We start from the raw sequence: 214,100 nt of genomic DNA on the forward strand, positions 1-214,100 counted from the left end.
TGGGTGGGTGTCGGCAGCCGTCGAGGCGGGGGAGCGCGTGACGTGGGGGCGGCTGCTGTGCGGGTTTGGCGATGTGATGGCCGGCGCGCGTGCGCGGACATTCAGCATGGTCTGGGTGGCGCGGAATGCGGCGGTGCCGCTGCTGCCGATACTGACGGGGACGTCGATTGGCGTGGCCTGGCAGGCGCATCTGGGCGGGTTTTTCGCCGGGATCTTGCTAGTGGGGGTGTTTGAGCGGAAGGGGCGGTAGGGGCCGGGGCATCCGACCTAGTAAACCTTGGCCGGATCGAATAGTCGCGGCAGGCCGGTGTCCTTGAGCGCGGCGGTTTCGCCTGTCACCTCCACCTGGCGGTAGAAGCAGGATTTCCGGCCGGTGTGGCAGGCGGCGCCGCGGCCGGTTTGTTCGACGGTCAGGACCAGGGCGTCCTGGTCGCAATCGGTGCGCAGGGAGACCAGTTTCTGCAATTCGCCGGAGGTTTCGCCCTTTTTCCAGATCCTGTTGCGAGAGCGGGACCAGTAATGGGCGATGCCGGTCTCCAGCGTCAGGGACAGGGCCTCGGCGTTCATATGGGCGAGCATCAGCACGTCCTTGCTCGAGGCTTCGATGGTGACGACGGTGACCAGGCCCGCAGCGTCGAAGCGCGGGGCGAAGGTGGTGCCTTCTTCCAGTTGCTCGTGGGAGAGGGCGGCGGGATCGGCGAAGGTGATGCTCATGGAGCGGTAAATATACCGCCCCATGGGGTTTTGCCAGCATCAGTCCTTGAGAGCGAACCAGATTTCGATACTGCCGCGGCCGGCAATGGGATCGAATTGGGGGCCGTAATATTCAAAGAAGCTGAAGGGGGCGTCGCTGAGGTCGCGATTGGAGCCTGCCAGCCATTCGGAGGCCGCGCCAATGGTCGAGCGGATGGTGGTGACGTCGCCGTCATGGGTGAAGCGGGCCCAGGTGAGGGCGGGAATGGTGATCTGCTTGAGCTCGGGCTGCACGTCGCTGCCTTCACGGACTTCGACGGCGACCAGATATTCGAAATCGTCGCAGCTTTCGGCCATTTCCCCGATGACGCCATAGGCCACGCCGGGAATGGAGCCCTCGATATTGCCTATATAGGGGTAGAATTGCTGCCATTGGGCGGGAATGCCGGCGGCCTTGTTCATGCCGTGGCGTTGGCCCAGGCCCGCCAGATGCATGCGCGGACGGGATTCGATGCGCGGTTCGGCGACAGTGACGTCTGCGGTGGTGTTCATGCGGTGAGGCTCCACGAGTTGGATGCTGTCCAAACAGCGCCGGCGGCGAAGCTCTTCGGGCGTGATGCCGAACAGATCGCGGAAGGCGCGGGTGAATGCCTCATGCGAGCCATAGCCAGCGTCGAGCGCGACCGAGAGGATATCGGGAGCGCCATCAGCCAGATCTTTTGCCGCTTCAGTGAGCCGCCGAGCCCGAAGATAGGCCGAGACCGAATAGCCGGTGACGAGCGGAAAGGCGCGCGACAGATAGGACTTCGACTTGCCGGTGACCTCGACGATATCGTCGAGCGTCAGCGGCTCGCGGAAGCGGCTTTCGATGACCCAGAGCATTTTGGCGACGGCAGACATTGGCGTACTCGCATTAAGGCCCGATCTGTATGACACGGGCCGCGCAGGCGCATTTGATCGCGCATGCACTGCGGGAGATTAGCCGAATGGTATTGTGGGGGCGAGGATGTGGTGCTGGCCGAGAGGGGCTAGGACTAATCGACATTCAGCCAAAATAGCAGTCCAGCGGCGCTTCACCTCTCCCTTTGGGGGAGAGGTCGGCCCGTTTGGGCCGGGTGAGGGGGCCTTTCTTCGTATAGCATCAAGAAAAAGGCCCCTCACCCCACCCTCTCCCCCAAAGGGAGAGGGGGCGATAGCCCCCAATGCCCCAGCAAAACCCCACCGGGCGTGAACGTCGATTCAGCCTAGCGCTTGCTGACCATGGCGAAGAAGCGGTCTTGTTCGACGCGGTCTTCGGCGAAAACGCCGGTGAAGCGGTGGGTGACCGTGGAGACGCCATGGGCGTGGATGCCGCGCATGGACATGCACATATGTTCGGCTTCGAGCATGACGGCGGCGCCGCGGGGGCCCAGGTTTTCGTTCAGCGCGTCGATGATCTGTGCGGTGAGGTTTTCCTGGGTTTGCAGGCGCCGGGCGAAGACGTCGACGAGGCGGGCGAGCTTGGAAAGGCCCACGACGCCATCGTGCGGCAGGTAGGCGATGTGGGCCTTGCCGACGAAGGGCACCATGTGGTGTTCGCAATGGGAGCTGAAGGGAATGTCGCGGACCAGCACGATATCGTCATAGCCGCCGACTTCCTTGAAGGTGCGGTCGAGGACGGATTTGGGGTCCTGGTCATAGCCTGCATAAAGCTCGCCATAGGCTTTAGCGACGCGACGGGGGGTGTCGAGCAGGCCTTCGCGCGTTGGATCATCACCGGCCCATGCGATCAGCGTGCGAACGGCGGCTTCGGCTTCTTCCCGCGTGGGGCGAACCGGGGCGCTTGCCATTTTGGGCAAGGGAAAGGGCGGTCTGACGCGAGCGTCCATCTGGTCGGCTCCTTGTGGCACCGCGTTGAAAGGCTGCAATAGCAACTTTGGACCAGTGGGACGTGAGCGATGTCCTGACAGCCCGGGTGCGAGCACCTATATAGGAGGCTGGACACAGGCCGACAAGAAACAGAATTGTTCGTTTCATGGAACTCAGCGATCTCTATTCCGATAAAATCCTCGATCTTGCAGGAAATGCCCGCCAGCCGCCGCGGCTGGCTGCGCCGGATGCCAGCGCGCGCAAAACCAGCCGGGTTTGCGGCTCGACCATCGAGGTTGACCTGGTGGTGGCGGACGGGGTGATCGTTGACTACGGGCACGAGATTTCGGCCTGTGCGCTGGGGCAGACTTCGGCCGCCGTGGTGGCGCGCGAGATTGTCGGCACGCCGGTGGATGAGTTCCGTGCAGTGCGGGCGCAGATGCATGCCATGCTCAAGGCGGGTGGTGAACCGCCGGCGGGGAAGTGGAGCGATCTGAAATATCTGGAGCCGGTACGGGACTATACGGCGCGGCATATGTCGACGCTGCTGGTGTTCGATGCGGTGGAGGCGGCGCTGGAAAAGATCGAGCCGGCTGAATCGGTTACGGCCGGATTTTGATGGATCGAGTCATTTCTGGATTCTGGCGCGTGGTGGATTTGCCGTTCAAGATTGCGGCGGTGTTCTTGATCACGGTTTATCGGTACACGCTGTCGGTCTTTGTGGGGCGGACGTGCCGACATTTGCCGACCTGCTCGGAATATACGCGGGACGCGATCTGGCGGTTTGGTTTTTGGCCCGGGGGCTGGATGGGGCTGGCGCGGTTTGTGCGGTGCCGGCCGGGCGGGACGCATGGCTATGATCCGCTGCCTGAGGCGGTGCCGACGGGCGCGCGGTGGTATCGGCCGTGGGGGTATGGGCGGTGGAAGTAGGGCGCTCGCCCTCGTGGTTCGACAGGCTCACCATGAGGTCTACTGTGGTGATCTACATTCCCTCGTCATTGCCCGGCTTGTCCGGGCAATCCATCGTCGGCTTGGTGTGGAGGAGAGGTGGACCACCCGGACGAGCCTGGTGGTGACGACGGAGGGGAGAGCGCTGGGCAGGGGATAGCTCGGTAAACGGAGGTTCCCGCTTTCGCGGGAATGACGCTGTGGAGAAGGTGCCATCGAGTTTTTGAGGCGTCCTGCTGGAAAAGCACTGAATACGTGCTAGACAGGCCGCCTTGTTTGCAAAACGCAGACATGATCCCAATTTCTGGAGACCTAAAATGACGATCAAGGTGACGTTCCCCGACGGTGCAGCTCGCGACTATGCGCGTGGCACCACCGGGACCACCGTGGTCGAGGGTATCTCCAAGAGCCTGGCCAAGAAGACGGTGGCCATGCGCTGGAACGGCGTGCTCAGCGATCTCAGCGATCCGCTGGAGGAAGACGGCCGCATTGAATTTGTCACGCGCGACAGCGGGTCCAAGGATGTGCTGGAGCTGATCCGGCACGACACGGCGCACGTTCTGGCGGAAGCCGTGCAGGAGCTGTGGCCAGACACGCAAGTGACGATCGGCCCGGTGATCGAGAACGGCTTTTATTACGACTTCAAGCGTGAGACGCCGTTTTCGGAAGAGGATTTCCCAGCCATCGAAAAGAAGATGGCCGAAATCATCGACCGGGGTGCGGCCTTCACCAAGGAAATCTGGACGCGTGACCAGGCCAAGGCCTTTTTCAATGCACGGGGCGAGGCCTTCAAGGTCGAGCTGGTCGATGCCATTCCGGCTGACCAGTCGCTCAAGATGTATAAGCAGGGCCAGTGGATCGATCTGTGCCGGGGGCCGCATATGCGCTCGGTCAAGGATATCGGCAATGCGTTCAAGCTGACCAAGGTGGCCGGCGCCTATTGGCGTGGCGACAGCAATAACCCGGTGTTGAGCCGCATTTACGGCACGGCCTTTGCGACCAGGGAAGAGCTGGACGCGTATCTCCACATGGTGGAAGAGGCGGAAAAGCGCGATCACCGCAAGATCGGGCAGGAGATGGACCTGTACCACTTCCAGCCCGAGGCGCAGGGCAGCGTATTCTGGCATCCCAAGGGCTATGTGCTGTTCAACCAGATGGAGGCCTATATCCGCCGGCGGCTTAACTCGTCGGGCTATGTCGAGGTGAAGACGCCGCAGCTGATGAGCTCCAAATTCTGGGAGGCCTCGGGGCATTGGGGCAAGTATCGCGAGAATATGTTCGTGGTGCCTGACGAAGTGCCGGGGACGGAAGAGGAAGGGCCGGTTCTGTCAGGCAAAGGCGACCTGATGGCGCTCAAGCCGATGAATTGCCCGGCCCATATCCAGATCTTCAACCAGGGCATCAAGAGCTACCGCGATCTGCCGTTGCGGATGGCGGAATTTGGCTGCTGCCACCGCAATGAGGCCCATGGTGCGCTGCACGGCCTGATGCGTGTGCGGCAGATGACGCAGGACGACGCGCATATTTTCTGCCGCGAAGACCAGATCCAGGCCGAGACCGAGCATTTCGTGCATCTGCTCTATTCGGTTTACGAGCATATGGGCTTTGCCGATGTGGTCATCAAACTGGCGACGCGGCCGGACAAGTTCGGCGGCACGATCGAGCGCTGGGATGCGGCCGAGAAGGCGCTGGGCGATGCCCTGCGCGCGACCGGCTATGATTTCGAGATCGCGGAAGGCGAGGGGGCGTTTTATGCACCCAAGCTCGAATTCCACCTCAAGGACGCTATCGGGCGCTCCTGGCAGGTGGGGACGCTGCAGCTGGACTATGTGCTGCCCGAGCGGCTGGACGCGACCTATGTCGCCGAAGACGGCTCGCGCCAGTATGCGGTGATGCTGCACCGGGCGATCCTTGGATCGCTGGAGCGGTTTATCGGCATGATGATCGAGAACTATGCCGGGCGCATGCCGATGTGGCTGGCGCCGACCCAGGTTGTGGTGGCGACCATTGTGTCGGAGGCAGATGGCTATGCCGAAAAGCTGGTGCGCCAGCTCAAGGAGGCCGGTATCCGGGCCGAGATCGACACGCGCAACGAGAAGATCAACTACAAGGTGCGCGAGCACTCGGTGGGCAAGGTGCCGCTGATGTTCGTGGTGGGCAAGCGCGAGGCCGAAGAGGGGACCGTGTCGGTTCGCCGGCTCGGGACCGAGGGGCAGAAGGTCATTCCGTTCATGGATGCCCTGGTGGCCCTGATGGCCGAAGCCACCGCGCCCGACCTCAAGGCGAAGGCAGCTGCCTGATGCCGCAGAGGCCGTCTAATCGGGAGATCAAGGCGCTCACTCATTTGGGTGAAGACAATGCACTTGGACCCGGCGACTTTAAAGATATCGGCGAGAAGGTTTTCGCCGGTATGCTCAAGAAGGGCTGGGTCGTGCCGGCGGAAGGGTTGCCCGGGAAATACCGGGCGACCATCAAGGGGCTGACCATCCACGAGGGTGAGATCATCTTTGCGGGGCGGCTGCGCAAATAAGTATACCGAAGGTCCTCGCGAAAGCGGGGACCTTTGTTTGTAGATGTGCAAAAGATAAACAGAGGTTCCCGCTTTCGCGGGAATGACACCGTGGTGGATGTGGGCGTTCGCAGCAGGACGCTCTTGCGGTAGAGTTGAGACAATGCCTGATCCCATCGTCATCACCCGCACTGTGAGCATCGATCCCTCGGAAATCGAGGAGAGTTTCGTGCGCTCGGCGGGGCCGGGCGGGCAGAATGTCAACAAGGTGTCGAGCGCGGTGCAGCTGCGGTTCAACCTTATGGCGTCGCCCAATATTCCCGAGGCGATGAAGCGGCGGGTGGCTGTGCTGGCGGGCAAGAGGCTGACCAAGGATGGCGTTATATTCATTCCCGCCAATGCGTATCGCGACCAGCCGATGAACCGCGCGGATGCGCAGCGGCGGCTGGTGGAATTGCTGGCTTCAGGCGCCTATGCGCCCAAGGCGCGGGTGGCGACGCGGCCGACGCTGGCATCCAAACAGAGGCGGCTGGAGGGCAAGGCCATCCGCTCGAGTACCAAATCCCTCAGAAACAGAAGGCCGGATCTCGATGGAGCCTAAGCGTATCTTCGTAACGGGAACGGCAGGGTTTATCGGGTTTCACCTGGCGCAGCGATTGCTGGGCGATGGGCATGTTGTCACCGGCTATGATGGGGTGACCAGCTATTACGATGTGCGCCTCAAGCGGGCGCGGCTGGCGCTATTGGCGGAGCAGCCCAATTTCACCTTTGTCGAAGCCATGCTGGAGGATGGCGAGCGGCTGAAGCGGGCGCTCAAAGAGAGCGAGGCGCAACTGGTGTTTCACCTCGCGGGGCAGGCGGGGGTGCGCTACAGCATCGATCATCCGCTGAGCTATGTGCAATCCAATCTCGTCGGAACGGGCAATCTGCTGGAGGCGGCGCGAGAGACACCGCCCGAGCATCTGATCTTTGCCTCAACCAGCTCGGTCTATGGGGGCAATACCAAGATGCCCTTTGCCGAAACCGATCGGGCCGATAGCCCGGTGTCGCTCTATGCCGCGACCAAGAAATCGGGCGAGGCCATGGTGCATTCCTATTCCCATCTATGGGGGATCGCGGCGACCAGCGTGCGGTTTTTTACCGTCTATGGGCCGTGGGGGCGGCCGGACATGGCGCTGTTCAAATTCGTTTCGGCGATGCAGCAGGACAAGGCCATCGACATTTATGGCGAAGGCAAGATGCGGCGCGATTTCACCTATGTCGATGATCTGGTCGACGCGCTGGTGCGGCTGGCGGGTACGCCCCCGGTCAAGGGCAAGCCGGTGAAGGGTGACAGTCTTTCGGCGGTGGCGCCTTACCGGGTGGTCAATGTGGCCGGGGGCAAGCCGAGCGAGTTGATGGCGTTTGTCGCGGCGGTGGAGGACGCGATGGGGCGCAAGGCCAGGCACAATATGCTGCCGATGCAGCAGGGCGACGTGGTGGCGACGCAGTCGGATACCGCGCTATTGCATGAACTGATCGGCACGCTGCCGGAGACACCAATCGAAGTGGGCGTGGCGCGGTTTGTCGAGTGGTACCGGCATTATTACGGCGTGAATTGAGTAGCACATTGACTATTTCCAGCCTGAAATTTGGGACGAGCGGGTTGCGCGGTCTGGCTGTGGAGCTGGAGGGGCAGGCGGCGCGGCGGTATGTGGCAGCGTTTTTGCGGCATGCAGGGGCCCTAGGCCTGCTGGGTGGCGGCAAGGTGTTTATCGGGCGGGATTTCCGGCCCTCGAGCCCGGCCATTGCCCGGGATTGCGCGGCGGCGATCGGGTTGTTCGGGCTTGAGGCGGTCGATTGCGGTACGGTGCCGACGCCAGCGCTGGCGCTGCATGCAATGGCGGCAGGATGCTGCGCCATCATGATCACCGGCAGCCATATTCCGGCGGATCGGAACGGGCTGAAATTCTATGTGCCGGGCGGAGAAATCAGCAAGGCGGATGAGGCGGGGATTCTCGCGGCGCTGCGGGATGAGGCTGTGCCGGATGGCGCGGCGGCGATGAGCGATGAATTTGCTCTCGTCGTGGAGCGCTATGTCGCGCGCTATGCCGGCCTGTTGCCGGAAGGGGCGCTGAGGGGGCTACGGGTTGGGGTGTTTGAGCATTCCAGTGTGGCGCGGGATGTGCTGGGGCGGGTGATGCGGCAGGCGGGCGCCGAGGTGGTGAGCCTGGGGCGTACCGATGGTTTCGTGGCGGTGGATACCGAGGCGTTTGGTGATGCGGTGTTTGGCCCGCTCAAGGGGTGGATTGAGAGCGAGAATCTCGATGCCATCGTGTCCTCGGACGGGGATGGGGACCGGCCGCTGCTGATGGACCGCAGGGGCGCATTTGTGCGCGGCGACGTGCTGGGGCTGCTGGCGGCAAAAGTGCTGGGCGCGCGAACGGTGGTGACGCCGGTGACGTCCAATTCGGCGCTGGAGCGGACGGGGTTTTTCGAGACGGTGCTGCGGACCAGGGTGGGGTCGCCCTATGTGATCGAGGCGATGGAAACGGCGGCCGGCGGCGTGGTTGGCTTTGAGGCCAATGGCGGCACGTTTGTGGGCAATGGCATTGTGGTGGATGGGCGCGCGCTGGAGCCGCTGCCGACGCGGGATGCGGTGCTGCCGCTGCTCTGCGCGCTGGGTCTGGCGGCGCGGCGGGGTGTTGGGCTGGATGCAATCGTGGCGGAGCTGCCGCTGCAATATGCGCTGGCAGACCGGCTGCAGGATGTTCCGGCGGAAAAGAGCGGGGCGTTCTTGCGGCGATTGGGGGAGGATCGCGCTTTTGCCGAGGCGTTTTTTGCGCCGCATGGGATTGCGAGCCTGTCGACAATCGATGGGCTGCAGTTCCGCACCCTGTCGGGCGATATGGTGCATTTCCGGGCGTCAGGGAATGCGCCGGAGCTGCGGTGTTATGTGGAGGGCAGCACGCCGGAGGTGGCGCGGGGGCTGTTGGATTGGGGGATGCGAGCGGTGGCGGAGCAGGTGCGGTAGGGGTGTCCGCGATGCTGCATACATCCGGCGTGGGGGACGGCCTTCAGCATGGATTCCGGCCTGCGCCGGAATGACATCGTGGTTGTGGGGAGACGGTGCCCCCGTCAGCATCAGACGCCTGCCTCGGGCTTGACCCGGGGATCGTTCGTGGTGCGTGCCGTGTGTTGAGCGGCCCTCGGGTCGAGCCCGAGGGATGCGGTGGATTTGGGTGGATGTGCGATTTTAACACCTTCGCTCCACTCGCTCGACCTCGTGGTTCAACAGGCTCACCATGAGGTCTTCTGGGACGTCCGAAATGTAAAGGGCCACCTATTGGGTGGCCCTTTGTTATTACTTCGCGACGGCTTCGATGTTGACCTTGCCGATAAGGGAGGCGGGGTCGCTTTCGGCGGCCATGAAGTCGAACAGGCCCAGGCCCGGGTCGGCCTTGGCGGTCATGTCGATAGTAAGCTGCTTGGCGTTGCCGCTGACGAAGCTGTTGATGGCCGCGCCCACTTTCTGGGCTTCGGCGGCGCCGGCGAGAAAGCCGATGACGGTGCCTTCGGCAAGGCCGGCAAAGATCGGGCGCATGGCGGCGGGGTCGGTGCCTTGTTCGGCAGCGACGGTGGCCAGGATAAGGTCGGAGAGGCCGGCATCGGTCACGTCGGCGCGCAGATGGTTGATGGCAAGGTCCATGGCCGCCATCATGGCGGCGTTTTCGTCGAGGCCGAACAGGGCCTCGGTGGCGTTGGTCAGGGTGCCGGTGAGCAGGACCGTGGCCAGATCGGCGCCGGTGAACGAAACCTCGTCAATGTCGATCGTGTTTTCGGCCTCATTCCAGGAGGCATCGACGGTGAAGCCGGCATCGATACTGGTGAGGCCCAGCTCTGCCAATTGACGGATCTGCTCATCATCGCTGTCCGCGGGCAGATCGACGACGATATTGCTCGCTGAGGTCAGCAAATCGGTGGGGATGCCATTGCGATAGACGCCCAGCGTCAGATCGAAGGCCCCGATGCTGGCGGCAATGCGGCCATCGGCATTTTCGGGATCGGGTACGTCCACATCGACAGCGGTGAAGGAGAAGCCGGCGAAGGCGGGGATCAGGGAGCGGGCATTGGCTTCGAGCCAGGCCTGGTCGATGGTTTCGGGGGCCGCCTGCACCACGGCGATGGGGCCGCTGAGATCGCTTTCCTTGATTGCGATCGTGCCCACGCCGACCTTGCCGTCGCCCTCGACGGTGATGTCCAGCCCGGTCAGGGTGATGGCGGGATAGATGCCGGGACGCATGCCGGCCATAGTCATGCCGTCGAGCGAGAAGTTTATGGAGCGATCCTGCTCATCGATGCCGCTACACTCGAATCCGGCAAATTCGGTGGGAGAGGATTCAAAGGCGGTGAACACATCGGCATAAAGATGCATGAGCTTGCCGATGGTCTCGGGCGAGGGTGTTTCGTCCTCATCTTCCATGGCTTCACTGAGGGCAATGAAATCGGCGAAGCTGTAGTTCAACGGGCGTGCCTTGAACTCGGCCGCGGTCATGGCGCCGAAAGTGCAGGACATGTCGGACGCCGCGACAGTGCCGCCCTCGAATTTGAGATCGGTATAGATGGTTTCGAGCTCGGTCTGCCCGGCGGCGTCGACCAGGCCATACATGCCCAGGACGCCCGAAATGTTGAAATTGCTGGCGGAGAAGGGCCCCATATCGGCCGAACCCTTGTCGCCGCTGTCAAAACCGGACCCGGCCAGCTTGACCGAACCGGCGACGCCATCGACGACGTCGCTCAGCACCAGATCGGTGAAGGTGACGACGGCGTCATTGGTTTCTTCGCCAATGGTGGTGGTGACGTTGACCAGGATTTCGGGAATGGTGATGCTGGTGGCACTCAGGCCCGCCAATTCCCCGGCGTGTTCGGTGACATTGCCGCTGAAGATGTCGCGCAGAATGGCTTCATCGAGATTGGAATCGACGGCGTCCACAATGGGGATTTCCACGGTGAATTCGGTGACGGGCGCGGGAGCCGGGGCTGGCGTCTTGACCTTCTGCGCCAAGGCAGTGCCGGCGGGCAGAGCCACGCTCAGCAGGCAGGCGGCGGCCACAGCGCCGAGGCGCTGCCGGGATGTCGGGCTTATCATCATCAATCTTCTCGCGGTTCGTTTGGCGCGCAATCTGCGGCATTGAGCCGATTGCTTCAATAGCCAAAGGAGAGGCGAATTGTCCGTTTTGGGCGGCCAGGCGTCACGACGGCGACACATTCCGGAGGCCCGGGCGGCCTCACCGAGCGCGGCAGATCGCGCCCGGACGAGATTGGAGCGGGATCAGGACCCGGTGCCGCGCAGGAATTCGCGGTGCATGGTGATCAGGATGATGCGCAAATCCAGCAACAGCGAGAAATTCTGGATATAGGCGACATCGTGATCGATCCGGCCGATGGCTTGCTCGCTTTGCGAGGTGGGGCCGCGATAGCCATTGGCCTGCGCCCAGCCGGTGAGACCCGGACGCATATGGCGGCGATAGCTGTAATAGGGCACCAGATGCTCATAGGGCAGGCCAGCGGCCAATTGCCCTTCGACATGAGGACGCGGCCCTACCAGCGACATGTCGCCCCAGAGCACGTTGAGCAATTGGGGAAGCTCGTCAATACTGGTGCGGCGCAGGAACCGGCCGAGCGGCATGACGCGCTCATCCTCGGCCACGGTCTGGTCCACCCCGTCGGTATTGCAGCGCTCCATATACATGGAGCGGAACTTGAGAATCGTGAACGTGCGGCCACCCAGCCCCACGCGTGGCTGGCGGAACAATGCCGGCCCCGGATCGGACAGGCGGATCGCCAGCGTCACCATCAGCAGCAGGGGCAGGAGGAAGGCGAGGGCCAGCAGGGACACGGCAACGTCGAACGCCCGCTTGAGCGTCAGTTCAAACTGACGGCGAGACGTCATCGTCAGATCAGCCGGATACTTGCCCGTCCAGAACGAGGGCAGGCCATTGGCAGACCGCTCGCTCAGGCGCAGGGGAATCTGAGGATAGGGAAGTGCAGGCACGTTATTATTATTTGCAGATGCGGAGTAGTCTTGCAGCAGATGCGGATTGCTACTGTCGAACGACATAGTCTTCACCCTCACGAACCCGCCATGCGCCCGCCGCTGCGGTGGCATTAATAGTCTGTTAATGATCGCATGAGGCTTGAAAGCTGGCAATAGGGGGAGTGCAATGTGAACACTTCGTCATGCCGTTGATGTACTTACGAAAATTTCCTGAACACGCGCAATTGTGTTGCATGAAATCAACATTGTTTGCTGCAATATTTGTCCTTCTGGTCCATTTTTTCTATTTCAGGATCGTAACTAGAGAGAATTTGCTTCTGCATGATTCTGTATTGTGGGTTAACTTCAGTTATGCATTCATCATAAATAAAACTAGGCTTCTTTGCTCATTGGGCGGGTATTTGCTGTGTTTCGTATTTTTGGTCGAGGCTGGATGCTCTTGATCTTGTTGATCCCTGAGTATCGACCGGCTCAGTTTCCGCATCATAGATGAGCTATGCCGAGAAATTTCGCCGGGGCGTCGCATGGTCGACACTGGGGAGTGCCGGCAATAATCTGATCAGCTTCCTGGTTTTTGCCCTGGTGGTTCGGGTCGTCGAACCACGGGTGATCGGCGTGATGGCCGTGGCGCTGATCTTTGTCGATATGGGCAAGATCTTCGTTCACGCGGGAGTTCCCGACCTCATTGTGCGGCAAAAGGTGTGGGACGATGGCTTCGCCATGATGTGCTTCTGGCTGAACCTTGCCGCTGCGGCAGGCTCGGCGCTGCTGGTTGTCGGCATTATCGGGCCGCTGGTCGACGTCTACTTCGCCCAGGGCACCAATGTGGTACTCGCCGTGCTCTCGTCCTGCTTCATCATCGACAGTGTTCGCGTGGTGCCGGAAGCCAGGTTGCGGCGCGATCTGGACTATAAGACCCTGGCCCGCCGCGGCGTGGGTGCCAATGTCCTGTCCGGCATATTGGGCGTGACCATGGCGCTAGCGGGCTGGGGCATCTGGGCGCTGGTTGCCCAGCGGATCTGCAGCTCGTTGCTGACGACGGTCTTTACCCTGGTGGCGGCGCGATGGGTGCCCACCAGCTGGGGCAGCGTGAAGGGATTGTGGGGCGTGATCGGCCATTCGTTTGGGCTGGTCGGCGCGGCGCTGCTGAGACTGCTGTCGGAGCGATTGCCCGACCTCATGCTGGGCCTGGCGCTGGGGCCGGTGCCCGTTGCGGTGTTCCGGGTCGGCTCGCGCGGTTTTGATGCGCTGGTGCAATTGACCATCTACCCGGTGCGATCGACCTCGCTATCGGCCTATGCCCAACGCGCCCATGCCGGGCGGCTTGGGGAGAGCGTGATCACCTCGCTGGCTGTCGTATCCATGCTGACATTTCCGCTGTTTTTTGGCGCGGCCAGCGTGGCGCGACCATTCGTGGTGCTGATCTTTGGCGAGCAATGGCGCAGTTCGGCGGTGATCATGCAGGTCTTGTGCATGGCGAGCCCGCCCTTGCTGCTGGGGGCGATGCTGCAATCGGCGCTGTCGGCCAACCATGACACCAAGCTGATCTTCGGCCTCAACGCGGCGGCGGCGGCCACGACCTTTGTGACATTGCTGGTGAGCGTGCCGCTGTTCGGGTTGGTGGGGGCGACCGTTGCGCTGGCCATTCGCAGCTATTTGGGCATGATCTTCAATATCGCGGTGACCAGCCCGGTGATCGGCATGCGGCCCTGGCCGGTGATCGTCGTGCTGCTGCCGGCACTGGCGGGGAGTGCGGTCATGCTGACTTCGGTGCTGGCGCTCGATCGCTATGCGCTGTCCGGATATCCCGAGATCATCGCGCTGGGTATTTCGGTGGCGTTTGGCGCGGTGCTTTATCTATTGATCATGACAGTAATATTCAGGGAACATACCATGCAATATATGGGGGATTGGCTTGGGAGGTTGCCAAAACTCCCAAAATCAACTTTCACGCGGCTTGTTAATCGTTAAATATGCAATTGATCTTCTAGAAATTACTGTTGTTTTTGTATTGCAATAGCGAGCCGATGCGCTAATTTCTCCTCAAGGGTAAATAGTCCGCAAAGTAGAGTGCACTGCGTTTGGCGAGCCGATGTCTTCGGCGCGGCTGGTTCTGTGCGTTCGCCAATGGGCTGAAAACAAGAACGAAGATTGCGTTGTAAGCGGGTGGGGGCATGAAAGTAGCAGTTCTTGCGGGTGGCTTCGGGACGCGTCTCAGCGAGGAAACCGCCATCCGGCCCAAGCCCATGGTCGATGTGGGCGGCTATCCGATCCTCTGGCACATCATGAAGATCTATGCCCATCACGGGCTGACCGACTTTGTCATCCTGGGGGGATACAAGGTCGAGGTGATCCGCGATTACTTTCTTAATTATCGCGCCAAGCTGACCGATTTTACGGTTTCGCTGCGCAGCGGCGACGTCAAATGGCTGGGCAGGCCGGTCGAAGACTGGACGATCACCGTGCTCGATACCGGCGATGATGCGATGACCGGCGGCCGCTTGCTGGCAGCGCGGGAGTATTTGTCCGATGGCACGTTCTGCCTGACCTATGGCGATGGCGTGAGCGATGTCGATATTCCGGCAGTGATCGCGCAGCATAAACGGCAAAACATGCTCTGTACGCTGAGCGCTGTCACCCAACCGGGGCGCTATGGCGCTCTGCGCCTGCAGGCGGATGGCCTGGTGGAGGGGTTCCGCGAGAAGGGCGACCATGATGGTGGCCTGATCAATGGCGGGTTCTTCGTTTGCGAGCCGGGCGTATTCGACCTGATCGACGGCCCCAAAACGATATGGGAAGCTGAGCCAATGAAGCGGATGATCGACCTGAAAAAGCTCGGTAGCTATCATCACCAAGGCTATTGGCAATCGATGGATTCCCTGCGCGACCGCAAGGTGCTGGAAGATGCCTGGGCGACCGGCAAGGCGCCGTGGAAGGTTTGGGCCGACTGACTTGGGTGAGAGCGGTCTGCAAATGGCGGTCTTCTGCGCTTCCGGTGCTCACGTACTAAAGTACGCTCCGCTCCGGTTCTCAAAAACCACCATTTTCGACTCGCCCTGACCCAAGTCGCTGCGGAACCTAGGGAAGAAGTTGCATGCTTATTGTCGATACAGCGCTGGCCAAGCGGGAGGCCGAGGGACGGCCGATCAAGGTTGGGCTGGTCGGAGCCGGCTTTCAGGGCGCGGGCATTGCGCTGCAGATATTGACGGCGACCAAGGGCATGGTGCTGTGCGCGATTGCCAATCGGCGGATCGAGCCTGCGATTGCCGCCTTTGGGCAGGCAGGGGTTACGCCAAAGGTGGCGCATAGCCCGGCCGAGTTGAACGCTGCGATTACCAGCGGCGTGCCGGTGGTGACCGAGGATGCGGTGGCGCTGGCCGAAGCGGATGGGCTCGATGCCATAATCGAGGTGACCGGCTCTATCGAATATGCGGCGCAGGTGGTGCTGGCGGCGATCGAGAGCGGCAAGCACGCAATCCAGATGAATGCCGAACTGGATGGGACAGTCGGTCCGATCCTCAAGCGGCGGGCTGACGCCAAGGGGGTGGTCTACAGTTTTTCGGATGGCGACCAGCCGGGTGTGCAGATGAACCTGATCCGGTTTGTCGCGGGGCTCGGGGTAAAGCCGGTTTTGGCCGGCAATATCAAGGGATTGCACGATCCCTATCGCAACCCGACGACGCAGAAGGCCTTTGCGGAGAAGTGGGGGCAGAAGCCAGCCATGGTGGCCTCGTTTGCCGATGGCACCAAGATTTCGTTCGAGCAAGCCATTGTTGCCAATGGGACGGGCATGAAGGTGGCACGGCGCGGCATGCTGGGACCGGATTTTTCGGGTGGCGATCCGACAGCGCCGCTCAAGCCGCTGGAAGAAACCGTTGCCGCTTTCAACGCGCATATCGACCCGGCGGGGCCGGGGCTGGTGGACTATGTCGTTGGCGCGCGGCCGGGGCCGGGCGTGTTCGTGCTCGGGGCTATCGAGAACGAGCGGCAGAAGCATTTTCTCAATCTCTACAAGCTCGGCACGGGGCCGTATTACTGCTTCTATACGCCCTATCATCTCTGCCATTTCGAGGTGCCGACCTCGGTGGCGCGGGCTGTGCTATTCAACGATCCGGTGCTGACGCCGGCTGGTGGGCCGAGCGTTGGGGTGATCGCGGTGGCCAAGAAGGACCTGGTGCCAGGCGAGGTCATCGCGGATTTCGGCGGCTATGAAGTCTATGGCGTGGCGGAGAATATCGAGCCGATCCGGGCCGAAAAGCTGCTGCCGATCGGGCTGGCGCTGGGCTGCTCGATTGCCCGGCCGGTGGCCAAGGATACGCCGCTGACCTGGGATGATGTGGTGTTTCCGCAGGGGCGTTTGGTGGACCGGCTTTATGCGGAACAGGAACAAGTCTTCGCGGCATAACTGGAACGACGACAATGATCTTTCACGAGACGAGCCTGGTCGATGCCAAGTTGATTGAATTGCAAATGCGCGGGGATAGCCGCGGCTTCTTCGCGCGGACCATGTGCAAGGACGAGTTCAAGGGCCAGGGCATGGACCTTGATTACGTGCAGCAGAACATGTCGGTTTCCGCTCATAAGGGAACACTACGCGGCATGCATTATCAGCTGGCGCCCAATGCCGAGGCCAAGCTGATCCGCTGCGTGCGCGGGGCGATCGTCGATATCATCGTCGATTTGCGGACCGGCTCGGCCAGTTTTCTCAAGCATGAAGCGTTTGAGTTGAACGAGGACAATAGACACGAACTCTATGTGCCGCGTGGCTTTGCGCATGGCTTTCAGACGCTGACGGATAACGTGGAGGTTACCTATCTGGTGTCGGGCTATTACACACCCGCGGCCGAACGGGGGCTGCGGTACGATGATCCCAAGCTGGGGATTTCCTGGCCACTGGCGGTGACCACGCTTTCCGACAAGGATGCTGCCTGGCCGCTGATCGACGATCCGAACAGTATCGAGATCTGAACCATGCAGGCCGTCGGCGCCATCGTTGTCGGGGCAGGAGTGGTGGGGCTGGCCGTGGCCCGGGCGCTGGCCATTGCCGGGCTTGAGACGGTGATTGTGGAGGGAGAAAGCCATTTCGGCACCTGGACCAGCGCGCGTAATAGCGAGGTCATCCATGCCGGCATCTATTATCCCAAGGGCTCGCTCAAGGCGTCGCTCTGTGTCGAGGGACGGCACGAGCTTTATGCCTATTGCCGGGCGCGGGGCGTGCCGCATCGCCAATGCGGCAAGCTGATTTTTGCGCATACGGCCAATGAGACGGGCGAGCTGGACAAGATCGCGCGCAGCGCTGTCGATGCTGGGGTGGACGATCTGGTGCGGCTGAGCGGCGCCGAGGTTTCTACTATGGAGCCGGCGCTGAATAGCTATGAGGCGCTGCTGTCACCCTCGACCGGGATCGTGGATTCACACGCCTTCATGCAGTCGCTGCTGGCGGATGCCGAGGCGCATGGGGCCATTTACGCGGCAGATAGCGCGGTGACGCGGATTTCCCGGCAAAAGGAAGGCTGGGCCATCCATGTCGGCGGGGATGACGAGCCGGTGGTGGTGGCGCCGTTCCTGGTCAATTCGGCGGGGCTGACGGCGCATGCTGTGGCCGGAATGGTCGAGGGGCTGGACGCGGCATTTATTCCGCCGCTGCATTATGCGCGGGGCGTTTATTTCAGCTATTCGGGCGCCAGCCCGTTTTCGCGGCTGATCTATCCGGTACCGGAGCCGGGCGGGCTGGGCACGCATCTGACGCTCGATCTGGCCGGGCAGATCCGCTTCGGGCCCGATGTCGAGTGGATTTCGGCCATCGACTACAAGGTCGATCCGAACCGGCACGGCAAATTTTATGCGGCGGCGCGGCGCATCTGGCCGGAGATCGATCCAGAGCGGTTGCGGCCGGGCTTTGCCGGGATCAGGCCGAAACTATCGGGACCGGGCGAACCGGCGGCGGACTTCGTCATTTCGGGCGAGAGCGAACATGGCCTCAGCGGACTGATCAATCTCTTCGGCATCGAGTCACCGGGGCTGACCTCGGCGCTGGCGATCGCGCGGGTGGTGCGCGAAATGTTGCTGAGCGATGCGCGTGTTGCAGCCTGAAGCGAGAATAAATCTTCTGCGCTGTGCATAGGCGCGGTAGAACAGAAATAGCGGCGCCAAGACCAGAACCTGAACGGTGAGAAGACGATGAAGATCTTGATTGTCGGCAATATGGGTTATATCGGTCCGGTCGTCGCCCGGACGCTGCGCGCGAAATATCCAGACTATATTATTGACGGGTTCGACAATGCTTATTTCGCCCATAGCCTGACCTCGCGATCCGGGCTGCCAGAGCGGCATCTGGACAGCCAGTATTTCGGCGATGTGCGGGCCATGCGTCCTGAACAGCTGGAGGGCTATGATGCCGTGGTGGAACTGGCGGCGGTGTCCAATGATCCGATGGGGGACCGCTATGCGGCGGTGACTGCCGAGATCAACCAGGGGGCGACGACGGCGGTGGCCGGGATGGCTGATAGGGCGGGGGTGAGGAACTTCGTTTTTGCCTCGAGCTGCAGTGTCTATGGCGTTGCCGAGGGTGGGCCGCGCAAGGAGACCGATGCGCTCAATCCGGTGACAGCCTATGCCAAATCCAAGATCGGGACCGAGGAAGCGTTGAGCGCGCTCGATACGGATATGGTTGTCACCAGCCTGCGATTTTCGACGGCTTGCGGCATGTCGGAGCGGCTGCGGCTAGATCTGGTGCTGAACGATTTTGTTGCCTGTGCGCTGAGCCAGGGTAAGATCACGGTGCTGAGCGACGGCACGCCGTGGCGGCCGCTGATCGATGTGCAGGACATGGCGCGGGCCATGGATTGGGCGATCCATCGCAGCGCCGGCAATGGCGGGCGATACCTGGTGTGCAATACCGGCTCGAATGACCGCAATTATCAGGTGCGGGACCTGGCCAATGCGGTGGCCAAGGCCGTGCCGGGAACCGAGGTCAGCATCAATACCGACGCGCCGGCGGATAGCCGCTCGTATCAGGTCAATTTCGACAAATTTGCCGGGCTGGCGCCCGATCATCAGCCGCAGGTGACGCTGAGCCAATCGATCGAGCAATTGGTGAGCGGGTTGCGCGGGCTGGATTTTACCGATGCCGATTTCCGCAATTCGCAGTTGATCCGGCTCAAGGTGCTGGAACGGCATATTGCCAATAAGCAACTGACCGACGGACTGCGGTGGATCAGCTAGCGGCCGAGCCCGGCTTTGCGGCCGCGCAGGCCAGTGCGGCCCAGAAATTTGGTCCAGGCCGCCGGTGGGTGCAGCTTGGCCAGTTGGGGGAAAATTTCCGAGGCGCCGGACAGAGCTGCCACAGTTGAGCGGCGGAAGATCACGCCCATCATGAAGGCGTAGACGACAATGCCGGCAGCGACGAGTAGCGGGATCTGCACCAGAATGTGCTGGTTATGCAGCACCGTCGCCAGGGCCAGCAGGGCCCCAAGCATGACCCAGCTCGAGACTAGGGATGGCAGGGCGGCGCGAAGCGCCTGCGGGGGAGTAACGCCGATGCTCTTGGCCGCCAATATGGTGCTGAACACGATGCCCAGATAGGTGCGGGCTGCGAGTGCGGCCGCCGACCAGACCAGGCCAAAGAAGGGAACGCTCACCAGCAGGACGAGCAGGGTCGAACCTGCGGAAACGGCAAAGAGGAAAAATATCAGCTTGGTGTTGTGGGCGGCAGAAAGGGCGGCGTGCAGCAATGCGGAGGCCATGGCGGCAGGGGCAGCCGCGCAGAGAATGGCCATGACCACGGCGGATTCATCCCAGTTGGGGCCAAAGATCAGGGCGACGAATTGCCCCGACAATGCTGCCGCGCCCAGAAAAAGCGGGAAGATGAGGACGCTCAGCGCGCGAAGCGTACTCAGATAGGCCCGGCCCAGGGTTCCCTCGTGTTCCTTTCGCGCGAAGCTGCTCAGGGACACAGAGCCGACCGGGTGGACGGCCAACTGGAACAGCGCCTCGAACCCCCTGGCGCCGACGCGATACATCGCCACCGAGACGGGCCCCAGGAAAAGTCCGAGCATCAGATCGGGCAGGCGCGCGGTCAGCAGCCTCAGCAATGCTGCGCCGGCAAGCCCAAAGCCGTGGGCGGCGGCAGCCCCGGCGCCTTCGAAGGACACTTTCAGCCTCGGGAACCATCCGGCGGCGGCCAGGGTGAACAGCGTGGTCAGCAATGAACTGGAAACGCGTTGCGCCACCAGCGCCCAAATTCCCCAGCCGGTAAGGGCCATGCCGATACCCAGAACGCCCGACAGAACATTGGCGATGAGGCCGCGCCGCGCCAGGGCGCGGAAGTTGAACTCCCGGCGCAAGCGGGATTCCGGGACGACCCGGGCAGCGTCGATGAGGAAACAGCTCGCAAGGACCGCCAGGATCGGTGTCGTCCCGGCCGCGAAATTGGCGTCGGCGAGAGGCCCGACGATGAACACGACGACCAGGGCGGATAGCGCGCCGACGAGCATATTCAGCCAGAAGCACATATTGGCATAGTCGTCGCTCCACTCCTTCTGGCGCACGATCAGATCGGGTACGCCGGCGGAGACGAAGATCTTGCCCATGTCGACGAAAACCACGGCAAAGGCCAGCACGCCGATTGCCGTGGGATCCACCAAGCGCACGATCACGGCGAAGACGGCAAATCCGACCAGATTGTTGGCGGCATTGCCCAGCATGGACCAGGCGACGCTGGTCACGAAACGGCGGTGCGAAGTCATGCGGTCTCGATCATCGTAGGATCCACTGTTCTAGTCCGTATTGGCCAGCCCATTTTTCGAGACCATGGTTGCGGCCCGGGGCTCGCCAGCACTTCGGATTTCGGGCGCATCACGGTTTGAGCCGTTGAGTAGCCGCGATGAGAGGGAGGGCGAGATATAGGCCAGGTTGGAGGTCAGGAAATCTGAGAATTTTTCTTCCACCGGTTGGAACACGAGTCCCTGAAAGAGGCCGGTGGCGACGATCTTTGCCTGGCGCCAATGCCCCTGCAGGGCCAGGCGCAGCGCGCGGCCAATGGTGCCCGCCAGCAGGCGGTAGAAGAAGGATTTCGAGAGGTGAAGGCGCGTGGAATAGACGGTGTTGCGAACCAGATATTGATGCCAGCGCAACCGGCGTTCGTCGTTTTCCGTGGTGATATCGAGCTGTCCCGCCTGCGCGCGGACATGGGTGACCTTGCTGGCGCCTGACATCAATCCCGGCTGTTTTTTGGTGATGCGCAGGGTGAACTCGCTGTCCTCGCCCCAGATGAACATGGAGGCCAGCGGGTAGCCATGGGCGGCAAATGTGGGGGCAGGGATCAGGATCGACACGAAGGTCGAACGGGTTACCGGAGCAAGGCCATAGGCCAGATAGGCCGGCCAGGTTTGATAATGCAGGCTGTTACGCCGGCGATCGATATCGGGGACGTTGGTCAATTCGCCAGCAGGCTCGTAGGCGGTGGAGATCACGAAGGGCGGGTATTTGCCATCGGCCTCGACAATGTTCAGGCCGGCCTGGAGATGCTCGAGCGCATCCGGCTGGGCGATGACATCGTCGTCCATCACCCAGATGCGATCCGCTCCCGCGGCAATCGCCATTTGCATTGAGAGATTGAATCCGCCCGCCGCGCCAACATTCCGCTGCGCCTGAATAATCTCAACCGCGGGGAACTCTGCCTGCAGCATTTCGGCAGTGCCGTCATTGCTGGCATTGTCAAAAACAATAATGCCATCGCAGGCTTGGGTCTGGCCCGTGATGGCCGAAAGGCATTGGCGCAGCAGCGATTGCCGATTGTAGGTCAAAACAACAGCATATACGCCGCCCATGCCAACCCCACCTCACGAGGTTGGGGGCGGCAGGTCGCTGCGGCCCTTGTAGATTTCGAGGGCGTAGAGCGTGCCAATTCCAGTAGCGTCTCCGTTAGCGCGACCTGAGACCCGCAAGGGGACAGGGCTGGCGTGAAGCGCCTCTACCGGCTCCGATGAGCGGCCAGCCAGCACGCCATCAATGATCAGCTCGATATGGCCATCGTCTGCCTTGCTGGCGATCACATCATAGATGCGCTCGTAGGCGAGTTGCGCTCCCCTAATAAAATTGCCGTCGCGAGCGCGGCCATCCGTAGACCAGGCAAAGTTGAGTCTTTTTTCGCGATCCACACGGAACACGAATGCGCGCTTGTTGGATGAAAGCTGCCAATTGCTCATGATGTCGATTTCGTCGGCCTGGTTGCTGGCATCGAGACTGAACCGAAGGTGGATGACGAAGGAGCCATCAAGGTGGAAATTGGCGGAACTGGGAATTTCCACATAGACGTCGTTGCCGGAAAACCTCAGGCCGCCGTCGCGAAAACTGGCTTTTCCGCTCAGCACGGGCTGGTTCAACCCCACGGCATCGGTAACGGCATTCGCCGTTGCCGCGGGGGCAAAAGCCAGCGCCAGCACGGCTCCGGCACCCAGTGGATTTTCCCTGACCTGGACCGCTAGCTCTTTCTCAAGCGCAACGCCGCGGCTGTCGCGCGCCTGTAGCAGGACCAGCCCGCCCGTGCTGCCATCCGGTACGTCCAGGGTGAGGGTCGCGCCATCGAGGTCGAGCCCGAGATCCCCTTCCTGTTCGGCAAGCCGCCAGGACACATCGCCGTCGGCCTTGAGGGGGATTGTCAGGTGCGCTCCCGCAATCGCGATGATCGGGCTTTCCGTCAGCACCAGATCCGCACCATTGCCGGCCGCCGAGCCGACGAGAATTTTGGAGCTGTCGGCACTGGCCGAGAACAGTTTCATCGACCTTGGCAGGCGGGAGGTGTCAGTATCGACCAGATGGACGGCGACATTGCCGCCTTCGGCATAGATGGCGACATCGGCGCTGCCACCTGACAGCACGCCATTGCGCCAGACCACGCTGGCGGCGCTGCGATTGTCGCCTTCGGCGCCGCTCAGCCACATGTGGTGGGACGAGCCAACGCCGCCGCGATCGCGGGGGGCGATGCTGGAGCAGCCCTGCAGTTCGATGGGATTGCGGCCGCTGCCGCCCCAGATACGGAAATTGCGCTTGTTGTCCTGCGAGACGCAATTGACGAGGCGCGTGCCTTCGGACTTGAGATCGTAACCGCCATCGGAATTGCCGTGGGAGCGATGGTTCTGGATGAGGATGTTGGAATTGCCGCGCTCGCTGGCAACGCCATCGCCGTTCCAGTATTTGTCCTCGTCGCTGCGCTGGTCGAGGCAATTGGCGGTGAAGCCGCCGATGATGCGCAAGCCATTGGCACTATCGTGGCACTCGATGCCGACGGCGAAATTATCGCCATATTGCTGGCCGCTATCGAGTTCGCAGTTTTCGATAGACCAGTTCGAGCAGCGGCCGTGGAAGCGGATGGCCTTTTTGGAGAAGCCGCGACCGCTGAAATTGCGGATCGTGACATTGCTGATTGCCGAGCCGTCATCGGTGTAGATGCCGTCACGGATATTGGTGAAGGCGACATTCTCGATGACGATATTGCGGGCACGACGGCCGCTCATGTCCAGCACGCATCCGACATTGCGGATGTCGAGATTGGCCAGGCGCAGGTTGGAGCCGTTCTGTCCGAGGGTGAACAGGGTATTGCCGCCAAATTGGGCGGCATTGACCTTGCCCGAGGTCCAGGCGCGGCGCGTACCGACGATGCGGGCGGTGCGCGGCCCGAGATTTCTGCTGGAGCCGAAGATCGTGATCTCGGCGCCATTGGCACCGGAGATCTCGATGGGTTCGGCGACTTCATATTGCCCTTCGGCGAGCAAGGCGATGAGGCCACCAGGGCCGACCATCTTGATGAGCTGGGGCAGGGCGGTGATGCTTGCCGCATCCTCCCACGAGGTGCCGTCGCCTTCTCCGCCCGGGGCGACGTAGGCGACATTGCTGGCTGCGAGTGCATGGCCGCCGGCGTGACTGGCGAGAATGCCAGTGGCGGCAGCAAGAAAATGCCGGCGCGTCAGGTTCATTGGGATTGCTCCGGATATGTGGTCCTAGCCGCGCCGGCCAGTTTCACTGCAAGACAATGTAGGCGCTGCCCGCGCTCATGCCGTTGCCGGGCCGGGGGCGATTGTTCTTGACGTCCTCGCGATTGAAGCTGGCGGCGCTCCCGCCTCGGATGACGATGCCCTGAATGGCGCGGCAGGTGAGGGCGGCTTGCGCCTCGCCGGCCTCGGTTTCGTCCGCTCGGGGGCAAATCACCCTGACCGTGCAATTGCCGCGCTGCGCCATAAGGCCAGCAGCGGCGAACTGCTTGGCGACGCTGGGCAGGAACTCGGTACTGCCCAGAGTGATGCTGCTGAAGGCATAGGTGCCGGGATTGGCGCAGGCCGAGGCCTGGGCCATGACAGCGGGAGCGGTAAAGAGGCCGAGGCCAAAGGCGACAGCGGCGGCATAGAGCGGCGAAATGCGTGTCATTGTTCGAAATCCTTCTGGTTGCAGGCAAGCACTGGCATGGGACGGAGACCGCCCCGACATCAGGTCGCGGGTTGCAGGACGTAATTACCCAGGGTCAGCAACGCGCCGCGCGTCAGGGGGCCGGGGGCACAGGCACGTTCGGCACTCAGCGCGGAACAGACGGCGTTGAATGCCCGGATCGTGGTGGCATCGAGCGTGCCGGAGAGTGGGCCGCTATATTGGCCGCGGCTCGAAAGGCCCTTTTGCAGGACATAGACATAGGCCCGCGCATTCTTGCGGCGCAGGATATCGAGCACCTGGATGGCGCTGGCTTTGGACAGGGTGGAAATCTGCTCGCCGACACTGGCGAGGGTGTCGGCATCCTCGCTTCTGAGGGCTTCGAGATGGATGCGCTCAACAGTGGTGGCCTCGGGGCCGATGCTGGCGGCGACCGAATTGAGGAAATCGCTGGCAGCGGCAGGGTCGGGCGGCAGCAGCAGGCCGTAACCATCGCGGTAAAGGCCGATGAGGAAGCGGGCGGAGTCGATATCGCCGGCCTTGGCGGCATTGTTGAGCATGCTGATGACGCCGCCTACACCTTGAGCGGGAAAGGCGCCATCGAGCTGCAGACGCGCCAATGTGGCGGCGGCGCCGGGCACGCCGCCGTCCATTGCCCCGGTCAGCAACAGCCGCGCATCCTCGCGATGGGTGCGGGCCAGCGGGCCGGTGGCGATGGCAGCGGCGATGTCGAGCGCCGCGCCGGTATTGCCGACGGCCAGTGCCAGATCGAGATAGGTTTTGACCTCGCCATAATTGGCAGGGAAGGGCTCGTTGCTGGCGTAAAGTACAGCCAGGTCCTTGGCTGCCTGACCATCGCCCAGGCGCGCCGCATCTTCGAGCAAGGCAATGGCGCGTCGTGGGTCGGTAGTGCCGAATTGTCCGGTGAGGAAAGCCCGGCCCAAAGCGCGCTTGGCTGAGGTATTTCCCAGTTCGGCGGCCTGGGTATAGAGGTCGATGGCCTGGCCGATATCGACAGGCGTGCCGGGCAGGCCATTGATGTAAAGCTCGGCGAGCCGGATCATGCCGGTGGTGTTGCCCAAGGCCTCGGCGCTTTTGAAATATTCGATCGCGCGGGCGCCGTCGGTGGCGACGAACTCTCCCCGCGCGAAGATATCGCCCAGGGCTATATAGGAATTGGTGTCGCCTTTTTTGGCCAGGTCAGTCAGCATGGTGATGGCCAGGGGAACGCTTTGCGTCACGGCCTCGCCGCGCAGATGCATGTCCGCAATGCGGCGGCCGGCACCGAGATCGCCCTGCCTGGCGGCGTGTTGAAAGAACTCCATGGCGACGTCGGGATTGGGCTGCAGATTGGCCGCGCCGCCGCGCAGCACGTCGCCCAGGGCGACGATTGAATTATTGCTATTGGAGACGAGGCCAACGCCGAAATAATGCAGGGCCTTATTGGTATCGATGGGCACGCCCTTGCCGTAAAGATAGACATTGGCCAGTGCGTTAGCCGCTTCAATGCTGCCTTCGTCGGCAGCGGCGGTCAGCAGTTCGAGGCCGCGCTTGCGGCCTTCGGCGGTGAAGTCGCTGTCGAAATAAAGTGTACCCAGGGCAACTGCCGCCTGGAGCGAGCCGTCCTCGAAGGCGGCCTCAAGATAGCCTTTGGCGCGGACCAGGTCGGGGGCAGCGCCAAAGCCGCCGCGACGATAGACATCGCCGAGCAGCAGGTTTGCCTCGACGGCGCCGAGCTCGGCGGCCTTTTCGGCCAGGGGAATTCCGGTGACCTGGATGGCAGGATCGGTAGAGGCAAAGGCCACCCGCGCCAGCGCCATGCTGGCCATGGCCCCGGAGTCCCCAGCGCTGGTCTCAAGATCCTGCACGGCCGATTGCAGCAAGGCATCGAAGGAGGTCACCGCCGGAATTTCGGGCGCGGCCTGCGGAGCTGCCTCCTGCGCGACGCTCCATTGTGTGCCAACGGACATGCAAAGCGCTGTAACGAAAGCGATTTTTGCTGCAGAACTCATGCAAGTATTCCTATTTCAGAGGCATAAATCTACGCAACTTTAACGCTGTTTGTTTCTTGAGGATTTATGTAGACGATTGATTAGTCAACACACAAGTTGGTTTCGATAATGAAATTGTCTTTTGATCATCTACACCAGAATTGTCACATTAGTTTCTGCGTCTGTTTTGTATGTTGAGCAAATTCAGATGAGAATTTAACCGTTTAATTCTGGAATTTGGATGCTGGATTTTTCCGCCGGGCAGCCATCCCGATTTCGTCAATGCTCTGCCGGTGGAGCAGGGGCTGCTGGGCGGGATGTCCTGACCGCGTATTGCCGCGCCGGCGCTTCCTCTGGCGAGGATTTCAAGCAATACTGGGCTCAGTTCAGTTACGCGTGGGGCAGGTGGTGACTACTTTTTCGGTTGTCGTGCCGCTTTACAATAAAGGTCCGCATATCGAGCGTGCGCTATCTTCCGCATTGAGGCAGAGTCTTGCGCCATTGGAGATCATCGTGGTCGATGATGGCTCGAGCGATGGTGGCTACGAATGGGTCAAGGCACAGTCCAACACCTTGATCCGGCATGAGCAGCGTGGGGCGCCCGGTCCGGGCGGCTATGCCGCGCGCAATCGGGCCATTGAGATGGCGCGTGGCGAATGGATTGCGTTTCTTGACGCGGATGACGAGTGGCGCGCCGATCACCTGGCGTCGCTGGCTACGGCATTGGGGACGACGACAGAACCGGGCCGGGTGGTGACGCTATTTTCCGGCTATGAAGACATCTATCCGGGCGACCGGCACGAGACTGATCCCTTTACCCGCCATTTTGCGGGTCGTGCGGTGGAGATGGATTTTGGCACGCTGCTGCAACATTGGGTGAGGTTGAACGCGTCCCCGATATGGACCTCGGCCACGGCTTGCCGGCGGACAGCGTTGCTGGAGGCCGGGTTGTTTCCTGAAGGACGCTGCCGGCGCGGGGGGGACAAGGACACCTGGCTGCGCGTCGCCCATCTGGGGCATGCCGTCTATACGGGCACCGTTACGGCCAATTACTATCGCGATGCGGTCAACATGACGACCAAGAAGGGCTATGCCAATACAGTGCCCTGCATCGTGCACAGTGTGGACCAGATCATGGCCGGCGAACCGCCGGAGGTTGCTGGATTGCTGCGGCAATTGAAGAACCGGGAAATTTTCAACTACGCGATGGTCAGCGCCAGAACCGAGGGGCTAAAGCCCCATAGCTGGGCGGATTTCGACGCGGATAGCGATCCGCTGCGGTTCTTCATGTTGCGGGCCTTGTCCAATCCGGTTGGCTCGGCGGTGGCGCGTGGGGTGCACAAGTCGCGGGCGTTGCTGCGCGGACGTTAGGATGGGCGTCCCTAACGCACCGGCGTGCGTTTGCGCGTATTGGTGGGCGCAGCGGGCCCCGGACCGCCGCCCAAATCACGGGGGCGGCGCAGCGAGCGGGCGCGGGCGAGGCGGGTGGGCTGCAGATTGTTGCGCGGCATGATGTGCTTGGATTTCACGCGCTCGGCCAGATAGTAATAAAGCGTGTAGCCGCAGATGACGGCGTAGAATAGCACACCTTCGATAGAGAAGGTCGGCATGGTGCCCAGACACAGCACACCGTAGCAAAGATGTGCGCCCACCAGGTGCCAGCGCTTGTCCGAACGGGCGGCAAGGGCCAGCCACAGGAAATGGCCCAGCATGTAGAGGTAAAGCGCGGTGCCGACGAAACCGATCTCGTAAATGTACGAGATATAGACGTTGTGGGCATAGAGCGAGAAAACCCGTTGCCAGGAATCCGGGCCGAAGCCGATGATCAGATGGGACACGTCCGAGCGCAGCGTGGTGTAGATATAGTCGCTCCAGATCAGGATGCGGCCTGACAGGAGGCCGCGGTCCTCGACGCCAAACTCCGAAGGGGGTTTGATGAGGCCGCCGCCGGAGGTGAGCAAAGTGCCCAGATCGGCCATGCGCTGGGACAGCAGAACGGCCATCAGCGCGCCGAAGATGACCGCAAGCATGAAGGCGCCGGCCCGCACGTAATTGGCGAGACCGGCCCGGGCGGTATTGGCGCTGCCAAAGATGACGTGCATGAGCAGGATCGGGGCTGCCGCAATCACCGAAGTGCGGTAGTTGGCAAAGAACAGTGCGGTGAAGATGAGTGCCATATAGACGGTGCGCCGCTTCCAGGTGAGTCCGCCCGACAGGGCGATGACGACAAGGGCAGTCAGCAGCATGATGGAGAACACGCCCTCATGGACGTAACCGCCCATGTAGCTGATCGAGCCGTCACTTTCGGAGGCCTTGCCCAGGCGGAACACGATCGACATCAACTGGTAGCAGAGGGGAACGACGAAGGCGGCCAGCATGAGGCGGCTGACGCTGCCGTCATTGGGTTCTGCATCGATGGCGGTGGCGACCAGGATCATCAGGCCCAGGAACAGGAATTGCCGGATCAGTGCGTTGATGGTGCCGGCGAATTCCATGTTCAGCAGGCCACTGACCAGCAGGGCGGCGACCATCCCATAGACCGGCAGGACCGCGCGATAGCGGATGAGGTCGTGGCGGGAATAATACAGGCAGACTGCCGTGATGCCCAGGGTGATGAAGGAGTTCAGGCTCTGTCCGGCAAAGAGCGAGCGGGTCGAATAGTCGTGGTAGAAGGTCACCAGATAGCGGGCCGAAAGCACCATGAACAGCAGCCCGGCGGGGCCGCGCAGGCGTGGCAGCAAGGCCCAGACCAGGACCAGCCAGATGCCCGTTCCTGCCAGCAGGAGGGATAGGGGCAGCCCGGGGGAGTCATCAGACATGGCTTTCCCCCTTCGCTCGCGCGCTAGGCCTGGACGTAATAGCTGCCGAAGCGCCGGCGGGTTTCCGCCTGGGATTGGGGTTCGGCATTGAGCAGGGCGACGACTTCGGCATTGTCCTGCTTGGCTTCCACCAATTCGCGCAGCGTGGCGCGCACCTCCTTCTGGGAGGTGATGCCGAAGCGCACGACGTTGACGATGACGTCGACATGCTGGGCCAGGTAGAGCGCATCCACCAGCGCGCCAACCGGGGGGGTATCGACGATGACGACGTCGAACAGGCGAGAGGCAGAGTTGAGCAGCTTGGCGAAACGTTCGCCGGACACTACCTGGCCGGCCGCCGCGCCGCGGATATTGCTGCCGATGATGAATTTGGCCTTGCTCAACCCATCGGTGAGCATGAGCGGGGCGATGTCGTCTCCCGGGGTGCCGGCTGACGCGAGATAATCAGCGAGCGCGTCGGAGGGTTCAAGGCCAAGCTCCTTGTGTACGGCGGGCCGGCGCAGGTCGGCATCGATCAGGATCGTCGATTGACCCGAAATGGCATAGGAGCGCGCCAGTGATACGGCCGCCGTCGTCTTGCCTTCGCCCGCATTGGCGGAGGTGACCATGATGATCGACGCGGCATCGGACAGATCATCACCGCGTACGCGGCGCAGCGCCTGATCGGTGCTGATCATGAGGCGGCGCACCGCTTCGGCGAAGCGGGAATAGGGCTGGGCCGCTATCAGCTCGGTCAGGCTCTTGACCGGTTTTCCGTCCTGGCTCCGGCCAAGGCGTTTTTGATTGGGCAGGCTGGTGACCAGGGTGGGGCCGACAATACCCTCAAGCTGATCGGTGCTGACGATGCCGCCAATGAATTGCTCCCGCAGGAAAGCGGCCGCGAGGCCCAGCATCAGGCCGAGAATGCCGGCAACCATGGCGAGGAAGCGCGTATTGGGAAAGGCAGCGCCGGATGGGGGAGTCGCTTCGGAAACGATGCGGCTATCGGCCAGCTGAAGATAGGCCTGTGCCTCGATATCACGCAGACGTACAAGCATCTGCTGATATTGGGTGCGGGCAATTTCAGCGTTTTGCTGCAACTCATACATGGTCGCCAGGACTTCGGGCGGCAGGTTGCTGGTGAGGATATTGGAGCGAAGCTGCAATTGCAGGTCGGTTTCGACCGCCCGGTTGGCAGCGATTTCCTGGCGTAGCTGTTCAAGCTGGGCGTTGGCCTGGGTGCGGAAATTGTCCAGCACGCCAACCAATTCGACGCGCAGGGCATCGGCCTGTTCCGAGCCGTCGACGACGCCAGCCAATTCCTCCTGGATTTGCCGCTCGCGTTGCTGCAGATCGCGCAATGTCTGGGTGTTGAGCGTATCAGCAACCTGGGCCCAATTGCTCTGGGACAGGCCAGTTTCGGCCAGCGCCAGGGTGGTGGACGCAGCCTCGCGATCGCTGACGATCTTTTCCAGCTCGATGCGCATCTGGTCGATATCGGTGCGTCCGGATTGTTCGGCGATGGTGCGGGCGCTGGAAATGATGAAATCATTGAACGACCGTTCGGCGGCAACCAGGCCCGTCCGCGTTTCGGTAACGCGCTGCTCCATGACGTTGCGACCCGACAGTACGCCGTTAATCTTGGACTGCAGCTGGGACTGGATATACTTCTCCGCCATCATATTGGCGATATTGGCCGCTTTGGCCGGGGCATTGGCGTAGGCGGAGATAGTAATCAGATAAGTCGTCCCCTGGCGCTCAACAGTGATGGCGTCCTGCAATTTGCCGATAGCGACCTGGCGCAACTCCTCCGCTGTGTATGTCTCGGGCGGAGCAATACGCAGCAGGGTGGCAACACGCTCGCGAAGACCAGGCTGTGGCTGGAATGATGGATCGTCCGTCAACCGAAGCGCATCAAGGACCAGTTCCACGGTTTTTTCGGATTTGGCAATGGAGACCTCGCTCTCAACCCGCGCATTGTCGGAGGCCGAACTCGAGCTGGAATTGGTCGGATTCAGCAGGTTTTTCTCGCTTGGGTCGACAAGAACCAATGTGGTGGCGCGGTACATCGGCGTGAGCGAGATGATCAGGAGCGCTGAGACTCCCAGTACCAGTATCAGGATTGCAAGGATTAGACCCAATTGCCGCCGAATGGTGCCCAATATATTGCGAAGGCCGAATTCTTGCTCGTGCATGTACCACCGGAAATATTCAATGTACTGAACGCGTTAAAGAACCATGCAACTTGTAAAACAGAGCATGGATAATTCACTATACACTTGTAGAAAGACAATTGGCTATGTCGGATTTTCCGCTTTTGGATAGTATCCAAATTGCCGACAAATCGACGGACTGGGAAGCAAGAGTCGTAGATTCTTCGTCAACTGGATTTTGCTTCACCTGCAATTTCCCCTATGTAGTCATTTGAAGTACTTAAGTAAAATTATTCAGTCCACTAGATAGAGTGTTGAGTCTTGTGGAGTCGTTCGATTTTCATCAATTGTTTCTTTAAAGTTCTTGTTTGTTCCCTGCAGTTTTTGTGCGGTCGCGTTCGATGCATAATTTGGAAATATAGTGAATCTTATTAAGGTCATGGTTTGTTCCGTATTTGTTCGGAATGGCCTCAGGTATTGGTGGACCTTGGCAAGCATTGGGCGCTCGCCGCTGCCAGAATGGCCACCAGCCAGAAAGCCACGGCTTGAATCTCCATGCTGAAATCGACCAAAGCATGCGTTGCTATGGCGACAAGGCAGCCAAGGCCACTCGCTGCGGGCAGCCAGAGGCGCCGGTTGCGGCGAAAGGCGGCAAAAAGTTTCCATCCGATGACCGCCAGAAGCAGCGGGATGAGGCTTCCGGCAATCACACCCAATTCGGACCATAGTGTCAGATAAGAATTGTGTGCCTTGTCCCAGAGCCGGTCGGTTCCTACGGGCGGCGCGTGAACCGTGGGGAATACGATTTCAAAGCTGCCGCCGCCGAAGCCGGTCCAGGGGCGCTGGGCGATCAGCTCCAGCACCTGGTGATAGAGCGCGGCGCGGATGGACCAGGACTCCTCCACATCCAGCATCCGGTTCAGCAATTGCTCGCCATAGAGCCAGCCGATGGCGAAGCAGCTCGCCAGGACCACGCCGGCCGCGGCGAAGAATGTGCGTTTGCGCCGGGAGGTGGCGAGCAGGGCGACAAAGATGGTGGTGAGTGTGCCCAGGGCCGCCGCCAGCGCGCCCATGCGGGATTGGCTGGCGACCAGCGCCGCCATGACGATCATCATGGCCGATCCGGCAAGCGCCAGGCGCAGCCAATAATAATCGTAGCGGTAATCCTCGTCGCGCCTTTCCATCAGGGGCCGGATCAGCAGGGCGGCGCCCAGGCAACAATTGAGCGCCATGAAGGTAGCGAAGGAGTTTCTATTGACGAAAGTGCCCGTGGCTGAGCCCAGATAGGCCCATTTCTCGTAGCCGAGCAGTGTGTCGCCCATGCGCAGCATGATGAGGGCGCCGGCGGCATGCAGTGTGCCGATGGTCAGCATGGCAGTGAGGAAGAGGTTGAACCGTTCGCGGTTTCTCGTCGCCTGGAGCACGAGGAAGAACAGCATGCCATAGGTCAGCAGCCGCAGCAGCATCCATAGCGTGGCGCCCGGTGCCATCGAGATGGGGTCGAGCCCGGGTACCGGAAAGCGGATGAGCTGCGCGATGAGATAGAGGGCGAGCAGCATGTAAAGGACGGGAAGGGGGGCAAGTTGACCCAGACTGACGCGAGGGGCGGTGCCCCGCTGACCCAGCCAGCCGAAATATGCGGCGCCCGTCGCACCGACCAGAACGGTATTCATGGCCCAGAATATTGCGCGGTTGCTGCCCATGGGGACGGGTGCCCAGGCGAGAAAGAGCAGCAAGCCCCAGCACAGTACATAACCGGACAGCGAGCCGCGTTGTGCGGGGCGATCCTGCTCGTCGGCGTTGTCGTCGAACCAGATATCAGCGGCCATTGCTACGCGACCGCTGCACGGCCAGCCGTGCCGTGATGTTCTGGAAACGGGTCCGGTCATCGACCGGAAGGCTGGGCAGCACCCCATCGATGCGCGCCCGCAGGTTGGCCAGGGCATGATAGCGCGGCGCCAGGAATTGCCGGCCGCTATCCACCAGCAGGAGCAAAAGCAGATCGCGGTCATTGCTTGGCAGGAGATCGGGATCGAGCCGGTCAAGGTTGGATTGGGCCAGATCGATGCGGCGTTCGGCCAGCCATTGCTCGTTGCGCCCGGTATTGTAGGCTTGGCGCAGGCGCCAGTTCATGCCGGGCCAATCCTGCATGGCGGCGGCGGCAAGCGCGCCCGTGTGCCAGGCTGCCGAGAATGTGGGCGCTGAATTGGTAATCCGATCAGCGCCATCGCGGCATCTCTGCGCGGTCTGCTGCCGTGCCTGCGTGGGCTGCGCCCGGCCGGAGAGCGAGGTGAGGGCGACCTGGCAATTGAATAGATAACCCAGCTGCGACTGAATGGAGGGTGCTGGGCGGATGGTGTCGGCTTGCAGGGCAGCGATAATGGTGCGTTCGCCCCAACCGTCGGCGAAGAACGGGGGCGCTTCCTGGGTGACGCCCCAGAACCCGACGATGGTCAAGACGACGCCGACCGCTGCTAATGTCCAGGGATTGGTGGCGGTATGCTGATCCAGATGTCGAGCGGGCATGGCCGGACTCCCAATCCTTACTCACCGTGCCGCCGCCGGCAAATCTTATCAATTTATTAATTGGTTGATGGCGAGAGTTATTCGTAATTTTTCTCGAGTCAATACAAATGCGGCACGTAGAACTTCTAAGGAATAGTACATTCCAGATATGTATTGCGACGTTTGTTCTTGCTTTTTCTTCTCCGGCGCAGGCGGCGGGAGTGCGGCCACCACTGGGGCTGCAGTTGTTTTGCCTGCAACATAGTGCACAATGCCAGGCAAATGGGCAGAGTACGGTGGCTGCCTCGCAGGGGCTGGTCCAACTGGTGCAGACTGTCAACCGGCGGGTAAACGGGGCCATCGCGCCGCGTTCGGACGGCAGCCTCGATCGCTGGAGTGCTACGGGCCGATCTGGCGATTGCGAGGACTATGTACTGGCCAAGCGGGCTGCTCTTATCGCGCAAGGCGTGCCGAGCGGGGCGCTGCGCATTGGCTATACCAGGACCCGGCAAGGGGAAGGGCATGTGGTGCTGATCGTGCAGACCGGCGCGGGCGAATATGTGCTGGATAATCTCAGTACCAATGTAAAACTGCTGGCGGATACCGGTTATCGCATCGAAAGCAGCTCGCGCGGTGGACTTCTTGACTGGTGGGAATTCGACTAGATTCAGCGAAATAATGCTTGCTTCTGGCGTTTTAACACTGCAGTCGATGAATTCGTAATACTTAACAAAGTATTATTTGTTTGACTAACTAGAGGAGTAGGAATTTAATATTCTTGCGGCTAGTAGTAGGACAAATGCGATGAGAGTATTGGCGTTGGCTGCAGGCGTCGCGCTGTTGAGCGCGAGCGGAATGCAGGGGAGTATAGCGCAACAATTTTCCACCCAGGACGCGGTCGTCAGCATCTGCAGGGATGTGGTGCGCATAGAGCGGGACGAGCAAATCAGCCGCAACGGCGCTTGCATTGCCGCAACGGCGCAGTATCTGTCGGTCTTGCAGCGTGCTCCGGGTATCGACTTTGACCAATCGGTTGCTGATCTGGTCGTCGATTTGACCAATCTGCTGTTCACCCCTTTCTGCAGGGTCGAGAGCGAAGTGGCAGTGGCTATCCGCTTGGCCGGCCAAGCAGCGCGTACCGATGCACAGCAGGCACAGATTCAGTTGATCTATCAGACCGTCAATGCGTGTGACTTCGTGGTTACGGCGGCGATTGTCACGCCCAATAATGACAGCCTCTTCTCCGGAGGAGATTCGAACGGTCCGCGGGCCAGCGAGAACTGAGGGTGGCCGGCGCCCGCTACTTCAGCAGTGAGGGGCGGGACGACGCCTTCAGCGCGGTGCGGATTTCGGTCATGGAGCTCTGGCGACGTGCCTTGGCAATATTGGCGGCGCGCTCGAAATTGTAGACGCCCTTGTATGATCCGAAGGATTTGTACTGGGGGATGTTGGTGTAATGACCACCCACCAGCCGCTCGAGAAACTCACCCGCCAGTTCGCTGCACAACAAATCGTTCTCGTAATCGGGCGAGCGCAGCAGGCTGCGCTCCCATTCCTGCATCTCATCGATAGTGCGGCCGAGCTGGGTGGCGATCTCGTGTTGGGCGGCAAAGCGTCGATAGCCCTGGCCCATCAATAGTCTGACCTGCCGGACTGCTTCAAGGCGCCAGCCGACCGCGTTGCGATGGACGGGATGTGCCGAACGCGGCTGGTCAGACAGAAAATCGTGCGGTGAGTGCTGGTTTTCCCCGCGTCGCGTTATTGGCTTCGCCAACATGTGCCTCCGGATGAACTGGATTTATTGATCATCTTCATCATCATAGATTTCAAATAACCAGTTTGTCCATTTGTTCGTTGGGCATTATTGTATTTTGAATATTGCAGTACAAATTCCAGCCTAGAATCCAGCATTGATGGTTTTGGCGGTAGATATACAATTTACGACGGTCTGGTATGCCATTTGGTTTGCTAGTTATTGTCTGTATTTGAATTGCCATCTGAGGTTGACTTGAGTATTGATTTGAAGTTCGGCCTGCGTTGCGGCGCCAGCAGGCCGAGTTCGAGGCTCTTACACTGCTTGATTGAGGGAGAGGGTAATGGCGCCTTTTTTGACCCCACATCGGTGGGTGCAGGCGCGGCATGGTGGGGACGCCACGCAGCGCGGCGCGGCGGTGGGAAGCGGGAAGCGTTTTGAGCTGGGTGCGGTGGATGTGATGTTCATCGGGCTTCGTTCGGTCAATGGCGCGCAAGGGGGGGTCGAGCGGCATGTGGGCGCGCTCGTAGAGGAATTTGAAGCGCTGGGGCTGCGCACCTGCACGGTCGTGCGGCATCGCTATGCGCCTGAGGGCTCGGTCCAGCTCGGCAGGAACAGTTTCACCCGGGCCCTATGGGCGCCGCGGAATGTGTCGCTGGAAGCGCCGGCCCATAGCGTGCTGGCGACATTGTGGGCGGGGTTGGTGCGCCCCAAAGTGCTGCATGTGCATGCCATCGGCCCGAGCATCGTGGTGCCGCTGGCCCGGGCAATGGGCCTGCGGGTGGTCTGCACGCATCACGGCAGCGACTATGACCGAGAAAAATGGGGCGGCATGGCCAAGGCGGTACTCCGGTTTGGCGAGTGGTGCCAGGGACATATGGCGAATGGCCGCATCTGCGTGTCTCGTGGACTGGCGCAGTCGCTGAGCGACCGGTTTGGCCGCCATTTCAGCTACATACCCAACGCCGTCAACCTGCCGCAAGCGACGCGCAGCCGGGAGACGCTGGACAAGTTCGGGCTGAAAGCGGGCGGGTATATCGTCCATGTGGGGCGGCTGGTGCCGGAAAAGCGGCAGGATGATCTGATCCGCGCTTTTGCCCGGCTGCAACGGCCCGACCTGAAGCTGGTGCTGGTGGGCGGCGTGGATCATGCCAGTGCCTATTCCAAAGAACTCGCGGCACTGGCCGCCGCGACGCCGGGTGTCATTATGACCGGTTTTCAGAAGGGCGAGGCGCTGGTGCAATTGTTGGGAAATGCGGCCGTGTTCGCGCTCCCATCCAGCCACGAGGGCATGCCGATCGCCGCGCTCGAGGCCATGAGCCTGGGCCGTCCGGTGGTGCTCAGCGATATCGCCGCCAATATGGACCTTGGTCTTCCCGCGGTCTGCTATCACATGGTGGGGTCGGTGGAGGACCTTGCGGACAAGATTGCCCGGTCGCTAGACCGCTACGGCCACCAGGAGGTTCCGGCGCATGACTGGTCCGAAGTCATGTCGAGCTATAGCTGGCCGATAGTGGCGCAACAGACGCTGGACGTTTACTGCGATGCAGCGCCGGCGTTGCAGGCAAGAATGGCCGCCCTCAGCCCCTGATCGCCTGCCAATATTGCTTGATAGTAGCATCGAGCGCGTAGCGGCGGGCGCCTTCCAGCGCGAGGGCGCGACGGTCTCGTTGCTGGCCGGGTTGCAGGGCGAGCCCCATCGCCTCGGCCAGGCTTGCCGCATCATTGGTCGGAACCAGCAGGCCATATTTGCACTCGGTGGCGGCCTCGACCGGGAAATAGGGGCGGTCGTCCAGGATTTCCGAGGGGCCGGAATGGCAATTGGTGGAGATGACCGGCGTGCCCAGGCACATGGCCTCGACCAATCCATTGGGAAACCCCTCGCCATTTGAAGGCAGCACGTAGCAATCGGCTGATTTGATGATGCTGAACGGGTTTTCGCGGAAGCCGGCAAAGACCACCTGCTCGGCCAGGCCAAGTTCGCCTGCTTGTTTCTGCAGGTCCGCAAGCAGGGGGCCTTCTCCCATGATGAGTAGCGTGCCTTTGGCGCCAAACAGCCCGAAGGCCTCGATCAGCATGGCGAAATTCTTGTTGGGCACGAGGCGCCCCATGCCGACGATCAGCGGCCTGGCATAGGGCAGATCGGCCGGGATATCGCCGCTCCTGCGGATCATTTCACCGTCGATCGGGTTTGGAATAGCCGAAATATTGGCTGTGGGAACGGCGTAATTCTCCGAAAGGTCCTTGGCGATGCCGGAGGACACCGCGATCACCCGATTGGCGTGGCGATAGCCGATATAGGTCAGGAAGCGGGCCATATAGCCGGCCGCATTGTGCGGGTGGTGGCTGGTGGTATTGACCCGTTCGCTGATGACGCAGCGGATGCCCTTGAGACGGCAAATCAGGATGGACAGCAGATTGGAGCGAGTGAGGAAGCTCACGCAGATGTCCGGGGCCAGTTCATGGATCTTGCGCCAGAGCGGCACCAATCCGCCGACCAGCGAGCCCCTGGTATCGAGCTGGTGGACGATGATGGAGGGGGGCACCGGATAGGCGGCGGGCTCCACATCAAGCAGGATCAGATGCAACTCGGCGCCATCGGCTTCTGCGGCCGAATTGCCGAGCAGGCGCGTCATGATGCGCTCCGCTCCGCCACCGGTCAGCGAGTTGATGACAAAGACGACCTTCTTCATCGCGCTCTCAAACAATAATACGTCATGCGTCCGGTGGTCTTTTATGGACTGAAATATGAACGGCGCGGCAGTCGGCGTTTACAACGCCTATGTTGGTGTTTCTGTTGCTGAAAATAGTATTGCACTATCTCTGCATGGTAAATAGCCGTCAAAAAAGTGTATTACTGGCCTTTTTGTGGTCACTAATGGACATTTTTGTAATCTCAGCTTGCTGAGAAAGAGAGTGGTCCGATGCATGACCTAGATGTGCATACTGAGGGTCTGGTCCGGAGCGCGCGAAGAATACCGCGACACAAAGCTGAGACGCGAAGAGGCGTGAAACCCTATAGCCGCCGCGGCCTTATGATCCTTGCCCTGGCGCTGGCGGCGTGGGGCGTGGTCTTGGCGTTCTACTACATCATTGGGCTGTATTTGTAGTTTTTATATGCTCTGTCACAGTTGTTAGCATTGGAACTTGGCGCAACCGTCTCGATCTTAAGTATTGCAAAAAAGTTCACTATACAGCTGGGGGTTTTGGGCTAATGTCAACTTCGTCTGGCGGCGAGGCATAACAGTTCGCGGCGAAGGAGATTGAACCATGCGGGTAACAATGATCGGGTCCGGCTATGTGGGCCTCGTCAGCGGGGCTTGTTTTGCGGATTTCGGACATGACGTGGTCTGCGTCGATCTCAACACAGCCAAGATTGCGGCGCTGCAGCGCGGCGAAATCCCGATTTTCGAACCTGGCCTTGATGCGCTCGTCGCCAATAATGCGAGCGCTGGAAGACTCAAGTTCACCAGTGACTTGCCCTCGGCGGTGGCCCAGGCGGATATCGTCTTTGTCGCGGTGGGCACGCCCTCACGACGCGGCGATGGCCACGCCGACCTGAGCTATGTTTATGCTGCGGCGCGGGAAATCGCGCAGGCGGTGCGGGGCTTTACCGTTGTGGTCACCAAATCCACAGTGCCCGTGGGTACGGGCGACGAGGTGGAGCGCATCATCCGCGAGATCAATCCGGATGCCGATGTCGTGGTGGTTTCCAATCCCGAATTCCTGCGGGAAGGCGCGGCGATCGAGGATTTCAAGCGTCCCGACCGCATTGTGGTGGGGCTGGAGGATGAGCGCGCCCGGCCGGTGATGGAGGAGGTCTATCGGCCGCTCTATCTCAATCAGGGGCCGCTGATTTTTACCGGCCGCCGCACGGCCGAGCTGACCAAATATGCCGGCAACGCGTTCCTCGCCATGAAGATCACCTTTATCAACGAGATCGCCGATCTGTGCGAGCAGACTGGCGCCAATGTTCAGGATGTGGCCCGGGGGATCGGCGCGGATAACCGCATCGGCAGCAAGTTTCTCCATCCCGGACCGGGTTATGGCGGCTCGTGCTTCCCCAAGGATACGCTGGCGCTGGCCAAGACTGGGCAGGATTACGGCACGCCATTGCGGCTCGTCGAAACCACAATCGCCATCAATGACCAGCGCAAGCGGGCCATGGGGCGCAAGGTGGTTGCAGCCCTGCAAGGCAAGGCCCGCGGTAAGACGGTGGGTGTATTGGGGCTGACCTTCAAGCCCAATACCGATGATATGCGCGATGCGCCCTCCATTGCCGTCATCCAGACGCTGGTGGATGCGGGCGCCCGCGTGCGCGCCTATGATCCCCAAGGCATGGAAGCGGCAAAAGCGGTGCTCGAGAATGTCGAATATTGCGAGGATGCCTATGACGCGGCCAAGGGCGCGGATTGCCTTGTGCTGGTGACCGAGTGGAACGCGTTCCGCTCGCTCGATCTGGCCCGGATCAAGGATTTGATGATCAGCCCCGTTCTGGTCGACTTGCGCAATGTCTATCGGCCGGGCGAAGTCGAGGCGGCTGGATTTACCTATTCTAGCGTCGGCCGACCCAATGACGGCGAAACTATCGAAGCCATTTCCAGCGCTGCTGAGTAACTGGTGTGACCGACAGGGATGGGCGGCGTGCCGTCACATCTGGTCGGCCATCCGATACGCCAGGCAGAGCAGGGTCAGCATTGGATTGGCGCTGCCGGAACTGGGGAAGACCGATGGTGACAGGATCCGGACATTGGGAAAGGCGTGGCAGAGCAATTGCTCGTTGACGACGCTGTCGCCACGGCTCGAGCCCATGCGCGTGCTGCCCGAAGGATGGAAGACGTCGTGGAAATCGCTTTCCCGCAGGGGCGCATCAGGGGGCACGGACCACTCGATCTGGCATGCGCTCTGTAGATCATGGCCCTCCCACATCCGCCGGTAGATGGCGAGTGCCTGATCGGCGGTCCTGACGTCGCTGTCGAGAATCCGCCAATCGAGCTTGACCCGTGGAACACCGAAGGGGTCGGTGCTTTCGGAGAGGCCGATCCGGCTGGTGGCGGCCGGGAGTTGTTCTGTGCGGATTTCGGCGTGAATCTCCACAGAAGGTGGCAAGAGCCAATCGAAATGGGCGAGACGCCAGGCGGCAGCATGAGCGAGCTTGCGGCCGGAGGCCAGGGTGGCGCCGAGACTGGCATCGGACTTGTTGAGCCGGCGGCGCAGGTGGTCGCGCACCACGTTGACGTCCTCGTCCTTCATATCGAGACGCAGGCAGAGATAGGCCGAGCCGATGCCGCCGGTCCGCTGGGCGGCCGGCAGGAGCTCGAAATGGGTGGCATGACGTTGCCCGCCGGTGCGCGCATGACCGATCAGATAGGCAATCATATTGGGGGTGAAGCGAAAGACCCTGCCGACATTGACCGCCAGGTGATCGACGAAATGTTCGCCGACCGGTCCGGTGGACCTGGCATCGGCATTCGCCCTGCGGGCGAGCAGCAGCAATAGCCTTGTGCTTTCCAGCGTGCCCGCGGCAAAGACGCACTGATCGGCCTCGATGGAGACGCTGCGGCCATGAAAGCCGGTAGCGCGGATCAGGGCTATGCGATTGCCCTCGGGCGTCAGGTCAAAATCCACTGCCGTTGCATTGGAGAGCACGGTGATATTGTGGTTGCGGGCAATTTCGGGAGCCAGTTGCAGATAGACATTGCGGTTGCGGAACGGAACGATCTTGGGCAGCCGGCATTCGACCCCATCGATCCGCCCGATGGAGACCAGACTTTCGGGACGGCCCTGGGGCAATTGTGCAAAATCGCGATCCGGCATGTCGAAGAGGATTTCGACATCGCGGGTGTAGCGATAGATGTCGTCATAGGCGATCGGCCAGGCTGGAACGCCGACATAGTCGCGCGTTGTGAGATCATGCCGCGTCAAGGCAATGAGCCGGCCACCCCATAGATCGGAGGTGCCGCCCAGGCCGCGATGGCGCCCCTTCAGGGCCCCGTCATAGCCGGCGGCTGGGGCTTCAATGGAATTAAGGGCCGCCGCCTGCGTGGTTGGAGCGGCGTGGCCACTTTCAAGAACGACGACCCGTTTGCCGCGCTGAGCCAGCCTCGTGGCTGCGGCTATGCCCGCCGGACCAGCACCGATGACGCAGACGTCCCATCGTGAGCCAAAGTCCGCAGGGTTTGCTGTACTAAGATCGACATGCGGCACACTTTCGCTCCAAATGCGGCAATGATGTCAATTCTGTCTTGAGGAAGGTGGAAGATGTATTTCCTTTGAAAGCTATTACTTCCTTGTAACGCTTATTGATGATGGCACTTCATTTATAGTTTTGCCACGAAGAATTTCGATCTTGCCGCCCTTTGCGGCAAGATTTTTCGTAGCCTGAAGTACTGTCTCAATATTGCAAGTAAATGGCGATGCCGACATACGGCCGGAGGCTGCCGAATAGTCTGATCAGAACGCCGTCGTCAGCACTTCGATGTCCTGCGGCGGGCCGGGCTTGACCTCGAACTCGCGGTTGAACACCTGGTCGCCCTGCTTGGCGAGCACCAGATAGGTGCCTTCGGCGAGTACGGTGGTGGGGAAGGCACCCAGCTCGGTGAAGATGGTGGCGCCGTCGCTGGTCTTGATGGTCCAGTCGACATCGGCGATGGCCTCACCGCCCGCTTCGGAAACCAGCTTGAACGAGACCTGGCTTGCCAGATGATAGAGCGTGGCGTCGGTCAATTGGCCGGGCTCGACCTGCAGGTCGGCGCGCACCACGGCATTGATGGCGCCGAAATGGGACACCACGTGGTAGGTGCCCGAATTGATGGTGACGATCTCGTTGGGCTGCACACCCTGGGCGACCGGGGTACGGGTGGCTTCATCGCCCGAGGTGAAGATTTCAAAGCTCAGCAGATTGGGCGGGATGGGGATGTCGCCCGTGACCGCTGCATTGAGGCGCAGGGCGCCGGCTTCCAGGATATAGGTCTTCTGGTTCTCGCCGGGGGTGACGGTGAGCGTATCGCTGATCTGGGCGCGGCCATAGGCGATGTGTACCAGATATTCGCCGGGGGGCAGGGAGAACGTGGCGGTGCCGTCTTCGGATTTGGCAGCCATGGCGATTTCGCCATTGGCGGTGGGCGCGGCGTCGAAGATGCGCCAGACCAGCCCGTCGGTGATGGGGGCGCTATCGGGCGTGATGAGGGCCGTGAGCGTCACCGGCTGAGGTGTGGAGGTAATGGCAGTGATGGCTTCGGTGGCCGGATTGTCGGGTGAGATTTCCGGCGAGGCAATGACCGGCCGACCATCGCGATCGGGTCGTGGGCGCGGCATGGGCGGCATTTCGGCGGCGTCTTGGGCGAATGCTGGCGTGGTGGCCAGCGGCAGCATCGGCTGCACCAACGCGAAGACACCCAGCAGGATCGCCATCAATGGCCCAAAACGCATATCGAATACCCCGGCCTCGTCGCCCAAGCGGCGGTCAGCAAGCTGCGTACCATAATGCGCTGCCACCGACTCGCAATCGGGCCGTGATAGGCAGCGATTGGGGAGAAGCTGTGTCACAGCCCGCCGCAATTGGGAACCGGCGAGGCTCTGCGCCAAGCGATTTTATGTGAATGGGCTGGCCGCGGGGAGCTACGACTTGTATTGCTCCGGCACTACCGGGAGATCATCATGCCTGCCAATGCCGCCCTCGTTGACTACCTGCTGACACGCCGTTCGGTCGGTCCGGCCTTTCTGGTCGAGCCGGGTCCGAATGCGGAGGAGCTCAAGACGCTGCTGACCATCGGGACGCGGGTGCCGGACCATGGCAAGCTGGCGCCGTGGCGGCTGGTGCTGTTCGTTGGAGACGAGCGGCGGCGGGCAGGGGCCGTGCTGGCTGATATCGCCAAGACCAAGAATTCAGGCGTTACCGAAGCGGAACTGGATGTCGAGCGACAGCGCTTTCTGCCGGCACCGCTGACCATTGGGGTGATTTCGACGGCGGCCGAGCATCCCAAGATTCCCGAATTCGAGCAGCTGATCTCGGCGGGTAACGTGGCGTTCAATCTGGTGCATGCAGCCAATGCGCTGGGTTATGCAGCGCAATGGGTGACCCGCTGGTATGCCTATGACGCCGAGGCGGCGGGGGCGCTCGGGGCCAAGCCGGGCGAGCGGTTTGCGGGGTTTGTGCATGTTGGGACGCCCACGACCAGGATCGAAGATCGCCCGCGCCCGGCGCTTGACGATGTCGTGACGTACTGGTCCGGGCAATAGTGGTTAACGCCACATTAACCCGGATTAGCGCTTTCTAAACACGAGCGATTCCCAGGGTGAGTTTTGGATGGGCGTGCAACCCATTTCAGTGCCGCAAAGCCTGGCCTATGTCCTGACCGCAGCGGGTGACAGGAATGGGGTGGATTTTGATTATCTGCTGCAAACCGCGATGCGCGAGAGCAGCCTCAATCCGCAGGCCAAGGCACAGACGTCGTCGGCCGTCGGGCTGTTCCAGTTTCTTGAATCGACCTGGCTGCAAGTGCTCAAGCAAGAGGGGCCGCGGCTGGGCTATGGCCAATATGCCGATGCCATCGAGGTGACGGGGAGCGGCGACTATGCCGTGCGTGACCCCGCGCAGAAGGCCGATATCCTCAAACTGCGCGAGGACCCGCAAATGGCGGCGGACCTGGCGGCGGCGTTCACCAAGAGCAATGGTGATTATCTGAGCGCGCGGTTCGGGCGGATGCCGAGCGCGGGCGAGCTTTATATTGCCCATTTCCTGGGGGCGCAGGGGGCCGAGCGCATGTTTACGGCCGGGCTGCAGGACCCCGACCAGATTGCGGCGCAGCTATTTCCCAAGCAGGCGGCGGCAAACAAGGCGATCTTTTACAGCGATGGGCGGGCGCGGACGATCCGCGAGGTCTATCAATCGCTGGTGGCCAAGCATGACGGCAGCCAACCGGCGGCGACATTTACGGCGCAGCAGATGAGCGGGGCGAAGCCGGACGTGCCGGTTATTGCCTCACGGTTCTCGCCGGAGAACATGTCGTTTACCGGGCTATTCCGCACCGAGGCCGAGGGGGCGGCGAAGTCGCCGCTGAATTTGCCGGAGGAAGGGGCCGCGTTCTTCACGCAGCTTTATGCGCGGTAGGCAGGCTGGCCTGGCGACTCCGCCGCCACGAATCAGCGGCATATAATAGCGGAACAGGCCCCTGGTTGGCGCATTTAGAATTTGTCAGTCATTGGGGGTCAGAGTGATTGAACTGCAATCCGGTTGGGATGAATCTGCTGTAGCTGAGCGATTCTAAAACAATTCGGACGCTAGCGAACCGATGGATTGAAAGATGGCCAGATCGACTACTCGGGGGGAAGTCGAAACGGGGCGCGGAGTACCACGAGGCTGGATGATCACAGGGATGGCAATTGCCGCCTGGTTGTTTGTTGTAGCTGCAGGATATGCCGCGAAGAGCCTGTTCGACCTGGCCTCCAGCATTCTCTGACTACCGGATGTGTTCCTGGGTGTTTTGAAAGCACCTGCCGCGTTATGGTGAACCGTTCCTTAAAACTTGCCGCTTAGTCTTGTCCCGAGTTGCTTGGGGTGTGGCATGGTTGAGTATAACGAGTTCCTCTGGCTGGCGCAGTCGCCCGATAGCGAAGAGCGCGGGCAGGCGGCCTATATGGCGGCGAGCGGCTATCTCAATCACCACGGCCCCGCCGATGAACATGCCGCGCTTTATGCAGTGCTGTTCCGATTTCTCGAAGATCCGTCCGTCAAGGTGCGCGCTGCGCTGGCCTATGGCCTGCTGCATTCGGCCGAGGCGCCGCGCCCGATCATCATGGCGCTGTTGCAGGATAGCGGGGTGATCGTCCGGGCTGTGCTGCAATATTCGCCAGTGCTGATCGATGCGGACATGATGCCGGTAGTGCGGCAGGGCGAGCCGGACCTGCTGATCGCCATCAGCCAGCGGCAAAAGCTCAGCGTGCGGCTGGTCGATGCGTTGATTGCTCGCGAGCATCGGCAGCTGACGCTCAAATTGCTGGCGCGGACCGATATCTCGGTTGGCTCGGCGTGCCTTGACCGGCTGGTGGCCGACCATGGTGCAGATGCGCAGATGCGCGGCGCCTTGCTGCGTCGGCGGGACCTGCCGGCAGGTGCGCGGCTGTTGCTGGTGCAGCAGGCGATGGAGGCCATGCGTGGCGCCCGGATCATCAAGGGTGCGGTGGCGCCGGAACGGCTCAACCGGCTGCTGCGCGATAGCGTGGACACGGCGATTTCGGCGATTGGCGAGCGCGAGGCTATCAATCCCGGTACGGGTTACGCGGCCGAGTTGATTGCCAGCGACAGGCTCAATATGCGCGTGCTGCTGCATGCCATGGTCACGGGCCATGTGATGTTCTTTGCCAATTGCGTGGCCGAGCTCAGCCAATCGCCGCGCGATAAGGTGTTCACTGTGCTCGAAGCCGGAAGCCGGGTGGCGATCAATGCGCTGCTGGTGCGCTGCGGCATGGGGCCGGCGATGCGGGATCTGGTGATAAGGCTGATCGGGCACGCCCGGGCGACCGATCTGGCCGACGACGCGGCGGCTCGGCATCTGGTGGTTTCGGCGCTGACCGAGGGGCTGATCGCCGAATATGACGGGGTCATTCCCGAGGAGCTGGAGGAGGCGTTTGCCTATCTCAGCGAGCAGAATGTAGCGCTGGCCCGCAAGGCGGCGGAGGGCGTGATGTACGCCTTTGCAGAGGACGCGGGCGAGCGGCGCATGGCGGCGCTGGACTGGGATGAGCAGGTGGCCTTGCCTGCTGCCTAGTGGGCAGCGCCTCGCGCTATCGCCTCCACTGTGGCGGTGGGGAGTTAGGGAGCGGCTGATGGCCTGTTCCCCTCATCCGCCCCTTCGGGCACCTTTTCCCACGAGGGGAGAAGGGGGCCGGTGGATGAGGATAGAGCTTGGGTGCCACGACTTCGTCCTTCGACAAGCTCAGGATGAGGTCTACTGCTAAGCCCTCAATACCGGAACTGTTCGCTCAGCACACGTTCTTCAAGGCTGGTGCCTGGGTCGAACAGCAGCGTGACGCCGCTGTCGCGGTCCTCGCGGATAGTGACTTCGAGGACGTTCTGGAATTCCACGTTGTCGGCGACGGCGCTGACCGGCCGCTTGGCGGCTTCGCGGGTGATGAATTTGACTTCGGCCCGATTGCCCAGAATGGCGCCGCGCCAGCGGCGGGGACGGAAGGGGGAGATCGGGGTCAGCGCCAGCAAGGGGGAATCGATGGGCAGGATCGGGCCGTGGGCAGACAGGTTATAGGCGGTAGAGCCGGCCGGGGTGGAGAGCAGCACGCCATCGCAGATCAATTCGTCGAGGCGGGTTTCACCATCGACCACGATCTGGATTTTGGCGGCCTGATAGGTGGAGCGGAACAGCGACACTTCGTTGAGCGCCAGCGCCATTTGGGTAACGCCCGATGTGCTCAGCACCGTCATCGAAAGCGGGTAGATGCGGGTCGCTTGCGCCACCGACAGGCGTTCGGCCAGCGAGTCTTCGGAAAAGACATTCATCAGAAAGCCGACCGAGCCGAAATTCATGCCATAGACGGGCACGTTGCGGCCCATGGCCTGGTGTAGGGTCTGCAGCATCAGGCCATCGCCGCCCAAGGCTACAATGACACTGGCTTCCTCGAACGGGGTATCGCCATAGCGCCCGCGCAGGCGGGCAGCAGCCTGGTCGGCTTCGGCAGTGCCGTTGGTCACAAAGCCAACCCGATCTGTCTGGACGCTCAATTCATATTCTCCGGCAGGGCAGTTGGCACGTTCGGGCCGTAGCATAGAAGCCAAAACGGTGCCAGACGCAACGCCGATAGTGCCCTACTCGGCCGGGCCGTGTGCGGTGGCCGTGAGCAGGTGCGGGACCTCGCCGGGGACCAGGCGGATGGCGGTTAGCCTGCCGGTAGCGTAGGCACCCGTATCGATGCAGATACGGCCGGGCGATATGTAGGGCTCGGCGGCGGGCGTGTGTCCATGCACCACCAGCAGGTGTTCTGGCCATGGGGCCGTGCTGGCGGGCTCGTAGCGCATCCATTGCAGGATATCGTCGCTTTGCTGGTCCAGCGGTACATCCGGCTTCATGCCGGCGTGTACCAGCACGACGCCGGGCAGGCTAAGTGCGACAGGCAGGCTTTCCAGGAATTCCAGGTGGCCGAAGGGAATGTGACTGCGCAGTCGGCCTAGCCGCGCCTGCACACTGGCCGTGGCAAAGCCGGCCATGGGTACGCCATAGGATTGCAGGGTTTCGGCCGCGCCCAGCTTGAGCCATTGCGCACCAGCCACCGGGTTGCGGCAATAGGCGAGCATGAGCTCCTCGTGATTGCCGGCAAGACAGATGCGGCGCGTGCCCGCAGGCGGCGGCGAGAGCAAATGGTCGATAACGCCGGCCGAATTGGCGCCGCGATCGACATAATCGCCCAGATAAACCAGCCAGATTTCGCCGGTGACGCCGGCAGCGTCCTCCAGGATCATCTGTTCGATGCGTTGCAATTCAGGCAGGCAGCCATGGATATCGCCAATGGCATAGACCGCGCTGGGCCATTGCTGCGCGACCAGGCGCTCACGCCCTTGCGGCGCCGGATCGGGCTGGCGCTGCGGCAGCAGGCGCCGTATCAGCGAAAGCATGCTTGCCTGCGGCATTGGCTATACACTCCGGCATGGCGCTAGACCTTGACTGCCGTGGAACAAGGATTCAAGCCTCAAACCAAGGTGTGATTAATGGCGGCAGATCAGACCGCCAGGCGGTAGGAATTGGCGGCGCGGCCTGCATTGTCAAACCGGCCAGTGTCGGTGACCTGGCGTGGGCTCGGCCTCTCGGTGGGCGCCAGCGATCGCCGAATGCGTTGGGCCGCGGCCGCTATGCGGGCCAGGCGCAGTGCCGACCGGCAATGCAAGGCCGCGACTGCGGCAAAGGCCGCGGCGGCGATCCATGCCGGCCAAAACTGCACGCTCGCGGCGATGGCCACAAAGACCAGAGCGGCGACCGCGAATGCCAGGAGCCAGATGATCTTGCGATTGCGGGCGGAATACCAGATGGCCGGATCGGAAAAGCGCCAGCCGACGCCATGGATGTCGGCGGCCAACAGGGCGCCACGCCCCATTGCGTCATAGAAATAGAAGGTGCCGGAGCGATCGGTGGCAACAAATTCGGCCAGCGCTGGTTCGGCTGCGACGCCCCGGAAGCCGTCGCCATCGGTGAAGCCGATTTCGGTGAAAACCTGATAGGGCTGCCGTTCAGCGCTAGACTGGGCAGCTTCGATCGTCCCATGCTTGATCGTGAAATTCAAGCCTGCATCAAACGCTGGCACCATCGCAATTCCACCGTGACAAGAGCCAGATTGGACGCGCCAGAAATATCTGACGGCGGGCGTCTGACAGCTTCGTAGAGATTGTTGCGACATTATCCAAACGAGGGCTCGGCACAAGCGCAGCAAGGGGGCGGGGATGGGATGTCCAACGGATTTTTGCGAGCAGGCACGCGTGAAATACGTAGGTCTCAGCCGAGTAATAAGTAGTGCTGCGGTGGAAACAGTTGCGGGATATCGTTGTGGAATGGGGAAAGAGGCGGGCAGCACCCGTTGCGGCGGAAGAATGCTGCCCATCGACGTCCGTCGATGTCGATAACTAGTATCGAGCCCAACAAATACAATACAGTAAGAGGGGCAATTCGGCTATATGACGTTAGGTCAATTTATCTGAGTTGCCGGAATATCTAAGATGCGCGGATTTTGTAGTGACAATATTATGATCTAGAATATCCTGTATTATTGCTGCTGATTTCGCATGAATACAGTATTACTATTTGAGCTGGGGCCATGTGGACATTTCAGCGCGATGGGCCACGAAAAAGACCAATCCGCTGAATAAGGAACGGCTTGCTGCGCGGTGTTGCTTGGTCTCCGGCGGGCATCGCGGCGTCCAGAGACTGCAGAAGGAGGATCGCGATTGGCCAGTGGCTATGCGTGGACCGACGATGAAGATCATGTCGCGGCGGATGCCGTGACCGTCAGCATCGGTTCCGATACGCGGATACTCAAGATTGCCGGGCTGGAATTCGGCACGGCCAGCGCCTGGGTCTATTGGCCCGGAACAATGCATCACGGCGAACATATAGAGCCTCGGGCAGAGGGGCCGTTCGACGATGTCGGCGTTGCGCTCGACTATGCGGCGCAGATGTCGGCGCTTTATGGCTTCAACCGTGTTGTCGTTGCCCTGCAAGATGAGGCACTGTGGCGGGACAGCTGGGGCGAATTGGGATCGCGTCTGGACATTCACTAGGGGCTCTCAGCTTGCTCCGCAGCGGTCGCGAAATTGACCTGGGCCAGCAGGCCGCGATGGTTGGAGCCGAAATTGGACGGCATGGCCCCGATTTCGTCGATGCGTAGCGCGCCGCGCGTAAACATATTGTCGATCGGCACACCGAACTCGGCTAGGCGAACCGGCCAGGTCGAGGGATAGCGCGGCGGCGGAACCAGGTCATTGCGGTTGACGAACCGCAACACGCTGCTTGACCAGGCGGCGCTGTTGAAATCACCCGATACCAGCACAGGCCCCTCGATCTGCTGCAGCAGACGGGTGATTTGCCAAAGCTCATCGATGGACATGCCGTCGAAATAGGGCTTGGACAGATGCAGCGCCACAATGGTCACCAGGCGGCCATCAATAATGGTGCGGGCCGATATCAGCCGCTCGCGCTTCATCTCGCCGAGCAGATGCATCTGTGCATTGACCAGCGGGGTGCGGGAGAACAGCGAGAGATCACAGGTCAGGCTGTTTTCACAGCCGATATGATAGGGGAAAGTGCCCGCCAGACGATCAAGGTTCCGCTCGATGCCCGGGGTTTCCAGGATCACGGCGATGTCGGGCGCAAGCTCGATCATATAGTCGGTGATGTCCTGGCCGCGATCGGAGGTTGCCAGTACATTGAAGCTCATGACGGTGAAGCCATCGGTGTCCGCGACATCCGTAAGAAGCGAGCGCGGCGCCTGCTGCCGGTGGATGAGATAGGCGCCCTGGCCGATGCTGGCAAGGATCAGCGCGAGTATCAGCACGCCGCGCCAGCGGGCGCCCAGCATGAACAGCGCGATCGGCAAGGCCAAGCACGCCGCCGCCCAATGAAAGCGCAGCGATTGCAGTACATCCGGATTGAACACCGGCAGGTCAAAACTCGCCGCCGCAAGGCCAAACATGGCCAGAATGGCCAATATGGTGACGGAGCCGCGAAGCTCAGGTTTCATAATGACCGCTCGGAATTGGTGTGGATGTTCTCCTTGCCAATAGCGGTACTTTGCCTGTGCCGGTCAATACATTTGCGTTGATCAGTTGGATGGTCGAGGGGGCAGCGCTTATCCGCCGCAGACACGCTGCCCCTCTCCACCACTCACCCCGCCTAGGCCGGATGAGGAGCCGGATCGCTTGCCTATCGAGAATGCTATTATTGTCTTAAAGTCTAGTGTTCAAATGCGGCAATAGAACGGCGAATTAAACTGCAATGAATGACGCGTAATATTTCTTCTCATTGGAAAGAAATATTTATGGCGTCATGACATTTCCGTTGTATTGCGATTTGTATTTCTTTGTCAGATTTTATATTTCGATTTTGTTTCGGTAGTTCTTCAGGGGGGGCTATTCTGGCGCCGGCTCGCTAAGCCTTCGGCGTCCAGCCCGTATGGATCAAGCTGCCTATAATGGGAAAATGGTGCCGGCAGCAGGGTTCGAACCCGCGACCCCCTGATTACAAATCAGGTGCTCTACCAACTGAGCTATACCGGCGCGCGATGCCATCTAGCATCGAAGGGGCTCGTGGGCAACGGGGGGGGTGATAGGAAGTGCGGCGTGGTGTTCGTGCCAGCCCCCGGTTCAGATACAAAAATGGGCTGTTATAGGTATGTTCGCGTAAGGCATTACCGGCAGGCTTAACGTAAATAAGCTGTTGAAATTCCTGTTTCTTCGTTTCGGACCTAAGAATGCAGGCCAGTTCAATTCTGGGTAGTCCGATGTTGAAGCGTTTTGTTGGGCCTGGACGACCAATCTCTCGATTCAGTGTGCGGTCATGAGACGGCGGGTTTTGCAGCCTGTCGCGTTTCGGCCGGTGCGGCGCGGGCCACCAGCGCTGCCGGTACGAATCTATCCGCGGTTTGAATCGGTGGAGATCGGCGGGCTGCCGGTGGCGCGGCTCGATCGCCAGCAAACAGCCCGGTTGCTGATCGATCTGGCGGTGAAATATCGCCGCCGCGACCGGCCCTGGATTGCCACCAGCATCAACGGCCAGGTGTTGTCGGAAGCGGCACGCCAGCCCGCTTTGCGCGAGGCGGTGTGCTTTGCCGATGTGATCAGTTGTGACGGCCAGCCCTTGGTCATGGCCAGCCGGCGGGTGACCGGCTTTGCGCTGCCGGAGCGGGTGGCGACCACGGATCTGTTTCATGACGTGGTGGCTGTGGCCCGGGAGCGTGTGGTCAGCATGTATTTCCTGGGTGGCACCGAGGGGGAGAATGCGCGGGCGGTGGCCGCTGTGCGCGACAGTTATCCGCATTTGCGCATTGTGGGGCAGGGGCATGGCTATCACACCCATCGCCAGTGGATCGGCGTGGTGCGGGATATCGACCGGCTCGGGCCCGATATTGTCTGGCTGGGATTGGGCGTGCCGCGCGAGCAGGAATTTTACATGCGGTTTGCCCATGCCATGCCCAATGTCGGGCTGATCAAGACCAGTGGCGGGCTGTTCAACTTCCTTTCGGCATCGGCGGCGCGGGCGCCGCAATGGATGCAGGACAACGGCCTGGAATGGGCTTACCGCATGGGTCGCGAGCCGCGGCGCCTGCTGTTCCGCTATCTCACCACCAGCCCGCATGCGGCCATGCTGATGCTGACGCGCCAGAAATGGGGCAAGGGCATTGCCGAACTGGGCGAGCGCATCGATCGCTGGTGACCGGTGCTGAACTATTTTTCTGCGTTTTCCTGTCGCGGCGCACATTCAAACGCCATCTGATCGCGCCTCGGCTTTTCTATAACGCGTCTTGTTCCCGAGGGAGATGAATGTGCCCCAAGCCCTTGCGCAGCAAGGGTTTCCGCCATTTTCTGGCTTGATGCCGTCGCATTCCGGGCCTAACCAATCAGCCTGAGCGAGTGCCGTGTTGAGCGGCTATGGAGCATAGCTGCTGTGACCAGCAATCGACTGACGCATCTGCAGACCCTGGAAGCCGAGAGTATCGAAATCCTGCGCGAAGTCGCGGCCAGTTTCGAGCGTCCGGTGATGATGTATTCCATCGGCAAGGATTCCAGCGTCCTGCTGCATCTGGCGCGCAAGGCGTTCTATCCGTCCAAGATTCCGTTCCCGCTGCTGCATGTCGATACGACATGGAAGTTCCGCGAGATGATCGCATTCCGCGACAAGATGGCGGAGGATTATGGATTCGATCTCATCACCCATACCAATGCCGATGGCGTGCGCGACAATATCAACCCGTTCGATCACGGCTCTTCGCGCTACACCGACATCATGAAAACTGCCGCCTTGCGGCAGGCGCTCAATGCCGGCCAGTATGACGCGGCCATTGGCGGCGCAAGGCGTGACGAGGAAAAATCCCGCGCCAAGGAGCGTGTGTTCTCCCACCGCAATGCCGGCCATGCCTGGGACCCCAAGAACCAGCGGCCCGAGCTGTGGCGCGTGTTCAATACCCGCCTCAATCCGGGTGAGAGCATGCGCGTGTTCCCGCTGTCGAACTGGACCGAGCTCGACATCTGGACCTATATTTACGCGGAAAATATTCCAATCGTTCCACTCTATTTCGCGCGCGAACGGCCGGTGGTGGAGCGTTTCGGCACACTGCTGATGGTCGATGATGACCGCATGCCGCTGGGCAAGAATGAAGTGCCGCGGCACGAGTTGGTGCGGTTCCGCACGCTGGGTTGCTATCCGCTGACCGGGGCGATGCGTTCGGCGGCATCGAACCTGCCCGAGATCATCATGGAAATGCAGGCGAGCCGCACCTCCGAGCGCGAGGGACGGCTGATCGACAGCGACCAGGTCGGCTCGATGGAAAAGAAGAAGCAGGAAGGCTATTTCTGACAATGACCCTGCCAATGGCCACGCCTGACACCGATATCGACCTCTGGCTCGATCAACAGACTGACAAATCCCTGCTGCGCTTTCTCACCTGCGGCAGCGTGGACGATGGCAAATCGACGCTGATCGGGCGGCTGCTCTATGACAGCCAGCTGATCCTTGATGACCAGCTCGCCAGCCTCAAGAAGGAAAGCCGCAACCGCACCACGGGAGACGAGGGGATCGATTTCTCGCTGCTGGTCGACGGCCTATCCGCCGAGCGGGAGCAGGGCATTACCATCGACGTGGCGTACCGGTTCTTCTCCACCGACAAGCGCAAATTTATCGTCGCCGACACGCCCGGCCACGAGCAATATACCCGCAACATGGCGACTGGCGCCTCCAATGCCGATCTGGCGCTGCTACTGATCGACGCGCGCAAAGGCGTGCTGACGCAGAGCCGGCGACATAGCTTTATCCTGTCGCTGATCGGGGTGAAGCATGTGGTGCTGGTGGTCAACAAGATCGACTTGGTCGACTACAGCCAGGACGTGTTCGATAGAATCGTCGCCGAATATCGTACCTTTGCCGAGCCGTTGGGCTTCAAGACTTTGGCTGCCGTGCCGGTTTCGGCGCTGCGTGGCGACAATATTCTGGGCCAGAGCGCCAATACGCCGTGGTATCGCGGGCCGGGCCTCGTGCCCTATCTCGAAGGCATTGAAGTTGCCGATGACCGGGCCAGCCAGAAATTCCGTTTCCCGGTGCAATGGGTGAACCGGCCGAACCTCGATTTCCGCGGCTTTTCCGGCACGGTGGCGGCAGGCGTGGTCAAGGTGGGCGATGAAGTGCTAGTGGCTGCCTCGCGCAAGCCGGCTGTCATCAAGGCCATTGTGACTATGGATGGCGAGTTCGAGCAGGCCGTAGCAGGGCAGGCGGTGACGCTGGTGCTCGACCGCGAGGTGGATGTGTCGCGCGGCGATGTGCTCACCCATGCCGGCGAGACGCCGGAATTCTCCAATCAGTTCCAAGCCCGTGTGGTGTGGATGAATGAGGAGCCTGCCTATCCGGGACGCTCCTATCTGCTCAAGATCGGCTCGCAGATCGTTCCTGCGACGATCACTGATCTCAAGTTTCGCACCAATGTGAATACGCTGGAGCATACGGCGGCGACCAAGCTGGACCTTAACGAGGTGGCGACAGTCACTATCGCCACCGACCGGCCGATTGCCTTTGACCCCTATGCGGCCAATGCAGTTACCGGCGGCTTCATTCTGGTCGACCGGATTTCCAATGCCACGCTGGGTGCTGGAACCGTGGAATTCGGCCTGCGCCGGGCGCAGAACCTGACCTATCAATCCTTCGACGTGAACCGGGACGTTCGCGCCAATATGAAGGGCCAGCGGCCCCAGATCGTCTGGTTTACAGGGCTGTCGGGCTCGGGCAAATCGTCGGTCGCCAATCTGCTGGAAAAGCGGCTCACGGCCGAGGGCAAGCACGCCTATATTCTTGATGGCGACAATATTCGCCACGGACTCAACAAGGATCTGGGCTTTACTGAAGCAGCGCGGGTGGAGAATATCCGCCGCGTGGCTGAGGTTGCCAGGCTAATGGCGGATGCCGGGCTGATCGTGCTGGTTTCGTTCATCTCGCCGTTCGAAAAGGAGCGGCGGCTGGCGCGTGAAATCGCCGGCGATATCACCTTCACCGAGGTCTATGTGGATACGCCTATCGAGGTGTGTGAAGCGCGCGATCCCAAGGGCCTCTACAAACGTGCCCGCGCTGGCGAGATCAAGAATTTCACCGGCATCGACTCCCCGTTTGAGGCACCGACCAATCCGGAACTGGTGCTGCGCGGCGCCGAGCATGAGCCGCTTGATCTGGCGGATCAGCTGCATGGGTTGCTGAGGTTTTAGGGTGAATTGGGCAATGGGAAGGTGCCATACGCCTTCCCATTGCCCTCAATACTCCACCCCCACAGCGTCATTCCCGCGAAATAGAACGGTGACGTGGCCCCTGGCGCACGTCGCCAGCCAGCTTGCTTCCCCCAACCAACTCGTTAGACTCACCCCAATAGGGGGAGCGAATATTGGCGAAACGCAGGGCAAGGCGCGCATCCAGTAGCAAGGCACATGCTCTGGCCTTGTGGATCGCATCGCGCCACCTGCCGCGGCATGGCACTTTCTTTATCGCCTTGGTGGTCGGGGCCATGGTGCTGCTGCTCAGCCTCTGGCTGGTCCCGGCCTTTGCGGTGGTTTTCGGTGCCATCGCCATGTTCGTGACTTACCTGGCGCTGGTTGCGCTGATGCTGCCTCTATTGAGCTCGGATTTCCTGCGCTCGCGCGCCGATGAGGCCGATACGCCCACCGGGCTGATCTTTGCCGTTGTCGTCGGGGTGGTTGCGGTATGCAGCGCTACACTGTTCATGGCGCTGAACGGTAGCGAGGGGCCGCGGGTCGTAGAGGTCAGCCTGAGCATTGTCTCGGTGCTGTTGAGCTGGTTCGTCGTCCACACCATGGCGTCGCTGCACTATGCCTATGAATTCTACGAGCGCACGGTCGAGGGTGATGGGAACAGCGTGGTCGGAGGCCTGGATTTTCCCGAGGGCGACGGGCCGGATGGGTTGGCTTTCCTCTATTTCGGCTATGTGATCGGCACGGCCTTCGCGGTGTCCGATATCCGCGTCACCTCAGCCAATATGCGCAGAATCGTGCTGGTGCATTCGGTGTTCTCGTATTTCTTCAATACGCTGATCGTGGCGGCGACGGTCAATGTGGCGGTGGCTGTCGGGGCAGGGTGAGGCCTTGGGCAGTTGCTGCCTCGGCCTGCTTTGTGCAACACCTGCGCCAAAGACAATGCCCCAAGGGAGAATCTGCCATGAAGACCCGCGCTGCCGTCGCGTTCCAAGCTGGAAAGCCGCTCGAAATCGTCGAAGTGGATCTCGATGGCCCCAAGGCGGGCGAGGTGCTGATCGAAATCAAGGCGACCGGTATTTGTCATACCGATGATTTCACGCTCTCCGGCGCGGACCCAGAGGGCCTGTTTCCCGCCATTCTGGGCCATGAAGGCGCGGGCGTCGTGGTCGATGTGGGCCCTGGCGTTACGAGCCTGAAAAAGGGTGACCACGTTATCCCGCTCTATACGCCCGAATGCCGCGAATGCTATTCCTGCCGCTCGGGCAAGACCAATCTGTGCACCGCCATCCGCGCCACGCAGGGGCAGGGGCTGATGCCCGACGGCACCTCGCGCTTCTCCTTCGAGGGCAAGCCGATCTTCCATTATATGGGCTGCTCGACCTTCTCCAATTTCACCGTGCTGCCCGAGATCGCGGTGGCCAAGATCGACGCCTCGGCCGCCTTCGACAAGGTCTGCTATGTCGGCTGCGGCGTCACCACGGGTATTGGTGCGGTGATCAATACCGCCAAGGTCGAAATCGGCGCGACCGCCGTAGTGTTCGGGCTGGGCGGGATTGGCCTTAATGTCATCCAGGGCCTGCGCCTGGCCGGTGCCGATATGATCATCGGTGTTGATCTCAACAACGACAAGAAGGCCTGGGGCGAGCGCTTCGGGATGACCCATTTCGTCAATCCCAAGGAGATCGAGGGCGATATCGTGCCCTATCTGGTCAATCTCACCAAGCGCCGGGGCGATCTGATCGGCGGGGCCGATTACACGTTCGATTGCACCGGTAACACCACGGTTATGCGTCAGGCGCTGGAAGCCAGCCATCGCGGCTGGGGCAAGTCGGTGGTGATCGGCGTTGCGGGGGCCGGCAAGGAAATCTCGACCCGCCCGTTCCAGTTGGTCACCGGCCGCACCTGGATGGGCACGGCCTTTGGCGGTGCCAGGGGCCGCACCGATGTGCCCAAGATCGTCGATTGGTATCTCGACGGCAAGATCCAGATCGATCCGATGATCACCCACACGCTGCGCCTCGAAGACATCAATAGAGGCTTCGAGATGATGCATTCGGGCGAAAGCATCCGCAGCGTCGTGGTCTATTAGGCGCTGCTCGCTTCATTCTGCTTCACTCGCCCCTCAAGACCTCATGGCGAGCCCGTCGAACCACGGGGTCGAGCGAGTGGAGGCTTCATGTGCCACGACCTCGTCCTTCGACAAGCTCAGGATGAGGTCCGCTCGACCTCACTCCAGCCAGGTCGTCTCAAACAGCCCGGCCTCGTGGATATCGATATTCTCCAGCGGACCGGGTCCGGCATTCTCGAACTTGTGCGGCACGCCCGCTGGTGCAACCACGATCTGCCCTTCCACTGCCTCGAACATTTCGCCGCCGACGGTGAAGCGCGCCCGGCCCTTGCGGATGATGAACGTTTCGGGATAAGGATGGCTATGCAGCCGCGGCCCACCGCCGACTGCCTCGGTGTGATTGAAGATCACCGAAATATTGGCCCCATCCGGCCCGCCCTCCCACTCTCCTGACCATTGATCTGCTGGCGAAGCGGGGTAAGCCCACGCCGCGCGCTCGATCACCTTTCCAGCCATTTCCCTCTCCCTACTCTGTGTGGCGACCGCCCCGGCGGCGTCGGCCCATCCCTCATGTCCAAGGACACATCATGATCATGCATGCCGACAATCTCTTCATCATCACCGGTGGTCCAGGCGCCGGCAAGACCACGCTACTCGAGGCCGCCTCCGCGGCCGGTATTCGCGTCGGGCAAGAGGCCGCCCGAGCTATCATTCAGTCACAGACCGCCATCGATGGCCCCGCCGTCCACTGGCGGGACAAGGCACTCTTTGCCGAACTCATGCTCGACCGCGATATCCAGACTTTCCAAGCATTGAGCGCGTCGAGCGAAGCAGCGCTGAACGACCGCGGAATTCCTGATCTTGTCGCCTATGCCCGCATGTTTCCGCTCGCATATGATGCGCATTTTCGGCGTGCCGCCGAGCTCTATCGCTACAATCCCATCGTCTTTTTCGCTCCGCCCTGGCGTGAGATTTTCGTGACCGATGCCGAGCGCATAGAGGGATGGGAGCATGCCGTAAGCGTCTACGCGCCGATGCGTGACGTTTATGCCGAACTGGGCTATCGCATTGTCGAACTGCCCAAGGTGCCCGTCGCCGAGCGGCTGGCCTTTGTGAGAGACGTCATCGCCAATGCCTGACCCAACCATATTCGTCGATGCCGATGCCTGCCCGGTGAAAGACGAGGCAATGCGTGTCGCCGAGCGCCTTGGCCTAGTGGTCACGTTCGTCAGTAATGGCGGCGTGCGCCCATCTCGTGATCCAATGGTGCGTGTCGTAGTCGTCGCTGCCGGCGCCGATGCGGCCGATGACTGGATTGTCGAGCAAGCGCAGGTCAATGACATCGTATTGACGGCCGACATTCCGCTGGCCAGCCGCGCCATCGACAAGGGCTGTCATGTACTCGGCTTCACCGGCAAGCCGTTTACGCCGGCCTCCATCGGCATGGCGCTGGCCATGCGGGATCTCAAGCAACATCTGCGCGAGACGGGCGAGATCAAGGGCTACAACCCCGGTTTCCGTCCCGCCGACCGCTCGGCTTTTTTGAGTGCGCTCGATACTTTGGGACGCAGGGCAAAAGCGGCTGCAGGTAAGTAGTCGTTAAGACCTTGCGAGGGGAATATTAACCATAATAGCAAAAAGTGACCTCAGCTGTGGCTGTGCAGAGTTCAGGTCGTGTCGCTTACGCGTTTTGCTGTTTGTCTGGTGGTTGCCGGTGCGTCTCTGGGAGCCTGCGCCAAGCCACCCAGTCATCTGAGTACCAGTGCCGACCTTGCCCCGCATGCCTATCAGGCGACGGACCGCACAATTACCAATTCCATTTTCACGGCCTCCAGACCGATCACCGACCAGCCGATGCCCGAGTGGATTTTCACCTCGGGCCAACTGGCGGGACGGACCCTGGCCGTGGCGTCGACAACCGACATCATCCTGCAGCCTGGCGAAGTCATCCTGACCTTTGACGATGGCCCGCGCCCGGGCAAGACACCGGCGATTCTGGACACGCTCGACGCGTTCGGCGTCAAGGCGACTTTCCTCATGTTGGGCCGCGCCGCCGCGGCCAATCCCAAGCTCGCCGCCAGCGTTGCGCTGGCCGGCCACACGGTGGGCAGTCATACTTACGATCATGCCGATCTATCGGGCATGACGCGGCAGGAAGCACTGGATGATATCGCCCAGGGCGAGCGCGCTATTTCGGCCGCGCTGGCGCAATCGGGGCAGGTGTTGTCGCCGTTCTTCCGCTTCCCCTATCTGGCGCAGACCGGGTTCCTGCGGACCAATCTGATGATGGGCAATATTGTGGTGCTCGACGTCGATATCGATAGCAAGGATTATTATTCCGAGACCAGCGAACAGGTCGCCGCCCGCACCATGGCGCGGCTGGAAGCGCGCGGCAGCGGTATCATCCTGTTCCACGATATTCACCAACGCACCGTCGACATGCTGCCGGGCTTCCTCGCTCAACTCGAGCAGAAGGGCTATTCAGTCGTGCGTCTCGTTCCCAAGGATAGCGGCGTCTTCGGTCGTGATGTGATCACGGCTGATGCGCCCGTTGTGGACGGGGCGCTGCGGCCGGGCACGCCGCACCCAGGCCCTCTCGCCCAGTACTAGTTTTTATTGTCTCTGGCGTCGTTCCAGGCCTGCGCGCGCCGCTGCAAGGCGGTCTCTAGTGCGGTCGCGCCGGCCAGCATCATGCTGCCGCGCCAAAATAGCGCTGCGCCGCCGCCAGGCAGGCCTCAAAGCAGCTGAGGTCGGCAAACGGCAACGCGGTGCCGCCGGGCGGACGAGGTCCAGGCCAGCACGGCCCAGTATTTCGAACACGCAAGGTCACTTTCATCACGTTCTGCGCGGCAGCCGGCAACCTGCCGGGAGCCGCACGGAACATCATCGTCTGCCACTGGCCTTGGCTTGATGTCGTCGGCCGCAGCGGCTCAACCAGGCGCCGGAACCCGCGCCGGCTCAACTGAACGCCACGCCGAGCGCCTGGTCGATGGCATCGGTGATCGCGTCGATGTCCGATGCCGTCGCCACCAGCGCTGGCGCGAGGCAAATGACATTGTTTAACCCCGGCACCGAGCGGTTCGAGGCACCGATCAGCACGCCCCGTGCCGCGGCCTGTGCCACGATCTGCGAGATACTCTTTTCACTGACCGGCTCCTTGGTGCTGCGGTCCAGTACCAGTTCCATGCCCTGAAACAGGCCCATGCCGCGGACGTCGCCGACCACGGCATGCTTGTCCTGCAAGGCCAGCAGGTTCTGTCGCAGGCGCGCGCCCATGGCGAGGCAATTGTCCAGCAACCCTTCCTCCTCGATGATCCGCAAGTTCTCCAGGGCGGCGGCAGGTCCGCCGGCGCAGCCGCCAAAGGTCGAGATATCGCGGAAATGCGCCATCGGATCGGCGGCATCCTTGAACAGCTCGAAGATCGCCTCGGTGGTGACCGTGCATGAAATCGCCGCATAACCCGAGGCGACGCCCTTGGCCATGGTCACGAAATCAGGCTTGATGCCGAAATTCTGGTATCCGAACCACGTTCCGGTGCGCCCGAGACCGCAGACCACTTCGTCGATATGCAGCAGGATATCGTATTTGCGGCAAATCTCCTGCACGCGGTCCCAATAGCCCTTGGGCGGTACGATGACGCCGCCGCCTGCAGTGATCGGTTCGAGGCACAGTAGGCCGATACTGTCCGGGCCTTCGCGCAGGATCACCTCCTCGATGGCATCGGCGCAGCGCTCACCATAATTGTCCCCCTCCCACTGCTTTCGATATTCGAGACAGTGCGGCACCATGACGAAACCGTCGGGATAGGGGCCATACATGGCCGCGCGTTCCGGCTGCCCGCCGGCGGCGAGCGTGGCGATGGTGGTGCCGTGATAATCGCGTTCGCGATAGAGTATTTTCCACTTGCGCCCGCCATGATGGCGTTGCGAGATCTGGCGCACCATCTTGAAGACCTTTTCGTTGGCCTCTGAACCCGAATTGCCGAAATACACTCGCGATAGGCCGGGCATCTTTTTCAGCAGCGCCTCGGCGAACCGGGCGGCCGGAATGGAACCCGCCGACTGCGCAAAATAATTCATGCGCACGAGCTGGTCGCGCACAGCATCTGCTATCGAGGTGCGCCCGTAGCCGACATTAACTGTCCAGACGCCGCCGGACAGCGCATCGAGGAATTCGCGGCCCGTCGCGTCCCACACTTTGAGCCCCTTGCCCTCCACGATGATGCGCGGGTCGCTGGTCTCGAGCGGCTTGTGCTGCAGCATGTGGTGCCAGACATTGGCGCGATCCGCCTCGATGACGGGACGAAGATCATTGGTCTGCGGTGCTGCGATCATGAAGAATATCCCTGTGGACGCGTCCGGGAGGTTCGGACGGTAGTGAAAAAAGATGCCGGTAAGTTCGCCCCGGACCTGGCTGTCACAGCCGGTCCATGACGCTGGACAGGATGCCGATTCCGGTGCCGATACGGTCTGCGTCTATGGCGTTGAAGCCGAGCCGCATGAAATTGGTCGGGGCGGCGCCGTCGAGAAAGAATTGCTCTCCATGTTCAACGACGACGCCTTTCTGGGCCGCTGCCCAGGCGAGTTGGCGAGTGTCCACGCCGCTGGGCGCCTCCAGCCAGAAGGCGCTGGCGCCATCCGATCCGATCCGCTTGCAGGCGTTGAGGTCCTTGCTCAGAGCGGTCTCGAGGAGGTCGCGCCGATGGGCATGCTGGGCCAGGAAACTGCGCAGATGCACGTCGTAATGGCCCTGGGCCAGGAACTCGGCGAGCATGCGCTGATTGTTGAGTGGCGGGTGCCGATACATCAGCCGCCGCAGGGCGCGCAATTCGTCGACCAGGTCCGCATCGGCCACCAGGTAGCCCAGCCGCAAGCCCGGCGAAAAAGGCTTGGACAGGCTGCTGACATAGATGATGCGGCCAGACGTGTCGCCGGCCTTGAGCGCGGGCGGCGCATCGCGGTCGAGACTGAGTTCGGCGTCGTAATCGTCCTCGATGATAACCTGGTCGTTTCTGGCAATCATCTCCATCAGCTGGTTTCGCCGCGGACCGCTCATCGTAATGCCGGTCGGAACCTGATGGCTCGGCGTCAGGTAAATATAGTCGCTCCGGTGCAGGTCCCCGCCGATCGTCACGCCTTCCCCGTCTAGCCCATGCAGCTGGACCTGGGCGCCGTGCAGCTCGAAGATCGACAACGCGTCCCGATAGCCGGGTGTTTCCAGCGCGACCGTGGTGTCGCGGCTCATCAGCAGGTTGGCGATCAGGTAAAGCGCGTTCTGCGAACCGATGGTGATCAGGATCTCATTGGGCCGGGCCCAGATGCCGCGCTTGGGCAGGACCCGTGTGCGCAGCTGTTCCACCAGCATTTCATCGTCGCGGTCGAACCGGTCGTTGAGCCAGAGGCTCGCGCTGTCCGGTTTCATCGACTGACGCGACGCCTCACGCCACTGCCGTAGCGGAAACAGGTTGCGCATCGGCTGTCCATAGACGAATGGGTAGGGGTAGCGCGCCCAATCCTGCGGCTTGGCGACGCTGGATTTCGAGCCGGGATTCAGCTTGAAACGGGTTTCCCAGTCCGGGCCGCGCCCGTCCAAGTCCTCCGGGGTCTGCGCGATCCCGTAAGTGTCCTCGCCAAATCCGGGCGCGTCGGCATAGGGAGCGTTGAGGAAGAATCCCTTCTTGGGGCGGCTGACGATATAGCCGCTGTCGACCAGGCTCTCGTAGACTACATTGACGGTGTTGCGGGAAATCGCCAGCCGGTCGGCCAGCTTGCGGCATGAGGGCAGAGGGGCGTGCGCAGGGAAACGACCGCTGAGAATGGCGGACACCAGCGACTTGCGCAACTGGTCCTGCAAGCCCCGGCCATGGTCTAGCTGAACCGGAAAGAGATGTTCATTCACGTGCCGCTCCGCATCTGAGTGGTCACAGCCATGCAATTTGCGCGCCAGCTCGCCGTCAACGTGCGTCGACCAACGAACTCGGTTCCGTGAGGCTGTGCGTCGCCTAATGCGTCACAGGTTTTTCATGTGCATCCTCAGCAAGTTAGCTCGCGTTTCTCACGACGAAATGAGGGAAACGACTTCTTTGGGGCCGCCGACGGGCATCTCTCTTTTGCGTGGCGCCGCTGTCATCTGACACAAGCCCGCCACCAATCTGGCCCTACCGCCCATCGAATAGGCAAACCTATGATCAGCCTACAAAGACGGCAAGACCGCATCGGCGTGCTGTCGGTTTCTTGCAATCGAAGGGACAGTGAGCAATGTATCTCCAAGCGACATCCGTCACACCGCGCCGCCTCCTGCGTCATCTGGTCGTCGCGGCAGCGCTAATGGCTGGCACTATGTCAGCCCATGCCGACATGGCCGAGATCAAGAGCCGCGGCTACATGACAGTGGCGACAGAAGACGATTACGCGCCATTCAACTTCATCGTCGATGGCAAGCCGGAGGGCTTCCATAAGGAACTCCTGGTTGATTTGCAGGCCTATGCTACCGAGCAGGGTATCGAGGTCCGCCAGGAAATCCTGCCCTGGACCGGGCTTCTGGCCTCTGTATCGTCCGGGCAATACGACTTGGCCTTTACCGGCGCGCTGGTCACCGACGAACGCCTGCGGGTCTTCAACTTCGCGCCGCCTTTCGCCTCGGCCCAGCATTTTTACGTCAAGCGCCTGGGCGATGATCGCCTGAGCGACATTGCCAGCCTCTGCGGCAAGATCGTGGGCGTGCAGGCGGGCAGCGCTCTGCTGGCCCGCCTGCCTGAACTCAAGGCGATGATGGCCGAAGTCAATTGCGAGATCGGGGAGGTCGTCGAATACCAATCCTATCCCGAAGCCTATGCCGACCTGGCTAACCAGCGCCTCGACTACGTCATCAATGCCCTCATCTCGATCAATGACCTGGTCAAGAATCGCGGCGACGTCTTCGAGAAGGGTATTGCCGTATCGGGTGATGGCTTTGCGGCCTGGCCCATCCCCAAGGAAAGCCCCGGACTGCTCGAATTCGCGACCGGCTTCATGACGCTGATCCGCGACAATGGTCGACTGGCCGAGCTGCAAGAGAAATGGTTCGGCGAGACCTTCCCCGCCCTGCCAATCACGCCGATCCAGGAGGTCGATCAGTTTCACGAACTGGCCGGCATGAACTGACCGGCTCCCGGGCCCGATGCATTCGCGCCGGGCCTGATCTTTTTGCCCAAGCCTGCTTGTCGCGCTGGCAATAACGGATCTTCCCATGACCGAAAAAGCCTGGATGCTGCTGCTCGAGGGAGCCTGGGTCACGCTGTGGATTTCAGGGCTGGCGAGCGCAATGGGTCTGGTGATCGGCCTGGCCATTGCGCTGCTACGGACAGCGCGCATTCCGGTTGTCGATCAGATCCTGGCGGTCTATGTCAGCCTGGCGCGCGCTACTCCGCTGGTGACGCTGGTGCTGTTCCTGTTTCTGGCTGCACCCACGCTGGGCCTGTCGCTGGATCGCTATGCCGTCGCTATCGTGGCGTTGACGATCAACACATCGGCGTTCAACGCTGAAATCTGGCGCACGGCCTTTCTCAATTTCCCGCGCGATCAGCAGGAGGCGGCGCTGGCCTCTGGCATGACGCCGGCCACGATGTTCGCCAACATCATGCTGCCGCAGATGATCATCACCAGCCTGCCGGGTCTGGTCAACGAGATGACCTTCCTGCTCAAGAGCAGTCCGGCCATCGCCATTATCGGCCTGGTCGACCTGACCCGGGTCACCAATCGGATCAGCGCCGTGACCTATGAGCCGCTGCCGCCGATCCTGGCAGCCGCCCTGATCTACATGGTGATCATCAGCGTCCTGCTCAAACTGCAGTCACTGGCCGAGAAAATGGCCGGCAGGCTGGCGATGTAAGGTGGCGTCATGAGCGAATGGAGCATTGTCTGGGAAGCCCGAAGCACCATCCTTTCCGGCCTCTGGCTGACGTGCTGGCTGTTCACCGCGTCGATCCTCGGTGCCTTCATGTTGGGCTGCCTGATGCTGTATTTACTGGAGCGGGGCGGCGCCCTGGCATGGCTGCTGCGCGGCTTCATCAACACCATGCGGGCCCTGCCGTTTCTGGTGCTGGCCTATCTGCTCTACTACGGCTTGTCACAGCTGGGGTTGCGTATGAACGCGGTCACCGCCGGCCTCCTCGCCATGATCATCTATCACGGCGCCTACTTCGCCGAGATTCTGCGCGGCAGCCGCCTGGTCCTGCCGCCCGGCAGTATCGAGGCGGCGCAGGCGCATGGCTTCATGCCGGGCAGCATCTTTCTTCACATCATCCTGCCACAGCTGCTTTTGCGCACGCGCCCGTTGATCGGCAACCAACTGATCTACGCGCTCAAGGACACTTCTTTCCTGGCCATCATCACGGTGCAGGAACTCACTGCCGCCGCCAACGCGGTGCAGGCCACCTATTTCATTCCCATGCCGGCCTTCGTGGTTGTCATCCTGCTGTACTGGGCGATCACCGCCTGTCTTGAACTGGCCGTCAGCAAGGCCGGAATATTCGGCAAAGCGCGAGGTTTCGAGAATGTCTGATCTACCGGCCGTCGAGATCCGCAAGCTGTCCAAGAGCTTTTCCGGAGTGGAGGTGCTGCGCGACATCGATCTGACAGTCAACAAGGGCGAGGTGGTCAGCGTCCTGGGTTCTTCAGGTTCGGGCAAATCGACCATGCTTCGCTGCATCAACTGGCTGGAGGAGCCCGACAGTGGCTCGGTCTTCATTGCCGGTCAGCGCATCGGCTATAACAGCGACAAGCAGCGACCGATGACCAATCGCGAGATGGCCGCCACGCGCGCCCGAACTGGCATGGTGTTCCAGAGTTTCAACCTGTGGCCGCACCTGACCGTGTCGCAAAACGTTGCGATATCGCCCATCAAGGTGAAGGGTATGCCCAAGGCACAGGCCCGCGACCTGGCGACGCAGCTACTCGAAAAAGTCGGGCTCGGCGACAAGGCGGAGGTGTATCCCTTCACGCTTTCAGGCGGCCAGAAGCAGCGCGTGGCGATTGCCAGGGCCCTGGCGATGAGTCCGGAGGTGATGCTGTTTGACGAGCCTACCTCTGCGCTTGATCCGGAACGGGTCGGGGAGGTGCTGCAGGTGATGCGCGACCTTTCGGGCGAAGGCTACACGATGGTCGTTGTCACCCACGAGATGGAGTTCGCGCGCATGGTGTCAGATCAGGTGGTCTTCCTCGACAAGGGTCTGATCATCGAGAAGGCCCCGCCCGAGATTTTCTTCACCAATCCGGCCTCGGAGCGGGTTCGCAGGTTCCTCGATCGGCAGGACTAGTTTGCAATCGCCGTAAGCCTCTATTCCTCGTCATCCTCGACATCGGTCAAGTAGACCGAAATCTCGATATCGATGCCATAGGCGGCGATGGCAGCCGCCATATGGGCGGGCAGGCGGGCTGACATGGCTTCGCCGTTCTCTGGGTAGTCGAAGGCAATATCGAGCACCGCCTTGCCGATGCGGCGGTCGTCCAGCATGGCGGCGATGGCGGGGCCGGAGCGCTCGGCCAGTTCCAGCAGCGCTCGCACCGGGTTTTTGACCGCGATATCCACCTGGGCGTAGTGGCTGCCCTCCGCGTCTTCAGGCTCGAAGCGGGTGCACAATTGCTTGAGCGCCGCGTCGAGTTCGTATTGCGTGACAGTGACGCCCGACAGGCGCAGCGCGATGGCGAAGGGCTCGAAGCTACTCATCAGGATCGTCCGGCAGTGGCCGCAAACAGAGCAATGGCGGCGGCGTTGGAAACGTTCAGCGATTTGATCGGTCCGGGCATGTCCAGCTTGACCATTTCGTCGCAGAGTTCGCGGGTGCGCTGGCGCAGGCCCTTGCCCTCGGCGCCCATCACGATGGCCAGCGGCTGGTCGCCATTGCGCGGCTTGAGCTGATGTTCTGATTCAGAATCAAAACCCAGCACTAACATGCCGCGATCCTTGAGCTTTTGCAGGGCATCGCCCAGGTTGCGCACCTCGACCATGGGCACCAAATCAAGCGCACCGGAGGCGGATTTCGCCATTACGCCGGTTTCACGTGGCGAGTGGCGGGCGGTGGTGATCACGGCGTCAGCGCCAAAGGCGCAGGCGGTACGCAGAATCGCGCCTACATTATGCGGGTCGGTGATCTGGTCGAGTACGACCACCAGCTTGAGCGGCTTGATGTCATCAAGGCCAAACCGGCTTACCGGATCGACTTCGAGCGCGGCGCCCTGATGCACGGCATCCTCGCCCAGCAGGCGATCGAGCTCCTTGGGCGTGGTCTCCTTGACGGTGACCTTGCCGATCTCGCCGCTCTCCTTGAGCCGCATCAGCGCATTGGGCGTGGCCAGCAGCACTTTCTTGATACGATTCTTGTTGTCCAGCGCGGCGCGCACCGTGTGCAGGCCATAGAGATAGACCGGGCCGTCATCGGGGTTGTAACGCGGCTTTGGCGGAAATTTATTGATGCTCATAGGGCAGGGGTATCGCCTTTGCGGCGCGCCAGCAAGCGGGGCGCCGCGGCGCGCTCTAAACCGAGTGTTTTTCGAGGGGGCGTTGGTGGAGGGGACTGGACTGCAAGGCTTCATATTCGTCAAAGCCTTAGCTTGGCTAACCTACTAAAAGCCGCTGATTGATTCAAAACGACTTTTTGCCAGCCTTGGCTAACTGCCGCCGATCGCTTTCATGGCCCGATCCGCGAGCTTTATTTGGTCCGCTGCCTTCGTGTAGCGCGTGACCTCCTTATCGGTCTGGTGACCGGTAATTGCCATGATCTCCTTATTCGAACAACCGGCCTCGGCCAGGCGGCGGGCAGCTGCTTTCCGCAGTCCGTGCGACGTGCAATCCGGCAACTCTGCAGCGTTGCACCACTTCCTCATGCGATTGCCAAATCCATTGGCCGTGAAGGGGTTGCCGAACTGTGTCAACAGAAACGGCAGGTTCGTCCTGGGCGTCTGAGCGAGGAGTTTGGCAAGCTCGCTGTGGATAGGGATCGACAGCATCTCGTCACCCTTCTGCTGGGTCACCCGGATGCGGTCGCCTGTGACGTGCTGCCAGCCCATATTGACCATGTCCGAACGGCGCTGGCCGGTGAATAGCATTAGGCCCATGGCCAGCCTCGCGCTGGTTCCGGGGGGATGGAACGCGCAGTATTTCTCGATGTCCTCTTCGCTCCAGGTGTGAAAGCCGTCTCCCTTGAGCTTGAAGCCCTTGACGCGATAGGTCGGATCATCGGCGCGCCACTCGTCGTCCATGGCGATTTTCATCAGGATGCGCAGCCGGTCGAGCAGATTATTCGCCGCGGCCGGCGTTGCCGACATGGACCCGATAATGGCCTTAATGTGAGCGCGGGTGAGGGTGGCGACCTGCTTCTGGCCATGGGCTTCGCGGAATCGCTCGAGCATGTTGCGGTAGGTCTTGCGCGAGCTCTCGGCCAGGCCGGTGAATTCCGGTGTGCCGTAATAGACGGCGATCAGCGCCGATATCGTTCCGGGCTTGGTCTTGGCGCTAGTGCGAATGGCCTTCTCAGGCTCGCCGGCACGGGCTCGCTCGAATTCCTCATGCCACCCTTCTTGGCCCGGCCGGGTCTTGAGGTAGACGGTCGGCCGGCCCTTGGCGCGATAGCGCAGGTGCCATTTATCATGGCGGTCCTTGAACTCAGTGACGCCCTTTGGCAGGCCGCTTATCTTGGGCATCGAAGACTACGTCCCATTCATTCTGCTCCGGCACATCATCTGCCGGCGTTCCGAGATCTGCAACTATCCGGCCAGATCGATCGATGATGACCCTGGTCACCGTCGCGCCGGCGGCCTTGGCGCCTTTGAGCAGCTTGGAAATATCGCCCTGGGTGAATGCCGCCGGCTTACTCATCTTCCCGTCCCTCCACTGCGAGGGCGGAACGGCCGGCGTCGGTGATACGTTCGCCAACATTGGAAACATGTCCCCACCAGCCGTCGCCGTATTCGGCATGAGCTTGTTCGGCGGTTATTGGAGCCCCGTCCGGCCGCCTAAAATCCCACTCTGTCCAGCCAAGGCGCATGCACTGGTAGCCAACGGTCCCTCTGCCTCGCACATGTGGCCCATGGTCGCGTAGGAGGGTAAGCCAAGCGAGGCGCCCCGGCGTCATGCGCCTGATGATCTCCCTTTTGCTCATTCCGCCTCTCCTGTGGTGTTGGGAAGGGCGGCGCAAATCTGGTCGTAGATCGACTTGCTTTCCTCTGGGCTGGCGGCTTCGCCGGTTTCCAGCCAATGCTCTATATTGGCTTTCTGGCGCTTCAACGCCTCCCGTGCCCCCTTGAGGGATGCACTCATGGCGGCGATTTTATCGTCTTTGTCATATAGGAGCTTTGCCACCCGAACGACGACATCGCCATGCTGGGCAGCAATCAGTTCCTCAAGATCGGCAATCCGAGCTTCGAGCGCGTCATAGCTATGCAGCGGGCAGTCAGGGTCTTCGCCAAAGACCTCTAGGCATGTGCAGCTACTCATGGCCTGTCACCTGAATAGAGGCCATCAAAAATGTCGATGGCAGTTCTCAGTGCCGAGAACGCCTCTCGATGACGCTCGCTTTCTGTGCTGGCTATGCTGACTTCTGACCAATTCTCGGATTGCGATTCCTTCATCGCTTTGTCCGCCGCCTCGTTCATCTTGCGGCGGTGCACGTCTTGCAACGCGGCCAGTTTCTCGCGGCACTCATCTAGCCGGTCTTCTGCAACCAACTCCCCTCGGGGCGATGTGGCGCTGAGATAGGCGGTTATGGCGCGCTCTAGGCGTCCACCTTGATCAGTATTCGGTGCGAAAAATTCCGCCTTGGCTGCTTCCATCCCTTTGGGGTCTATCTCGCTCATGGTTTGTCACCATTAAGGGCTACGAAGACGGCCCGGGCGTCGTTAGCATAAAGCGACCACTGCATTTCAACGTACTGATCTGCTCCGTTCGGGTAACGGTTCCGAGCGAAAGCACTGTCGCTAATGTCGAACCTTTGCCATGCGCACAGAGCCAAGGCACGGGCGGCTCGTTCAACCATTTCCTCGCTCACCACCCCTGCCTTGGGCTCTGTGAGGGAGGGATAGAGGGGCCTAGAAATCACCGAGAACGATGCGTCGTAATCTCGTCCGGGCCTTCCGAACGGATGTTTTCCACTGGTGTTAACTTCACCATCGTACTCATAGCCATCGGGGTTCACTAGGCAATGCTGCCACGCCACCGGCTGTTGCCCACCCGTACCGCTGTCGAGGGCGGAGAGCGCAGCAGCCACCCGCTCAAGCCCCTCGATGTCATCGGCATAGCGGTTTGGGTTCTTTCGCAACTCGGAAAGATATTCGTCCAACCATCGCGCCGTCTCACTCACCCCCTTACTTCCGTCCGATACGCTATCTGATAGGGAGCGGGCAGACACGAAACGCAGCAGCTCGCTTGCGACATCGCCTATGTCGTCCTCTGAGAGCTTAGGGACGCTGGACCAATTGCGGCAGGCGCCCTCAAGGAAGGCTATGGCTTCGTCACGGCTCACCCGGCTTGCAGTCTTATCCATTGAGCGCGGGGTCATGCTGCCCTCCTAACGCAGTCTTTGCACATGGGCTGGAACAGATCACCTTGACCGGTCAGCCGCTCACGAGGGAACGCAGCGCCCCATCCGAAGCCATGCTTTTCGATGACTTCGCGCTCCAACCCGTTGAGCCAGTTGCCCCATTCTGGGTATAGAACCGACGCCTCGGCGCGGTCGCCCTTGGTCTGCATCGTTCCGCACATGCATTCGCCAGAGCGGCAAAGCTGTTGGGCTACCGGGTTGATCGGCGTACCGCGTGACTTGAGGTATTCGTCCCGCTCGTCCTGAGACCAGCTATGGATGAGGCTCGTCCAGATGTTCCCCGGCGAGGCCGGGTCTTGCCGCCACTCCTGAAGGTTCTTCTGGCGGTTCTCGCTTTCATCCTGCCGAGCGCCGTTGAGCAGCAAGATGCGAACGCCCCGCTTGCCATGCCGGATGGCCTTGGAGATTGCCTTGCGGAACGGTTGGGCCTTGAGAACGCGATACGCGAAGCCATGAGCGCCTATGCCCTTGCCGAAAAAGCCTTTGCGGAGAACATAGTCCTCATACGCAGTGCCGGCATCGGCTTCGATAAAGTCGCTCGATAGATGACCATAGGTGTCACGAACGAACTGGCTGGTTTCGGGAATGCCGCAACGGGTGTTGCCGTGCACCACCAGATCAATCTTCAACCCGAGTTCGCGGGCGATCTGGTCAGACGCTGCACTGTCCTTTCCGCCTGACACCATCGAGACGATATGCGTCGGGTTGAACTCTGCGACGGCGCGGCGAACGATATCGGCACTCTCTGCAAGCTTCCGCTCCATGCCTTCACTCTTCTCCGCCGTCACGCGGCTTGCTGGGGTGGTCATGACTAGCACTCCACCCGGAATGTTCCGCGATGCGGATTATAGCAGGATAGGCTTTCCATCCCTCCAGGGGCGGCCGGGCCAGAGGTGCGGACACGTTCATATTGAACCTGGCCGTCCGGCCTGACGCTGGCTACCATAATCGAATTATACGGGGTTAGCGTGGCCCCACAGCCTGCGATGGTGGCTGCAATTGCGAGGATGGGTGCGAGCTTCATCATTGCTTCAAATCTCCGAAATAGCCGACGCGCTTGGTCAGCGGTGTTGATGCTGTTTTCTGTGGTGCTGCCTTCCCCCATCGAGCAGAGCGGATACGAGAGGGAGGGCGAATGCCGAGATGGCGATCCGACATGCGCTTGTTCTTCGCCTGCATGGGGACGTCATAGGTCGCCGTCTTGTGGGCATGGCATTTGACGCAGCAGGCGACAGCGTTTTCGAGAACGTCGCTGCCTTCGTCTGTCGCCGGAATAGGATAGTGGTCTATCTCAACGCGTTTGCCGTCCAGGGCCGCATTGCATCGCTGGCCGGGGCGAAGGCCATAGACCGTTCCAACCGCCTCACAAAAGCCGCCTGAGCGCTCCCGAGCCTGCCGTTTGACCTTGGCGGAGAAGTTATGCCGGGGCATGGCCGGCCTCCAACTGCTCGATGCGCTTTTCCAGCTTTTCGATGCGGGCTGACAACTGGTCGCGCGTAACGCGGGGCTCTGGTGCGCAGTAGCATCCTTCGGGCCCATAGAGTCCGCCCCAGCACTCTGGCAGCCAGAACTTGCCGCCCGGAACATCGCTGTCGCGAACCCAGTGGCACCTAGCCATCATTGGCCTCCGCGCGGCCCAAAGCCGTAAGGGTAAAAACGGGCCCATCATCGAACGTCTCGACAGAGAGCAGTCCGGCCCGCTCCATCCTTCGAAGCGAAACATGAGCTGCCTTTGGAATGGAGGCATCAACACCAGGACAAACAGACCCGCCAGCGGAGGAGATGAGGGCCAATAGCTGGCGCTCTTGGATGGTGAGCTTTCTCATGGCCGGAACTCCACCAGGGCAGACGACTTCGGCAAGTAGAGCGGGTGGCCGGGATGGCCATCCTTCGAGAGTTTGAGGGCATAGCGCGGGCAATCGGCCAGCCAACCCAGCATGGTTTCGTCTTGGCCAAGGTGTGCGCCATGGTTTCCCCAAGCGCACACGACTTTGTCGATCGCGCTGCCGCCAAACTCTTCCCGCTCGTCAATGAGGCCGCGGACGATCTGGCAGTTATCAGGCCCTACCGGGTCATCACCGTGATTGAGCTTCAGCAGCTCGGCCGGATCGGTAGCGCGATAGGCGAACAGGTTGACCACGTCCATGCGGTCATAGCCCCACGCCCTAGCAAAGCTGACACAGCGGCGGATGGTCGGATCGTCGGTCTCCCCATCGGCGGTGGACGGGTTGAGCATGACGAACAGCACCGACTTAGGCCAGCCGATATGCTCGCCGGCGCCGTCGACAACGGGCGCCCCGGTTTCAGGATCATTCCCCCACGACCAATGGGCAGCATCCGGCCATAGGCGCCACTCCCGCCATAAGTGATAGCGGTAGCGTTCGTCCTTGGAGATGCGAGCGCCGGCAGCGATGTATTGAACCCCGTTCATGCTGCCACCTTCCTCGGCTCAGCCTTAGGAGGCTCCCGTTCAATCCATCCATTTCCAGATCGAGTTAGGATTACGGGGATCTCCATCCATTTGCCCTGGTGATCACAGGTGTATTTGGTGGTGAGGAGGGAGGTCATGGCGACGCCTCCGGAAAGCCGTTGTGCTCGACGTTGTCGAGAAGTCGGCCATTGGCCTTCTTCCCATACCGCTGAACCCATGCGCCGTTTTCGAACTGGTGGAATAGGGGGCCGCTCGCCGAAATGATTGGCCCGGTGTCGCCCCACTCGCCCCATTGCTTGAACAGGAAGGGCACGCCAGCGGCAGCGCATTGATCGCGCAGGCTGCGGAACCAGTCAGGGTGCGATGGTCTGGCCTCCGGCCCACTTTCGCCCCCGGCAATGACCCAGTTCACCTTTGCCTTGCCGGGCTTGCTCCGAGGGCGAATGCCGTAGGGCGCATGCATATGGCAGCCCCGCAGGACGTCTACGACGGGGAAGCCGAAGACACGGATGTTCTCGGCCGGCCGTGCGGCTTCAAGATCAATGGGTCCTAGCATCGGCTCGACGCTGATGAAGCGAACAGCAGCATCGTGCCGGAGCAGGTGGGGGATGTTCATGTCCGCCCGCTGCTGATCCTCGACAGTGGTGCCCAGCCAAACATGGCCCCTCACCTCATCCCAGAACGCCGGCAGCATCTTGCCGATATTCTGCGGCCGCTTGGTCAGCAGCTGCCAGTCGAGGGCAGGGGTATCGCGGATCAGCGCCCAAAGGTCATCGCGCCATTCGGTGGGCACCTGGTTATCGAACACATCGGCCAGTGACGAGCAGAACACGCGCTGGCGCCGGCCATGCTCAGCAAAGAACGCGGCGGCCTGCTTCTGCCAGCGACGTGGCTGCTGCCAGTTGCTCTCGCTGGTACGGGAGCGTTCGCCGCCCCACTTCACCCGGCCGTGCCGCTTGTCCATCAGGGCCTCGGCATAGCAATGATCGCATGCCGGGCTGATCTTGGTGCAGCCGATCCATGGATTGAACGTGGAATCCGTCCACTCGATTGCGCTGGTCTCGGCCATCAGAAGCTCCCCTCGTCGTCGTAATCGTCGCTGAAATCATCATCCCAGCAGCGGCATCCGCTGATGGCCGAGCAGCCGCAGTCGAGGACGTCGGGGTCATCGACTAAGTCATAGACGGGCTGTGGATGCTCACGATCGGCTTGGGCCGCGCAACGCTCGCAACCGCACAGGTCGGAATGCTGGACTGAAACCTTGCCCATCAGAACGCTCCCCAGATAGGAGCATCAAACCGAACCCAGTACGCACCAGCTATCATCAGCGCGAACCAAGTAATGCAGAGGGTGGTGTTGAGGGTGGGGGTCATGGCTGAACACCACGTCCAGCGAGCGCGCGGACGGTGGGCCTTGCCATGATCTGACACTGTAGGGCATGAATGCCGTGGCGGAATTCCTCGGCCCCGTCAGGGTGATCCACAGGTAGCGCCACGAATAGGTTCCAAGCGTAAACTAGCTTTTCGAGAACTTCTTTTTCAGCTTCGGTCAGGGAGGAACTGTTGGGCGCGTAGTGGTTGTCTTTCCAAGCCCCCAAGGCATCGCTAGCCCTGCTTTTGGCGAATACAGCAATCTGCTGGTACGGTTCTGATACGTGCTCAACCGGCTTGAAATCGGCAATATCAGCTAGCGCGAGCAACAGCGCTTCTTCGGCGGTCATCTTCATTCCGCTGCCTCCACATTATCGTGGTTCAGATCGGTATCGCCTTCGACAGCAACACGGGCTTCGCGGTCCTTGAGCCGTTGCAGAGCGCGTTCCGGGCCGACTTCGCTGAAGTCCTTGCGCCACTGCTGCATCTTCTCTTGATAGGCCGCCCATTGCTGGCGGCGTTCTTCCTTCTGCTCGGGCGAGAGCGCTTCCCAGGCTGCCCGTTGGGCCTGCTGGTTGGTAAGGCGCTCTTTCTTGATGCCTGGGCGATAGTTCAGCGGGTCAGCCCCGGCGGGCACACGAAGCGCTGTGAGACCTTTGACCATGATCAGCCTTCCTTGCCGGCGGGCGGCAGTTTCTTGATATCGTTGAGGGTGAGTTGAACGAGACCGGCCTTATGCAGGGTCTCGCGAGAAAGCAGACCGCCATTGCCGCCACGCAGCTGGCCAGCGATCATTGCGCCGGTGTCATCAAACTGGACGGCAGCAACGAGATCAGCAGCGGTAGACTGCAGCCGGGTTGCATCGGCACTCGCGTCGAACAGCAAACGCCGTATCGAGGTGGCAGACACACCAGCGTCAAACTCCGCCCAAGCCCATGTTGCTAAGCTTGGCGATACCGCTTCCAGCTCATCAATGAGATTCTGTTGGGCGCCCTGTTCGAAATGGTCGATCATGGCTAAACAGCGCTCGGCAATTCGCCCGTGCGGACGAAGTGCTCAAGGATGGGCAGTAGGGCCGCGACCTGATCGCGGGATAGGTGCATTCGGGTATTAGCAGACCAATGGTCGTGCATCTCATGCGGCGTCGGGATGTCTTGCCAGCCCTTGCCGTACTGGAAGTGCTTCAGCCCAATCTCATTGGCGCCGAACCAGATAGCGTCGTCGGTCGCGAGCGATGACGCCTGAACGGAGCAGGGGACATCGTAGAGGTCGGTAAACTCGATCCGGCCAAACCCGCGATTGGTGGTGGTGACCTTGAGGTCCATCGTCATCTCCTGATCTTCGCTAGAACGCACCACTCGGATGCGCTCAGGTGAGGATCAGTCAGCGTTGGCGCGAGCGATTTCGGTGCTGTCCATCGGAGGGGCAATCATCCGCTCGCTGCCGTCCACGGCATTGTTGATCAGTTGGGCAAAGCGAAGGAGCTCTGCATCCGTAGCGACTTCAGCAAAACCCAGCAGAACGAACGAGCTGATGCCGCTCAGGTTGTTGCGGGCTTCGTAGGTGAGTGCATCGCGAATGGTCTTGGCGTTCATTTTCCATCTCCATAGAGGCGACCGCCTCGCTGATCTGATGGATATCAATGTAACAGTTTATGCTACAGTGTCAACCGTGATGTAGCAAAAGATGCAACACGCATGACGCTGGGCATTTTATCTGTTTTGCGACTCGACTCGGTTCCGGTTCCCGGTCTTAATAAGAACATAACGGGAACACTGAACGGAGGCGACTATGTGTGATGGAGCGAACGTATTGCTTCATGTCCGCTGTGGCGGGTGCTCAAAGCTGTATCAGCGGGAAGTGGGATTGCCGGCCGGGCGCCCGCCACCGGTGGATGGTGATGAGCTGATGGAACACCCTGAAATCAGGGAGATGAAATTCGAGTGCCCGAAGTGCGAAACGCCCAGCGCCGAGATCGTGGCCTTTAAAAGTGAAGGAATCTCGCCATGCAGCATGATGTCAGCGAATTTGTCGCGGTCGGCACTGTCACGCACTATGTTGTCCAGGCATACCGCAAGGGCAAGCGCGGTAAGGTCGAAGCCGAAGAACCAAAGATCGCCCGCGATGATGATCCGGTGATCCTGGCCAAGCATGGCGATCTGCCGGAGCATCTGGGGTAGGGACCAACAAAAAGCCCGCCTGGTTAGGGCGGGCCGCAGTCTTTGGTTTCGGGCGTTGAAAGGCCTAACCGCTGATCACAATCGTGCGGTGAAAAGCGATTTGACGGCCGGCGGTCTCGGTCAAAATTCCGAAACGGCGCCAAGATTCCGAATGCGCAACTTGCTCTTCAATCTCTATCACTCGACGCTCAAGCTCGGCGAGCTGGTCATCAATTTCGTCATGGTGGGCACGCATAGCTCTAATGGCCGCGAAGAGTTCATCGCGTTCCGTTCGAGCCGTTGCTGTTGCACTATGTGGGGCAGGGATGTCGGTGCCACGTTTTTGAGCGGCAGCTATCCACTCCTCAAAAGCGAGAAGCGCATTTGTTACTGCCTCTTCCGGCGTTTCGCCATCTGACATGCACCCTACCAAATCGGGGAAGTGTGCCAGATAGCCACCGCCGTCCTCGTCAGAAAGCCGGCTAACGACAATTGGGTAGTCCATTTACTCGGCTCCTTTCTCTTCTTTTTCGTACTTTATATGGGCATCAATCATGGCAACAAGCGCCCTAATGTATACGGGCTTAATGGGGCGCTTATATGGAACCGACTGGTGTGCGGTTAAGTGTGGGCTCGCCGCCATGTAGTGACTATCCCTAACGGGCTTCATCAACTCGATACCGTTTTGGTCACAAAGCCGCTGAACATCACCAATGCTCCAATCACCCTGAGGGTTCCGGCGCATCTGCTCGAGCAAAGGCATCTTAGGCGCCATAGGTTGCCAGTCTCCTTACACCGACTGGCGCCGGCGACAAATCACATTGTGGTTGGATTCGTGCATCCCTCCCATGCACAATGCCGTTCTATCGTTATTGATGAGACGACACAAGCATTTACCATTTAATGCGCCAGCCCCTTATACCGCTTGCCTTTGAGCGCTGTCGGTCTGCCGCTCTCAGCAACTTCATGGGCTATTGCCAGCACTTCCAGCCATGCCCCAAGCTTTGCCGGAACCTCCGCAAGCCCCAGCGAATAGGCCTCCGTCAGACTTTCATCGCAGCCGAGAATTCCTGCCAATGTCTCGGTAGACCAGTGCAGGTGCTCTAGGCATTCGTTGAAGCGGGCAGGGGTCATCCCGGCAACCTATGGATGATGTCCCTCACCAATCCGACGATGGCGACCTCAACCCCATTATCCTCCCATGTGTCATGCTCGACCACGATGGGCTTGTGCTTGGGGTTGGTCGACCGCGGCTGAAACTCTATGCGATCATCGAACCAGGCGACCTGTTTTACGGTCAGCTCGCGCTCCTGGCCGCCATTTCGCGACCGCTGGACCACGACGACAAGGCCGTCACGGAGCGGCGATCGACTGGCGATCTCATCATAGCGAACAGCGACCACCCTTGACCCCGGAGTGATTGGGTGGGGCTGCAACGCGTTCATGCTGTCGCCGGCGACGTTGTAAACGTCCTGAGTGGCGTCGGGGTATTTGTCGTCAGGGGGAACGGCGACCCATTCCGGTGACGATTGGTCAAACTCGTCTACCTCGCGCCAGGCGCCGGCCTCAACTGTGGCTACCACGATCGCCGAGCCAAGCGACCGGCCGCGCTGCACCCCGTCAGGCTCGGGCGTTGCGCTGGTCTTCGCCTCCCATGGAAGTCGATTGAGCATCAGGTCTTCGGTGGACACGCCCAGGTGCTCAGCCATCAGAGCCGCGCGATCCCTCTTGAGCTTTGAGTGATCATTGGCGAGGCGGTTCACGGTCGCCCGCGAAACGCCGATCAAATCCGCAAGCGCTTCCTGTGAAGCGATGGGCGAATTTTTGATGAAGGGTTCGAGCCAATTTGCCATGCGACATCTATCCAGCATGGCGCGTATCGCATCTATGCCAGAAAATGTTACACGATGCTTGACATGATGTGGCAGATGTAGCAAAAACTGTTACATGCAACTTGAAGCGTACATCAAACAGCATACGACCGTAACCGAATTCGCGAAGCAGCTCAAAAAGAGCCGCCAGCAGGTTCACCGCTACATGCGTGGGGAGCATTTGACGCTCTCCATCATCGACAGGATCGAAGCGGAAACTCGAGGCCAGGTTACGGCGGCTGACCTTCGTGCATCTCGATCAGAGGCAGCAGCATGAGCCCCAACGAAATCCCACCGGAAATCTATGAACGCGCCGAAATCCTGATGGACCAGTTCCGTCACATCGAGGATGCCCGCGAGCTTATTGCCCGCATCCTGATGGAAGTAGGGCAGGGCGCTCAGTCCGCGCCGGTCGGCCTCGGCCTCACGACCTTGCAGGCTAGTGGGCTGGAATTCATCACCGACTACGTGAAGGCCCGCGGCGCCTCCCCATCCTTTGACGACATAGCGGACGGCCTCGGCATGAATAGCCGCCGAGCGGTGCATCGCCTGGTGCACCAGCTTGCGGATCGCGGTGCCATCAGCATCGCGCCAAGGCGCGCCCGCTCCATCTCCATCGTTGGGAGGGCATAGATGGCTTACCCATCCAACTCCGGTGACAGTGTTGCCCATACCCAGATCAGGGCCTTTGTCGAGCGCGTGGAGCGTTTGGACGAAGAGCTCAAGGCGATCAACGACGACAAAAAGGAAATATTCGCCGAGGCGCGTGGCAACGGTTTCGACATCACTGCCCTCAAGCAGGTGATCAAGCTCCGTCGCCAGGACGCCAATGAGCGGATGGAGCGTGAGGCGATAGTCGAACTGTACATGTCCGCGCTCGGCATGGTTCCGCCGCCGGAATACGAGGCGCTTCCCGTGCAGGTGCAGGCGCGCGTAGAAAACATTGAACAATTTGGCTCCAATGAAGCCGAAACCGAACCCCAGCCTGCCCCCCAGGCTGGTAGCGACCTGACCACACCCGCACCCCTCAATGGTCAGGTCGCATCTAATCAGCCGGAAACGGTTGCACCGAGCGCGGAACCCGAAAGGGCCTCCGCAGAGGACGGGTCGGAGGCTTCGCCCGTCCTCGCCAATTCCGACCCTGCCAGCAATGGTGGTAGCCAGAGCCCTGATGTCGTGGGTCGAGACACGGACGATGCTGCGCCGTCCTCTGGTGAAGCGCAGCAACCAATTGCGGCCACGGGTAAGCCGGCGGAGGGCCAAGCCTCTGCCGCTCCGGCGCTGTATGCCGAACCCGGCATCGTCACATGGGAACTGACCCCACCCGAAGGCGTAGAGCGTCACGAATACTCTGCCGCATTCGGTGATATCGGTCAGGACATAGCGGTCATCGAGGAAGACCTTCTCGCCGCCCGTGCTGAACCGATCGTCAAGATCGGCAACCGCATCCTTGACGGCTGGGCCAGGTACATGAAGGCCCGAGAACTCGGGATCGAATACCCGGTCGTTCAATATGACGGCCACGATTTCCTGCTCGACTGCATCAAGTGGAACCTGGCTGGACGTATCCTCACCGATGCGCAGAAGAGCCTCATCACCAAGCGTCTGATTGCCGCCTATCCGCAGCGCAAGGGCATCATAATCGCCGCCATGGAAATGGATACGGAGATGGTCGCATGACGTCGCGCCCCGGATCCATGAACCCCACACCAGCGCTATGGGCTCTGGCCGCATCTCTGATGCTGGTCGGAACGGCTGCGGCTGTCCTGCGCCTTGTAGGAGGCTTCTGATGAGGTTGATCAACAAGGTCACCATCACTGTCTCCCTGGCCGGTTTGTCGTGGGCACTGGTGGGTGGGATTGTGCTCGCCCTGTGGTTTGGGAGTGGGCAGCTATGAAGGCTCTACGCCTTTCCGCCATTGATCAGCACCAGACACGGGGGCGACCTGGTTCTGCGTTGCGCGCCTCGATGCCTGTTGCTGGCAACGATCCGCAGCAGGACTGGTCGGCCATGTGCCGGGCTGGGTCCAATGGGTCCGCCAACACCCAAACTCGCGGGGATAGTCTCCGCGCTTCTCATTCTCATCGGGTGGGTCTCCTCCCCGCCCGCGGGCGAGTGATCTGTTTCGATCTCCTCCTCCCTGTCGAGCAGGTCGTTCGCCCACTTCATCAAGTGCGAAGCTTCGGTTCCCGCCGTCGCTTCGCGCATTTCCTGCCGGCGCAGCAGATCTCTCAAGGCCTCGCTCACCGGTTCAACCACCACAAATCGCCTTTCGTATTCGCTTCATCCGATGGTTCAAAAACTATCGGGAAAGCATTTGCAGATGGGCAAAATCTCTTTGCACGAGGATCAAAAAATGACTGATCTCTGCGCAAACGACCTTGAGCCGGAAACCTTGGTCTCCAAGGCAAAGGAATGGGCGATAGCGCTCTGGGAGCGCGCCGAAGACCTCGAAGGACTTGGCAGCGAGAACGCCATGCACACTGCCGCCCGCTGGGCTGGCGTGACGCCTGGGCTTCTATGGCGCCTCCGCTATCGGCGGCCGACGACGATCGACGCCTCGCCATTCCTCAAGCTCCAAAACACTTACAGCCGTCTGATCAATTCGGTGGAGGGCAAAAGTGCCGAAAACCTCATCGCCCTCAGGGCTCTTCCGCCTACTCCGGCTCGTGCGCGGCTTATCCGTCAACTGGAGGAGTTCTTGGGAATTGCGCCGGGCGAGGCGCCGCGACCGATTGCCGAACGAGCCGCCTGAACGGCCGGAGGCCCAGAGGAAATGAAACCCCAGCTCCGGCCCCAGATCACTCAATGCGAGGGCAAAAGGTCATATCCGACCTGGTCGCTCGCCCGCGATGGACGCGGTCCCTCTGAGCGTCTCGACATTTACCGCTGCCCGCACTGCGGACAGTTCCACCTCGGAAACAAGCCTAAGGGGCAGGGGCGCCCGAAGCCGCCGCCGCCGGCAATCGAATTGGAGTTTTGAGCATGTTCCCAGACTTCTCGGGTTTCATTTACCTGGCATACGCCGGTGTGTTCGGTTTTGCGGTGACAGTTGGCCTTCTTTTGACGGGCCTTGCGGCCCTGGCCGCGTCAGTCCCGGCTATCGTTTGGGTCACGGTTCCAATCGGTCTTGGCGTCGTTTCATGCGTCGCCCTTCGGATTTGGATGGGCGAATGATCATGCCCCTCTCCATGCCCCACTCCCGAAAGCTCATCCACAAGCAGGATGAAGTAGCAGCCAAGCTCCGCAAGGAAGTCCGGGCAGCAGGCATCACAGGCTTAAGGAAACAGCGCCAGGCCATCCAGAAGGCGGCGAATGGCCGTCCGGCTGATCTGGCCGAGAAAGCCCGTGAAGCCCTCCGTGAGCGTCGGGTTCAACGCGACCTCGATATGATCGCGGGGCGGATATGACTGTCGGGCCTTCCAAATTTGCCCCCGTGGCAAACCAATTCTACCAGACCGAGCCATGGGCGACGGAGGTGCTGCTGCGGCATTTCCCCGTTGGCCGTGATGATGTGGTCTGGGAACCGGCGGCCGGCGCGCATCTGATGGCCGATGTTATTCGCGAGCACGGCGCCTTCGTCGTCACCAGCGACATTGAGACCTACACCAAGGGCCATCACTTCATATGTGACTTCATCGACGGGCCGGCTGATCAGCTTCTGCCTCAGCCTCATGCCATCATCACGAATCCCCCATATGGCAAAGGGAACCGTATGGCCGTCCGCTTCGCTGAGCTATCGCTCGAGCGCTGCACGGGCTTGGTCGCTCTGCTGCTGACCGCCAAGTTCGATTTCGGCAAGACGCGCCGTCACCTGTTCCAGGACAATCCCCGGTTCATGGCGAAGATCGCTTTGCTCGACAGGATCTCATGGGCGGGTAACGGCGAGACCGGCACCGAAGATCACGCTTGGTACGTCTGGGGCCCGGCCGGCCAGCAGCGCCAGCCCCTTATGCTCTGGGGTGCGAAATGACCGTAGAGATCATCACTGGCGATTGCCGCGAAGTGCTAGCCGGATTTGCCGATGCCTCATTCGACTGCATCCTCACTGACCCACCATATGGCGAGACATCGCTGAAGTGGGACAAGTGGGTTCCCGGTTGGCCTGCGCTGGCCAAGCGCTTGCTGAAGCCGACGGGCTCAATGTGGTGCTTCGGCTCCGCGCGGATGTTCCATGAGAACGCTGCCGAGTTCGCCGGGTGGAAATTCGCGCAGGATCTGGTCTGGGAAAAGCAGAACGGGTCAGGCTTCCATGCCGATCGGTATAAGCGGGTGCACGAAAGCGCATGGCAGTTCTATCGCGCCGATGCGCCGTGGGCCGACGTCTACAAGAACCCCCAATATACCAATGATGCGACCGCGCGGGCAACGCGCCGCAAGACGCGGCCGACCCATATGGGCGTCATCGAAGGCCAGACTTATGTCAGTGAGGACGGCGGCCCGCGATTGGCGCGCAGCGTCATCTACTGCCGGAATGAGCATGGCAGGGCCGATCATCCCACGCAAAAGCCGATTCCCTTGGTGGAATCGATGTTGCTCTACGCCTGCCCACCGGGCGGTCGCGTGCTCGACATGTTCGCCGGCAGCGGCACCACCGGCATCGCGGCTGCTCGCAACGGGATGTCCGCCCTTCTTGTCGAGGGGAAGCAAAAATTCACTGACGTAATCAGGCGGCGGCTCGAAGGCGATGCCCCGCTGCTGGGATCCGTCGCATGACCAACCAAACCCTCACCATCATCACTCACTCCCGCCCTCATCAAACCTTCCGGGTAGGCTACGAAATGCCAGCAATGGACATCAAGGCAGGGGTGTCGTTTCAGGCCGCCCACTATGCCGCGGTACGATCCCGCCTGCTGGGCGCCCGCCCCAGGTCATTGCGCAAGCCTTTCCGTGCATGGTCCTATGCGCCCGCGCCATTGCCCGTGCTGCCGGCAGAAGAAATCGAGCCGACGTCCGATACAGGTGCCAATTGGCGCACCATCGTCACGCGCGTTGCTCGACGTCATGGCATCTCGTCGGCCGATATTTTGAGCCATAACCGCAGCCGGCCAATCGTCCGAGCCAGGCAGGAAGCCATTTATCACGTGGCTATCGAGACAGGCATGACACTGCCCATGATGGGGCGCAAGTTCGGCCGCGACCACACCACGATCCTGCACAGTTTCCGGACGCATAAGAAGCGCCTCAAGAGCGGTGAGGCCCCTCGGCGAGACATGATCCTGACGTCCGTCGGCGAAGGCGGAACGCTCAAGCAGCGTTGCCAAGACGTGGTGAAGCTGATCGCCGTGAAGTACGGCCTGTCGACAGCCCAGATATACGGAAACCAGCGACGAGCCGACATCATGGAAGCGCGTCGGGAGATATACCTGACCCTCTATCGTGACCACGGCTTCAACTATTCCGAGATCGGCCGGGGCATCGGGGATCGCGATCATCACACCATTATAAATGCCATCGGCCACCTGGTCGGACCCAAGGCGGAGGAGGTGGCATGAGCGAGTATCCCGGCCAGTGCTTCGTCTACCTGATTTGCTCCCAGATCGACGGGAACCTCAAGGGACCCTGCAAGATCGGCATAAGCGACAAGCCACATAAGAGGCTCAAGCAGGTTCAGACTGGCAGCCCACACAAATTGACACTAGCCTTCACCTTTCGCGTCTGGGAGCGGAGTTGGGCCTCGTTTTCTGAGGCATCATTCCATGCATCCCACAGAGAGAAAAGGATGCATGGCGAATGGTTCGACATGGACGCGCGGGACGCCCTGCATGGCCTGATCGAGGTGTTTGCACGCGGAATCCAAGATATGTACCGCGGCCAACCCGCCGAATTGCGAACTGAGGCCGCAGAAGCCTGCAACCTCATGGAGGCCTTCCGCTTGCTCAAAGCGATTGATGCCGCCGAAGCCGCCACTCGCAATACTGGAGGCTTGCATTGACCCGCCCATGGTATCGCCGCTTCCCTGACAACTTCATCGCCGGCACCGTTGGTCTGACGCTCGAAGAGAAGGGTGCCTATAGCCTTGTCCTCGATCTGATGTACGTCCGCGGCGGCCCGGTTCCGGACGAGCCGAGGTACATCGCCGGCGTCTGCAACTGTTCTGTTCGGAAGTGGAATGCCATCCGCTCCAAGCTGATCGAGCTGGGCAAAATCCACGTGGTCAACGGTTTCCTCACCAATGAACGGGCCGAAAAAGAGATCGAAATATCGCTGAAAGATGCTCAAGAACGCGCTGAAAATGGCGCCAAAGGCGGAAATAAATCAGCTGAAACGCGCAACGCATCCAATAAAAACAAGGGTGTAGCTAAAGCCCCGCTCAAGCTAGCGCGCGCCACTCAATATCAACATCAATTAAAGAAAGAGGGAAATTTGGTTTTGGTAGGGGGTGATGAAGCCCCGACCATCGTGCTCGATCGCATCCACGACGAAGAACTGTTCTCGGCATGCGAGGCGATCAACGGCCAAGTGAAGCCATTCCTTCAGCGCTTCCCGTTCCCTCGCGAGGTCGTCGCCCAAGCAATGGCCGCCAAGAGCCTGAAGGCCACAGCATGAAAATCACCTTGGCCGAACAGATCATCGAGGCTGAAGTGCACCGCCGAGCCATCGAGAAGGCCTCGCAGACCAATCCCGATTTTATCAAGCGGCTCCACCGGTCAGAGGCGATCTGCCTCACGCTGGCGATGCTGCACGCAAACGAACCGGAGTTCCGGCAATTCATGTCGGAGCTATCCATCAAAAACACCACAAACGAAGGGGCGAACAATGGCTAAGGGACGACCAAGGAAGATGGGCGTGAAGCGGACACCATCGGGCCGCGCATCAAGGGCAGACGCCGTTCCGGCCAACATGGAGGCCATCCTGCTGCGCATGAAGATGTTCGGCCTGTCGGAGAAGGACGCGCGCGACCAGAAGGCGGCCACGTTCATCGGCCGGCTCAATCTGACCGACAAGAAGGCACTGATCAGCAACGCCCAATACGATGCCGCAGCGGCCTTCCTCGAGGTCTACGACAAGTACAAGCGGGCAATCGGCGCACCCGATGCATCCAAGCAGTCTGGGGGCGTTGGTGGCGGCGAGGCCACAGACGATTATGCCCGCTGGTGCCAAGCGGCAAAGGCCAAGTATGATGCCGCAATCGAAGCGGTGCGCGTTGAGCAGGGTATCTACGAGAACCGCGGCGCCAACCTCTATGCCGCGCTCGATTATCTCGTTTGCCGCGATCAGCAGCACTGGCATATGGTAGGGGACTGCCGGCTGGCGCTTAATGCCTTGGCGCATCATTTCGGGCTGATGGGGAAAACCAAACGCATGCAGATGGCGGCATAGGAGATGACCATGATCGACTGGCAGCCAATCGAGACAGCACCGAAAGATGGAACGCATATTCTCGTCTACACGGATATCGCGACGGTTGACGTCGTTCACATTGCCTTTTGGGTGGAGGATGAACACGACATGTGGCGAGATCAGGGATTCGATAGCAAGGCCGAATTGATAGGGTGGTGGTCATATACCAGGAACAGTGTCAGCCAGGACAAACTCGACGAGTGGCGCACCCCAACGCATTGGGCGCCCTACAACCCTCCGGTGACCGCATGACCATCATTGATCGATTGCGTGACTGGCTGCGGCGCCCTTTCGTGTCAGGCGGATACGCGGATAAGGCCCCGGATGGCATCCTGGGCAGGCTGTCGGACCCATGGGCAAGTCAGGACGTTTACGTGGACGCCTATCTGGCTCCAACAAACTGGCAGCAACTAGTCGCCGATATGGGCATAAACCCGCAGCGTGCTGAGCCTCAACCAATCGCGGACCAGATCAAGCTGCACGGCTGCACCAACGTACCGAAGGAATTGCCTGCATGGCTACGGAAAGCATGATTGAGCGCGTGGCGCGATCGCTGCTTGCCGCCGATTACCCTGATGATGTTGGTGGCGAGATGGAGCATCTTTGGTGGGACCGGCATGGCCACACCTATTTTAGATATGCCCGCGCCGCCATTGAGGCTATGCGAGAGCCGACTGACGAGATGCTGGCCGCGGTGCGAGCTGCGGCATCCGACCAGATCTACTCTAACGGTATTGGTCACGCCGACCTGGAGGATGGAGCGGAAGCGGAAATCATAACAGCTATGATCGGCGCGGCCTCAAAAGCAGCCCCTTGACGAAACTCGCGAACAGCGCCATTAAGTCATTATTCCATTTTCAGACTATCGTCTGAACCGACCCGCCAAGCGAAAGCTGAGGCGGGTTTTGTGTTTGGGGTGGCCCTCAGCGGCGAGGAGTCATTAAACGACAATGGACCTATTCCACGCGCCCCAATCCTGACAACCGGCCTGTTCACCCAACTTGTGCAAGAAATGCACAGGTTCGATGAGCAGGTCAGGAATAGGCGCCGTGGAAGCCCGCCGCGAGGAATAGGCTACCCACCAGAAACGTCACAATGGATAGCAAGATCATCACTATGCCCGTTATCTGGGCGGTGTTTGATGTGATCCTGTGCTGATCATTCTTTTCGTCCATCCACTTATCCACGTATCTCGTGGACAAGAACGCCGCGACCCATGCGCATGCAGCTAATGCCAAGCCAACGGACCACCAGATCATCGATGTAAGAACAGCCCCTGCGACCGGAGCCGGGATTGTCGATAGCTGCGTCAGTAGCGCTACCGCAGCGCCACCATTCAGCAGTGTCACTGTTTTGATCGCACCACGTGCATTTTCGATCGACTCTTGTCTGTAGTCTACCAAGGCAAGCCCTCCATGCCGAAGCTTACCACCCTCAAGCCCAGGCTAAGCAAGATGGCTCCTCGGCTTTCTTCAGCCAGGCAGGTGAGGGACACGCGGTATAGCCCTGATGCCACCGTTCGTGGCTGGTACAAGTCGGCAAGGTGGCAGGCACTCAGGGACACGGTATTAGCCCGTGATCTGTACACGTGCAGGCAGACCGGCGTTCTACTTTATGGCGACTACCCAGCTCCGAACAGTCCAGTGGTTGACCACGTCATCCCGCACAAAGGCGATGAGCGCCTGTTCTGGGACATCACCAACCTTCAGGCCGTAAGCAAGGCCTACCACGATAGCGATAAGCGCAGGATGGAGATGGGTGATGCGCATCATTGAGAAGGGCCGTGGCTACTTCCGAGGTACGCATAAGGGCGCGACGATCGAGATCGAACGCGACCACGATATCCCTGGCCGCAAGTTCTATATTCGCGTCGCCCATGCCGACGGCGGCATGATGTACGACGGCTATTCGCCCGAAGGTATTGAGACCATAGCCCAGGCCAAGGCTGAGGCCATCCGAGGCGCCTGTCTCTGACCAAGGGGGGGGCACCAAGAAGTCTGAAAAGCCCTCTTCTTCCGGACCCACGGCGCCCTCACAGAGGGATTTTTTCCTCTGGTGGAAAATCAGGGTGCGAACCAAGGCGCGAACCAAACCGATGAACGCCAAAAAAACAGCCACTGACTGGCCTGCTATCGAGGCCGAATATCGAGCCGGAAAGCAGAGTATCCGGGCGATTGCCGAGTGGTTCCAGATTTCAGATACGGCGATCCGCAAGGAAGCCAAGAAGCGCAAATGGGTCCGCGCGAACCAGCCATCAGGTTCGCAGGAATCGGCGGGTGCGAACCGGCCTGCGATTGCCGCGACGGTGCCGGAAGTTTCGAAGGTCGAGGAAGTCCTCGGCCGTGGTCGCAACCTGGCCGAGCGGATGCTCGATGAGCTGGGCGCCGAGACGCTCCACAAGGGCGAGATGGAGACCATCATCGAGCTGTCGGAAACCGATCCTGATCGGCTCCAGGCTCTGCGCCAGGCCGTCAGCCTGCCGGTGCGGGCCAAGACGCTGCAGACGATCGCACTGGCACTGAAGACGATGGGCGAGACCGCGACGGAGCAGCCGAAGGGCAAGAAGGCTGCGCAGAAGAGCGCGGCCGATGCGGCAACCGGCCCGGGCGGCAAGTTTGCGCCGCGGCCAGGCCCGCCCCAGCTGTCGGTTGTCGGTAAGTGACACCGGAATGGACGACTGCGTGTCCCGATTGGGAGCAACGGATTGTCGCGCAACGGTCTCTGATCCCGTTTCGCCCGCTGTTCCCGGCCGAGGCAGAGCATGCTTTGGGCGTTTTCAAGGCCCTGAAGGTCGTGGATTTGCCCGGCCAGCCGACGTTTGGCGAGGTCAGCGACCAGTGGGTGTTCGATTTCGTCGCCGCGATCTTCGGATCCTATGACGCGGACACCGGCAAGCAGCTGGTGACCGAGTTCTTCCTGCTCATTAGCAAGAAGAACACGAAGTCGACCATTGCCGCGGCGATCATGCTGACGGCGCTGATCGTCAACTGGCGGCACAACGAGGAATTGCTGATCCTGGCGCCGACGATCGAGGTTGCCCAGAACAGCTACAAGCCGGCGGCCGCCATGGTGCGTGCCGATCCGGAACTGGACGCAAATGCGGGTGAGGGCGGGTTCCTCACGGTTCAGGACCATATCCGGACCATCAAGCATCTGGGCAATGACGCCATGCTGAAGGTCGTGGCGGCAGATACCGACACCGTGTCGGGCAAGAAGTCGGGCCGTATCCTGATCGATGAGCTTTGGGTCTTCGGCAAGCGGGCCGGCGCGGACGCGATGTTGCGCGAGGCCACTGGCGGCCTGGTTTCCCGGCCTGAAGGCTTCGTGATCTCGCTCTCGACGCAAAGCGACGATCCGCCGGCAGGCGTTTTCAAGGCGAAACTGGACTATGCCCGCCAGGTGCGGGACGGCCAGATCGTCAATCGTAAGTTTTTGCCGGTGCTCTACGAGTTTCCGGAGAAGATGGTCGAGGCCAAAGCCTACGAGGATCCGGCCAATTTCTATGTGACCAACCCGAATTTGGGCCGGTCAGTCAGCCAGGAATGGCTGGAAGAGGAGATGATTAAGGAGCTGTCGGGCGACAAGACGACGCTCGCGACGTTCCTGGCCAAGCATTTGAACGTCGAGATCGGGATGAACCTGCGGTCAAACCGCTGGGCTGGTGCTGACCATTGGACGGCGGCGGAAGACGCCGAGCTTGCCTCGCTTTCGCACTATGAGGCGCTGGACCGACTGCTCGAGCGCAGCGAAGTTGCCGTGGTCGGTATCGACGGCGGCGGCCTCGATGACTTGTTCGGCCTCAACGTCCTCGGCCGCGAGCCGGGTGAGATCGAGGTCAACATTGAGATCGACGGCGTGAAGGTCACGCGGAAAATGAAGCGCTGGCTGTCCTGGTCGCATGCCTGGTGTCATTCCGGGGTGCTGAAACGCCGGCCAAAGATCGTCACGACGCTGCAACGCATCCAGGCCAAGGGCGAATTGACCATTCTGGAAGACCCGCTCGGCGACGTTGCGACCATCATCGAGCACATCAGCCGCATCAAAAGCATGGGGCTGCTGGGCGGGGTGGCGGTCGACGCCTCCGGCCTGGGCGAAATGGAAGATGCCCTCGATGAAATCGGGGTCACGCAGGAATCGGGATTGCTGGTTGCGGCGCCGCAGGGCGGCTGGATGATGTCCAGCATCAAGGGCGCCGAGCGGCGCCTGGCGTCGGGGCTGCTGAAGCATGCCGGCGGGCCGCTCATGAACTGGTGCGTGCCGAACCTGAAAATCGAACCGACAGCAACCGGCATCCGGGCGACGAAACAGACGGCTGGCGATGCCAAGATCGACCCGGCCATGGCGATGTTCAACGCGGTCACGCTGATGGCCCGCAACCCGGCCGCGGCCGGCGGGCCGTCCGTATACGCCTCGCGCGGCGCGCTGGTCCTTTAGGAGAACGCAATGGCATTTTGGGACCGCTGGTTCGGGGGCGCTTCGTCTCCGGCGGCATTGCCGCGCGTTGAGCCTCGGGCGATGAGCAGCGGCGGCGTTGTGATCAACACGCCATCGCAACTCGAGGAGTACCTGCAGGGCGGCACCGAGAGCATCAGCGGCGAGCGCGTAAATGCAAACGCGGCGATGAAGATCGCTGCTGTCTATGCCTGCGTGCGCATCATTTCCGGTGCGGTCGCAACGCTACCGCTCCACATCAAGCGGCGCATCGATGAGCGCACGCGCGAAGACGCCTCGGACTCCGAGCTATGGAAAGTGATCCGCCGCCGGCCGAACAAGTGGCAGAAACCAAATCAATTTCGCCGCATGATGCAGGCGCACATCCTGTTGCGCGGCAATGCCTATGCGATGATTGTGCGCACGGCGGTCAAGAAAGAGGTTCAGGCCCTAATCCCGCTACACCCTGATCGAGTGACGCCGCGCCAGCGTGCCGACATGCTTATGGAATATGTGTGGAGCAGACCGGATGGCCGGCAGGTCGTGCTTCAGCAACACGAGGTGTTCCACCTCTTCGGCCTTAGCTTGGACGGTATTACCGGCGTTACGCCCATCACCTATGCCCGCGAAACCATGGGCCTGTCGTTGGCGATGGAGCGCCACGGCGCCAAGACCTTCAAGAATGGCGCAGTGGTTGGCCACGTTCTAACCCATCCGGGCAAGCTAGGTGGTGAGGGGGTCACAAACCTCAAGGCCAGCCTGGAATCGTACCGCTCCGGCGGGGAGAACGAAGGCCGCGATCTGGTTCTCGAAGAAGGGATGAAGGTCGAAAAGCTTGGCATGTCATCGGCCGATGCGCAGTGGGTCGAAAGCCGCAAGCTAAGCCGCACCGACATCTTCATGTTCTTCGGTCTTCCGCCTCATATGGCAGGCGACACCGAAAAGAGCACCAGCTGGGGCACAGGCATTGAGGCCCAGCAGCAAGGATTCCTGGCCTTCACCCTCGAGGACCATCTGGTCATGTGGGAGGAGGGTATCACGGTCGACCTGACGCCAGAGGGCAGCGACCTTTACGCCAAATTCAACCGCAACGCGCTGGTGCGCGCGGACCTCAAGACCCGCACAGCGCACTACGTCGCGATGCTGCAGTGGGGCGTCTACAGCCCCGATAAGGTGCTGGGTTTGGAAGACGAGAACCCGCGCGAGGACGGCCAGGGCGGGATCTACTACGACCCGCCCAATACGGCGGGCGGCCAGGACAAACCCGAACAGGAGACCGGCGATGAGCCTTCGCAAACTGCCTGAAATCAAGGCCTTGCAGAAACCCGCCAACTTCCAGGCCGATGCTCCAGGTGAGGCGTTTGAGGCATGGGCAGCCCAGCCGAAGGCAGCCGGCGCCACCGAGAACAACGTCATCTCGATCTTCGATATCATCGGGGAGGACTGGTGGACTGGCGAGGGGTTCACTGCCAAGCGATGCTCGGCGGCACTTCGGACCATCGGCAACGCTGACGTTCGGGTCCAGGTCAACTCGCCTGGTGGCGACGTGTTCGAGGGCCTGGCGATTTACAATCTGCTGCGCGCTCATCCTGCAAAGGTCACCATTGAGGTGATGGGCATCGCCGCCTCGGCCGCGTCCATCATTGCCATGGCGGGAGACGAGATCGTCATGGGGCTGGGCACCTTCATCATGGTGCACAACGCCTGGGGCGTTGTTGTGGGCAATCGGCACGAGCTGGCAGAGGCAGCCGGCCTTTTCGAAACCTTCGACAACGCGCTGATCGACATCTACGAGGCCCGCACCGAGCGCAAGCGTGGCGACATTGAAGCCCTGATGGATGCCGAAACCTTCATGGGCCCGAGCGAGGCCATCAAGAACGGTTTCGCCGATCGCCTCGACAATGACCTGGGCGCCGACCTGCCCGAAGCCAAGAATTCCGACCGCAGCCTTATTGCTCGCCGCCAAACAGAGGCAGCGCTGGCTAAGGCCGGTCACACCCGATCCGCCCGGCAGGAGATCCTTGCCGAACTCGGACACATCGACCCGGCCCTGCGCGATGCAAGCCGGACCCCCGCCGCGCGTGATGCAGGCGTCTCTGCAGCTTCCCTCCGGGAGCTGATCAACACCATCCGGTCATAACCCCGAAAGGAACGACCATGCAGCACGCTCTGCTGAACCCGCGCGCCCGCGGGCTGGTTTCTGTTCGCGCCGATGCGTCCGAACAGACCAAGCTCTTCGCCGAACTCCGCACCTCTTTTGAGGAATTCAAGGCGGCCCGCGAAGAAGAAATCAAGGGCCTCAACGCCAAGTTTGACGACGTTGTCAGCCGCGAGAAGGTGGACCGCATCAATGCGGAAATCACCGACCTTAACAAGGCCCTCAACGAGGTCAATGCCGCCATTGCCGCGTCGGTCATTGGTCCTGCCGGCGGCGTCAACCATGATCCCGACGTCCTGGCCCACTCGACGGCGTTCAACACCTGGTTCCGCAAGGGCGACCGGGCGCTCGACGCCGACATGCGCGAGCTCGAGGTCAAGGCGAAGATGACCACGCAGTCCGACCCGGACGGCGGGTTTCTCGTCCCTGAAGAGACCGAGGCCGGCATCGATCGCGTTCTGGGCACCGTGTCCACCATGCGCTCGCTGGCTCGTGTGATCTCCATCGGCACCAGCACCTACAAGAAGCTGGTGAATATGGGCGGCGCTGGCGCCGGCTGGGTCGGCGAGGAAGAAGCCCGTCCGGAGACGGACACCCCGACGCTGCGCGAGATCTCGATCAACGCGGCCGAACTCTACGCCAACCCGGCCATCACGCAGACCGCCCTGGACGACGCCCGCATCGATATCGCCGCCTGGCTGGCGGACGAAGTGTCGATCGAGTTCGCCGAGCAGGAAGGCACCGCCTTCATTAGCGGCAACGGCGTGAACAAGCCGCGTGGCGTCCTGTCCTACGAGGCGGTGGCAAATGCCTCCTATGTGTGGGGGAAGCTCGGCTACGTAGCCTCTGGCAAGGCTGCCGACTTCGCCGACACATCGACCACCGTCAGCAAGGCCGATGCGCTTGTCGACCTCTACTATGCGCTGAAGTCCGGCTACCGGAACAACGCATCGTGGCTGATGAGCGATGCAGTGATGGGCACCGTGCGGAAGTTCAAGGATGCCGATGGCAACTTCCTCTGGGCTCCCCCGACTGCCGCTGCTGGTGTCGCCACCATCCTGGGCAAGCCGGTCGCCAACGATGACAACATGCAGGCGGTCGGCGCTGGCAACTTCCCGATCGCCTTCGGGGATTTCAACCGTGGCTATCTGATCGTTGACCGCTTCGGCGTCCGCGTTCTGCGCGACCCCTACACCAACAAGCCCTTCGTGCACTTCTACACCACGAAGCGCGTCGGCGGTGGCGTGGTCAACTTCGAAGCGATCAAGCTCCTTAAGATCGCCGCCTCCTGATCCATGGCGGGCGGCTTCGGTCGCCCGCTCATCCTCCGTTTCATCTCTGAAAGGACAGTCCCATGAAGGACTTCATTTCCGGCATCGGCATAATTGCCGCACTAGCTCCTGCCGTGGTCGCTGCATCTGCCGATGGCCCCGCAGTTGATCTCCAGGGCTTCAACTCTGCCACGCTGATCGTCAACACAGGCGCGATTGTCGGCGCTGGGCTCTACGATGTGAAGCTCCAGCACAGCGACACCACCACTGGCGGCGACTTTGTCGACGTGCCTGCGGCAGATCTTCTTGGCGCCCTTCCGGCCGACCTGGCTGCCGCTTCGGTCTACAAGCAGGGCTACAAGGGCACCAAGCGCTACATTCGCGCTGTCATCACCAAGCAGTCTGGCACCTCGATTGCCGCTGGCGCGGTGATTGTTCGCGGCCATCCCTACGACGCTCCCGTCGCGTAAGCCAAAAAGGGGCGGCCAGTCCGCCCCTTTCTAACCCTCCCATGAGGTCTAGCATGCACAGCCCAGTCCTCGTTACCGCTCCCGCAATGACGCCTGTCTCTCTGCCAGAGGCAAAGGTGCAGCTTGCCGTTGATCATGATGAGCATGACGACATGATCACAGCGTTCATCGCCGCAGCGGTAGATCATCTGGACGGATGGACCGGCATCCTGGGCCGAGCCTTGGTCGAGCAGACCTGGCGCCAGGACTTCGACAGTTTTTCGGGCTGCATGCGCATTGCGCTCGCCCCGGTGATTTCGATCACCAGCATCACCTATCGCAATGCCGCCGGCCAGATTTCGACGGTCACGAGCAGCGATTACACCCTGCTGGCCGATGCGCTCGGCCCGTATGTGGAGTTCAAGAGCGACTTTGAACGGCCGTCTGATCTCAACGAGACCAAGCCAGTTTCCCTCACCTATCTGGCGGGCTACCCGACAACGCCGGAAGTGCCGGCAGACGGCGAAACCCCCGCCATTCCTGCTGTGAGCAATATCCCGCCGGCCATCAAGGCGGCGATCCTGATCCATGTCCGGCTGATGTATGACGCATATCGGCTCGGCGCTGATGCGGGCCCGATCCCGACCGGCGCCATTGATGCGCTGATCACGCCGTACCGCCGGGTGTTTTTCTAATGGAAGCGGGCGTCCTCGATCGCCGCATTACCCTCCAGCGCTACGGCATCACCTATAACGATGACAATGAGCCCATTGAAGGCTGGGAAGAGATCGGGAAACGCTGGGCCTCGAAAGAGGACGTCAGCGACGGCGAAAAGGTTCGGGCTGCCCAGGTGGGCGCATCTGTCTCCTCGCGGTTCCGTGTGCGCTATGACAGCCTGACCAGCACGATTACCGCGGCTGATCGGCTGACCTGCGAAGGCGTTCAGTATGTCATCAGCGGGACCAAGGAAGGCGACGGGCGCAGAGAAGAAATTGAGATCACCGCTGCGCGTCCGAATGACAACCTAGTACCGGCAGATCCTGCACCATGAAGGTCCGTGTTTCCTTTGTCGGAGGCAGGGAACTGGACGAAGCGCTCAACCAGTTCACGCCGTCAAAGCGCCGGGCCATTGGTCGCGTGGCGCTGGACAATGCCGGCGAGATCACCGCGAAGGCAGCTCGAGCATTGGCGCCCGTGGATAGCGGCGGGCTGCGCGAGAGCATCGAGGTATCCGGCACGCTGTCTCGGGCCCAGAAGTCGCAGCACGCCAAGGCAGCCGAACAAGAACGATTCATCGGCCCAGACAGCCGGCCTCAGGCGCATCTTCGCGAGTTTGGCAGCGATGGCAACGCGCCCCAGCCGTTCCTTCGGCCGGCGTGGGACCAGACCAAGAATGCGGTCAAGGATCGCATTGGCGATGAATTGTGGGTCGGCATTGAGAAGGCCGTCAAAGCAGCGGCGCGCAAGGCATTGAGGGCGAAGTCATGAAGCTAAAACTGCAGGTTGTCGGCCACCATCTCATGCTTTGCGACGAGAGCGGCGAGCCCCTGCCAAACCAGACCCGCATCGATATCAGCGACAGGATCGATGACCTTCCTCGCCTGACTGTGGAATTCATCATCGACGGCGAGAACATAACACCGGCCGAGTCCGAAGATGCAAACTAAGCTCGCCGGGCTATTGCTCGCCCATGCGCCACTTGCAGCCCTGGTCGCGAACCGCATCCAGTGGGACACGCTGCCCCAAGGGTCGGCTCAGCCCTCGATCGTCATGTATGTGATCAGTGGCGTGACGGACTACACCATGCAGGGCGCCAGCGGGTATGTTCAGACCCGCGTGCAGTTCGACTGCCGGGGCACGACCGCGGCATCTGCCCGCGCCGTTGCTGAAGCCGTTGAGGCCCGCCTGTCGGGCTTTCATGGCGAGTTCGGCGGCTACAAATTCCAGGGCTGTTTCGCTCAGGGTCAGCGCACGCGGTTCGACAAAGATACCGCCACGAGCTGGTTCACGGACAGCCGAGACTTCACGATCCATTGGGCTCCGGCCTGATCTAGCCCTATCGCGCCGTGGGCTGGCGCTTACAGCATCTACAATTTGGAGAACTGACATGGCCGACACCGCGGCAATGATCGGCTTTGGCACCGTCTTCGAGATGGCTGATGAGCTGACCCCGACGACCTTCGTCGCCTTTGGCGAAGTCATCACCGTCGATCCCGGCGAGGACGAGGATGAGGAAGTCGAGGCGACGCATATGCAGAGCCCTGACGCTACCAGGGAGTATATCCCAGGTCTGACGACGCCCGGCGAAATGGTTGTCGGGATGAACTACATCCCCGGCAGCGCAACAGATCTGGCGATCATCGCCTCGCGCCGCAAACGCAACATCGGTCGTGTCACTCTTCCCAATGGCGTGCGCAAGACCTTTCCAATCGTGCGCCGCGGCTATGCCACGGAAATCCCTCTGGACGACCGGATGACGGCAACCGCCACCTTCCGTCGCGCTGGCTCCACGACTACCGACGCTGCCACGGCTCCGGTCAATGGCATCCTGCCCGCCATCCACGGCACTCCGGCAGACGGCGAGACGCTGACCGCAAATCCGGGGATCTGGGCGCCCTTTGCCATGTTCACCTACCAGTGGAATGCCGATGGCGTTGCCATCCCCGGCGCCGAGTCCCCAACGTTGGTGCTGGACACCGACAATGTCGGTGAGGCTATTTCCGTCACCGTTACCGCGACGAACACGGGCGGCTCGGCCTCGGCCACTTCGGCGCCAACCACTGCAGTGACGGCCTAACCCCATGGCGAATGAACTTTTGGGAGAGGTGGACTTTCCGGTAGGCGACAAGACCTATCGGCTTCGCCTCTCGATCAACCAGATCATCCAGGTCGAAGACATCCTGGGCATGGGCATCATCAAGATTGCCGGCATGTTCAATGATGTCGAAAACCTGACGGCCGGCAGTGTTCGCGCAGTGCTTTGGGGTGCGCTGCGCGAGCATCACCCTGAAATCGATATCATGGGCGCTGGCGACATCATGGCTGAGGCTCGCCTTCAGCCCACCATCGAACATGTTGGGCGGGCTCTGCAGGCGGCATTCCCGACAGCGGAGGGTAAGGAGCCCCCTTCTCCAAGGCGGGGTCGGGCTGGGAATGGGAAGCGCTCTACGTAGCGTTTTCCTCCTTCGCTCCCGACCCCGAGGCGTATTGGTATCTCACCCCGCGTCAGCTGACCGCCCGGTTCAAAGCGGCGTCTGAGCGGCGTCTGAGGGAGCATGACGACCGGATGTCTCTGGCCTGGAATATCGAGGCGTTGGCAAGGGCAAAGAAGATGCCGACGCTGGAGAGCATGCGCAGCAGTAAAGCCGCCAAGCAGGCGCCGCGGAAGCAATCTTGGGAAACGCAGGCGGCTCTGTTCAGTACCTGGTGAGGGCTACCGCTTCATGGTCCGCAGAACTTCGGACAGCCCGAACAGGATCACGGCCGAGAACAGGCCGACTGCAGCCAGGATCACCTGAATGTCGCTGCGCATGCTGGCGATGCTGACCGCGAACAGCAAGAGCCCGAGAACGCCGAACACGGCCAAGAGAATACGCATGTCGCCCCCAAAAAGAGGCGGCACGCTAACCCCGTAACGAACTGAGGTAAAGTCATGGCTGCTGTCGTCGGGGCGCTCCGGGTCGATCTAGGACTCAACTCCGCTGAGTTTTCGGCTGGTCTGAAGAAGGCGTCCGCCGGTCTGGGCAATTTCGCCAAGACGGCCGGTATTGGCCTGGCCGCGGTTGCTACGGCAGCTGCGGCGGCCGGCGCCGCGTTGGGTGTAGCTATCAAGGGCGCGATCGACAATGCTGACGAACTCAGCAAGACGGCCCAGAAAGTCGGCGTGACGACTGAGGCGCTGTCGCGGTTGAACTATGCCGCCAGCCTTTCGGACGTGAGCCTCGGGCAGCTATCGACTGGCCTTGGTCGGCTCACCGCAGGCATGTCGCAGATTGCGCAGGGCTCCGGTGGCCAGGCCAAGATGGCATTCGATGCGCTAGGTATATCGGCGCTGAACTCTGCCGGGCAGTTGCGCGGCACCGATGAAGTGCTCGCAGATGTCGCCGAGCGCTTCGGCCGGATGGAAGACGGTGCCACTAAAACGGCGCTGGCCATTGCTCTGTTCGGTCGGTCGGGTGCTGATCTCATTCCTATGCTCAATTTGGGCAAGAATGGATTGGCTGAACTAGCGGCCGAGGCCGATCGGCTGGGCATCACCCTCGATACCAATACGGGCCGGGCTGCCGAGCAGTTCAATGACAGCATTACCCGGCTGCAAGCGACGTTTCAGGGCGTCATCAACAAGATCATGCAGGGCGCGCTACCGGCGTTGAACGATCTTGCAGACAAGATTTCAGACCCGCAGTTCGCCGAATCTGCCCAGGCTATTGGTCTGGCCATTGTCGATGCGATGAAGATGGCCGTTGATTCCATCAACACCGTGGTCGGCGCCTTCACAGCGCTCCAGGGCGCGATGAGTTGGATGAACAACAATGACATGTTCGGCAACGCCATTGACCGCGGCAACGGCGCCGGCAAGGAATTCCAACGGTTCAACACGGAAGATGAGGCGAAGGCGCTCCTGACGGACGCGCTTAATTCGGGCCAGACCGGCGGGCCTGGGGCTGACTTCTACGCCGGGATATTCGGCGCACCGGCTTCCGAGATCGCCGCATCGGCCGAGCAGGTGGCCGCGGCATTCGAGCCAGTCATCACAAATACCAAGGAAGCGGCAGCCGGCGCATCTACGCTCAAGGCCGCTATGTCCGAAGGTAAGGCAGTATTCGAATCTACTCGCACTCCGGCTGAAACCTATGGCCTCGAGGTGGAGCGATTGAACGCGCTCCTTGAGCAGGGCGCGATCGACCAGGACACGTACAACAGGGCGGTTTTGCAGGCCCAGGACACCTTTCAGAAGGCCGAGATGGCCGGAAACCAGTTGGCCTCTACGCTCGCTAGCGGCCTCGCCAATGTCTTTACGAGCGTAGTTGATGGATCAAAGTCTGCGGTTGAGGCCGTAGGCGATCTACTGAAGTCGCTTGGTCAGATGCTGATCAATCAGGGGTTTCAGGCGCTGATCGGAGGCATCTTTGGTGGCGGCGGTGGTGGTATTGGCTCAATTTTCTCGGGCATCTTCGGGGGCGGAGGGCTAAAGCTCGGCTACAACGGTATTCCGGGCTACGCCAATGGCACGAAATCCGCGCCCGGTGGTTATGCATGGGTGGGGGAGCGCGGGCCCGAACTCGTCAACCTTCCGCGCGGCGCGCAGGTTCTTCCCCATCAGCAGTCGATGGCGACAGCGGCAAACCAGGCCAGTGCTGTGTCCATCCGCCTTGTCATGCCTGAGGGCTGGAAGGCGGAGGTCATCGATGAGGCCCGTTCCGGCGCCCGTCAGGACACCATCACCATCGTCCAGGAGAACGAAAAAGCTCTCCAAAACTACCGCCAGAACGGAGGTTAATCGATGCCGACCGTTCTTTCTCTCCCCGACATCCCTGGGTGGAAGAGTGTTGAGTTCGACCCCATCCGCCCGCGGGACACCGATCGTATGGAGGGGCGCCGCACCGAGGCCCAGATATTCGGCACATCATGGTGGGCGGCATCGTACTCCGCTCCATTCCTTTCCGAGATCGACTTCGGCAAGATGGACGCTTTCATGATGACCGCTGGCGACAGTGGCGAGGTGTTCCGGGCCTATGACCCGTTCCGGCCCAGGCCGATTGCGTGGACCCTGGCCAACGGGGATGTGCCGCTGTCCGGGGACAGGGCAGGCGGTGGGGCATTCGACGGAACTGCGACGATCACGGCCCGCACCGCGACGACACTCACCATAAGCGGCCTACCCGCCAACTTTCAGTTCAGGGCTGGCGACTATGTCGAAGTGGTGAAGTCGGAAACCGTCATCTCACTGCACCGTATCGTGGCCGACGTTCAAGCCGATATTCTGGGCATCGTCACGCTCGCCATCCGCTACGCGCTCGATCTTCAGACCTTCACGCTGCCCCTCACGGCCAACTTCGAAAAGCCGTCCTGTCTCATGCAGGTCGACCCCGCCAGCTATCGCGGGCCCAAGGCGTGGAGTGCCCGCAATCCAAGTTTCTCCGCGCAGGAAGTATTCTTCTCATGAGCCTTGATCCTGCTGTTGAGGACCTACTCGAAGAAGGCCAAATCCTTCGGCTCGACCTGATCCGCTTTGACCTGCCGGGTAAGACCGTCGGCTATCATCGTGGCGGCCGGCCATACACCTATAACGGCCTCGTCTACCTGCCCAACCGCTATCTCGATATGGGCGAGATGAACCAGGCGCTCGGCACCGCGATAACGACGCGCGTCATCCGATTTTCGAACGTGCCGACCGCCGATCCCGACGACGCAATCGCCAAAATCGAAGAGTTTGCCTACACCAATGCTCCGGTGATCGTCTCGCATCTGGCGGGTGATCCGGAAACCGACCAGGTTGTCGGCATCCTGGCCTCCTCGATCTATGAGATCGACCATGTGCGCTATCTCAAGGGCGCCATGTCCGACAATGGCGAGCGCACGGTGACGCTGGAAATCACCCTGGAGCCGCCGGGGCGCTCGGCGCGCGGGGCAACGCACGTCAAGCGCGCCCAGGCCGAGCAGCAGTTCGACAATCTGGCGACCGACACCTGCCTTGAATACGCATCGACCGTGGCGACCGTCCCCGAAGAATGGGGGCAGACGGGATCACAGGGGAGTTCATCTTCCGGGGCGTCGATGAGCTGGAACAAAAAATGACCAAGACCAGGTTCGAAATCGTCAAGGCCGTGATCGATGCCGAGATGGCCTCGCCCTATGCCTATGGTACGGCGGATTGCTTCTTCTTTGGCTGCCGGGTTGCCGATGCGCTGGACGCCTCTCTCGATCTGGCAAAGACCTATGCCGGCTCCTACAAGACGCTGCGGGGCGCACAGATGGCGTTGCGGCGACGTGGCCACAAATCCCTCATCGGCCTGTTCGCAGGCCACCTGACGCCATGTGGGCCTGCTGAGGCCCGTATCGGTGACATTGGGATAATGCTGCTGGCCGATGGCGAGCATGTCGGCGTCTGCGTCGGCTCCAAGTTCATCACCAAGACATGGCGCGGCCGGTCGTTCCTCGATCTTGCTGATTGCAAAGCCGCGTTCCGCGTCGGCTAACTCCCGGATCCAAAATCCATGGTAATTTTTACGGCAATCGGCACCGCGGTTGCGGGAGCGCTATTTGCTGGCTCCGCCCTGGCGGCATCCATCATTGCCGGCGGGTTATCGTTCGGCGCGTCGCTGCTGCTCTCCTCGCTGACCCGGCCCAAGGCAGCGCGGAACGAGCCCTATTCTGCTGTGCAGGGCCAGATCCAGTACGGCGCGCAGGTTCCTGTCAGCGCTCTCTTCGGCGAAGGCAAGGTTCGGGGGCACCACGTCTATTATGCCAAGTACGGCTCCGGCAATAAGTACAATGCCGATGTGTTCATCCTGGCCAATGGGTGGTGCGACGGGCTCGATGGCAGGGTCTACTTCTATGGTGAGAAGCACGACCTGGTCGCCCGGCCCATTATCGGAAACGAGATTTCCCATTATGGCGTGAGCGGCTTCGACAACCTGATCTCGATCCGCTTCTATGACGGGCGGCCAGGGCAGGGCGTCGATACGAAACTGGTGGCCGATACCGCTGCGCTCGGCAATACGTGGAAGGCCACATCGGTTTGCGCCGGCATGACCTATGTCGTGGTCGAGCGGGAATACGATGCCGATAAATTCAACAAGGGTCGCCCCGATTTTGAGTTCGTGCTGCGCGGACTGCGCGAATATGACCCGCGTAAGGACAGCACCGTTGCCGGCGGCAGCGGGCCCCAGAGGATCGATGATCCCGCTACGTGGGTGCACACAAAAAACCCGGTCGTGCATCGCCTGAACTATCAGCTCGGCTTGCGGGGGCTGCTCTCGGGCCGGACGCTCGTTGGTGAAGGTAAGTCGCTCGGTCAGTTGGATCTGGGGACCTATTTTGCTGCGATGAATGTGGCGGACACGCCGCGCCTCGGCAAGCCGACCTATGAGGCGTCGATCTTCGTCAACGGCGAGGACGATCACACCGAAGTTCTCAAGGAACTGGACGACGCCATTGCTGGCTATGCCCTCAACAGGCGTGGCTTGTCCGGCGTCATCGCAGGCGCGCCGCAGATCCCCGTCGCCTCTATCACGGCCGATGATATTCCGGTCGGCCGGGCGCAGGAGGTCCAGCGGCGCAAGTCGGCGTTTGGTCTGTTCAACTACATATCGGGGCAATTCACCTCGCCGGAGAGCCTTTGGAACCCGGAAAGCCTCACGCCTGTCTTCGTCAATCTCGACGTGGCGGCCGATGGGCGTGTGCGGCAGACATCAAACGACTTCCTGCAGGTCACCGATCCCGACATTGCGCAATATCTGCTCAACATCCGGTATCGCCAGAACCGCAAGGGCGGCTCGGCCACGGTTCCGGTGTCGCGCAGGGTCGGCCTCAATGTTCAGGAGGGCGAGTGGGTCGAATTTGACGGTCTGGAATGGCTGGTCACGGGCTGGCGCTGCGATGCGCAATTCCGCTGTACGCTGACGCTGGCTGAAACGGGCGCAGACGTCTATTCGGAAGCCGGCATCGAACCGGGCCCGATCGTCGTTCCGCCCACGGCCCCGCTGAACCCGTCGCTGCTATCGACGGTGCAGAATTTCTCGGCCGCTGTCGGGTTTATCCAGAACAGTGACGGCGAGGAAGCGCCTGTGCTCGAGTTCACGTGGACCCCGCCAGAAGACCCGTCGATGACGGCGGTGCGGTTCTTCTATTTCGTTGGCGAAGATCCGACTGGGCAGACCGTCTATCAGGACCAGACCACCGATGTGGAGGCGGGGACCTACGCCACCACCAAGAATATCATCCCAGGGGTGCACTACACTGCCCGCGCCACGATCACGACCGTTCCCGACCGGCTCAAGACCTATACGCCTTGGGTGACCACTGAGATCATCACCGGCCCCTTTACGCTGGGCCTGGACGCCATTGCCGACGAGGTCGCTGAGAAGGTCGCCGAACTCGACGAATGGACGCGCTACAACACCCGCGAGACGATCGAGGAAAAGCGTAAGGCCATTCTGCTCAATGTTGCAGGGGCCGTGGGGGACTATAACGACCGCCAGCATATCCGGCAGGAAGCGGCATCCACTTTCGAGGCCAGCAAGGCTTCATGGTCGCTGGATATTCTCACGGCGACCGGCCCAAACTCGGCGTTGTCGCTGCGGATTGAGCAGTTGGACGCCGAGGTTTTCGACCCTGTAACTGGCCTGCCAGCCGTGGCCTCTGCGGTCGATCTGCTCTCGACCGAGGTGAATGATCCCGGCACGGGTCTGCAGGCTGTTGGCAATGCCATTCTGTCGCTGGTGTCGAGTGTGCCTGGTGCCTCGGCCGAGGGGCTGATGCGCATCTATACGTCTGCGGCTGCGGTTGGTGAGGAAGTGCGTATTGCCCTGTCGGCCGCGACTAGTGGAGCGGACGGACCAGCCAATGCAGCCCTCTATATCACGGCGGGCGGCGGCAATTCAGATATCCTGCTGGTAGCCAATCGCATTGCTGCAGTCACCGGGCCTGCCGGTGCAAAGTACGGAATTTTCGTCGTCGATGCCGGCGTGGTGTGGATGGACGAAGCCCGTATCCGGAACCTGACAGCGGCAAACATCCAGACCCGATCGCTTACTGCTGACAAGCTGGTTGCGGGAACGCTTACTTCAGCTGAGATCAACGTCCAGCAGCTCGTCGCATCGAATGCGTTCCTGACTTATCTTCGGGTCGGAAGCGCTCAAATCGATGACCTGTCAGTCGGCCGGATCAAGATCGCCAATGGGGCAGTGACGGATTTTGTAACTCACTCAGCGAGTGGTGCGGGCACAACTAACCAGTTGGTGTTTGATGGCCCAACATTCATCGCAACAGACGGTCCATGGATTGAAACCGCAACCGCGTCATCGTCAAGGACTACTGCCGGCTCCACGAACATAGACTTCGTTTTGGTCAACGTATCCACAGGAGCCTTACTTACCGTGGCTGAGGCCAATAACAGCATGAGCCACAGCGGTATCCGCATGGGGACGCCAGGGCAAACCTACCGGTATCGTATTACGGCGTCTACCACTTGGGACGATCAGTCAGGCAGTTGGACAATCAACCTGGCATTTGGCGCAACGCTCTGGCGCAAATAGGAGGCCCCAATGGCCAAGAAACAATCTGAACAGGCAGAACCCCAGCAGGTCAGCCCAATGGCGGCACTGCTCGCCCTGGGCGGACGGCATGAAGTGCTGGATGCCTACTACTCCAACCGCGTCAAGGTGCTGGAGAATGACAAGCTGATGCTTCAGGCCCGGGTGGCGGAGCTCGAGGCCGAGATCGACGCGATGAAGCCGCCACCGTCACCCGCCAATTAACTAGCCGCCACCGTCACCCGCCACAGCCGCCGCAAGGCGGTTTTTTATTGCCTGGAGATACCATGGCCATCGATATCGACCAAAGCCATTACAATACCGGCACGGCAACGGTCGCCGAAACCGACACGATCGTTACGTTCCAGGGCGCCGGAACTCTGGGAACGGAGTTCCGAAAGGGCGATCAGTTCGGTACGCACGTGGGCATGCCGACCCGCATTGCCGAGATTGGTCCGGCAATTGGGTTGTCTGCATCTCAGATTCTGCTGGCTTACCCATGGCTCGGCCCATCGCAGACAGAAGCGCCCTATGAAATCCAACGGGTGCCCTTTGACCTGGGCTACCAGCAGGCCATCAATGAGCTGTTGGAACTGCTCGGGGGCGGGATACTGCCTGGGCTTGCCGGGCTTGATGGCACGGGCGGCGACAAGGGCATTACCCTTACTGGCGCCGGAACAGCGGCGACCTTTGCCCAGATGGCATGGGCTCGCGCCATGCAGGGGCTGGTTGGTGCCGCTGACAAGTTTCCTTATCTTGATAGCGCCGATACCGCGGCACTTGCTGACCTGACAGAAACGGCGAGGACCTTGCTTGCGAATGCCGATGCTTCGGGGATGCAGGATACCTTGGGCTTCAGCACCTTCTTTAAATCGCTGGTCGATGACGCCACGGCCGGTGATGTGCTAACCTCTTTGGGATTCAGCACCTTCTTTAAATCGCTGGTCGATGACGCCACGGCCGGTGATGTGCTAACCTCTTTGGGATTCAGCGAGTTCGTCAAATCCCTGGTCGATGATGCCAATGGATCGGCTGTGCGAAGCTCGATCGGCGCCATAGCCATTGAAGACACAGGTCGTCGATTATTGCAGCGTTTTGGCCCTGCTGAGCTAGCTGGTGTCAGCGGCATCACTTTAACGCTTCCTCCTGAATACGCATTCTTTGAAATAAAGATTGCAGGTTTATATTCAGATGCAGGAGGAACCTATTCCGCGTATTTTGGGGATGATGCTCAAATATATTTCGGAGCGAACGAGTACCAAAATGAAGTTCTTCAAACGAGCAATTCTACTGTCATATCCGCTAGCTTTCTTGCCTCACGCCTAGACGTGGCGATAATGGCAAGTGCGTTAGGGGAATTTAACGCAGATTTTTCTATCTATCCCGGTGCGGTGGCAGGAGGAAGGCGCCCGTCACTTCGCCATGTTTCTTACCAAACACCAGATAGGGTCGACCACTTTTTAGGCACTCGTCATGGGTCTTTGCTACCGTCAATCGGGCGGGCTACTCGTTTCCAAATTTTGTTTGGTGGGACTTTAGGGTCTGTCGGCAATATTAGCTTTTGGGGAGTATTGTAAATGACAGAGTACCACTTGATTGACGGTGAGCGAGTAGCCCTTACACCTGCTGAAGCGGCGGCATTCAAGCGGCCACCAACTCCGCCGGCCATCGTAGAAGTCAAAGCGGAGTGCCGGCGCCGCATCTTGCTTGTCATGACCGAAGACAAGCAACGCAATACGCTGGCGGCAGGACAAACAGCAGTGATGCAATATGGCGCAGACCCGGCGAATTGGCCGGTTGATCTGCAACAGCAACAGGCTGAAGCAAGTGCTGCATGGGCGATCATCGTGCAACTGCGCGCAAGGTCTGATGCAATCGAGGCTATGAACCCGATCCCGCTCGATTTCAGAGACGATGCGTATTGGACTCAAGCGGCTTAGCTGGACGCCCTTTGGCAGTGCGGAGCAAGTTAAGGCCGGTAGTACTCCCTAACGAAAGTGGTTTATGGGATACTGGAAGGCACAAGCACGTAGGGTCGTTGGATGATAGAAGCTCTGAATAGTGCATTCGCACATGGCCAAGATTATGCGGGGCGCATCTTCCTTGCGGCCTCGGTCATTCTCATCGCTGAATTAATCCTGCCGATGTCGCGGTACAGTTGGGTGTCGCGCGTCAGGGGCGCGGTGTTCTGGATGGTCTATATCGTGATCACCGCAACGAGCATGACGCTGTTCTATCGGCTATGGGGACACTTGGGCGTCACCCCACTGTTTAGGATAGATCTTCGATTTTTGTCTGAGTGGTCAGGGCTTGCGATACTCGATCCCGTGGGCGGGGTTTTGGCTTCCCTGTTGGTGCTCCAGGTCAGTGAGTTCTTCTACTATTGGTTTCATCGACTCCAGCACTCAAGTCGTTTCTTCTGGCGTTTCCACGCGGAGCATCACTCCCTTGAGGAAATGAGCGCGTTCAATAGCAACCATCATTTCACCGAAGAGATATTCAGAATTCCCTTTGTGGCCATACCCATTTCTCTGCTGTTTAGCTTCGAGCAGGGTTATGTGCCGTGGCTGTGGGCCTTGCTGCTCGGCTGGCAGGGTATCTATGAACACAGCAGTACGAAGGTCCATTTCGGGTTTTTGCGCTACGTTGTTCCCGATAACCGCTTCCACCGTATTCACCATTCGGTTGAGAAGCGGCACCACAACAAGAACTTCGGTAGCGGATCAGCGCTGTGGGATATTGTTTTTGGGACCATTCATCACCCCGAGAAAGACGAGTGGCCGGACGTAGGCGTGTCTTACATGAGGGAGCCGAAAACCTTGTCAGAATTCATGTGGCGCCCTTTCAAGCGGAAGAAGTTGAAGACAAAAGCCATTGTGGAGGAGCCGGTAAAGCCGACACAAGCGGCTGGCTTGACGGCTACGTCTCGTGATTAGCAGCAGCTAAAACCACCGAAAACCTCGAGGCGGCTCGCTAAGCCGCCTTTTCTTTTGCGCTTCCGATAAATCCTGAAGACCTAACCCTCCGGCCAGTTGTTCCCTCTCTGAACCCTGACCACATCGAAATGATCGAGCGGCGCGGTAAACCTCTGGCCTGCAAGCTCAACCGTCACGATCTGCCGGCAGTCGATATCCAGTTCATCGGCCACCCGCGCGACCTTTAGCCAGACCTGTATCCGGTCGCCTTCGCGGACTTCCATCTTCTTCGGCATTCACAGCCCTCCCGCTCCAACAAGCAGCGTGACGGCTTCTAAGTTCCCAATCCATCATCAGGAGAATACCCCATGAGCAAGCTCTACTCGAGCTGGCAGCGCTTCCCCATGTCCGAATGGCGCTGGCCCAACTTCAGCCCCCAGGAAATCGCCAGCAAGGGCGAAGGGGAGCTTCTTATTGATGAAGCTAGCATGGACAAGCTCCAGGCGCTCAGGACCGCCTTGGGCAAGCCGCTGATCATCACGAGCGCCTATCGATCGGCCGCGCACAATGCCCGGGTGAAGGGCGCCAAGAATAGCCAGCATCGCCTGGGCAAGGCGTTCGACGTGATGATGACCAATCAGGATCCTGCAGCCTTCGAACGGGCCGCCCGAGCTGCTGGTTTCACCGGCTTTGGTCACTATCCGAAATCCGGCTTCATGCACATCGATACCGGCCCGGCCCGTCGGTGGAATGACGGTTCCAACTTCCCAACGGCGACGGAAAGCAAGATCGCTCCGACGCCGCAATTCCAGACCGAGCCGAAGCGCGAAACCATCACCGATATCGTGACCAAGCCCGAAGTTCTGGCCGGCGCCGGATCGGTGCTGACCGGGGCAGGGGCTGTCAGCCAGGGCAGCGGCCCGGTGCAGATCGCCCTCGCCATCGTGATGGTCGTTATCGTCTGCGCGTTCGCCGCATGGCTGGTGATGAAGGTGATCCGCCGGGCGAGGGAGGTTTAATCATGCAACTATCCCCAATCCTTCGCGGCTTTGAAGCTGGTCGGGTCGCCTTTTGGTGCCCCGGTTGCAGTGAGGCCCACCAGATCACGGTCAACGACGCTGTCAACGGGCAAGGCCCGAAATGGTCCTACAATGGCAACCCCGATGCCCCGACGTTCTCGCCGTCAGTGCTTGTGCGAGGCGTCCGCATCGATGGCGGCGACGAAGAACTCGACCGCATCCTTGACACCTACAAGCTGCCAGAAGACCGCGAGCGGATGCTTGCCGATAAGCGCATCAACACGGTCTGCCATTCCTTCGTGAATAGCGGGCAGATCCAGTTCCTCGGCGATTGCACCCACGCGCTCGCCGGGCAGACTGTCCCGCTCCCGCCTTTTCCGGCCAGCTCCGATGTTTAGCTTTTGGGGAAAGATCAAGGCGGGGCTGGCGATTGCCGGCGCCATCATTTTCGCCATCGGGGTCGCGTTTCTGCGCGGCCGAGCCGAGGGCAAGAAGATCATCGAAGCCGAGCAGGCGAAGCGCCGCGCAGAATCCATGAAGCAGCGAAAGGAGATTGGCGATGAAGTTGACCAGATGGGCGCTGCCGATGTTGACAGCAACTATTCTCGCTGGCTGCGGGACGACTAGCGGCAATTTCTGCGACGTGGCCTCGGCAATCCGGCCGTCCGTTCAGGACGACATGACCGATGGCACCAAGCGTCAGATCGTTTCGCACAACAACTATGGCGAGGCCGCTTGCGGCTGGCGCCGCTGATCGACGGAGCGGTTTGTGGCCACCACCAACGACATGTTGCTCAAGATGATGGAGCAATTGCGCGCCGATTTCTCCGAGGAGCGGGAAGCGTCCCGCCAAAGCCGAAGCAAGCTCCATGAACGTGTGGATGGCATCTCCGAGGACATCGGCGCCATTCGGGGAGATATTCGCATCCTTGGCGAGGTTGACGGGCAGGTGAGGGGGGAAATCAAGGCCCTGAAGAAAACAGTCACGGACAACCAAACCAGCGTGCAGCCGACCGTAGATGCCTGGCGTGATCTGCTCAAAAGCGGCCGGCGGATATCGTGGGCATTTTCGATTGCAGGGATCACCACGCTCGGCGGCTTCGTTGCGGCGGTGACGGGGTTGTTTGACTGGGTTGTCGGCGCCCTCAAAGCCAAGGGTTGGCTATGAGCCTGGCCGAGCTGACTGCGCTCATGTCCAAGGTTGGCCGCAAGCACCCCGACTTGATGCAAGACAGGAATGTCGCCCTGTTCATCCAAGCCTGCATCGATGAGGCCAAAACGCTGCCGCAGGAGCACGCCCCGACCGCGCCGGTAGATGTGATCGATATCTAGTCTGTTCCGTATTCGTTCACGGTGCTATCGATGTCCGCCGAAAGGTGGATCGAGAAATGCCAACGTTGGGCGAGCTTCGGGACTATGGCGCGCGATTGACCATTTACTGCCACACGATCAATCCCCGGCGCTGTGGCAATAGCTGGTCCCCGAGCATGGATCAGATGGTCCAGTATTTCGGCGTTGACTTCGACCCCGGCGAGCGTCGGCCGGAATTCCTTCGCCGCTTCGTCTGCGAGAAGTGCGGGCAGCGAGATATCGCCACGACCTGGCATCCGCCTGCCAATACGCCAGGCCTGCTGACTGGCCAGGGTAGCCACGATCACGGTCCACCCAATCCCGTGGAGGTGGCCAGGATCAGAGCCGAGTACGAGCAGGGCAAGGCAATAGCCGAAATGCATAAGGCGAACGCCGACAGGATGCGGCAAGAAGCCTTAGCGGCGGAGAAGGCCAGAAAGAAGCTGCAGCGTGACCTCGAAACCGGGCGACAGATTATCGGGCCGCCGAATCCTTGGGCTGGCCGGAAGAAGGGGCGTTGGCTTTAGCCTCCATATCGCTCAGCAGCACTCGAACCGTCTCCGCCCGCACATCGGCATGTTCTGCCTCGCGCCGATGTGCCGAGATGGCCTCGAGGTGAGCCAGTAGGTTGCGGAGCCGCGCTATCTCTCGATCCCTTGCGGGATTGTTGGATGTCGCATTGGAGGCGTTGCTGGGGCATGTGTTCATGCTAGGAGCATAGCGTGACAGGGCGCACTGACAAGGTCGCGGCCATAGCGAGAACGCAAGAATGGCTAACTTCAAAATAGGTTAGCCAAAAAGGCCCGGATTATGCAGGAAAATCAATACCCCAAGAGGGGCGTTGGTGGAGGGGACTGGATTCGAACCAGTGTACGCTAAGCGGTCAGATTTACAGTCTGATGGATTTAACCACTCTCCCACCCCTCCACTGACAACGTCGCGCGAGCGGGACAACGAAGCGCTAGGCGTTTCGTCGGGCGGTTTATGGTGGTCTGTGACAGTAGTGTCAACACCCTTCCGCCATTGCCCGCAAGAAATCGGTGGGGCAGGGGAAAAGTATGTGATTTTTCCAGGGGATGGTTCCCGTACCGGCTCTGCCCAGCGGTCGAATGGAGGGTGGGCCCTCTGGGAATAGCGTCTTGGAGTTGGGAGTGTGGCCCAGCCGCGGGCGGCGGCCCCGTACTCGTTGAGCAGCAGTTTCAAATGGGAGTTTGGAGCGGGTAGCGGGAATCGAACCCGCATATTCAGCTTGGAAGGCTGCTGCTCTACCACTGAGCTATACCCGCCCGGTCGGAGTGATCCGAAGCATTGATCGATTAGCCCGACACGGGGCTTGGTGGCAAGCCCCGTGATAGTCTACTCCAGCGGGATAATTTCGGTGGGCGCAACCTTGGTGCCGTTGACGTCCAGCACGCCATCGAAGCCGGCGGCGAGGAAGGCGCCGGAAATGGCGTGTTCATAGGGCTCGGTTCGGCCCATGCCGCTTTTGAGGAAGCAGTTGGGGCCGGTCTTGATCGTCGGATTGAGATTGATGGTCATGGCAGAGCATTGCTGGTTGTCCACGCATTTCTGGAAGCATTGTTCCAGGGTTTCGGCGCGTATCTTGTCGATATCGGCGCCGTAGAAATCGAGACCCTCATAGATGGCGAAGCGCGGCACGCTTTGTGGGGGCGTGCCGTTGCCGCTACTTGCTGAAGTCGTTTCAGACTGGGAACCGGGGCTTGTGCCCATGGCGGTCAGCGCTTCTTGTGGCAATTGACGGAACTGGGCGAGTGTAGCGTCGAGCTGGCTGGGATTGCGATCGATGCGCAGCTGCGTGACCTCTTCGGGATTGAAAGTATAGATGGCGTTTGCCGGGGTGCGCAGCATGCGGTTGATGACGGCCTGCGGTGTGCCGAAGCCGGTCAGTATCCCCATAATGTCGGTCACCCCGAGCTGGGAGGCAGCGTTGCTGTCTCCGCCATAGAAATGATGCACGCCCAGCTCGCCCTGATCCAGCCGCGCCGCCCCTGCGAAAAACACATAGGCGCAACTGGACTGGCAGATTGAGGTGGGCGGGATATAAGTGTTGATGCCGCGCCGGTAGACTTCGTCGGCCAGCAGGAGCGCCCCGGCCATCGGGCCGCCATCGCTGGAGAGCACCAGCGTCTTGATGTTGGGCTGGCTGGCCAGCACGGCCCTGAAATCATCGGGCGTTTGATTGGTTATGTCGCCTGCCAGAATGGCGAAATCGAAGCCGGCGCCGGGCAGGATAAAGGCGCCCTGGCGCGCGATGCCGGCCGCAAAGGCCGGGCCAATGGACAAGACAAGTGCCAAAACGGCAACCAGAATACGCATGTTACGCCTCTATCAAGCCAGCGAACTGTCTTAAATCGAGGCTGGGCCGGGAGTCCAGAACCCGGGGACGCGGCGAATTTTCTTTTGCCTGGCGTTGCTTAGTGGACACGCCGTTTTCGTTCTGCGCAGCACGGCTTTTTTGCGGCGGCAGTTTCCCTTTGAGCGCAGGGCTGGGTTGAGCCGGGCGGGCGAGCCAAGCGCGCGAACCATGCTAGGGTGGCTGGTAACGTTTTAGGGATGGATTGGTGCGCGGCGCCGTTGTTCTCCCCGCAGCCAAGAAGAGGCTGGCGCGTGCGGCCCGGAACAGGGCCTTTACCGATCGATCCGGAAGCTCAATCACGAGGCCTGGCCCATGAAGAAAGCGACTCCGTTCCGGCCCAATGTCCTGCGCCAAGGCGCTCTGGCAATGGGTTTGGCCGTCGCGCTCACCGCGACATCTGCCGCCGCGGAACCTTATACGCTCAACGTTTCCGACAAGATCAACGTTCGCGTGGTCCAATGGAAGGCCGCCGAATCCACGTTCGAGGAATGGACAGCCCTTGGCGGGGAATATGTCGTGGGCCCAGCAGGCACCACCGCATTCCCCTTTGTGGGGGACGTGGAAAGCGCCGGTAAAACCTCCCAGGATCTGGCGCGAGAACTGGCCGACGGGCTCAAGCAGTCGCTGGGCCTCGTGGTTTCGCCCAATGTGAGCATCGAAATTGCCGAATTTGCCCCGATCTATGTGGCGGGCGATGTGCAATCGCCCGGCGAATACAAATTCCTTCCCGGGCTGACGCTGATCAAGGCCTTGAGCCTTGCTGGGGGCGAGCGCCGCGGCGCCGATGCCAATGCCCGTCCCGAGCGTGACATGCTCAACGTTACCGGCGCCTATCAGGTGCTGCAGGACGAACAGCTTCGGCTGCTGGCCAAGCGGGCACGCATCGATGCCGAACTGGCTGGGCAGGGCACGATCGTGCCGCCCGAACAGTTTGCCGGTGTCGAGGGCGTCGAGCCGCTGTTGGCTGATGAGCAGGCGGTGCTGGTGGCCAATCTCAAGGCGCTCAATTCGCAAAGCACGGCGCTGGATAGCCAAACCATGGTGCTGCGGCGCCAGATCGAGACCTTTGGGCAAAAACGGACGGCCACAGAACGCCAATTGTCGGTTGCCCAGGAGCAGCTGACCAATGTGCGCTCGCTGGCCAATGATGGCCTGGCCGTGGTGTCGCGTGTTGCTTCGCTCGAAACCAGCGTGGCCGATTACGAAACGCGCCTGCTCGATATCGATATGGCTCAGTTGCAGGCGCAGCAGGCGATTGGCGATGCCGAAATCCGCCGCACCGACCTGGCCGACAGCCACGCTTCCCAACTCACGGTCGAGCGGCAGGAGGTCGAGGCGCAACTGGCCGAGGTTAACCTCAAGCTCGCGACCCAGCAGGGTCTGGTGCGGGAGGCGGTGGCTTATTCCGGTATTGCGCCGGGCATGGCGGGCTCGCTTGCCAGTTATACCTACAGCATCGTCCGCGACGGGGAGGAAATCCCCGCCGAAATGTCGACGCCGGTCCAGTCCGGCGATGTCGTTCAGGTTCGCCTGGTTGTCGCCGAATAGTTTTGCGTTTTAGTGGATTGGATAAGCCCGTGCCCAGCGTCACCCGCCTTGCAGCCACCGCAACTGCCGCCCTTTGTTGCCTTGCCGCGCCTGCTCTGGCCCAAAGCGCCAGCTTTTTCGACGATTTCGCTTCGCTCAATGGCCAGCGCTGGTATGTTTCGAATGGCTGGGCCAATGGTGAGCACCAGAATTGTGTCTGGTCGGCAGATCAGGTGAAGACGCTTCGTGGTTTTCTCTGGGTCGGTTTTGCGCCAAGCAGCGACGCCGGTAGCCGTGATTATGCCTGCGGGGAAATCCAGACCAGGACCGCCTTTGGCTACGGCACATTCGAAGCCCGCCTCAAAACGCCCGTCGGCTCGGGCCTCAACGCCGCGTTTTTCACCTATATCGGCCCACAACAGGGCAAGCCGCATGATGAGCTGGATTTCGAGATCCTGCTCAAGGATATCGGCCGCGTCGAGACCACCAGTTTCGTCAATGGCGTCAGTGGAGACGGTGAAGTGGGCAGCGGCATGTCTCATCAACTGCCTTACGGCTCGAATAACTTCCTCAACTTCGCTGTCACATGGACGCCGGGACGGCTGGATTACTACATCAACAACCAACTCGTCCGCACAATGACCGGGAGCGATCAGGTGCCCAACAATGCCATGCGCATTTTCTTCAGCCTGTGGGGCAGCGACACGCTCACCGACTGGATGGGCACTTTCGTGCCACCCAGTGGCCCGATCGCCATGCATGTGGATTGGGTTGCCTTCACCGCGCAGGGCGAAAGCTGCGCTTTTCCGCAATCGGTGCTTTGCGCGCTGCAATAGGTGGCCGCCGGCCAATCAGAAAAAGGGATTTTGAATGAAGCTGGTGTTCTTCCGCGGCAAAGTGCCGAATTTTGGTGATGAGCTCAACACATATGTCTGGCCGCAAATCCTGCCGGAAGGATTTCTGGACGAGGACGAGAGCGAGCTGTTCGTGGGCATCGGCTCAATCATCGGCACCCATCTGCCCGAAACTTCCCGCAAGTTCGTGATGGGCTCGGGTTATGCCGGCTATATGGGTCTGCCAGACGTGCATGACGGCAGCTGGGACATTCGCTTCGTGCGCGGCCCCAAGACCGCCGAAAAGCTCAAGATTTCGTCCGATCTGGCCATTTGCGACAGCGCTATCCTGCTGCGCCAGATGGAATTGGCCAAACCTGCCACCGGCATCGATGTGGCCTTCATGCCGCATTACGAGAGCCTTGAGCGCGGCCCCTGGGACGAGGCCTGCCGCCTTGCCGGCATCAAGCTGATCGATGCCACCGATCCGCTCGAAAAGGTTATCGCCGAGATCAAGGGCGCGCGCGTGCTGATCACCGAGGCCATGCATGGCGCCATCGTGGCCGATGCGCTGCGCACACCCTGGATCGGCGCCAAGCCGATCTTTGCCGGACACCATATGAAATGGCTCGACTGGTCGGGCGCGCTCGATATCGAACTGCGCATGCACGAGCTCAAGCCATCCAGCGTGCTCGAATATTATATTGGCCGTACCGGCCGCGGCGGCCCGGCCGGCAAGATCGGCGCCCTCAGCCGCAGCCCATTGGCGGCAATCCCCAATGCGTTTCTGACCCATTCCGCCGCCCGGCATTTGCAGAAAATGGCAAAGTATGAGCCCCAGCTCAGCAGCGACGCGAAGATTGCCGAAGTGACGGAGAAGGCCGCGGCGGCAGTGGATGGTTTCGTGCGGTCGCGGCTGGCTGTGAGCTAGGCGCCCGCGCATCCAACCATCAGCTACGCACCCAACCGCCCCACCGACGATGTCATTCCCGCGAAAGCGGGAATCTCCGTTTGCTTTTCTTGCATCGTAAGACAGAGGTTCCCGCTTTCGCGGGAATGACACCGTGGGTTGAATGCTGACAGGGTGGCAAGCGGTGCGCGCCTAAGCCCCGCGCTTCTTCAGCACCATGCCCTTGACCGCCAGCAAGCGCTTGCGTGCCAGTACCAGGATCGCGCCGCCATACACCGCGGCGCACGCGGCCACGGTAGCGGCGAGCCGCAGCACCGGGTCGGCATCGGCCAGCTCGATCTTCACAAAAACGCCGGCGCCGATCATCAAGGCCGTCGCCAGCATGGGCGTGACGAAGGTTCCCAGATAGGCCCAGGCCGATACCTGCAGGATACGGATGACCATGTGTACCGAGGGCGGCCACATGATGAAGTTCTGGATGACGAGGGCCAGCGTCAGCGCGTTGACGCCCCATTTGTAGAACAGCACGACATAGAGCACCGTCGTGACCTGCTTGCCGATCAGGTAATAGAACCACAGATCGGCCTGACCCTGGCTTTTGACCAGAGAGGATTGCAGCACGCCGATGCTGGTGATCAGGCCCAGCAGGCAAAAGGCCTGCACGGCAGGAACCGCTTCCACCCAATTATGCCCAAAGGCCAGCGGCACGAAATCGTCGGCAATCAGCGCCAGTCCCATAAAGACGGGAAATGACAGCACGGACGAGGCAAACGTGCCGAGGAAATAGGCCTCGCGCAGCTTGTCCCGCTCGTTCTGCAACGAAGATAGCAGCGCATAGGACACCGAGCTAAGCGCCCCGGTGATGAGGTCCGTCAGGATCTGGAAAATGCGGCGGGCAAAGCTATATATGCCTAGCCCGGCGGGGCCGAGCAGCGTACCGATCAGCAATTGATCGACGCTGACCAGGGTGATGATGCGATTGCCCGAGGCGAAGAGGCCAAAGCTGGCCAGCTCACGCAGCGCCTGGAAGCTGAAGCGGAATTTGGGCAGCCAGCGCACCGAGACCAGTGCGCCGATACAGGTGGTGATGGCCGTGGCGAGCTGAGAAAAAGCCAGTGCCCAGAGGCCAAATCCCAGCCACAGCAGCGCCAGGCACAGCACGGCGGCGACGACCGAGGCGACGGTTGTTCGCATTGCCAGCTTCTTGAACGACATGGAGCGGACCAGCAGCGCATTGGGCACCGCTGCCGCCATGTCGAAAATCACCCTGATGCCGATAAAGGGAAGGAGGGCGGTAAGGATGGGCTCGTTGAGCTGATTGGCCAGCGGAACAGCGGCAAAGCACAGCCCGGCATAGATCAGCAGCGCCGCCCCGGTGCAGAGCCAGAACACCGTATCGAGATGATGCGGCTCAATTTTGCTGCGCTGGATGATGGCTTCGCTGAACCCTGCCGGGGCGATGGCGGTGCCGAGCATGGCGATGCTGGCCGCATAGGAGACGATGCCGAATTCGGCCGGCGAGAGCACGCGCGAGGTCGCCATGAAGACGAGAATGCCCAGCGCGGCCGGCGCGAAGCTGTTGACCACCGACCACAGCACGCCGCGAATGGCCGCGCCGGAGCGGTTGGTGCGTACATGGTCGAGCACAGGGCCGCGACCGATCTCATTGGTAACACTCATGTTTACTCGATACGGGCCGGTTAACTACTGCCCGTGGGGGCGGAATTACTCAACGTTGTACGGCTGGCAGTCGCGATTGCACGAAGGCGTGGAAATCCGGCGTTGTGCGGCCAAACAGGCGAATGGCCAGGCCACGCGCCCGCAGGCGCAACGCATCCTTGAAGGCGATGGCCGATGAGGCGCCATCCATGATCAGCGCCTTGGCGAGGCCGCTGGCTCGCGTCGGCGCCTGGGCCGCCCATTTCGGATTGGTCATGAAGCCGTCGCGCAGGCCCTTGGGGGCAGTCTGCCAGGCCAGCCGCTGCAACTCCTGCACAGAGCGCTTCAGATCGAGTTCGCGCCTGAGATAGGAAGCCTTGAGTTCGGCATTGCGGGTGGTTTGTTCCGCATTTTCCGCCCATACGGCCAGCGGCGTCATGGCCACATAGATCGGCTCGACGATCGAGAATGACCGCATATATTCCTGCAAAGTCGCGGTGCAGCCAAAGCCGATCTCGAGCTGGCAGGCGGTATCGCGCGACCAGAATAGCCCGCCATTGGATACGCCAATGCCCATCAGCAGCGACAGGCGGAATTCATCGGGCTGGTAGAGACCCTCGACGAACAGGTCATCGAGTACACCGCCGGCGCTCAAATGGGCGGCGGTGGTGCCGCTCTTGTGCTCGACATATTGGTTGCGCAGCACGACATTGACGCCGTCCTCGCGGCAGATCCGCATATTCTCGGCAAGGAAGTCCGGCAGGATGAGATTGTCGTCCTCGACCACGCAAAAATAGTCGGCGTCGTTGGGATTCTCCGCGGTGAAGCAGTGGTCGATATTCTTGGAGGCAAAGCGCTGCGGCGCATTGTGATGATAGCGGATGCGTGGATCGTTGAAGCTCTCGCACACTGCCTTGCCCGCCTGGGCGGCATCGTCGTCATAGACATCGCAGACCCAATTGGCCCAAGTCTGGTCGATCATCGATTGCAGCGCGCGTTGCAGGGCGACGGGGCGCTTATAGGTGGGCGTGCGAATCTGGACCAGGCCGGAATTGGTTTCAGTCATGGTTGGACTCCGATTGGGCGGATATACACCTGCCGCGACGCGGGCAGTGGAGAGCGGCGATTGGCGCGCAATTCATGCAGTACGCCCTGGGCGCCATAGATGAAGGTTACGACCACCAGGATCGAGCGGACGGAAAACTCGAAAAAGACCTCGACTTCGATAAAGCTGCGCAGGATGACCAGCAATTGCAGACCGACCAGGAACGCATTTTGCGGATTGGGCCGCAGGATGGTGGCGATCACGATCAGCAGGAAGCCGCCATAGATCAGGAACGCCTGCAGACCGACGCCGATCAGGCCGATCTCCACGGCATTTGAAATATAGGTGTTGTGGAAGTTGAAGCCGGCGCCCGAGGGGACCATGAACATGGCCCAGAGCTGTTCCGCCGGGGCGAAGCCCTGCACCCAGAAGGCGCGGAAGCCGATGCCTTGCAGTGGCCGTTCGGCAATGAAGGTGAAGCCGGTGGCCCACAGGTCGGTGCGGCCGGTCAGCGTCGGATCCTTGCCGGAGCCTTCGAGAATTTCCGACAATAGCGTCTGGCCGTTGGCCATGATGAACAGGCCCAAGGCCGCGCCAACAATGACCACGCCCAAGGTCATGAACAGTTTCTGGTTGCCGGTCAGGCGACCCGTCAGCAGCAGCAGCACCATGACAGCAACGCAGGGCACGACCATCATGATGGCACCGGCCGATTGCGCCAGAATCATCAATGGGCCCGAGATGAGCAGTCCGCCCAGCGCTCCTAGCCGCAGCAACAGCCCGGCATGCCGGTCCGTAACCACGGCCAGCGAGGTCAGTGCGAAGACCGCGATATGGGCGGCAAAGGCATTTTTACTGCCAAAAATGCCCAGCCAGGGCGCGCCCGACGGTCGATGGCCGATAGTGATGCTGGCCAATACGCCCACGGCGTAGACCACGAACAGGGCGCGCACCAGTGTCGCCGGCCTGACCCGTCCGGCCATCACCACGGCGATGGAGAGCGTGATCATCAATTGGACTGAAGCGCGCAGGGTGATCTGGGGGTATTGCGACCAGAGCGTGGAGAGCATGCAATAGGCCGGCAGCAGCAGGAGGAACCACCAGCGGGCGATCAGGGTGGCGCTCTGCTGGGGATCGCTGAGCAGCAGCAGTCCACCAAAGCCGAGGAATGCCATGGCGGCCAACGAGCCGACCAGGGCGTTCAGCACCAGCCCGGACAGGGCCAGCACGGTGAAGGTGGCGGCCAGGTCGATATCGACCAGCGGGCCGGCAATGCCGCGGCGGCGCAGCAGGCGCGTCATGTCGCCACCGCCGGCGCATTGGTCGCGAATTGGTTACGGATCGGGGTAGGTGCAGCAGCGGCCGGGATAAATCCGGCGGCATAGCGGGCCGCAGCGTCCTTGGCGATGATCTGGTGCGCGTTCACGCCCTGCGCGGCGACAGCCAGCCAGGCCGGATCGCGCCGGAAGCGGGTCCAATCCACCTCCTGGCTCGGCACATAGGCGGGCAGGGAGGCATGTTTATCGAGGTTCAACAGCCCAGTATTGGCCGCACCGTGTGGCTTGGCAGTGCGGCGCCGCCGGCCTTCTGTGAACGAGGTCCATAGTCGCGCCAACAGGGCAGGGCGCCGCGCAATGATATTAAGGGTAGCCCCCGGTGAGCGAGCCTTGATCGCCTCCACCAGCCGCCCGAAATCCAGCGCGCCCTGCAAGGCGTCGCGGCGCTGCGCAAAGGCCTGGGCTAAGCCGGCATCCGGCTTGATTGCGGCGAGCAATTGCACCTGGTTGGCCAGCATTGCCTCGACGTCACCAGCCGACAGGCGGTGGGAAATCGAGCCGCTGTGGCGGCGATAGAGATACCAGGGCTCGGGCACGATCCACATGCTGGCGCCGGCCAGTAGCGTGCGCAGCAGCAGGTCGTAATCTTCGCCGATCCGCAGGGTCTCGTCATAGCGCAGCAGGCCCAGCGCCTCGGCACGGATCAGCGGCTTGAGATAACCCAGCGCCGGCAGCTTGCCATCCATGCCGGCCGTCACCCAGGCTTCTGCGCTGACGGGAAATGGTGTGTCGTGATTGCCCAGCAGCAGGGTCGGCGGGCTGCCGTCCTCGTGGAAATGCAGCAGGTCATCGGCAACGATATCGGCCTTGAACTGCGCCGCCGCTGCCAGCAGCCGCTCCAGTCGCTCGGGATGCACGATGTCGTCGGAATCAACGATGGCGATCCATTCGCCGCGGGCCTGTGCCAGCGCCAGATTGCGCGTGCGGGCCGGACCGCCATTCTGTGGCGAGGCTACCAGCCGCACCCGCTCGTCGCGCGCCATTATGGAGGTCACCACCGAAACGCTATCGTCGGGCGAAGCGTCGTCGGCGACGATGATTTCGAGATTGGCCATGGTCTGGGTCAGCACGGATTCCAGCGCACGAGCCAATGTCGCGCCGCCGCGGTAATTCGCCATAATGACGGAAACCGTCGGAATCCCCTGCTGTGCGCGCGTGGGCTGCATGGCGAGCTCCGGTTCGAAAAATTGCCAGGCGCCAAGAGGCGCCGGCTTGTCCCGTCAGGCCTGCGGCGCCGTAGCGTCGAGAGTGGCCAGCACGGCTTTGAGCTGTTCCATATGCTCGCTGATCTGGCCGATCCTGAGGCGGGCCGCAGCGGCATTGCGCTCGGCGTCCTCGATGGCGCCTTCATCTTCATCGGAGCGGGTACCGAACTCGCCCGAATTGTCGATCAGGTTGGTGGCCTGGGCATAATAGACGTCGAGGCGTGTCTGCAGGCCCTCGCGCTCCCGCTGGGCGCCTTCGATTGCCGCCAGCAACGACCGGCGGACCGTCATGAAACGGTCCTTGTCAGTACTGGCGTCGCGCGAGGGATCACGGGTACGGAAGAGGCGTGTGCCGACGGAAAGGATCGAAGCCATTCATCGCCTCCTGTAGTCTAGCGGCTGCCCGTGCGCATCAGGACGACCTTGACGGTGCGCAGCATAATAACAATGTCACCGATGAAGGACCAGTTACGAGCATATTCGGCATCGAGCCGCACACGCTGCTCATAATCCACATCGCTGCGGCCGCTGACCTGCCACAGGCCGGTCAGGCCCGGACGCATGCTGGCATAAGCCGTGATGTCATTGGCATAGCGCACGATTTCGTCCTGCACGATGGGACGGGGGCCCACCAGGCTCATGTCGCCGCGGATGATGTTGATCAGCTGGGGCAATTCGTCGAGGCTGGTGTCGCGCAGGAATTTGCCCAGCGGGGTGATGCGCGGGTCATTGCGCAGCTTCTGGGTCGCTTCCCACTCTTCGCGAGCCAGCGGGAACATTTCAAGGTGCCGTTCCAGCGCTTCTTTGGAGTTGACGATCATCGAGCGGAACTTGAGGCAGCGGAACTTCTTGCCGCGATGTCCGACCCGTTCATGGGCGAAAAATACCGGTCCCCGATCGATCGAGAACATGGTGACCATGATGAAGAAGATCGCCGGAAGTGCGCAAAAGAGCATGATGGATGCTACCGTGACATCGAATGCTCGTTTCAGCGCGCCGCCCTTGGGCGACTTGGTTTGGGTCTCGATGCCCGAGAGATCGAGGCCTGCGTTGACTATCGACATTTTGTTCACCCGCCATGTTGAACGTAGTTCGAGTTGCTACTGTGCTTTTCGTGTCCAGCTGTAATGGTTTGCGATGATGCCCCCGGTGCCGCATGGCGGGGGGCCGTGATTACCGCAGTCCCGCCCGGATGTCTCCGCTGCGGGGGTTCGTAGCAAACGCTTGATGTTTGCCGACTTCTGTCGGTTGGTCCTGCAAAGGCGCGGTTCGCTCAGAAGCAAATCCAGCGCACGTTTGCGGGGTCAAAGTGATCACGATTATGTGGGGCAGGCAACAGCATACGCGCATGGCTGTCATGCGGGCGCATGATCACGAGATGATCACAATTGGCTGGGTGTAAGCGGGCGGGAGGTTATCGCGCGAAGACGAAGATGATGCCGTTCCACAGCAGGTAGACACCGACCCAGGCGAGGACGATCACGGCCAGCGCGGTCAGGCCAGTGGGCCAGCGGCTCCAGATTTGGCTGCGAAGGTTGGCGACGGGTGTCCCGACGCCGTTTTCCGCGGCGCCTTTCTTGTCGTGTCCGTCCTGGCTCATGTTCTGGCTCCTGCCCCAAACGTTGCGATACTGGCAACTCCGTGCCGTCTATCGCAAACCTCGGAAAACTACCCTAACGTCTATAGTGAAATTTTCAGCAATGGATGAGTTCAAGCAATTGGTAAACGCATGACTGCGTTTCCAAGTGCCACGACTTGTCTGAAATACCGAAAACCTCACCGCCTTATTGCTCTGGCGGCTTCACACAATAGAAACGCTATATAGCGTTCACCGCCCGGCCACAAGCGGCGACAAATCAACTTTAGGACTAGCACCAATGGCGCGGAGTGGCAGTGGGCGGTACTGCCGATTGCTGAAACGCAGCTATTGCGCGACGCCCGCGCCAGCACCTCCCCCGTGACGGGGGAGGTCCACAGATGGGAAAACCCCTGATACCTCAGACCTTCTCGGTCGCATCCACCTGATAATAGCGGCTGTAGGAGCCCATATACCGCTCGGCGCCGCCCGGATCGCTATATTGGGCGAGCTTGCGGAAATCGACCTTGTTGAGCACGACACCGACAATGTCTTCCGCCAATTCGGGCTCGTGCTCGATCAGCGAGCGGACCAGCCGGCGCGGGGTGCGGCCCCATTCGGTAACAAGGATAAAACCATCGGTCCACGGCAGCACGGCGCGGGCATCCATCACCGGGCCGAGTGGGGGCAGGTCGATGATGACATAGTCATAGCTTTGGCGCGCCTCTTCGAGCAGGCCATGCATGCCATCCGAGGAGAGGAAATCACTGCTCTGGCCGGAGGTGGACAGCGCGGGCAGGATATGCAGACCACTGCGCGGATCGGCCAGCACGACATCGCGCCAGGAGACGGTCCCGCCAATATCCATCAGCCCGCTGGTGGCGCCGGGTGCCACCAGGCGCGACGAGGCGGCCTGGCGCAAATCGGCGTCGATCAGCAATACACGTTCGCCGTCGGTGGCCAGCATTTCGGCCAGGGCAACCGAATAGGTGGTCTTGCCTTCGCCCGGCAGCACCGAAACAACGCCGATAACCGCGCTACGGTCTGGTTTGCCGCGTGCCCGCATTACCAATTTTGCAGATTTCAGCGTTTCGACAAATGCCGTAGTGGGCCGGTTGGCGCGGCGTTCTTCGACCTGCTTCTTGATCATGCCGTGCAGGGCGAGGGCGGCCTTGGTCTGGTCCCCGTGACTGGCGCCGCGCGCATCGGGGCCCAGCCGTGGCAGATAGCCAAGGAAACGCAGCCCTAACTCGTTCCCGACCTGATCGCCGATGCGGAAGGTGCGCTCGCGCAATTCGTTGAACGTGCCGAACATCAGCCCCAGGAACAGTCCGAAAATAGTGCCGCCGGCAGCCACGAACAGGGTGCGTGGACCCGAGGCGTTCTCGGGTGCCTGCGCCGTGGTGATGATGCGGGCCGAGGGGATGGGGAAGGACTGGCGCTGCACCGCTTCTTCGTAGCGCGACAGGAAGGAATTGTAGATCACGCCAAGCGTGGTCGAGCGCTGCTGCAATTCGGTGAGCTCGACCTGCGCCTGGTTGGTCTGGGAGGCGAGCTGGCCTTCGGTCTCGATGGCCTCTCGCAGGCTCGATTCCTGCCGCTGGGCGATGGTCAACTGGCTCTGATACTGCTCGTTCAGTCCCTGCAACTGAGCAAAAATCTGTGCTTGCAGCGCCTGGTTTTCCGCTTTGAGCGCGCTCACCTGCGGGTGATCCTCGCCATAGGTGGCCGACACTTCGTTGATACGGCTCTGGATCGAGGCATAGCGGATGCGCAGATCGGAAATGGTTTTGTCATCGACGCCCGATCCGCTGAGCAGCGCAATGCTGGCGCCGGCCGCGGATGGTCCGGCATCGATCGTGGCCTGCAATTGCACGGCGAGCGCGTTGACGCGGGCACTTTCGGCCTGCGCTGTCACCAATTGGGCGGTCAGGGCCTCCAGCCGCTGGTTGCTGAGGTTTTCGTTCTCGCTGGTCGACAGGCCGCTCTGCCGACGATATTCCTCAACGGCAAGCGTGGCCTGGCGCTGGTTGTCGCCCAGTTCGGTCAGCCGCTGCTGCAGCCAATCGGCGGCTTGTCTGGTGGCGTCGATGTCGGCATTGAGCTGGTCCTGCACGAAGACATTGGCATAGGCGGCGGCGATGCGTTGGGCCAGTTCTGGACTCGATGCCTCATAGCCGACGCGGATTACCGCGCTGCGGCCGACACGCTCAACGAACATATTGGCGCGCAAGGCGCCGGCGGCCTGCTCCACTGAGGCTTGCATATCGTCAGGATCGGCTTCGGGTGCTCCCAGGATTGGGCTCAACAACCCCAATATCATGCCCCGGATCCGCCGGGTGAAAGAGGGGGGTGGGTTGAGAAATTCCCGGTCCGTCATGAGGTTTTCGGCTTCGGCCACCGCGGCGGCGATACGGCTTGAACGCATCACCTCGATCTGGTTGAGCACCTCCGATTCAAGGTCCACGGCGCTGGTGGATGGCGCAATGTCGCTGACCGATTCCTTCAAATTCTTGTCGAGCAGGATCTGGCTGCTCGCCACATAGGTCTTGGGCGCCAGCATCAGGTAGATCACGGCCAGCATTAAACCCAGGCCAAGGCACAGCAACAGCACGCGAAACTGCCGGCGCAGAATCGAGAACAGGCGATCGACATCGAGCAGCCCACGATCGGAGCTGTGAGGGTCGGACATGGCCGGCAACTGGCTCCGTTCAAGCATGTGACTGGCTTCCTTCCGTTGGCTGGCCGTAGAGAATGGCCTGTTTGGCGCCAAAAATGCCGCCGATGACGCCGACATGCAGGGCGCCGCGCAGCAGGTTCTTCCGCCAGCGCGATGGCGAGAATAGGGTCAAAATGGTCATGACCCCGCAAAACGCCGCCTTGCCGCTGGCAATAACGGCAGCCTTGAGGTTGGTGAGCATGCCCTGGCTGAGATGGGAGCCATGGGTTTGCCCGGCCCGGAACCGGCGCTGCACCAGCCAGCCCATGGCGGCGCGGTTGGGCGGCACGATCTCGGTCACCAGCGCGTCGGGGGCGAAGGCTATGCGCCCTCCCATGCCCGACAATGCATAGAAAAACTGGGTATCCTCGCCGCCCGAACGCCCAAGCGCCAGGTCGAAGCGCAGCGATTTATAAGGCGCAACCCAGCGGATCAGCGCGTTGCAGGTATAGCCAGTGCGGATCTGTCCATCGACATAGACCGGCATTGTGGAGTGGAAATCCCCTTCCGCCATCCACTGCGGCGCGTCCGCGCCATAAATGGCCTCGACTGGCCCCAATACCACATCGGCCTGTTCCGCCTCGGCGGTCGCCAATAGCGCCGTCAGCCAGTGTTCGGTGACCAGCTCGTCATCATCGACAAAGGCGATGAAGTCGGCTTCCGCCGCATCGAGGCACGCATTGCGGGCAATCGAGATATTGGAAGCGGGGCTATGCACATAATGGATCGGAAACGGGAAATCCGCTGCCAGCGCCGCAACCATCGCACCAGCTGAAGGCGTCGTGTCATTGTCCGAGACGATCACGCGGATGCGGGCGCCATTGGTCGCGATCTTGGCCACCGACGCCAGTGTTTCGGCCAGATAGGGTCGGCGATAGGTGCAGATGCAGATGTCGACGCTGGTCATGCGCGCTTGGCTCCAAAACCTGAAGTGGCGGCCTGAGCCAGATGCAGCCAAAAGCCCGAGGACCAGGCCAGATGCATGATCATGGCGGCAAGGCCCACCAGCGGCGCGCCGCTCATGGGCAGGCCATATTCGGTGAAATGCCTGCGCGTCGCGACAAAGCCCATGGCCAGACACAGCGCACACCAGGCCAATAGCGGGATCAGCGCCACCCAGTGCACGAAGCTCAGGGCCGCCAGCACGACTGCCGGCAGGATGGCCAGCGGCAGCATTTGGCGGATACGCGGAATGACGCGATGCTTGAGCACATTGCGCGCCCGCCCGCGGCCATAGCCGAAATATTGCTTGAACAGGCCCGAAGGCGTCGAGCGCGGATAATAGGTCATTCCGGTCGCGTCGGTCAGCCAGATGCGATAGCCAGCCAGCCGCAGGCGATGGTCGAGCTCGGCATCCTCATTGTGCCGGAAGGTCTCGTCATAGCCACCCACCGCCCGATAGGCCGGAATGCTCATCAGGGCATGGTGGCCATGGTCGACAAAGGCGCCGCCCTTGCCGGTGCGGTGGGCCGAGCCGCCCGTGCCGACCAGCGAATTCTGCGCCGTTGCCACGGCACGCTGAAAGGTGTTCTGGCCCACCGTGGTCATGGGCACCACGACGCAATCGGCGCCGATTGTCTGTGCCTCCTGCACCAAGGCGCGGCAATAATCAGCCGGATAATCGCCATGCGCGTCGATGCGGATCACGTAGTCGAGGCCATCGCCGAACTGGGCAACCGCCTGGTTCATCGCCGCGCTCTGGATGCGTTTGGGGTTATGCGCCAGTTGCACCGGCTCGCCCCGGGCAATAAAGCTCTCGACAATGGCCTGCGTACCGTCGGCGCTGCCGCCATCGATCACCACCACGGGCCAATCCATGGCTTTGGCTTCCGCCAGCAGCTGTTCGAGCAGGTGGGCGATATGCTTGGCCTCATTGAGCGTGGGCACGGCGATCAGGCATTTGCCAGTCATGCGGCTTCCTGTTCTGGCTGCGAACCGCCGCCAAGCTGTTGCAGCCGCTCAACCAATTGGCGGCAGTCGGCGTCGTGAAAGGAGAAATTGGCCGGGTCCTGCGCCAGCACGGCCGAAGCCAGCGCCTGCAACCGGGTTGCGTCGAGTTCGCCCAAGGCGCTGGCCAGCGTGCCCGCTTCGATATCGGGCACGGTAATGCCGATGCCCAGCCGCTGGGTGAAAGCCGAGGTTTCGGTGCCGGCGAGCGTCACCGGGATGGCGCCGTGGAAACTGCCCTCGTAAATGCGGTTGGGCAGCAGCCATTGTGAGTTCTTGCCCGCCTCAAAAAAATCGATGGCCCAGGCCAGGTGGACATCCGAATAGATCGAAGCCAGGTCGTCGGGATTGCGATATTCGCCGTCGAACCGCAGATAGGGTTCGGCTTCCACAAAGCCGTGAAAATCCTCGAATTCACTAAGCGCCGGCCGGCCGCGCAGGATCACCTGCACCCGCCCGCTCATCGCCCGGGAAAAGGTTGCCAGCGCGTCCAGCGACCGGCGGCAGCGCAGTGCGCCGAACCAGCCGATCTTGATCACACCGGTATCGGGCAATCCCAGCGCGGGATTGCTGCCGCGTTCGGCGCTGTGCGGCACCTTGTTTTCCACCAGCAGCGCGGGCAGGGGACCCAAGCCACCGAGATGGTTGGAAATGAAGGCGGGCGAGCTGGTCATCAGCAGGGATGCCGGCTGCGCCCAGCGCCGTTCTGCGCCGCGCATAGCCTGGCCGATCAGATCGGTGCGCAGCAGCAGGCGGTGGATATCGAGGCATTCGTAGACGATGGGGATAGTGCCGCCCCAATGTGCCTGCAGGCGCCCGGCCAGCGGCAACATTTCCAGATTGCGCGCGATAATGACATCAGGCGGTGGCAAATGCCCCAGTCGCCGCACCACCGACATGGCCGCTGATACCACCGCCATGATGCGCTGGGCGAACCGCGCATCGAAGGTTTCACCCAACTCGATTGCATGGGTGACCGGCAGATCAGGCATGGCGACGCCGGAACGACGGAAGCCGGCAGCGGCGATTTCCGCTCCGCCCGTCCTCAGCATGCCAATACGGCGGCCGACCGCTGGGTCGGCCAGGTTGGGAACCAGGTAAAGTACCCTTAGCAACGTTGCGTCTCCTGCCTGCCGGTCCGCCACGATCCAGGAATGGATCGCGATTCCGACTCTCTCTAGCGTTGGGTTTTCGCATTTGAGGCGGCTTAGGCCTCGTAGCGCTCCATGCACCAGGTCAGTTTTATCAACTTGCGCTCATTCAAGGCTGCTGCCCGCGACGGATCGCGAGCGGTCATCACTTCTGTGACTCGGTTTACGGCGAAGGGCACCGAGCGCCCTCCGGGCCACCCGAGGGCGGCTGTCGAAGCAGTGGCACTAGTTAACGCGGGCGTGATGGAAGGGGTCAATACGAGTGGCCGGGGAACAGGTCTGCGACCAGCGCATGCGTCCGGCTGTTTTTGCGGCTGTCAATAAAATGAAATATTACAAGGATTTGTCGAGCGAAGCTGAGGCTTAGATTCCGAACGGGGCTTGTAGAAAACAAATCGGCCCGCGCCTTGACGGTGCGGGCCGTGCCACGAAAAAGCCTGGATGGATCAGAGCCAGCCGGCCAGGATTCCGATACCGCCGGCAGCGAATGCGCCACCCGCAACCTGCGCCGCGAGCCTGCCATGGCGGCCGATCAGGCGGGCAATGCCGAAAGCCACGGCGATTCCAACCAGATGGAGCAGGGCGGTCGACACGGCAAAGCCGGCCGCATAGGAAATGCCGCTCAGATCCGACGGCATTTCGGCGCCGTGGGCATGGCCATGGAACACGGCGAACACGCCGACCAGCGCCATGGCGGCTGCCACCGGCGTTGGGCGGCCCCAGGCGGCTGCTGCGCCGATCACCACGCTCGATAGCGCGATGCCCAGTTCAACAAAGGGCATATCGATCTGTGCGGCGCCCAGGACGAAGCCGACAATCATCATCCCCACAAAGGCGAACGGCACCAGCCACAGCGCGCGGCCGCCCAGCACATAGGCAAACACGCCGACCGCCACCATTGCCAGGATATGGTCGAGCCCGCCGACCGGGTGCTCGAAGCCATGGAAGAAGCCAGCAGTGTGACCCACTCCGGTATGGGCAAAGGCGAGGCTGGGGTTAAGGACCAAAATGGCCAGGGCAATGATAAGACGCATCGTCATCCTTCCGGGGACGTCGCCCCTTGAGTGATCGTTTCCGCCTGAGGCGCTTCCTATAACTCGCGGAAGGTATTTATTGCTGTGCGCTCGCGTTTGTAAACGGATTCGCGCTAACACCGGGCCACCACCGAAGAGGCGAAAACAATGCTGCTGATGATTTTCCTGGTGCTGGCACTGTTGCTCGTGGCCGTGCAATTGCCCGGCAGCTACCTTACCAAACAGGTGGGCGTGGCAGCGCAGACCGGGCCGCGCGACGATCTGCCCGAGCCGACGCAGGAACTGGCCCGTTCGCGCCGGGCCCTGGCAAACCTGCAGGAAACGCTGCCGATTTTCCTGACACTGGCCGTGCTGTCCATTGTCTACAATGAGCAAAGCTGGGTCTCGCTGGCCGGTGCCGGCCTTTATTTCCTGGCGCGCGCAGCCCATCTTTATTGCTACATGAAAGGCCTGTCGCCCTGGCGTTCCGTGTGCTTTCTGGCGGGTCTGCTCGGCTGCTTCATCATGGCCGCACCACTGGTTCCACACATCTGGTCATGAACCTCCTTGAGGCACTTGCGCGAAGCGATCTTTGCTATTAGACACTGCCGCACGCCTACAGGGGTTTAGCTCAGTTGGTAGAGCATCGGTCTCCAAAACCGAGGGTCGTGGGTTCGAGTCCCCCAGCCCCTGCCAGGCGTAATCATTGATTTAGAAGTATTTTTCGCCCGGTGCCCTGCCAGCGGGCGTTCGCTCGTGGCCTTGTTTGACTCTGGGTCAATAATTTGCGATTTATGGTTCCCCTAAGCATGTTGCTTGGGGAAACTCCGCCCGGACGCATTAGCGGATGGGCCTTAAATGGCAGAACGACACACATGGCCACTACTGGCACCGTAAAATTCTTCAACACCACCAAGGGCTTCGGCTTCATTTCGCCCGAAAATGGCGAAAAGGACGCTTTTGTCCACATCTCCGCTGTGCAGAAGTCGGGCCTGCAGGGCCTGTATGAGGGCGACAAGGTGACGTATGAGCTCGAAACCGGCCGCGATGGCAAGGTTTCGGCCACGAACCTGACGCTGCTCTAAGCGAATTCAAGGATCGCGCCCGCCACTGGCGGTCGCAACCGATCAAGAGCCACCGGCGCGTTCATCGCCCGGTGGTTTTTTTGTTTTGGCGGGATTGAAGGCCGCCAAGTGGATTCGGCAGCCGCCTTAGTAGACCTCATCCTGAGCCTGTCGAAGGACGAGGTCGTGGCATCCAAGCCTCCACTCACGCGACCTCGTGGTTCGACAAGCTCACCATGAGGTCTAGTGTGCTCCAACTTCCCCGGTGACACAGTGGTCTTGCGCCGAGTGCAGGCCTAGTTCGGAAACGTCGGCTTCGGCTGAAACACTGGCGGCGTGAATTTCGGCAGGCTGTCCAGTCGCTGCTGCAATTGCATGTTGCGCAGTGTGTTCTGCATGCTTTTAAGCTGGATGTCGTAATTCTGCTGCTGGCCAGTCTGGCGCGCCTCGTCCTGCAGGCAGAGAATGCGCTGCTGGTTGGCGGCGATCGCTTCGGGTGTCGAGCCAGGTACGCGGCTGGGACAGGCGGCCTGGGCCAGTCCGGTCGAGATGATAATAATGCCGGTCGCCAGGGCGGTGGATTTGAACATGCCGTCCTCCTGTCTTTATACATGGAGGCGCCGGCACCTGTTCACAAGTCACGCTTAAGACAAATGCCTATTCGGCGGCCATTGGCAGCTTGTCGGTATGGCGTGCCTTGAGACGATTGAGCTGGTGGGCGGCATGAGCGAGCAGGGCGGTCCGCACCTCGGCCGACGAGACCGCCCCCACATCGGCCCTCACCTTGAGGTCCAGGTGATAGGTCGTATCATTGCCCATAAAGCGCTCATGAATGGTAACGCGCACGACACCGGTTACCCGGCCGGCAATCGTTTTGTGCGGGCCGTAATAACGGACCTCGCAGGCTTTCACTTCGAATAACGCATTACTATGTGCCATGGTGCCAGCCTCCCGCTGCCACTTTTTGGTCGCAATTGGATCAAATGCCATTGCAAGGGGGCATGCAAGAACAAACCACAGGGTTTTGCGCTTGTCGTTAATGACGGTGACCTCCGCGTCGCAAAGTCCCGGGTCCAGAATCTTGCCCCGGCCTGTTGCAATCGCTGCCCAGATTGAATAAATACCCGCATTCCAGCCGTGCGGGATTCCTGCGCGGCCTTTGGTTTTGCACCAAAACACCAGAGTAGATTCGCCTATGGCCCGACCGAACCCAATTCAGTTTCTGCAGCAAGTGCGGCAGGAAACATCCAAGGTCACCTGGCCTGGCCGCAACGAAGTCCTGATCAGTACGATCATGGTTCTCGTGCTGGTTACGGCGGCGAGCCTGTTCTTCCTGCTGGCCGACCAGGTTATTTCCTGGGCTGTCAGCCTGATGCTTTCGATCCGCTGAGCGGGTCACGAACACAAGACTTAGGAGCGGCGACGCGGCATGGCCAAGCGCTGGTACATCGTTCAGGCTTACTCGAATTTCGAGCGCAAGGTGGCGGAAGATATTCGCCAGAAGGTTGCGCAGAAAAAGCTCGAGCATTTGTTTGAAGACGTGATCGTGCCGACCGAGAAGGTCGTCGAGATCCGTCGCGGCCGCAAGGTCGATGCCGAACGCAAGTTCTTCCCGGGCTATGTCCTGGTCAAGATGGATATGACCGACGAGGCGTTCCACCTGATCAAGAATACGCCCAAGGTTACCGGTTTCCTCGGTTCGGACAACAAGCCGATGCCGATCTCGGAGAAGGAAGCCATGTCCATCCTGCAGCAGGTGCAGGAAGGCGTGGAGCATCCCAAGCCCTCCGTCAGCTTCGAAGTGGGCGAGAATGTCCGCGTGTCGGACGGTCCCTTCGCCAGCTTCAACGGCGTGGTGGAAGAGGTCGACGAGGAGCGCGCCCGCCTCAAGGTGGAAGTGTCGATTTTCGGGCGTCCCACTCCGGTGGAGCTCGAATACGGTCAGGTCGAAAAGGTCTGATCATCCATTCGGGAAACCGAATGAAACCCGTGGAAGGGGATGGCGGTTGCCAAGCCGCCTACGTACTCCGCACCACGGCTCAACTGCCAATCGTGGCAAGATAGAGGATTAAATGGCAAAGAAAATCGTTGGCTACGTAAAGCTGCAGGTGCCCGCGGGCTCCGCTACGCCTTCCCCGCCGATTGGCCCGGCCCTGGGTCAGCGCGGTCTGAACATCATGGAATTCTGCAAGGCGTTCAATGCCGCCACGCAGGAAATGGAAAAGGGTTCGCCCATTCCAGTCGTGATCACCGCCTATGCCGACAAGAGCTTCACTTTCGAGATGAAGCAGCCGCCGGTGACCTACTTCATCAAGAAGGCCGTGAACCTGAAGTCGGGCTCCAAGCTCCCCGGCAAGGAATCGGCTGGCACCATCACGACGGCTCAGCTGCGTGATATCGCCGAAAAGAAGATGAAGGATCTCAACGCCGACAATATCGATGCTGCTGTGTCGATGATCGCCGGCTCTGCCCGTTCCATGGGCATTCAGGTCGAGGGCTGATAGATGGCACACGTCGGTAAGAAGATCACCAAGGCCCGTGAGGGCATCGACCGCAACAAGCTGTATAAACTTGATGAAGCGGTGAAGATGGTCAAGGCTCGCGCCTCGGCCAAGTTCGACGAAACCATCGAAATCGCCATCAATCTTGGCGTTGATCCGCGTCACGCCGACCAGATGGTTCGTGGCGTTGTGAGCCTGCCCAACGGCACCGGCAAGACCGTGCGCGTGGCTGTGTTCGCCAAGGATGCCAAGGCAGACGAAGCCCGCAAGGCTGGTGCCGATATCGTTGGCGCCGAAGACCTTATGGAACAGATCATGGCCGGCAAGATCGATTTCGATCGCTGCATTGCCACCCCGGACATGATGCCGCTGGTCGGCCGCCTGGGTAAGATCCTGGGCCCGCGCAACCTGATGCCGAATCCCAAGGTCGGTACGGTTACGCCCGACGTCGCTGGTGCCGTCAAGGCTGCCAAGGGCGGCGCTGTCGAGTATCGCGTCGAGAAGGCCGGCATTCTGCATGCTGGTGTTGGCAAGGTGTCGTTCTCGGACGAAGCCCTGCTGCAGAACATCAAGGCGTTCACCGACGCCGTGCAGAAGTCCAAGCCCGCTGGCGCCAAGGGCACCTATGTGAAGCGCGTTGCCGTGTCTTCGACCATGGGTCCTGGCGTTCACGTCGAGCCCGCTTCGGCGCTTTAAAGAATTTCGGGCGGCGCAAGCCGCCCGGATTGCCTCTCGCAAGGAGGCATAAGTCCTGTCCGAGACTGCCGGTGCTGAACACTCTGGTTCAGCTTAATGTCCACCGACGCCAGCATAGATGGGGTGAAGACCACAATTTTCCTGCTCCGAAAGGGCAGGGTGATCGCGGTTCGAACCAGGCCAGTTGCCCTTTGGGCAGCACGGTTGACAGGCATGTAACCGTTGCTCCTCTCCTCCCCGGAGGCAAGAGGGCAGCAATTGGCAATGGCCCGGCAGCACTTTTGCCGGGCTTTATGTGGAGACTAGCAGTGGAAAGAGCGGAAAAGCGTGAGCTTGTCGCGTCGCTTCAGTCAGCCCTCTCGGGCGCTGGGTCGATCGTACTCGCGCAAAATGCCGGTCTGACCGTGGCCAATCTGGAGACGCTTCGCCGTGAGGTGAAGGGTGCCGGTGGCTACGTGAAGGTCGCAAAGAACCGTCTTGCCAAGCTTGCTCTTAAAGACACCGACCACGCGGACATCTCGGGCCTGTTTACCGGCCCGATCGTCATCGCCTACGCGGAAGACCCCATGACTGCGCCCAAGCTGGCGCAGAAATTCGCTGAAAAGAACGCAAAATACGTCGTTCTTGGTGGCGTCATGGGCAAGACCGCGCTTGACGCGAATAACGTCAAGGCGCTGGCGACCATGCCTTCGCTCAATGAACTGCGCGCAACGCTCGCCGGGATGCTCAAGCAGCCCGCAACGCGTATCGCGTCGGTCATCGTGGCGCCGGCTGGTGGTATCGCGCGCGTGTTGGCCGCTCATGCGGAAAAGAGCAACGAAGCAGCGTAACCCCCATGGTCCCCTTGGGGACCGGTTTGAACTGAACACCTTAAAAGAGAGATTTATCAAATGGCCGATCTCGCCAAACTCGTAGACGACCTTTCTGCCCTGACCGTTCTGGAGGCTTCGGAACTGTCCAAGCTCCTCGAAGAAAAGTGGGGCGTTTCCGCCGCTGCTCCCGTTGCTGTCGCCGCTGCTGGCGGTGGTGCTCCGGCTGCTGCTGCTGCTGAAGAAAAGACTGAATTTGACGTGATCCTTGCCTCGTTCGGCGAGAACAAGATCAACGTCATCAAGGAAGTCCGCGCCATCACCGGTCTGGGCCTGGGCGAAGCCAAGGCACTGGTCGAAGCTGCTCCCAAGGCCGTCAAGGAAGGCGCGTCGAAGGCTGAAGCTGAAGACATCAAGAAGAAGCTGGAAGACGCCGGCGCCAAGGTCGAACTCAAGTAAGTTCGTCTCTGCCCTTGAAATTTGCGAAATGGCGCGCTATGTGCCATTTCGCATCCTCGTTTTCACGAGACGATTCGCCGGACCGATTGGATGGGTCCCTGGCGCCAATTAGCGGAATATATGACGATTTCGATGTCTGAGGCACGCTGACGTCCACGAAACCTCATGGTTGTTGACCATGGGGTGTTTGGCGTTTCTGGCCCTCCTTCCCTTGGCTGGGGAAGGTCAACAGGCGTCGCTGAGCCCACTAACTGCCTAACAAGGCATATATCCCGAGACCCGACGGCTGATAGTCGGATTTTTGGATATCTGCCTCCGAGACAATCGCACTGCAGCGTTTTGTGGAAGAGCATCCCCCGCTTTTCCGTCTGGCGCGGCACATAAAAAGCGCACAAACAGGAGCTTTCATGGCTACCACGTTCAACGGCCGCCGCAAGGTTCGTAAATCCTTCGGTTCCATTCGCGAAGTCACGGAGATGCCCAACCTGATCGAGGTCCAGAAGGCCTCCTATGATCAGTTCCTCCTCGTGGACGAGCCCAAGGGCGGGCGTCCCGACGAAGGGCTTCAGTCCGTCTTCCGTTCGGTCTTCCCGATCACCGACTTTTCCAATACTGCCTCTCTCGAATTTGTGAAGTACGAATTCGAGCAGCCCAAATACGACATCGACGAGTGCCGTGCGCGCGACATCACGTTCGCTGCCCCGCTCAAGGTGACGTTGCGCCTGATCGTGTTTGAAGTGGACGAAGAAACCGGCGCTCGCTCCGTCAAGGACATCAAGGAGCAGGACGTCTATATGGGCGACATGCCGTTCATGACCATGAACGGTACCTTTATCGTCAACGGCACCGAGCGCGTCATCGTTTCGCAGATGCACCGTTCGCCTGGCGTGTTCTTCGACCACGACAAGGGCAAGACCCATTCGTCCGGCAAGCTGCTGTTTGCTGGCCGCATCATTCCGTACCGTGGGTCGTGGCTCGATATCGAGTTCGACGCCAAGGACGTGGTGTTCGCCCGTATCGATCGCCGCCGCAAGATTCCGGTCACCAGCCTGCTCAAGGCGCTTGGCATGGATACCGAGGAAATCCTCGAGACCTATTACAACAAGCTGACCTACGAAAAGACCGCGACCGGCTGGCAGAAGCCGTACGACGCGGAAAAGATGAAGAATGCCAAGCCGACCATGGACCTGATCGACGCCAAGACCGGCGACGTCGTCCATGAAGGTGGCAAGAAGCTCTCCGCTCGCCAGGCCAAGAAGCTGGCCGAGAATGGTTTGACCCACCTGCTGGCGGTCAATGAAGACCTCTATGGCATGTATGTCGCCGAGGACCTGATCAACATGAAGACCGGCGAGGTCTACATGGAGGCGGGTGACGAGATCGACGAAAAGAACCTGACCAAGCTGCTTGAGCTGGGTTTTGACGAGCTGCCGCTGCTCGACATCGATCACATCACCATCGGCGCTTATATCCGCAACACGCTGGCCGTGGACAAGAACGAGACGCGTGAAGACGCCCTGTTCGACATCTATCGCGTCATGCGTCCCGGCGAGCCGCCGACCGTCGATACGGCCGAAGCCATGTTCCAGTCGCTGTTCTTTGACAGCGAGCGCTATGACCTGTCCGCCGTGGGCCGCGTCAAGATGAACATGCGCCTCGAGCTCGATGCGCCCGACACCATGCGCACCCTGCGCAAGGAAGACATTGTCGAAGTCGTCCGCACCCTGGTCGACCTGCGCGATGGCCGTGGCGAAATCGACGACATCGACAATCTGGGCAACCGCCGCGTTCGCTCCGTCGGCGAACTCATGGAAAACTCCTATCGCCTTGGCCTGCTCCGCATGGAACGCGCCATCAAGGAGCGCATGAGTTCGGTCGAGATCGACACGGTGATGCCGCAGGACCTGATCAACGCCAAGCCGGCTGCGGCCGCTGTGCGTGAATTCTTTGGTTCTTCGCAGCTGTCGCAGTTCATGGATCAGACCAATCCGCTCTCGGAAATCACCCACAAGCGTCGCCTGTCGGCGCTTGGGCCTGGCGGTCTCACCCGTGAGCGCGCCGGCTTTGAAGTCCGTGACGTGCATCCGACCCATTATGGCCGTATCTGCCCGATTGAGACGCCGGAAGGCCCGAATATCGGTCTGATCAACTCGCTGTCGACTTTTGCCCGCGTCAATAAGTACGGTTTCATCGAGACCCCGTACCGCAAGATCGTGGACGGCGTGCTGACCGAGGACGTGGTCTACCTCTCCGCCATGGAAGAGGCCAAGCACTACGTCGCCCAGGCCAACGTGCAGTTCAACAAGGACGGCACGCTCAAGGACGATCTGGTCGTGGCTCGCCACGCCGGTGACAACGGCCTGACACCGAAGGAAAACGTCGATCTTATGGACGTTTCCCCCAAGCAGATGGTGTCCGTTGCCGCCTCGCTGATCCCGTTCCTTGAAAACGACGACGCCAACCGCGCTCTGATGGGCTCCAACATGCAGCGTCAGGCTGTGCCGCTGCTGCGGGCTCATGCTCCCTTCGTGGGCACGGGCATGGAAGCGGTCGTGGCCCGTGACTCCGGCGCTGCTATCGTTGCCAAGCGCAAGGGCATTGTCGATCAGGTGGACGCCACCCGTATCGTTATTCGCGCAACCGAAGAAACCGATGCGTCCAAGTCGGGCGTGGACATCTACAACCTGATGAAGTTCCAGCGGTCGAACCAGTCGACCTGCATCAATCAGCGTCCGCTGGTTGTGGTTGGCGATCACGTCAACCAGGGCGACATCATTGCCGATGGTCCTTCGACCGAGCTGGGCGATCTCGCCTTGGGCCGCAACGTGCTTGTCGCGTTCATGCCCTGGAATGGCTACAACTTCGAAGACTCCATCCTGCTGAGCGAGAAGATCGCTATGCAGGACGTCTTCACCTCGATCCATATCGAGGAATATGAAGTGATGGCCCGCGATACCAAGCTGGGCCCCGAGGAAATCACCCGCGACATTCCGAACGTGTCGGAAGAAGCGCTGAAGAACCTCGACGAAGCCGGTATCGTGCACATTGGTGCCGAGGTCGCTCCCGGTGACATCCTCGTCGGCAAGATCACCCCCAAGGGTGAATCGCCGATGACGCCGGAAGAAAAGCTCCTCCGCGCCATTTTCGGCGAGAAGGCCTCTGACGTTCGTGACACCTCCCTGCGCGTGCCGCCGGGCGATGCTGGTACTGTTGTTGAAGTGCGCGTGTTCAACCGCCACGGCATCGACAAGGACGAGCGCGCTATGGCTATCGAGCGCGAGGAAATCGAGCGTCTGGCCAAGGACCGTGACGACGAACAGTCGATCCTCGACCGTAACGTCTATGCGCGTCTGAAGGAAATGCTGTTCGGCAAGGCCGCTACGGCTGGCCCGAAGGGCTATGTCGTTGGCACCAAGCTCAATGACCAGATGTTCGAGGCGCAGCCCCGTTCGAAGTGGTGGCAGTTCGCGGTTGATGACGACAAGGTCATGACCGAGATGGAAGCTCTTCATGCTCAGTATGAGGAGAGCCGCAAGCTGCTCGAACAGCGCTTCATCGACAAGGTTGACAAGCTGCAGCGCGGTGACGAACTTCCGCCGGGCGTGATGAAGATGGTCAAGGTCTTCATCGCTACCAAGCGCAAGATCCAGCCGGGCGACAAGATGGCCGGCCGCCATGGTAACAAGGGCGTCGTGTCCCGCATCGTTCCCGTGGAAGACATGCCGTATCTGGAAGATGGTACGTCGGTTGATATCGTGCTGAACCCGCTGGGCGTGCCCTCGCGCATGAATGTGGGCCAGATCCTCGAGACGCACCTGGGCTGGGCTTGCGCCGGCATGGGCAAGAAGATCGACGAGATGGTTCGCGCCTATCAGCGCAATGGCGACCTGAAGCCGCTGCGTCTTGAAGTGCAGGACCTGTTTGCCGGTGATGAATCCATCACCGACCTCGACGATGACGGTCTGGTGCGTCTGGGCGAGCACCTCTCCAAGGGCGTGTCGATCGCGACCCCGGTGTTCGACGGCGCCAAGGAAGCCGATATCGTGGTGATGCTGGAAAAGGCAGGCCTCAAGGCGTCCGGCCAGTCCACCGTGTTCGATGGCCGTTCCGGCGAGCAGTTCGATCGGCAGGTGACGGTTGGGTATATCTATATGCTCAAGCTGGACCACCTGGTGGACAACAAGATCCACGCCCGTTCGATCGGTCCGTACTCGCTGGTCACCCAGCAGCCGCTGGGCGGCAAGGCCCAGTTCGGCGGTCAGCGCTTCGGCGAGATGGAAGTGTGGGCTCTCGAAGCCTATGGCGCGGCTTACACGCTCCAGGAAATGCTCACCATCAAGTCGGACGACGTTGCAGGCCGTACCAAGGTCTACGAAGCCATCGTGCGTGGCGACGATACTTTCGAGGCGGGTATCCCCGAGAGCTTCAACGTTCTGGTCAAGGAAATCCGGTCGCTCGGGCTCAATGTCGAGCTTGAGAACCGCGAGATCGAGGACCTCAGCGGCGAAGCTGAAGCGGAGCTCGCACCTCCTCAGGAAGCGGCGGAATAATCCGGCACTTCCTACCCCCATTCACTTCCTGAGGGAGCAGGGCGGCAGCCCGCTCCCGATGGAAAGAGGAGAGAATTGATGAACCATCATTCCCACGTCATGGACCCGTTCAATCCGGCCGTTCCGGTGCAGACCTTCGATCAGATGAAGATCTCTATTGCGAGTCCGGAAAAGATCCTGTCCTGGTCCTACGGCGAGATCAAGAAGCCGGAGACCATCAACTATCGTACGTTCAAGCCCGAACGCGATGGCCTGTTCTGCGCGCGCATCTTTGGCCCTGTGAAGGACTATGAATGCTTGTGCGGCAAGTACAAGCGCATGAAGTTCAAGGGCGTCATCTGCGAAAAGTGCGGTGTCGAAGTTACCCTGAGCCGCGTTCGCCGCGAGCGCATGGGCCATATCGAACTTGCTGCGCCGGTCGCTCACATCTGGTTCCTGAAGTCGCTGCCGAGCCGCATTGCCTTGCTGCTCGACATGACCCTCAAGGACATCGAGCGTATCCTCTATTTCGAGAACTACGTCGTTCTCGATGCGGGCCTGACCCCCTTCACTCAGCATGAACTGCTGAGCGAAGAGCAGTTCCTCGATGCCCAGGACGAGTATGGCGCAGACAGCTTCACCGCCAAGATCGGCGCCGAGGCTATCCGTGATATCCTGATCGCGCTCGATCTCGAAAAGATCGCGGCCGACCTGCGCGTGGAAATTGCTGAGTCTACCACGGAACTTAAGCCCAAGAAGCTCGCCAAGCGCCTCAAGATCGTCGAGCAGTTCATCGTCTCGGGCAACAAGCCCGAATGGATGATCATGACCGTCATTCCGGTCATTCCGCCCGAGCTGCGCCCGCTGGTGCCGCTGGATGGCGGCCGCTTTGCCACGTCGGATCTCAACGATCTCTACCGCCGCGTCATCAACCGCAACAACCGGTTGAAGCGCCTGATCGAGCTGCGTGCGCCGGACATCATCATCCGCAACGAAAAGCGCATGCTGCAGGAAGCTGTGGACGCGCTGTTCGACAACGGCCGCCGTGGCCGCACCATCACCGGTGCCAACAAGCGTCCGCTCAAGTCGCTGTCCGATATGCTCAAGGGCAAGCAGGGCCGCTTCCGTCAGAACCTGCTCGGCAAGCGCGTTGACTATTCGGGCCGCTCGGTCATCACGGTGGGCCCGAACCTCAAGCTGCACCAGTGCGGCCTGCCCAAGAAGATGGCGCTCGAGCTGTTCAAGCCGTTCATCTATAGCCGTCTTGAGGCGAAGGGTTTCTCTTCGACCGTCAAGCAGGCCAAGAAGCTCGTCGAGAAGGAAAAGCCCGAGGTTTGGGACATCCTGGACGAAGTGATCCGCGAGCACCCGGTTCTGCTGAACCGCGCTCCGACCCTTCACCGTCTGGGCATCCAGGCGTTCGAGCCGATCCTGATCGAAGGCAAGGCAATCCGTCTGCATCCGCTCGTCTGCTCGGCTTTCAACGCCGACTTTGACGGCGACCAGATGGCCGTGCACGTTCCGCTGTCGCTCGAAGCGCAGCTGGAAGCGCGCGTCCTGATGATGTCGACCAACAACATCCTGCACCCTGCAAACGGCCAGCCGATCATCGTGCCGTCCCAGGATATCGTGCTGGGTCTCTACTATCTCTCTCTCATGAATGAGAAAGAGCCGGGCGAGGGCATGGTGTTCGGCTCCTACGCCGAACTCGAGCACGCGCTCGACAACAAGGTCGTCACGCTGCACACCAAGATCAAAGGCCGCGTCGTGTCCTTTGATGCGGAAGGCAAGCAGACCACCGAGATCGTCGAGACGACCCCGGGCCGCATGCTGATCGGTCAGATCCTTCCCAAGCATCCTGCCGTGCCGTTCTCCACGGCCAACCAGCTGATGACCAAGAAGATGATCTCCAAGATGATCGACACGGTTTACCGTGGCTGCGGTCAAAAAGAGACCGTGATCTTCTGCGACCGCGTGATGCAGCTCGGCTTCAAGAACGCGTGTGACGCCGGCATCTCGTTCGGCAAGGACGACATGGTTATCCCGCCGTCCAAGTACACGATCGTGGAAGCCGCCCGTAAGCAGGTCGAAGAGTTCGAGCAGCAGTACAATGACGGCCTGATCACTCAGGGCGAAAAGTACAACAAGGTGGTCGACGCCTGGGCCAAGTGTGGTGACAAGGTTGCCGAAGAGATGATGAAGGGCATTGCTGCCGTTCAGCTCGACAAGGAAACTGGCCGTCAAAAGCCGATCAATTCGGTTTACATGATGAGCCATTCGGGTGCCCGTGGTTCACCGGCCCAGATGAAGCAGCTTGCCGGTATGCGCGGCCTGATGGCCCGCCCCGACGGCTCGATCATCGAGACCCCGATCACGGCTAACTTCAAGGAAGGCCTGAACGTTCTCGAGTACTTCAACTCGACCCACGGTGCCCGTAAGGGTCTGGCCGACACCGCGCTCAAGACTGCGAACTCGGGTTACCTGACCCGGCGTCTGGTGGACGTGGCGCAGGACGCCATCATCGTGGCCACCGATTGCGGTACCGAGCGTGGCTTGACCATGGAGCCCATCGTCGATGCCGGCCAGATCGTTGCTTCGATCGGCCAGCGCGTGCTGGGCCGGACGGCCGCTGACGACATCTTCCATCCGCTGACGGGCGACCTGATCGCCCCCAAGGGGACGCTGCTGGAAGAAAAGCATGTCGATATCATCGAGGAAGCCCGGATTCAGTCGATCCGTATCCGCTCCCCGCTGACTTGCGATATGCGCCAGGGTACTTGCGCGGCCTGCTATGGCCGTGACCTTGCTCGCGGTACGCCCGTGAACATGGGTGAAGCTGTCGGCGTTATCGCTGCGCAGTCGATCGGTGAACCCGGCACGCAGCTCACCATGCGCACGTTCCACATCGGTGGCACGGCCCAGGTGGTCGACAGCTCGTTCCTCGAATCGGGTGCTGAAGGCAAGATTGCCATCCGCAACCCCAACGTTGCCAAGGTCGAGGGCGGCAAACTTGTCGTCATGGCCCGTAACGTGTCGCTCGCCATCCTCGATGCCGAGGGCAAGGAACGGGCCACCCACAAGGTGACCTATGGTTCCAAGCTCCTGATCAAGGAAGGCGATCAGGTTCGCCGTGGCCAGCGTCTGGCTGAATGGGACCCCTATACTCGTCCGATCCTGGCTGAAGTCGAGGGTGAGGTCGTGTTCGAGGATCTCGTTGACGGTGCATCGGTTGCGGAAAACACCGACGAGGCGACGGGCTTCACCAAGCGCGTTGTTATCGATTGGCGCACCAACCAGCGCGGTGACGGCCTCAAGCCGGCCCTCGCGATTGCCCGCGGCGGTGCCGTGGCCAAGGTGGAACGCGGCGGCGACGCCCGTTACCTGCTCTCGGTTGACGCCGTTATCAATGTCGAGCCCGGCGAGAAGGTGTCGCCCGGCGACGTGCTTGCCCGTATTCCGCTGGAATCGGCCAAGACCAAGGACATCACGGGCGGTCTGCCGCGCGTGGCCGAATTGTTCGAAGCACGCCGTCCCAAGGATCACGCCATCATCGCCGAGATCGATGGTACGATCCGTTTCGGTCGCGACTACAAGAACAAGCGTCGCGTCATCATCGAGCCGAACGAAGAAGGTGCAGATCCGGTTGAATACCTGATCCCGAAGGGCAAGCCCTTCCATCTTCAGGAAGGCGACCCGATCGAAAAGGGCGAATATATCCTCGACGGCAACCCGGCGCCGCACGACATTCTGGCCATCAAGGGCGTGGAAGAGCTCGCTCGTTACCTCGTCAATGAAATCCAGGAGGTCTATCGTCTGCAGGGCGTGTTGATCAACGACAAGCACATCGAGGTGATTGTTCGCCAGATGCTGCAAAAGGTCGAGATCGTGGATCCAGGTGAAAGCGGCCTGCTCAAGGACGAGCAGCTCGACAAGCTGGACTTCGACGAGCTCAACGATGCTCTGGTCGCTGAAGGCAAGAAGCCTGCGACGGCCAATCCGGTGCTGCTCGGCATCACCAAGGCATCGCTGCAGACCCGTTCGTTCATCTCGGCTGCTTCGTTCCAGGAAACCACCCGCGTCCTCACGGAAGCGGCCGTGTCCGGCAAGGCCGATCTGCTCGAAGGTCTCAAGGAGAACGTCATCGTCGGCCGCCTGATCCCGGCTGGTACCGGTGCGGGCATCTCGTCGGCCAAGTTGATCGCCACCAAGCGCGACGACCTGATCCTGGACGAGCGCCGCCGCCAGGCCAATACTCAGGCGATCCCGGCTCCGACCGCCGCCGAGTAAGCGACGCAATAGATGTGAATTGAGGGAAGGGGGCCGCAAGGCTCCCTTTTCTTTTGGCCCTGTGCATTGTCAACGAACTGCCATTTGCCCGTAGCCGGACCGACACGCAGTCGCGCTAGCAGCGGATCACTTCCTCATTCCGGAGATGATCCATGTCCAAGAAGACGCTGCTTGCCGCGCTGGCCGTCGCGATGCTTTCAACTTCCGCCTTCGCCCAGACCCAGTTCGACGCGACGCTCAAGGCACACGCCGAGTTGCCGGCGCAGACTTTCGTGCCCGCTCCGGCCAACGCGCCCCGTAGCCTCAACATGTCGGGCCGCTTCACCTCCGGCACCCGGGTCGAAACGCCCTATGGCTGGGCCAATCCGGCCTCCGGCATTGCCATGCCGTTTCCCGGCCAGCCGCTGCAAGGCATGTCTGGCGTGCGCTCGCTGGGCGATGATCGCTTCCTGCTGCTGACCGACAATGGCTTCGGCAACAAGGCCAATTCGTCCGACGCCATGCTGATGTTCAACATCATGAAGATGGACTGGGACGCCGGTAAAGTGGGCATCGAGCGCACCGTGTTCCTCAAGGATCCGAACCGCGTCGTGCCATTCCCCATCGTCACCGAACATAGTGACACCCGCTATCTGACCGGCGCCGATTTCGACCCGGAATCCATCCAGCCCGTCGGCGAGCATTACTGGATCGGCGACGAATTCGGCCCGTGGCTGATCGAAGTCGATGCGAACGGCGTCGTGCTGCAGGTCATCGCCACCAATCCTGGCGGCGTGGATTACAAGTCGCCCGACAACCAGTTCGTCTCGACCCCGGCAGCGGGTGCCGTTCCGACCGGCGTGAACACCGGCCGCTCGGGTGGTTATGAAGGCATGGCCCAGTCGATCGATGGCAAGACGCTCTATCCGCTGCTGGAAAAGCCGTTCTACGACGAAGAGGCCCAGGCCCTCGAGCTGATCGATGGCAAGCCGGTCCTGCGCATGCTGGAATTCGACGTCGCCAGCGCCAGCTGGAATGACAAGGTCCGCTATTACCCGCTTGAAGACGCCACCCACGCGATCGGGGATTTCAACATCATCGATGGCACCCGCGGGCTGATCATCGAGCGCGACAATAATGAAGGCGACGACGGTCGCGAAAAGGCCGCTGCCTTCAAGCGCATCTATCTCGTCGATTTGGAAAAGGCCGATGCCAATGGCGTGCTGGAGAAGCTGGCCTATATCGACCTGATGGCGATCAAGGACCCCGATGGCATCGCGCCGCGCGGCACCAAGGATGGCGTGTTCACCTTCCCCTTCGTGACCATCGAAGACGTCGATCTGGTCGATCCGACCACCATCATCGTCGCCAATGACAACAATTACCCCGGCTCGACGGGCCGCGAAGCCGGCCGCGCCGACGACAATGAGTACATCCTGCTCGACGTCGCCGACTTCCTCAAGGCCGAGTAACCGCACCATGCAAGGCCGGGGAGGGTAGTCCTTCCCAGCCAAGCCAATTCACACAGGAGCCTTTGTCATGAAGACTATTCTCGCGCCGTGCCTGTTCGGCCTGGCCAGCCTGATCGCCGGTCCCGCTCTGGGCCAGGAAACCCCGTTCAAGGTCGAGCTGCTCGGCTCGATCACCCTGCCGACCGGCCTGTCGGTCGCTGGTGAGGAATTCGGCGGCATTTCCGGCCTCGACTACGATCCGGCCAATGACATTTACTACGCCATCTCGGACGATCGCTCGCAAAAGGCGCCGGCGCGCTTTTATACGCTCGGCCTCAAGGTCGACGCCGAAGGCGTGCATGGCGTCGATATTCTCGCCAGCCACCTGCTGCGCGATGCTGCCGGCAATGTCTTCCCGGCTAAGGGCATCGACCCCGAGGCGATCCGCTACAATGCCGCTGCCCGCACCATCTTCTGGTCGACCGAGAATGATATTGCCGGCAATCCGGGCGTCTATGAAGCGCGGCTCGACGGCAGCTTCCTGCGCGCCTTCGCCGTGCCGGATTATTACCAGCCTGCCGCTGACGGCGCTTCGGGCATCTACAGCAATCTCGCCTTTGAAAGCCTGGCCATTTCCGCCGATGGTGCCACGCTGCTGGCGGGTACGGAGAACGCCTTGGCGCAGGATGGCGACAAGGCCACGCTCGAAGCCGGCAGTCCTTCGCGCATCATCTCGTTCGACATTGCCAGCGGGCAGCCCACCGCCGAGCATGTCTACGAAACCGGCCCGATCCACACCAAGGCCACGGCCGAGCCGCCCTATAATGACAATGGCCTGTCCGAACTCATGGTGTTTGACGACACTCACCTGCTGGCGGTCGAACGCTCCTTTGCGGCCGGCCCGGGTAATGAGATCAACGTCTACCTGACCGACCTGTCGGCAGCGACCGACATCAACGGCAAGCCCAGCATCAAGGATGAAACCGTCGAGCCGGCTGCCAAGCAGCATGTGTTCAAGATCGGGGAAGGGGACTTTGGTCTCGACATCGACAATATCGAATCCGTGACCTTCGGGCCCCAGGTCGATGGCAAGCGGACCCTGGTCATCGCATCGGACAACAATTTCAATCCCAACGGCCAGTTTACCCAGTTCGTCGTCTTTACGCTGAACTAGGGCGACAGCCTGACGCCGGAATGCAAAAGGGGCCGAAAGGCCCCTTTTCTTTGGTCGCTCATGAGCGGGTGTGGTCAGCTATCGTAGCCGACATGGTCGGAGAACTGCTCCACCACCATCTTCCACAGCGAGAACTGGGAATCGAGATAGTTGGTGCTGACGCCCTGGACCAGGTCGAGATCCATTTCAACGCACGCATCTTCATCCTGGTCGAGATAGGCGCGGCTGAAGCGCTTGTTGAAGTTCCAGTCGTTGATCTCTTCCAGGCTCGGCTTGATGTCGAGGAAGCCGAGATAGAAGTTGAGGTCTTCGCAATTCCTGTTGTTCGTGCAGTTGCGGAAATAGACCTGATAGGCGATGCCGCCAATCTTGCCGGTGATCTGCGGATCGCCATTGGACTGCTTGGTCAGCGAGGCCTCGCCGTAGTTTTGGGCGACGCTGAGGATTTCATCGGTATTGGCGCCCGTCACTGTCTGGGCCTGCGCCGACACCGGCAGGGCCAGAGCGAGGGCCGTGCCGGCAATTATCGAAGTAAATTTCATGGTTATTCTCCCTTGTCCGGCTCTCCGCCCGGCCGGCGATTCAATGGGATCGATATCGATCAGCCGGATGCTACACGTTTCGCAATGACCCGAAAATGACCCTCCGCCAAAATGCTGGCTCGGGGCAGGGCGGGGATGGATTTTCATTCGCCTGGTCACGAACGGCAAAGCATTGCAAGTCTGCGCATAGCTCCACCACGGATTTTTCATGAAAGAATCCTTGACGGGGCGAGTCATCGGTTCTAAACAGCGCCTACCTTAGCGGTCGGTCGTGAATGTCACACCGGGTCCCTGCCATCTAGCGCGGGAATCCAGGACACTCAAACACACTGTCGGGTAGTTAGACGAAGCAAATCCTTGTGCGCATGACTGCGGCCGGTTCCGGTCTGTGGTCCGCTGCAATAAAGGCGCCGCCGTATCCCCTGATTGGGGTCGGATGAGCGCCGTTTTGGTTTGCTTGTCTAGACCGAAAACTATTTTGGACGATGGAAAGAGCGCAATGCCCACCATTAATCAGCTGATCCGCAAACCACGCGCCAGCAAGCCAAAGCGGAACAAGGTTCCGGCCATGGAAGCAAACCCGCAGAAGCGCGGCGTTTGTTCTCGTGTGTATACGACGACCCCGAAGAAGCCGAACTCGGCTCTGCGCAAGGTTGCCAAGGTTCGCCTGACCAATCAGCGCGAAGTGATCTCGTATATCCCGGGTGAAGGCCACAACCTGCAGGAGCACTCCGTGGTCCTGATCCGTGGCGGCCGCGTTCGCGACCTTCCCGGCGTTCGTTATCACGTGCTCCGCGGCGTTCTCGACACGCAGAGCGTCAAGGACCGCAAGCAACGCCGTTCGAAGTACGGCGCGAAGCGTCCGAAGTAAGGAGATCGAGATATGTCCCGTCGTCACCGCGCAGAAAAACGCGACGTTATCCCGGACGCCAAGTTTGGCGATCTGGTCCTTACCAAGTTCATGAACTCGCTCATGAAGGACGGCAAGAAGTCGGCTGCCGAAAGCATCGTCTACGGTGCCTTCGATATCGTCGAAGCCAAGTCCAAGCAGGACCCCATCACGGTGTTCCACACCGCGCTCGACAACATCCGTCCGGCGGTTGAAGTTCGTTCGCGTCGTGTTGGCGGCGCCACCTATCAGGTTCCGGTTGAAGTTCGCACCGATCGTCAGCAGGCCCTGGCCATTCGCTGGCTGATCGAATCCGCCCGCAAGCGCGGCGAGAACACCATGCGTGAACGCCTGTCGGGCGAGCTCATGGATGCTCTCAATGGCCGCGGCCAGGCCGTCAAGAAGCGCGAAGATACGCACCGTATGGCTGACGCCAACCGTGCCTTCTCGCACTACCGCTGGTAGTAGGAGAGCTTTATGGCACGCGAATATCCGATCAATCTGTATCGTAACTTCGGCATCATGGCTCACATTGATGCTGGCAAGACGACCACGACCGAACGCATCCTCTACTACACCGGCAAGTCCCATAAGATCGGCGAAGTCCATGACGGCGCCGCGACCATGGACTGGATGGAGCAGGAGCAGGAACGCGGTATTACCATCACCTCGGCTGCCACCACGACCTTCTGGAAGGATCGTAATGGCACGATGCACCGCTTCAACATCATCGACACTCCCGGCCACGTGGACTTCACCATCGAAGTCGAACGTTCGCTGCGCGTGCTCGACGGTGCGGTAGCGCTGCTCGACGCCAATGCCGGTGTTGAGCCCCAGACGGAAACCGTCTGGCGCCAGGCCGACAAGTACGACGTTCCGCGCATGATCTTCGTCAACAAGATGGACAAGATCGGTGCTGACTTCTACCGCTGCGTGGAAATGATCGGCTCGCGCCTCGGCGCCAAGGCCGTTCCCGTCCAGCTGCCGATCGGCGCTGAGAACGAGTTCAAGGGCGTTGTCGATCTGATCGAGATGAACGCTCTGGTTTGGCGCAATGAAGAGCTGGGCGCACAGTGGGACGTGGTTGAGATCCCTGAAGATCTCAAGGAACGTGCTGCTGAATACCGCGAAAAGATGATCGAAGCCGCTGTCGAGATCGACGACGATGCGATGGAAGCCTATTTGAACGGCGATCTGCCGAACAATGACACTATCCGCCGCCTGCTGCGCCGCGGCACGATCGACACCAAGTTCTTCCTGGTGTTTGCCGGTTCGGCTTTCAAGAACAAGGGCGTTCAGCCCCTGCTCGATGGCGTTATCGACTTCCTGCCGTCGCCCGGCGACGTTCCGGCCATCCAGGGCATCGATGCCCGTACGGAAGCCCCGATCGAGCGTCATGCCGACGACAACGAGCCGCTGGCCATGCTGGCCTTCAAGATTGCCAACGACCCGCATATGGGTACGCTGACCTTCTGCCGCATCTACTCGGGCAAGCTCGAGCAGGGCATGATGCTTGAGAATACCGTCAAGGAAAAGCGCGAGCGCGTTGGTCGCCTGTTCCAGATGCATGCGAATAGCCGCGAGCAGATCACGGAAGCCTATGCAGGCGACATCGTGGCTATCGTTGGCCTCAAGGATACCACGACCGGTGACACGCTCTGCCCGCAGAACGCACAGGTCATTCTTGAACGCATGATCTTCCCCGAGCCGGTTATCGACATCTCGGTGGAACCCAAGTCCAAGGCCGACCAGGAAAAGATGGGCCTCGCGCTCAACCGCCTGGCTGCCGAAGATCCGACGTTCCGCGTCAAGACCGACGAAGAATCCGGCCAGACCATCATTTCGGGCATGGGCGAACTTCACCTCGACATCCTCGTCGACCGTATGCGTCGCGAGTTCAAGGTCGAGGCCAATATCGGTCAGCCGCAGGTGGCTTATCGCGAAACCATCACCAAGTCGGCTTCTGTGGACTATACCCACAAGAAGCAGTCGGGTGGTTCGGGCCAGTTCGCTCGCGTCAAGCTCACTGTTGAGCCCAGCGAAGTCGGCAAGGGTCTGGAATTCGTGAACGCCGTCGTCGGCGGTTCGGTGCCCAAGGAATACATCCCGGGCGTCGAAAAGGGCGTGAAGTCGGTGATGTCGGCCGGTCCGCTGATCGGGTTCCCGATCGTTGACGTCAAGGTGACGCTGACTGAAGGCGCCTACCACGATGTTGACTCCTCGGTGCTGGCGTTCGAAATCGCCGGCCGTGCAGGTTTCAACGAAGGCCTTCGCAAGGCGGCTCCCAAGATCCTGGAGCCGATCATGAAGGTTGAAGTTGTGACGCCGGAAGACTACATGGGCGACGTCATCGGTGACCTGAATTCCCGACGCGGTCAGATCCACGGCACTGAAAGCCGCGGCATCCTCCAGGTCGTGAATGCCTATGTCCCGCTCGCGAACATGTTCGGGTATGTGAACTCGCTGCGCTCCATGAGCCAGGGTCGTGCGCAGTACTCGATGACGTTCGACCATTACGAGCAGGTTCCGCAGGCAGTCGCCGACGAAGTCCAGGCCAAGTACGCCTAAATAATAAACTGAAACTCAAGGTTGGCCGAGCGGCTAACGAATACGGAGAGAAGCGATGGGCAAGGAAAAGTTTTCCCGCAATAAGCCTCACTGCAACATCGGCACCATCGGTCACGTTGACCATGGCAAGACCTCGCTGACTGCAGCGATCACCAAGGTGCTGGCTGAGACCGGTGGCGCGACCTTCAAGGCGTACGACCAAATCGACGCGGCCCCCGAAGAGAAGGCCCGCGGCATCACCATCAACACTGCTCACGTCGAGTATGAGACGACCAATCGTCACTACGCTCACGTGGACTGCCCTGGCCACGCCGACTATGTGAAGAACATGATCACCGGCGCTGCCCAGATGGACGGCGCGATCCTGGTCGTGTCGGCTGCTGACGGCCCGATGCCCCAGACCCGTGAGCACATCCTGCTCGCTCGCCAGGTTGGCGTGCCGGCTCTGGTCGTGTTCCTGAACAAGTGCGACATGGTCGATGATCCGGAACTGCTCGAGCTCGTTGAGCTGGAAGTCCGCGAGCTGCTGTCGTCCTACGAATTCCCGGGCGACGATATCCCGATCATCAAGGGCTCGGCTCTCGCCGCTCTGGAAGATTCGGACAAGAAGCTCGGCCACGACGCCGTTCTCGAGCTGATGGCTGCCGTTGACTCGTACATTCCGCAGCCGGAACGTCCGGTTGACCAGCCCTTCCTGCTCCCGATCGAAGACGTGTTCTCGATCTCGGGTCGCGGTACGGTTGTGACCGGTCGTGTCGAGCGCGGTATCGTCAAGGTTGGCGAAGAAGTCGAAATCGTCGGCATCAAGGCAACCCAGAAGACCACCGTTACCGGTGTCGAAATGTTCCGCAAGCTGCTCGACTCGGGCCAGGCTGGCGACAACATCGGCGCACTGATCCGCGGTATCGATCGCACTCAGGTTGAGCGCGGCCAGGTTCTCTGCAAGCCCGGTTCCGTGACCCCGCACACCGACTTCGTTGCTGAGGCCTATATCCTCACCAAGGAAGAAGGCGGCCGCCACACCCCGTTCTTCGGCAATTATCGTCCCCAGTTCTACTTCCGTACGACTGACGTGACGGGCATCGTGACCCTGCCTGAAGGCACGGAAATGGTGATGCCGGGCGACAACATCAACATGAACGTTCAGCTCATCGTTCCGATCGCCATGGAAGAGAAGCTCCGCTTCGCTATCCGTGAAGGTGGCCGCACTGTCGGCGCCGGCGTCGTCGCGAAGATCCTGAAGTAAGCCCATAAAGATATTCGCGGCGCGCGGATGAACGCGCGCCGCGATCCATTTTCGTCAGGATTTACAAGATGAACGGTCAGAATATTCGCATCCGCCTTAAGGCGTTTGACCATCGCGTTCTCGACGCTTCCACGCGCGAGATCGTGTCGACGGCCAAGCGTACGGGCGCGCAGGTTCGCGGGCCGATCCCGCTGCCGACGCGAATCGACAAATTTACCGTGAACCGCTCGCCGCATATCGATAAGAAGGCACGCGAGCAGTTCGAGATTCGGACCCACAAGCGTCTTCTGGACATCGTGGACCCGACTCCCCAGACGGTCGATGCTTTGATGAAGCTCGATCTCGCCGCCGGCGTCGACGTCGAAATCAAGCTCTAAAGCGAGATCCGGAAGCTAAGCGGTTTTCGGATACATCTCGCGGTCTACGACTACTAAGAGTTTCCGCGCTCACCGCAAAAAGGGTCCTCTGAAGCCATGACCCGGTGCAGCGCCAAGAGAGAAGGTAATAACCGATGCGTTCTGGATTGATCGCACAGAAGCTGGGCATGACCCGCATTTTCGCAGAGGACGGCTCGCACGTTCCTGTGACCGTGCTGAGCTTGCAGAACTGCCAGGTGGTAGGCCAGCGGACCGCTGATAAAGACGGCTATGTCGCGCTGCAGCTCGGCGCTGGACAGGCCAAGGCCAAGAACACGACCAAGGCAGAGCGCGGCCAGTTCGCCGTTGCCAAGGTCGAGCCCAAGCGCCATGTCGCTGAATTCCGCGTGGATGAAGCCAACCTCATCGAGGTCGGTGCTACGCTCCAGGCCGACCATTTCGTCGAAGGCCAGCTGGTGGACGTCACCGGTACTTCGATCGGTAAGGGTTTTGCCGGCGGTATGAAGCGCTGGAACTTCGGCGGTCTGCGTGCAACGCACGGCGTGTCGGTGTCGCACCGCTCGATCGGTTCTACCGGTGGTCGTCAGGACCCTGGTCGTACCTTCAAAAACAAGAAGATGCCGGGCCACATGGGCGATCGTCGCATCACCACGCAGAACGTGAAGGTCGTCAAGACCGACATCGAGCGTGGCCTGATCATGATCCAGGGTTCGGTTCCCGGCGCCAAGGGCGCCTGGATCATGGTCAAGGACGCTGTCAAGAAGCCTGCTCCCAAGGACGCCCAGTTCCCTGGTTCGTTCAAGGCCGCTGCAGACGTTGCAGGGGAAGCGAAATAATGGAACTCCAGGTTACAAGTCTCGACGGCAAGTCCGTCGGCAAGATCGAGCTGGCTGATGACGTGTTCGGTTTGGAAGTCCGTCAGGACATCCTGCACCGCATGGTTCGTTACCAGCAGCTGAAGGCAATGTCCGGCACGCACGACGTCAAGAATCGTTCGGAAGGCGTTCGCACCGGCAAGAAGTTCAAGAAGCAAAAGGGCGGCGGCGCTCGTCACGGCGATCGCAAGGCTCCCCAGTTCCGTGGTGGTGGCCGTGCATTCGGTCCGACCCCGCGCAGCCATGCGATTGATCTTCCCAAGAAGGTTCGCGCTCTGGCTCTCAAGCACGCCCTGTCGGCCAAGGCCGCTGCAGGCGAGCTGATCGTGCTGGACAGCGTCACGACTTCGGCTCCGAAGACCGCAACCCTGCGCACCACCTTCGGCAAGCTCGAATGGCTGAACGCGCTGATCATCGACGGTGCTGCTGTCGACCAGAACTTCGCTCTGGCCGCTCGCAACATCCCGCATATCGACGTGCTGCCGGTGCAGGGGATCAACGTTGTGTCGATCCTCAAGCGCAACAAGCTCGTCCTGACCAAGGCAGCGCTCGAAGCGCTGGAAGCGAGGTTCGCATGAACAAGCTCAGCGCTTATGACATCGTCCGTAACCCCGTCGTGACCGAAAAGTCGACGATGGCTTCGGAATATAACCAGGTCGTTTTCGACGTGGCGATCGATGCCAACAAGACCGAGATCAAGGCTGCTGTCGAGCAGCTCTTCTCGGTCAAGGTCAAGGCCGTGAACACCCTGGTCCGCAAGGGCAAGGTGAAGCGGTTCCGTGGTCACATCGGTACGCGCAACGACGTCAAGAAGGCCGTTGTTACCCTCGTCGACGGCCAGTCGATCGATATTTCGACCGGCCTCTAAGGGACAGAGACAAAAATGGCTCTTAAAACTTACAATCCCACCTCCGAAGGCCGTCGCCAACTCGTGACGACTGACCGTTCGGAACTCTGGAAGGGTGCTCCGGTCAAGACTCTGACCGAAGGTCTCTCCAAGTCCGGTGGCCGCAATAATCGTGGTCGCATCACTGCCTTCCATCGTGGTGGCGGTCATAAGCGCACCTATCGCCTGATCGATTTCAAGCGCGTCAAGTTTGACGCGGTTGGCACCGTCGAGCGCCTGGAATATGACCCCAACCGTACGGCCTGGATCGCGCTGATCAAGTACGAAGACGGTGAACTGGCTTACATCGTTGCGCCGCAGCGTTTGTCGGCCGGCGACAAGGTCATCTCGTCGATGAATACCGTCGACGTGAAGCCGGGCAATGCCATGCCGCTCGAGCGCATGCCGGTCGGTACGATCGTGCACAATATCGAGCTGAAGCCCCGCAAGGGTGGCCAGGTTGCCCGTTCGGCTGGTGCTTATGCTCAGTATGTCGGTCGTGACTCCGGTTGGGCGATCCTTCGCCTGAACTCGGGCGAGCAGCGCCGTGTGCATGGCACTTGCCTTGCAACCGTTGGTGCCGTCTCGAACCAGGATCACTCCAACACCTCGCTCGGCAAGGCCGGTCGCAGCCGTTGGCTGGGTCGCAAGCCCGTCACGCGCGGCGTGGCCATGAACCCGATCGATCACCCCCATGGTGGTGGTGAAGGCCGTACTTCTGGTGGCCGTCACCCGGTTACTCCTTGGGGTAAGCCGACCAAGGGCAAGAAGACCCGCAGCAATAAGGCAACGGACAAGTTCATCGTTCGCAGCCGTCACGTGAAGAAGGGCAGGTAAGCCATGACCCGTTCAATCTGGAAGGGGCCGTTTGTCGACGGCTACATGCTCAAGAAGGCCGAGAAGGCCCTCGCGTCTGGCCGCAACGATGTGGTCAAGATCTGGAGCCGCCGTTCGACCATCCTGCCGCAGTTCGTGGGTATCACCTTCGGCGTCCATAATGGCCACAAGCACGTCCCGGTAAGCGTTACCGAAGACATGATCGGTCACAAGTTCGGCGAATTCGCACCGACCCGTACCTATTACGGTCATGCGGCCGACAAGAAGGCCAAGAGGAAGTAATATGAGCAAGCCGAAAACTGAGCGCGCTCTCAAGGACAACGAGGCTAAGGCTGTGCTGCGCATGCTGCGCATCAGCCCTCAGAAGCTGAACCTCGTCGCGCAGTTGATCCGTGGCAAGAAGGTCGAGAAGGCTCTGGCCGATCTCGAGTTCAGCCACAAGCGGATCTCCGGCCAGGTCAAGAAGGTGCTGGAAAGCGCCATCGCGAACGCCGAAAACAACCATGGCCTCGATACCGATGCCCTGGTCGTCGCTGAAGCCTTTGTCGGCAACTCGCTGGTCATGAAGCGGTTCACCGCTCGTGGTCGTGGCAAGTCGTCGCGCATCGAAAAGCCGTTCTCGCATCTGACGATCGTCGTGCGGCAAGTTGAGGAGGCCGCATAATGGGCCAGAAGATCAATCCAATCGGCTTCCGCCTCGGCATCAACCGTACGTGGGACAGCCGCTGGTACGCCAATAAGGGCGAATACGGCACGCTGCTGCAGGAAGACCTGAAGATCCGTACGGCTCTTCTGGAAGACCTCAAGGCCGCTGCGGTGTCCAAGATCGTCATCGAGCGTCCGCACCGCAAGTGCCGCGTGTCGATCCACACTGCCCGTCCGGGCATCGTGATCGGCAAGAAGGGCGCTGACATCGACAAGATCCGTGCCAAGGTGAAGAAGTTCACCGACAGCGAAGTGCACATCAACATCGTTGAAGTGCGCAAGCCGGAGACCGATGCGACGCTGGTTGCCCAGGGCATTGCCCAGCAGCTGGAACGCCGCGTGGCCTTCCGCCGTGCCATGAAGCGCGCCGTGCAGACCGCAATCCGCATGGGCGCCGGTGGTATTCGCGTCAATGTCGGTGGTCGTCTGGGCGGTGCCGATATCGCTCGTACCGAATGGTACCGCGAAGGCCGCGTCCCGCTGCACACCCTGCGTGCTGATATCGACTACGGCACTGCCGAAGCCGAAACCACGTATGGCATCATCGGTATCAAGGTCTGGATCTTCAAGGGCGAAGTCCTTGAGCATGATCCGACTGCGCACGAACGTCGCGCAACCGAAGGTGCCGATCAGGGCGGTCAGCGCGCTGAACGTGAACCGCGCCGCGAGCGCGGCGACCGTGACCGCGAACGCGCATAAGAAGGTTAGTTCATTATGCTGCAACCTAAGAAGACCAAGTTCCGCAAGGCCCATAAGGGCCGTATCCATGGCGTTGCCAAGGGCGGTACCGATCTGGCATTCGGCCAGTATGCCCTCAAGGCAACCGAACCCGAGCGCGTCACTGCTCGCCAGATCGAAGCGGCCCGCCGCGCGATCACTCGCGAGATGAAGCGCCAGGGCCGGGTATGGATCCGTATCTTCCCGGACGTGCCGGTTTCCAAGAAGCCGACCGAAGTGCGTATGGGTAAGGGCAAGGGTTCTGTTGAATTCTGGGCCGCCCGCGTCAAGCCGGGCCGTATCGTATTCGAGATCGACGGCGTCCCCGAGGACGTTGCCAAGGAAGCCCTGCGCCTCGGCGCAATGAAGCTCCCGATCATGACGCGGGTTGTTACCCGCATTGCCGACTAAGGAACACGAGCATGAAAGCCAGTGATGTGCGGGCTAAGACCGCAGACGAACTGAAAGATCAGCTCGTCGCCCTCAAGAAAGAACAGTTCAACCTGCGTTTCCAGCGTGCTACCCAGCAGCTGGAAAAGCCGACCGAGGTCAAGAAGGTCCGCCGCGATATCGCGCGGATCAAGACGATCCTTGGCGAAAAGAACGCAGCGAAGTAAGGAGCCGCGACCATGCCAAAGCGCGTTTTGCAGGGGACTGTTGTCTCCGACGCCAATGAAAAGACGGTCGTGGTGCGCGTTGAGCGCCGTTTCACGCATCCGGTGATGAAGAAGACCGTGCGCCGGTCCAAGAAGTACCACGCGCACGATGAAGCTAATGTGGCGAAGGTCGGTCAGATCGTGTGGATCGAAGAATGTGCGCCAATCTCCAAGAATAAGCGCTGGACGCTTGTTGTTGGTGCGGCTCAGCAGGAAGGCGCTCAGTCATGATCCAGATGCAGTCCAATCTCGACGTTGCCGATAATTCCGGCGCCCGTCGTGTCATGTGCATCAAGGTGCTGGGCGGTTCGCACCGCAAGTACGCTTCGGTCGGCGACATCATCGTCGTGTCGGTCAAGGATGCCATTCCGCGCGGTCGCGTGAAGAAGGGCCAGGTCATGAAGGCCGTGGTCGTTCGGACCGCGTTCGACATCCGTCGTCCCGATGGCACCGTGATCCGCTTCGACAAGAACGCCGCGGTTCTGATCAACAATCAGAAAGAGCCGATCGGCACCCGTATCTTCGGACCAGTTCCGCGCGAGCTTCGCGCCAAGAACCACATGAAGATCATCTCGCTCGCACCAGAGGTGCTGTAATGGCCGCCAAGATTAAGAAGGGCGACAAAGTCGTCGTCCTGGCCGGCAAGGACAAGGGCAAGACCGGTCAGGTCCTGTCCGTCATCCCGACCGAAACCAAGGCACTTGTCCAGGGTATCAACCTGGTCCGTCGCCACACCAAGCAGACCGCGTCGACCGATGCCGGCATCTTCACCAAGGAAGCGCCGATCCATCTGTCCAATCTCGCGATCGCCGACAAGGATGGCAAGCCCAGCCGCGTTGGTTTCCAGATCAAGGACGGCGTGAAGACGCGCGTCGCCAAGTCGACCGGAGATTCGATCGATGGCTGATACAGCTTACGTTCCGCGTCTTCGTACCGAGTACGAAGAGAACATCCGTAAGGTTCTGCAGGAGCAATTCTCCTACAAGAACACCATGGAACTGCCCAAGCTCGACAAGATCGTGCTGAACATGGGCGTTGGCGAAGCCGTCAACGACACCAAGAAGGTCAAGTCGGCTGCTGCCGAGCTGGAAAAGATCGCTGGGCAGAAGCCGGTTATCACCCACGCTCGTAAGTCGATCGCTGGCTTCAAGGTGCGTGAAGAGATGCCGCTTGGCGTCAAGGTGACGCTGCGCAAGACGCGCATGTACGAATTCCTGGACCGCCTGGTGAATATCGCACTGCCGCGCGTTCGCGACTTCCGCGGGCTGAACCCGAACTCTTTCGACGGCCGTGGCAATTATGCTATGGGCATCAAGGAACACATCATTTTCCCCGAAATCAACTATGATCAGATCGATCAGGTTTGGGGCATGGACATCGTGATCGCCACGACGGCCAAGACCGATGATGAAGCGCGCGCGCTGCTCAAGGCATTCAACTTCCCATTCCGCACGTAAGCGGATAGGGAAGGGAAAAAGGATCAGGATATGGCAAAGACCAGTTCCATCGAGAAAAACAACAAGCGCGCCGCTCTGGCCAAGCAGTTTGCTGGCAAGCGTGCGGCGCTCAAGGCGCAGACCAAGGATCAGTCGATCCCGGCCGATCAGCGCTTCGCCGCTCAGCTCAAGCTGGCCGAACTGCCGCGTAATTCGGCCAAGGTTCGTGTCCGCAATCGCTGCGAAGTCTCGGGTCGTCCCCGCGGCTATTATCGCAAGCTCAAGCTGAGCCGTATCGCTCTGCGTCAGCTGGGTAACCTGGGTCTGATCCCGGGCCTGGTTAAGTCGAGCTGGTAAGGAGAACAGAAAATGAGCTTTTCCGATCCAATCGGCGATATGCTGACGCGCATCCGTAATGCACAGATGCGCCGCAAGAATTCCGTTTCGACGCCGGCTTCGACCCTTCGCGGTCGTGTGCTGGACGTGCTCCAGTCCGAGGGTTTCATCCGCGGCTATTCGGAGACCAAGTTCGAAAACGGTGCTGCCGAGTACGAAATTGAACTGAAGTACTCGGATGACGTTGCTGTTATCCGCACGATCGAGCGCGTTTCGCGTCCCGGCCGCCGCGTTTACGCTTCCGTCAAGAATATTCCGCAGGTTGCCAATGGCCTGGGTGTCTCGATCCTCTCCACCCCCAAGGGTGTGATGGCCGACCACGAAGCCAAGGCTGCCAATGTTGGTGGCGAGGTACTCTGCCGCGTCTTCTAAGAGGCGCGGTAAGACGATTACTCAAGGATTGAACTAGAATGTCACGTACTGGCAAGAAACCGGTTGCACCGGTTAGCGGTGTAACGGTCACGATCAATGGTCGTACCGTCACCGCAAAGGGCCCGAAGGGCGAATTGAGCATCGAGCTCATGGATGTTGTCAATGTGGAGAATGGCTCCGACGGTCTCGTCGTGACGCCGGCCAATGACACCCGCGAGGCTCGCGCCGCTTGGGGCACTACCCGTGCACTGATCCAGAACATGGTCACCGGTGTTTCGGCTGGCTTCGAGAAGAAGCTGGCGATCCAGGGCGTGGGTTATCGCGCTGCCATGCAGGGCAAGGATGTCAAGCTGTCGCTTGGTTTCAGCCACGAAGTGATCTATCAGCCCCCTCAGGGCATCACCCTGGCTGTGCCGGCGCCGACGGAAATCGTCATCACCGGCACCGACAAGCAGCAGGTTGGTCAGGTTGCGGCGAACATCCGCGCCTGGCGCAAGCCAGAGCCCTACAAGGGCAAGGGCGTTCGGTATGCGGGCGAATTCGTCTTCCGCAAAGAAGGCAAGAAGAAGTAAGGAGCGCCTGCAATGGCTATCAGTGCAAAAGGTGCGGACCGCCGCAAGGCTCGTGTCCGCAAGGCGCTCAAGGCTCGTGCCTTCGGTCGTCCCCGTCTGTCGGTTTTCCGTTCGGACAAGAATATCTACGCTCAGATCATCGACGATGCGACCGGCCGTACGCTGGCCGCCGCTTCGACCCTCGACAAGGACGTCAAGGGCACCATCAAGGGTGGTTCGGCGGAAGCCGCTGCTACGGTCGGCAAGCTGATCGCAGAGCGCGGCACCAAGGCGGGTGTGGCCGAAGTTGTCTTCGACCGCGGCGCATACATCTATCATGGCCGTGTAAAGGCCCTTGCAGACGCTGCCCGTGAGGGCGGCCTGCAGTTCTAGGCACGGACAAGGAAAGAAACATTATGAGCAGAGACGTTCAAGAACGCGAAAGCGAATTCGTCGATCGCCTGGTCCACATCAACCGCGTGGCCAAAGTGGTCAAGGGCGGCCGTCGTTTCGGTTTTGCCGCACTCGTCGTTGTTGGTGACCAGAAGGGCCGCGTTGGCTTTGGTCACGGCAAGGCCCGTGAAGTGCCCGAAGCGATCCGCAAGGCTACCGAGCAGGCCAAGCGCCAGATGATCCGCGTGCCGCTGCGCGATGCCCGCACGTTGCACCACGACGTGCACGGCCGTCACGGCGCCGGCAAGGTTATCCTGCGTGCCGCCGTTCCCGGTACCGGCATCATCGCCGGTGGTCCGATGCGCGCCGTCTTCGAGACGCTGGGCATCAATGACATCGTTGCCAAGTCGCAGGGGACTGCTAACCCCTACAACATGGTGCGGGCCACTTTCGATGCGCTGAAGCGCGTTGATAGCCCCCGCTCGGTTGCCGCCCGCCGCGGTCTCAAGGTTTCCGAACTGCAAGCTCGCCGTGGCGAGACTGCTGTCGAAGCCTGATAGATCAGGTCTGGAGAAGCATCATGGCTAAAGACAAGACCATTACTCTGCAGCAGATCGGCTCCCCGATCCGCCGTGAGAAGAGCCAGCGCGCGACCCTGATCGGTCTCGGGCTCAACAAGATGAACAAGCAGCGTCAGCTGATCGACACGCCTGAAGTGCGTGGCATGATCAACAAGGTGCCGCATCTCGTCCGTATCATCGGCGAGTGAGAGAGAAGGTCCCTCAAATGACCCGTTTGAATGAACTTCGCGACAATCCCGGTGCCAACAAGGTCCGTATCCGTATTGGTCGCGGTATCGGTTCCGGTAAGGGCAAGACCGGTGGTCGCGGCGGCAAGGGCCAGACTGCACGTTCCGGCGTTGCGATCAACGGCTTCGAAGGCGGCCAGATGCCCCTTCACATGCGTATGCCCAAGCGTGGCTTCAATGCGCTCAATCCAGGTAACTGGAACGAGGTCCGCATCGATCGCCTTCAGGCCTATATCGACGCCGGCAAGCTCGATCCCAAGGCTGTGATCGACGCTGCTGCGCTGATCGCTGCCCGCGTGATCCGCCGTCCCAAGGATGGTGTGCGGCTGATCGGCTCCGAGGGCTTCACCTCCAAGAAGGTGACCTTCAACGTCAATTATGCGACCAAGGGCGCATTGGCAGCTATTGAATCTGCTGGTGGCAAGGTCGATATCATCCCGGCAAAGGCGCCGTGGAAGAAGACTCCACACGCCGGTTAATTTCGGCCAGGCGCACCCGGCCATTGGTCGGGTGCGCCTTTTTTGGTTTGTTGCGCTAGGACTGCAGACGGGTCTGCTTCCGACCCGCTCCGAGCGCGCCTGGCCTTGAAGCCAAAGGGAGCGATACATGGCGTCCGCAGCCGAACAGCTGGCACGTAATCTCAATTTTTCGACCTTCTCGAAGGCGAAAGCCCTGCAGCAGCGCATCTGGTTCACACTGGGCGCGCTGCTTGTCTATCGACTGGGCACTTTCATTCCGGTTCCCGGCATTGATCCCGATGCATTCCGCGCGACGTTCGAACAGAGCCAGCAGGGCATTATCGGCATGTTCAACATGTTTGCCGGTGGCGCCGTCGAGCGCATGGCAATCTTTGCGCTGAACCTGATCCCATACATCACCGCCTCGATCGTGGTGCAGGTCATTGCGACCGCGTCGCCGCGTCTGGAAGCCCTCAAGAAAGAGGGCGAGGCCGGCCGTCGCAAGATGAACCAGTATACCCGGTACCTCGCGGTCGTGTTCTGCGCCGTGCAGGCCTATGGCATTGCCGTGGGCCTGGAAGCGAGCCAGGGCGTCGTGCTCAATCCGGGCTGGTTCTTCCGCATTTCGACAGTGATCACGCTGGTCGGCGGCACCATGTTCCTGATGTGGCTGGGCGAGCAGATCACCTCGCGCGGCGTCGGCAATGGTATTTCACTGATCATCTTTGCCGGTATCGTGGCCAATCTGCCTACCACCATCGTGCAAACGCTCGAGCTGAGCCGCACCGGTGCGCTGCCCCCGCTGGCAGCCTTCGGCATCGTGGTGCTGTCCATCGTGGTCATTGCCGGCATCGTGTTCTTCGAACGCGCCCAGCGCCGCTTGTTGATCCAGTATCCAAAGCGCCAGGTCGGCAACAAGATGTTCCAGGGCGAAAGCTCGCATCTGCCGCTCAAGCTGAATACGGCGGGTGTTATCCCGGTAATTTTCGGCTCGTCGCTGCTACTGCTGCCGGCCACTATTGCGTCCTTTGCGGCGCAGGGGAATGCTCCGGTCTGGCTGCAGACGGTTACGGCCCTGCTTGGGCGCGGCCAGCCGCTCTATCTGGCGCTGTTTGCCTTCTTCATCATCTTCTTCGCTTTCTTCTATACGGCCATCGTGTTCAATCCGACCGAGACGGCTGACAATCTCAAGCGCTCGGGCGGCTTTATTCCGGGGATTCGTCCGGGCGAACGGACGGCTGCACATATCGACTATGTGTTGACCCGTATCACTGTTATCGGTGCGGCCTATCTTACGGTGGTGGCGCTGATTCCCGAGGTCATCCATAACCAGCTGGCTGTCAGCCAGTTTATCGGCGGCACCTCGCTGCTGATCATGGTGACGGTGACGCTCGATACGGTCAGCCAGATTCAGAGCCACCTGATCGCGCAGCAATATGAGGGGCTGGTCAAGAAGTCCCGTCTTGGGGGAGGTAAGCGTCGATGAGGCTAATTCTGCTCGGACCGCCGGGAGCGGGGAAGGGTACTCAGGCCAAGATTCTTGTCGAGGCCTATGGTATTCCCCAGCTCTCGACCGGCGATATCCTGCGCTCGGCCATTGCGGCCAAGACCCCACTGGGTCTGGAAGCCAAGGCCATCGTCGATCGTGGGGATCTGGTCAGTGACGCCATCGTCAACGGTATCGTCTCCGAACGTCTCGACGCTGAAGATTGCAAGCCTGGTTTCATCCTCGATGGCTTTCCGCGCACCATTGCGCAGGCCGAGGCGCTCGACCAGATGTTGATCGACAAGGGCGTCAATCTCGACGCCGTTGTCGAGATCAAGGCCGATGCCGATGAATTGGTGCGCCGGGTGATCCAGCGCAGCAAGGAAAGCGGCGGCGCCCGTGCCGACGACAATGAGGAAGTGCTGCGCAAGCGCCTCGATATCTACAAGGAGCAGACCGCTCCGCTCGTCGCCTATTACAGCGACAAGGGTCTGCTCAAGGCAGTCGACGGCATGGAGCCGGTCGAAAAAGTCACGGCTTCGATCAAGTCTGCGATCGAAGGCTGAGAACAGGGCAGGGGTTTGGCAGTTGACTCTGCCGAATCTAGTCCTTAAAGAACCGCGTCAGTCTCATGGATTATTGGGCTGGATTCGGTTCTCCAGGTGTTGGGGGTCGAAATCCGGTCCCTTGTTGTTTAACGGCACGGCCCCCTGATGGTAACCCGTGCTGAATGAAGGAGAGCAGACGTGGCTCGTATTGCTGGCGTCAATATCCCGACCAATAAGCGCGTGATCATCGCGTTGCAGTATATCCACGGGATTGGCGAAAAGTTCGCCAAGGATATCACTGAAAAGGCAAACATTCCTGCCGAGCGCCGTGTCAACGAGTTGACCGATGCCGAAGTGATTTTGATCCGTGAAGCGATCGACCGCGACTATGTCGTGGAAGGTGATCTTCGCCGCAATGTGGCGATGAACATCAAGCGGTTGATGGATCTGGGTAACTACCGTGGCCTGCGCCACCGTCGTGGCCTGCCGGTGCGCGGTCAGCGTACCCATACCAATGCCCGCACCCGCAAGGGTCCGGCAAAGCCGATCGCTGGCAAGAAGAAGTAAGAACCCGTCTGGGGTTCTTCGATGTAGCTGCTGGGGCCATTTGGCTGACGGCAGCGCTGATATCGTTCAGAGGAATTAAATGGCTAAGACTGAAACGACGCGCGTCAAGCGCAAGGAACGCAAGAATATCACTTCGGGCGTCGCCCACGTGAATGCTTCGTTCAACAACACCATGATCACCATTGCCGATATGCAGGGCAACACGATTTCGTGGTCTTCCTCGGGTGTCATGGGCTTCAAGGGCTCGCGCAAGTCGACCCCCTATGCGGCTCAGGTCGCTGCTGAAGATGCTGCCAAGAAGGCGCAGGAGCATGGCATGAAGACCCTTGAGGTCGAAGTGCGTGGTCCTGGTTCGGGCCGTGAATCGGCTCTGCGCGCTCTGCAGGCTGCTGGCTTCAACGTCACCTCGATCCGCGACGTGACCTCGATCCCGCATAACGGCTGCCGTCCGCGCAAGCGGCGCCGCGTCTAATCTAGACCGATTGAAGAGCTCCCGGCCGATTGAATGGGCCGGGAGTCTTATTGCGTTTGCGGCGGAGCGGCTCGGGCTGGAGCCGCGATTTTGAAAGGACATTACCGTGACGATCCAGAGGAACTGGCAAGAACTGATCAAGCCGACCAAGCTGGAGATTGTTTCGGGCAGCGACAACGCGCGCGTGGCTTCGGTAGTTGCCGAGCCGCTTGAGCGCGGTTACGGGCTTACCCTGGGTAACGCTCTTCGTCGTGTGCTGCTGTCGTCGCTTCAGGGCGCGGCAGTTACCGCAATCCAGATTGACGGCATCCTGCATGAATTCTCCTCGCTTCCGGGCGTGCGCGAAGACATGACCGACCTGGTCCTCAACGTGAAGGAAATCGCGTTGAAGATGGGTGGCGAAGGCCCCAAGCGCCTTGGCCTCACCAAGCAGGGTCCGGGTGCCGTGACCGCTGGCGACATCAAGGTCACCGGCGATATCGAAGTGCTGAACCCCGAGCTGGTGATCTGCCATCTCGATGACGGCGCCGAAATCAATATCGAGTTCACCGTCGACACCGGCAAGGGTTACGTTGCCGCCGACAAGAACCGTCCGGAAGATGCACCGATCGGCTATATTCCGGTCGATGCGCTGTTCTCCCCGGTTCGCCGCGTCAGCTACAAGGTCGATGCCACCCGCGCGGGTGAAAGCCTCGACAAGGACAAGCTGACCCTGCAGGTCGAGACCAATGGTGCAGTATCGCCGGAAGATGCCGTGGCTTATGCTGCGCGTATTCTTCAGGACCAGCTGTCGGTGTTCGTGAACTTCGAAGAGCCCAGCAAGGAAAAGGCACAGGATGCCGTTCCCGAACTGGCCTTCAACCCGGCGCTGCTCAAGAAGGTCGACGAACTCGAGCTTTCGGTGCGTTCGGCCAACTGCCTCAAGAACGACAACATCGTTTATATCGGCGATCTGATCCAGAAGACGGAAGCCGAGATGCTGCGGACCCCGAATTTTGGCCGCAAGTCGCTCAACGAAATCAAGGAGGTCCTGGCACAGATGGGGCTTCATCTCGGAATGGACGTCAACAATTGGCCACCCGAGAATATCGATGACCTCGCCAAGCGCTACGAAGATCATTATTGATCCCGCGCTGCCAAGCACTTTAGGAGACCACCATGCGCCACGGTAATTCCGGCCGCAAGCTCAACCGAACCGCCAGCCACCGTAAGGCTATGTTCGCCAATATGTCCGCCGCGCTGATCAAGCACGAGCAGATCGTCACCACCCTGCCCAAGGCGAAGGACCTGCGTCCGATCGTTGAAAAGCTGATCACGCTGGGCAAGCGCGGCGACCTGCATGCTCGCCGCCAGGCGATCGCTCAGGTTCGCGACGAAGGCCAGGTGCAGAAGCTGTTCGCAGTGCTGGGCCCGCGCTACAAGGACCGTCAGGGCGGCTATATCCGCATCATGAAGGCTGGCTTCCGCTATGGCGACAATGCGCCGATGGCGGTGATCGAGTTCGTCGATCGCGACGTCAATGCCAAGGGCCTCGATAGTGGTCCGGTGCAGGTGCGTGACGAAGACGAGTCCGAAGCCGCGTAAGCGACATTCGGTTCAAGATTTGAGGCGGTCCGCGTTTGAATGCGCGGGCCGCCTTTTGCTTTGTTCAGATCGCTCGAACTTCGGCGAGCCGCTGGACGGAATAGTCGTCTTTCCAGCAGACCGCCGCTTCCCATGCGGCCGAGGCTTGCGCGGCGATGTCAAATTCCGCAGCATCGAAGCCGGCGGCATTATGGGGCAGGGCCAGGTCAAGCTCCGGGACGTCGGCATGCGCCTCGTCCCAATCGATCAACGCGACCCGCTCGGCAGTCATGCGGATATTGCCCGGATTGGTAGGATTGCCATGCACCACGCAGGTCTGCCGCCCGGCGAGCCGCGCCCACGCCGCCCGGCAGCGCGCGACGGCCTCGGCCGGCATCGCAGTCAGGTCGATCCGCGTTCCGGTATCGGCATGCAAAAGGTCGGTCGAGGATCGCCAGCCGGGCCGTTGCGGCCGGCCCTGCGTCAAGCGATGCAATTGCCGAAGCGTGTCGGCCACCCGGCGCCAGTCGGCCTCTGTCTCGGGCGGTTCGCCCTCCATATATTTCATCACCATCAGCCCATCGGCAAACAGCCTGCCATCTATGGTCGGGATCGGCGCCGGCACGGTCAGGCCCGAATGCTCGAGATGCTGGAGGAGGGCGCCCTCCCAAGCCAGATCCGCGTCACTCCGCTTGCCCAGTCGAGCAACCGCGAGCTGCCCATTGATGCGCACGCTCCACACGTCATTGGAGGAGCCTCCGGCCAGCCGCTCAACGCGCTGCGCATCGGCACCCCATTGCCCGAGTGCGTCCCACCCCGTCGTCAGGAGATAGCGCCCCAGAACAGCGCAACGCCCAGACCCATGCAGAGCAGACCGACCATAATCATGGCGAGCCGGCCGCGCCGCGGCGATTTCATCATAATGCCCAACATGGTCGTCTCCTCCGCATTTTGGCTCAGCTTAGGCCCGAATGGCATGATGGGGCAATTGCCGCGGTCGATGTCAACAGTCCGTTGCCCTCTGACAGCGAAATGTCACGTCAACGCTAACAGTGTGCTCACAAATTCCACGCCCGCGCGAGGGCCTTCACCTCACGGAGGGACGCGCAGAAAACCATCGGCAATCCGGTGGCCTTGGCGACGCGGCGAGAGCGGTCGGCATTGTTCCGCGTTTTCCAGATCCAGCTCACCATCTGCCATTTGATGCTGTCGCGATTACCCGGAAGATTGCCGGCCCGCTCCTTTTCCAGCAGCGTTCGCCGGAAATACCGGCTGAAGCGGCGCAGGTAGTGGTCGTCCACGACGACAACGCCAGTGGCCCGGGCAAAGCGCTGCGGCATGAGCACAGAGTAATTGCCTTCCATCACCCAGCCCGGTTCCAGGATCGCCGCGTCATGCAGGGCATGGAATTCGGCGTCCGGCCGCACCTGCCAGTCGGTGTTGGGTAAGTGGCGCAATTGGTCGAGATGGATAGCTGGAATATCGAGCTTCTTGCCGATGGCAATGGCCAGCGTCGACTTGCCGGCATTGGTCGGCCCCATGATCACGATGCGGCGGCCGAGGGCGTCAAGCGGTTGAAAGGTCTGCATTTTCAGTTCCGATATATGGTTTGGTGGGATCGGGGTGGAAAAGCGAGGAAGGGCAGGCGAACTCCGTGTTGGAGAGACAAAAATCCCCGCCGTAGCGGGGATTGATGGTTGATCATAGGCAGGGGATTGCAGGCCTATTCGGGCTGCACATCCTTGCCGGTATAGACCTCGTCGACCCAGAATTGGTCTCGGCGGTCGAAGCCGTTGAACGGGGTCAGCGAGGCCTGGGTATAGGCGCCCATCAGGCCGAATTCGATCCAGTCGTCTTCATCGATATCGGCGGGCAGGGTGAATACCTGGGGCAGCACGTCATAGCTGTCGCAAGTGGGTCCCCAGACGGTGAACTCGGAGAATTCCGCATTATTGTCATGCACGCGCGCACCGCGCCACACCCGCACAGGTGGGGTGAAATGCATGAACTTGACTTCCATCAGGCTGCCATAGGCCCCGTCATTGACATAGACCGACTGGCCGCCGCGCTGATGCTTCACCCGCAGCAGCAGCGAGGTCGAAGAGGTGACGAGAGCGCGACCGGGTTCGATGATCAGCTCGGGCTTGTTCTTCTCGCCGAAATGATCGTTGACCGCCGTCGAGATGGTCTCGAAGTAGTAGTCCATCGGCGGGGCTTCGCTGGTCGGGTAGGGGGCCGGATAGCCGCCGCCGATATTGAGGCGCTTGAGCTGGATATTGGATTCTTCGACGATGCGGGACGCCGCTGCGATATGCCGCTCATAGGCATAGGCGTCTTCGCACTGGCTGCCGACATGGAAGCACAGGCTAGGCGTGTAGCCCATCTGGTCGACCATGGTGACGATTTCGGCCGCGCCCTGTTCCATGACGCCGAACTTGATGCCGAAATCATAGGATTTCAGCGCCTTGCCGGCCTTGAAGCGGGTGGTCACTTCCACATCGCGCGAAGGCGAAACAACCGCCGCCAGTTGGTCGAGCTGCTGGGGATGGTCTATGGTGAAGGAGCGGACGCCGAATTCTTCATAGGCGCGAGCGATCTCGCGCTTATTCTTGATCGGGTTGTTGTAATGCATCACCGCGCCCGGCGCGTGGTCGCGCACCAGTTCCATTTCGGTGTTGGAGGCGACGTCGAACGCCTTCAAACCTTCGCGATGCAGCTGGGCGATGATGTGCGGGGACGGATTGCACTTGACTGCATAGGTCAGCAGCCCGTCAAAGCCCTTCTTGAACACCTTTGTGGCCTTGTGCAGCTCGCGCTCGGAAAACAGGAACGCCGGGAAATCCGGGGCTTCCGCCGCGATCAGCGCGGAGGTATTCGGGTAAACCTGCTTCGGCTCAGTGGTCATGGACGACTTGCCTTTCGGGGCTGGAGAAATGCGGAAAACGAGCGCTGCATATAGGGCCGTGTGCCCCCTCACGCAAACGTTTATTTGGCCTCCAATTGCGACGGGGGCGTGACGCCTTTTTCGTGACAGAATCCGGGCGTTTGCCTTGCCCCGCGCGGATGCCACATCAGGGCAGAAGCGCTGACCGGAGGTTGGTTCGATGTCGATGCGTTCGTGGATTATGGCAAGCTGTGCCGTGGCGGTTCTGGCGGTTGGAGGCACGCTCGCTTACTCGCCCTGGAATGCGCCCAGCCTGGCGCAGGCAACGGCGCCCGTGCCCGCGCCCGTGCCGCCAGCTCCCGTGGCCCCAAGTGTGGAAGTGCCGCGCAGCGATGCCGAAATCAAGCTGAGCTTCTCGCCGGTAGTCAAGGCTGCCTCGCCCTCGGTGGTCAATGTCTACGCCACCCGCATCGAGCAACAGACGGTGTCGCCCTTCGCCAATGACCCGTTCTTTTCCCGCTTTTTCGGGCGCAACCAGTTCCAGAGCCGGCCGCGCGAGTCCCAATCGCTGGGTTCGGGCGTGATCGTGGACGCCGGCGGCGTCATCCTCACCAATCGCCACGTCATCGAAGGCGCGACCGATGTGCGCATCGCCCTTTCCGATGGCCGTGAATTCGCCGTCGACATCGTCATCGAGGATGCGCAGACTGATCTTGCGGTATTGCGCGTGCGCCAGCCGGGCGATGCGGTCTTCCCCGCCATCGTCTTTGCCAATTCCGACTCCCTCGAAGTGGGCGATCTGGTGCTGGCCATCGGCAATCCGTTTGGCGTGGGCCAGACGGTGACCAGCGGCATTGTCTCCGCCCTGGCCCGAACCGGGGTGGAAAGCTCGGATTATGAATTCTTCATCCAGACCGATGCGGCGATCAATCCCGGCAATTCGGGCGGCGCGCTGGTCGATCTCGATGGGCATTTGGTCGGCATCAATACCGCCATTTATTCGCAGACCGGTGGCTCGGTCGGCATCGGCTTTGCCATTCCGGCCAACATGGCCAAGATGGTGGCGCAGGCCGGCGTCAGCGGCGGGCAGATCGTGCGGCCGTGGTTTGGCGCCAAGATGCAAGCGGTCAATTCCGACATCGCCCAGAGTCTTGGCATGCCGGCGCCCCACGGCGCGCTGATCACCGAAGTGGCGCCCGGCGGGCCGGCCGAGCGGGCGGGCTTTGCCTCGGGCGATGTGATTTTGAGCGTTGATGGCATGGCGGTCGATGATCCCAGCGCCTTCAACTTCCGCCTCGCCACCAAGCCCATCGGGCAGGGGACCGCGCTCGAGCGCGTCCGCGCCGGGCAGAGCGAAGTGGTCAATTTCACCATCGAGGCAGCGCCGATGGCGTCCGGGGACATGATGGCCGCCATCACCGGCTCGTCGCGCTTCGCCGGGACCAGCGTGCGCCAGATCGATGCCGCGCTCGCCGAGATGAAGGGGCTGCCCTATGACGCCAAGGGCGTGATCGTGACCGCCGTCGAGCCCGGTTCGCCCGCCGAACAGATGGGGCTCAAGGCGGACGATATCATCCTCTCGCTCAACGACATCCCGATGGACACTGCCGCTGCGTTCTCGCAGACGGCAAGCCAGCGCGCCCGTACCTGGCAGATTATCCTGCAGCGCGACGGCCGGGTGACGCGCTCGATCGTGAGCGGCTAGTCGAGGCTGATTTCGGGCACATCCATCTGCGCCAAGGTGTTGATCGCGCTCTGGCGCCGGTCCTTGAGGCCGGTGAGCAGGGCGCGGGCGCCATCCTCGCCATAGCCGCGCCGGCTGATGGCGTAGAGTACCAGACCGTCCTCGATCGGGGCATAGCGATAGGCGTTCCATTCGACGACCATGCTGCCGCTGCTCGAATCGCTGAGCATGAAATCGAGGATGATTTCGCCGGTCTGTTCGTTCCGGAGCACGTCATAATTGACTACGGGGTCGCTACCCTTGCGTTGGTCAAGGCTCTGCACCATCGCTGCCGCAGCCGCTTCCGGGGTGGTGCCATTGGTCAGCACGTCGATCATGAACATGTCTTCGAATTGCTCGACGGTCTGGCCGGCCGGCACATATTCCTGCTTGAAATAGGTCTCGTTCGGGTGGCTCGTCCAGGCGAGCGCAAATTCGACATTCTCGAAGGTGATCGGCCCCGGCGCGCCGATGGCGTCGGTCTGGGCGCTCACTGGCGATGCCATGGCGGCAAGGAGCAAGAATGCGGTGACGAAACGATGCATGGAAGGCCCTCGATATTGTGGTCGCGCATTAATGCTGACAAACGCGACATTGGCAATTCGCTGCCGGTTTGTCTTGCTCGCGCCGCCGCCCTATCTTACGCAGAGCCCATCATAGAGACTATTCAGGCATGGCTGACCTTTTCGCCGCAGACCCCAGTGAAACCGACCGCGCGCGCCCGCTTGCCGATCAATTGCGGCCGCGCTCGCTCGACGAGGTGATCGGCCAGAGCCATCTGCTCGGGCCGGAAGGGACTTTGCGCCGCATGATTGCCTCCGGCCGGCTGGGCTCCCTCATTCTGTGGGGACCGCCGGGTACCGGCAAGACCACGGTGGCGCGGCTCCTCGCCGACCAGATCGGCTATACGTTCGAGCAGATTTCGGCGGTGTTTTCGGGTGTTGCCGATCTCAAGAAGGTCTTCGAGAAAGCGCGCTTCGAGCGGCTGTCCGGCCACCGCACGCTGCTGTTTGTCGATGAGATCCATCGTTTCAACCGGGCACAACAGGATGGCTTCCTGCCGGTGATGGAAGACGGCACCGTCGTGCTGGTGGGGGCGACGACCGAAAACCCATCCTTCGAGCTCAACGCGGCCTTGCTGTCGCGCAGCCAGGTGTTGCGCTTTGAGTCGCTGTCACTGGACGATCTGGAGAAGCTGGTTGTGCGGGCGGAGGAACTGACCGGCGCGGCGCTGCCGCTCAATGACGAGGCTCGCCACACGCTGCTGACGCTGGCCGACGGCGACGGCCGCGCCTTGCTGGGCCTCGTCGAGGAAGTGCTGGCCTCGGCCAGGGAAGGCGAAATTCTCGACGCCGCTACTATGCTGACAGTGATCCAGCGCCGTGCGCCGATCTATGACAAGGCGCAGGACGGGCACTACAATCTGATTTCGGCGCTGCACAAGACGGTGCGCGGTTCCGATCCCGATGCGGCGCTGTATTATTTTGCCCGTATGCTCGACGCTGGCGAAGACCCTCTGTTTCTCGCCCGGCGATTGATCCGCATGGCTGTGGAAGATATTGGCCTCGCCGACCCGCAGGCGCTGCCGCAAGCCGTTGCCGGACGCGATGCCTATCAGATGCTGGGTTCGCCCGAGGGCGAACTGGCCCTGGCGCAGGTTGTCGTCTATCTGGCCCTGGCGCCCAAATCCAACGCTGTCTATACAGCCTTCAAGGGCGCCACGAGCGTGGCCAAATCCACCGGCTCGCCGACCCCGCCCATGGTCATTCTCAATGCCCCGACCAAACTGATGAAGACCTCGGGCTATGGCGACGGCTACATCTACGATCACGATACGCCCGAGGCATTTTCGGGTCAGGAATATTTCCCGGAGAAGATCGGCCGGCAGAAATTCTATGAGCCGGTCGAACGCGGTTTTGAGCGCGATCTGCGCAAGCGGCTCGACTATTTCGAGCGGCTGAGAGCGGACAAGAAGCGCGAGGAATAAGGTACGAATAATGCAGAGTTTTCTCCTCGTCGGCCTTGGCGGCGCGATTGGCGCCATGTCTCGATACGGCGCCTCCATCGTCGTGGGACGTGTCTGGCCGCATGCCTTTCCGCTCGGCACGATGCTGATCAACATTGCCGGCTCCATTGCCATGGGCCTGTTCATCGGCCTTCTGGCGCGCACCCTGCCACCCTGGGCGCCTGAGGCGCGCCTGTTCGTCGCCGTGGGTATATTGGGCGGTTTCACGACCTTTTCCTCCTTTTCGCTGGATACGATCGTGCTGTTTGAACGCGGCGAAATGGTACAAGCCGGGCTCTATGTGCTGTTGTCGGTTGTGGTTTGTCTCATTGGCCTTTATCTCGGGCTTTTGGTGACCAGAGGCAGCCCGGCATGAGTGCGGTACAACAGCGGCAGGTAAGCAGCGACGAAGACGGGATGCGTCTTGATCGCTGGTTTGCGCAGAATTTTCCGCAGCTCGGTTTCGGGCGGCTGCAGAAGCTCATTCGCAATGGCGAAGTGCGGGTCGACAAGGGCCGTGTGCAGACCAGTACACGCCTTGCCGCCGGACAGACCGTGCGCATTCCACCGATCGATGATGCCGAAACGGTCAAGCCGGTGCGCGTCAATTCGGGCGATGCCCAATTCCTGCGTGACATCATCCTTTATGAGGACGAGGACATTTACGTCTTCAATAAGCCGCATGGCCTGGCTGTGCAGGGTGGCAGCGGCACGTTCCGCCATCTCGATGGCATGCTGAAAAGCCTGCCCAACAAGATCGGCGAGGCGCCGCGCCTGGTCCATCGCCTCGACCGCGACACCTCCGGTTGCCTGGTCGTCGCCAAGACGCAGTCGGCGGCCAGCCATTTTGGCGAAGTGTTCCGCTCGCGTTCGGCCAGGAAGATCTATTGGGCTGTGGTGGCGGGCAATCCCAATCCGCGCCAGGGCGAAATCTCGTGTTTCCTCGCCAAGCAGGCGACGACCGATGGCGAGCAGATGGTGGTGGTCAAGAATGGCACGCCGGGCGCGCAGCATTCGATGAGCTATTATTCGACCACCGATACGGCCAGTCGCCGCTTCGCCTGGGTCACGCTCAAGCCCGTAACCGGCCGCACGCACCAGTTGCGCGTGCATATGGCCCAGCTCGGCACGCCAATCATTGGCGATCCGCGCTATTTCAATATCGAGAACTGGCAGGGCGCGCCCGGCCTGGGCGAGGGGCTGCAGCTGCATGCCCGGCGCATTGCCCTACCACTACGCAATGGCAAGCGGCTGGACGTGTCCGCGCCGCTGCCCCCGCATATGCGCGAGAGCTTTGATGCCTTGGGGTTCGATCCCGACCGGTTCGATGTCAGCAAGGACCCGGAGGACGGCGCATGACGCTTGTCATGTTCGACATGGACGGCACGCTAATCGACACCCAGGCGCTGATCACCGAGCACATGGCGACGACCTTTGCGGGGGCAGGGCTCGATGCGCCAAGCCCTGCCGAGTCGCGCCGCGTTATCGGGCTCTCGCTGCCGGTGGCCCTGGCGCGACTTGCCCGTACGGATGATCCGGTGCTTATCGACAAGCTGGTCGAGGACTATCGCAGCCACTATCGGGCTTCCGTGCTGACCCATAGCGACCGTGAAGGGCTGTTTCCCGGGGCTTTGGAGGCGCTACAGCGTCTGCAGCTATGGGATGGCATACGGTTGGGCATAGCCACAGGCAAGGGCCTCAACGGCGTCCATCGCATCACCGGCAACCACAATATCGCCGACTACTTCGTCACCTTGCAGACTCCGGACCACAACCCATCCAAGCCGCATCCGGGCATGCTGCTGCGCGCCATGGCGGAAACCGGGGCGCTGCCGCGCGAGACGGTGATGATCGGCGACACGACATTCGATATCGAAATGGGCAAGGCTGCCGGCGCCTGGGCCATTGGGGTGAGCTGGGGCTATCATGAGCCGGCCGAGTTGATTGCGGCCGGCGCCGATATCATGATCGACCGCTTCGACGAACTCGACGCGGCGATCCGCAAGGTTTTGGAGTAGGCCATGCGCGACCAGCTGGAAGATGCCCACAAGCACATCGACGACGGCTATGGCCGGGCGCAGCATGCCAATCGGGTGGAACTGCCCAAGCGGTTCTACAAGGATGTTGGTGTAGCGCCGGTCGATGGCGGCTTCGCCGTCACGCTGGATGGGCGGCAGGTGCACACGCCCGGCAAGAAAATTCCGGTCGTAGTGCCCGCGGCAGCCATTGCCACTACCATGGCGGAAGAATGGGCCGCGCAGGCAGAGTTCATCAACCCGGCGACCATGCCCATGGTGAGGTTGATCAATTCGGCGGTGGAAAGCGGGAACGAAACCATCCCCGCCTTCCGCCAGGAGATCGTCAAGTTCGCCGCCAGCGATCTGATGCTCTATCGCGCCGATGCGCCGCAGGAATTGGTCAGCGAACAGGAACTGGTGTGGGACAACGCGCTGGTTAAGCTCGCGCGGCACTTCGGCGTGCGGTTCCAGCCCACGATCGGCATTATCCATCAGGCGCAGCCGCAGGCGAGCCTGGACCGTCTTGCCGAGACGCTGGATGGCGAAAATCTCTTTGTCCTCACCGCACTCGTCAACATAACGGGGCTCACGGGATCGGGGCTGCTGGCCATCGGGCTGTGGCACCGGCTGTTTAGCGCCGACGAGGTGTGGCAGGCGGCGCATGTCGACGAGGATTATCAGATCGGCCTATGGGGCCAGGACGAGGAAGCGGCAGCCCGCCGGGCACAACGGCGGGTCGAATTCGACACTGCCGTGGCCGTGCTGGACGCGTTGCGGGCCTAGATAGCTCGGGGCTTGCCGGCAATTTCGGCCCCATGCAGAGCGATAATTTCGGCCATCTCCGCCGCTTCCTCACCCTCCAGCGGGCATACAAGGGTCGCGCCTGCTTCGATGGCCTGGTCGACCACCAAAGCCCGGCGGCTGGCTATGGCGATTGGCGCGGCGATCCCCGCATCGATTAACGCCTCGATGGCCGGAACAATGCAGTCCAGTTCGCGCTGAACGCTGGCCGTGTCCTCGCTCGCCAATTCAATGATTTCGGCCCCGCCCGCCAGTGCCGCCCGGGCGCGGGACAGGACATCGACCCCGGTGACGACACGGGCAATGACGGGCGGTCTGAATGCGGAAGCGGGCATGCCGAGAGCCTACCGGCCCACCGCCATCATTGCCAGCCGCGAGATTCCAGCGTCGACTTCAAAATCAGCGTCACCACGGCGATCAGGGCGAGCGTCGATGACGCCGCGAAAGCCCCGGTGACGTTGAAATCGTTGAACAGCTGGCTGATCTGCAGGGGCAGGGTGTTGGTCTGGCCGCGGATGGAACCGGAGACGACCGAGACGGCGCCGAATTCGCCCATCACCCGGGCATTGGTGAGTACTGCACCATAGACGATGGCCCAGCGGATATTGGGCAGGGTGACGAAGCGGAACATCTGCCAGCCATTGGCGCCGAGCGAGAGCGCGGCTTCCTCGTCCTCGGTGCCTTGCTGCTGCATGAGCGGGATGAGTTCGCGGGCCACGAAAGGCGCAGTGACAAACAGGCTGACCAGGATGATTGCCGTGACGGTGAACATGAGCTGAATGCCCATGCCCTGCAGCACCGGGCCGAGCAGGCCCTGGCCGCCATAGAGGAAGAGATAGACCACGCCGGCAACGATGGGACTGACCGCGGCAGGTAGCTCGATGACGGTGATGACCAACTGGCGTCCGCGAAACCGAAACCGGGTGGCCAGCCAGGCCACGCAAATGCCGATGACGATATTGATCGGCACGACGATGACCGCCGTGAGCACGGTGAGGCCGATGGCGTGCAGCGTGGTCCGTTCTAGGATATTGGCGAAATAGACACCGACGCCCTCGCGCAGCGCGTAGGCGAAGATAAGCGCAATCGGCACCACCAGGATCAGCGCCGAGAGGACCACGGCGAGGCCGATCAGGGTGATTTCGGCGGGGGATCGGGTGTGGACGCGCGTCGTCATGGTCAGGTGCTCCGGTCCGCGTAGCGGACTTGCCAGGACTGCAGCGTATTGGTGGCGAGCAGGGTGAGGAAGGCGGCGAGGAGGAGGACGAAGGCCAGGGCCGCCGCGCCTTCATAACTGTATTCATCGAGGCGGATGAAGATCAGCAGCGAGACGATTTCCGTCAGGCCGGGCAGGTTGCCCGCGATGAACACGACTGCGCCAAATTCGCCTAGCGAACGGGCAAAGGACAGCACACAGCCGGTCATGAAGGCCGGCAGGATGGTGGGCCAGATAACGCGGGCAAAGACTTGCCAGCCGGTGGCGCCCAACGTCTTGGCGGCTTCCTCATAGCCTGCCTCCACGTCTTCGAGGACCGGCTGGATGGTGCGGACGACGAAGGGAATGGAGGTAAAGCTCATGGCAATGATAATGCCGAGCTGGGTGTAATTGACCTTGAAGCCAATGGGCTCGAGCAATTGGCCATACCAGCCGGTTTGCGCGAACAGTGTTACGAGGACGAGGCCGGCAACTGCGGTGGGCAGGGCGAAGGGCAGATCGACCAGCGCGTCGAGCAGGCGCTTGCCGGGGAAGCTGTAGCGGGTGAGCACCCAGGCAAGCAGCAGGCCGAAAAAGCCATTGAAAACAGTGGCGGCAAGGGCCGAGCTGAAGGTAATGCGATAGGCGGCCAGCGAGCGGTTGGACGCGACGATGCGCCAGAATTCTGGCCAGCCCATGCCGCCCACCTTGAGCAACATGGCCAGCAGCGGCAGCACGATGATAATCGTCAGATAGAGCATGGAGACGCCCAGCGTCAGCCCGAAGCCGGGCAGGAGGTGCTTGCTGCGTCGCGATGCCATCTTGGTCCTTCAAATGGTTTTGGCGTGGCAGAGGCCACGCCAGGATTTTGTGCTGGTGCGCGGCGGTGCCTACTGGTTCAAGAACACCTTGTCGAGCAGGCCACCATCGGCGAAATGCTCTTCGCTGACCTTTTCCCAGCCACCGAAAGCGTCTTCCACAGTGACGAGGCGAACGGCGGGAAAGTCGGCGGCGTGGGCAGCGGCGACGGTCTCGTCATTGACGCGGTGGAAGTTGGCGGCGGCGACTTCCTGGCCTTCGGGTGTGAAGAGGAAATCGAGATAGGCCTTGGCCACCTCACGGCTGCCGCGGCTATCGACGACCTTGTCGACGATAGCGACCGGGAATTCGGACAGGAAGCTGACCGAGGGGATCACGGCTTCATATTTGTCGGCACCGAGCTGCTTACGCACGGCAAGCACTTCGGCCTCGAAAGTCACCAGCACGTCGCCAAGCTGGCGCTCGGCAAAGGCGGTGGTGGCGGCGCGCCCGCCGGTTTCAAAGACTGGAACGTTGTTGAACAGCTTGGTGAGGAAGGCCTCGATCTGGGCCTCGTCGCCAGCATATTCCTCCGTCGCCCAGGCGCGGGCCGCAAGGTAGGTGTAACGGCCATTGCCGGAGGTCTTGGGATTGGGAAAAATCACCTGCACGCCATCGGCGGCCAGATCGCCCCAGTCACTGATACCTTTGGGATTGCCGGCGCGCACGAGAAATGCGGGGAAGGAGTAGAACGGGGCCGCATTGTTGGGAAACTGAGTGGCCCAATCGGCAGAGACGGCGCCGCCTTCGACGAGCTTGTCGATGTCGGTCACCTGGTTGAAGGTTACCACATCGGCGGCCAGACCCTCCAGAATGGCGCGGGCCTGGGTGGAGGTGCCGGCATGGGATTGGTTGACAGTTACCGTCGCGCCCGACGCCGCATAGGCCGCATTCTCGGCCTCGAACAGCTCGCGCGCAATGTCGTAGGACGCGTTGAGGATGTCGGTGGGCTGGGCGAAGGCAGCGGGGGTGCCAAGTCCGAAGGCCAGGATGGCGGTGGCAAGAAACTTGTTCATGTGACGCTGAAACTCCGAAGACGCGTACTCGTTGGGCATTCTGATGCAATGGACACGCTCGCGGCGTCAAAGGCTAAAGTCTTGGTTTGGATGAGTAATTTATAGAGCTGATCCGAAGGGCAAAGACGTTGCGCCGCGATGGCCGGCGGCGCGATAACGTTCCGGAACGCTCCCGGTAGGCCCATCCTCAGCTTGTCGAAGGACGAGGTCGTGGCACACCTGCCTGGAGTGTGTACGGGGTGCTGCGGTGGGTGGTCACTGGACATAGAAAAAGACCGCCCGATCAGGAGCGGCCTTCTGCATTTGAATCCGAAAACCAGCGTAACCCGCTGCTAGTTCAGCGCTTTCGCCGGCTCTGCGAACAGATCATACTCATCGCTACCGGTAACCGTTACCGAAACCATGTCGCCGATCTTGATGCCGTCGGCCTTGGATACGATGACCTGGCCGTCAATGTCCGGGGCGTCCCACTTGGAGCGGGCGATGACACGGTTATTGTCAGGGTCGACATCGTCGACCAGCACGTCAATGGTGCGGCCGACTTTTTTGGCGAGCTGGCCGGCCGAGACATTCTGCGCCACTTCCATCAGTCGCTCCCAGCGATCCTGCGCCACGTCGTCCGGCACGATACCGTCGAGTTCGTTGGCTGGAGCGCCAGTAACGGGTTCGTATTTGAAGCAGCCGGCGCGGTCGATCTCGGCTTCCTCGATGAAGTCGAGCATCATCTCGAAATCGTCCTCGGTCTCGCCGGGAAAGCCGACGATGAAGTTGGAACGCACAGTCAGATCAGGGACTTGGCGCTTCCAGTCGAGAATACGATTCAACGTCTTTTCCTGATGCGCCGGGCGCCGCATGGCCTTGAGCACCTTGGGGGAGGCGTGCTGGAAAGGAATATCCAGATAGGGCAGGACCAGGCCTTCGGCCATCAGTTCCATCACTGCGTCGACATGCGGGTAGGGGTACACATAGTGCAGGCGCACCCAAGCGCCGAGTTGGCCCAGTTCCTTGGCCAGATCATAGAACTTGGCCTTGACCGGGCGGCCGCGGTAATTGCTCTCGGCATATTTGATATCGACGCCATAGGCGCTGGTGTCCTGGGAGATGACCAGCAGTTCCTTGACGCCGCCACGGATCAGGCCCTCGGCCTCGCCCAGAATGCCGGCGGCGGGGCGGGAGGCCAGGTCGCCACGAATCTGGGGGATGATGCAGAAGGAGCAACGATTGTTGCAGCCTTCGGAAATCTTCAGATACGCGTAATGGCGCGGGGTGAGCTTGAGGCCCTGTTCGGGAACAAGGTCGATGAACTTGTTCGGCACGGGCGGCAGATGCTCGTGCACCGCGCTGACCACATTCTCGTATTGATGCGGGCCGGAAATGGCGAGCACCGAGGGATGGGTCTTGCGGATCAGCTCTTCCTCGACACCCAGGCACCCGGTGACGATGACGCGGCCGTTCTCGTTGAGGGCTTCGCCGATAGCTTCGAGCGATTCCTGCTTGGCGGAATCAAGGAAGCCGCAGGTATTGACCAGCACGATATCGGCACCGGCATAGTCGCGCGAAAACGAATAGCCCTGCGAGCGCAGGGTGGACATGATGCGCTCGCTGTCGACGAGGGCTTTGGGGCAGCCGAGGCTGACGAGGCCAATTTTTGGCGCTTGGCTCATGTGAGCAGGATTTCCAATGCGTGGATTTGTTGGGCGCGTCATATAGAAAGTTTGACGGTTACGCAATGTGACCGTCCCTCGCCTCGCGCGGGGCTGACCTGCCCATGATGGCGAACACGGCATCTTGAACGCGCGAAAAGGTGAACAGTGCGTCCGGTATTGTTCGGGTTTTCGCTTGCAAGCGGTTGAGTTAGTGGAGAATTTGCCTAAGCGTCACCGGGATTCCCTCCCTGCGCAGCATTCCAACGCTCACAAGGAAATCTGAATGTTCGATCGTCTCTCCGCCTACGCGCCGCAGGCCCTCGCCGTGCTGCGCATTGTTGCTGCCTTGCTATTTCTCGCCCATGGCACGCAAAAGATTCTGGGTTTCCCGGCCAGCGAAATGAACCCGCCCGCCTTCTCGATCTTCTGGACCGCCGGCATCATCGAAATCGTCACCGGTATCCTGATCGCTATCGGCTTTTTCACCCGCCCGGCTGCCTTCATCGCTTCGGGCACCATGGCTTTTGCCTATTTCATGGTCCATGCGCCCAATAGCTTCTTCCCCGTCAACAATGGCGGCGACGGCGCCGTCCTGTTCTGCTTCTTCTTCCTGTACCTGGTGTTTGCCGGTCCGGGTGCCTGGAGCGTCAACAAGCGGTAGGCTTGCGACGGTAACAAAAAAAACCCGCCGGGACATGGGTCCCGGCGGGTTTTTTGTATCCGGACTCCGTTGTCAGCTCGCGTCTTTGGGCGGCGGGGTGCGCTTGGCGGTGCGGCGGGGCTTGAAGACTTCCCCGGAACTGGTGGCCGGTGCGCGCGGCGCATCGGGCGAGGGCTGGGCAGGCGGCACATACGGCGCCGGGTCGGTAGCCGGGGTGATATATTCGTCGGCCTCGGCATAGTCGGCGTCTTCGCCTTCTTCGGCGAGGTCGCGAATGGCATCGCGCACTTCATCGAGCAGCGAGGCCGAATAGCGCGAGCGGTTGACTGTCTCTCCGCTCGCCTCATTGGTCTTGAACCAGACCAGCAGCGCCTCGCAGGCAATGCGCAGGCTGACCAGCGAGAGCAGGCCGAACACGGCGATTTCGAGCAGACCCCACAGGCCATTGCCGAAGCCGAAACCAAAGCTCCAGAACAAATGGCTGACGGCCCAAAGCAGAATGCCGGCCAATCCCAAAGCGTAGAGAATTGGCACCAGCTTAGGCGACAGGATCGCGTCGAGCCGGAACAGGGTTTGGCGCGTAAACAGGCGCTTCAGATCATCCAGGGTCATTTCAGGCTCCTTCCGAGGCTCGATCCGAGCTTAACCGCAACTTGGGCAAGTCAGCTAGCCGAAACAAGACTTTCCGTTGCCGAACTCATTGTCGGCCCAAAGCGCTGTTCGAAGCACAAGCGCAACACCGAATCGACTTCGGGCATGGAGGCGAGCTGGCCCAGATCCTCAAAACTGGTGACGCCCTGGTCGGTAATGCCGCAGGGAACGATGCCGTCGTAATGGCTGAGATTGGGATCCACATTGAGCGAAATGCCGTGGAAGGTGACCCATTTGGAGACGCGCACGCCGATGGCGGCGATCTTGTCTTCCTTGCCCACTCCCTTGTCCGGCCGGCCGACCCACACGCCAATCCGGCCCGCACGGCGTTCGCCGACGATATTGTGGGCGGCCAATGTATCGATGACCCAGCCTTCGAGCCCTTGCACGAGGCAACGGATATCGCGGCCGCGTTCGCGCAGGTCGAGCATGATATAGGCCACGCGCTGGCCAGGGCCATGATAGGTATATTGCCCGCCGCGCCCGGCATCATAGACCGGCAAACGGTCCGACAATAGATCGCCCGGCACTGCCGAGGTGCCAGCCGTGTAAAGGGCAGGGTGCTCCAGCAGCCACACGGCTTCGCCCGCCTCGCCGGCCGCAATGGCCGCAGCACGGGCCTGCATGGCGGCAAGCGCCGCCGGGTAGGGCACGGGTTCGGATGAAATCAGCCACTCCACCGGCTTATGGTCTGCGCGGATGAGTTTGCTGGCGCTGTCGCAGCTGCCAGGTTGTGTTGTTAACGCTTCCATAACCATAGATGCCTGACGATCGTAAAACAGAGATTCCGCGCGCCTATCGTGCTGCGGACGAGGTTGCTGACTTATCTATGAGCACATTAGACAATATTGAAGTGGACATCACCGTCGAGCTTGGCGCGACGACCATGCCGATCCACCATTTGCTGCGCATGGGCCGCGGCGCGGTGATCGAACTGGACGCGATGGAAAACGACCCGCTCAACATCTACGCCAATAACACATTGATCGCTCATGGCGAGGTCAGCGTCGAAGAAGGGCACCTGCGGGTGCTGATTTCCCAAAAGGCCATCAAATGGGGCTAGGACTTGCCCCGAGCCTGGTCCGGGGCTAGCGTGACCGCGCTGAGGAAACGCCAAATGCCGCAATCCCATATCGTCGTCGTAGGTGAAAGGTGCATGGTCCGCTAGCGGAAGCCATATCCGCTCGCCATGCGCCCCCGAACAATCGTTCGGGGGCTTTTTTGTTTTGGAGGAACCAAACTGATTCGCAAGGCAAGCGCCCCGCCGGCTCTGACCACGCTGATCCTGATCACGGCGACCTCCGTGGTAACGCTGAACATGATCGTGCCGTCGTTGACCAATATCGCCCGGGATCTTGAGGCGGATTATGCCCTGGTCAGCCTTGCCCTGGGCGGCTACCTCGCCGTGACTGCCGCGGTCCAGCTCGCCGTTGGCCCGCTTGCCGACCGGATCGGCCGGCGGCCGGTCTTGCTGGTGGCGCTGGCCGTGTTCACGCTCGCTTCGCTTGGCTGTGCCGTGGCGCAGAATGTTTGGATACTGCTGGCGTTCCGCATGCTGCAGGCCGCGGTGGTGTCTGGCTATGTGCTGTCGCTGGCGATCGTTCGCGACACCAGTGAAGGGAGCGATGCGGCGCGATTGCTGGGCCGCATCAGCATGGCCATGGCGCTGGCGCCCATGTTGGGGCCGATGCTGGGCAGCGTGCTGGATGCGGCCTTCGGGTGGCGCATGATCTTCGTGCTCTATGCCATAGCTGGGGCAGGGCTTTTATGGCTGGCATGGGTAGATGTGGGCGAAACCATCCGGCCTTCTGCAAAGCCTGACGAGAGCCGATTGGATGCCCTGCTCAGCAAGCCAGTGTTTTGGAGCTATGCGCTGTGCACGGCCTTCTCGACCGGTGCCTTCTACATCTTCCTGGCCGGAGCCCCGCTGATTGCCACCGCCGTTTTCGGCATCGGCACGGCCGAGCTTGGCACGTTCGTCGGCAGCATTACGGCCGGTTTCATCGCCGGTGCCTGGTTGGCAGGCCGTCTCGCCGGGCGGTATTCGCCCGCAACGATCATGTTGATGGGCCGGATTTTTGCCTGCCTGGGGCTTGCCGCGGGTCTGGTCTTGGTCGCCATGGGCCATCTGTCGCCGTCCCTGTATTTCGGATCAACGATCTTTGTCGGACTGGGCAATGGCATGACCATGCCGAACAGTAATGCCGGAGCCATGTCGGTGCAGCAGCGGCTGGCGGGAAGCGCGGCGGGCATAACCGGCGCGCTGACCGTGCTGGGCGGGGCATTGCTGACGGCAGGGACCGGGTTGGCCCTGTCCGGCCAGCCATCGCCCATGCTCCTGTTGGGGCTGATGCTGCTCGCCTCGTTCATGGGCCTGCTGGCGGCCGTTGCGGCCATCAGGTTGAGCAAGGCTGTGCCCAGCGGCCAGCCGGCATAGTGTGGCGGAGCGCCCCAATCCACAGCTTTCGCGGAATCTCGATTTAACCGCTTGAGGTTGGGTAAGACCTTTGCTACATCCCCACTCGCTTCGGGCCTTCGGGAACGGAGCCTACCAAGCGTGCGGTCGTGGCGGAATTGGTAGACGCGCAGCGTTGAGGTCGCTGTGCCCGAAAGGGCGTGGAAGTTCGAGTCTTCTCGACCGCACCAATATTCAAAAAAGCCGTGTAATCCCTGGATTACGCGGCTTTTTGATTTTGTTCGGTTTGCCGGAGGGACGTGACAATGCCTGATTCCAGCCAACTTGTTCTTTATTTCGGGGCCTGCCTGCTGCTCGCCATTACGCCGGGGCCGGGCATTTTCTATGTTGCGGCCCGCACTTTGGCCGGCGGTCGCGCCGAGGGTATTGCCTCCAGCTTCGGCAATGGGCTGGGCGGCATGGTACATGTCCTGGCTGGGGCGCTGGGCGTTTCCGCCATCGTGCTGGCCAGCGCCGAGCTGTTCACGCTGCTGAAATTTGCCGGGGCGGCTTATCTGGTCTGGATCGGTATTCGAACCATCCAGACGGCGCGGCGCGATGCGCGCGCGGCCCTGGGCGGCGAGCTCGTGGCTTCGGCGGTCGGGGCGAGGCGGGCGTTTCGCGAAGGCGTGCTGGTCGAAGCGCTCAATCCCAAGACGGCAGCATTTTTCCTGGCCTTCATTCCCCAGTTCATCAATGCCGAAGTGGGCAATGTGGCGCTGCAATTTGTGGCGCTGGGGACGGTGTCGGTGGTTCTGAACACGCTGGCCGATATTGTCGTGGCTTTTGCTGCCAGCCGCATCCGCGCCGGGGCCGCGGCTAATCCATCGCTTGTGCGGCGGCTGCGCGAGGCCTCGGGCGGCGCGATGATCGCGCTGGCGGGTGTGCTGGTTCTGGCCAGGCGCCCGTCCTGACCAGAGGAAGAAAAGGCCGCCCCTTGAGGCGGCCTTTGCATTATGGGGAGGGCGTCGCAGGCGCCGGTTCAGCAGGCGGCGGCGTGGTTGCCGGCGCGCTGGTATCGGCGGGGGGCGTACCACCCCCGGCGGGGGCGTCACCGCCACAGGCCGCCAGGGCAAGCGCCATCATCAGGGCCGCCGGGGCGATGAGGAATTTGGACATGGGATCACCTTTGTTGTTTTGATCTTGGTCGTTCACACATCGGTGAGCTAAGCGGCATAATCGGGCAAAAGTTGGGACCGAAGATGTTTTTGCCGTGACGTGTTAGTCCCAACCGGGGGCGGGGCGCTGCGCGGCCAGCGACTTTGGCGCCTTGAAGCGCCAGGCATCTTCCAATCGCAGCGAGAGTTCTTCATCCGCAATGGCGTCGAGCCGAATCAACACGGCGGGATAGCCGATATAGTGATCGGTTTCGAAATAGATCTGCGGCGAGATTTCCATCAACAGGGCCTTTTGCTCGGCCGGGCAAAGCAGGACAAGGGTGGTGGCGTCCTTGAGCCGGACGAAGGACTTGTCGCGCACCTTGAGTGCGGGAGTGCCAAGGCTGGTGGAGCGCGTGATGCCCGGCAGATTGCGCTGCTGGGCCAGAGCATGGACGCGCTCGAAGGCGGTATCGAGGTCACTGGCGTCGCTCATCGGTCTCTCCTCCCAATGCTCTGATTTTTCGGTATTTATGACCGAAAAACGCCGGCCCCAGTCTGGCGCATTGCGCGCCGATTGGCTACAGGTGGGCCTGCCCCCGAAACCCGCGACACAAAGGGCCTCCAGTGAGCATAGATAGTGAAACCGTGCCCGGCCCAGAGGCCGGGATTGATCCCAATGCGCTGCGCGATGCGGAGGACCGCATCAGCCCGCTATGGCTGGAACGCCTGCGCGCCTATTTGGATGCGGGGCGAGGGGACGATGTCGCCGCGGTGATGGAGCCGCTGCATGCCGCCGACGTGGGCGACGTGCTTGAATCGTTCGACGCCGAGGAGCGGCTGGCGCTGGTGCGCATGCTGGGCGACCGGTTCGATTATTCGGCACTGACCGAGGTGGACGAAAGCGTCCGCGTCGAGTTGATGGACGAATTGTCGAATGCCGATATCGCACGCGGCGTGACGGGGCTGGACAGCGACGACGCCGTCGCCATCCTGGAAGACCTCGAGCAGGAGGACCGCGATGAGGTTCTCTCGCAGCTGCCGACTTTCGAGCGGCTGAGCCTCAAGCGGAGCCTCGATTTCCCCGAGGAATCCGCTGGCCGGCGGATGCAGACCGATTTCATTGCCATTCCGCCATTCTGGACGGTGGGGCAGACCATCGATTATCTGCGCAGCGAGCCCGACCTGCCCGACGAATTCTACCAGATCTACGTCGTCGATGCGTCCTATCAGGTGCTGGGCACCATTCCGCTCGACAAGTTCCTGCGCGCCGCGCGGGCGACCTCCATCGAAACCCTGATGAACACCAATTTCGTCCTGGTCGATGCCAATGAGGACCAGGAAGAAGCGGCGCGCGATTTCGAGCGCTACGATCTGGTCGAAGTGGGCGTGGTGGACGAGAGCAGGCGGCTGGTCGGCGTGCTGACCATCGACGATATCGTCGACGTCATCCACGAAGAGGCTGACGAGGACATCAAGCTGCTGGCCGGTGTGGGCGATGAGGATATTTCAGACACCACGATTGATACGGTGCGCAGCCGCGTACCGTGGCTGGTGGTCAATCTGTTTACCGCGGTGGCGGTGTCCTACGTCATCGGGCTGTTCGATGGGACGATCGAGCAGATGGTGGCGCTGGCCGTGCTGATGCCCATCGTGGCCTCGATGGGCGGCAATGCCGGCACCCAGACCATGACGGTGACCGTGCGGGCCCTGGCCATGCGCGAACTGGACGGGCGGCGCCTGCGCCGGCTGATCACCCGCGAAATGGTGGTAGGGCTGGCCAATGGCGTGATCTTTGCCGTGCTGATCGGGCTGGTCACCTGGCTGCGCTTCGGTAATCTGGAACTGGGCGGCGTGATCGGGCTGGCCATGGTGATCAATCTGATCGTGGCAGGCACAGCGGGAATATTGATCCCCCTGGCGCTGGACAAGCTCAAGGCCGACCCGGCAATTGCCTCGGCGGTGTTCGTGACGACGATTACCGATACGGTGGGCTTCTTCGCATTCCTCGGCATTGCGGGGCTGTGGTTCGGGCTGTTCTAGATGGTTGAGCCGGGCAAGATCATCTTTGTGCACGGCGCCTCGAGCAGCGGCAAATCGACCATTGCGCGGGGCATCCAGGCGCAGATCGGGCTGCCGTTCTGGCATATTTCCATCGATCATCTGCGGGACGCGGGTGTGCTGCCCATGGCCCGGTTCAAGAGCCGCGAATTCGACTGGAAAGCGGCGCGGGTGCCGTTTTTCGACGGGTTTCACCGCTCGCTCGCGGCCTATGCGGCAGCCGGCAATAATCTGGTGCTCGAGCATATTCTGGATACGCCGGGCTGGCTGGACGATCTGGTGGCGCTATTCGCCCCATTTGACGTGTTTTTCGTCGGCGTGCATTGCCCGCTGCCGCTGCTGATCGAGCGGGAAAAAGCGCGGGGCGACCGGCCGCTGGGCAGCGCCGAGCGGGATTTCCATACCATCCACCAGTGCATGGAATACGACTTCGAGGTGCAGACCGACTCGGACGCCCCAGGCAATGTCGAGCGGGTGATCGCGGCCTGGGAAACGCGAGCGGGCGAGTCGTTTTTTGTACGGCGGGTCAAAGTGTGATTGCCGCTGAATACCGCTAAAATGCCCGGAAATCGGGTTCGTCGACCTTAACCGCGCCGGGAATCAAGCCTGTGGACTGTGGCAACTTCGCCGCTTGCAAAGCATTTATGACGCAGTTAACGATTCATGATCGGGTGTGACCCCTGCGCGTCAGTGGCGTCACAGACCGGAAGTGAACGGCTGACAAGGAGCGATCTATGCGAAGTCAACCGAAGGCCAATATGTGGCGAGCAGCGACCTGGACACTGGTCTGCCTGCTCTCGATGGGACTGGTTTTCTCCGTAATTGCTGGCGTCTAGGCGCTAGAGTTATTCACTCACACGATTTAGGAGGGCGCCCAAGCCACTGGGGCGCCCTTCTTGCTTAGGGAACAATGATGAAGCTGCTGATCGGCAATCGCAATTATTCCACCTGGTCGCTGCGGCCCTGGCTGGTCCTGGCCCATTTCGAAATCCCATTCGAGGACGAAGTGTTGCAGCTCTCAGGCGAAGGCTGGCGCGAGACGCTGGCGGCGCGCTCGCCCACCGGCAAGGTGCCGGTGCTGATCGATGGCGATCTGGTGATCCCCGAGACGATTGCCATCATCGAATATCTGGCCGATCTTTATTCCGACAAGACCATCTGGCCGGCCGGTCTGCGGCAGCGGGCAGTAGCGCGGGCGGCGAGTGCGGAAATGCACTCGGCTTTCCTGTCGCTGCGCAACCATGCGCCGATGAACTTGCGCGCCTCCCATCCCGGCAAGGTCAATATCGACACCATCAGCAAGGATCTGCACCGGCTGGAGACGCTGCTGGGCGGTTTGCTGACGCAATCGGGCGGGCCGTTCCTGTTCGGCGAGTTCACGGCCGCCGATGCAATGTTTGCGCCGGTGGCAACCCGCATCCGCACCTACGGCCTGCCGGTTTCCGACCTCCTGAATGCCTATGTGGAGGCGATCTATAGCCTGCCGGCGTTCCAGGAATGGCTGGCGCTGGCACTGCGGGAGCCATGGGTGGTCGATGACGACGAGATCGACGTGATGCAGGGGCGGGTAAAGCCGGGGACGCTGGTATGATCCACATGGTCAAGCTGTGCGTTGGCGTATCGACGCTGCAGGAGCTGGAAAGCTATCGCAACGAGCGAGCGCATTGGTGGGGCGCCGATTACGGCGAAGACGTGCATGTGCACCGCACCCGCATGCGACCCAAGCGCGCCGCGGAGATGGAAGGCCTGTCCTCGATCTACTGGGTCATCGCCGGTGCTATCGTCTGCCGCCAGCCGATCCTGCGCCTGGCCCAATATACCGACGCCGAGGGCAAGGATTATTGCGACATCATCATGAGCCCCGACATGGTGCGCACCGTGCCCTATCCCAAACGCCCCTTCCAGGGCTGGCGTTACCTCCGCCCCGAAGACGCGCCCCCGGATCTGGGCGCCAACGAAAATGCCGAAGCACTGGCGCTGGCGGCCGATCTGGCGAAGCTGGGATTGATCTGATCAGGTCATGAGCGGATAGCTGCCAGCAAAGGCGGACAGCGCATTTGCCCTGGCTGAAAGGGCAGCCAGGACCGGCCGGGATTGTTGCGTCAATGCCGGATGCGCCGTGGCGATGAAGTCGTAAGCGCAGACCATGGCCACGATCGCCCCTCTAGGATGGTCGTTCGCTGGCCATTCCGCACTGGCGGCCAGGGTTTCCAGATGATCGAGGCCGGCGGTAATCTGCTGGCCCAGCCGGGCGCGCCAGTCCGGCCATTGCAACTCCGCCGGGCGGCGGATGGCCTCGTAGACCAGCGCGACGCCTTTTTCGGCCACGCCATTGGCATAGCCCGCGGTCTGGAGCTGGGCAATTCGGGCGGGACCATTGGCCGGGAACAGGCGTTTCCCCTCTTGGGCCGTCTGGTCGAGATAATCGATGATGGCGGAGGTTTCGATCAGGTCCGTGCCGTCATCGAGGCGCAGGACCGGGACGCGTCCAAGGGGATTGGCGTCGGTAATGCCGCCAAAGTCAGACTGCAGCACATTGACGATCTGGCGTTCAAAGGGACGGCCTTGCAGTGTCAACGAAATCGCCACGCGCCGCACGAATGGCGAGAGCTTGCCGCCGAAGAGAATCATGGTGTTGGGGTCCTGGTGGGTGGCGGTTAGAATGACAAGCGCCTGCGCAATCTTGCAAGTAGACCTCATCCTGAGCCCGTCGAAGGACGAGGTTGTGGCACCCAAAGCCTCCACTCACCCGACCTCGTGGTTCGACAGGGTCACCATGAGGTCTCTAGGGGCACCTTCTCCCACGCAGAAATCACCCTGTTAATCGGCTGTTAACCATGCAGGTTCGATGTGTTGACCAAGAGTTAATCGTTCCTGATTTGGAGACGGCGATGGGGCAGGGCGCACATGTCATTGTGGTGGGCAATGAGAAGGGCGGGTCGGGCAAATCGACCACGGCGTTTCACCTCGCCATTTACCTGATGCATCACGGCTATCGCGTCGCCACCATCGACGTGGACAGCCGGCAGCAGACCTTTACCCATTATGTGCGTAACCGCCGCGCCTGGACGCGGGAGCGGGGCCTTAATGTGCCCAATCCCAAGCATTTCCACCTGCCGACCGCCTGGGGCGATTCCATCAAGGACAACCAGCAGGCCGAGATGGCGGTGTTCCGCAAGGCGATCGCCGAGGTGGATGGGGCGGTCGATTACCTGGTGATCGACACGCCCGGCTTTGACACCAATCTGACGCGGCTAGCCCATACCATGGCCGATACGCTGGTGACCCCGCTCAATGACAGCCTGATCGATCTGAACGTGCTGGCGCGGGTCGATCCCGCAACGGGCGAGCCGGTCGAGACCAGCCATTATGCGCGGCTGGTGCAGCGGGCGCGCTCGGAGCGGCTGGCGGCGGATGGCAAGAACATCGACTGGGTCTTGGTGCGAAACCGCATTTCCATGCTGGGTTCGCGCAATGCCAATCAGGTGCATGCGACGCTGGAGCGGATCGGCACGCGCTTTGGCGCCAGGGTAGCCGATGGCATTGCCGAGCGCGTGATCTTCCGCTCGCTGTTTGCCAGTGGCATGACGGTGTTCGATCCGCTGGAGGAGGTTGCGCTGGGCGGCGCGCCCTCGATGTCCCATGTCAGCGCGCGGCAGGAATACCGCAATCTGGTGGGGGCGCTGCAATTGCCGGTGCGGCAACGGATGGCGGCCTAGGCTCTGCCTGATCAGCAATAATTGTGACAGAACCACCCTTGCCGGGCGGTGCGAAACACTGACACTTGCCGGACGTAGCAGGAGTGATTTGCCGTGCGACAAGGCCCGCATGTCATCGTCGTCGGCAATGAGAAGGGCGGGTCGGGCAAATCGACCACGGCCTTTCATCTGGTCATCTACCTGCTTTATCAGGGTCATCGGGTCGCTTCGATCGACGTGGACAGCCGGCAGCAGACCTTTACCCACTATGTGCGCAATCGGCGCGATTGGGCCAAGGCGCAGGGCCTGAGCCTGCTCCATCCCACCCATTTCCACCTGCCGCTGGCGCAGGGAGATTCGGTGAAGGAAAATCACGGCCGCGAGTTCGAGATGTTCCGCCAGGCGATCGGCGAAGTGGACGATGACACCGATTACCTGGTGATCGACACGCCGGGCTTTGACACCAATCTGACGCGGCTGGCGCATTCGCTGGCCGATACGCTGATCACGCCGGTCAATGACAGCCTGATCGATCTCAATGTCCTGGCGCAGATGGACCCGATGACGGGTGCGCCGCGCGAAATGAGCCATTATGCCCGGCTGGTGCAACGGGCGCGCTCGGAGCGCCTGGCGATCGATGGCAAGACCATGGATTGGGTGCTGGTGCGCAATCGCATCTCGATGCTGTCGTCGCGCAGCATGCGGCAGGTGCAAGCCATGCTGGAACGGATCGCTGCCCGCTTCGGCTGCCGCGTGGCCGAGGGCATTGCCGAACGCGTGGTGTTCCGTTCGCTGTTCCCCATGGGGCTGACAGTGTTCGACCCGCTCGACGAGGCGCTGCTGGGCGGCTCGCCATCGCTGTCGCATGTGGGCGCCCGCGAGGAATACCGCGCGCTGGCATCGGCACTGCATCTGCCAGTCAGGCCACAGGCCAAGGTGTCCGCCGAGGGGTGACGGGGGCAGGGCTTAGGCCGGCACCAAATTCGCCAGCACAATCTCCCGCCACACGCGGTTGGGTGTGACCCAGGCGTCCCATTCATTGTAGTGGCCCGAATAAATGACCACAGCGAGGCCAGCATCGGGCATGAGCCACAGCCGCTGGCCGCCATTGCCAAAGCCGGCCGCCCACTTGCGTTCGCCCTGCAAAGCGGGCGTGGGCGCCTCACCCAGAAACCACAGGCGGCCATAATGCAGCCCGTCGCCGGTCTCGATGGCGGGCTTTAGCGAGGCATCGATCCATCCTTGGGAGACGATGTGGATTCCTTCATGCTCACCGCCCCTCAGCACCATATTGCCGATGCGCAGCAGGTCGCGCGGGCGCAGCCGCAGGCCCGAGGCGGCAGAAGCGACGCCATCGGCGCCGCTATTCCATTCGAATTGCTCGATACCCAGCGGGTCGAACAGGGTCTCGCGGGCAAAATCGGGCAGAGACCGGCCGGTACCACGGGCGATCAGGGCGCCGATCAGCGCCACGCTGCCGCCGGAATAGATCCAGCGCGTTCCCGGCTCGGCGACGACAGGCTGTTCGAGAATGAAGCGGTAGCGATCCGGCGCATTTTCCATGGCGATTTCGCTATTGAGCGGATCGGTATAGGGGCGGTTCTCATCCCATTGCAGCCCCATGCTCATGGTCAGGGCATGCTCGATCGTGATGCCGGCTTTGGTCTTGTCGGCCTGCAGGTCGGGATAATCGGGGAATTGGGCGAAGAGCGGGGCTTCAGGCGGCGGCACCAGACCCCGGTCGAGCGCTATGCCATAGAGCAGGCTGACCACGCTTTTGGTGACCGAGCGGAGGTCATGCAGCGTCTGGGCATCGAAAGTAACGTCACCGAGCGGATAGCCCCAGTTTTCGTCATGGCCGGTATAGTAGGTTTCGAGCGCCAGCTCGCCATTGTGCCCAACAAGCACGGCGTGGAGATGGTGAAGTAGGCCAGACTCGATGCCGGCTGCGAGCTTGCGGGGCAGATCGGGGGAGAAGGATTGCGGCATGAGGCGCTCCACGGATTGGCTGTGGAGCCTAGTAAAATGTCGGGTGGAAATTCAAGGAGGGGAGATCACTCGGGACTCACATCACCGCATTCTTGGGGGCGTCCGGGGCAAACACCGTCCTAATCAGGGACGATATTGGCCGTCCGTTACCGTTTGCCAAAGCTCATGCGCAGGGCACGCTTGCCGCCGGGGGCGAAGACGTCGATGTCGATATGGACCGGCTCCTGCACCATGCGGCGGGTGCGCGCGGAGAGGGCCAGCACGACGCCGAGCAGGTCGCCAACGCCGCGGCGGCGGGGCAGCATGCGGCCGGTCATTCCCGCCAGCACGCGGTTGCGCGCGGCCATGTCGTCCGAGGTTAGGGCAGAGCGGCCAATGAAACTGGCAAGCTCGGCGAGGGCAGTACGTTCGCTCATTGGGCTACTCCAAACACAGGCACCAATTTGCTTCCCTGGTCACCAGCGGTACGCCCGCCGGTCATTCTCGTTGGTTCTCGTCAGCTCTGCATGGCCAGGCAGGACAGGTTCTGCTGCTTGAGCTGGTTGCACATGGCCGTGGCCCCATCGCGATCGCCAAAGCCGACGAAGCGGGCGCGGAAGAAGGTCTGGCCGTTCTTTTCGAAGCGCTCCACATAGGAGCGGAAATCGCCCAGCGTGCCGACCTTGCCGGCGGCGTCCGACAGCATGGCGCGGGCACTATCTTCGGACGGACCGGCGCCGATCTGCACGACCCAGCCACCGGGCGGGACGTCGGCCGCAGCAACCTGCACCGAGCCGGAGGTCATCAGGTCGACCGGCTGCTCCTGCGCGGCGGCGGGCGCCTGCATTTCAAGCGGGGCGGACGGCGCGGTCTGGCCAAGGGCGGCCGGAGGGGCGCCCAGATTATAGGTATCGCTCAGCCAGGCGCCGATCACGTCCTGGCTGGGATAGACCGGTTGCGGTGCCTGGGTGGGGGCAGCCAGGATATTGGCAGCCTGCACGGCGGGCTGCAGGCCCAGATCGGCCGGCATTGGCTGGGGAACGGGTGCCACATTGGCCACCGCCACTGCAGGCGCCGCGGAAGCGCGCGGCTGGGCCTGGGCGCCATTGGCGGCCACGAGCTGGGCCAGACGGAAGCCGGGCAGGGGCATTGGCTGGACAAAAACCGGCCGGCTGGGCTGGGCGACGGCGACCTGAACGGTGGCGCTGCCTTGACGGCCCGGCTGAGGGATCATTGCGGTTTGCAGGTAATTGCCCTGGCGGCTCTTGGGCAGGTAATTGGCAACGAGCTGGCGGACCTTCTCATCACGCGAGGCGCTGGAATTGAAACCGAAGGCGACGACGATGATGTGGCGATTGTCGCGACGGGCAGCGGTCAGCAGGTTGGAGCCGGCGGCATTGATATAGCCGGTCTTGATGCCATCGACGGCGCCCATATAGCCCAGTACGCGATTGTGGTTGCCATAGGTGTTCCGACCGTAGCTGAAGCTCTTGGTCTGGAAGAACTCGTAATAGTTGGGAAAGTGCTGGTAGACGGCGATGCCCAGGATGGCCTGATCGCGCACGGTGGTGATCTGGGCACCGTCGGGCAGGCCCGAGGCATTGCGATATGTGGTGCTGCGCATGCCCAGGGCACGGGCCGTGGCGGTCATGCGTTCGGCGAATTTTGCTTCCGAGCCCGAAATGTGCTCGGCGATAACACGGGCCATATCATTGGCCGACAGGGTCACCAGCGACTTGATGGCGTCTTCCACGGTAATGGTCGAGCCGGCGCGCAGGCCCAGCTTGGTGGGCACGGCGGCGGCGGCAAAACGCGACACGGTCATCTTGGTGGAGAGCTTGAGATTGCCCGCGCTCAGTTCCTGGAACAGGATATAGAGCGTCATGATCTTGGTGACGGAGGCGGGATAGCGGCGGCTATCTGCGGCCTCTTCATACATCACCTTGCCGGATTTGGCGTCGACCACGATGCCGGCATATTTGCGGAGATTTTCGATAGCCTGTGCGGGCGCCACGGTATGAGCCGTAACTGCAAACAGGACGAGGACTGCGGCAAAGGCGCGGACAGCAACCGTACGCCATGGGGATTTCGCCTGAGAAGCCACCCGGTACTCCAACTCTTATTCCTCGGACGCTTCTGCGCCCGTACGCAACTACACATTGGCGGACGGCCCCGGTGTGCCCCAAACACCCCGGTCTATCCTCTCCATTTGGGAGAATACTGCGCCGCCGTTACCATTCCGTAAAATGCCACCGAATTTGTCACGAGTGTGGAGAGACGGTCACGGGCAGTGGCGCGCTGCGGTGAAAACCGGCGGCATTGCTTGACGGCAAACTCACTTCCGTCCTCTAACTTTTGGAAAGGTGGGGGCAAGAGATATGCGTGGGATTGTTACGATGCCGAGCGGTGTGAATGTGTTTGCTCGAGGCGGTGTGAGGATGGGCACGGACTATGATCCGCAGCAGTTGCGCATTTGGCTTCTATATTGGGACAAGATATTTGAAGCCGGTGCGTCAAATATAAGGGTGGGGCGCGCTGTAGATTTCGACTTCCTTGAGCGGAATGGCTCTTATGCCTTTCGGGAGATGTCTCACCCAGGTGGAGAGCTATCTCAAATATTTCTTGAATCGCGGGCACGCCTCTTCGACGAGCTGGAAGCCGTTTCCCCGGGTAGCTGGGCGATCGCGTCCTCCAGTGGGGCGTGGGACGGCGAGGAAGGGGATGGGCGGCGAGCGCTGAGAGTTCAGTTGATGAAAGCGCTTCCCGTGCCCGATCAGGCGGTTCCTCTTGAAGAAATAATTTCGTTTCGCGAAAAACGTCGATCAGAACGCGATGCCCTAATGGCTTCCATTGACGATGTATATCAGTCTGTAGTTGGAGCACCTGATCGTCCTCTTGCTGAGCACACTGCGTTGGCAAAGTTGGCAGTTGAAGCCCGAAGCCAGCTCGACGTCATGGCGGAAAGCAAGTTCTCATATCGGTTGTGTGACATGGCGGCGGACTTTAATCTTGGTGCTGCTGCATTGTGCGCGGTGGGGACCTTAGCTTTGGGGACCGCGTGGCCGGCGGTAGTGGGAAACAGCTTGCTTGCGGGAGCTACGATAACCATTGGCAAAATAGCTGGGCTTATAAATTCCAAGAAAGCCGACACGCCGTACCGATACGTGGCCTCGTACCATTCGGAGCTATTTCGTCCAGAATAGCTGCCCGAATGAGGTGAGTACGCGGTGAAACTCTATACACGGTGGCAGAATTCGGCGGGCGAACGGGTGCGGATCGCGCTGAACCTCAAGGGGCTGGATTACGATTATGTCAGCGTGGGAAGTCTTGGCGCGCAGGCCTATGCGGCGATCAATCCGCAAGGCCTGATGCCGGCGCTGGAGCTGGACGGACAGGTTTTTACCCAATCCGCGGCCATTCTCGATCTGCTGGAAACGCGATTTCCCGAACGCCAGCTCTTGCCGGCCGATCCTGTCCGCCGGGCGCATGCGATTGCCTTCGGGGCGATCATCGCGTCGGAGATGCATGCACTGACGGTTAACCGCGTGCGCAAATATCTGGCCGGACATGGCATTGACGAGGCCGGACTGGCCCAGTGGGTGCAGCACTGGCAGGGCGAGGGCTTTGCGGCGCTCGAGGCCCTGCTCGCACGGCGGGCGCAGGACTGGGATTTTTGCTATGGCGAGGTGCCGGGCTGGGCGGACCTGCACCTGGCGCCGCAGGTGGCAGCAGCGCGGCGGCTGGGTGTGGTGCTGGAGCGCTTCCCCCTTGTCGTGGCAATCACGGAGCGGTGCGAGAGCCTGCCGGCCTTCATCGCCGCCCGCCCGGAAGCGCAGCCGGATTTCCCGAAAAACGCCGGTTAGCCGCCCTTTTTTCGCTGTCACAAAAACGCGATGCATTGCCCCTTAACACGGGCCTGATTTTGCCTACATAATGGGTCCACCATGCTGCTTCGTTTCTCTTACGACAGATGTCTTCCGATGACCGATATTGACCTCCTCGCCATGACCGATGAGGCCCCGGGCGCCCTGCGTCTGGAGCCGATGCCCGCTTGGGCCGGGCCCAAGGAGGATGATGGCGGCAAGGATGGCGGGGGAAAGAACGGCACCGAAACCGGGACGATCACCAAGACCCGGCCAAAAACCAAGCGTCCAAACCTTTATCGCGTGCTTTTGCTGAATGACGACTACACTCCGATGGAGTTCGTCGTGCTGGTCCTGCAGGATGTGTTCAACAAGACGCGCGAGGAGGCGATGCGCATCATGCTGCATGTTCACCAAAAGGGGGTGGGTGAATGCGGCGTCTATCCATACGAGGTTGCCGAAACCAAGGTGACCCGCGTCATGGACACTGCACGCAAAAATCAGCATCCGCTGCAATGCGTGATGGAAAAGCAATAGGAACATCATATGCCCTCATTTTCCCGCGGACTTGAAAAGGCTCTGCATCAGGCGATGAACCTGGCGCGCGAGCGCAACCACGAGTTCGCAACGCTCGAGCACCTCTTGCTGGCCCTGACCGACGACCGTGAGACGATCGCCGTGCTGACCGGTTGCGATGTCGATATCGACGCGCTCAAGAGCGATCTTGAAGATTTCATCAATGAAGAGCTCGATAGCCTGATCGTGGCCAATGGCCAGGATGCGCGGCCGACCGCAGCCTTCCAGCGCGTGATCCAGCGCGCCGTCATCCATGTGCAGAGCTCCGGCCGCGAAGAAGTCACCGGCGCCAATGTGCTGGTCGCGATCTTTGCCGAGCGTGAGAGCCACGCCGCCTATTTCCTCGAACAGCAGGACATGAGCCGGCTGGACGCGGTCAATTTCATCAGCCACGGGATCACCAAGTCCGGTCCCAGCGAGGAGCGCAAGGTGCGTGGTGCTGAGGACGGCGAAGGCAATAGTGAAGGCGGCGCCGAGGCCAAGAAGAGCTCGGCTCTGGCCGATTTCTGCGTCAACCTCAATGAGAAGGCGCGCTCTGGCAAGATCGACCCGCTGATCGGCCGCGATGCCGAGCTGCGCCGCACCATCCAGATCCTGTGCCGCCGTTCCAAGAACAATCCGCTCTATGTGGGTGATGCCGGCGTGGGCAAGACGGCGATTGCCGAAGGCCTGGCCCGCAAGATCGTTGAGGGCGATGTGCCCGAAGTGCTCAAGGAAGCGGTGATCTATTCGCTCGATATGGGTTCGCTCCTGGCCGGCACCCGCTATCGCGGCGACTTTGAGGAACGCCTCAAGGCCGTGATGAAGGAGCTGGAAAAGCTGCCCAATTCGGTGCTGTTCATCGACGAAATCCACACCATGATCGGTGCTGGCGCGACCTCAGGTGGTGCGCTCGATGCCTCCAACCTGCTCAAGCCGGCTTTGGCTTCGGGCGCGATCCGTTGCATCGGTTCGACCACCTATAAGGAATATCGCCAGTTCTTCGAGAAGGACCGGGCTTTGGTTCGCCGCTTCCAGAAGATCGATGTCAACGAGCCCTCCGTGCCCGATGCCATCGAGATCGTGAAGGGTCTGCGGCCCTATTTCGAAGAGTTCCACAAGATCAAGTACACCGACGATGCTCTTAAAGCGGCGGTGGAACTGAGCGCGCGTTATATCAATGACCGCAAGCTGCCCGACAAGGCGATCGACGTGCTCGACGAGACGGGTGCCAGCCAGATGCTGGTGACCGAGGACAAGCGCAAGAAGGTCATCGATGTCGAGGATATCGAGGCGACCATTGCCACCATTGCGCGCATCCCGCCAAAATCGGTCTCCAAGTCCGATGCCGACCTGCTGAGCAGCCTCGAGCAGAGCCTGAAGACCGTGGTGTTCGGCCAGGACATTGCCATCACGGCCCTGTCGTCGGCGATCAAGCTGGCCCGTGCCGGCCTGCGCGAACCGGAAAAGCCGATTGGCTCCTACCTGTTCACCGGCCCGACTGGTGTCGGCAAGACCGAGGTTGCCAAGCAGCTCGCCGACACACTCGGCGTGGAACTGCTGCGCTTCGACATGTCCGAATATATGGAGCGGCATACCGTGTCGCGCCTGATCGGCGCGCCTCCGGGCTATGTCGGGTTCGATCAGGGCGGTTTGCTCACCGATGGCGTGGATCAGCATCCCCATTGCGTGGTGCTGCTCGACGAAATCGAAAAGGCCCATCCCGATCTCTACAACATCCTGTTGCAGGTGATGGACCATGGCAAGCTGACCGACCACAACGGCAAGTCGGTGGATTTCCGCAATGTCATCCTGATCATGACGTCCAATGTCGGCGCCATGGACCTGCAGAAGGCGCCGATCGGCTTCGGCCGCAAGCGCGAGCAGGGGGACGACGAAGAGGCGATCAACCGCCTGTTCACCCCGGAATTCCGCAACCGGCTCGATGCGATCATTTCCTTCGCACCGTTGCCGCGCGAAGTGGTCCGCCGCGTCGTCGAGAAGTTCGTGCTGCAGCTCGAAGGCCAACTGGCCGAACGCGGCGTCACGATCAACCTCACGCCGGAAGCCGCCGATTGGCTGGCCGAACGCGGCTATGACGAACGCATGGGCGCGCGCCCGCTGGGCCGCGTGATCCAGGAGCACATCAAAAAGCCCCTGGCCGATCAGGTGCTGTTCGGCGAGTTGATCAATGGGGGCACGGTAACCGTCGCCGTGGTCGGCGAAGGCCAGGAGGCCAAGCTGGAATTGGTGGCGGTCCCACCCCGCGCAGCCAAGCCAAAGGCCCTCCCCAAGCCGAAAAAGCCCAAGGCAACGGCCGAGAAGAACTAATGCAGAAGGCCCGGAGCGATCCGGGCCTTTTTGTTTGGTGGGCAACGGGGACCATTTGGGGCGGTTTGTCGACGCACTGCTTCTGGAAGGTGACGGGCAAAACGAGACGGGTCTACATCGCACTCTCGAACTGCGTCTGTCTATGAATCTCGGACGTCCGACGGCCGACGCCGGCTGAGCAAGAACAGGATCAGAAGCGCAGCGAGGGAGCATATTGTGGCGACACCAAGGAGAGCTTGGCTTCCAAACCTGGTGAGTAAACCAACAAGGATTGGAGGGGACGCGGCAGAAATCAGGTTGAGTGGCAACGCGATGCGCGAAGTTGCCTTCGCGAACTCTGCTTTGTCATAAAAAACCAGGGGGATTGTGGCCCGGGATACGGCTAGAGCGCCGCTGCCCAAGCCATAGAGCAGAATGAAGCCGCCGATTGTCCAGTACGTGGCGTCGCCGAAGATGAGTAGGAGCATGGCGAGAGGCAGGCCGGCACCGGCGACGAGCCCGGTCGTGATGCCGTCCCATCGCCCACCACCGATAAAGTCCAATCCGCGAGCACACACTTGAATGACGCCCAGCAGCGAGCCAAACGCAATGGCTTGCGACGTCGGTAGTCCCTCGGCTTGCAGGAGTTCTATTAGTACGGCAGCTAACCCAAAGGTCACAAAGGCATTCAGTGCAATGGCAATCACCATCAGCACGAACGTGCTTTTGCGCGGGATAGTCGCGGCAACCGCCGCTGCTAACGTGGCTTGCGCGCTCGCGGATGACCGTTGCGGCAAGCCGAAGAAATAGAGCGGCACGCACACGAACACCATCACCGCACCGTAAGTGAGGCAGGCGCCACGCCAGCCAAATGTTTCCGAAAGGAATGCCGTGGTCGGCCAGAAGATACTGCTGGACAGGCCGGTCACCAGCATGAGGGCGCCGATGGCACTCTTGGCGCTAGGGCCGGCGACTTCATTGAGCATGATATATGCGGCAGTGGTCAGCGTCGCACTGCCGGCTATGCCAAGGAGTGCCCAAGCGATAAAGTAAAGCACCGCGCCGTCGGAAACCGACAGCATAAAAAAGCCAAGCGCGGCGAGAGTGCCTCCAGCAATCATTATCTTGGGGACGCCAGTCTGTGCGAAGGCGGGCGTAAGCAAGGGCGAGCATAAACCCATGACGACGTATAGGATTGAGCTACCAGCAAAAACTGCTGATAGGTCCAAGTCGAGGTCGGTTGCAACCTGCCTTCCAATTACGGCCGGAAGGCTAACCGTACCCCACCCTATGACTTGCGTTATCGCGAGTACAAAGAGGGTACGGATGATTTTTGCATCAAAGCCCGAAAAACGCATTGCCCGACCATCTCAAACAGATCGCTGCTCTATCAGGTTCGGGATATCAAGTAGATGACACCTGTTGATCGATCACGCCGTTGGACAATCCGCGCTCGATGCAATGGCAAGCCGCGTCCGGATCTGGGTGTGATCAGCGCGACTTGGAATGGCTGAGGGGGTCGGGAACAGCCATTGGACCCTCGGAGCTCCGCTCAGGGGCAAACCTGGAGGTGCTCGCGCTCCTCATCCGAGCTGAAGCCCATCCCCCAATTGCGCATGCTGAGCAATACCGGCTCGAGCGAGCGGCCGAGTTCTGTCAGCTCATACTCAACCCGTGGCGGCACTTCAGGATAAACGATGCGGTTGATCACCCCATCGCGCTCCAGTTCGCGCAACTGCAGCGTCACCATGCGTGCGGTCGCATTTGGAACCATCCGGCACAGTGCATTGAAGCGCAATTTGCCGTCGAGCAGGTGAAACAGGATCACCGGTTTCCACAGCCCTCCGATCACCGAAAGGGTCACTTCCACCGCGCAACCGGTGCGGCCGGCTCTGCGGCGTGGGCGGGTCAGGATAGGGGTGCTATCATTCATGATAGTACATGTTGCCTTTGTACGTACTGTTCCTGGATGCATTGAAGACCTAGTTTAGGCTGGGAAACAAGAGGAACCTGCAAATGAAAGCTGCCTGGTATTCAAGCAAGGGTGCCGCCCGCGACGTATTGCAAGTCGGCGAGTTGCCGGCGCCACAGCCCGCGCCTGGCGAAGTGCTGATCCGCGTCCGCGCCTCGGGGGTCAATCCGTCCGACACCAAGGGTCGCAGCGGCAGCGGCGCCCCGGCCTTCCCTCAGGTCGTGCCCAATCAGGACGGCGCCGGTGAAATCGTCGCCGTGGGCTCGCCCGAACTCGAAAGCCGTATCGGTGAGCGCGTCTGGTTCTACGAGTCCCAGCTTGGCCGCTGGAACGGGTCCGCCGCCGAATATACCACGCTCCCCGCCTGGAAAGCCGTACACCTGCCCGATGGCGTCAGCTTCGAAGAGGGTGCCTGCCTTGGTATTCCCGCCATGACCGCCTATCGCTGTGTGTTCGTCGATGGTCCGGTCACTGGCAAAACCGTGTTCGTTTCCGGTGGTGCCGGCGCGGTCGGCCGTTACGCCATCCAGTTCGCCAAGCTCGGTGGCGCCCGCGTCATCGCCTCGGTCGGCAATGACGAGGCCGCCGCATCAGCCACCGCGGCCGGCGCGGATCTGGTTCTCAACCGCCATACTGATGATCTGCCTGCCCGTATCGCCGCCTTCACTGGGGATAGCAAGGGCAGGGGTGTCGACCGTTTCGTCGAAGTCGCCTTCGGCGCCAATCTCGAGCTGATCGGCAAGACCCTGGCGCCCAGCGGCGTTGTGGCTACCTATGCCAGCGATGCCGTGCCTGAGCCCACCCTGCCATTCTGGCCGATGATCTTTCTCGACGCCACGATCCGCTTTGTACTTGTCTATGTCATGCCCGCCGAGGCCCATCTCGAAGCCGCCGCCGGCATCAACGCCGCGCTTGAGGCCAATCAGCTAACCCACCAGATCGGCCGCGTCCTGACCCTCGGGGACATCGTCGTCGCTCACGAAGCAGTCGAACGCGGTGAACTCGGCAAGACGATTATTACGCTGGGCTGAAGGGTGGGGGGCTCAAGGCAGGTTGCACATCGGCAAGCCCCGCAGCCGCAGTAGCAGCAGGCCGAGGCTGAGTTGGGGCGTGGGCGTCATGGCCGAAAACGAATCCTGTATTCAGGCCGGCTTGCGGCTCGACCAGTAGAGCAGCGCACCGGCGGCAAGCAGCACGACCATGCCGATATGCGGGCCGATATTGATCAGGTTCCCGGGCGAGCCGGCCGAGGACAGCGCGCGGTTGACCTCGGCGAACTGGGCAGCGGCAGGGGAAAGAAACCAGCCGAACAGCACTGTGACTACGCTGGCAACCAGACCCGCTAGCGAGAGGATATTGCGATAGGGCGCCAGCTGGGTGACGCGACCCGAGGCGGCGGCTGCAACGAAAATCAGTAGCGCCAGCCAGGCGACCCAGCCGGCCGCGGCAAAGCCGTTGAAGCTGCCGGATTGGTCAAGGCCCAGGCCCATATTGGTCGAGATGCTGACAAAGGGGAGCAGCAGGCCGAGCAGCGCCAGCACGGTGGCGGAAGCGGCTAGGCCAAAGCCGGTTCCGGTGGCCAGCGTGACCAGTTGCTGCAGGGTGACTTGTGGGGTGGTGTTCGGCTCGGACATTGAATCAATCCAATCGCTGAGATGACAATCTCATTATCACGGAAGCGTCAGTGTTGGTCGAGGACCATTTTGCGGCGCCGGACGATCTCGCGGTGAACAGTCCGGCAACCTTTCCTAATGATTTGCTAACCAAATGTGCGCAATCCCCGCTGTTCCCGCTACTCCCACTGGACAGGAACAAAGGATGAACTTATAAGAACATTATAGCAACACGGGAGATGCAGATGCTCACTTTCATCAAGGACTTCGCCGCATTCGTTACGCTCGGGGCCTTCACTATCGGCTCGCTAACCTGGATGGATGTGCTGACCCGACTCGTGTGACGCTGCCCTGTGGATTGCGGCGCCAAACGGTTTCGCGTTCCGCCGCGGCCTGTCACAAAGGCAGGCTAGGAGAGCATTCATGAGCGGCCCCGGCTTCATCCATCTTCACGTCCATTCTGCCTATTCGCTGCTGGAAGGCGCATTGCAGCTGGACACGATTCTCAAGCTGGCCAAGGCGGACAATCAGCCCGCTTTGGGCATTTCAGACACGAGCAACCTGTTCGGGGCGCTGGAATTTTCGGAAAAGGCCAGCGGCAAGGGCATTCAGCCGCTGATCGGGGTGGAACTGCCAATCGACTTTGCCGCCAGCGAGGAGCGCGTCAGCGAGCGCGGCCATGTGGCCTGGTCGGGCAAATCCAGCGTCGTGTTGATGGCGCAGACCGAATTGGGGTTTGAAAATCTCTCCCGCCTGGTATCGCGCGCCTATCTCGATGGTGAAGGCGGCGCGGCTACGGCGCGGCTCGACTGGCTCAGCCGGGAAGGGCTGGAAGGCCTGATCTGCCTCAGTGGTGGTCCCGAAGGAGCGATCGATATGGCCTTCGCCCAGGGGCAGGACGCCAATGCCACGCGCCGGCTTGACCGGCTGGCCGCGCTGTTCGGGGATCGTTTCTATATCGAATTGCAGCGGCACGGCCGCCCCCAGGAGGCCGCCGTCGAGCCGCGGCTAGTGGACTATGCCTATCGCAAGGGCATTCCGCTGGTAGCGACTAATGAGCCCTTTTTCAAATCGATTGCTGAGGCCGAGGCGCATGATGCCTTGCTCGCGATTGCCGGGGGCACGGTGATTGCACAGACCGAGCGGCGCAAGCTCAACGACCAATATTATTTCAAGACGCGGGCCGAGATGGTGGCGCTGTTCTCGGATTTGCCCGAAGCGCTGGATTCGACGGTCGAGATCGCCCGGCGTATTGCCTATCGGCCGCTCAAGCGCAAGCCGATCCTGCCCAAATTCGCGGCTGCGCCCGATTTGAGCGAGGACGAGGCGGTGGCCGCCGAGGCGCAGGCTTTGCGTGAGATGGCGGTAAGCGGGCTGGAAAGCCGGTTCAAGACCGGGGTGATCGACCCGACCAAGACCGAGCAGGAATATCGCGATCGGCTGGAATTCGAGCTCAACATCATCCAGTCGATGAAATTTCCCGGCTATTTCCTTATTGTGGCTGATTTTATCCGCTGGGCAAAATCTCAGGGTATTCCGGTGGGACCGGGCCGAGGCTCGGGTGCGGGCTCGCTGGTAGCCTATGCAACCACTATCACGGACCTCGATCCGCTGCGCTACAATTTGCTGTTCGAACGCTTCCTCAATCCGGAACGCGTGTCGATGCCGGACTTTGATATCGACTTCTGCCAGGACCGCCGCGAAGAGGTGATCCGCTATGTGCAGAGCAAATACGGCTTTGAGCAGGTGTCGCAGATCATCACCTTCGGAACGCTACAGGCGCGCGCCGTGCTGCGCGATGTGGGGCGTGTGCTGCAAATGCCCTATGGGCAGGTGGACCGGCTGTGCAAGCTGGTGCCGGCCAATCCGACCGATCCGTGGTCGATCGAACGGACGATGAATGAGGAATCCCAGTTCCGCCGCATGGTCGAGGATGACGAGACTGTGGGCGAATTGGTGGCCATCGCCAAGAACCTGGAAGGGCTGTTCCGGCACGCTTCGACCCACGCGGCCGGCATCATTATCGGCGACCGGCCCTTGCAGGATCTGGCCCCGCTCTATCGCGATCCGCGCTCTGATATGCCGGTTTGCCAATATAATATGAAATGGAGCGAGGCGGCGGGGCTGGTCAAGTTCGACTTTCTTGGCCTCAAGACGCTGACCACGATCCAATATGCCGTCAACATGGTCAACCAGGACGGCGGCAGCCTCCGGATCGAGGATATCTCGATCGACGACGAGCCGACCTACAAGCTCTACCAAAGCGGGGATACGTTCGGCGTCTTCCAGGTGGAAGGCGGCGGTATGCGGCGCGCGCTGGTCGATATGAAGCCCGACCGTTTCGAGGATATCATCGCTCTGGTGGCGCTCTACCGCCCCGGTCCGATGGACAATATTCCCCTGTTCTGCGCTCGCAAGCGCGGTGACGAGGAGATTGAGTATCCCCATGATGCGCTGAAATCGGTGCTCGACGAAACCTATGGCATCATCGTTTACCAGGAGCAGGTGATGCAGATCGCCCAGTTGCTCTCGGGCTATTCGTTGGGCGAAGCCGATATGCTGCGCCGCGCCATGGGCAAGAAGATCAAGGCGGAAATGGATGCGCAGCGCGAGCGTTTCCGCGACGGCGCGATCAAGTTCGGGCTGACCAAGAACCTGGCCGATACCATTTTCGACCTGCTCGCCAAGTTTGCCAATTACGGCTTCAACAAGAGCCACGCGGCGACCTATGCGCTGGTGAGTTACCAGACCGCCTATCTCAAGGCGCATCATCCGCATGAGTTCTTTGCGGCCTCGATGACGCTCGACATGGGCAATACTGACAAACTCTCCGAGTTCCGCCGCGAGGCGGGCAAGAAGGGCATCGAGATCGTGCCGCCTTGCGTCAACAAGTCGGACGTCCTGTTCTCGGTCAAGGACAAGACGGTTCTTTATGGGCTCTGCGCCGTCAAGGGTGTGGGCCGGCAGGTGGCAGAGCACATCGTGGAAGTGCGCGGCGATAAGCCCTTCAAAGACTTGGGTGATTTCGCGCGGCGCGTCGATCCGCGTATGATGAACAAGCGGACGCTGGAAACGCTGGTCAGCGCGGGGGCGTTCGATGAATTGGCGCCGCGGCGCGAACTGGCTTTTGCCGCCATCGAAACGGTGATCGGCACGGCCCAGGCATTGGCGAGCGAGCGCAATGAGGGGCAGTGGAACATGTTCGACACCGGCGAGCCGGAGCCGTTCAAGCTGCCGGCCGGGGTGCCGGCCTGGACCACGACCGAGCGCGCTGACCGCGAATTGGCGGCCATCGGCTTCCATCTGTCGGCGCATCCGCTGGATGCTTATTCGGATCTGTTCGAGCGGATGCGGGTGCAGCGCTGGAGCGATTTCGAGCGGGCAGTGAAGGATGGCGCGTCGGCCGGCCGGCTGGCCGGGACCATTGCCGCGCGGCAGGACCGGCGTACGCGCAAGGGCACGCCGATGATGATCCTGACCCTGTCGGATCAAAGCGGCAGCTACGAATGTATCGCCTTTTCCGAGCAGATCAACGAATTCGGCAGTCTCTTGCAGCCAGGCAAGTCGGTGATCCTTATGGTGGGCGCGGACGAGCGCGCCGAGGGGATCAGCGTGCGACTGCTATCGGCCGAAGCGATTGACGGCATTGCCGAAAAGGTCGACCGGCGGCTGACCGTGTTTGCCGCCGACGCCAAGGCGCTGGGCCCGATCAGCAGCCAGCTCAAGCGGGGCGGGGAAGGCTCGGTCAATTTCGTGGTAATCCGTGACGGCGGTGCGCGCGAATACGAGATCGAACTGCCCGGGAGCTATCGGCTGACGGCAGAAGTAGCCGGCGGCATCAAGGCGCTTGATGGCGTGACGGATGTGCGGTTCCACTGATGCTTGGGCATGTCTCGCTCGGTGTGCGCGACCTGGTACGAACCGCCATATTCTATGACGCCGTGCTTGCCGCGCTGGGATATGTGCGGCTTTGGACCGGCGAGGACGGCCTGGGCTATGGCAGCGCCGGTGGCGGAGAGAAGCTCAATATTTTCGAGCGAGCAGGGGCCTCGCCACCCGGCGAGGGATTTCATCTGGCGTTCGAGGCGCCAGACAGAGCCGGAGTGGATCGCTTCCACGCCGCAGCCTTGGCCCATGGCGGCATGGACGCCGGCACACCGGGCCTGCGGCCGCACTATGGCGCGCGTTATTATGCGGCCTTCGTTGTCGATCCGGAGGGCACAGGCTTGAAGCGGTGCATCAGTAGTGCCCCTTCCGTCTGTAGTGCGCTGTTTTAGCTAGGATTTACGAGGGCCGGCGAGGCGCCCAGGCTCGGCGGAGAGGAAGGCGGCCATTCTGGCCTCACCTCTGCGGGCGACGTTTACGCCGACGCTCCACGGTACTTCGCCAGTTTTGTACGTGCGTTTTCGTTTCGAGCCAAATTGGCCAATTCGGATGGCACGACGCGCCGGCCAACTGGCCACAACGATATGCCGGCGAGCTTGAATGATTGCAGGCCGAACGGGATGCCTATCAACGTGAGGCAGCACAAAACGCCGGCTACAAGATACGCCAGGAAAAGCAAGAAGCCGAATGTGCAGGCCCAGATCACGTTGACAATAAGGCCCACGGTGCCGGTAACCGCTGTGGTTGCACTCAAGCCCTTGCCGTCAAGCTCTCTGATGTGAACAACATCCTTGCCGAATGGCCATGCGGAAAGCTGAGCCATCTGTAGCGCCGCGATAGTCAGCGGGATACCAATGATCGATAGTGCGAATACGGCTGCCCCAAGCAGCCATAGCAGCGCGGTATACCACCCGCCCAAGACAAACCAGATAACGTTTCCTGCAAATCGCATATTCAGCCCCACGCGTCATCTTCGACGCTCAACTCTTTTATTCAGAGAATTGATTTCATGAAACGGCATTCATCGGATTTGTTGTGAAGTGGAGTGGTGGCGGTGTATTTTCGAGGATCGGGCGCATCCCCCCTTCACAATGCATCAGTCCCCCAGCTCAATCCACACCGGCGCATGGTCGCTGGCATGCTCGGCGCCACGGACATCGCGATCCACATCCGCATCCACCAGCTTGCGCACCAATGGCTTGCTCACCAGCAAATGGTCGAGCCGCAGGCCGGCATTGCGGGGCCAGCGGTTCCGCATATAGTCCCAGAATGTGTATATCGTTTCGTCCGGATGGATCTTGCGGATAGCGTCCGTCCAGCCTTGTTCGATGAGCCTTGCAAACAGCGCCCGGCTTTCCGGCTGCACGAGGGCATTGTCGCGATAGGATGTGGTTTCGTAGATATCGCGCGGCGCAGGCACGATATTATAGTCGCCTGCCAGCACCACAGGCAGGCCGGTGGCAAACAGCTCGGCAGCGTGGGCAAGCAACCGCTCGGTCCAGGCCAGCTTATAGGCAAATTTCGGTCCGGGCCGCGGATTGCCATTGGGCGCGTAGAGCGAGGTCACGATGACTCCGTTGACGGCCGCTTCGATATAGCGCGCCTGCTTGTCATCCTCATTGCCGGGCAGGCCGGTCCGCGTCAGCACCGGTTCAACGCCTTTAGCGAGGATGGCGACGCCGTTCCAGGCGGTCTCCCCGTGCCACACCGAGCCATAACCGGCATCGGCCAGTGCTCCCGCTGGAAACTGCCGTTCATTGGCCTTGAGTTCCTGCAGGCACACCACATCCGGCGCCGCCTCGGCCAGCCAATCCATGAGATTTGCCAGGCGCGTATTGATGCCGTTGATGTTGTAGGTGGCGATTTTCAGGGCGTGATCCGCCCGATCCAGGCCTCGATCGTCTCGACCATGGTGTTCATGTGGTCGGCGGCGGAAAAGCCCGATATCGCCTTGCGCGGCTTGAGGTCATGGTCGCCATCTTCAAGGAATTTCACCTCGATATTGGCGGGCAGCCCATAGGTGGCGACTTCGTCGGGCACTCCGAATGGATCGCGCGTACCCTGGACGATCAGCGCCGGCGTCTGCAAAGCGATCAGATGCTTGGTGCGGAGCTGGTCCGGCTTGGCCGGCGGGTGGAAGGGATAGCCGAGGCACAGCAGCCCGGCGATCCGCTTGGCAGCAAACAGCGGATCGGCCACCATGCTGGCCACTCGCCCACCCATGGATTTGCCGCCGATGATCAGCGGGCCATTGGTGGGGCCCAGATCGTCCACGGCCGCGATGAATTCGGGCATGACCTTTTCCGCGCGTGGCGGCGGCTTGCTGCCTGCTTCGGTGCGCCGGCCGGCCATATAGCCAAATTCGAAACGGGCAACGCGCAGCCCTTTGGCCGCCAATAGCCGTGCCGCGTTCGCCATCCAGGGGGAATCCATCGGCGCTCCGGCGCCATGGGCCAGTAGCAGCGTGATGCGGGCGTCTTCGGGGCCGTCAAAAAGAAAATCCGTTGTCATCTAGCCTGCCGATTTCCGTAAATGTTGGTCCGCCACTGCAATGCCGGCGCGGGCGCGCTTGGCCCAGTCCGAAGTGGCGTCGAGCTCGAGATAGCGGCGCCAATAGTGCCGGGCTGCCGCAAGATCGTCCGTGTCATAGGCAATGGCCGCCAGATTATAGACCGCGTCGGCATAGCTCGGGTCCAGCTCGACGGCACGCGCCAGGTGTTGGCGGGCAGGTTTGAGCTTGCCAGCATCACGCAGCAGGCCGCCATAGTTGAACCAGGCCTCGACGAAGCCGGGATCGCGCTTGAGGGCGGTGGCATAGGCCAGGGCCGCCTCATCGGGCTGGTTGAGGGCGCGCAGGCAATTGCCCAGGTTGAAGGCGGCGGTGGCGTCGCTGGGGTCGATGGCCGAACAATGGGCATAGAGCGTGGCGGCTTCTGCCAGGAGACCCCCTGCCTCGGCGGTTTCGGCGAGGCCGAAATAATCCTCGGCCTCGTCCTCGCCCTCAGGCAGGGCGAGCAGGCGCTGGCCATCGAGTTCGGAGAAGGAATGGGCGTCCTGGGTGACGATCTTTTCGGCGCCGCTCGAATGCAGCGTCAGCGCGGTGAGCGAGCCGACCGGGCCGATCTGATGGATGGAACGCGCCACAGCGCTCCAGACCGCGCCGCTCGCCAGCAGGCCGGCATATTTCTTCGCAAGAATGACATCACGAAACGAGAAGGGTTCGGCGGGATGCTCGAAGGCATCGAACAAAGCGAGCAGGTCAAAAATGGGTCCGGCCAGGCCCGATTGGTCGAGAATGGAATGCCTCGTTATATTGGCAGACGGAACCGGGGGCAGGGAGCCGAGCAGGCGCAGAAAGCCGTTTTCGCTCAGGGTTCTGGCAGCAGCGGGCACTGCCCGTACCCGGCGCTCGATCTCGGCTTCGTCATGCCGGGCCAGCAGCGTCCGGCCGAAAACCACACACGTCGTGGCGCGGGTGACATTGCGGTGCAGCCGCCCGCCATGGCTTGCGACGCGCCTGGCGGCCAGCCGGAGCGGGAAGGCCTGCAGGGCGCCGATGACGCCAAAGCTCTCCCCGCTCAAATCCATGCGCGTTTATGCCTTTTTCTTCGATGCCGCCTTGGGTGCTGCGCCCTTGGAGGCTTCCAGCGCTGCCTTCAGCGAGGCTTTGACCGGGGATTCCTTAGCGGCGGGGGCAGCCTTGGGCTTACTCTTTGCAGCCGGCTTGGCCTCGCCAAGACTGGCCTTGAGGGCATCCATCAGGTTGATGACATTACCGCGTTCGGGCGCTGCCGCAATGATCGGATTGTGGCCCTTGAGCTTCTCGCGGATCATGGCCATCAGCGCCTGCTCGTAGCGATCCTCATAATCCTTGGGATTGAAGGTGGTGACCTTCTGCTCGATCAACTTTTGCGCCAGGTCGAGCATTTCGGGATCAGGATTGCCGACCGGGATGTTGTCGAAATATTCGGCCGTGCCGCGAACCTCATTGGGGTTGCGCAATGTGGTGACGAACATGCCGGTTTCGCGGGCGCCGATGGTCACCACGCGCTCGCGGCTGGTCAGCACCAGCCGGGCAATGGCCACCTTGCCGCTTTTGCGCAGGGCTTCGCGCAGCACCACGAAAGTTTCCTCGGCCATGGCCCCGTCGGGCGCCAGGTAATAGGGCGTGTCCTGATAGAGCACATCCACCTCGCCGGCATCGACAAAGGCCTCGATATTCATGGTGTGGTTGGATTCGATGCGGACCGCGTCGATATCGGCATCATCGATGATGATGTATTGCTTGGGCTCGTATTCATAGCCGCGCACCAGGTCGCTCCGCTCGACCAGGCCCAGTTCGGGGTCCACCGCTTTCATATTGATGCGGTTATGGGTTTCCTTGTGCAACTGATTGAAGCTGATGCGTTCCGAGGCACTGGTTGCCGGAAACAGCTTCACCTGACAGCTCACCAGGCTCAGTCGCAACTGGCCCTTCCAACTTGCTCTCGCGGCCATCTTCGCCTCCTACGCGCGAATGACTTCCTCACCACAAGAAATCATGACGGCAAATCCCGTGCGGACTCGTTAATTTCGGCCCAGGGGTCGCCTGATGTGGTTAACAGACCCGGAAGCGAAGAATAATTGAGGTCGACCGGAGAGTCGATGGACTCCAGATCGCGCCAATCAATTGGTGTCGATGCTGGCAAATGGGGCCTTGCCCGCAGCGAATAGGCAGCAACAGCTGTGGCGCTACGCGCATTGCGGTAGAAATCGATGAAAATCCGGCCCTTGCGATTGTCCGCGCCCATCTGGGTGACGAAGGTATCGCGGCCGGCTGCGGCAAGGCGGCTGGCAATGGCGGAGCTGGCCTGATGCACCTGTTTCCAGCCCAGTTTTTGCGTGATGGGTACGACGATATGGACGCCCCGTCCGCCCGAGGTTTTGACGAAGGGGACCAGCCCCATGCGCTCAAGTTCGCCGCGCAGATGCACGGCGGCATTGACCACGTCGCGCCATTCCACGCCCTCGCCGGGGTCGAGGTCGAAAATCACCCGGTCAGGCCTGTCGAGATGGCTTTCATGGGTGCCCCAGACGTGGAATTCCACCACGCCGAATTGGGCCAGTGCGAGATAGCCCTTGGCGTCTTCGACCGAGATATAAGTCCGCGTCTCGTCGTCGGAATTCTTGGTCTCGAAAACCTTTATGGTCGATGGCATGCCGGTGAAGGCGTGGCGCTGGAAGAAACAATCCTTGGTGCTGCCGCTGGGGCAGCGGAACAGCGAGACCGGCCGGTTGAACAGATGCGGCAGCATGTAATCGCCGACGGCGGCGTAATAAACCGCGATGTCGAGCTTGGTTGGGCCGGACTTGCCGAACAGCCGCCGCGTCGGATTGGTGACCCAGATACCGGCCAGGTCGGCGTCCGAAATAATGCGCTTACGTGGCGCGGTGGCTGGCGTCGTCAGTTCCGCCTCGCGCAGGCCTTTGAACGTGGCGTGCCGCAGCAGGCCGTCAGTGGTGATAACGGCGTATTGGATGCGGGCGGTGAGGGTGGGGCGCACCGGCATGATTTCGGGCGGGGCGCCGTCCAGCTTGCCGGGGATGCGCATCGGCTCGAGCCGCTTGAGCAGGGCGCGCATGGTGGTGGTGTCAAAGCCGGTGCCGACCTTGCCGCGATAGTGCAGCTCGCCATCGACCCATTCGGCCATGCCCAGGGCGCCGATGCCGCCGGCCTTCTCGCTATCGCTATAGCCGGCAATGACGAAGTCTCCAGTCAGCAGCGCCTTGATCTTGAGCCAGCTGGAGGAGCGACCGCCGAGATAGGGGCTATTGCGCCGTTTGGAGACGATGCCTTCGAGGCCCCTTTCAGAGGCCAGATCGTATAGCGGGCCACCATCCCCCTCCATATGGTCGCTGTAATGCAGCGCGGAGCGGGCGTTGATATGGCCGGCCAGCAATTGCGCCAGCAGGGCCTTGCGCTTGGTCAGCGGGGCGGCCCGTAAATCCCAGCCATCGAGGTAGAGCAGGTCGAAGGCGTAAAAGACCAGCTTGTTGCCCACGCCCTCCGATAGCGCATCCTGCAATTTGCCGAAGCGGCTGATGCCCTGATCGTCCAGCACGACGATTTCGCCATCGATAATGGCTTGCTTGCAATCGAGCGCCGCAAACGCCTTGGGCAGGTCGCCATAGCGGCGCGTCCAATCGAGGCCGCCGCGGGTGATCAGGCGGGTCTTGCCAGCCTCGATAAAGGCCAGGGTGCGATAGCCATCGAACTTGATTTCGTGCAGCCAATCCGTGTCCTTGGGCGGCGCGGCAGCGGGACTGGCCAGTTGCAAATCGATCTTGTCCGGCATTGGCGCCTTGATCGCATTGGGCAGTTTACCGGGAACAGGTTTGTTACGCTTTGCCGGGGCAGGGGACGCCACCAGCTCTTCGATGCGGCGGCCGGTTTTGACGCTTTCCGGGCGGGCTGTGAGGATATCGACCTCGGTATCCATGGCCGGATCGCGTTCCTTGAACAGCAGCCAATTGTCGCGCCCCTTGTCCTCCGGCTTGCCCTTGAGGCGGGTCAGCATCCAGCCGCCATTCAGCTTTTCGCCCGCCAGGCGGAACTTGAAACTGCCCTTTTCGAGATCAGCATGCGGATCGCCCATCGGCGCCCAGACACCTGTGTCCCACACGATCATCGGCCCGCCGCCATATTCCCCTTCGGGGATCACGCCTTCGAAGTCGATATAGTCGAGCGGGTGATCCTCCGTCGCCGCCGCGAGCCGTTTGTCGGCGGGGTTCAGGGAAGGGCCCTTGGGCACCGCCCAGCTTTTGAGTACGCCATCGAGCTCGAGCCGCAGATCATAATGGTCGGCAGTGGCAGAATGCTTGTGCACGACGAAGCGATTGCCCGTGTCGCTGACCGTGCCGGATGGCTCCGGCGTTTTGGAGAAATCGCGTTTTTTCCGATAGGTCTGGAGTTCGCTGCCCATGCGGAAAAGCTACACGCCAGCGGGCCAAATGCCAGCGCAATGTTGACAGTCCGCTAGTATTAGCCGGACGGACAGCCGAAAATGCCGCCCGGCCCTGAGGCGTCGCGGTTATACGGTAACGGGCGGCCATTGGACCTTCCGAAACAGATAGAGTGGGCCAAAGGCCGCCCGTCACGATCCGCTTTTTATGCAGGGTCCGGTTCAGGCGGTACCATTCTTGCAGGTCCGGCTGCCGAGTTTCCAACCCCACTGGACAGGCGCCCCCATCCCACGGTCTCCCCACCCGGCCCTGCGTCGGGGCCGCGTAACTGGCGGGGATGGGGGTATAG

At 61.0% G+C, this 214,100-nt stretch carries 240 protein-coding genes and 5 tRNA genes; 150 read left to right on the forward strand and 95 right to left on the reverse strand.

Annotation, left to right across the window (positions count from 1 at the left end; all coding sequences use genetic code 11):
• Window positions 1–250: rhomboid family intramembrane serine protease (locus FF80_RS16075; protein WP_035102461.1), on the forward strand; the 250-nt coding region annotated here is incomplete at its 5' end.
• A gap of 17 nt (window positions 251–267) precedes the next feature.
• On the opposite strand, the gene hisI is transcribed toward FF80_RS16075, so the two are convergent.
• The 3 genes from hisI to folE all read right to left on the reverse strand — a co-directional run bounded on the left by hisI (window position 268) and on the right by folE (window position 2,561).
• Window positions 268–714 carry a phosphoribosyl-AMP cyclohydrolase gene (gene hisI / locus FF80_RS16080; RefSeq protein WP_035102750.1) on the reverse strand — a complete coding sequence of 149 codons (447 nt, stop codon included), beginning with the start codon at window positions 712–714 and terminating at the stop codon, window positions 268–270.
• Window positions 715–753: 39 nt separating this feature from the next.
• Window positions 754–1,593: an AraC family transcriptional regulator gene (locus FF80_RS16085; RefSeq protein ID WP_035102463.1), complete on the reverse strand. Its 840-nt coding sequence runs from the start codon at window positions 1,591–1,593 to the stop codon at window positions 754–756.
• A 344-nt stretch (window positions 1,594–1,937) separates the two neighbouring features.
• Window positions 1,938–2,561, reverse strand: coding sequence for a GTP cyclohydrolase I FolE (gene folE / locus FF80_RS16090; RefSeq protein WP_035102464.1), 624 nt, complete (start codon window positions 2,559–2,561; stop codon window positions 1,938–1,940).
• A gap of 146 nt (window positions 2,562–2,707) precedes the next feature.
• On the opposite strand from folE, the gene FF80_RS16095 reads away from it, so the two are divergent.
• From FF80_RS16095 to FF80_RS16125, 7 genes are all read left to right on the forward strand, one after another.
• The gene (locus FF80_RS16095; RefSeq protein ID WP_035102465.1) at window positions 2,708–3,160 is read left to right on the forward strand and encodes an iron-sulfur cluster assembly scaffold protein; all 453 of its coding nucleotides are present in this window, start codon (window positions 2,708–2,710) and stop codon (window positions 3,158–3,160) included.
• Entirely contained in the window at window positions 3,160–3,471 is a 312-nt protein-coding gene (gene yidD / locus FF80_RS16100; protein ID WP_035102752.1) for a membrane protein insertion efficiency factor YidD, read from the forward strand. Before FF80_RS16095 ends, yidD begins: the two co-directional genes overlap by 1 nt.
• 335 nt (window positions 3,472–3,806) lie before the next feature.
• On the forward strand, window positions 3,807–5,789 hold the full coding sequence (gene thrS / locus FF80_RS16105; RefSeq protein ID WP_035102466.1) for a threonine--tRNA ligase: 1,983 nt from the start codon (window positions 3,807–3,809) through the stop codon (window positions 5,787–5,789).
• On the forward strand, window positions 5,789–6,019 hold the full coding sequence (locus FF80_RS16110; protein WP_035102468.1) for a hypothetical protein: 231 nt from the start codon (window positions 5,789–5,791) through the stop codon (window positions 6,017–6,019). Before thrS ends, FF80_RS16110 begins: the two co-directional genes overlap by 1 nt.
• A 142-nt stretch (window positions 6,020–6,161) precedes the next feature.
• On the forward strand, window positions 6,162–6,599 hold the full coding sequence (gene arfB / locus FF80_RS16115; RefSeq protein WP_035102469.1) for an alternative ribosome rescue aminoacyl-tRNA hydrolase ArfB: 438 nt from the start codon (window positions 6,162–6,164) through the stop codon (window positions 6,597–6,599).
• Entirely contained in the window at window positions 6,589–7,599 is a 1,011-nt protein-coding gene (locus tag FF80_RS16120; RefSeq protein ID WP_035102470.1) for an NAD-dependent epimerase/dehydratase family protein, read from the forward strand. The genes arfB and FF80_RS16120 overlap by 11 nt, the downstream gene beginning before the upstream one ends.
• A 14-nt stretch (window positions 7,600–7,613) precedes the next feature.
• Window positions 7,614–9,011 carry a hypothetical protein gene (locus FF80_RS16125; protein WP_035102754.1) on the forward strand — a complete coding sequence of 466 codons (1,398 nt, stop codon included), beginning with the start codon at window positions 7,614–7,616 and terminating at the stop codon, window positions 9,009–9,011.
• A gap of 330 nt (window positions 9,012–9,341) precedes the next feature.
• Here the strand turns inward: FF80_RS16125 and FF80_RS16130 are convergent, their stop codons facing one another.
• Together FF80_RS16130 and FF80_RS16135 are read right to left on the reverse strand one after the other, a co-directional pair.
• Complete coding sequence (locus FF80_RS16130; RefSeq protein ID WP_160172844.1) at window positions 9,342–11,126, reverse strand: hypothetical protein; 1,785 nt, start codon at window positions 11,124–11,126, stop codon at window positions 9,342–9,344.
• 183 nt (window positions 11,127–11,309) lie between these two features.
• Entirely contained in the window at window positions 11,310–12,098 is a 789-nt protein-coding gene (locus tag FF80_RS16135; protein WP_244445803.1) for a sugar transferase, read from the reverse strand.
• Between the two features lie 426 nt (window positions 12,099–12,524).
• Here FF80_RS16135 and FF80_RS16140 point away from each other — a divergent pair, with 426 nt between their 5' ends.
• From FF80_RS16140 to FF80_RS16165, 6 genes are all read left to right on the forward strand, one after another.
• Window positions 12,525–14,006 (forward strand): oligosaccharide flippase family protein, encoded by a 1,482-nt coding sequence (locus tag FF80_RS16140; RefSeq protein WP_035102473.1) that lies wholly within the window; start codon window positions 12,525–12,527, stop codon window positions 14,004–14,006.
• A 203-nt stretch (window positions 14,007–14,209) separates the two neighbouring features.
• Window positions 14,210–14,986 (forward strand): glucose-1-phosphate cytidylyltransferase, encoded by a 777-nt coding sequence (gene rfbF, locus FF80_RS16145; protein WP_035102475.1) that lies wholly within the window; start codon window positions 14,210–14,212, stop codon window positions 14,984–14,986.
• Between the two features lie 143 nt (window positions 14,987–15,129).
• The gene (locus FF80_RS16150) at window positions 15,130–16,440 is read left to right on the forward strand and encodes an SAF domain-containing protein (RefSeq protein ID WP_035102476.1); all 1,311 of its coding nucleotides are present in this window, start codon (window positions 15,130–15,132) and stop codon (window positions 16,438–16,440) included.
• A gap of 14 nt (window positions 16,441–16,454) precedes the next feature.
• Window positions 16,455–17,003 carry a dTDP-4-dehydrorhamnose 3,5-epimerase gene (gene rfbC / locus FF80_RS16155; RefSeq protein ID WP_035102477.1) on the forward strand — a complete coding sequence of 183 codons (549 nt, stop codon included), beginning with the start codon at window positions 16,455–16,457 and terminating at the stop codon, window positions 17,001–17,003.
• Window positions 17,004–17,006: 3 nt separating this feature from the next.
• A complete protein-coding gene (locus FF80_RS16160; RefSeq protein ID WP_035102478.1) occupies window positions 17,007–18,128 on the forward strand; it encodes an NAD(P)/FAD-dependent oxidoreductase in 1,122 nt (373 codons plus the stop codon).
• Window positions 18,129–18,215: 87 nt separating this feature from the next.
• Window positions 18,216–19,259, forward strand: a complete 1,044-nt coding sequence (locus FF80_RS16165; protein ID WP_035102480.1) for an SDR family oxidoreductase — start codon at window positions 18,216–18,218, stop codon at window positions 19,257–19,259.
• On the opposite strand, the gene FF80_RS16170 is transcribed toward FF80_RS16165, so the two are convergent.
• The 5 genes from FF80_RS16170 to FF80_RS16190 are packed head-to-tail and all read right to left on the reverse strand — an operon-like array spanning window position 19,256 to window position 26,467.
• A complete protein-coding gene (locus tag FF80_RS16170; protein WP_035102482.1) occupies window positions 19,256–20,782 on the reverse strand; it encodes an oligosaccharide flippase family protein in 1,527 nt (508 codons plus the stop codon). The genes FF80_RS16165 and FF80_RS16170 overlap by 4 nt on opposite strands.
• A gap of 30 nt (window positions 20,783–20,812) precedes the next feature.
• Window positions 20,813–21,865 carry a glycosyltransferase gene (locus FF80_RS16175; protein WP_052153666.1) on the reverse strand — a complete coding sequence of 351 codons (1,053 nt, stop codon included), beginning with the start codon at window positions 21,863–21,865 and terminating at the stop codon, window positions 20,813–20,815.
• Window positions 21,866–21,877: 12 nt separating this feature from the next.
• On the reverse strand, window positions 21,878–24,010 hold the full coding sequence (locus tag FF80_RS16180; protein ID WP_035102484.1) for a LamG-like jellyroll fold domain-containing protein: 2,133 nt from the start codon (window positions 24,008–24,010) through the stop codon (window positions 21,878–21,880).
• Between the two features lie 43 nt (window positions 24,011–24,053).
• Window positions 24,054–24,458: a hypothetical protein gene (locus tag FF80_RS16185; RefSeq protein ID WP_035102485.1), complete on the reverse strand. Its 405-nt coding sequence runs from the start codon at window positions 24,456–24,458 to the stop codon at window positions 24,054–24,056.
• A gap of 59 nt (window positions 24,459–24,517) precedes the next feature.
• Window positions 24,518–26,467 (reverse strand): SEL1-like repeat protein, encoded by a 1,950-nt coding sequence (locus tag FF80_RS16190; protein ID WP_081917499.1) that lies wholly within the window; start codon window positions 26,465–26,467, stop codon window positions 24,518–24,520.
• A 387-nt stretch (window positions 26,468–26,854) separates the two neighbouring features.
• Between FF80_RS16190 and FF80_RS16195 the strand changes: the two genes are divergently transcribed.
• Window positions 26,855–27,817 (forward strand): glycosyltransferase family A protein, encoded by a 963-nt coding sequence (locus tag FF80_RS16195; protein ID WP_160172845.1) that lies wholly within the window; start codon window positions 26,855–26,857, stop codon window positions 27,815–27,817.
• Between the two features lie 11 nt (window positions 27,818–27,828).
• On the opposite strand, the gene FF80_RS16200 is transcribed toward FF80_RS16195, so the two are convergent.
• From FF80_RS16200 to FF80_RS21960, 4 genes are all read right to left on the reverse strand, one after another.
• Window positions 27,829–29,265, reverse strand: a complete 1,437-nt coding sequence (locus FF80_RS16200) for an O-antigen ligase family protein (protein WP_035102488.1) — start codon at window positions 29,263–29,265, stop codon at window positions 27,829–27,831.
• A gap of 23 nt (window positions 29,266–29,288) precedes the next feature.
• On the reverse strand, window positions 29,289–31,439 hold the full coding sequence (locus FF80_RS21115; RefSeq protein ID WP_052153668.1) for a Wzz/FepE/Etk N-terminal domain-containing protein: 2,151 nt from the start codon (window positions 31,437–31,439) through the stop codon (window positions 29,289–29,291).
• A 428-nt stretch (window positions 31,440–31,867) separates the two neighbouring features.
• Window positions 31,868–33,226 (reverse strand): O-antigen ligase family protein, encoded by a 1,359-nt coding sequence (locus FF80_RS16210; RefSeq protein WP_035102490.1) that lies wholly within the window; start codon window positions 33,224–33,226, stop codon window positions 31,868–31,870.
• A complete protein-coding gene (locus FF80_RS21960; protein ID WP_035102491.1) occupies window positions 33,216–33,923 on the reverse strand; it encodes a hypothetical protein in 708 nt (235 codons plus the stop codon). Before FF80_RS21960 ends, FF80_RS16210 begins: the two co-directional genes overlap by 11 nt.
• A gap of 107 nt (window positions 33,924–34,030) precedes the next feature.
• Between FF80_RS21960 and FF80_RS16220 the strand changes: the two genes are divergently transcribed.
• Together FF80_RS16220 and FF80_RS16225 are read left to right on the forward strand one after the other, a co-directional pair.
• Window positions 34,031–34,567, forward strand: a complete 537-nt coding sequence (locus tag FF80_RS16220) for a transglutaminase-like cysteine peptidase (RefSeq protein ID WP_081917502.1) — start codon at window positions 34,031–34,033, stop codon at window positions 34,565–34,567.
• Window positions 34,568–34,706: 139 nt separating this feature from the next.
• Window positions 34,707–35,186 (forward strand): hypothetical protein, encoded by a 480-nt coding sequence (locus FF80_RS16225; protein ID WP_035102492.1) that lies wholly within the window; start codon window positions 34,707–34,709, stop codon window positions 35,184–35,186.
• A 16-nt stretch (window positions 35,187–35,202) separates the two neighbouring features.
• Here the strand turns inward: FF80_RS16225 and FF80_RS16230 are convergent, their stop codons facing one another.
• A complete protein-coding gene (locus tag FF80_RS16230; RefSeq protein WP_160172847.1) occupies window positions 35,203–35,676 on the reverse strand; it encodes a hypothetical protein in 474 nt (157 codons plus the stop codon).
• Window positions 35,677–35,998: 322 nt separating this feature from the next.
• Here FF80_RS16230 and FF80_RS16235 point away from each other — a divergent pair, with 322 nt between their 5' ends.
• Window positions 35,999–37,246, forward strand: coding sequence for a glycosyltransferase family 4 protein (locus FF80_RS16235; protein WP_052153670.1), 1,248 nt, complete (start codon window positions 35,999–36,001; stop codon window positions 37,244–37,246).
• Here the strand turns inward: FF80_RS16235 and FF80_RS16240 are convergent.
• Window positions 37,236–38,348, reverse strand: a complete 1,113-nt coding sequence (locus FF80_RS16240) for a glycosyltransferase (RefSeq protein WP_052153671.1) — start codon at window positions 38,346–38,348, stop codon at window positions 37,236–37,238. The two genes, FF80_RS16235 and FF80_RS16240, sit on opposite strands and share 11 nt — an antisense overlap.
• 577 nt (window positions 38,349–38,925) lie before the next feature.
• Here FF80_RS16240 and FF80_RS16250 point away from each other — a divergent pair.
• Window positions 38,926–40,272, forward strand: a complete 1,347-nt coding sequence (locus tag FF80_RS16250; RefSeq protein WP_035102497.1) for a UDP-glucose/GDP-mannose dehydrogenase family protein — start codon at window positions 38,926–38,928, stop codon at window positions 40,270–40,272.
• 33 nt (window positions 40,273–40,305) lie between these two features.
• Here the strand turns inward: FF80_RS16250 and FF80_RS16255 are convergent, their stop codons facing one another.
• Complete coding sequence (locus FF80_RS16255; protein WP_035102498.1) at window positions 40,306–41,862, reverse strand: FAD-dependent oxidoreductase; 1,557 nt, start codon at window positions 41,860–41,862, stop codon at window positions 40,306–40,308.
• Between the two features lie 246 nt (window positions 41,863–42,108).
• On the reverse strand, window positions 42,109–43,152 hold the full coding sequence (locus FF80_RS16260) for a hypothetical protein (protein WP_052153672.1): 1,044 nt from the start codon (window positions 43,150–43,152) through the stop codon (window positions 42,109–42,111).
• 162 nt (window positions 43,153–43,314) lie between these two features.
• Between FF80_RS16260 and FF80_RS16265 the strand changes: the two genes are divergently transcribed.
• The 3 genes from FF80_RS16265 (at window position 43,315) to FF80_RS16275 (ending at window position 46,424) form a co-directional block, all read left to right on the forward strand.
• The gene (locus FF80_RS16265; RefSeq protein WP_035102499.1) at window positions 43,315–43,896 is read left to right on the forward strand and encodes a nitroreductase; all 582 of its coding nucleotides are present in this window, start codon (window positions 43,315–43,317) and stop codon (window positions 43,894–43,896) included.
• Between the two features lie 67 nt (window positions 43,897–43,963).
• Window positions 43,964–44,767 carry a transglycosylase SLT domain-containing protein gene (locus FF80_RS16270; protein WP_052153673.1) on the forward strand — a complete coding sequence of 268 codons (804 nt, stop codon included), beginning with the start codon at window positions 43,964–43,966 and terminating at the stop codon, window positions 44,765–44,767.
• A gap of 454 nt (window positions 44,768–45,221) precedes the next feature.
• Window positions 45,222–46,424, forward strand: a complete 1,203-nt coding sequence (locus FF80_RS16275; protein ID WP_035102500.1) for a DUF2336 domain-containing protein — start codon at window positions 45,222–45,224, stop codon at window positions 46,422–46,424.
• 194 nt (window positions 46,425–46,618) lie between these two features.
• Here FF80_RS16275 and FF80_RS16280 read toward each other — a convergent pair whose 3' ends face one another.
• The 3 genes from FF80_RS16280 to FF80_RS16290 all read right to left on the reverse strand — a co-directional run bounded on the left by FF80_RS16280 (window position 46,619) and on the right by FF80_RS16290 (window position 48,942).
• Window positions 46,619–47,392: an NAD kinase gene (locus FF80_RS16280; protein ID WP_035102501.1), complete on the reverse strand. Its 774-nt coding sequence runs from the start codon at window positions 47,390–47,392 to the stop codon at window positions 46,619–46,621.
• 84 nt (window positions 47,393–47,476) lie between these two features.
• The gene (locus FF80_RS16285; protein ID WP_160172848.1) at window positions 47,477–48,280 is read right to left on the reverse strand and encodes a metallophosphoesterase family protein; all 804 of its coding nucleotides are present in this window, start codon (window positions 48,278–48,280) and stop codon (window positions 47,477–47,479) included.
• Between the two features lie 104 nt (window positions 48,281–48,384).
• Complete coding sequence (locus tag FF80_RS16290; protein WP_152558407.1) at window positions 48,385–48,942, reverse strand: hypothetical protein; 558 nt, start codon at window positions 48,940–48,942, stop codon at window positions 48,385–48,387.
• A 658-nt stretch (window positions 48,943–49,600) separates the two neighbouring features.
• Between FF80_RS16290 and FF80_RS16295 the strand changes: the two genes are divergently transcribed.
• Window positions 49,601–49,933 carry a hypothetical protein gene (locus FF80_RS16295; RefSeq protein WP_035102504.1) on the forward strand — a complete coding sequence of 111 codons (333 nt, stop codon included), beginning with the start codon at window positions 49,601–49,603 and terminating at the stop codon, window positions 49,931–49,933.
• On the opposite strand, the gene FF80_RS16300 is transcribed toward FF80_RS16295, so the two are convergent.
• Together FF80_RS16300 and FF80_RS16305 are read right to left on the reverse strand one after the other, a co-directional pair.
• A complete protein-coding gene (locus tag FF80_RS16300) occupies window positions 49,930–50,892 on the reverse strand; it encodes an endonuclease/exonuclease/phosphatase family protein (protein WP_035102505.1) in 963 nt (320 codons plus the stop codon). The genes FF80_RS16295 and FF80_RS16300 overlap by 4 nt on opposite strands.
• Before the next feature lie 459 nt (window positions 50,893–51,351).
• Window positions 51,352–51,427, reverse strand: a tRNA-Thr gene (locus FF80_RS16305).
• Window positions 51,428–51,707: 280 nt separating this feature from the next.
• On the opposite strand from FF80_RS16305, the gene FF80_RS16310 reads away from it, so the two are divergent.
• From FF80_RS16310 to FF80_RS16330, 5 genes are all read left to right on the forward strand, one after another.
• A complete protein-coding gene (locus FF80_RS16310; RefSeq protein ID WP_081917504.1) occupies window positions 51,708–52,583 on the forward strand; it encodes a WecB/TagA/CpsF family glycosyltransferase in 876 nt (291 codons plus the stop codon).
• 231 nt (window positions 52,584–52,814) lie between these two features.
• Complete coding sequence (cysD, locus tag FF80_RS16315; protein ID WP_035102506.1) at window positions 52,815–53,723, forward strand: sulfate adenylyltransferase subunit CysD; 909 nt, start codon at window positions 52,815–52,817, stop codon at window positions 53,721–53,723.
• Window positions 53,724–53,737: 14 nt separating this feature from the next.
• Window positions 53,738–55,612, forward strand: a complete 1,875-nt coding sequence (gene cysN, locus FF80_RS16320) for a sulfate adenylyltransferase subunit CysN (RefSeq protein WP_052153702.1) — start codon at window positions 53,738–53,740, stop codon at window positions 55,610–55,612.
• A gap of 173 nt (window positions 55,613–55,785) precedes the next feature.
• Window positions 55,786–56,496, forward strand: coding sequence for a DUF1345 domain-containing protein (locus FF80_RS16325; protein WP_152558408.1), 711 nt, complete (start codon window positions 55,786–55,788; stop codon window positions 56,494–56,496).
• Between the two features lie 77 nt (window positions 56,497–56,573).
• Window positions 56,574–57,701 (forward strand): S-(hydroxymethyl)glutathione dehydrogenase/class III alcohol dehydrogenase, encoded by a 1,128-nt coding sequence (locus FF80_RS16330; protein WP_035102509.1) that lies wholly within the window; start codon window positions 56,574–56,576, stop codon window positions 57,699–57,701.
• A 138-nt stretch (window positions 57,702–57,839) separates the two neighbouring features.
• Here FF80_RS16330 and FF80_RS16335 read toward each other — a convergent pair whose 3' ends face one another.
• Window positions 57,840–58,196 carry a cupin domain-containing protein gene (locus tag FF80_RS16335; protein WP_035102511.1) on the reverse strand — a complete coding sequence of 119 codons (357 nt, stop codon included), beginning with the start codon at window positions 58,194–58,196 and terminating at the stop codon, window positions 57,840–57,842.
• Between the two features lie 71 nt (window positions 58,197–58,267).
• On the opposite strand from FF80_RS16335, the gene FF80_RS16340 reads away from it, so the two are divergent.
• The 3 genes from FF80_RS16340 (at window position 58,268) to FF80_RS16350 (ending at window position 60,290) form a co-directional block, all read left to right on the forward strand.
• Window positions 58,268–58,819 carry an AAA family ATPase gene (locus FF80_RS16340; RefSeq protein ID WP_200877225.1) on the forward strand — a complete coding sequence of 184 codons (552 nt, stop codon included), beginning with the start codon at window positions 58,268–58,270 and terminating at the stop codon, window positions 58,817–58,819.
• Window positions 58,812–59,276, forward strand: a complete 465-nt coding sequence (locus FF80_RS16345) for a YaiI/YqxD family protein (protein ID WP_035102512.1) — start codon at window positions 58,812–58,814, stop codon at window positions 59,274–59,276. Before FF80_RS16340 ends, FF80_RS16345 begins: the two co-directional genes overlap by 8 nt.
• A gap of 78 nt (window positions 59,277–59,354) precedes the next feature.
• Window positions 59,355–60,290 (forward strand): polysaccharide deacetylase family protein, encoded by a 936-nt coding sequence (locus tag FF80_RS16350; RefSeq protein WP_244445804.1) that lies wholly within the window; start codon window positions 59,355–59,357, stop codon window positions 60,288–60,290.
• Between the two features lie 348 nt (window positions 60,291–60,638).
• Here FF80_RS16350 and FF80_RS16355 read toward each other — a convergent pair whose 3' ends face one another.
• A complete protein-coding gene (locus tag FF80_RS16355) occupies window positions 60,639–62,015 on the reverse strand; it encodes an aminotransferase class III-fold pyridoxal phosphate-dependent enzyme (RefSeq protein WP_035102514.1) in 1,377 nt (458 codons plus the stop codon).
• 82 nt (window positions 62,016–62,097) lie between these two features.
• On the reverse strand, window positions 62,098–63,579 hold the full coding sequence (locus FF80_RS16360; RefSeq protein ID WP_035102515.1) for a PLP-dependent aminotransferase family protein: 1,482 nt from the start codon (window positions 63,577–63,579) through the stop codon (window positions 62,098–62,100).
• Between the two features lie 359 nt (window positions 63,580–63,938).
• On the opposite strand from FF80_RS16360, the gene FF80_RS16365 reads away from it, so the two are divergent.
• The 4 genes from FF80_RS16365 (at window position 63,939) to FF80_RS16380 (ending at window position 66,976) form a co-directional block, all read left to right on the forward strand.
• Window positions 63,939–64,823, forward strand: coding sequence for a transporter substrate-binding domain-containing protein (locus tag FF80_RS16365; protein WP_200877226.1), 885 nt, complete (start codon window positions 63,939–63,941; stop codon window positions 64,821–64,823).
• A gap of 85 nt (window positions 64,824–64,908) precedes the next feature.
• Window positions 64,909–65,550: an amino acid ABC transporter permease gene (locus tag FF80_RS16370; protein ID WP_035102516.1), complete on the forward strand. Its 642-nt coding sequence runs from the start codon at window positions 64,909–64,911 to the stop codon at window positions 65,548–65,550.
• Between the two features lie 9 nt (window positions 65,551–65,559).
• A complete protein-coding gene (locus tag FF80_RS16375; RefSeq protein WP_035102517.1) occupies window positions 65,560–66,222 on the forward strand; it encodes an ABC transporter permease subunit in 663 nt (220 codons plus the stop codon).
• Window positions 66,215–66,976 (forward strand): amino acid ABC transporter ATP-binding protein, encoded by a 762-nt coding sequence (locus FF80_RS16380; RefSeq protein ID WP_035102519.1) that lies wholly within the window; start codon window positions 66,215–66,217, stop codon window positions 66,974–66,976. Before FF80_RS16375 ends, FF80_RS16380 begins: the two co-directional genes overlap by 8 nt.
• A gap of 20 nt (window positions 66,977–66,996) precedes the next feature.
• Here FF80_RS16380 and FF80_RS16385 read toward each other — a convergent pair whose 3' ends face one another.
• From FF80_RS16385 to FF80_RS16480, 18 genes are all read right to left on the reverse strand, one after another.
• A complete protein-coding gene (locus FF80_RS16385; RefSeq protein WP_035102521.1) occupies window positions 66,997–67,386 on the reverse strand; it encodes a hypothetical protein in 390 nt (129 codons plus the stop codon).
• On the reverse strand, window positions 67,386–68,138 hold the full coding sequence (gene rlmB, locus FF80_RS16390) for a 23S rRNA (guanosine(2251)-2'-O)-methyltransferase RlmB (protein WP_052153676.1): 753 nt from the start codon (window positions 68,136–68,138) through the stop codon (window positions 67,386–67,388). The genes FF80_RS16385 and rlmB overlap by 1 nt, the downstream gene beginning before the upstream one ends.
• Window positions 68,139–68,327: 189 nt before the next feature.
• Window positions 68,328–69,359, reverse strand: coding sequence for a tyrosine-type recombinase/integrase (locus FF80_RS16395; RefSeq protein WP_035102522.1), 1,032 nt, complete (start codon window positions 69,357–69,359; stop codon window positions 68,328–68,330).
• Window positions 69,322–69,534, reverse strand: a complete 213-nt coding sequence (locus tag FF80_RS16400; protein WP_035102523.1) for a hypothetical protein — start codon at window positions 69,532–69,534, stop codon at window positions 69,322–69,324. Before FF80_RS16400 ends, FF80_RS16395 begins: the two co-directional genes overlap by 38 nt.
• 279 nt (window positions 69,535–69,813) lie before the next feature.
• Window positions 69,814–70,152: a hypothetical protein gene (locus tag FF80_RS16410; RefSeq protein WP_035102525.1), complete on the reverse strand. Its 339-nt coding sequence runs from the start codon at window positions 70,150–70,152 to the stop codon at window positions 69,814–69,816.
• Window positions 70,149–70,511, reverse strand: a complete 363-nt coding sequence (locus tag FF80_RS16415) for a hypothetical protein (protein WP_035102526.1) — start codon at window positions 70,509–70,511, stop codon at window positions 70,149–70,151. The genes FF80_RS16410 and FF80_RS16415 overlap by 4 nt, the downstream gene beginning before the upstream one ends.
• Entirely contained in the window at window positions 70,508–71,212 is a 705-nt protein-coding gene (locus tag FF80_RS16420; protein ID WP_035102528.1) for a hypothetical protein, read from the reverse strand. Before FF80_RS16420 ends, FF80_RS16415 begins: the two co-directional genes overlap by 4 nt.
• Window positions 71,209–72,063 (reverse strand): phosphoadenosine phosphosulfate reductase family protein, encoded by an 855-nt coding sequence (locus FF80_RS16425; RefSeq protein ID WP_035102530.1) that lies wholly within the window; start codon window positions 72,061–72,063, stop codon window positions 71,209–71,211. The genes FF80_RS16420 and FF80_RS16425 overlap by 4 nt, the downstream gene beginning before the upstream one ends.
• A 214-nt stretch (window positions 72,064–72,277) precedes the next feature.
• Complete coding sequence (locus tag FF80_RS21720) at window positions 72,278–72,685, reverse strand: HNH endonuclease signature motif containing protein (protein ID WP_160172849.1); 408 nt, start codon at window positions 72,683–72,685, stop codon at window positions 72,278–72,280.
• A gap of 179 nt (window positions 72,686–72,864) precedes the next feature.
• Window positions 72,865–73,080 carry a hypothetical protein gene (locus FF80_RS16440; protein ID WP_035102533.1) on the reverse strand — a complete coding sequence of 72 codons (216 nt, stop codon included), beginning with the start codon at window positions 73,078–73,080 and terminating at the stop codon, window positions 72,865–72,867.
• Entirely contained in the window at window positions 73,077–73,685 is a 609-nt protein-coding gene (locus FF80_RS16445; RefSeq protein ID WP_035102534.1) for a DUF1643 domain-containing protein, read from the reverse strand. The genes FF80_RS16440 and FF80_RS16445 overlap by 4 nt, the downstream gene beginning before the upstream one ends.
• Before the next feature lie 133 nt (window positions 73,686–73,818).
• Window positions 73,819–74,754, reverse strand: coding sequence for a phage Gp37/Gp68 family protein (locus FF80_RS16450; RefSeq protein ID WP_035102535.1), 936 nt, complete (start codon window positions 74,752–74,754; stop codon window positions 73,819–73,821).
• Window positions 74,754–74,954, reverse strand: a complete 201-nt coding sequence (locus tag FF80_RS16455; protein ID WP_035102536.1) for a hypothetical protein — start codon at window positions 74,952–74,954, stop codon at window positions 74,754–74,756. The genes FF80_RS16450 and FF80_RS16455 overlap by 1 nt, the downstream gene beginning before the upstream one ends.
• A gap of 100 nt (window positions 74,955–75,054) precedes the next feature.
• Window positions 75,055–75,411: a hypothetical protein gene (locus FF80_RS16460; protein ID WP_035102537.1), complete on the reverse strand. Its 357-nt coding sequence runs from the start codon at window positions 75,409–75,411 to the stop codon at window positions 75,055–75,057.
• Complete coding sequence (locus FF80_RS16465) at window positions 75,408–75,719, reverse strand: hypothetical protein (protein ID WP_035102538.1); 312 nt, start codon at window positions 75,717–75,719, stop codon at window positions 75,408–75,410. The genes FF80_RS16460 and FF80_RS16465 overlap by 4 nt, the downstream gene beginning before the upstream one ends.
• Before the next feature lie 2 nt (window positions 75,720–75,721).
• Window positions 75,722–76,069 carry a hypothetical protein gene (locus FF80_RS16470; RefSeq protein WP_035102539.1) on the reverse strand — a complete coding sequence of 116 codons (348 nt, stop codon included), beginning with the start codon at window positions 76,067–76,069 and terminating at the stop codon, window positions 75,722–75,724.
• A 2-nt stretch (window positions 76,070–76,071) separates the two neighbouring features.
• The gene (locus FF80_RS16475) at window positions 76,072–76,380 is read right to left on the reverse strand and encodes a hypothetical protein (RefSeq protein ID WP_035102540.1); all 309 of its coding nucleotides are present in this window, start codon (window positions 76,378–76,380) and stop codon (window positions 76,072–76,074) included.
• A 54-nt stretch (window positions 76,381–76,434) separates the two neighbouring features.
• Window positions 76,435–76,650 carry a hypothetical protein gene (locus tag FF80_RS16480; protein ID WP_035102541.1) on the reverse strand — a complete coding sequence of 72 codons (216 nt, stop codon included), beginning with the start codon at window positions 76,648–76,650 and terminating at the stop codon, window positions 76,435–76,437.
• A gap of 411 nt (window positions 76,651–77,061) precedes the next feature.
• Here FF80_RS16480 and FF80_RS21965 point away from each other — a divergent pair, with 411 nt between their 5' ends.
• Window positions 77,062–77,235: a hypothetical protein gene (locus tag FF80_RS21965; protein WP_160172850.1), complete on the forward strand. Its 174-nt coding sequence runs from the start codon at window positions 77,062–77,064 to the stop codon at window positions 77,233–77,235.
• A gap of 64 nt (window positions 77,236–77,299) precedes the next feature.
• Here the strand turns inward: FF80_RS21965 and FF80_RS22360 are convergent, their stop codons facing one another.
• The 3 genes from FF80_RS22360 to FF80_RS21120 all read right to left on the reverse strand — a co-directional run bounded on the left by FF80_RS22360 (window position 77,300) and on the right by FF80_RS21120 (window position 79,067).
• Entirely contained in the window at window positions 77,300–77,719 is a 420-nt protein-coding gene (locus FF80_RS22360; RefSeq protein WP_081917506.1) for a type II toxin-antitoxin system HicB family antitoxin, read from the reverse strand.
• 395 nt (window positions 77,720–78,114) lie between these two features.
• On the reverse strand, window positions 78,115–78,348 hold the full coding sequence (locus FF80_RS16495) for a hypothetical protein (RefSeq protein ID WP_035102543.1): 234 nt from the start codon (window positions 78,346–78,348) through the stop codon (window positions 78,115–78,117).
• Window positions 78,345–79,067, reverse strand: coding sequence for a LexA family transcriptional regulator (locus tag FF80_RS21120; protein WP_052153677.1), 723 nt, complete (start codon window positions 79,065–79,067; stop codon window positions 78,345–78,347). The genes FF80_RS16495 and FF80_RS21120 overlap by 4 nt, the downstream gene beginning before the upstream one ends.
• 94 nt (window positions 79,068–79,161) lie before the next feature.
• Here FF80_RS21120 and FF80_RS16505 point away from each other — a divergent pair, with 94 nt between their 5' ends.
• The 15 genes from FF80_RS16505 (at window position 79,162) to FF80_RS16585 (ending at window position 87,246) form a co-directional block, all read left to right on the forward strand.
• Window positions 79,162–79,362, forward strand: coding sequence for a YdaS family helix-turn-helix protein (locus FF80_RS16505; RefSeq protein ID WP_035102544.1), 201 nt, complete (start codon window positions 79,162–79,164; stop codon window positions 79,360–79,362).
• Window positions 79,359–79,718, forward strand: a complete 360-nt coding sequence (locus tag FF80_RS16510; protein WP_035102546.1) for a hypothetical protein — start codon at window positions 79,359–79,361, stop codon at window positions 79,716–79,718. The genes FF80_RS16505 and FF80_RS16510 overlap by 4 nt, the downstream gene beginning before the upstream one ends.
• Window positions 79,719–80,765, forward strand: coding sequence for a DUF2312 domain-containing protein (locus tag FF80_RS22430; RefSeq protein ID WP_081917508.1), 1,047 nt, complete (start codon window positions 79,719–79,721; stop codon window positions 80,763–80,765).
• Window positions 80,766–81,441: 676 nt separating this feature from the next.
• Window positions 81,442–81,840 carry a hypothetical protein gene (locus FF80_RS16525; protein ID WP_160172851.1) on the forward strand — a complete coding sequence of 133 codons (399 nt, stop codon included), beginning with the start codon at window positions 81,442–81,444 and terminating at the stop codon, window positions 81,838–81,840.
• A gap of 418 nt (window positions 81,841–82,258) precedes the next feature.
• On the forward strand, window positions 82,259–82,495 hold the full coding sequence (locus FF80_RS16535; protein ID WP_035102550.1) for a hypothetical protein: 237 nt from the start codon (window positions 82,259–82,261) through the stop codon (window positions 82,493–82,495).
• Window positions 82,492–83,058, forward strand: coding sequence for a hypothetical protein (locus tag FF80_RS16540; RefSeq protein WP_035102551.1), 567 nt, complete (start codon window positions 82,492–82,494; stop codon window positions 83,056–83,058). The genes FF80_RS16535 and FF80_RS16540 overlap by 4 nt, the downstream gene beginning before the upstream one ends.
• Window positions 83,055–83,801, forward strand: a complete 747-nt coding sequence (locus FF80_RS16545; RefSeq protein ID WP_035102552.1) for a site-specific DNA-methyltransferase — start codon at window positions 83,055–83,057, stop codon at window positions 83,799–83,801. The genes FF80_RS16540 and FF80_RS16545 overlap by 4 nt, the downstream gene beginning before the upstream one ends.
• Window positions 83,798–84,580 (forward strand): helix-turn-helix domain-containing protein, encoded by a 783-nt coding sequence (locus tag FF80_RS16550; RefSeq protein ID WP_035102553.1) that lies wholly within the window; start codon window positions 83,798–83,800, stop codon window positions 84,578–84,580. Before FF80_RS16545 ends, FF80_RS16550 begins: the two co-directional genes overlap by 4 nt.
• Window positions 84,577–85,020: a GIY-YIG nuclease family protein gene (locus tag FF80_RS16555; protein ID WP_035102554.1), complete on the forward strand. Its 444-nt coding sequence runs from the start codon at window positions 84,577–84,579 to the stop codon at window positions 85,018–85,020. The genes FF80_RS16550 and FF80_RS16555 overlap by 4 nt, the downstream gene beginning before the upstream one ends.
• Window positions 85,017–85,634, forward strand: coding sequence for a YdaU family protein (locus FF80_RS21125; RefSeq protein ID WP_052153678.1), 618 nt, complete (start codon window positions 85,017–85,019; stop codon window positions 85,632–85,634). Before FF80_RS16555 ends, FF80_RS21125 begins: the two co-directional genes overlap by 4 nt.
• Window positions 85,631–85,852, forward strand: a complete 222-nt coding sequence (locus FF80_RS16565; RefSeq protein WP_035102555.1) for a hypothetical protein — start codon at window positions 85,631–85,633, stop codon at window positions 85,850–85,852. The genes FF80_RS21125 and FF80_RS16565 overlap by 4 nt, the downstream gene beginning before the upstream one ends.
• 16 nt (window positions 85,853–85,868) lie before the next feature.
• Window positions 85,869–86,408, forward strand: coding sequence for a hypothetical protein (locus tag FF80_RS16570; RefSeq protein WP_152558410.1), 540 nt, complete (start codon window positions 85,869–85,871; stop codon window positions 86,406–86,408).
• Between the two features lie 9 nt (window positions 86,409–86,417).
• A complete protein-coding gene (locus tag FF80_RS16575) occupies window positions 86,418–86,681 on the forward strand; it encodes a hypothetical protein (protein WP_035102556.1) in 264 nt (87 codons plus the stop codon).
• Window positions 86,678–86,962, forward strand: coding sequence for a hypothetical protein (locus FF80_RS16580; protein ID WP_035102557.1), 285 nt, complete (start codon window positions 86,678–86,680; stop codon window positions 86,960–86,962). Before FF80_RS16575 ends, FF80_RS16580 begins: the two co-directional genes overlap by 4 nt.
• Window positions 86,944–87,246, forward strand: coding sequence for a hypothetical protein (locus FF80_RS16585; protein WP_035102558.1), 303 nt, complete (start codon window positions 86,944–86,946; stop codon window positions 87,244–87,246). The genes FF80_RS16580 and FF80_RS16585 overlap by 19 nt, the downstream gene beginning before the upstream one ends.
• A 217-nt stretch (window positions 87,247–87,463) precedes the next feature.
• Here the strand turns inward: FF80_RS16585 and FF80_RS16590 are convergent, their stop codons facing one another.
• On the reverse strand, window positions 87,464–87,832 hold the full coding sequence (locus FF80_RS16590) for a hypothetical protein (RefSeq protein ID WP_035102559.1): 369 nt from the start codon (window positions 87,830–87,832) through the stop codon (window positions 87,464–87,466).
• Between the two features lie 358 nt (window positions 87,833–88,190).
• Here FF80_RS16590 and FF80_RS16600 point away from each other — a divergent pair, with 358 nt between their 5' ends.
• The 14 genes from FF80_RS16600 to FF80_RS16670 all read left to right on the forward strand — a co-directional run bounded on the left by FF80_RS16600 (window position 88,191) and on the right by FF80_RS16670 (window position 97,911).
• The gene (locus tag FF80_RS16600; RefSeq protein WP_035102561.1) at window positions 88,191–88,403 is read left to right on the forward strand and encodes a hypothetical protein; all 213 of its coding nucleotides are present in this window, start codon (window positions 88,191–88,193) and stop codon (window positions 88,401–88,403) included.
• Window positions 88,404–88,524: 121 nt separating this feature from the next.
• Window positions 88,525–89,091 (forward strand): hypothetical protein, encoded by a 567-nt coding sequence (locus FF80_RS22120; RefSeq protein WP_035102562.1) that lies wholly within the window; start codon window positions 88,525–88,527, stop codon window positions 89,089–89,091.
• Window positions 89,088–90,863, forward strand: coding sequence for a terminase large subunit (locus FF80_RS16610; protein WP_035102563.1), 1,776 nt, complete (start codon window positions 89,088–89,090; stop codon window positions 90,861–90,863). The genes FF80_RS22120 and FF80_RS16610 overlap by 4 nt, the downstream gene beginning before the upstream one ends.
• 9 nt (window positions 90,864–90,872) lie before the next feature.
• On the forward strand, window positions 90,873–92,165 hold the full coding sequence (locus tag FF80_RS16615; protein WP_035102565.1) for a phage portal protein: 1,293 nt from the start codon (window positions 90,873–90,875) through the stop codon (window positions 92,163–92,165).
• Window positions 92,143–93,000 carry a head maturation protease, ClpP-related gene (locus FF80_RS16620; protein WP_035102566.1) on the forward strand — a complete coding sequence of 286 codons (858 nt, stop codon included), beginning with the start codon at window positions 92,143–92,145 and terminating at the stop codon, window positions 92,998–93,000. Before FF80_RS16615 ends, FF80_RS16620 begins: the two co-directional genes overlap by 23 nt.
• A gap of 17 nt (window positions 93,001–93,017) precedes the next feature.
• Window positions 93,018–94,310 (forward strand): phage major capsid protein, encoded by a 1,293-nt coding sequence (locus FF80_RS16625; protein WP_035102567.1) that lies wholly within the window; start codon window positions 93,018–93,020, stop codon window positions 94,308–94,310.
• A gap of 62 nt (window positions 94,311–94,372) precedes the next feature.
• Window positions 94,373–94,759: a hypothetical protein gene (locus tag FF80_RS16630; protein WP_035102569.1), complete on the forward strand. Its 387-nt coding sequence runs from the start codon at window positions 94,373–94,375 to the stop codon at window positions 94,757–94,759.
• Window positions 94,760–94,812: 53 nt separating this feature from the next.
• Window positions 94,813–95,433 carry a phage head-tail connector protein gene (locus FF80_RS16635; protein WP_081917509.1) on the forward strand — a complete coding sequence of 207 codons (621 nt, stop codon included), beginning with the start codon at window positions 94,813–94,815 and terminating at the stop codon, window positions 95,431–95,433.
• Complete coding sequence (locus FF80_RS16640) at window positions 95,433–95,789, forward strand: phage head closure protein (protein ID WP_035102570.1); 357 nt, start codon at window positions 95,433–95,435, stop codon at window positions 95,787–95,789. The genes FF80_RS16635 and FF80_RS16640 overlap by 1 nt, the downstream gene beginning before the upstream one ends.
• A complete protein-coding gene (locus tag FF80_RS16645) occupies window positions 95,786–96,226 on the forward strand; it encodes an HK97-gp10 family putative phage morphogenesis protein (RefSeq protein ID WP_035102572.1) in 441 nt (146 codons plus the stop codon). The genes FF80_RS16640 and FF80_RS16645 overlap by 4 nt, the downstream gene beginning before the upstream one ends.
• Window positions 96,223–96,405, forward strand: coding sequence for a hypothetical protein (locus FF80_RS16650; protein WP_035102573.1), 183 nt, complete (start codon window positions 96,223–96,225; stop codon window positions 96,403–96,405). The genes FF80_RS16645 and FF80_RS16650 overlap by 4 nt, the downstream gene beginning before the upstream one ends.
• Complete coding sequence (locus FF80_RS16655; RefSeq protein ID WP_052153681.1) at window positions 96,395–96,787, forward strand: DUF3168 domain-containing protein; 393 nt, start codon at window positions 96,395–96,397, stop codon at window positions 96,785–96,787. Before FF80_RS16650 ends, FF80_RS16655 begins: the two co-directional genes overlap by 11 nt.
• Window positions 96,788–96,845: 58 nt before the next feature.
• On the forward strand, window positions 96,846–97,535 hold the full coding sequence (locus tag FF80_RS21130) for a phage tail tube protein (protein WP_052153682.1): 690 nt from the start codon (window positions 96,846–96,848) through the stop codon (window positions 97,533–97,535).
• Between the two features lie 4 nt (window positions 97,536–97,539).
• Window positions 97,540–97,911, forward strand: a complete 372-nt coding sequence (locus FF80_RS16670) for a GTA-gp10 family protein (RefSeq protein ID WP_035102574.1) — start codon at window positions 97,540–97,542, stop codon at window positions 97,909–97,911.
• 260 nt (window positions 97,912–98,171) lie between these two features.
• Here FF80_RS16670 and FF80_RS21970 read toward each other — a convergent pair whose 3' ends face one another.
• On the reverse strand, window positions 98,172–98,336 hold the full coding sequence (locus FF80_RS21970; RefSeq protein ID WP_160172852.1) for a hypothetical protein: 165 nt from the start codon (window positions 98,334–98,336) through the stop codon (window positions 98,172–98,174).
• A gap of 54 nt (window positions 98,337–98,390) precedes the next feature.
• Here FF80_RS21970 and FF80_RS21135 point away from each other — a divergent pair, with 54 nt between their 5' ends.
• The 9 genes from FF80_RS21135 to FF80_RS16720 all read left to right on the forward strand — a co-directional run bounded on the left by FF80_RS21135 (window position 98,391) and on the right by FF80_RS16720 (window position 107,930).
• Window positions 98,391–100,238, forward strand: a complete 1,848-nt coding sequence (locus tag FF80_RS21135) for a hypothetical protein (RefSeq protein WP_052153683.1) — start codon at window positions 98,391–98,393, stop codon at window positions 100,236–100,238.
• Window positions 100,239–100,241: 3 nt separating this feature from the next.
• Window positions 100,242–100,904 carry a hypothetical protein gene (locus FF80_RS16685; protein ID WP_035102576.1) on the forward strand — a complete coding sequence of 221 codons (663 nt, stop codon included), beginning with the start codon at window positions 100,242–100,244 and terminating at the stop codon, window positions 100,902–100,904.
• Complete coding sequence (locus tag FF80_RS16690; RefSeq protein ID WP_052153684.1) at window positions 100,901–101,536, forward strand: hypothetical protein; 636 nt, start codon at window positions 100,901–100,903, stop codon at window positions 101,534–101,536. The genes FF80_RS16685 and FF80_RS16690 overlap by 4 nt, the downstream gene beginning before the upstream one ends.
• The gene (locus tag FF80_RS16695) at window positions 101,533–101,937 is read left to right on the forward strand and encodes a hypothetical protein (protein ID WP_035102578.1); all 405 of its coding nucleotides are present in this window, start codon (window positions 101,533–101,535) and stop codon (window positions 101,935–101,937) included. Before FF80_RS16690 ends, FF80_RS16695 begins: the two co-directional genes overlap by 4 nt.
• A gap of 18 nt (window positions 101,938–101,955) precedes the next feature.
• Window positions 101,956–104,997: a hypothetical protein gene (locus FF80_RS21140; RefSeq protein WP_052153685.1), complete on the forward strand. Its 3,042-nt coding sequence runs from the start codon at window positions 101,956–101,958 to the stop codon at window positions 104,995–104,997.
• Window positions 104,998–105,006: 9 nt separating this feature from the next.
• Window positions 105,007–105,219 (forward strand): hypothetical protein, encoded by a 213-nt coding sequence (locus FF80_RS16705; protein WP_035102580.1) that lies wholly within the window; start codon window positions 105,007–105,009, stop codon window positions 105,217–105,219.
• Window positions 105,220–105,281: 62 nt separating this feature from the next.
• Complete coding sequence (locus FF80_RS16710) at window positions 105,282–106,571, forward strand: hypothetical protein (protein WP_035102581.1); 1,290 nt, start codon at window positions 105,282–105,284, stop codon at window positions 106,569–106,571.
• A complete protein-coding gene (locus FF80_RS16715) occupies window positions 106,572–106,934 on the forward strand; it encodes a hypothetical protein (protein WP_035102582.1) in 363 nt (120 codons plus the stop codon).
• Between the two features lie 102 nt (window positions 106,935–107,036).
• Window positions 107,037–107,930 carry a sterol desaturase family protein gene (locus tag FF80_RS16720; protein WP_244445805.1) on the forward strand — a complete coding sequence of 298 codons (894 nt, stop codon included), beginning with the start codon at window positions 107,037–107,039 and terminating at the stop codon, window positions 107,928–107,930.
• Between the two features lie 80 nt (window positions 107,931–108,010).
• On the opposite strand, the gene FF80_RS16725 is transcribed toward FF80_RS16720, so the two are convergent.
• Entirely contained in the window at window positions 108,011–108,205 is a 195-nt protein-coding gene (locus tag FF80_RS16725) for a hypothetical protein (protein ID WP_035102583.1), read from the reverse strand.
• Between the two features lie 72 nt (window positions 108,206–108,277).
• Between FF80_RS16725 and FF80_RS16730 the strand changes: the two genes are divergently transcribed.
• The 5 genes from FF80_RS16730 (at window position 108,278) to FF80_RS21975 (ending at window position 110,260) form a co-directional block, all read left to right on the forward strand.
• Complete coding sequence (locus tag FF80_RS16730) at window positions 108,278–108,928, forward strand: D-Ala-D-Ala carboxypeptidase family metallohydrolase (RefSeq protein ID WP_052153686.1); 651 nt, start codon at window positions 108,278–108,280, stop codon at window positions 108,926–108,928.
• A gap of 2 nt (window positions 108,929–108,930) precedes the next feature.
• Complete coding sequence (locus tag FF80_RS16735) at window positions 108,931–109,326, forward strand: DUF6527 family protein (protein ID WP_035102584.1); 396 nt, start codon at window positions 108,931–108,933, stop codon at window positions 109,324–109,326.
• A complete protein-coding gene (locus FF80_RS16740) occupies window positions 109,319–109,555 on the forward strand; it encodes a hypothetical protein (protein ID WP_035102585.1) in 237 nt (78 codons plus the stop codon). Before FF80_RS16735 ends, FF80_RS16740 begins: the two co-directional genes overlap by 8 nt.
• Window positions 109,556–109,697: 142 nt before the next feature.
• Complete coding sequence (locus FF80_RS16745; protein WP_052153687.1) at window positions 109,698–110,096, forward strand: hypothetical protein; 399 nt, start codon at window positions 109,698–109,700, stop codon at window positions 110,094–110,096.
• Window positions 110,093–110,260: a hypothetical protein gene (locus tag FF80_RS21975; RefSeq protein WP_160172853.1), complete on the forward strand. Its 168-nt coding sequence runs from the start codon at window positions 110,093–110,095 to the stop codon at window positions 110,258–110,260. Before FF80_RS16745 ends, FF80_RS21975 begins: the two co-directional genes overlap by 4 nt.
• Here FF80_RS21975 and FF80_RS21725 read toward each other — a convergent pair.
• From FF80_RS21725 to FF80_RS21145, 4 genes are all read right to left on the reverse strand, one after another.
• Entirely contained in the window at window positions 110,257–110,661 is a 405-nt protein-coding gene (locus FF80_RS21725; RefSeq protein ID WP_152558412.1) for a hypothetical protein, read from the reverse strand. The genes FF80_RS21975 and FF80_RS21725 overlap by 4 nt on opposite strands.
• Window positions 110,662–111,120: 459 nt before the next feature.
• A tRNA-Tyr gene (locus FF80_RS16755) sits at window positions 111,121–111,205 on the reverse strand.
• A gap of 285 nt (window positions 111,206–111,490) precedes the next feature.
• Window positions 111,491–111,564: transfer RNA gene (locus tag FF80_RS16760), tRNA-Gly, on the reverse strand.
• 70 nt (window positions 111,565–111,634) lie between these two features.
• The gene (locus FF80_RS21145) at window positions 111,635–112,615 is read right to left on the reverse strand and encodes a PAN domain-containing protein (protein WP_052153688.1); all 981 of its coding nucleotides are present in this window, start codon (window positions 112,613–112,615) and stop codon (window positions 111,635–111,637) included.
• A 352-nt stretch (window positions 112,616–112,967) separates the two neighbouring features.
• Between FF80_RS21145 and FF80_RS16770 the strand changes: the two genes are divergently transcribed.
• From FF80_RS16770 to FF80_RS16780, 3 genes are read left to right on the forward strand one after another with little or no spacing between them, the layout of a single operon-like run.
• Complete coding sequence (locus FF80_RS16770) at window positions 112,968–114,203, forward strand: polysaccharide biosynthesis/export family protein (protein ID WP_052153689.1); 1,236 nt, start codon at window positions 112,968–112,970, stop codon at window positions 114,201–114,203.
• Window positions 114,204–114,232: 29 nt separating this feature from the next.
• Entirely contained in the window at window positions 114,233–115,018 is a 786-nt protein-coding gene (locus FF80_RS16775) for a family 16 glycosylhydrolase (protein ID WP_052153690.1), read from the forward strand.
• Window positions 115,019–115,052: 34 nt separating this feature from the next.
• Window positions 115,053–115,946 carry a polysaccharide pyruvyl transferase family protein gene (locus FF80_RS16780; protein ID WP_035102590.1) on the forward strand — a complete coding sequence of 298 codons (894 nt, stop codon included), beginning with the start codon at window positions 115,053–115,055 and terminating at the stop codon, window positions 115,944–115,946.
• A 171-nt stretch (window positions 115,947–116,117) separates the two neighbouring features.
• Here the strand turns inward: FF80_RS16780 and FF80_RS16785 are convergent, their stop codons facing one another.
• From FF80_RS16785 to FF80_RS16840, 12 genes are all read right to left on the reverse strand, one after another.
• Window positions 116,118–117,605, reverse strand: a complete 1,488-nt coding sequence (locus FF80_RS16785; RefSeq protein WP_035102592.1) for a lipopolysaccharide biosynthesis protein — start codon at window positions 117,603–117,605, stop codon at window positions 116,118–116,120.
• Window positions 117,606–117,654: 49 nt separating this feature from the next.
• A complete protein-coding gene (locus tag FF80_RS16790) occupies window positions 117,655–118,650 on the reverse strand; it encodes a glycosyltransferase (protein WP_035102593.1) in 996 nt (331 codons plus the stop codon).
• Window positions 118,647–119,930, reverse strand: a complete 1,284-nt coding sequence (locus FF80_RS16795; protein ID WP_052153691.1) for an O-antigen ligase family protein — start codon at window positions 119,928–119,930, stop codon at window positions 118,647–118,649. Before FF80_RS16795 ends, FF80_RS16790 begins: the two co-directional genes overlap by 4 nt.
• Window positions 119,927–121,132: a glycosyltransferase gene (locus FF80_RS16800; RefSeq protein ID WP_052153692.1), complete on the reverse strand. Its 1,206-nt coding sequence runs from the start codon at window positions 121,130–121,132 to the stop codon at window positions 119,927–119,929. Before FF80_RS16800 ends, FF80_RS16795 begins: the two co-directional genes overlap by 4 nt.
• A 54-nt stretch (window positions 121,133–121,186) precedes the next feature.
• Window positions 121,187–121,546 (reverse strand): hypothetical protein, encoded by a 360-nt coding sequence (locus FF80_RS16805; RefSeq protein WP_035102594.1) that lies wholly within the window; start codon window positions 121,544–121,546, stop codon window positions 121,187–121,189.
• A gap of 17 nt (window positions 121,547–121,563) precedes the next feature.
• The gene (locus tag FF80_RS16810; protein ID WP_052153693.1) at window positions 121,564–122,235 is read right to left on the reverse strand and encodes a sugar transferase; all 672 of its coding nucleotides are present in this window, start codon (window positions 122,233–122,235) and stop codon (window positions 121,564–121,566) included.
• A 350-nt stretch (window positions 122,236–122,585) separates the two neighbouring features.
• A complete protein-coding gene (locus FF80_RS16815) occupies window positions 122,586–122,771 on the reverse strand; it encodes a hypothetical protein (protein WP_035102595.1) in 186 nt (61 codons plus the stop codon).
• 397 nt (window positions 122,772–123,168) lie between these two features.
• Window positions 123,169–125,466, reverse strand: coding sequence for an AAA family ATPase (locus FF80_RS16820; RefSeq protein WP_035102596.1), 2,298 nt, complete (start codon window positions 125,464–125,466; stop codon window positions 123,169–123,171).
• Complete coding sequence (locus FF80_RS16825; RefSeq protein ID WP_035102597.1) at window positions 125,459–126,373, reverse strand: glycosyltransferase family 2 protein; 915 nt, start codon at window positions 126,371–126,373, stop codon at window positions 125,459–125,461. The genes FF80_RS16820 and FF80_RS16825 overlap by 8 nt, the downstream gene beginning before the upstream one ends.
• A complete protein-coding gene (locus FF80_RS16830; RefSeq protein WP_035102598.1) occupies window positions 126,370–127,377 on the reverse strand; it encodes a glycosyltransferase family 2 protein in 1,008 nt (335 codons plus the stop codon). The genes FF80_RS16825 and FF80_RS16830 overlap by 4 nt, the downstream gene beginning before the upstream one ends.
• Window positions 127,374–128,528 carry a hypothetical protein gene (locus tag FF80_RS16835; RefSeq protein ID WP_035102599.1) on the reverse strand — a complete coding sequence of 385 codons (1,155 nt, stop codon included), beginning with the start codon at window positions 128,526–128,528 and terminating at the stop codon, window positions 127,374–127,376. The genes FF80_RS16830 and FF80_RS16835 overlap by 4 nt, the downstream gene beginning before the upstream one ends.
• Window positions 128,529–129,010: 482 nt before the next feature.
• Complete coding sequence (locus FF80_RS16840) at window positions 129,011–129,604, reverse strand: HupE/UreJ family protein (protein WP_035102600.1); 594 nt, start codon at window positions 129,602–129,604, stop codon at window positions 129,011–129,013.
• 141 nt (window positions 129,605–129,745) lie between these two features.
• On the opposite strand from FF80_RS16840, the gene FF80_RS16845 reads away from it, so the two are divergent.
• The 3 genes from FF80_RS16845 to FF80_RS16855 all read left to right on the forward strand — a co-directional run bounded on the left by FF80_RS16845 (window position 129,746) and on the right by FF80_RS16855 (window position 130,662).
• A complete protein-coding gene (locus FF80_RS16845; protein WP_052153694.1) occupies window positions 129,746–130,138 on the forward strand; it encodes an MAPEG family protein in 393 nt (130 codons plus the stop codon).
• Window positions 130,139–130,197: 59 nt separating this feature from the next.
• Window positions 130,198–130,273 (forward strand) — tRNA-Trp (locus FF80_RS16850).
• 179 nt (window positions 130,274–130,452) lie between these two features.
• Window positions 130,453–130,662, forward strand: coding sequence for a cold-shock protein (locus tag FF80_RS16855; RefSeq protein ID WP_035102601.1), 210 nt, complete (start codon window positions 130,453–130,455; stop codon window positions 130,660–130,662).
• A gap of 275 nt (window positions 130,663–130,937) precedes the next feature.
• On the opposite strand, the gene FF80_RS16860 is transcribed toward FF80_RS16855, so the two are convergent.
• Together FF80_RS16860 and FF80_RS21980 are read right to left on the reverse strand one after the other, a co-directional pair.
• A complete protein-coding gene (locus tag FF80_RS16860; protein ID WP_035102602.1) occupies window positions 130,938–131,231 on the reverse strand; it encodes a hypothetical protein in 294 nt (97 codons plus the stop codon).
• A gap of 67 nt (window positions 131,232–131,298) precedes the next feature.
• The gene (locus FF80_RS21980) at window positions 131,299–131,580 is read right to left on the reverse strand and encodes a hypothetical protein (RefSeq protein WP_160172854.1); all 282 of its coding nucleotides are present in this window, start codon (window positions 131,578–131,580) and stop codon (window positions 131,299–131,301) included.
• Window positions 131,581–131,836: 256 nt separating this feature from the next.
• Here FF80_RS21980 and secE point away from each other — a divergent pair, with 256 nt between their 5' ends.
• The 10 genes from secE to FF80_RS16915 all read left to right on the forward strand — a co-directional run bounded on the left by secE (window position 131,837) and on the right by FF80_RS16915 (window position 146,526).
• Entirely contained in the window at window positions 131,837–132,031 is a 195-nt protein-coding gene (secE, locus tag FF80_RS16870; RefSeq protein ID WP_035102604.1) for a preprotein translocase subunit SecE, read from the forward strand.
• A 39-nt stretch (window positions 132,032–132,070) separates the two neighbouring features.
• Window positions 132,071–132,601, forward strand: a complete 531-nt coding sequence (gene nusG, locus FF80_RS16875; RefSeq protein WP_035102605.1) for a transcription termination/antitermination protein NusG — start codon at window positions 132,071–132,073, stop codon at window positions 132,599–132,601.
• A 112-nt stretch (window positions 132,602–132,713) separates the two neighbouring features.
• Window positions 132,714–133,142, forward strand: a complete 429-nt coding sequence (gene rplK, locus FF80_RS16880) for a 50S ribosomal protein L11 (RefSeq protein WP_035102606.1) — start codon at window positions 132,714–132,716, stop codon at window positions 133,140–133,142.
• Between the two features lie 3 nt (window positions 133,143–133,145).
• A complete protein-coding gene (rplA, locus tag FF80_RS16885) occupies window positions 133,146–133,838 on the forward strand; it encodes a 50S ribosomal protein L1 (protein WP_035102607.1) in 693 nt (230 codons plus the stop codon).
• A 308-nt stretch (window positions 133,839–134,146) separates the two neighbouring features.
• Window positions 134,147–134,668 carry a 50S ribosomal protein L10 gene (gene rplJ, locus FF80_RS16890; RefSeq protein ID WP_035102608.1) on the forward strand — a complete coding sequence of 174 codons (522 nt, stop codon included), beginning with the start codon at window positions 134,147–134,149 and terminating at the stop codon, window positions 134,666–134,668.
• A 60-nt stretch (window positions 134,669–134,728) separates the two neighbouring features.
• Complete coding sequence (rplL, locus tag FF80_RS16895; protein WP_035102609.1) at window positions 134,729–135,106, forward strand: 50S ribosomal protein L7/L12; 378 nt, start codon at window positions 134,729–134,731, stop codon at window positions 135,104–135,106.
• Window positions 135,107–135,513: 407 nt separating this feature from the next.
• Window positions 135,514–139,656: a DNA-directed RNA polymerase subunit beta gene (gene rpoB, locus FF80_RS16900; RefSeq protein WP_035102610.1), complete on the forward strand. Its 4,143-nt coding sequence runs from the start codon at window positions 135,514–135,516 to the stop codon at window positions 139,654–139,656.
• Window positions 139,657–139,734: 78 nt separating this feature from the next.
• Window positions 139,735–143,922, forward strand: a complete 4,188-nt coding sequence (gene rpoC / locus FF80_RS16905) for a DNA-directed RNA polymerase subunit beta' (RefSeq protein WP_035102611.1) — start codon at window positions 139,735–139,737, stop codon at window positions 143,920–143,922.
• 152 nt (window positions 143,923–144,074) lie between these two features.
• Window positions 144,075–145,373 (forward strand): esterase-like activity of phytase family protein, encoded by a 1,299-nt coding sequence (locus FF80_RS16910; RefSeq protein ID WP_035102612.1) that lies wholly within the window; start codon window positions 144,075–144,077, stop codon window positions 145,371–145,373.
• Between the two features lie 67 nt (window positions 145,374–145,440).
• Window positions 145,441–146,526, forward strand: coding sequence for an esterase-like activity of phytase family protein (locus tag FF80_RS16915; RefSeq protein ID WP_052153695.1), 1,086 nt, complete (start codon window positions 145,441–145,443; stop codon window positions 146,524–146,526).
• 74 nt (window positions 146,527–146,600) lie between these two features.
• Here the strand turns inward: FF80_RS16915 and FF80_RS16920 are convergent, their stop codons facing one another.
• On the reverse strand, window positions 146,601–147,068 hold the full coding sequence (locus tag FF80_RS16920) for a YbjN domain-containing protein (RefSeq protein WP_052153696.1): 468 nt from the start codon (window positions 147,066–147,068) through the stop codon (window positions 146,601–146,603).
• A 499-nt stretch (window positions 147,069–147,567) separates the two neighbouring features.
• On the opposite strand from FF80_RS16920, the gene rpsL reads away from it, so the two are divergent.
• The 31 genes from rpsL to rplQ all read left to right on the forward strand — a co-directional run bounded on the left by rpsL (window position 147,568) and on the right by rplQ (window position 165,895).
• The gene (rpsL, locus tag FF80_RS16925; RefSeq protein ID WP_035080811.1) at window positions 147,568–147,939 is read left to right on the forward strand and encodes a 30S ribosomal protein S12; all 372 of its coding nucleotides are present in this window, start codon (window positions 147,568–147,570) and stop codon (window positions 147,937–147,939) included.
• A gap of 12 nt (window positions 147,940–147,951) precedes the next feature.
• Window positions 147,952–148,422 (forward strand): 30S ribosomal protein S7, encoded by a 471-nt coding sequence (gene rpsG / locus FF80_RS16930; RefSeq protein ID WP_035102613.1) that lies wholly within the window; start codon window positions 147,952–147,954, stop codon window positions 148,420–148,422.
• A gap of 12 nt (window positions 148,423–148,434) precedes the next feature.
• Window positions 148,435–150,525, forward strand: coding sequence for an elongation factor G (gene fusA, locus FF80_RS16935; RefSeq protein WP_035102614.1), 2,091 nt, complete (start codon window positions 148,435–148,437; stop codon window positions 150,523–150,525).
• A 55-nt stretch (window positions 150,526–150,580) separates the two neighbouring features.
• Entirely contained in the window at window positions 150,581–151,771 is a 1,191-nt protein-coding gene (tuf, locus tag FF80_RS16940) for an elongation factor Tu (protein WP_035102615.1), read from the forward strand.
• 68 nt (window positions 151,772–151,839) lie between these two features.
• Window positions 151,840–152,148: a 30S ribosomal protein S10 gene (gene rpsJ / locus FF80_RS16945; protein WP_035102617.1), complete on the forward strand. Its 309-nt coding sequence runs from the start codon at window positions 151,840–151,842 to the stop codon at window positions 152,146–152,148.
• Between the two features lie 134 nt (window positions 152,149–152,282).
• Window positions 152,283–152,984: a 50S ribosomal protein L3 gene (rplC, locus tag FF80_RS16950; RefSeq protein WP_035102619.1), complete on the forward strand. Its 702-nt coding sequence runs from the start codon at window positions 152,283–152,285 to the stop codon at window positions 152,982–152,984.
• Entirely contained in the window at window positions 152,984–153,601 is a 618-nt protein-coding gene (rplD, locus tag FF80_RS16955; RefSeq protein WP_035102621.1) for a 50S ribosomal protein L4, read from the forward strand. The genes rplC and rplD overlap by 1 nt, the downstream gene beginning before the upstream one ends.
• Window positions 153,598–153,891 carry a 50S ribosomal protein L23 gene (locus FF80_RS16960; protein ID WP_035102622.1) on the forward strand — a complete coding sequence of 98 codons (294 nt, stop codon included), beginning with the start codon at window positions 153,598–153,600 and terminating at the stop codon, window positions 153,889–153,891. Before rplD ends, FF80_RS16960 begins: the two co-directional genes overlap by 4 nt.
• 15 nt (window positions 153,892–153,906) lie before the next feature.
• Complete coding sequence (gene rplB, locus FF80_RS16965; protein WP_035102623.1) at window positions 153,907–154,746, forward strand: 50S ribosomal protein L2; 840 nt, start codon at window positions 153,907–153,909, stop codon at window positions 154,744–154,746.
• Between the two features lie 3 nt (window positions 154,747–154,749).
• Complete coding sequence (gene rpsS / locus FF80_RS16970) at window positions 154,750–155,028, forward strand: 30S ribosomal protein S19 (protein ID WP_035102625.1); 279 nt, start codon at window positions 154,750–154,752, stop codon at window positions 155,026–155,028.
• 1 nt (window position 155,029) lies between these two features.
• A complete protein-coding gene (gene rplV / locus FF80_RS16975; protein WP_035102626.1) occupies window positions 155,030–155,410 on the forward strand; it encodes a 50S ribosomal protein L22 in 381 nt (126 codons plus the stop codon).
• Window positions 155,410–156,150 (forward strand): 30S ribosomal protein S3, encoded by a 741-nt coding sequence (gene rpsC / locus FF80_RS16980; protein ID WP_035102628.1) that lies wholly within the window; start codon window positions 155,410–155,412, stop codon window positions 156,148–156,150. Before rplV ends, rpsC begins: the two co-directional genes overlap by 1 nt.
• Before the next feature lie 15 nt (window positions 156,151–156,165).
• Entirely contained in the window at window positions 156,166–156,579 is a 414-nt protein-coding gene (gene rplP, locus FF80_RS16985) for a 50S ribosomal protein L16 (RefSeq protein ID WP_035102630.1), read from the forward strand.
• An 11-nt stretch (window positions 156,580–156,590) separates the two neighbouring features.
• A complete protein-coding gene (rpmC, locus tag FF80_RS16990; protein ID WP_035102632.1) occupies window positions 156,591–156,785 on the forward strand; it encodes a 50S ribosomal protein L29 in 195 nt (64 codons plus the stop codon).
• Between the two features lie 12 nt (window positions 156,786–156,797).
• Complete coding sequence (gene rpsQ, locus FF80_RS16995; RefSeq protein ID WP_035102633.1) at window positions 156,798–157,055, forward strand: 30S ribosomal protein S17; 258 nt, start codon at window positions 156,798–156,800, stop codon at window positions 157,053–157,055.
• Window positions 157,052–157,420, forward strand: a complete 369-nt coding sequence (gene rplN / locus FF80_RS17000; protein ID WP_035102635.1) for a 50S ribosomal protein L14 — start codon at window positions 157,052–157,054, stop codon at window positions 157,418–157,420. Before rpsQ ends, rplN begins: the two co-directional genes overlap by 4 nt.
• Window positions 157,420–157,731, forward strand: a complete 312-nt coding sequence (gene rplX, locus FF80_RS17005) for a 50S ribosomal protein L24 (RefSeq protein WP_035102637.1) — start codon at window positions 157,420–157,422, stop codon at window positions 157,729–157,731. Before rplN ends, rplX begins: the two co-directional genes overlap by 1 nt.
• The gene (gene rplE / locus FF80_RS17010; protein ID WP_035102638.1) at window positions 157,724–158,281 is read left to right on the forward strand and encodes a 50S ribosomal protein L5; all 558 of its coding nucleotides are present in this window, start codon (window positions 157,724–157,726) and stop codon (window positions 158,279–158,281) included. The genes rplX and rplE overlap by 8 nt, the downstream gene beginning before the upstream one ends.
• A 30-nt stretch (window positions 158,282–158,311) precedes the next feature.
• Window positions 158,312–158,617 (forward strand): 30S ribosomal protein S14, encoded by a 306-nt coding sequence (gene rpsN / locus FF80_RS17015; RefSeq protein ID WP_035102640.1) that lies wholly within the window; start codon window positions 158,312–158,314, stop codon window positions 158,615–158,617.
• 12 nt (window positions 158,618–158,629) lie between these two features.
• Window positions 158,630–159,028, forward strand: coding sequence for a 30S ribosomal protein S8 (gene rpsH / locus FF80_RS17020; RefSeq protein ID WP_035102642.1), 399 nt, complete (start codon window positions 158,630–158,632; stop codon window positions 159,026–159,028).
• Between the two features lie 38 nt (window positions 159,029–159,066).
• Window positions 159,067–159,600, forward strand: a complete 534-nt coding sequence (gene rplF, locus FF80_RS17025; RefSeq protein WP_035102644.1) for a 50S ribosomal protein L6 — start codon at window positions 159,067–159,069, stop codon at window positions 159,598–159,600.
• 12 nt (window positions 159,601–159,612) lie between these two features.
• Window positions 159,613–159,972 carry a 50S ribosomal protein L18 gene (gene rplR, locus FF80_RS17030; protein ID WP_035102645.1) on the forward strand — a complete coding sequence of 120 codons (360 nt, stop codon included), beginning with the start codon at window positions 159,613–159,615 and terminating at the stop codon, window positions 159,970–159,972.
• A 23-nt stretch (window positions 159,973–159,995) separates the two neighbouring features.
• Window positions 159,996–160,529 carry a 30S ribosomal protein S5 gene (gene rpsE, locus FF80_RS17035; protein WP_035102647.1) on the forward strand — a complete coding sequence of 178 codons (534 nt, stop codon included), beginning with the start codon at window positions 159,996–159,998 and terminating at the stop codon, window positions 160,527–160,529.
• A 23-nt stretch (window positions 160,530–160,552) separates the two neighbouring features.
• Window positions 160,553–160,741 (forward strand): 50S ribosomal protein L30, encoded by a 189-nt coding sequence (gene rpmD, locus FF80_RS17040; protein ID WP_035102649.1) that lies wholly within the window; start codon window positions 160,553–160,555, stop codon window positions 160,739–160,741.
• A 17-nt stretch (window positions 160,742–160,758) separates the two neighbouring features.
• Window positions 160,759–161,259, forward strand: a complete 501-nt coding sequence (gene rplO, locus FF80_RS17045; protein WP_035102650.1) for a 50S ribosomal protein L15 — start codon at window positions 160,759–160,761, stop codon at window positions 161,257–161,259.
• 127 nt (window positions 161,260–161,386) lie between these two features.
• The gene (secY, locus tag FF80_RS17050) at window positions 161,387–162,724 is read left to right on the forward strand and encodes a preprotein translocase subunit SecY (protein WP_035102652.1); all 1,338 of its coding nucleotides are present in this window, start codon (window positions 161,387–161,389) and stop codon (window positions 162,722–162,724) included.
• Window positions 162,721–163,290, forward strand: coding sequence for an adenylate kinase (locus FF80_RS17055; protein ID WP_035102653.1), 570 nt, complete (start codon window positions 162,721–162,723; stop codon window positions 163,288–163,290). Before secY ends, FF80_RS17055 begins: the two co-directional genes overlap by 4 nt.
• A 180-nt stretch (window positions 163,291–163,470) precedes the next feature.
• Complete coding sequence (gene rpsM, locus FF80_RS17060; RefSeq protein ID WP_035102654.1) at window positions 163,471–163,839, forward strand: 30S ribosomal protein S13; 369 nt, start codon at window positions 163,471–163,473, stop codon at window positions 163,837–163,839.
• Between the two features lie 79 nt (window positions 163,840–163,918).
• The gene (rpsK, locus tag FF80_RS17065; RefSeq protein WP_035102656.1) at window positions 163,919–164,311 is read left to right on the forward strand and encodes a 30S ribosomal protein S11; all 393 of its coding nucleotides are present in this window, start codon (window positions 163,919–163,921) and stop codon (window positions 164,309–164,311) included.
• Between the two features lie 100 nt (window positions 164,312–164,411).
• Window positions 164,412–165,437, forward strand: coding sequence for a DNA-directed RNA polymerase subunit alpha (locus tag FF80_RS17070; protein ID WP_244445809.1), 1,026 nt, complete (start codon window positions 164,412–164,414; stop codon window positions 165,435–165,437).
• Between the two features lie 32 nt (window positions 165,438–165,469).
• Window positions 165,470–165,895 (forward strand): 50S ribosomal protein L17, encoded by a 426-nt coding sequence (gene rplQ / locus FF80_RS17075; RefSeq protein WP_035102660.1) that lies wholly within the window; start codon window positions 165,470–165,472, stop codon window positions 165,893–165,895.
• Between the two features lie 64 nt (window positions 165,896–165,959).
• On the opposite strand, the gene FF80_RS17080 is transcribed toward rplQ, so the two are convergent.
• The 3 genes from FF80_RS17080 to FF80_RS17090 all read right to left on the reverse strand — a co-directional run bounded on the left by FF80_RS17080 (window position 165,960) and on the right by FF80_RS17090 (window position 168,779).
• The gene (locus tag FF80_RS17080; protein WP_035102662.1) at window positions 165,960–166,700 is read right to left on the reverse strand and encodes a phosphotransferase; all 741 of its coding nucleotides are present in this window, start codon (window positions 166,698–166,700) and stop codon (window positions 165,960–165,962) included.
• Between the two features lie 232 nt (window positions 166,701–166,932).
• A complete protein-coding gene (locus FF80_RS17085) occupies window positions 166,933–167,463 on the reverse strand; it encodes an ATPase AAA (RefSeq protein ID WP_035102664.1) in 531 nt (176 codons plus the stop codon).
• Between the two features lie 134 nt (window positions 167,464–167,597).
• Complete coding sequence (locus FF80_RS17090; RefSeq protein WP_035102667.1) at window positions 167,598–168,779, reverse strand: hypothetical protein; 1,182 nt, start codon at window positions 168,777–168,779, stop codon at window positions 167,598–167,600.
• Between the two features lie 199 nt (window positions 168,780–168,978).
• Between FF80_RS17090 and FF80_RS17095 the strand changes: the two genes are divergently transcribed.
• Window positions 168,979–170,463, forward strand: coding sequence for a Do family serine endopeptidase (locus FF80_RS17095; protein WP_244445806.1), 1,485 nt, complete (start codon window positions 168,979–168,981; stop codon window positions 170,461–170,463).
• Here FF80_RS17095 and FF80_RS17100 read toward each other — a convergent pair.
• On the reverse strand, window positions 170,460–171,026 hold the full coding sequence (locus FF80_RS17100) for a hypothetical protein (RefSeq protein ID WP_035102668.1): 567 nt from the start codon (window positions 171,024–171,026) through the stop codon (window positions 170,460–170,462). The genes FF80_RS17095 and FF80_RS17100 overlap by 4 nt on opposite strands.
• 128 nt (window positions 171,027–171,154) lie before the next feature.
• On the opposite strand from FF80_RS17100, the gene FF80_RS17105 reads away from it, so the two are divergent.
• Genes FF80_RS17105 through FF80_RS17125 form a run of 5 tightly spaced genes read left to right on the forward strand, consistent with a single transcriptional unit; the run spans window position 171,155 to window position 175,287 of the window.
• Entirely contained in the window at window positions 171,155–172,468 is a 1,314-nt protein-coding gene (locus FF80_RS17105) for a replication-associated recombination protein A (protein WP_035102670.1), read from the forward strand.
• Between the two features lie 10 nt (window positions 172,469–172,478).
• Window positions 172,479–172,862 (forward strand): fluoride efflux transporter CrcB, encoded by a 384-nt coding sequence (crcB, locus tag FF80_RS17110; RefSeq protein WP_035102673.1) that lies wholly within the window; start codon window positions 172,479–172,481, stop codon window positions 172,860–172,862.
• Entirely contained in the window at window positions 172,859–173,845 is a 987-nt protein-coding gene (locus FF80_RS17115) for an RluA family pseudouridine synthase (RefSeq protein ID WP_035102675.1), read from the forward strand. The genes crcB and FF80_RS17115 overlap by 4 nt, the downstream gene beginning before the upstream one ends.
• The gene (locus FF80_RS17120; RefSeq protein WP_035102677.1) at window positions 173,842–174,504 is read left to right on the forward strand and encodes an HAD-IA family hydrolase; all 663 of its coding nucleotides are present in this window, start codon (window positions 173,842–173,844) and stop codon (window positions 174,502–174,504) included. The genes FF80_RS17115 and FF80_RS17120 overlap by 4 nt, the downstream gene beginning before the upstream one ends.
• A 3-nt stretch (window positions 174,505–174,507) precedes the next feature.
• Window positions 174,508–175,287 carry an ATP12 family protein gene (locus tag FF80_RS17125; protein ID WP_035102679.1) on the forward strand — a complete coding sequence of 260 codons (780 nt, stop codon included), beginning with the start codon at window positions 174,508–174,510 and terminating at the stop codon, window positions 175,285–175,287.
• Here the strand turns inward: FF80_RS17125 and FF80_RS17130 are convergent.
• From FF80_RS17130 to rimO, 5 genes are all read right to left on the reverse strand, one after another.
• Window positions 175,284–175,640, reverse strand: a complete 357-nt coding sequence (locus FF80_RS17130; RefSeq protein WP_035102681.1) for a dihydropteroate synthase — start codon at window positions 175,638–175,640, stop codon at window positions 175,284–175,286. The two genes, FF80_RS17125 and FF80_RS17130, sit on opposite strands and share 4 nt — an antisense overlap.
• A 26-nt stretch (window positions 175,641–175,666) precedes the next feature.
• Entirely contained in the window at window positions 175,667–176,482 is an 816-nt protein-coding gene (gene cysW / locus FF80_RS17135) for a sulfate ABC transporter permease subunit CysW (protein ID WP_052153697.1), read from the reverse strand.
• A gap of 2 nt (window positions 176,483–176,484) precedes the next feature.
• A complete protein-coding gene (gene cysT, locus FF80_RS17140; RefSeq protein WP_035102683.1) occupies window positions 176,485–177,321 on the reverse strand; it encodes a sulfate ABC transporter permease subunit CysT in 837 nt (278 codons plus the stop codon).
• A 69-nt stretch (window positions 177,322–177,390) separates the two neighbouring features.
• A complete protein-coding gene (locus FF80_RS17145) occupies window positions 177,391–178,374 on the reverse strand; it encodes a sulfate ABC transporter substrate-binding protein (protein ID WP_035102685.1) in 984 nt (327 codons plus the stop codon).
• Window positions 178,375–178,706: 332 nt separating this feature from the next.
• Window positions 178,707–180,038 carry a 30S ribosomal protein S12 methylthiotransferase RimO gene (rimO, locus tag FF80_RS17150; RefSeq protein ID WP_035102687.1) on the reverse strand — a complete coding sequence of 444 codons (1,332 nt, stop codon included), beginning with the start codon at window positions 180,036–180,038 and terminating at the stop codon, window positions 178,707–178,709.
• 265 nt (window positions 180,039–180,303) lie between these two features.
• Here rimO and FF80_RS17155 point away from each other — a divergent pair, with 265 nt between their 5' ends.
• Entirely contained in the window at window positions 180,304–180,681 is a 378-nt protein-coding gene (locus tag FF80_RS17155; protein ID WP_035102689.1) for a DoxX family protein, read from the forward strand.
• Window positions 180,682–180,753: 72 nt separating this feature from the next.
• Here the strand turns inward: FF80_RS17155 and FF80_RS17160 are convergent, their stop codons facing one another.
• Both FF80_RS17160 and lipB read right to left on the reverse strand, forming a co-directional pair.
• Window positions 180,754–181,293 carry a DUF4282 domain-containing protein gene (locus FF80_RS17160; RefSeq protein ID WP_035102692.1) on the reverse strand — a complete coding sequence of 180 codons (540 nt, stop codon included), beginning with the start codon at window positions 181,291–181,293 and terminating at the stop codon, window positions 180,754–180,756.
• A gap of 50 nt (window positions 181,294–181,343) precedes the next feature.
• Window positions 181,344–182,084, reverse strand: a complete 741-nt coding sequence (gene lipB, locus FF80_RS17165; protein WP_081917512.1) for a lipoyl(octanoyl) transferase LipB — start codon at window positions 182,082–182,084, stop codon at window positions 181,344–181,346.
• 8 nt (window positions 182,085–182,092) lie between these two features.
• On the opposite strand from lipB, the gene FF80_RS17170 reads away from it, so the two are divergent.
• The 4 genes from FF80_RS17170 (at window position 182,093) to FF80_RS17185 (ending at window position 184,701) form a co-directional block, all read left to right on the forward strand.
• The gene (locus FF80_RS17170) at window positions 182,093–182,395 is read left to right on the forward strand and encodes a FliM/FliN family flagellar motor switch protein (protein ID WP_244445807.1); all 303 of its coding nucleotides are present in this window, start codon (window positions 182,093–182,095) and stop codon (window positions 182,393–182,395) included.
• A 126-nt stretch (window positions 182,396–182,521) separates the two neighbouring features.
• Window positions 182,522–183,769: an MFS transporter gene (locus FF80_RS17175; RefSeq protein ID WP_081917513.1), complete on the forward strand. Its 1,248-nt coding sequence runs from the start codon at window positions 182,522–182,524 to the stop codon at window positions 183,767–183,769.
• A 122-nt stretch (window positions 183,770–183,891) separates the two neighbouring features.
• Window positions 183,892–183,978 (forward strand) — tRNA-Leu (locus FF80_RS17180).
• Between the two features lie 75 nt (window positions 183,979–184,053).
• Window positions 184,054–184,701, forward strand: coding sequence for a LysE family translocator (locus tag FF80_RS17185; protein ID WP_035102699.1), 648 nt, complete (start codon window positions 184,054–184,056; stop codon window positions 184,699–184,701).
• A gap of 40 nt (window positions 184,702–184,741) precedes the next feature.
• On the opposite strand, the gene FF80_RS21985 is transcribed toward FF80_RS17185, so the two are convergent.
• Window positions 184,742–184,906: a hypothetical protein gene (locus FF80_RS21985; protein ID WP_160172855.1), complete on the reverse strand. Its 165-nt coding sequence runs from the start codon at window positions 184,904–184,906 to the stop codon at window positions 184,742–184,744.
• A gap of 102 nt (window positions 184,907–185,008) precedes the next feature.
• Window positions 185,009–185,380: an MmcQ/YjbR family DNA-binding protein gene (locus tag FF80_RS17190; protein WP_035102701.1), complete on the reverse strand. Its 372-nt coding sequence runs from the start codon at window positions 185,378–185,380 to the stop codon at window positions 185,009–185,011.
• A 131-nt stretch (window positions 185,381–185,511) separates the two neighbouring features.
• Here FF80_RS17190 and mgtE point away from each other — a divergent pair, with 131 nt between their 5' ends.
• From mgtE to FF80_RS17210, 4 genes are all read left to right on the forward strand, one after another.
• On the forward strand, window positions 185,512–186,927 hold the full coding sequence (gene mgtE / locus FF80_RS17195; protein ID WP_244445808.1) for a magnesium transporter: 1,416 nt from the start codon (window positions 185,512–185,514) through the stop codon (window positions 186,925–186,927).
• A complete protein-coding gene (locus FF80_RS17200; RefSeq protein WP_035102705.1) occupies window positions 186,928–187,482 on the forward strand; it encodes an AAA family ATPase in 555 nt (184 codons plus the stop codon).
• A gap of 376 nt (window positions 187,483–187,858) precedes the next feature.
• A complete protein-coding gene (locus tag FF80_RS17205) occupies window positions 187,859–188,536 on the forward strand; it encodes a glutathione S-transferase family protein (RefSeq protein WP_052153699.1) in 678 nt (225 codons plus the stop codon).
• Entirely contained in the window at window positions 188,533–188,958 is a 426-nt protein-coding gene (locus tag FF80_RS17210) for a DUF1489 domain-containing protein (protein ID WP_035102709.1), read from the forward strand. Before FF80_RS17205 ends, FF80_RS17210 begins: the two co-directional genes overlap by 4 nt.
• On the opposite strand, the gene FF80_RS17215 is transcribed toward FF80_RS17210, so the two are convergent.
• Window positions 188,959–189,576 carry a glutathione S-transferase family protein gene (locus tag FF80_RS17215; RefSeq protein ID WP_035102711.1) on the reverse strand — a complete coding sequence of 206 codons (618 nt, stop codon included), beginning with the start codon at window positions 189,574–189,576 and terminating at the stop codon, window positions 188,959–188,961.
• 260 nt (window positions 189,577–189,836) lie between these two features.
• On the opposite strand from FF80_RS17215, the gene FF80_RS17220 reads away from it, so the two are divergent.
• Both FF80_RS17220 and FF80_RS17225 read left to right on the forward strand, forming a co-directional pair.
• Window positions 189,837–190,664: a division plane positioning ATPase MipZ gene (locus FF80_RS17220; protein WP_035102713.1), complete on the forward strand. Its 828-nt coding sequence runs from the start codon at window positions 189,837–189,839 to the stop codon at window positions 190,662–190,664.
• A 93-nt stretch (window positions 190,665–190,757) separates the two neighbouring features.
• A complete protein-coding gene (locus tag FF80_RS17225) occupies window positions 190,758–191,597 on the forward strand; it encodes a division plane positioning ATPase MipZ (RefSeq protein ID WP_035102715.1) in 840 nt (279 codons plus the stop codon).
• 12 nt (window positions 191,598–191,609) lie between these two features.
• Here the strand turns inward: FF80_RS17225 and FF80_RS17230 are convergent, their stop codons facing one another.
• The 3 genes from FF80_RS17230 to FF80_RS17240 all read right to left on the reverse strand — a co-directional run bounded on the left by FF80_RS17230 (window position 191,610) and on the right by FF80_RS17240 (window position 194,715).
• The gene (locus FF80_RS17230) at window positions 191,610–192,632 is read right to left on the reverse strand and encodes a serine hydrolase domain-containing protein (RefSeq protein ID WP_035102717.1); all 1,023 of its coding nucleotides are present in this window, start codon (window positions 192,630–192,632) and stop codon (window positions 191,610–191,612) included.
• Between the two features lie 146 nt (window positions 192,633–192,778).
• On the reverse strand, window positions 192,779–193,048 hold the full coding sequence (locus tag FF80_RS17235) for a hypothetical protein (protein ID WP_035102719.1): 270 nt from the start codon (window positions 193,046–193,048) through the stop codon (window positions 192,779–192,781).
• An 80-nt stretch (window positions 193,049–193,128) separates the two neighbouring features.
• Window positions 193,129–194,715, reverse strand: a complete 1,587-nt coding sequence (locus tag FF80_RS17240) for an SPOR domain-containing protein (protein WP_152558414.1) — start codon at window positions 194,713–194,715, stop codon at window positions 193,129–193,131.
• Between the two features lie 334 nt (window positions 194,716–195,049).
• Here FF80_RS17240 and FF80_RS17245 point away from each other — a divergent pair, with 334 nt between their 5' ends.
• The 4 genes from FF80_RS17245 to clpA all read left to right on the forward strand — a co-directional run bounded on the left by FF80_RS17245 (window position 195,050) and on the right by clpA (window position 199,360).
• Complete coding sequence (locus tag FF80_RS17245) at window positions 195,050–195,814, forward strand: DUF6236 family protein (protein WP_152558415.1); 765 nt, start codon at window positions 195,050–195,052, stop codon at window positions 195,812–195,814.
• 24 nt (window positions 195,815–195,838) lie between these two features.
• Window positions 195,839–196,474, forward strand: coding sequence for a maleylacetoacetate isomerase (gene maiA, locus FF80_RS17250; protein WP_035102722.1), 636 nt, complete (start codon window positions 195,839–195,841; stop codon window positions 196,472–196,474).
• Window positions 196,475–196,654: 180 nt separating this feature from the next.
• Entirely contained in the window at window positions 196,655–197,011 is a 357-nt protein-coding gene (gene clpS / locus FF80_RS17255; RefSeq protein WP_244445810.1) for an ATP-dependent Clp protease adapter ClpS, read from the forward strand.
• Between the two features lie 9 nt (window positions 197,012–197,020).
• Window positions 197,021–199,360, forward strand: coding sequence for an ATP-dependent Clp protease ATP-binding subunit ClpA (clpA, locus tag FF80_RS17260; protein ID WP_035102726.1), 2,340 nt, complete (start codon window positions 197,021–197,023; stop codon window positions 199,358–199,360).
• Window positions 199,361–199,500: 140 nt separating this feature from the next.
• Here the strand turns inward: clpA and FF80_RS17265 are convergent, their stop codons facing one another.
• On the reverse strand, window positions 199,501–200,697 hold the full coding sequence (locus FF80_RS17265) for an MFS transporter (RefSeq protein ID WP_035102728.1): 1,197 nt from the start codon (window positions 200,695–200,697) through the stop codon (window positions 199,501–199,503).
• 194 nt (window positions 200,698–200,891) lie between these two features.
• Window positions 200,892–201,203: a winged helix-turn-helix transcriptional regulator gene (locus FF80_RS17270; RefSeq protein WP_348270337.1), complete on the reverse strand. Its 312-nt coding sequence runs from the start codon at window positions 201,201–201,203 to the stop codon at window positions 200,892–200,894.
• A 152-nt stretch (window positions 201,204–201,355) separates the two neighbouring features.
• Here FF80_RS17270 and FF80_RS17275 point away from each other — a divergent pair, with 152 nt between their 5' ends.
• Window positions 201,356–202,342: an NADPH:quinone reductase gene (locus FF80_RS17275; RefSeq protein ID WP_035102732.1), complete on the forward strand. Its 987-nt coding sequence runs from the start codon at window positions 201,356–201,358 to the stop codon at window positions 202,340–202,342.
• Between the two features lie 111 nt (window positions 202,343–202,453).
• Here FF80_RS17275 and FF80_RS17280 read toward each other — a convergent pair whose 3' ends face one another.
• Entirely contained in the window at window positions 202,454–202,945 is a 492-nt protein-coding gene (locus FF80_RS17280) for a hypothetical protein (protein WP_035102733.1), read from the reverse strand.
• Between the two features lie 402 nt (window positions 202,946–203,347).
• Here FF80_RS17280 and dnaE point away from each other — a divergent pair, with 402 nt between their 5' ends.
• Both dnaE and FF80_RS17290 read left to right on the forward strand, forming a co-directional pair.
• Window positions 203,348–206,803: a DNA polymerase III subunit alpha gene (gene dnaE, locus FF80_RS17285; RefSeq protein WP_035102734.1), complete on the forward strand. Its 3,456-nt coding sequence runs from the start codon at window positions 203,348–203,350 to the stop codon at window positions 206,801–206,803.
• Window positions 206,803–207,201, forward strand: a complete 399-nt coding sequence (locus FF80_RS17290; RefSeq protein WP_035102736.1) for a VOC family protein — start codon at window positions 206,803–206,805, stop codon at window positions 207,199–207,201. The genes dnaE and FF80_RS17290 overlap by 1 nt, the downstream gene beginning before the upstream one ends.
• Before the next feature lie 83 nt (window positions 207,202–207,284).
• Here FF80_RS17290 and FF80_RS17295 read toward each other — a convergent pair whose 3' ends face one another.
• The 6 genes from FF80_RS17295 to ligD form a co-directional block, all read right to left on the reverse strand.
• Window positions 207,285–207,761, reverse strand: coding sequence for a YccF family protein (locus tag FF80_RS17295; RefSeq protein WP_035102738.1), 477 nt, complete (start codon window positions 207,759–207,761; stop codon window positions 207,285–207,287).
• 144 nt (window positions 207,762–207,905) lie between these two features.
• Window positions 207,906–208,679, reverse strand: coding sequence for an exodeoxyribonuclease III (gene xth / locus FF80_RS17300; RefSeq protein ID WP_035102740.1), 774 nt, complete (start codon window positions 208,677–208,679; stop codon window positions 207,906–207,908).
• Complete coding sequence (locus FF80_RS17305) at window positions 208,676–209,320, reverse strand: alpha/beta fold hydrolase (RefSeq protein ID WP_035102742.1); 645 nt, start codon at window positions 209,318–209,320, stop codon at window positions 208,676–208,678. Before FF80_RS17305 ends, xth begins: the two co-directional genes overlap by 4 nt.
• Window positions 209,321–210,397: a tetratricopeptide repeat protein gene (locus tag FF80_RS17310; protein ID WP_035102744.1), complete on the reverse strand. Its 1,077-nt coding sequence runs from the start codon at window positions 210,395–210,397 to the stop codon at window positions 209,321–209,323.
• A gap of 6 nt (window positions 210,398–210,403) precedes the next feature.
• Complete coding sequence (locus FF80_RS17315; RefSeq protein ID WP_035102747.1) at window positions 210,404–211,306, reverse strand: Ku protein; 903 nt, start codon at window positions 211,304–211,306, stop codon at window positions 210,404–210,406.
• A 41-nt stretch (window positions 211,307–211,347) separates the two neighbouring features.
• Window positions 211,348–213,771, reverse strand: coding sequence for a DNA ligase D (gene ligD / locus FF80_RS17320; protein ID WP_035102748.1), 2,424 nt, complete (start codon window positions 213,769–213,771; stop codon window positions 211,348–211,350).
• Window positions 213,772–214,100 lie beyond the last annotated feature (329 nt).

The organism is Devosia sp. LC5 (assembly GCF_000735585.1).
In the GTDB taxonomy this organism is placed as follows: domain Bacteria; phylum Pseudomonadota; class Alphaproteobacteria; order Rhizobiales; family Devosiaceae; genus Devosia.

Coding starts and splice junctions, on each gene's coding strand:
- hisI (WP_035102750.1), bottom strand. CDS start 714: ATGAGCATCACCTTCGCCGATCCCGCCGCCCTCTCCCACGAGCAACTG.
- FF80_RS16085 (WP_035102463.1), bottom strand. CDS start 1,593: ATGTCTGCCGTCGCCAAAATGCTCTGGGTCATCGAAAGCCGCTTCCGC.
- folE (WP_035102464.1), bottom strand. CDS start 2,561: ATGGACGCTCGCGTCAGACCGCCCTTTCCCTTGCCCAAAATGGCAAGC.
- FF80_RS16095 (WP_035102465.1), top strand. CDS start 2,708: ATGGAACTCAGCGATCTCTATTCCGATAAAATCCTCGATCTTGCAGGA.
- yidD (WP_035102752.1), top strand. CDS start 3,160: ATGGATCGAGTCATTTCTGGATTCTGGCGCGTGGTGGATTTGCCGTTC.
- thrS (WP_035102466.1), top strand. CDS start 3,807: ATGACGATCAAGGTGACGTTCCCCGACGGTGCAGCTCGCGACTATGCG.
- FF80_RS16110 (WP_035102468.1), top strand. CDS start 5,789: ATGCCGCAGAGGCCGTCTAATCGGGAGATCAAGGCGCTCACTCATTTG.
- arfB (WP_035102469.1), top strand. CDS start 6,162: ATGCCTGATCCCATCGTCATCACCCGCACTGTGAGCATCGATCCCTCG.
- FF80_RS16120 (WP_035102470.1), top strand. CDS start 6,589: ATGGAGCCTAAGCGTATCTTCGTAACGGGAACGGCAGGGTTTATCGGG.
- FF80_RS16130 (WP_160172844.1), bottom strand. CDS start 11,126: ATGATAAGCCCGACATCCCGGCAGCGCCTCGGCGCTGTGGCCGCCGCC.
- FF80_RS16135 (WP_244445803.1), bottom strand. CDS start 12,098: ATGTCGTTCGACAGTAGCAATCCGCATCTGCTGCAAGACTACTCCGCA.
- FF80_RS16140 (WP_035102473.1), top strand. CDS start 12,525: ATGAGCTATGCCGAGAAATTTCGCCGGGGCGTCGCATGGTCGACACTG.
- rfbF (WP_035102475.1), top strand. CDS start 14,210: ATGAAAGTAGCAGTTCTTGCGGGTGGCTTCGGGACGCGTCTCAGCGAG.
- FF80_RS16150 (WP_035102476.1), top strand. CDS start 15,130: ATGCTTATTGTCGATACAGCGCTGGCCAAGCGGGAGGCCGAGGGACGG.
- rfbC (WP_035102477.1), top strand. CDS start 16,455: ATGATCTTTCACGAGACGAGCCTGGTCGATGCCAAGTTGATTGAATTG.
- FF80_RS16160 (WP_035102478.1), top strand. CDS start 17,007: ATGCAGGCCGTCGGCGCCATCGTTGTCGGGGCAGGAGTGGTGGGGCTG.
- FF80_RS16165 (WP_035102480.1), top strand. CDS start 18,216: ATGAAGATCTTGATTGTCGGCAATATGGGTTATATCGGTCCGGTCGTC.
- FF80_RS16170 (WP_035102482.1), bottom strand. CDS start 20,782: ATGACTTCGCACCGCCGTTTCGTGACCAGCGTCGCCTGGTCCATGCTG.
- FF80_RS16175 (WP_052153666.1), bottom strand. CDS start 21,865: ATGGGCGGCGTATATGCTGTTGTTTTGACCTACAATCGGCAATCGCTG.
- FF80_RS16180 (WP_035102484.1), bottom strand. CDS start 24,010: ATGAACCTGACGCGCCGGCATTTTCTTGCTGCCGCCACTGGCATTCTC.
- FF80_RS16185 (WP_035102485.1), bottom strand. CDS start 24,458: ATGACACGCATTTCGCCGCTCTATGCCGCCGCTGTCGCCTTTGGCCTC.
- FF80_RS16190 (WP_081917499.1), bottom strand. CDS start 26,467: ATGAGTTCTGCAGCAAAAATCGCTTTCGTTACAGCGCTTTGCATGTCC.
- FF80_RS16200 (WP_035102488.1), bottom strand. CDS start 29,265: ATGTCTGATGACTCCCCCGGGCTGCCCCTATCCCTCCTGCTGGCAGGA.
- FF80_RS21115 (WP_052153668.1), bottom strand. CDS start 31,439: ATGCACGAGCAAGAATTCGGCCTTCGCAATATATTGGGCACCATTCGG.
- FF80_RS16210 (WP_035102490.1), bottom strand. CDS start 33,226: ATGGCCGCTGATATCTGGTTCGACGACAACGCCGACGAGCAGGATCGC.
- FF80_RS21960 (WP_035102491.1), bottom strand. CDS start 33,923: ATGCCCGCTCGACATCTGGATCAGCATACCGCCACCAATCCCTGGACA.
- FF80_RS16220 (WP_081917502.1), top strand. CDS start 34,031: ATGCGGCACGTAGAACTTCTAAGGAATAGTACATTCCAGATATGTATT.
- FF80_RS16225 (WP_035102492.1), top strand. CDS start 34,707: ATGAGAGTATTGGCGTTGGCTGCAGGCGTCGCGCTGTTGAGCGCGAGC.
- FF80_RS16235 (WP_052153670.1), top strand. CDS start 35,999: ATGGCGCCTTTTTTGACCCCACATCGGTGGGTGCAGGCGCGGCATGGT.
- FF80_RS16240 (WP_052153671.1), bottom strand. CDS start 38,348: ATGAAGAAGGTCGTCTTTGTCATCAACTCGCTGACCGGTGGCGGAGCG.
- FF80_RS16250 (WP_035102497.1), top strand. CDS start 38,926: ATGCGGGTAACAATGATCGGGTCCGGCTATGTGGGCCTCGTCAGCGGG.
- FF80_RS16265 (WP_035102499.1), top strand. CDS start 43,315: ATGCCTGCCAATGCCGCCCTCGTTGACTACCTGCTGACACGCCGTTCG.
- FF80_RS16270 (WP_052153673.1), top strand. CDS start 43,964: ATGGGCGTGCAACCCATTTCAGTGCCGCAAAGCCTGGCCTATGTCCTG.
- FF80_RS16275 (WP_035102500.1), top strand. CDS start 45,222: ATGGTTGAGTATAACGAGTTCCTCTGGCTGGCGCAGTCGCCCGATAGC.
- FF80_RS16285 (WP_160172848.1), bottom strand. CDS start 48,280: ATGCTTTCGCTGATACGGCGCCTGCTGCCGCAGCGCCAGCCCGATCCG.
- FF80_RS16300 (WP_035102505.1), bottom strand. CDS start 50,892: ATGAAACCTGAGCTTCGCGGCTCCGTCACCATATTGGCCATTCTGGCC.
- FF80_RS16310 (WP_081917504.1), top strand. CDS start 51,708: ATGAGACGGCGGGTTTTGCAGCCTGTCGCGTTTCGGCCGGTGCGGCGC.
- cysN (WP_052153702.1), top strand. CDS start 53,738: ATGGCCACGCCTGACACCGATATCGACCTCTGGCTCGATCAACAGACT.
- FF80_RS16330 (WP_035102509.1), top strand. CDS start 56,574: ATGAAGACCCGCGCTGCCGTCGCGTTCCAAGCTGGAAAGCCGCTCGAA.
- FF80_RS16335 (WP_035102511.1), bottom strand. CDS start 58,196: ATGGCTGGAAAGGTGATCGAGCGCGCGGCGTGGGCTTACCCCGCTTCG.
- FF80_RS16340 (WP_200877225.1), top strand. CDS start 58,268: ATGATCATGCATGCCGACAATCTCTTCATCATCACCGGTGGTCCAGGC.
- FF80_RS16345 (WP_035102512.1), top strand. CDS start 58,812: ATGCCTGACCCAACCATATTCGTCGATGCCGATGCCTGCCCGGTGAAA.
- FF80_RS16355 (WP_035102514.1), bottom strand. CDS start 62,015: ATGATCGCAGCACCGCAGACCAATGATCTTCGTCCCGTCATCGAGGCG.
- FF80_RS16365 (WP_200877226.1), top strand. CDS start 63,939: ATGTATCTCCAAGCGACATCCGTCACACCGCGCCGCCTCCTGCGTCAT.
- FF80_RS16370 (WP_035102516.1), top strand. CDS start 64,909: ATGACCGAAAAAGCCTGGATGCTGCTGCTCGAGGGAGCCTGGGTCACG.
- FF80_RS16375 (WP_035102517.1), top strand. CDS start 65,560: ATGAGCGAATGGAGCATTGTCTGGGAAGCCCGAAGCACCATCCTTTCC.
- FF80_RS16380 (WP_035102519.1), top strand. CDS start 66,215: ATGTCTGATCTACCGGCCGTCGAGATCCGCAAGCTGTCCAAGAGCTTT.
- FF80_RS16385 (WP_035102521.1), bottom strand. CDS start 67,386: ATGAGTAGCTTCGAGCCCTTCGCCATCGCGCTGCGCCTGTCGGGCGTC.
- rlmB (WP_052153676.1), bottom strand. CDS start 68,138: ATGAGCATCAATAAATTTCCGCCAAAGCCGCGTTACAACCCCGATGAC.
- FF80_RS16395 (WP_035102522.1), bottom strand. CDS start 69,359: ATGCCCAAGATAAGCGGCCTGCCAAAGGGCGTCACTGAGTTCAAGGAC.
- FF80_RS16400 (WP_035102523.1), bottom strand. CDS start 69,534: ATGAGTAAGCCGGCGGCATTCACCCAGGGCGATATTTCCAAGCTGCTC.
- FF80_RS16410 (WP_035102525.1), bottom strand. CDS start 70,152: ATGAGTAGCTGCACATGCCTAGAGGTCTTTGGCGAAGACCCTGACTGC.
- FF80_RS16415 (WP_035102526.1), bottom strand. CDS start 70,511: ATGAGCGAGATAGACCCCAAAGGGATGGAAGCAGCCAAGGCGGAATTT.
- FF80_RS16420 (WP_035102528.1), bottom strand. CDS start 71,212: ATGACCCCGCGCTCAATGGATAAGACTGCAAGCCGGGTGAGCCGTGAC.
- FF80_RS16425 (WP_035102530.1), bottom strand. CDS start 72,063: ATGACCACCCCAGCAAGCCGCGTGACGGCGGAGAAGAGTGAAGGCATG.
- FF80_RS21720 (WP_160172849.1), bottom strand. CDS start 72,685: ATGCCCCGGCATAACTTCTCCGCCAAGGTCAAACGGCAGGCTCGGGAG.
- FF80_RS16440 (WP_035102533.1), bottom strand. CDS start 73,080: ATGAGAAAGCTCACCATCCAAGAGCGCCAGCTATTGGCCCTCATCTCC.
- FF80_RS16445 (WP_035102534.1), bottom strand. CDS start 73,685: ATGAACGGGGTTCAATACATCGCTGCCGGCGCTCGCATCTCCAAGGAC.
- FF80_RS16450 (WP_035102535.1), bottom strand. CDS start 74,754: ATGGCCGAGACCAGCGCAATCGAGTGGACGGATTCCACGTTCAATCCA.
- FF80_RS16455 (WP_035102536.1), bottom strand. CDS start 74,954: ATGGGCAAGGTTTCAGTCCAGCATTCCGACCTGTGCGGTTGCGAGCGT.
- FF80_RS16460 (WP_035102537.1), bottom strand. CDS start 75,411: ATGAAGATGACCGCCGAAGAAGCGCTGTTGCTCGCGCTAGCTGATATT.
- FF80_RS16465 (WP_035102538.1), bottom strand. CDS start 75,719: ATGGTCAAAGGTCTCACAGCGCTTCGTGTGCCCGCCGGGGCTGACCCG.
- FF80_RS16470 (WP_035102539.1), bottom strand. CDS start 76,069: ATGATCGACCATTTCGAACAGGGCGCCCAACAGAATCTCATTGATGAG.
- FF80_RS16475 (WP_035102540.1), bottom strand. CDS start 76,380: ATGGACCTCAAGGTCACCACCACCAATCGCGGGTTTGGCCGGATCGAG.
- FF80_RS16480 (WP_035102541.1), bottom strand. CDS start 76,650: ATGAACGCCAAGACCATTCGCGATGCACTCACCTACGAAGCCCGCAAC.
- FF80_RS21965 (WP_160172850.1), top strand. CDS start 77,062: ATGCAGCATGATGTCAGCGAATTTGTCGCGGTCGGCACTGTCACGCAC.
- FF80_RS22360 (WP_081917506.1), bottom strand. CDS start 77,719: ATGGACTACCCAATTGTCGTTAGCCGGCTTTCTGACGAGGACGGCGGT.
- FF80_RS16495 (WP_035102543.1), bottom strand. CDS start 78,348: ATGACCCCTGCCCGCTTCAACGAATGCCTAGAGCACCTGCACTGGTCT.
- FF80_RS21120 (WP_052153677.1), bottom strand. CDS start 79,067: ATGGCAAATTGGCTCGAACCCTTCATCAAAAATTCGCCCATCGCTTCA.
- FF80_RS16505 (WP_035102544.1), top strand. CDS start 79,162: ATGCAACTTGAAGCGTACATCAAACAGCATACGACCGTAACCGAATTC.
- FF80_RS16510 (WP_035102546.1), top strand. CDS start 79,359: ATGAGCCCCAACGAAATCCCACCGGAAATCTATGAACGCGCCGAAATC.
- FF80_RS22430 (WP_081917508.1), top strand. CDS start 79,719: ATGGCTTACCCATCCAACTCCGGTGACAGTGTTGCCCATACCCAGATC.
- FF80_RS16525 (WP_160172851.1), top strand. CDS start 81,442: ATGACTGATCTCTGCGCAAACGACCTTGAGCCGGAAACCTTGGTCTCC.
- FF80_RS16535 (WP_035102550.1), top strand. CDS start 82,259: ATGATCATGCCCCTCTCCATGCCCCACTCCCGAAAGCTCATCCACAAG.
- FF80_RS16540 (WP_035102551.1), top strand. CDS start 82,492: ATGACTGTCGGGCCTTCCAAATTTGCCCCCGTGGCAAACCAATTCTAC.
- FF80_RS16545 (WP_035102552.1), top strand. CDS start 83,055: ATGACCGTAGAGATCATCACTGGCGATTGCCGCGAAGTGCTAGCCGGA.
- FF80_RS16550 (WP_035102553.1), top strand. CDS start 83,798: ATGACCAACCAAACCCTCACCATCATCACTCACTCCCGCCCTCATCAA.
- FF80_RS16555 (WP_035102554.1), top strand. CDS start 84,577: ATGAGCGAGTATCCCGGCCAGTGCTTCGTCTACCTGATTTGCTCCCAG.
- FF80_RS16565 (WP_035102555.1), top strand. CDS start 85,631: ATGAAAATCACCTTGGCCGAACAGATCATCGAGGCTGAAGTGCACCGC.
- FF80_RS16570 (WP_152558410.1), top strand. CDS start 85,869: ATGGGCGTGAAGCGGACACCATCGGGCCGCGCATCAAGGGCAGACGCC.
- FF80_RS16575 (WP_035102556.1), top strand. CDS start 86,418: ATGATCGACTGGCAGCCAATCGAGACAGCACCGAAAGATGGAACGCAT.
- FF80_RS16580 (WP_035102557.1), top strand. CDS start 86,678: ATGACCATCATTGATCGATTGCGTGACTGGCTGCGGCGCCCTTTCGTG.
- FF80_RS16585 (WP_035102558.1), top strand. CDS start 86,944: ATGGCTACGGAAAGCATGATTGAGCGCGTGGCGCGATCGCTGCTTGCC.
- FF80_RS16600 (WP_035102561.1), top strand. CDS start 88,191: ATGCGCATCATTGAGAAGGGCCGTGGCTACTTCCGAGGTACGCATAAG.
- FF80_RS22120 (WP_035102562.1), top strand. CDS start 88,525: ATGAACGCCAAAAAAACAGCCACTGACTGGCCTGCTATCGAGGCCGAA.
- FF80_RS16615 (WP_035102565.1), top strand. CDS start 90,873: ATGGCATTTTGGGACCGCTGGTTCGGGGGCGCTTCGTCTCCGGCGGCA.
- FF80_RS16620 (WP_035102566.1), top strand. CDS start 92,143: ATGAGCCTTCGCAAACTGCCTGAAATCAAGGCCTTGCAGAAACCCGCC.
- FF80_RS16625 (WP_035102567.1), top strand. CDS start 93,018: ATGCAGCACGCTCTGCTGAACCCGCGCGCCCGCGGGCTGGTTTCTGTT.
- FF80_RS16630 (WP_035102569.1), top strand. CDS start 94,373: ATGAAGGACTTCATTTCCGGCATCGGCATAATTGCCGCACTAGCTCCT.
- FF80_RS16635 (WP_081917509.1), top strand. CDS start 94,813: ATGCACAGCCCAGTCCTCGTTACCGCTCCCGCAATGACGCCTGTCTCT.
- FF80_RS16640 (WP_035102570.1), top strand. CDS start 95,433: ATGGAAGCGGGCGTCCTCGATCGCCGCATTACCCTCCAGCGCTACGGC.
- FF80_RS16645 (WP_035102572.1), top strand. CDS start 95,786: ATGAAGGTCCGTGTTTCCTTTGTCGGAGGCAGGGAACTGGACGAAGCG.
- FF80_RS16650 (WP_035102573.1), top strand. CDS start 96,223: ATGAAGCTAAAACTGCAGGTTGTCGGCCACCATCTCATGCTTTGCGAC.
- FF80_RS16655 (WP_052153681.1), top strand. CDS start 96,395: ATGCAAACTAAGCTCGCCGGGCTATTGCTCGCCCATGCGCCACTTGCA.
- FF80_RS21130 (WP_052153682.1), top strand. CDS start 96,846: ATGGCCGACACCGCGGCAATGATCGGCTTTGGCACCGTCTTCGAGATG.
- FF80_RS16670 (WP_035102574.1), top strand. CDS start 97,540: ATGGCGAATGAACTTTTGGGAGAGGTGGACTTTCCGGTAGGCGACAAG.
- FF80_RS21970 (WP_160172852.1), bottom strand. CDS start 98,336: ATGCGTATTCTCTTGGCCGTGTTCGGCGTTCTCGGGCTCTTGCTGTTC.
- FF80_RS21135 (WP_052153683.1), top strand. CDS start 98,391: ATGGCTGCTGTCGTCGGGGCGCTCCGGGTCGATCTAGGACTCAACTCC.
- FF80_RS16685 (WP_035102576.1), top strand. CDS start 100,242: ATGCCGACCGTTCTTTCTCTCCCCGACATCCCTGGGTGGAAGAGTGTT.
- FF80_RS16690 (WP_052153684.1), top strand. CDS start 100,901: ATGAGCCTTGATCCTGCTGTTGAGGACCTACTCGAAGAAGGCCAAATC.
- FF80_RS16695 (WP_035102578.1), top strand. CDS start 101,533: ATGACCAAGACCAGGTTCGAAATCGTCAAGGCCGTGATCGATGCCGAG.
- FF80_RS21140 (WP_052153685.1), top strand. CDS start 101,956: ATGGTAATTTTTACGGCAATCGGCACCGCGGTTGCGGGAGCGCTATTT.
- FF80_RS16705 (WP_035102580.1), top strand. CDS start 105,007: ATGGCCAAGAAACAATCTGAACAGGCAGAACCCCAGCAGGTCAGCCCA.
- FF80_RS16710 (WP_035102581.1), top strand. CDS start 105,282: ATGGCCATCGATATCGACCAAAGCCATTACAATACCGGCACGGCAACG.
- FF80_RS16715 (WP_035102582.1), top strand. CDS start 106,572: ATGACAGAGTACCACTTGATTGACGGTGAGCGAGTAGCCCTTACACCT.
- FF80_RS16720 (WP_244445805.1), top strand. CDS start 107,037: ATGATAGAAGCTCTGAATAGTGCATTCGCACATGGCCAAGATTATGCG.
- FF80_RS16725 (WP_035102583.1), bottom strand. CDS start 108,205: ATGCCGAAGAAGATGGAAGTCCGCGAAGGCGACCGGATACAGGTCTGG.
- FF80_RS16730 (WP_052153686.1), top strand. CDS start 108,278: ATGAGCAAGCTCTACTCGAGCTGGCAGCGCTTCCCCATGTCCGAATGG.
- FF80_RS16735 (WP_035102584.1), top strand. CDS start 108,931: ATGCAACTATCCCCAATCCTTCGCGGCTTTGAAGCTGGTCGGGTCGCC.
- FF80_RS16740 (WP_035102585.1), top strand. CDS start 109,319: ATGTTTAGCTTTTGGGGAAAGATCAAGGCGGGGCTGGCGATTGCCGGC.
- FF80_RS21975 (WP_160172853.1), top strand. CDS start 110,093: ATGAGCCTGGCCGAGCTGACTGCGCTCATGTCCAAGGTTGGCCGCAAG.
- FF80_RS21725 (WP_152558412.1), bottom strand. CDS start 110,661: ATGCATTTCGGCTATTGCCTTGCCCTGCTCGTACTCGGCTCTGATCCT.
- FF80_RS21145 (WP_052153688.1), bottom strand. CDS start 112,615: ATGCGTATTCTGGTTGCCGTTTTGGCACTTGTCTTGTCCATTGGCCCG.
- FF80_RS16770 (WP_052153689.1), top strand. CDS start 112,968: ATGAAGAAAGCGACTCCGTTCCGGCCCAATGTCCTGCGCCAAGGCGCT.
- FF80_RS16780 (WP_035102590.1), top strand. CDS start 115,053: ATGAAGCTGGTGTTCTTCCGCGGCAAAGTGCCGAATTTTGGTGATGAG.
- FF80_RS16785 (WP_035102592.1), bottom strand. CDS start 117,605: ATGAGTGTTACCAATGAGATCGGTCGCGGCCCTGTGCTCGACCATGTA.
- FF80_RS16790 (WP_035102593.1), bottom strand. CDS start 118,650: ATGACTGAAACCAATTCCGGCCTGGTCCAGATTCGCACGCCCACCTAT.
- FF80_RS16795 (WP_052153691.1), bottom strand. CDS start 119,930: ATGACGCGCCTGCTGCGCCGCCGCGGCATTGCCGGCCCGCTGGTCGAT.
- FF80_RS16800 (WP_052153692.1), bottom strand. CDS start 121,132: ATGCAGCCCACGCGCGCACAGCAGGGGATTCCGACGGTTTCCGTCATT.
- FF80_RS16805 (WP_035102594.1), bottom strand. CDS start 121,546: ATGGCTTCGATCCTTTCCGTCGGCACACGCCTCTTCCGTACCCGTGAT.
- FF80_RS16810 (WP_052153693.1), bottom strand. CDS start 122,235: ATGTCGATAGTCAACGCAGGCCTCGATCTCTCGGGCATCGAGACCCAA.
- FF80_RS16815 (WP_035102595.1), bottom strand. CDS start 122,771: ATGAGCCAGGACGGACACGACAAGAAAGGCGCCGCGGAAAACGGCGTC.
- FF80_RS16820 (WP_035102596.1), bottom strand. CDS start 125,466: ATGCTTGAACGGAGCCAGTTGCCGGCCATGTCCGACCCTCACAGCTCC.
- FF80_RS16825 (WP_035102597.1), bottom strand. CDS start 126,373: ATGACCAGCGTCGACATCTGCATCTGCACCTATCGCCGACCCTATCTG.
- FF80_RS16830 (WP_035102598.1), bottom strand. CDS start 127,377: ATGACTGGCAAATGCCTGATCGCCGTGCCCACGCTCAATGAGGCCAAG.
- FF80_RS16840 (WP_035102600.1), bottom strand. CDS start 129,604: ATGACGATGCGTCTTATCATTGCCCTGGCCATTTTGGTCCTTAACCCC.
- FF80_RS16845 (WP_052153694.1), top strand. CDS start 129,746: ATGCTGCTGATGATTTTCCTGGTGCTGGCACTGTTGCTCGTGGCCGTG.
- FF80_RS16855 (WP_035102601.1), top strand. CDS start 130,453: ATGGCCACTACTGGCACCGTAAAATTCTTCAACACCACCAAGGGCTTC.
- FF80_RS16860 (WP_035102602.1), bottom strand. CDS start 131,231: ATGTTCAAATCCACCGCCCTGGCGACCGGCATTATTATCATCTCGACC.
- FF80_RS21980 (WP_160172854.1), bottom strand. CDS start 131,580: ATGGCACATAGTAATGCGTTATTCGAAGTGAAAGCCTGCGAGGTCCGT.
- secE (WP_035102604.1), top strand. CDS start 131,837: ATGGCCCGACCGAACCCAATTCAGTTTCTGCAGCAAGTGCGGCAGGAA.
- nusG (WP_035102605.1), top strand. CDS start 132,071: ATGGCCAAGCGCTGGTACATCGTTCAGGCTTACTCGAATTTCGAGCGC.
- rplK (WP_035102606.1), top strand. CDS start 132,714: ATGGCAAAGAAAATCGTTGGCTACGTAAAGCTGCAGGTGCCCGCGGGC.
- rplA (WP_035102607.1), top strand. CDS start 133,146: ATGGCACACGTCGGTAAGAAGATCACCAAGGCCCGTGAGGGCATCGAC.
- rplL (WP_035102609.1), top strand. CDS start 134,729: ATGGCCGATCTCGCCAAACTCGTAGACGACCTTTCTGCCCTGACCGTT.
- rpoB (WP_035102610.1), top strand. CDS start 135,514: ATGGCTACCACGTTCAACGGCCGCCGCAAGGTTCGTAAATCCTTCGGT.
- rpoC (WP_035102611.1), top strand. CDS start 139,735: ATGAACCATCATTCCCACGTCATGGACCCGTTCAATCCGGCCGTTCCG.
- FF80_RS16910 (WP_035102612.1), top strand. CDS start 144,075: ATGTCCAAGAAGACGCTGCTTGCCGCGCTGGCCGTCGCGATGCTTTCA.
- FF80_RS16915 (WP_052153695.1), top strand. CDS start 145,441: ATGAAGACTATTCTCGCGCCGTGCCTGTTCGGCCTGGCCAGCCTGATC.
- FF80_RS16920 (WP_052153696.1), bottom strand. CDS start 147,068: ATGAAATTTACTTCGATAATTGCCGGCACGGCCCTCGCTCTGGCCCTG.
- rpsL (WP_035080811.1), top strand. CDS start 147,568: ATGCCCACCATTAATCAGCTGATCCGCAAACCACGCGCCAGCAAGCCA.
- rpsG (WP_035102613.1), top strand. CDS start 147,952: ATGTCCCGTCGTCACCGCGCAGAAAAACGCGACGTTATCCCGGACGCC.
- fusA (WP_035102614.1), top strand. CDS start 148,435: ATGGCACGCGAATATCCGATCAATCTGTATCGTAACTTCGGCATCATG.
- tuf (WP_035102615.1), top strand. CDS start 150,581: ATGGGCAAGGAAAAGTTTTCCCGCAATAAGCCTCACTGCAACATCGGC.
- rpsJ (WP_035102617.1), top strand. CDS start 151,840: ATGAACGGTCAGAATATTCGCATCCGCCTTAAGGCGTTTGACCATCGC.
- rplC (WP_035102619.1), top strand. CDS start 152,283: ATGCGTTCTGGATTGATCGCACAGAAGCTGGGCATGACCCGCATTTTC.
- rplD (WP_035102621.1), top strand. CDS start 152,984: ATGGAACTCCAGGTTACAAGTCTCGACGGCAAGTCCGTCGGCAAGATC.
- FF80_RS16960 (WP_035102622.1), top strand. CDS start 153,598: ATGAACAAGCTCAGCGCTTATGACATCGTCCGTAACCCCGTCGTGACC.
- rplB (WP_035102623.1), top strand. CDS start 153,907: ATGGCTCTTAAAACTTACAATCCCACCTCCGAAGGCCGTCGCCAACTC.
- rpsS (WP_035102625.1), top strand. CDS start 154,750: ATGACCCGTTCAATCTGGAAGGGGCCGTTTGTCGACGGCTACATGCTC.
- rplV (WP_035102626.1), top strand. CDS start 155,030: ATGAGCAAGCCGAAAACTGAGCGCGCTCTCAAGGACAACGAGGCTAAG.
- rpsC (WP_035102628.1), top strand. CDS start 155,410: ATGGGCCAGAAGATCAATCCAATCGGCTTCCGCCTCGGCATCAACCGT.
- rplP (WP_035102630.1), top strand. CDS start 156,166: ATGCTGCAACCTAAGAAGACCAAGTTCCGCAAGGCCCATAAGGGCCGT.
- rpmC (WP_035102632.1), top strand. CDS start 156,591: ATGAAAGCCAGTGATGTGCGGGCTAAGACCGCAGACGAACTGAAAGAT.
- rpsQ (WP_035102633.1), top strand. CDS start 156,798: ATGCCAAAGCGCGTTTTGCAGGGGACTGTTGTCTCCGACGCCAATGAA.
- rplN (WP_035102635.1), top strand. CDS start 157,052: ATGATCCAGATGCAGTCCAATCTCGACGTTGCCGATAATTCCGGCGCC.
- rplX (WP_035102637.1), top strand. CDS start 157,420: ATGGCCGCCAAGATTAAGAAGGGCGACAAAGTCGTCGTCCTGGCCGGC.
- rplE (WP_035102638.1), top strand. CDS start 157,724: ATGGCTGATACAGCTTACGTTCCGCGTCTTCGTACCGAGTACGAAGAG.
- rpsN (WP_035102640.1), top strand. CDS start 158,312: ATGGCAAAGACCAGTTCCATCGAGAAAAACAACAAGCGCGCCGCTCTG.
- rpsH (WP_035102642.1), top strand. CDS start 158,630: ATGAGCTTTTCCGATCCAATCGGCGATATGCTGACGCGCATCCGTAAT.
- rplF (WP_035102644.1), top strand. CDS start 159,067: ATGTCACGTACTGGCAAGAAACCGGTTGCACCGGTTAGCGGTGTAACG.
- rplR (WP_035102645.1), top strand. CDS start 159,613: ATGGCTATCAGTGCAAAAGGTGCGGACCGCCGCAAGGCTCGTGTCCGC.
- rpsE (WP_035102647.1), top strand. CDS start 159,996: ATGAGCAGAGACGTTCAAGAACGCGAAAGCGAATTCGTCGATCGCCTG.
- rpmD (WP_035102649.1), top strand. CDS start 160,553: ATGGCTAAAGACAAGACCATTACTCTGCAGCAGATCGGCTCCCCGATC.
- rplO (WP_035102650.1), top strand. CDS start 160,759: ATGACCCGTTTGAATGAACTTCGCGACAATCCCGGTGCCAACAAGGTC.
- secY (WP_035102652.1), top strand. CDS start 161,387: ATGGCGTCCGCAGCCGAACAGCTGGCACGTAATCTCAATTTTTCGACC.
- FF80_RS17055 (WP_035102653.1), top strand. CDS start 162,721: ATGAGGCTAATTCTGCTCGGACCGCCGGGAGCGGGGAAGGGTACTCAG.
- rpsK (WP_035102656.1), top strand. CDS start 163,919: ATGGCTAAGACTGAAACGACGCGCGTCAAGCGCAAGGAACGCAAGAAT.
- rplQ (WP_035102660.1), top strand. CDS start 165,470: ATGCGCCACGGTAATTCCGGCCGCAAGCTCAACCGAACCGCCAGCCAC.
- FF80_RS17085 (WP_035102664.1), bottom strand. CDS start 167,463: ATGCAGACCTTTCAACCGCTTGACGCCCTCGGCCGCCGCATCGTGATC.
- FF80_RS17090 (WP_035102667.1), bottom strand. CDS start 168,779: ATGACCACTGAGCCGAAGCAGGTTTACCCGAATACCTCCGCGCTGATC.
- FF80_RS17095 (WP_244445806.1), top strand. CDS start 168,979: ATGTCGATGCGTTCGTGGATTATGGCAAGCTGTGCCGTGGCGGTTCTG.
- FF80_RS17100 (WP_035102668.1), bottom strand. CDS start 171,026: ATGCATCGTTTCGTCACCGCATTCTTGCTCCTTGCCGCCATGGCATCG.
- FF80_RS17105 (WP_035102670.1), top strand. CDS start 171,155: ATGGCTGACCTTTTCGCCGCAGACCCCAGTGAAACCGACCGCGCGCGC.
- crcB (WP_035102673.1), top strand. CDS start 172,479: ATGCAGAGTTTTCTCCTCGTCGGCCTTGGCGGCGCGATTGGCGCCATG.
- FF80_RS17115 (WP_035102675.1), top strand. CDS start 172,859: ATGAGTGCGGTACAACAGCGGCAGGTAAGCAGCGACGAAGACGGGATG.
- FF80_RS17120 (WP_035102677.1), top strand. CDS start 173,842: ATGACGCTTGTCATGTTCGACATGGACGGCACGCTAATCGACACCCAG.
- FF80_RS17125 (WP_035102679.1), top strand. CDS start 174,508: ATGCGCGACCAGCTGGAAGATGCCCACAAGCACATCGACGACGGCTAT.
- FF80_RS17130 (WP_035102681.1), bottom strand. CDS start 175,640: ATGCCCGCTTCCGCATTCAGACCGCCCGTCATTGCCCGTGTCGTCACC.
- cysW (WP_052153697.1), bottom strand. CDS start 176,482: ATGACGACGCGCGTCCACACCCGATCCCCCGCCGAAATCACCCTGATC.
- cysT (WP_035102683.1), bottom strand. CDS start 177,321: ATGGCATCGCGACGCAGCAAGCACCTCCTGCCCGGCTTCGGGCTGACG.
- FF80_RS17145 (WP_035102685.1), bottom strand. CDS start 178,374: ATGAACAAGTTTCTTGCCACCGCCATCCTGGCCTTCGGACTTGGCACC.
- rimO (WP_035102687.1), bottom strand. CDS start 180,038: ATGAGCCAAGCGCCAAAAATTGGCCTCGTCAGCCTCGGCTGCCCCAAA.
- FF80_RS17155 (WP_035102689.1), top strand. CDS start 180,304: ATGTTCGATCGTCTCTCCGCCTACGCGCCGCAGGCCCTCGCCGTGCTG.
- FF80_RS17160 (WP_035102692.1), bottom strand. CDS start 181,293: ATGACCCTGGATGATCTGAAGCGCCTGTTTACGCGCCAAACCCTGTTC.
- lipB (WP_081917512.1), bottom strand. CDS start 182,084: ATGGAAGCGTTAACAACACAACCTGGCAGCTGCGACAGCGCCAGCAAA.
- FF80_RS17170 (WP_244445807.1), top strand. CDS start 182,093: ATGCCTGACGATCGTAAAACAGAGATTCCGCGCGCCTATCGTGCTGCG.
- FF80_RS17175 (WP_081917513.1), top strand. CDS start 182,522: ATGCGCCCCCGAACAATCGTTCGGGGGCTTTTTTGTTTTGGAGGAACC.
- FF80_RS17185 (WP_035102699.1), top strand. CDS start 184,054: ATGCCTGATTCCAGCCAACTTGTTCTTTATTTCGGGGCCTGCCTGCTG.
- FF80_RS21985 (WP_160172855.1), bottom strand. CDS start 184,906: ATGTCCAAATTCCTCATCGCCCCGGCGGCCCTGATGATGGCGCTTGCC.
- FF80_RS17190 (WP_035102701.1), bottom strand. CDS start 185,380: ATGAGCGACGCCAGTGACCTCGATACCGCCTTCGAGCGCGTCCATGCT.
- FF80_RS17200 (WP_035102705.1), top strand. CDS start 186,928: ATGGTTGAGCCGGGCAAGATCATCTTTGTGCACGGCGCCTCGAGCAGC.
- FF80_RS17205 (WP_052153699.1), top strand. CDS start 187,859: ATGAAGCTGCTGATCGGCAATCGCAATTATTCCACCTGGTCGCTGCGG.
- FF80_RS17210 (WP_035102709.1), top strand. CDS start 188,533: ATGATCCACATGGTCAAGCTGTGCGTTGGCGTATCGACGCTGCAGGAG.
- FF80_RS17215 (WP_035102711.1), bottom strand. CDS start 189,576: ATGATTCTCTTCGGCGGCAAGCTCTCGCCATTCGTGCGGCGCGTGGCG.
- FF80_RS17220 (WP_035102713.1), top strand. CDS start 189,837: ATGGGGCAGGGCGCACATGTCATTGTGGTGGGCAATGAGAAGGGCGGG.
- FF80_RS17230 (WP_035102717.1), bottom strand. CDS start 192,632: ATGCCGCAATCCTTCTCCCCCGATCTGCCCCGCAAGCTCGCAGCCGGC.
- FF80_RS17235 (WP_035102719.1), bottom strand. CDS start 193,048: ATGAGCGAACGTACTGCCCTCGCCGAGCTTGCCAGTTTCATTGGCCGC.
- FF80_RS17245 (WP_152558415.1), top strand. CDS start 195,050: ATGGGCACGGACTATGATCCGCAGCAGTTGCGCATTTGGCTTCTATAT.
- clpS (WP_244445810.1), top strand. CDS start 196,655: ATGCCCGCTTGGGCCGGGCCCAAGGAGGATGATGGCGGCAAGGATGGC.
- clpA (WP_035102726.1), top strand. CDS start 197,021: ATGCCCTCATTTTCCCGCGGACTTGAAAAGGCTCTGCATCAGGCGATG.
- FF80_RS17265 (WP_035102728.1), bottom strand. CDS start 200,697: ATGCGTTTTTCGGGCTTTGATGCAAAAATCATCCGTACCCTCTTTGTA.
- FF80_RS17275 (WP_035102732.1), top strand. CDS start 201,356: ATGAAAGCTGCCTGGTATTCAAGCAAGGGTGCCGCCCGCGACGTATTG.
- FF80_RS17280 (WP_035102733.1), bottom strand. CDS start 202,945: ATGTCCGAGCCGAACACCACCCCACAAGTCACCCTGCAGCAACTGGTC.
- dnaE (WP_035102734.1), top strand. CDS start 203,348: ATGAGCGGCCCCGGCTTCATCCATCTTCACGTCCATTCTGCCTATTCG.
- FF80_RS17290 (WP_035102736.1), top strand. CDS start 206,803: ATGCTTGGGCATGTCTCGCTCGGTGTGCGCGACCTGGTACGAACCGCC.
- FF80_RS17295 (WP_035102738.1), bottom strand. CDS start 207,761: ATGCGATTTGCAGGAAACGTTATCTGGTTTGTCTTGGGCGGGTGGTAT.
- FF80_RS17305 (WP_035102742.1), bottom strand. CDS start 209,320: ATGACAACGGATTTTCTTTTTGACGGCCCCGAAGACGCCCGCATCACG.
- FF80_RS17310 (WP_035102744.1), bottom strand. CDS start 210,397: ATGGATTTGAGCGGGGAGAGCTTTGGCGTCATCGGCGCCCTGCAGGCC.
- FF80_RS17315 (WP_035102747.1), bottom strand. CDS start 211,306: ATGGCCGCGAGAGCAAGTTGGAAGGGCCAGTTGCGACTGAGCCTGGTG.
- ligD (WP_035102748.1), bottom strand. CDS start 213,771: ATGGGCAGCGAACTCCAGACCTATCGGAAAAAACGCGATTTCTCCAAA.